Origin of the sequence: Streptomyces sp. NPDC006365 (assembly GCF_042870755.1) — a bacterium.
In the GTDB taxonomy this organism is placed as follows: Bacteria; Actinomycetota; Actinomycetes; order Streptomycetales; family Streptomycetaceae; genus Streptomyces; species Streptomyces xiangluensis.
In genome coordinates this window covers 444,114-672,846 of record NZ_JBIAHS010000002.1, presented here as the reverse complement: position 1 = coordinate 672,846, position 228,733 = coordinate 444,114, and the positions used below count along the sequence as shown (strand labels likewise).

At 69.4% G+C, this 228,733-nt stretch carries 196 protein-coding genes, 3 tRNA genes and 7 pseudogenes (2 of these 206 only partly in view); 97 read left to right on the top strand and 109 right to left on the bottom strand.

The window, feature by feature from the left end; translation table 11 throughout:
* Positions 1-2,054, top strand: partial view of a SpoIIE family protein phosphatase gene (locus tag ACFYO0_RS08125; protein ID WP_388672418.1) — the 3' portion only. Its footprint begins 379 nt before the window's first position; the window shows 2,054 of its 2,433 coding nt (coding positions 380-2,433); its start codon lies beyond the left edge, outside the window; its stop codon occupies positions 2,052-2,054.
* 48 nt (positions 2,055-2,102) lie between these two features.
* Here the strand turns inward: ACFYO0_RS08125 and yjfF are convergent, their stop codons facing one another.
* From yjfF to ACFYO0_RS08095, 6 genes are all read right to left on the bottom strand, one after another.
* Positions 2,103-3,131 (bottom strand): galactofuranose ABC transporter, permease protein YjfF, encoded by a 1,029-nt coding sequence (yjfF, locus tag ACFYO0_RS08120; protein WP_388672415.1) that lies wholly within the window; start codon positions 3,129-3,131, stop codon positions 2,103-2,105.
* On the bottom strand, positions 3,131-4,243 hold the full coding sequence (locus tag ACFYO0_RS08115; protein WP_388672412.1) for an ABC transporter permease: 1,113 nt from the start codon (positions 4,241-4,243) through the stop codon (positions 3,131-3,133). The genes yjfF and ACFYO0_RS08115 overlap by 1 nt, the downstream gene beginning before the upstream one ends.
* Positions 4,240-5,778, bottom strand: coding sequence for a sugar ABC transporter ATP-binding protein (locus ACFYO0_RS08110; protein ID WP_388672409.1), 1,539 nt, complete (start codon positions 5,776-5,778; stop codon positions 4,240-4,242). Before ACFYO0_RS08110 ends, ACFYO0_RS08115 begins: the two co-directional genes overlap by 4 nt.
* A 108-nt stretch (positions 5,779-5,886) precedes the next feature.
* Positions 5,887-6,897, bottom strand: coding sequence for an ABC transporter substrate-binding protein (locus tag ACFYO0_RS08105; RefSeq protein WP_388672406.1), 1,011 nt, complete (start codon positions 6,895-6,897; stop codon positions 5,887-5,889).
* 141 nt (positions 6,898-7,038) lie between these two features.
* Positions 7,039-8,103 (bottom strand): LacI family DNA-binding transcriptional regulator, encoded by a 1,065-nt coding sequence (locus ACFYO0_RS08100; protein WP_388672403.1) that lies wholly within the window; start codon positions 8,101-8,103, stop codon positions 7,039-7,041.
* A 422-nt stretch (positions 8,104-8,525) separates the two neighbouring features.
* On the bottom strand, positions 8,526-9,524 hold the full coding sequence (locus ACFYO0_RS08095; RefSeq protein WP_388672400.1) for an NADP-dependent oxidoreductase: 999 nt from the start codon (positions 9,522-9,524) through the stop codon (positions 8,526-8,528).
* 87 nt (positions 9,525-9,611) lie between these two features.
* Between ACFYO0_RS08095 and ACFYO0_RS08090 the strand changes: the two genes are divergently transcribed.
* The 3 genes from ACFYO0_RS08090 (at position 9,612) to katG (ending at position 12,971) form a co-directional block, all read left to right on the top strand.
* A complete protein-coding gene (locus tag ACFYO0_RS08090) occupies positions 9,612-10,052 on the top strand; it encodes a MarR family winged helix-turn-helix transcriptional regulator (RefSeq protein WP_388672397.1) in 441 nt (146 codons plus the stop codon).
* 225 nt (positions 10,053-10,277) lie between these two features.
* Positions 10,278-10,730 (top strand): Fur family transcriptional regulator, encoded by a 453-nt coding sequence (locus ACFYO0_RS08085; protein ID WP_386348242.1) that lies wholly within the window; start codon positions 10,278-10,280, stop codon positions 10,728-10,730.
* A gap of 21 nt (positions 10,731-10,751) precedes the next feature.
* On the top strand, positions 10,752-12,971 hold the full coding sequence (katG, locus tag ACFYO0_RS08080) for a catalase/peroxidase HPI (RefSeq protein ID WP_388672393.1): 2,220 nt from the start codon (positions 10,752-10,754) through the stop codon (positions 12,969-12,971).
* Positions 12,972-13,093: 122 nt separating this feature from the next.
* Here katG and ACFYO0_RS08075 read toward each other — a convergent pair whose 3' ends face one another.
* A complete protein-coding gene (locus ACFYO0_RS08075) occupies positions 13,094-13,813 on the bottom strand; it encodes a hypothetical protein (RefSeq protein ID WP_388672390.1) in 720 nt (239 codons plus the stop codon).
* A gap of 263 nt (positions 13,814-14,076) precedes the next feature.
* Here ACFYO0_RS08075 and ACFYO0_RS08070 point away from each other — a divergent pair, with 263 nt between their 5' ends.
* From ACFYO0_RS08070 to ACFYO0_RS08035, 8 genes are all read left to right on the top strand, one after another.
* Positions 14,077-15,234 carry a mandelate racemase/muconate lactonizing enzyme family protein gene (locus ACFYO0_RS08070; RefSeq protein WP_388672387.1) on the top strand — a complete coding sequence of 386 codons (1,158 nt, stop codon included), beginning with the start codon at positions 14,077-14,079 and terminating at the stop codon, positions 15,232-15,234.
* Positions 15,231-16,238, top strand: a complete 1,008-nt coding sequence (locus ACFYO0_RS08065) for a zinc-binding dehydrogenase (RefSeq protein WP_388672384.1) — start codon at positions 15,231-15,233, stop codon at positions 16,236-16,238. The genes ACFYO0_RS08070 and ACFYO0_RS08065 overlap by 4 nt, the downstream gene beginning before the upstream one ends.
* A gap of 122 nt (positions 16,239-16,360) precedes the next feature.
* Positions 16,361-17,329: a hypothetical protein gene (locus ACFYO0_RS08060; RefSeq protein ID WP_388672381.1), complete on the top strand. Its 969-nt coding sequence runs from the start codon at positions 16,361-16,363 to the stop codon at positions 17,327-17,329.
* A 99-nt stretch (positions 17,330-17,428) separates the two neighbouring features.
* Positions 17,429-18,541 carry a multiple monosaccharide ABC transporter substrate-binding protein gene (gene chvE / locus ACFYO0_RS08055; protein ID WP_388672378.1) on the top strand — a complete coding sequence of 371 codons (1,113 nt, stop codon included), beginning with the start codon at positions 17,429-17,431 and terminating at the stop codon, positions 18,539-18,541.
* A 32-nt stretch (positions 18,542-18,573) separates the two neighbouring features.
* Positions 18,574-20,124, top strand: a complete 1,551-nt coding sequence (mmsA, locus tag ACFYO0_RS08050) for a multiple monosaccharide ABC transporter ATP-binding protein (RefSeq protein WP_388672375.1) — start codon at positions 18,574-18,576, stop codon at positions 20,122-20,124.
* Positions 20,121-21,362, top strand: a complete 1,242-nt coding sequence (gene mmsB / locus ACFYO0_RS08045; RefSeq protein WP_388672372.1) for a multiple monosaccharide ABC transporter permease — start codon at positions 20,121-20,123, stop codon at positions 21,360-21,362. The genes mmsA and mmsB overlap by 4 nt, the downstream gene beginning before the upstream one ends.
* Before the next feature lie 4 nt (positions 21,363-21,366).
* Positions 21,367-22,482, top strand: a complete 1,116-nt coding sequence (locus ACFYO0_RS08040; RefSeq protein ID WP_388672766.1) for an aldose epimerase family protein — start codon at positions 21,367-21,369, stop codon at positions 22,480-22,482.
* Between the two features lie 123 nt (positions 22,483-22,605).
* Positions 22,606-24,249 (top strand): pyridoxal phosphate-dependent aminotransferase, encoded by a 1,644-nt coding sequence (locus ACFYO0_RS08035; protein ID WP_388672369.1) that lies wholly within the window; start codon positions 22,606-22,608, stop codon positions 24,247-24,249.
* A 144-nt stretch (positions 24,250-24,393) separates the two neighbouring features.
* Here the strand turns inward: ACFYO0_RS08035 and ACFYO0_RS08030 are convergent, their stop codons facing one another.
* The 5 genes from ACFYO0_RS08030 to ACFYO0_RS08010 all read right to left on the bottom strand — a co-directional run bounded on the left by ACFYO0_RS08030 (position 24,394) and on the right by ACFYO0_RS08010 (position 29,875).
* Positions 24,394-25,830 carry a family 43 glycosylhydrolase gene (locus tag ACFYO0_RS08030; protein WP_388672366.1) on the bottom strand — a complete coding sequence of 479 codons (1,437 nt, stop codon included), beginning with the start codon at positions 25,828-25,830 and terminating at the stop codon, positions 24,394-24,396.
* Positions 25,812-26,792, bottom strand: a complete 981-nt coding sequence (locus ACFYO0_RS08025; protein WP_388672764.1) for an arabinan endo-1,5-alpha-L-arabinosidase — start codon at positions 26,790-26,792, stop codon at positions 25,812-25,814. The genes ACFYO0_RS08030 and ACFYO0_RS08025 overlap by 19 nt, the downstream gene beginning before the upstream one ends.
* Positions 26,793-27,190: 398 nt before the next feature.
* A complete protein-coding gene (locus ACFYO0_RS08020) occupies positions 27,191-27,931 on the bottom strand; it encodes a class I SAM-dependent methyltransferase (RefSeq protein ID WP_388672363.1) in 741 nt (246 codons plus the stop codon).
* 44 nt (positions 27,932-27,975) lie between these two features.
* Positions 27,976-28,908 (bottom strand): aminoglycoside phosphotransferase family protein, encoded by a 933-nt coding sequence (locus ACFYO0_RS08015; protein WP_388672360.1) that lies wholly within the window; start codon positions 28,906-28,908, stop codon positions 27,976-27,978.
* Between the two features lie 61 nt (positions 28,909-28,969).
* On the bottom strand, positions 28,970-29,875 hold the full coding sequence (locus tag ACFYO0_RS08010) for a sulfite exporter TauE/SafE family protein (RefSeq protein ID WP_388672357.1): 906 nt from the start codon (positions 29,873-29,875) through the stop codon (positions 28,970-28,972).
* 310 nt (positions 29,876-30,185) lie between these two features.
* Between ACFYO0_RS08010 and ACFYO0_RS08005 the strand changes: the two genes are divergently transcribed.
* From ACFYO0_RS08005 to ACFYO0_RS07990, 4 genes are all read left to right on the top strand, one after another.
* A complete protein-coding gene (locus ACFYO0_RS08005; protein ID WP_388672355.1) occupies positions 30,186-30,572 on the top strand; it encodes a hypothetical protein in 387 nt (128 codons plus the stop codon).
* The gene (locus ACFYO0_RS08000) at positions 30,569-31,429 is read left to right on the top strand and encodes a phosphotransferase enzyme family protein (RefSeq protein ID WP_388672352.1); all 861 of its coding nucleotides are present in this window, start codon (positions 30,569-30,571) and stop codon (positions 31,427-31,429) included. The genes ACFYO0_RS08005 and ACFYO0_RS08000 overlap by 4 nt, the downstream gene beginning before the upstream one ends.
* 336 nt (positions 31,430-31,765) lie before the next feature.
* Positions 31,766-32,323, top strand: coding sequence for a GNAT family N-acetyltransferase (locus ACFYO0_RS07995; protein WP_388672349.1), 558 nt, complete (start codon positions 31,766-31,768; stop codon positions 32,321-32,323).
* Between the two features lie 295 nt (positions 32,324-32,618).
* Positions 32,619-33,206 (top strand): hypothetical protein, encoded by a 588-nt coding sequence (locus tag ACFYO0_RS07990; protein WP_388672346.1) that lies wholly within the window; start codon positions 32,619-32,621, stop codon positions 33,204-33,206.
* Between the two features lie 357 nt (positions 33,207-33,563).
* Here the strand turns inward: ACFYO0_RS07990 and ACFYO0_RS07985 are convergent, their stop codons facing one another.
* The 8 genes from ACFYO0_RS07985 to ACFYO0_RS07950 all read right to left on the bottom strand — a co-directional run bounded on the left by ACFYO0_RS07985 (position 33,564) and on the right by ACFYO0_RS07950 (position 41,918).
* Complete coding sequence (locus ACFYO0_RS07985; RefSeq protein WP_388672344.1) at positions 33,564-35,081, bottom strand: alpha-N-arabinofuranosidase; 1,518 nt, start codon at positions 35,079-35,081, stop codon at positions 33,564-33,566.
* Between the two features lie 134 nt (positions 35,082-35,215).
* Positions 35,216-36,079 carry a carbohydrate ABC transporter permease gene (locus ACFYO0_RS07980; RefSeq protein WP_388672341.1) on the bottom strand — a complete coding sequence of 288 codons (864 nt, stop codon included), beginning with the start codon at positions 36,077-36,079 and terminating at the stop codon, positions 35,216-35,218.
* On the bottom strand, positions 36,076-37,017 hold the full coding sequence (locus tag ACFYO0_RS07975; RefSeq protein WP_388672339.1) for a carbohydrate ABC transporter permease: 942 nt from the start codon (positions 37,015-37,017) through the stop codon (positions 36,076-36,078). The genes ACFYO0_RS07980 and ACFYO0_RS07975 overlap by 4 nt, the downstream gene beginning before the upstream one ends.
* Positions 37,014-38,369: an extracellular solute-binding protein gene (locus ACFYO0_RS07970; RefSeq protein WP_388672336.1), complete on the bottom strand. Its 1,356-nt coding sequence runs from the start codon at positions 38,367-38,369 to the stop codon at positions 37,014-37,016. The genes ACFYO0_RS07975 and ACFYO0_RS07970 overlap by 4 nt, the downstream gene beginning before the upstream one ends.
* 318 nt (positions 38,370-38,687) lie before the next feature.
* Entirely contained in the window at positions 38,688-39,557 is an 870-nt protein-coding gene (locus ACFYO0_RS07965) for an SMP-30/gluconolactonase/LRE family protein (protein WP_388672333.1), read from the bottom strand.
* Positions 39,554-40,327: an IclR family transcriptional regulator gene (locus ACFYO0_RS07960; RefSeq protein WP_388672330.1), complete on the bottom strand. Its 774-nt coding sequence runs from the start codon at positions 40,325-40,327 to the stop codon at positions 39,554-39,556. The genes ACFYO0_RS07965 and ACFYO0_RS07960 overlap by 4 nt, the downstream gene beginning before the upstream one ends.
* Before the next feature lie 185 nt (positions 40,328-40,512).
* Positions 40,513-41,763, bottom strand: coding sequence for a PucR family transcriptional regulator (locus ACFYO0_RS07955; RefSeq protein ID WP_388672327.1), 1,251 nt, complete (start codon positions 41,761-41,763; stop codon positions 40,513-40,515).
* A 2-nt stretch (positions 41,764-41,765) separates the two neighbouring features.
* Positions 41,766-41,918 (bottom strand): hypothetical protein, encoded by a 153-nt coding sequence (locus ACFYO0_RS07950; protein WP_388672324.1) that lies wholly within the window; start codon positions 41,916-41,918, stop codon positions 41,766-41,768.
* A 268-nt stretch (positions 41,919-42,186) separates the two neighbouring features.
* Here ACFYO0_RS07950 and ACFYO0_RS07945 point away from each other — a divergent pair, with 268 nt between their 5' ends.
* From ACFYO0_RS07945 to ACFYO0_RS07900, 10 genes and pseudogenes are all read left to right on the top strand, one after another.
* On the top strand, positions 42,187-43,164 hold the full coding sequence (locus tag ACFYO0_RS07945; protein WP_388672322.1) for a DUF3068 domain-containing protein: 978 nt from the start codon (positions 42,187-42,189) through the stop codon (positions 43,162-43,164).
* Between the two features lie 225 nt (positions 43,165-43,389).
* Positions 43,390-44,541 carry a glycosyltransferase family 4 protein gene (locus tag ACFYO0_RS07940; RefSeq protein ID WP_388672319.1) on the top strand — a complete coding sequence of 384 codons (1,152 nt, stop codon included), beginning with the start codon at positions 43,390-43,392 and terminating at the stop codon, positions 44,539-44,541.
* Positions 44,538-45,320: a class I SAM-dependent methyltransferase gene (locus ACFYO0_RS07935; RefSeq protein WP_388672316.1), complete on the top strand. Its 783-nt coding sequence runs from the start codon at positions 44,538-44,540 to the stop codon at positions 45,318-45,320. Before ACFYO0_RS07940 ends, ACFYO0_RS07935 begins: the two co-directional genes overlap by 4 nt.
* Entirely contained in the window at positions 45,317-49,960 is a 4,644-nt protein-coding gene (locus ACFYO0_RS07930) for an alpha-(1->3)-arabinofuranosyltransferase (protein ID WP_388672313.1), read from the top strand. The genes ACFYO0_RS07935 and ACFYO0_RS07930 overlap by 4 nt, the downstream gene beginning before the upstream one ends.
* Entirely contained in the window at positions 49,957-51,339 is a 1,383-nt protein-coding gene (locus ACFYO0_RS07925) for a condensation protein (protein ID WP_388672310.1), read from the top strand. Before ACFYO0_RS07930 ends, ACFYO0_RS07925 begins: the two co-directional genes overlap by 4 nt.
* Positions 51,336-52,079, top strand: coding sequence for a methyltransferase domain-containing protein (locus tag ACFYO0_RS07920; protein ID WP_388672307.1), 744 nt, complete (start codon positions 51,336-51,338; stop codon positions 52,077-52,079). Before ACFYO0_RS07925 ends, ACFYO0_RS07920 begins: the two co-directional genes overlap by 4 nt.
* A gap of 3 nt (positions 52,080-52,082) precedes the next feature.
* Positions 52,083-52,997 (top strand): annotated as a pseudogene (locus tag ACFYO0_RS07915) (hypothetical protein); the annotation flags it as partial.
* Positions 52,998-53,284: 287 nt separating this feature from the next.
* Positions 53,285-53,539, top strand: a complete 255-nt coding sequence (locus tag ACFYO0_RS07910) for a Trm112 family protein (RefSeq protein ID WP_388672304.1) — start codon at positions 53,285-53,287, stop codon at positions 53,537-53,539.
* Positions 53,536-54,465: an FkbM family methyltransferase gene (locus ACFYO0_RS07905; RefSeq protein WP_388672301.1), complete on the top strand. Its 930-nt coding sequence runs from the start codon at positions 53,536-53,538 to the stop codon at positions 54,463-54,465. Before ACFYO0_RS07910 ends, ACFYO0_RS07905 begins: the two co-directional genes overlap by 4 nt.
* Positions 54,353-54,973 (top strand): hypothetical protein, encoded by a 621-nt coding sequence (locus ACFYO0_RS07900; protein ID WP_388672298.1) that lies wholly within the window; start codon positions 54,353-54,355, stop codon positions 54,971-54,973. The genes ACFYO0_RS07905 and ACFYO0_RS07900 overlap by 113 nt, the downstream gene beginning before the upstream one ends.
* On the opposite strand, the gene ACFYO0_RS07895 is transcribed toward ACFYO0_RS07900, so the two are convergent.
* On the bottom strand, positions 54,957-55,865 hold the full coding sequence (locus ACFYO0_RS07895; protein ID WP_388672295.1) for a RimK family alpha-L-glutamate ligase: 909 nt from the start codon (positions 55,863-55,865) through the stop codon (positions 54,957-54,959). The genes ACFYO0_RS07900 and ACFYO0_RS07895 overlap by 17 nt on opposite strands.
* A gap of 163 nt (positions 55,866-56,028) precedes the next feature.
* Between ACFYO0_RS07895 and ACFYO0_RS07890 the strand changes: the two genes are divergently transcribed.
* A complete protein-coding gene (locus ACFYO0_RS07890) occupies positions 56,029-57,096 on the top strand; it encodes a MerR family transcriptional regulator (RefSeq protein ID WP_388672292.1) in 1,068 nt (355 codons plus the stop codon).
* A 19-nt stretch (positions 57,097-57,115) separates the two neighbouring features.
* Here ACFYO0_RS07890 and ACFYO0_RS07885 read toward each other — a convergent pair whose 3' ends face one another.
* Together ACFYO0_RS07885 and ACFYO0_RS07880 are read right to left on the bottom strand one after the other, a co-directional pair.
* Complete coding sequence (locus ACFYO0_RS07885) at positions 57,116-57,541, bottom strand: GyrI-like domain-containing protein (protein ID WP_388672289.1); 426 nt, start codon at positions 57,539-57,541, stop codon at positions 57,116-57,118.
* Between the two features lie 83 nt (positions 57,542-57,624).
* The gene (locus ACFYO0_RS07880; protein ID WP_388672286.1) at positions 57,625-58,293 is read right to left on the bottom strand and encodes a hypothetical protein; all 669 of its coding nucleotides are present in this window, start codon (positions 58,291-58,293) and stop codon (positions 57,625-57,627) included.
* Between the two features lie 359 nt (positions 58,294-58,652).
* Between ACFYO0_RS07880 and ACFYO0_RS07875 the strand changes: the two genes are divergently transcribed.
* The 4 genes from ACFYO0_RS07875 (at position 58,653) to ACFYO0_RS07860 (ending at position 62,416) form a co-directional block, all read left to right on the top strand.
* Positions 58,653-59,354 carry a 2-phosphosulfolactate phosphatase gene (locus ACFYO0_RS07875; RefSeq protein ID WP_388672283.1) on the top strand — a complete coding sequence of 234 codons (702 nt, stop codon included), beginning with the start codon at positions 58,653-58,655 and terminating at the stop codon, positions 59,352-59,354.
* 150 nt (positions 59,355-59,504) lie between these two features.
* Entirely contained in the window at positions 59,505-59,867 is a 363-nt protein-coding gene (locus tag ACFYO0_RS07870) for a DUF4180 domain-containing protein (RefSeq protein WP_388672280.1), read from the top strand.
* Positions 59,868-60,282: 415 nt separating this feature from the next.
* Positions 60,283-61,749, top strand: a complete 1,467-nt coding sequence (locus ACFYO0_RS07865) for an alpha/beta hydrolase (RefSeq protein ID WP_388672277.1) — start codon at positions 60,283-60,285, stop codon at positions 61,747-61,749.
* Between the two features lie 13 nt (positions 61,750-61,762).
* Complete coding sequence (locus tag ACFYO0_RS07860) at positions 61,763-62,416, top strand: hypothetical protein (protein WP_388672274.1); 654 nt, start codon at positions 61,763-61,765, stop codon at positions 62,414-62,416.
* Between the two features lie 60 nt (positions 62,417-62,476).
* Here ACFYO0_RS07860 and ACFYO0_RS07855 read toward each other — a convergent pair whose 3' ends face one another.
* Positions 62,477-62,872 (bottom strand): cupin domain-containing protein, encoded by a 396-nt coding sequence (locus tag ACFYO0_RS07855; RefSeq protein WP_388672271.1) that lies wholly within the window; start codon positions 62,870-62,872, stop codon positions 62,477-62,479.
* Positions 62,873-62,924: 52 nt separating this feature from the next.
* Here ACFYO0_RS07855 and ACFYO0_RS07850 point away from each other — a divergent pair, with 52 nt between their 5' ends.
* A complete protein-coding gene (locus ACFYO0_RS07850; protein ID WP_388672268.1) occupies positions 62,925-63,917 on the top strand; it encodes a GlxA family transcriptional regulator in 993 nt (330 codons plus the stop codon).
* A gap of 86 nt (positions 63,918-64,003) precedes the next feature.
* Here ACFYO0_RS07850 and ACFYO0_RS07845 read toward each other — a convergent pair whose 3' ends face one another.
* Positions 64,004-64,744 carry a Type 1 glutamine amidotransferase-like domain-containing protein gene (locus ACFYO0_RS07845; RefSeq protein WP_388672762.1) on the bottom strand — a complete coding sequence of 247 codons (741 nt, stop codon included), beginning with the start codon at positions 64,742-64,744 and terminating at the stop codon, positions 64,004-64,006.
* A gap of 96 nt (positions 64,745-64,840) precedes the next feature.
* Entirely contained in the window at positions 64,841-65,557 is a 717-nt protein-coding gene (locus ACFYO0_RS07840; protein ID WP_388672265.1) for a FadR/GntR family transcriptional regulator, read from the bottom strand.
* Between the two features lie 185 nt (positions 65,558-65,742).
* On the opposite strand from ACFYO0_RS07840, the gene ACFYO0_RS07835 reads away from it, so the two are divergent.
* The 6 genes from ACFYO0_RS07835 to ACFYO0_RS07810 all read left to right on the top strand — a co-directional run bounded on the left by ACFYO0_RS07835 (position 65,743) and on the right by ACFYO0_RS07810 (position 72,255).
* Entirely contained in the window at positions 65,743-67,122 is a 1,380-nt protein-coding gene (locus ACFYO0_RS07835; protein ID WP_388672262.1) for an SLC13 family permease, read from the top strand.
* A 110-nt stretch (positions 67,123-67,232) separates the two neighbouring features.
* Positions 67,233-68,717 carry an acyl-CoA synthetase gene (locus ACFYO0_RS07830; protein WP_388672259.1) on the top strand — a complete coding sequence of 495 codons (1,485 nt, stop codon included), beginning with the start codon at positions 67,233-67,235 and terminating at the stop codon, positions 68,715-68,717.
* Between the two features lie 7 nt (positions 68,718-68,724).
* Positions 68,725-70,101: a carboxyl transferase domain-containing protein gene (locus ACFYO0_RS07825; RefSeq protein WP_388672256.1), complete on the top strand. Its 1,377-nt coding sequence runs from the start codon at positions 68,725-68,727 to the stop codon at positions 70,099-70,101.
* A 101-nt stretch (positions 70,102-70,202) separates the two neighbouring features.
* On the top strand, positions 70,203-70,556 hold the full coding sequence (locus ACFYO0_RS07820; protein ID WP_388672253.1) for a CU044_2847 family protein: 354 nt from the start codon (positions 70,203-70,205) through the stop codon (positions 70,554-70,556).
* Positions 70,557-70,656: 100 nt separating this feature from the next.
* Positions 70,657-71,091: an HAD family hydrolase gene (locus tag ACFYO0_RS07815; RefSeq protein ID WP_388672250.1), complete on the top strand. Its 435-nt coding sequence runs from the start codon at positions 70,657-70,659 to the stop codon at positions 71,089-71,091.
* 126 nt (positions 71,092-71,217) lie between these two features.
* The gene (locus ACFYO0_RS07810) at positions 71,218-72,255 is read left to right on the top strand and encodes a rod shape-determining protein (RefSeq protein WP_388672247.1); all 1,038 of its coding nucleotides are present in this window, start codon (positions 71,218-71,220) and stop codon (positions 72,253-72,255) included.
* Positions 72,256-72,315: 60 nt separating this feature from the next.
* On the opposite strand, the gene ACFYO0_RS07805 is transcribed toward ACFYO0_RS07810, so the two are convergent.
* Both ACFYO0_RS07805 and ACFYO0_RS07800 read right to left on the bottom strand, forming a co-directional pair.
* The gene (locus tag ACFYO0_RS07805; protein WP_388672244.1) at positions 72,316-72,894 is read right to left on the bottom strand and encodes a hypothetical protein; all 579 of its coding nucleotides are present in this window, start codon (positions 72,892-72,894) and stop codon (positions 72,316-72,318) included.
* A gap of 474 nt (positions 72,895-73,368) precedes the next feature.
* On the bottom strand, positions 73,369-74,019 hold the full coding sequence (locus ACFYO0_RS07800) for a phosphoribosyltransferase (RefSeq protein ID WP_388672241.1): 651 nt from the start codon (positions 74,017-74,019) through the stop codon (positions 73,369-73,371).
* A 174-nt stretch (positions 74,020-74,193) separates the two neighbouring features.
* On the opposite strand from ACFYO0_RS07800, the gene ACFYO0_RS07795 reads away from it, so the two are divergent.
* Positions 74,194-74,613 carry a CBS domain-containing protein gene (locus ACFYO0_RS07795; RefSeq protein ID WP_388672238.1) on the top strand — a complete coding sequence of 140 codons (420 nt, stop codon included), beginning with the start codon at positions 74,194-74,196 and terminating at the stop codon, positions 74,611-74,613.
* A gap of 104 nt (positions 74,614-74,717) precedes the next feature.
* On the top strand, positions 74,718-75,179 hold the full coding sequence (locus ACFYO0_RS07790; protein ID WP_388672760.1) for an archease: 462 nt from the start codon (positions 74,718-74,720) through the stop codon (positions 75,177-75,179).
* A 25-nt stretch (positions 75,180-75,204) separates the two neighbouring features.
* Here ACFYO0_RS07790 and ACFYO0_RS07785 read toward each other — a convergent pair whose 3' ends face one another.
* From ACFYO0_RS07785 to ACFYO0_RS07775, 3 genes are all read right to left on the bottom strand, one after another.
* Positions 75,205-76,623 (bottom strand): RtcB family protein, encoded by a 1,419-nt coding sequence (locus tag ACFYO0_RS07785; protein WP_388672235.1) that lies wholly within the window; start codon positions 76,621-76,623, stop codon positions 75,205-75,207.
* Between the two features lie 267 nt (positions 76,624-76,890).
* Complete coding sequence (locus tag ACFYO0_RS07780) at positions 76,891-77,931, bottom strand: glycoside hydrolase family 5 protein (RefSeq protein WP_388672232.1); 1,041 nt, start codon at positions 77,929-77,931, stop codon at positions 76,891-76,893.
* A 303-nt stretch (positions 77,932-78,234) separates the two neighbouring features.
* Complete coding sequence (locus ACFYO0_RS07775) at positions 78,235-78,723, bottom strand: DUF5709 domain-containing protein (protein ID WP_388672229.1); 489 nt, start codon at positions 78,721-78,723, stop codon at positions 78,235-78,237.
* A gap of 212 nt (positions 78,724-78,935) precedes the next feature.
* On the opposite strand from ACFYO0_RS07775, the gene ACFYO0_RS07770 reads away from it, so the two are divergent.
* Complete coding sequence (locus ACFYO0_RS07770; RefSeq protein ID WP_388672226.1) at positions 78,936-80,210, top strand: cytochrome P450; 1,275 nt, start codon at positions 78,936-78,938, stop codon at positions 80,208-80,210.
* A gap of 31 nt (positions 80,211-80,241) precedes the next feature.
* The gene (locus ACFYO0_RS07765) at positions 80,242-80,487 is read left to right on the top strand and encodes a hypothetical protein (RefSeq protein WP_388672223.1); all 246 of its coding nucleotides are present in this window, start codon (positions 80,242-80,244) and stop codon (positions 80,485-80,487) included.
* Between the two features lie 247 nt (positions 80,488-80,734).
* Here the strand turns inward: ACFYO0_RS07765 and ACFYO0_RS07760 are convergent, their stop codons facing one another.
* The 4 genes and pseudogenes from ACFYO0_RS07760 to ACFYO0_RS07745 form a co-directional block, all read right to left on the bottom strand.
* Complete coding sequence (locus tag ACFYO0_RS07760; protein ID WP_388672220.1) at positions 80,735-81,631, bottom strand: glycosyltransferase family 2 protein; 897 nt, start codon at positions 81,629-81,631, stop codon at positions 80,735-80,737.
* On the bottom strand, positions 81,628-82,506 hold the full coding sequence (locus tag ACFYO0_RS07755; protein ID WP_388672758.1) for a glycosyltransferase family 2 protein: 879 nt from the start codon (positions 82,504-82,506) through the stop codon (positions 81,628-81,630). Before ACFYO0_RS07755 ends, ACFYO0_RS07760 begins: the two co-directional genes overlap by 4 nt.
* A 53-nt stretch (positions 82,507-82,559) precedes the next feature.
* Positions 82,560-82,754, bottom strand: a pseudogene (locus ACFYO0_RS07750) (glycosyltransferase family 9 protein); the annotation flags it as partial.
* Positions 82,755-83,057: 303 nt separating this feature from the next.
* The gene (locus tag ACFYO0_RS07745) at positions 83,058-83,342 is read right to left on the bottom strand and encodes a GlsB/YeaQ/YmgE family stress response membrane protein (protein WP_388672217.1); all 285 of its coding nucleotides are present in this window, start codon (positions 83,340-83,342) and stop codon (positions 83,058-83,060) included.
* Positions 83,343-83,884: 542 nt separating this feature from the next.
* On the opposite strand from ACFYO0_RS07745, the gene ACFYO0_RS07740 reads away from it, so the two are divergent.
* Together ACFYO0_RS07740 and ACFYO0_RS07735 are read left to right on the top strand one after the other, a co-directional pair.
* Positions 83,885-85,171, top strand: a complete 1,287-nt coding sequence (locus ACFYO0_RS07740; protein WP_388672214.1) for an alginate lyase family protein — start codon at positions 83,885-83,887, stop codon at positions 85,169-85,171.
* 284 nt (positions 85,172-85,455) lie between these two features.
* A complete protein-coding gene (locus tag ACFYO0_RS07735; protein WP_388672211.1) occupies positions 85,456-86,130 on the top strand; it encodes a glycoside hydrolase family 11 protein in 675 nt (224 codons plus the stop codon).
* 70 nt (positions 86,131-86,200) lie between these two features.
* Here the strand turns inward: ACFYO0_RS07735 and ACFYO0_RS07730 are convergent, their stop codons facing one another.
* Positions 86,201-86,413 carry a hypothetical protein gene (locus ACFYO0_RS07730; RefSeq protein WP_388672208.1) on the bottom strand — a complete coding sequence of 71 codons (213 nt, stop codon included), beginning with the start codon at positions 86,411-86,413 and terminating at the stop codon, positions 86,201-86,203.
* Between the two features lie 87 nt (positions 86,414-86,500).
* Complete coding sequence (locus ACFYO0_RS07725) at positions 86,501-87,184, bottom strand: hypothetical protein (RefSeq protein ID WP_388672206.1); 684 nt, start codon at positions 87,182-87,184, stop codon at positions 86,501-86,503.
* Positions 87,185-87,413: 229 nt separating this feature from the next.
* Between ACFYO0_RS07725 and ACFYO0_RS07720 the strand changes: the two genes are divergently transcribed.
* Both ACFYO0_RS07720 and ACFYO0_RS07715 read left to right on the top strand, forming a co-directional pair.
* Positions 87,414-88,556 carry a sensor histidine kinase gene (locus ACFYO0_RS07720; RefSeq protein WP_388672204.1) on the top strand — a complete coding sequence of 381 codons (1,143 nt, stop codon included), beginning with the start codon at positions 87,414-87,416 and terminating at the stop codon, positions 88,554-88,556.
* A gap of 1 nt (position 88,557) precedes the next feature.
* Entirely contained in the window at positions 88,558-89,217 is a 660-nt protein-coding gene (locus ACFYO0_RS07715; RefSeq protein WP_388672201.1) for a response regulator, read from the top strand.
* A 169-nt stretch (positions 89,218-89,386) separates the two neighbouring features.
* Here the strand turns inward: ACFYO0_RS07715 and ACFYO0_RS07710 are convergent, their stop codons facing one another.
* Positions 89,387-90,271: an AraC family transcriptional regulator gene (locus ACFYO0_RS07710; protein ID WP_388672198.1), complete on the bottom strand. Its 885-nt coding sequence runs from the start codon at positions 90,269-90,271 to the stop codon at positions 89,387-89,389.
* Between the two features lie 373 nt (positions 90,272-90,644).
* Between ACFYO0_RS07710 and ACFYO0_RS07705 the strand changes: the two genes are divergently transcribed.
* From ACFYO0_RS07705 to ACFYO0_RS07685, 5 genes and pseudogenes are all read left to right on the top strand, one after another.
* Entirely contained in the window at positions 90,645-92,795 is a 2,151-nt protein-coding gene (locus ACFYO0_RS07705; RefSeq protein ID WP_388672195.1) for a hydantoinase/oxoprolinase family protein, read from the top strand.
* 35 nt (positions 92,796-92,830) lie between these two features.
* On the top strand, positions 92,831-95,071 hold the full coding sequence (locus ACFYO0_RS07700) for a hydantoinase B/oxoprolinase family protein (RefSeq protein ID WP_388672192.1): 2,241 nt from the start codon (positions 92,831-92,833) through the stop codon (positions 95,069-95,071).
* 24 nt (positions 95,072-95,095) lie between these two features.
* On the top strand, positions 95,096-95,617 hold the full coding sequence (locus ACFYO0_RS07695; RefSeq protein WP_388672189.1) for an acetone carboxylase subunit gamma: 522 nt from the start codon (positions 95,096-95,098) through the stop codon (positions 95,615-95,617).
* Between the two features lie 98 nt (positions 95,618-95,715).
* The gene (locus ACFYO0_RS07690; protein ID WP_388672186.1) at positions 95,716-97,770 is read left to right on the top strand and encodes an acetoacetate--CoA ligase; all 2,055 of its coding nucleotides are present in this window, start codon (positions 95,716-95,718) and stop codon (positions 97,768-97,770) included.
* Positions 97,771-98,066: 296 nt separating this feature from the next.
* Positions 98,067-98,260: pseudogene (locus ACFYO0_RS07685) on the top strand (transposase); the annotation flags it as partial.
* Positions 98,261-98,323: 63 nt separating this feature from the next.
* Here ACFYO0_RS07685 and ACFYO0_RS07680 read toward each other — a convergent pair.
* The 10 genes and pseudogenes from ACFYO0_RS07680 to ACFYO0_RS07635 form a co-directional block, all read right to left on the bottom strand.
* Positions 98,324-99,148: an ABC transporter ATP-binding protein gene (locus ACFYO0_RS07680; protein WP_388672183.1), complete on the bottom strand. Its 825-nt coding sequence runs from the start codon at positions 99,146-99,148 to the stop codon at positions 98,324-98,326.
* On the bottom strand, positions 99,148-100,989 hold the full coding sequence (locus ACFYO0_RS07675; protein ID WP_388672180.1) for a dipeptide/oligopeptide/nickel ABC transporter permease/ATP-binding protein: 1,842 nt from the start codon (positions 100,987-100,989) through the stop codon (positions 99,148-99,150). Before ACFYO0_RS07675 ends, ACFYO0_RS07680 begins: the two co-directional genes overlap by 1 nt.
* The gene (locus ACFYO0_RS07670; RefSeq protein ID WP_388672177.1) at positions 100,979-102,028 is read right to left on the bottom strand and encodes an ABC transporter permease; all 1,050 of its coding nucleotides are present in this window, start codon (positions 102,026-102,028) and stop codon (positions 100,979-100,981) included. Before ACFYO0_RS07670 ends, ACFYO0_RS07675 begins: the two co-directional genes overlap by 11 nt.
* Complete coding sequence (locus ACFYO0_RS07665) at positions 102,025-103,452, bottom strand: amidase (RefSeq protein ID WP_388672174.1); 1,428 nt, start codon at positions 103,450-103,452, stop codon at positions 102,025-102,027. The genes ACFYO0_RS07670 and ACFYO0_RS07665 overlap by 4 nt, the downstream gene beginning before the upstream one ends.
* A 126-nt stretch (positions 103,453-103,578) precedes the next feature.
* A complete protein-coding gene (locus tag ACFYO0_RS07660; protein WP_388672171.1) occupies positions 103,579-105,159 on the bottom strand; it encodes an ABC transporter substrate-binding protein in 1,581 nt (526 codons plus the stop codon).
* A gap of 264 nt (positions 105,160-105,423) precedes the next feature.
* The gene (locus ACFYO0_RS07655) at positions 105,424-106,041 is read right to left on the bottom strand and encodes a TetR/AcrR family transcriptional regulator (RefSeq protein ID WP_388672168.1); all 618 of its coding nucleotides are present in this window, start codon (positions 106,039-106,041) and stop codon (positions 105,424-105,426) included.
* A 217-nt stretch (positions 106,042-106,258) separates the two neighbouring features.
* Entirely contained in the window at positions 106,259-106,480 is a 222-nt protein-coding gene (locus ACFYO0_RS07650; protein WP_388672165.1) for an AbfB domain-containing protein, read from the bottom strand.
* Between the two features lie 88 nt (positions 106,481-106,568).
* A pseudogene (locus tag ACFYO0_RS07645) lies at positions 106,569-106,718 on the bottom strand (AbfB domain-containing protein); the annotation flags it as partial.
* Positions 106,719-107,195: 477 nt separating this feature from the next.
* Positions 107,196-110,165: an aminotransferase gene (locus ACFYO0_RS07640; protein WP_388672162.1), complete on the bottom strand. Its 2,970-nt coding sequence runs from the start codon at positions 110,163-110,165 to the stop codon at positions 107,196-107,198.
* A 51-nt stretch (positions 110,166-110,216) separates the two neighbouring features.
* Entirely contained in the window at positions 110,217-110,657 is a 441-nt protein-coding gene (locus tag ACFYO0_RS07635; protein ID WP_119106775.1) for an Lrp/AsnC family transcriptional regulator, read from the bottom strand.
* A 1,148-nt stretch (positions 110,658-111,805) separates the two neighbouring features.
* Between ACFYO0_RS07635 and ACFYO0_RS07630 the strand changes: the two are divergent.
* From ACFYO0_RS07630 to ACFYO0_RS07610, 5 genes and pseudogenes are all read left to right on the top strand, one after another.
* Positions 111,806-112,414, top strand: a pseudogene (locus tag ACFYO0_RS07630) (oxidoreductase); the annotation flags it as partial.
* 151 nt (positions 112,415-112,565) lie between these two features.
* Positions 112,566-113,384, top strand: a complete 819-nt coding sequence (locus tag ACFYO0_RS07625) for an SDR family NAD(P)-dependent oxidoreductase (protein ID WP_388672158.1) — start codon at positions 112,566-112,568, stop codon at positions 113,382-113,384.
* A 105-nt stretch (positions 113,385-113,489) separates the two neighbouring features.
* Complete coding sequence (locus tag ACFYO0_RS07620) at positions 113,490-114,308, top strand: SDR family oxidoreductase (RefSeq protein WP_388672155.1); 819 nt, start codon at positions 113,490-113,492, stop codon at positions 114,306-114,308.
* A 301-nt stretch (positions 114,309-114,609) separates the two neighbouring features.
* Entirely contained in the window at positions 114,610-115,647 is a 1,038-nt protein-coding gene (locus ACFYO0_RS07615) for a hypothetical protein (RefSeq protein ID WP_388672152.1), read from the top strand.
* 155 nt (positions 115,648-115,802) lie between these two features.
* A complete protein-coding gene (locus tag ACFYO0_RS07610) occupies positions 115,803-116,105 on the top strand; it encodes a hypothetical protein (protein ID WP_388672149.1) in 303 nt (100 codons plus the stop codon).
* Between the two features lie 49 nt (positions 116,106-116,154).
* Here ACFYO0_RS07610 and ACFYO0_RS07605 read toward each other — a convergent pair whose 3' ends face one another.
* A complete protein-coding gene (locus ACFYO0_RS07605; protein ID WP_388672146.1) occupies positions 116,155-116,703 on the bottom strand; it encodes a TetR/AcrR family transcriptional regulator in 549 nt (182 codons plus the stop codon).
* Between the two features lie 158 nt (positions 116,704-116,861).
* Between ACFYO0_RS07605 and ACFYO0_RS07600 the strand changes: the two genes are divergently transcribed.
* Positions 116,862-117,029 carry a hypothetical protein gene (locus ACFYO0_RS07600; RefSeq protein ID WP_388672143.1) on the top strand — a complete coding sequence of 56 codons (168 nt, stop codon included), beginning with the start codon at positions 116,862-116,864 and terminating at the stop codon, positions 117,027-117,029.
* A gap of 890 nt (positions 117,030-117,919) precedes the next feature.
* Here ACFYO0_RS07600 and ACFYO0_RS07595 read toward each other — a convergent pair.
* From ACFYO0_RS07595 to ACFYO0_RS07565, 7 genes are all read right to left on the bottom strand, one after another.
* Positions 117,920-119,551, bottom strand: coding sequence for an MFS transporter (locus ACFYO0_RS07595; RefSeq protein WP_388672140.1), 1,632 nt, complete (start codon positions 119,549-119,551; stop codon positions 117,920-117,922).
* A 94-nt stretch (positions 119,552-119,645) separates the two neighbouring features.
* Positions 119,646-120,689, bottom strand: coding sequence for an NAD(P)/FAD-dependent oxidoreductase (locus tag ACFYO0_RS07590; RefSeq protein WP_388672137.1), 1,044 nt, complete (start codon positions 120,687-120,689; stop codon positions 119,646-119,648).
* 793 nt (positions 120,690-121,482) lie between these two features.
* Positions 121,483-121,998: a DUF302 domain-containing protein gene (locus ACFYO0_RS07585; protein WP_388672134.1), complete on the bottom strand. Its 516-nt coding sequence runs from the start codon at positions 121,996-121,998 to the stop codon at positions 121,483-121,485.
* A gap of 59 nt (positions 121,999-122,057) precedes the next feature.
* Positions 122,058-122,936: an alpha/beta fold hydrolase gene (locus ACFYO0_RS07580; RefSeq protein ID WP_388672131.1), complete on the bottom strand. Its 879-nt coding sequence runs from the start codon at positions 122,934-122,936 to the stop codon at positions 122,058-122,060.
* Between the two features lie 191 nt (positions 122,937-123,127).
* Positions 123,128-124,597 carry an ATP-binding protein gene (locus ACFYO0_RS07575; RefSeq protein WP_388672756.1) on the bottom strand — a complete coding sequence of 490 codons (1,470 nt, stop codon included), beginning with the start codon at positions 124,595-124,597 and terminating at the stop codon, positions 123,128-123,130.
* 11 nt (positions 124,598-124,608) lie between these two features.
* On the bottom strand, positions 124,609-126,258 hold the full coding sequence (locus ACFYO0_RS07570; protein ID WP_388672128.1) for an FAD-dependent oxidoreductase: 1,650 nt from the start codon (positions 126,256-126,258) through the stop codon (positions 124,609-124,611).
* A 113-nt stretch (positions 126,259-126,371) separates the two neighbouring features.
* A complete protein-coding gene (locus ACFYO0_RS07565) occupies positions 126,372-127,187 on the bottom strand; it encodes an oxidoreductase (RefSeq protein ID WP_388672125.1) in 816 nt (271 codons plus the stop codon).
* Positions 127,188-127,391: 204 nt separating this feature from the next.
* Here ACFYO0_RS07565 and ACFYO0_RS07560 point away from each other — a divergent pair, with 204 nt between their 5' ends.
* Positions 127,392-128,015, top strand: a complete 624-nt coding sequence (locus ACFYO0_RS07560) for a TetR/AcrR family transcriptional regulator (RefSeq protein WP_388672122.1) — start codon at positions 127,392-127,394, stop codon at positions 128,013-128,015.
* A 155-nt stretch (positions 128,016-128,170) separates the two neighbouring features.
* Here the strand turns inward: ACFYO0_RS07560 and ACFYO0_RS07555 are convergent, their stop codons facing one another.
* The 6 genes from ACFYO0_RS07555 to ACFYO0_RS07530 all read right to left on the bottom strand — a co-directional run bounded on the left by ACFYO0_RS07555 (position 128,171) and on the right by ACFYO0_RS07530 (position 130,471).
* On the bottom strand, positions 128,171-128,386 hold the full coding sequence (locus tag ACFYO0_RS07555; RefSeq protein ID WP_388672119.1) for a helix-turn-helix transcriptional regulator: 216 nt from the start codon (positions 128,384-128,386) through the stop codon (positions 128,171-128,173).
* Between the two features lie 662 nt (positions 128,387-129,048).
* A complete protein-coding gene (locus ACFYO0_RS07550) occupies positions 129,049-129,447 on the bottom strand; it encodes a PIN domain-containing protein (RefSeq protein ID WP_388672116.1) in 399 nt (132 codons plus the stop codon).
* On the bottom strand, positions 129,435-129,686 hold the full coding sequence (locus tag ACFYO0_RS07545; RefSeq protein WP_079662466.1) for a type II toxin-antitoxin system Phd/YefM family antitoxin: 252 nt from the start codon (positions 129,684-129,686) through the stop codon (positions 129,435-129,437). Before ACFYO0_RS07545 ends, ACFYO0_RS07550 begins: the two co-directional genes overlap by 13 nt.
* A gap of 394 nt (positions 129,687-130,080) precedes the next feature.
* A tRNA-Ile gene (locus tag ACFYO0_RS07540) sits at positions 130,081-130,154 on the bottom strand.
* A gap of 166 nt (positions 130,155-130,320) precedes the next feature.
* Positions 130,321-130,393: transfer RNA gene (locus tag ACFYO0_RS07535), tRNA-Asn, on the bottom strand.
* Positions 130,394-130,398: 5 nt separating this feature from the next.
* A tRNA-Asn gene (locus tag ACFYO0_RS07530) sits at positions 130,399-130,471 on the bottom strand.
* Positions 130,472-130,619: 148 nt separating this feature from the next.
* Here ACFYO0_RS07530 and ACFYO0_RS07525 point away from each other — a divergent pair.
* The 4 genes from ACFYO0_RS07525 (at position 130,620) to ACFYO0_RS07510 (ending at position 136,470) form a co-directional block, all read left to right on the top strand.
* Positions 130,620-130,928, top strand: coding sequence for a hypothetical protein (locus tag ACFYO0_RS07525; protein WP_033320955.1), 309 nt, complete (start codon positions 130,620-130,622; stop codon positions 130,926-130,928).
* Positions 130,929-131,165: 237 nt separating this feature from the next.
* Positions 131,166-132,617 (top strand): FGGY family carbohydrate kinase, encoded by a 1,452-nt coding sequence (locus tag ACFYO0_RS07520; protein ID WP_388672112.1) that lies wholly within the window; start codon positions 131,166-131,168, stop codon positions 132,615-132,617.
* 191 nt (positions 132,618-132,808) lie between these two features.
* Positions 132,809-134,542, top strand: a complete 1,734-nt coding sequence (locus ACFYO0_RS07515; protein ID WP_388672109.1) for an ABC transporter ATP-binding protein — start codon at positions 132,809-132,811, stop codon at positions 134,540-134,542.
* Positions 134,542-136,470, top strand: a complete 1,929-nt coding sequence (locus tag ACFYO0_RS07510) for an ABC transporter ATP-binding protein (RefSeq protein ID WP_388672106.1) — start codon at positions 134,542-134,544, stop codon at positions 136,468-136,470. The genes ACFYO0_RS07515 and ACFYO0_RS07510 overlap by 1 nt, the downstream gene beginning before the upstream one ends.
* A gap of 351 nt (positions 136,471-136,821) precedes the next feature.
* Here ACFYO0_RS07510 and ACFYO0_RS07505 read toward each other — a convergent pair whose 3' ends face one another.
* The 5 genes from ACFYO0_RS07505 to ACFYO0_RS07485 form a co-directional block, all read right to left on the bottom strand.
* On the bottom strand, positions 136,822-138,159 hold the full coding sequence (locus ACFYO0_RS07505) for an RNA polymerase sigma factor (RefSeq protein ID WP_388672103.1): 1,338 nt from the start codon (positions 138,157-138,159) through the stop codon (positions 136,822-136,824).
* A 126-nt stretch (positions 138,160-138,285) separates the two neighbouring features.
* Complete coding sequence (gene dnaG, locus ACFYO0_RS07500) at positions 138,286-140,187, bottom strand: DNA primase (RefSeq protein WP_388672100.1); 1,902 nt, start codon at positions 140,185-140,187, stop codon at positions 138,286-138,288.
* A 132-nt stretch (positions 140,188-140,319) separates the two neighbouring features.
* Positions 140,320-141,585 carry an NAD(P)/FAD-dependent oxidoreductase gene (locus ACFYO0_RS07495; RefSeq protein WP_388672097.1) on the bottom strand — a complete coding sequence of 422 codons (1,266 nt, stop codon included), beginning with the start codon at positions 141,583-141,585 and terminating at the stop codon, positions 140,320-140,322.
* 223 nt (positions 141,586-141,808) lie between these two features.
* Positions 141,809-143,161, bottom strand: a complete 1,353-nt coding sequence (locus ACFYO0_RS07490; RefSeq protein ID WP_388672094.1) for a deoxyguanosinetriphosphate triphosphohydrolase — start codon at positions 143,159-143,161, stop codon at positions 141,809-141,811.
* Positions 143,162-143,448: 287 nt separating this feature from the next.
* Entirely contained in the window at positions 143,449-144,351 is a 903-nt protein-coding gene (locus ACFYO0_RS07485; RefSeq protein WP_388672091.1) for a sirohydrochlorin chelatase, read from the bottom strand.
* 173 nt (positions 144,352-144,524) lie between these two features.
* Here ACFYO0_RS07485 and ACFYO0_RS07480 point away from each other — a divergent pair, with 173 nt between their 5' ends.
* Entirely contained in the window at positions 144,525-145,271 is a 747-nt protein-coding gene (locus tag ACFYO0_RS07480) for a vancomycin high temperature exclusion protein (protein WP_388672088.1), read from the top strand.
* A gap of 119 nt (positions 145,272-145,390) precedes the next feature.
* On the opposite strand, the gene ACFYO0_RS07475 is transcribed toward ACFYO0_RS07480, so the two are convergent.
* The 4 genes from ACFYO0_RS07475 to ACFYO0_RS07460 all read right to left on the bottom strand — a co-directional run bounded on the left by ACFYO0_RS07475 (position 145,391) and on the right by ACFYO0_RS07460 (position 150,986).
* Positions 145,391-147,040, bottom strand: coding sequence for a multicopper oxidase family protein (locus tag ACFYO0_RS07475; protein WP_388672085.1), 1,650 nt, complete (start codon positions 147,038-147,040; stop codon positions 145,391-145,393).
* A gap of 194 nt (positions 147,041-147,234) precedes the next feature.
* On the bottom strand, positions 147,235-148,002 hold the full coding sequence (locus ACFYO0_RS07470) for an enoyl-CoA hydratase-related protein (protein WP_388672082.1): 768 nt from the start codon (positions 148,000-148,002) through the stop codon (positions 147,235-147,237).
* 36 nt (positions 148,003-148,038) lie between these two features.
* On the bottom strand, positions 148,039-149,367 hold the full coding sequence (locus ACFYO0_RS07465) for a hypothetical protein (RefSeq protein WP_388672079.1): 1,329 nt from the start codon (positions 149,365-149,367) through the stop codon (positions 148,039-148,041).
* Complete coding sequence (locus tag ACFYO0_RS07460; protein ID WP_388672076.1) at positions 149,367-150,986, bottom strand: amino acid adenylation domain-containing protein; 1,620 nt, start codon at positions 150,984-150,986, stop codon at positions 149,367-149,369. Before ACFYO0_RS07460 ends, ACFYO0_RS07465 begins: the two co-directional genes overlap by 1 nt.
* A gap of 346 nt (positions 150,987-151,332) precedes the next feature.
* On the opposite strand from ACFYO0_RS07460, the gene ACFYO0_RS07455 reads away from it, so the two are divergent.
* Positions 151,333-153,567 (top strand): molybdopterin oxidoreductase family protein, encoded by a 2,235-nt coding sequence (locus tag ACFYO0_RS07455; protein ID WP_388672073.1) that lies wholly within the window; start codon positions 151,333-151,335, stop codon positions 153,565-153,567.
* 182 nt (positions 153,568-153,749) lie between these two features.
* Here ACFYO0_RS07455 and ACFYO0_RS07450 read toward each other — a convergent pair whose 3' ends face one another.
* The gene (locus tag ACFYO0_RS07450; protein ID WP_388672070.1) at positions 153,750-156,209 is read right to left on the bottom strand and encodes a CBM35 domain-containing protein; all 2,460 of its coding nucleotides are present in this window, start codon (positions 156,207-156,209) and stop codon (positions 153,750-153,752) included.
* A gap of 191 nt (positions 156,210-156,400) precedes the next feature.
* Between ACFYO0_RS07450 and ACFYO0_RS07445 the strand changes: the two genes are divergently transcribed.
* From ACFYO0_RS07445 to ACFYO0_RS07435, 3 genes are all read left to right on the top strand, one after another.
* Positions 156,401-157,426 (top strand): LacI family DNA-binding transcriptional regulator, encoded by a 1,026-nt coding sequence (locus tag ACFYO0_RS07445; protein WP_388672067.1) that lies wholly within the window; start codon positions 156,401-156,403, stop codon positions 157,424-157,426.
* Between the two features lie 63 nt (positions 157,427-157,489).
* Positions 157,490-159,664 (top strand): alpha-galactosidase, encoded by a 2,175-nt coding sequence (locus tag ACFYO0_RS07440; protein WP_388672065.1) that lies wholly within the window; start codon positions 157,490-157,492, stop codon positions 159,662-159,664.
* 180 nt (positions 159,665-159,844) lie between these two features.
* Positions 159,845-160,456: a Uma2 family endonuclease gene (locus ACFYO0_RS07435; protein WP_388672063.1), complete on the top strand. Its 612-nt coding sequence runs from the start codon at positions 159,845-159,847 to the stop codon at positions 160,454-160,456.
* Positions 160,457-160,643: 187 nt separating this feature from the next.
* Here ACFYO0_RS07435 and ACFYO0_RS07430 read toward each other — a convergent pair whose 3' ends face one another.
* The 6 genes from ACFYO0_RS07430 to ACFYO0_RS07405 all read right to left on the bottom strand — a co-directional run bounded on the left by ACFYO0_RS07430 (position 160,644) and on the right by ACFYO0_RS07405 (position 164,739).
* Complete coding sequence (locus tag ACFYO0_RS07430; protein WP_388672061.1) at positions 160,644-161,114, bottom strand: DUF6069 family protein; 471 nt, start codon at positions 161,112-161,114, stop codon at positions 160,644-160,646.
* A gap of 132 nt (positions 161,115-161,246) precedes the next feature.
* On the bottom strand, positions 161,247-161,666 hold the full coding sequence (locus tag ACFYO0_RS07425) for a gamma-glutamylcyclotransferase family protein (protein WP_388672058.1): 420 nt from the start codon (positions 161,664-161,666) through the stop codon (positions 161,247-161,249).
* On the bottom strand, positions 161,663-161,989 hold the full coding sequence (gene cutA, locus ACFYO0_RS07420; RefSeq protein ID WP_388672055.1) for a divalent-cation tolerance protein CutA: 327 nt from the start codon (positions 161,987-161,989) through the stop codon (positions 161,663-161,665). The genes ACFYO0_RS07425 and cutA overlap by 4 nt, the downstream gene beginning before the upstream one ends.
* A 237-nt stretch (positions 161,990-162,226) precedes the next feature.
* Positions 162,227-163,276, bottom strand: coding sequence for an LLM class flavin-dependent oxidoreductase (locus ACFYO0_RS07415; protein WP_388672052.1), 1,050 nt, complete (start codon positions 163,274-163,276; stop codon positions 162,227-162,229).
* A gap of 85 nt (positions 163,277-163,361) precedes the next feature.
* On the bottom strand, positions 163,362-164,054 hold the full coding sequence (locus tag ACFYO0_RS07410) for a Clp protease N-terminal domain-containing protein (protein ID WP_388672049.1): 693 nt from the start codon (positions 164,052-164,054) through the stop codon (positions 163,362-163,364).
* A 76-nt stretch (positions 164,055-164,130) separates the two neighbouring features.
* Complete coding sequence (locus tag ACFYO0_RS07405) at positions 164,131-164,739, bottom strand: NADPH-dependent FMN reductase (RefSeq protein WP_388672046.1); 609 nt, start codon at positions 164,737-164,739, stop codon at positions 164,131-164,133.
* Between the two features lie 292 nt (positions 164,740-165,031).
* On the opposite strand from ACFYO0_RS07405, the gene ACFYO0_RS07400 reads away from it, so the two are divergent.
* Positions 165,032-165,574 (top strand): hypothetical protein, encoded by a 543-nt coding sequence (locus ACFYO0_RS07400; protein WP_388672043.1) that lies wholly within the window; start codon positions 165,032-165,034, stop codon positions 165,572-165,574.
* A 263-nt stretch (positions 165,575-165,837) separates the two neighbouring features.
* Here ACFYO0_RS07400 and ACFYO0_RS07395 read toward each other — a convergent pair whose 3' ends face one another.
* Positions 165,838-166,215: a nuclear transport factor 2 family protein gene (locus tag ACFYO0_RS07395; protein ID WP_388672040.1), complete on the bottom strand. Its 378-nt coding sequence runs from the start codon at positions 166,213-166,215 to the stop codon at positions 165,838-165,840.
* Between the two features lie 80 nt (positions 166,216-166,295).
* A pseudogene (locus ACFYO0_RS07390) lies at positions 166,296-166,450 on the bottom strand (sulfite exporter TauE/SafE family protein); the annotation flags it as partial.
* A 414-nt stretch (positions 166,451-166,864) separates the two neighbouring features.
* Here ACFYO0_RS07390 and ACFYO0_RS07385 point away from each other — a divergent pair.
* The 3 genes from ACFYO0_RS07385 to nirD are packed head-to-tail and all read left to right on the top strand — an operon-like array spanning position 166,865 to position 171,044.
* Positions 166,865-168,079 (top strand): NAD(P)/FAD-dependent oxidoreductase, encoded by a 1,215-nt coding sequence (locus ACFYO0_RS07385; protein WP_388672037.1) that lies wholly within the window; start codon positions 166,865-166,867, stop codon positions 168,077-168,079.
* Positions 168,079-170,688, top strand: a complete 2,610-nt coding sequence (nirB, locus tag ACFYO0_RS07380; protein ID WP_388672034.1) for a nitrite reductase large subunit NirB — start codon at positions 168,079-168,081, stop codon at positions 170,686-170,688. Before ACFYO0_RS07385 ends, nirB begins: the two co-directional genes overlap by 1 nt.
* Entirely contained in the window at positions 170,685-171,044 is a 360-nt protein-coding gene (gene nirD / locus ACFYO0_RS07375; RefSeq protein WP_388672031.1) for a nitrite reductase small subunit NirD, read from the top strand. The genes nirB and nirD overlap by 4 nt, the downstream gene beginning before the upstream one ends.
* A gap of 23 nt (positions 171,045-171,067) precedes the next feature.
* Here the strand turns inward: nirD and ACFYO0_RS07370 are convergent, their stop codons facing one another.
* From ACFYO0_RS07370 to ACFYO0_RS07360, 3 genes are all read right to left on the bottom strand, one after another.
* Entirely contained in the window at positions 171,068-171,994 is a 927-nt protein-coding gene (locus ACFYO0_RS07370) for an oxidoreductase (protein WP_388672028.1), read from the bottom strand.
* 169 nt (positions 171,995-172,163) lie between these two features.
* Positions 172,164-173,018, bottom strand: a complete 855-nt coding sequence (locus ACFYO0_RS07365) for an NAD(P)H-binding protein (RefSeq protein ID WP_388672025.1) — start codon at positions 173,016-173,018, stop codon at positions 172,164-172,166.
* Entirely contained in the window at positions 173,015-173,440 is a 426-nt protein-coding gene (locus tag ACFYO0_RS07360) for a nuclear transport factor 2 family protein (protein WP_388672022.1), read from the bottom strand. Before ACFYO0_RS07360 ends, ACFYO0_RS07365 begins: the two co-directional genes overlap by 4 nt.
* A gap of 97 nt (positions 173,441-173,537) precedes the next feature.
* Between ACFYO0_RS07360 and ACFYO0_RS07355 the strand changes: the two genes are divergently transcribed.
* The gene (locus tag ACFYO0_RS07355) at positions 173,538-174,134 is read left to right on the top strand and encodes a TetR/AcrR family transcriptional regulator (protein ID WP_388672019.1); all 597 of its coding nucleotides are present in this window, start codon (positions 173,538-173,540) and stop codon (positions 174,132-174,134) included.
* A gap of 181 nt (positions 174,135-174,315) precedes the next feature.
* A complete protein-coding gene (locus tag ACFYO0_RS07350) occupies positions 174,316-175,056 on the top strand; it encodes an SDR family NAD(P)-dependent oxidoreductase (RefSeq protein ID WP_388672016.1) in 741 nt (246 codons plus the stop codon).
* A 302-nt stretch (positions 175,057-175,358) separates the two neighbouring features.
* Here the strand turns inward: ACFYO0_RS07350 and ACFYO0_RS07345 are convergent, their stop codons facing one another.
* From ACFYO0_RS07345 to ACFYO0_RS07330, 4 genes are all read right to left on the bottom strand, one after another.
* Entirely contained in the window at positions 175,359-175,796 is a 438-nt protein-coding gene (locus ACFYO0_RS07345) for an LAETG motif-containing sortase-dependent surface protein (protein ID WP_388672013.1), read from the bottom strand.
* 219 nt (positions 175,797-176,015) lie between these two features.
* Entirely contained in the window at positions 176,016-176,351 is a 336-nt protein-coding gene (locus tag ACFYO0_RS07340) for a hypothetical protein (RefSeq protein ID WP_388672010.1), read from the bottom strand.
* A 48-nt stretch (positions 176,352-176,399) separates the two neighbouring features.
* Positions 176,400-177,914, bottom strand: coding sequence for a sensor histidine kinase (locus tag ACFYO0_RS07335; protein WP_388672007.1), 1,515 nt, complete (start codon positions 177,912-177,914; stop codon positions 176,400-176,402).
* Positions 177,911-178,843, bottom strand: a complete 933-nt coding sequence (locus tag ACFYO0_RS07330) for a winged helix-turn-helix domain-containing protein (protein ID WP_388672004.1) — start codon at positions 178,841-178,843, stop codon at positions 177,911-177,913. The genes ACFYO0_RS07335 and ACFYO0_RS07330 overlap by 4 nt, the downstream gene beginning before the upstream one ends.
* A gap of 292 nt (positions 178,844-179,135) precedes the next feature.
* Here ACFYO0_RS07330 and ACFYO0_RS07325 point away from each other — a divergent pair, with 292 nt between their 5' ends.
* Together ACFYO0_RS07325 and ACFYO0_RS07320 are read left to right on the top strand one after the other, a co-directional pair.
* On the top strand, positions 179,136-179,750 hold the full coding sequence (locus ACFYO0_RS07325; RefSeq protein ID WP_388672001.1) for a carbonic anhydrase: 615 nt from the start codon (positions 179,136-179,138) through the stop codon (positions 179,748-179,750).
* A gap of 68 nt (positions 179,751-179,818) precedes the next feature.
* Positions 179,819-182,092 (top strand): SulP family inorganic anion transporter, encoded by a 2,274-nt coding sequence (locus tag ACFYO0_RS07320; RefSeq protein WP_388672754.1) that lies wholly within the window; start codon positions 179,819-179,821, stop codon positions 182,090-182,092.
* Positions 182,093-182,264: 172 nt separating this feature from the next.
* Here the strand turns inward: ACFYO0_RS07320 and ppdK are convergent, their stop codons facing one another.
* Both ppdK and ACFYO0_RS07310 read right to left on the bottom strand, forming a co-directional pair.
* A complete protein-coding gene (ppdK, locus tag ACFYO0_RS07315; RefSeq protein ID WP_388671997.1) occupies positions 182,265-185,015 on the bottom strand; it encodes a pyruvate, phosphate dikinase in 2,751 nt (916 codons plus the stop codon).
* Positions 185,016-185,474: 459 nt separating this feature from the next.
* Positions 185,475-186,692 carry an ROK family protein gene (locus ACFYO0_RS07310; RefSeq protein WP_388671994.1) on the bottom strand — a complete coding sequence of 406 codons (1,218 nt, stop codon included), beginning with the start codon at positions 186,690-186,692 and terminating at the stop codon, positions 185,475-185,477.
* Between the two features lie 147 nt (positions 186,693-186,839).
* Here ACFYO0_RS07310 and ACFYO0_RS07305 point away from each other — a divergent pair, with 147 nt between their 5' ends.
* Both ACFYO0_RS07305 and ACFYO0_RS07300 read left to right on the top strand, forming a co-directional pair.
* Positions 186,840-188,429, top strand: a complete 1,590-nt coding sequence (locus ACFYO0_RS07305; protein WP_388671991.1) for a trehalase family glycosidase — start codon at positions 186,840-186,842, stop codon at positions 188,427-188,429.
* Positions 188,426-190,360, top strand: coding sequence for a glycogen debranching N-terminal domain-containing protein (locus ACFYO0_RS07300; RefSeq protein WP_388671988.1), 1,935 nt, complete (start codon positions 188,426-188,428; stop codon positions 190,358-190,360). Before ACFYO0_RS07305 ends, ACFYO0_RS07300 begins: the two co-directional genes overlap by 4 nt.
* A gap of 93 nt (positions 190,361-190,453) precedes the next feature.
* Here the strand turns inward: ACFYO0_RS07300 and ACFYO0_RS07295 are convergent, their stop codons facing one another.
* Positions 190,454-191,110: a response regulator gene (locus tag ACFYO0_RS07295; RefSeq protein ID WP_388671985.1), complete on the bottom strand. Its 657-nt coding sequence runs from the start codon at positions 191,108-191,110 to the stop codon at positions 190,454-190,456.
* Complete coding sequence (locus tag ACFYO0_RS07290; protein WP_388671982.1) at positions 191,107-193,461, bottom strand: sensor histidine kinase; 2,355 nt, start codon at positions 193,459-193,461, stop codon at positions 191,107-191,109. The genes ACFYO0_RS07295 and ACFYO0_RS07290 overlap by 4 nt, the downstream gene beginning before the upstream one ends.
* Positions 193,462-194,029: 568 nt before the next feature.
* On the opposite strand from ACFYO0_RS07290, the gene ACFYO0_RS07285 reads away from it, so the two are divergent.
* Complete coding sequence (locus tag ACFYO0_RS07285) at positions 194,030-194,482, top strand: peptidoglycan-binding protein (protein ID WP_388671979.1); 453 nt, start codon at positions 194,030-194,032, stop codon at positions 194,480-194,482.
* Between the two features lie 248 nt (positions 194,483-194,730).
* Here the strand turns inward: ACFYO0_RS07285 and dusB are convergent, their stop codons facing one another.
* Positions 194,731-195,885: a tRNA dihydrouridine synthase DusB gene (gene dusB / locus ACFYO0_RS07280; RefSeq protein ID WP_388671976.1), complete on the bottom strand. Its 1,155-nt coding sequence runs from the start codon at positions 195,883-195,885 to the stop codon at positions 194,731-194,733.
* A 105-nt stretch (positions 195,886-195,990) separates the two neighbouring features.
* On the opposite strand from dusB, the gene ACFYO0_RS07275 reads away from it, so the two are divergent.
* The 3 genes from ACFYO0_RS07275 to ACFYO0_RS07265 all read left to right on the top strand — a co-directional run bounded on the left by ACFYO0_RS07275 (position 195,991) and on the right by ACFYO0_RS07265 (position 199,755).
* Complete coding sequence (locus tag ACFYO0_RS07275) at positions 195,991-197,436, top strand: MFS transporter (RefSeq protein WP_388671973.1); 1,446 nt, start codon at positions 195,991-195,993, stop codon at positions 197,434-197,436.
* 518 nt (positions 197,437-197,954) lie between these two features.
* Positions 197,955-199,340 carry a zinc ribbon domain-containing protein gene (locus ACFYO0_RS07270; protein WP_388671970.1) on the top strand — a complete coding sequence of 462 codons (1,386 nt, stop codon included), beginning with the start codon at positions 197,955-197,957 and terminating at the stop codon, positions 199,338-199,340.
* Positions 199,341-199,548: 208 nt separating this feature from the next.
* Positions 199,549-199,755 carry a hypothetical protein gene (locus ACFYO0_RS07265; RefSeq protein ID WP_344395465.1) on the top strand — a complete coding sequence of 69 codons (207 nt, stop codon included), beginning with the start codon at positions 199,549-199,551 and terminating at the stop codon, positions 199,753-199,755.
* 12 nt (positions 199,756-199,767) lie between these two features.
* On the opposite strand, the gene ACFYO0_RS07260 is transcribed toward ACFYO0_RS07265, so the two are convergent.
* Entirely contained in the window at positions 199,768-200,658 is an 891-nt protein-coding gene (locus ACFYO0_RS07260; protein ID WP_388671967.1) for an AraC family transcriptional regulator N-terminal domain-containing protein, read from the bottom strand.
* A gap of 136 nt (positions 200,659-200,794) precedes the next feature.
* Here ACFYO0_RS07260 and ACFYO0_RS07255 point away from each other — a divergent pair, with 136 nt between their 5' ends.
* Positions 200,795-201,817 (top strand): aldo/keto reductase, encoded by a 1,023-nt coding sequence (locus ACFYO0_RS07255; RefSeq protein ID WP_388671964.1) that lies wholly within the window; start codon positions 200,795-200,797, stop codon positions 201,815-201,817.
* 326 nt (positions 201,818-202,143) lie between these two features.
* On the opposite strand, the gene ACFYO0_RS07250 is transcribed toward ACFYO0_RS07255, so the two are convergent.
* On the bottom strand, positions 202,144-203,091 hold the full coding sequence (locus ACFYO0_RS07250; protein WP_388671961.1) for a DUF4394 domain-containing protein: 948 nt from the start codon (positions 203,089-203,091) through the stop codon (positions 202,144-202,146).
* Positions 203,092-203,386: 295 nt separating this feature from the next.
* Positions 203,387-204,769 carry a glycine--tRNA ligase gene (locus tag ACFYO0_RS07245; protein ID WP_388671958.1) on the bottom strand — a complete coding sequence of 461 codons (1,383 nt, stop codon included), beginning with the start codon at positions 204,767-204,769 and terminating at the stop codon, positions 203,387-203,389.
* 290 nt (positions 204,770-205,059) lie between these two features.
* On the opposite strand from ACFYO0_RS07245, the gene ACFYO0_RS07240 reads away from it, so the two are divergent.
* Genes ACFYO0_RS07240 through ACFYO0_RS07225 form a run of 4 tightly spaced genes read left to right on the top strand, consistent with a single transcriptional unit; the run spans position 205,060 to position 208,268 of the window.
* Complete coding sequence (locus ACFYO0_RS07240) at positions 205,060-206,046, top strand: metal ABC transporter solute-binding protein, Zn/Mn family (RefSeq protein ID WP_388671955.1); 987 nt, start codon at positions 205,060-205,062, stop codon at positions 206,044-206,046.
* A gap of 48 nt (positions 206,047-206,094) precedes the next feature.
* Complete coding sequence (locus ACFYO0_RS07235; RefSeq protein WP_388671952.1) at positions 206,095-206,877, top strand: metal ABC transporter ATP-binding protein; 783 nt, start codon at positions 206,095-206,097, stop codon at positions 206,875-206,877.
* 18 nt (positions 206,878-206,895) lie between these two features.
* Positions 206,896-207,792: a metal ABC transporter permease gene (locus ACFYO0_RS07230; protein ID WP_388671949.1), complete on the top strand. Its 897-nt coding sequence runs from the start codon at positions 206,896-206,898 to the stop codon at positions 207,790-207,792.
* Positions 207,793-207,851: 59 nt separating this feature from the next.
* Positions 207,852-208,268, top strand: coding sequence for a Fur family transcriptional regulator (locus ACFYO0_RS07225; RefSeq protein WP_388671945.1), 417 nt, complete (start codon positions 207,852-207,854; stop codon positions 208,266-208,268).
* A gap of 380 nt (positions 208,269-208,648) precedes the next feature.
* Here the strand turns inward: ACFYO0_RS07225 and ACFYO0_RS07220 are convergent, their stop codons facing one another.
* The 4 genes from ACFYO0_RS07220 to ACFYO0_RS07205 all read right to left on the bottom strand — a co-directional run bounded on the left by ACFYO0_RS07220 (position 208,649) and on the right by ACFYO0_RS07205 (position 211,549).
* Positions 208,649-209,500, bottom strand: coding sequence for an isoprenyl transferase (locus ACFYO0_RS07220; RefSeq protein WP_388671942.1), 852 nt, complete (start codon positions 209,498-209,500; stop codon positions 208,649-208,651).
* A gap of 48 nt (positions 209,501-209,548) precedes the next feature.
* A complete protein-coding gene (recO, locus tag ACFYO0_RS07215) occupies positions 209,549-210,295 on the bottom strand; it encodes a DNA repair protein RecO (protein WP_388671939.1) in 747 nt (248 codons plus the stop codon).
* Between the two features lie 92 nt (positions 210,296-210,387).
* Positions 210,388-211,014: a DUF1266 domain-containing protein gene (locus ACFYO0_RS07210; RefSeq protein WP_388671936.1), complete on the bottom strand. Its 627-nt coding sequence runs from the start codon at positions 211,012-211,014 to the stop codon at positions 210,388-210,390.
* A gap of 265 nt (positions 211,015-211,279) precedes the next feature.
* A complete protein-coding gene (locus ACFYO0_RS07205; protein ID WP_388671933.1) occupies positions 211,280-211,549 on the bottom strand; it encodes a hypothetical protein in 270 nt (89 codons plus the stop codon).
* 73 nt (positions 211,550-211,622) lie between these two features.
* Between ACFYO0_RS07205 and ACFYO0_RS07200 the strand changes: the two are divergent.
* Positions 211,623-212,458: pseudogene (locus ACFYO0_RS07200) on the top strand (helix-turn-helix transcriptional regulator).
* Positions 212,440-212,634: a DUF397 domain-containing protein gene (locus ACFYO0_RS07195; RefSeq protein ID WP_388671930.1), complete on the top strand. Its 195-nt coding sequence runs from the start codon at positions 212,440-212,442 to the stop codon at positions 212,632-212,634. Before ACFYO0_RS07200 ends, ACFYO0_RS07195 begins: the two are co-directional and overlap by 19 nt.
* A 144-nt stretch (positions 212,635-212,778) precedes the next feature.
* Here the strand turns inward: ACFYO0_RS07195 and ACFYO0_RS07190 are convergent, their stop codons facing one another.
* The 4 genes from ACFYO0_RS07190 to ACFYO0_RS07175 form a co-directional block, all read right to left on the bottom strand.
* Entirely contained in the window at positions 212,779-213,102 is a 324-nt protein-coding gene (locus ACFYO0_RS07190; protein WP_388671927.1) for a helix-turn-helix domain-containing protein, read from the bottom strand.
* Entirely contained in the window at positions 213,099-213,308 is a 210-nt protein-coding gene (locus tag ACFYO0_RS07185; RefSeq protein WP_388672752.1) for a type II toxin-antitoxin system RelE/ParE family toxin, read from the bottom strand. Before ACFYO0_RS07185 ends, ACFYO0_RS07190 begins: the two co-directional genes overlap by 4 nt.
* Positions 213,262-213,480 (bottom strand): hypothetical protein, encoded by a 219-nt coding sequence (locus ACFYO0_RS07180; RefSeq protein WP_388671924.1) that lies wholly within the window; start codon positions 213,478-213,480, stop codon positions 213,262-213,264. Before ACFYO0_RS07180 ends, ACFYO0_RS07185 begins: the two co-directional genes overlap by 47 nt.
* A 154-nt stretch (positions 213,481-213,634) precedes the next feature.
* Complete coding sequence (locus ACFYO0_RS07175; protein WP_388671921.1) at positions 213,635-214,402, bottom strand: AraC family transcriptional regulator; 768 nt, start codon at positions 214,400-214,402, stop codon at positions 213,635-213,637.
* Between the two features lie 55 nt (positions 214,403-214,457).
* On the opposite strand from ACFYO0_RS07175, the gene ACFYO0_RS07170 reads away from it, so the two are divergent.
* On the top strand, positions 214,458-215,030 hold the full coding sequence (locus tag ACFYO0_RS07170; RefSeq protein WP_388671918.1) for a class I SAM-dependent methyltransferase: 573 nt from the start codon (positions 214,458-214,460) through the stop codon (positions 215,028-215,030).
* A gap of 15 nt (positions 215,031-215,045) precedes the next feature.
* On the opposite strand, the gene ACFYO0_RS07165 is transcribed toward ACFYO0_RS07170, so the two are convergent.
* Positions 215,046-216,254 carry an abortive phage infection protein gene (locus tag ACFYO0_RS07165; protein ID WP_388671915.1) on the bottom strand — a complete coding sequence of 403 codons (1,209 nt, stop codon included), beginning with the start codon at positions 216,252-216,254 and terminating at the stop codon, positions 215,046-215,048.
* Positions 216,255-216,441: 187 nt separating this feature from the next.
* On the opposite strand from ACFYO0_RS07165, the gene ACFYO0_RS07160 reads away from it, so the two are divergent.
* From ACFYO0_RS07160 to ACFYO0_RS07150, 3 genes are all read left to right on the top strand, one after another.
* Positions 216,442-216,894: an SRPBCC domain-containing protein gene (locus ACFYO0_RS07160; protein WP_388671912.1), complete on the top strand. Its 453-nt coding sequence runs from the start codon at positions 216,442-216,444 to the stop codon at positions 216,892-216,894.
* A 209-nt stretch (positions 216,895-217,103) separates the two neighbouring features.
* Positions 217,104-217,556 (top strand): NUDIX hydrolase, encoded by a 453-nt coding sequence (locus ACFYO0_RS07155; RefSeq protein WP_388671909.1) that lies wholly within the window; start codon positions 217,104-217,106, stop codon positions 217,554-217,556.
* Positions 217,557-217,660: 104 nt separating this feature from the next.
* The gene (locus ACFYO0_RS07150; RefSeq protein WP_388671906.1) at positions 217,661-218,107 is read left to right on the top strand and encodes a GNAT family N-acetyltransferase; all 447 of its coding nucleotides are present in this window, start codon (positions 217,661-217,663) and stop codon (positions 218,105-218,107) included.
* On the opposite strand, the gene ACFYO0_RS07145 is transcribed toward ACFYO0_RS07150, so the two are convergent.
* Positions 218,088-218,576: a protein phosphatase gene (locus ACFYO0_RS07145; protein WP_388671903.1), complete on the bottom strand. Its 489-nt coding sequence runs from the start codon at positions 218,574-218,576 to the stop codon at positions 218,088-218,090. The two genes, ACFYO0_RS07150 and ACFYO0_RS07145, sit on opposite strands and share 20 nt — an antisense overlap.
* Positions 218,573-219,382, bottom strand: a complete 810-nt coding sequence (locus tag ACFYO0_RS07140) for a FadR/GntR family transcriptional regulator (RefSeq protein ID WP_388671900.1) — start codon at positions 219,380-219,382, stop codon at positions 218,573-218,575. Before ACFYO0_RS07140 ends, ACFYO0_RS07145 begins: the two co-directional genes overlap by 4 nt.
* 242 nt (positions 219,383-219,624) lie before the next feature.
* Between ACFYO0_RS07140 and ACFYO0_RS07135 the strand changes: the two genes are divergently transcribed.
* From ACFYO0_RS07135 to ACFYO0_RS07115, 5 genes are read left to right on the top strand one after another with little or no spacing between them, the layout of a single operon-like run.
* A complete protein-coding gene (locus tag ACFYO0_RS07135; protein ID WP_388671897.1) occupies positions 219,625-221,253 on the top strand; it encodes an ABC transporter substrate-binding protein in 1,629 nt (542 codons plus the stop codon).
* 24 nt (positions 221,254-221,277) lie between these two features.
* Complete coding sequence (locus tag ACFYO0_RS07130) at positions 221,278-222,240, top strand: ABC transporter permease (RefSeq protein ID WP_386353372.1); 963 nt, start codon at positions 221,278-221,280, stop codon at positions 222,238-222,240.
* 20 nt (positions 222,241-222,260) lie between these two features.
* Positions 222,261-224,261: a dipeptide/oligopeptide/nickel ABC transporter permease/ATP-binding protein gene (locus tag ACFYO0_RS07125; RefSeq protein WP_388671893.1), complete on the top strand. Its 2,001-nt coding sequence runs from the start codon at positions 222,261-222,263 to the stop codon at positions 224,259-224,261.
* A 56-nt stretch (positions 224,262-224,317) separates the two neighbouring features.
* Positions 224,318-225,361 (top strand): oligopeptide/dipeptide ABC transporter ATP-binding protein, encoded by a 1,044-nt coding sequence (locus ACFYO0_RS07120; RefSeq protein ID WP_388672750.1) that lies wholly within the window; start codon positions 224,318-224,320, stop codon positions 225,359-225,361.
* 24 nt (positions 225,362-225,385) lie between these two features.
* Positions 225,386-226,321 (top strand): dihydrodipicolinate synthase family protein, encoded by a 936-nt coding sequence (locus ACFYO0_RS07115; protein ID WP_388671890.1) that lies wholly within the window; start codon positions 225,386-225,388, stop codon positions 226,319-226,321.
* 197 nt (positions 226,322-226,518) lie between these two features.
* On the opposite strand, the gene ACFYO0_RS07110 is transcribed toward ACFYO0_RS07115, so the two are convergent.
* The 3 genes in view from ACFYO0_RS07110 to ACFYO0_RS07100 are tightly spaced (at most 58 nt apart) and all read right to left on the bottom strand, a layout consistent with a single transcriptional unit that may run on beyond the window.
* Positions 226,519-227,190: a response regulator gene (locus ACFYO0_RS07110; protein WP_388671887.1), complete on the bottom strand. Its 672-nt coding sequence runs from the start codon at positions 227,188-227,190 to the stop codon at positions 226,519-226,521.
* Positions 227,187-228,467 (bottom strand): sensor histidine kinase, encoded by a 1,281-nt coding sequence (locus ACFYO0_RS07105; RefSeq protein WP_388671883.1) that lies wholly within the window; start codon positions 228,465-228,467, stop codon positions 227,187-227,189. Before ACFYO0_RS07105 ends, ACFYO0_RS07110 begins: the two co-directional genes overlap by 4 nt.
* Before the next feature lie 58 nt (positions 228,468-228,525).
* Positions 228,526-228,733: the end of an MMPL family transporter gene (locus ACFYO0_RS07100; protein WP_388671880.1), read on the bottom strand. The gene runs 1,889 nt beyond the window's last position; the window shows 208 of its 2,097 coding nt (coding positions 1,890-2,097); its start codon lies beyond the right edge, outside the window; the stop codon is at positions 228,526-228,528.

The following is a 228,733-nucleotide window of genomic DNA, read 5'->3' as shown; positions in this document are numbered from 1 at the left end:
GTCCACTGCCACCGGACGACCCTTTGTCGACAGCGGTGTTGGCGCAGTCCCCCTGCGCCATGGCGGTCTACGACGCGCGGTTACGGCTGCACAGGATCAACGAGGCGATGGAACGCGTCATCGGCCTGCCCGAGGAGCGCATACGCGGCCTGCGGCTCACGGAGATCGGCGGCAAGCGGCAGAGCGTGGAGTTGGAGAAGCACCTGCGCCGGGTGTTCCTCACCGGGCAACGGCAGGACGTGGACATCCACTTACGCACGGGTGGCGAGGAGCACGCACACGCGTGGTCGGCGAGATTCACGCCGCTGACCGACGCCGATGGGCTGGTCATCGGTGTCTCTCTGGCCGCCCACGACATCACGGAGCAGGACCTGGCCCGCCGGCGGCTGCAGTTGGTCAACGAGGCGAGCATCCGCATCGGCACCACCCTCGACGTCACGCGCACCGCCCAGGAACTGGCCGATGTGTGCGTACCCTCTCTCGCCGACTTCGTGAGCGTCGACCTCATGCACCCGCTGGACGACGACGGGGAGCGGCGGACGGGGACACCGGCCGTGCCTGTCGTCCTGCGCCGCGCCGCCCATCGGTCGATCACGCCGGGATCCCCCGAAGCGGTGGTCCAGCCGGGCGAGGTCGACGCGTATCCGGCCTCGTCACCGCAGGCCGACTCCCTGCTGGCCGGCCGGACGATCGTGAGGTCGGACCCGGTCACCGCCCTCCAGGAATGGCTCGCAGGGGACGAGTTGCGCAGTGAGCGGGTCAAGGAGTACGGCGTGCACTCGGCGATGTCGGTCCCGATCCGGGCCCGCGGCGCCACACTCGGCGTGGCCGTGTTCGTGCGGTACCGCAGTCCGGAACCCTTCACCGCCGACGACGCCCTGCTGGCCGAGGAGATCACGGCCAGGGCGGCGGTCTGCGTCGACAACGCCCGCCGGTTCTCCCGCGAACGCGAGACCGCACTGGCCCTGCAGCGCAGCCTGCTGCCGCAGACGCTGCCCCGCACGGCGGCGCTGCGGGCGGCTTCGCGCTATCTGCCGGCGGCCCGCGCGGAGGTGGGCGGGGACTGGTTCGATGTCATTCCGCTGTCCGGTCTGCGCGTCGCCATGGTGGTCGGTGACGTCGTCGGCCACGGGATCCAGGCCTCCGCCACCATGGGGAGGCTCCGCACAGCCGTACGCACGCTCGCCGACGTCGACCTGGCGCCGGACGAGTTGCTGACACACCTGGACGACCTCGTCGTCCGGCTCTCCGCGGAGGCCGGCAACGGAGAGGCCGCCGGCGAGGTGGGCGCCACCTGCCTGTACGCGGTGTACGACCCGGTCTCGCGCCACTGCTCGTTCGCCAGGGCCGGCCATCCGCCACCTGTCATGGTCGTCCCGGGCGGTTCCCCGCAGCGGATCGACGTCCCCGCGGGTCCGCCGCTGGGCGTGGGCGGACTGCCCTTCGAGCGCGTGGAGTGCGAACTGCCCGAAGGCACCGTGCTCGCTCTGTGCACCGACGGCCTGATCGAAAACCGGGTCAGGGACATCGACGCGAGCTATGAGCTCCTGTATCAGGTGCTGTCGCGATCCGCCGGTTCGCTGGACGAGACGTGCCACGATCTCGTCCAGACCCTGCTTCCCCCTGAGGGTGCGGCGGACGACGTGGCCCTCCTGCTGGCCCGCACCCAGGGCCTGGCGGCCTCACGGGTGGCAACCTGGGACGTTCCCACTGACCCCGCCCTGGTGGCCAGGACCAGGAAGTACGCGGTCGAACAGCTGGATGTCTGGGGCCTGGACGAGGCGGCGTTCGCGGCCGAACTCGTGGTGAGCGAACTCGTCACGAACGCCATCCGGCACGGCAGTCCGCCCATCAGGCTGCGCCTGATCCACGACGACGCCACGCTGATCTGTGAGGTGTCGGACGGCAGCAGCACGGCACCGCACCTGCGCCGGGCCAAGACCTTCGACGAGGGCGGTCGCGGACTCCTTCTCGTCGCCCAGCTCACCGAGCGCTGGGGCAGCCGCCACACGGACGACGGCAAGACGATCTGGGCGGAACTGGCGCTGGGCTGATGATGGCGGGAGGTACGGTCCGGTCGCCGACCGGACCGTACCTCCGGGTCAGGTCTTCTTACGAGCCGTCATCGCCCGCTGGATCAGGATGAAGGCGCACAGCAGCACACCGGTGGCGATCTTCGTCCACCAGGAGCTGAGCGTGCCCTCGAACTGGATGATGCTCTTGATCAGGCCCAGTACCAGCACGCCGAACAGGGTGCCGATCACATAGCCGGAGCCACCCGTGAGCAGCGTGCCGCCGATGACGACCGCGGCGATCGCGTCAAGTTCCATGCCCGTGGCGTGCAGCGGGTCACCGGACTGGATGTAGAGGGTGAACAGCAGTCCGGCGAGCGCCGAGCAGAAGCCGCTGATCGTGTAGACGGCGATCTTCGTGCCGCCCTGCGGAAGGCCCATCAGCATGGCCGACTGTTCGTTGCCGCCGACGGCGTACACCCGGCGTCCGAAGCGCGTGTAGTGCAGGACGTAGAACGCCACGGCGAGGACGACCAGCGCGACGATCGCGCCGATCGACAGGAAGCCCATCCCCAGGTTCACCTGCGCCTGGGCCATGCTGCTGACCGAGGCGTCGCCGATGGAGATGGACTCCTTGCTGATGACCAGGCACAGGCCCCGGAAGAGGAAGAGGCCGGCCAGGGTCACGATGAAGGGCTGGATCTCGAAGTTGTGGATCACATAGCCCATCAGGAAGCCACCGAAGGCGCCCACGGCCAGCGCCATGGGGATGACGATCAGGATCGGCAGGCCCTGACGCTCCACCAGCCATGCCGTGAACATGGTCGTGAAGCCGATCACGGAGCCCACGGACAGGTCGATGCCGCCGGACAGGATGACGAAGGTGACCCCGACGGCGGCGACCAGCAGATAGCCGTTGTCGATGAACAGGTTCATGAAGACCTGTGGTTCGCCGAACCCGTAGTTCTGGTACCGGCTCAGGCCCGCCACGTACATCGCGAGGAAGAGACCGGCCGTCACCAGGACGGGCAGCCGCCGGTCGCCGAGCAGCTGCGCGGCCTTGGACGGAGTACGGCTGTCCGGGGCCGGGGGACGCTTGGTGGTCGTGGTCGTGCTCATCACGACACCTCCATCTTGGGAGCGGCCTCGGTCGCCTTGGCGGTCTGCACCGGTACCACGGCGGGCTGACCGGCGCCGCCCTTCGCACCGGGCTTGTTTCCGAACCTGCCGCCGAAGGCCTTGGCGCGGAACTTCGGGGACTGCAGCAGGCAGACGACGATGACGACGGCGGCCTTGAAGACCAGGTTGGTCTGGGTCGGCACGCCGATGGTGTAGATCGTGGTGGTCAGGGTCTGGATGACGAGGGCGCCGATCACCGTGCCGCCGATGGAGAACCGGCCGCCCAGCAGAGAGGTGCCGCCGATCACCACGGCGAGGATCGCGTCGAGTTCGATCCACAGGCCGGCGTTGTTGCCGTCCGCGGCCGAGGTGTTGGAGCTGATCATCAGGCCCGCGATGCCCGCGCACAGCGCGCAGAACACGTACACCATGATCTTGATGCGCCGGGAGCGGATGCCCACCAGGCGGCTGGCCTCCGCATTGCCGCCGACCGACTCCACGAGCAGGCCGAGCGCCGTCCTGCGGGTCAGCACCACGGTGATGGCGACGACCGCCGCGACCACGAAGATGGAGAAGGGCAGCGTCAGCCAGTAGCCGCCGCCGATGAGCTTGTACGGCTCGCTGTTGATGGTGATGATCTGGCCGTCGGTGACCAGCTGGGCGACCCCGCGTCCGGCGACCATGATGATCAGCGTGGCGATGATCGGCTGGATGCCCATCCTGGCGACCAGGAAGCCGTTCCACAGTCCGCAGACGACCGCGGCCAGCAGTCCGATGCCCAGGGCGAGGAACACCCCGGACAGGGCGCTCTGATCGGACTGGTCGCTGATGTACGAACAGGTCAGGGCCCCGGTGATGGCGACCACGGCGCCGACGGAGAGGTCGATGCCGCCGGTGGCGATGACCAGGGTCATGCCGACCGCCACCAGGATGAGGGGCGAGCCGAACAGCACGATCGAGACGAGGCTGCCGTGGAGGTGGCCGTTCGTCATGCGGATCGAGAAGAAGTCAGGCGTAAAGGGAACGTTGACGAGCAGCAGCACGACCAGGACCGCGATCGGCCAGAACAGGTGGTGGTGCGTCAGCGCTCGCCATCGGGGGGTGGTGGTCACTGGTGCTCTCCGCTCGCGATGGTCTCCAGGATCCGGCTGGGAGTGATCTCGGGCCCGTTGGCGATCTGCGCGACCAGCCGGCGATCGCGGAGGACTCCGATGGTGTGACTGAGCCGGAGTACCTCCTCCAGCTCGGCCGCGATGTACAGCACGGACATGCCCTCTTCGGAGAGTGAGACGACGAGCTTCTGGATCTCCGCCTTCGCTCCGACGTCGATGCCGCGCGTCGGTTCGTCGAGAATCAGCAGCTTCGGCTGGGTGATCAGCCAGCGGGCGAGCAGTACCTTCTGCTGGTTGCCGCCGCTGAGCAGGCCGACGCGGGCCTCCGGGTTGGCGGGGCGGATGTCCAGCGCCTTGATGTACTTGGCGACGAGTTCGTCACGCTGTGAGGCGGGGATGGGCCGGGTCCAGCCGCGGGCCGCCTGGAGGGCGAGGATGATGTTCTCGCGCACTGTCAGATCGGGTACGAGACCTTCGCTCTTGCGGTTCTCGGAGCAGAAGGCGACACCCGCGCCGATCGCGTCGTTCGGGGCGCTCATCGAGACCTGCTTGCCGCCGATGGACACCTTGCCGCTGTCGGGCTGGTCGGCGCCGAAGAGAAGCCGGGCGAGTTCGGTGCGGCCCGAGCCGAGCAGGCCGGCGAGTCCGAGGACCTCGCCTTCCTTGATCTCCAGGTCGAAGGGGGCGATGCCACCCGTCCTGCCGAGGCCGTCCGCCTGGACCAGCGTCTCACCGACTTCGGAGCGCAGCTGGTGCTCGTGGAGGCCCTCGAGCTGGCCCAGGGCCTTGCCGATCATGAGCTGGATCAGTCCGACCTGGTCGAGCTCGCTCACCATGTGTTCGCCGACGAGAGCGCCGTTGCGCAGAACGGTCATCCGGTCGCAGATCTCGTAGATCTGGTCGAGGAAGTGGGAGACGAAGAGGATCGCGACGCCTTCGTCCCTCAACTGCCGCATCAGGCGGAACAGTTCGAGGACTTCGTCGCGGTCGAGGCTGGAGGTCGGCTCGTCCAGGACCAGCACCTTGGTGCCGGAACCCTCGCCGTCGCTGTCGCCGGTGCCCACCGACCGTACGATCGCGACCAGTTGCTGCACGGCCAGCGGGTACGAGGACAGGGGCGCGGTGACGTCGATGTCGAGGCCGAGCCGGTCGACCAGCTCCGCCGCCTCCTTGCGCATGCGCTTCCACTGGATGCGGCCCGCGCGGGTGGGTTCACGTCCGATGAAGATGTTCTCCGCCACCGACAGGTTGGGGCAGAGGTTCACCTCCTGGTAGACCGTGCTGATGCCGGCCTGCTGCGCCTGCAGCGGGCTGTCGATCTGCACGGACTGCCCGTCGAGGGTGATCGTGCCGCCGTCCAGCGAGTAGACGCCGGTCAGCACCTTGATGAGGGTGGACTTCCCGGCCCCGTTCTCGCCCATCAGGGCGTGGATCTCGCCGGGGAAGAGCCGGAAGTCGACACCCGACAGAGCCCGTACCCCCGGAAACTCTTTGACTATGCCCGTCATCTCCAGGACGGGCTGCGGCTCTGCCATGGCAGCGCTCCTCATGAATTTCGTTCAGGCCCGCAGGGAGCCCCCTGGACAGCCCTCTGGACGGAGGGCTCGGTCGGGCGGAGGCTCCCTGCCGGTGGGTGCGGTCGGTCAGTACTTGCGGCTCGGGAGCACTTCCTTGGCCTGGTCCTGCATGAAGTCGCTCTCCTTGGTCTTGATCCAGCGCTCGACCGTCTCGCCGTCCTTGACCTTCTGCACGACCTCCATCAGCTGAGGGCCGAGCAGCGGGTTGCACTCGACGATGGCGTTGATCTTGCCCTCGGACATCGCGACGAAGCCGTCCTTCACGCCGTCGACCGTGACGATCAGGATGTCCTTGCCGGGCTTCTTGCCGGCCGCCTCGATGGCCTGGATGGCGCCGATGCCCATGTCGTCGTTGTGCGCGAACAGCACGTCGATGTCCGGGTTGGACTGCAGGAAGGCCGCCATGACCTGCTTGCCGCCGGCGCGGGTGAAGTCACCGGTCTGGCTGACGACGATCTTCCAGTCGTCCTTGTGGTCCGCGTCCATGACCTCCTTGAAGCCCTTGGCACGCTCGATCGCGGGGGCGGCACCGGTGGTGCCCTCCAGCTGAGCGATCTTCACGGGGCCCTTGTGACCGGCCTTCTCGAGGACCTTCTCCAGGATCTTGGCCGCGCGCCGGCCCTCGTCCGTGAAGTCCGAGCCGACCAGCGTGACGAACAGGGACTCGTCGGAGGTCTCGACGGAACGGTCGGTGAGGACGACCGGGATCTTCTTGGCCTTGGCCTCCTTGAGCACCGCGTCCCAGCCGGTGACGACCACCGGCGAGAAGGCTATGACGTCCACCTTCTGGGCGATGAAGCTGCGGATCGCGGAGATCTGGTTCTCCTGCTTCTGCTGCGCGTCGGAGAACTTGAGCGTGTAGCCCGCCTCCTTGGCCGCGCTCTTCACCGAGTCGGTGTTGGCGGAGCGCCAGCCGCTCTCCGAGCCGACCTGGGAGAAGCCGAGGGTGAGCTTCTTGCCGCCGCTGCCGCCGGCGGAGGAACTCGAGGAGCTCTCGTCCTCCTTGGCGCAGGCCGCCAGGCCGCCCGCGGCCGCCACGCCGACCGCCGCGGTGAGGAAGTTCCTTCTGTTGAGCATGTCTTCTCCTTTGAAGTGCCGGCCCGGCGAGGGACTCGCTGGTACTCGGTGGAACGGCCGGCCGCACTACGTCCAGCCTGTCGATCATTGTTCGAAATTCCGGTCACGCTGGCATGTACAGGGCGACCGGTTGCCGCCGCGTCAGTCTGGAGCGCCCTCCGCATGGAGGGCGTACGGAGGTTGAGGGCCGTACGGAAAGGTACTGGCGCGGACGACGAGTTGGGGTTCGATGGCGATCCGGGCTGTCCCGGAAGGGGCCCGGCCCTCCATGAGATCGAGGAGCAGGGCGATGCTCCGCTCGCCGACCGTCGAGAAGTCCTGCCGGACGGTGGTGAGTGGAGGGGCGAAGAACTCCGACTCCGGAATGTCGTCGAAGCCGACCACCGCCACGTCCTGGGGAGTTCTCACACCCGCCTCACGCAGGGCCCGCAACACCCCCAGTGCCATCTGGTCGTTGGCGACGAAGACTGCGGTCAGCCCGCGGCCCACCCAGCCGGCCAGTTCCTGGCCGGCACGGTAGCCCGACAGCGGACTCCAGTCACCCCTGAGAGGCAGTGGCGGTTCGACGCCCGCCTCGTCGAGGGTCGCCCGCCAGCCGGCGGTCCGGTCCGCCGCCTCCTGCCAGTCCTCGGGCCCGGCGAGATGCCAGACCCTGCGGTGGCCGGCGGCCAGCAGATGACCGGTGGCCAGCCGAGCGCCCAGCTGCTGGTCCACGTTGACGCTGGGGACCTCGGCGCCGGACCCGGTGCCCACCGCCACCACCGGGAAGGGGTAGCGGAGTTCGGCGAGGGCCTCGACCGCCGACCGCTGCGGGGCGATGGCGATGACGCCTTCCACCCCGCCCTCACTGAGGCGGTCCAGGGCCTCGGACAGCGTCTCCACCGTCAGCCTGCGCAGACTGACCGTCGAGACGAGGTACCCCTCGGCGCGAGCCGCTTCCTCCAGCGCGAACAACGTGCTGGCCGGCCCGTAGAGCGTGGTGTTGGAGGCGACCACACCCAGGGTCCGGGTGCGCCGGGTCGCCAGTGCCCGTGCGGAGAAGTTACGGCGGTAGCCCATCTCGTCGATCGCGCGCAGCACTTTGGCCCGGGTCTCGTCCCGCACGTTGGGGTGATCCCCCAGCACGCGGGACACGGTCTGGTGGGACACCCCTGCCAGTCGTGCGACATCCGCCATGGTGGGCGGCCGAAGCTGTGCTTGTGTCACGGCCACACCTCCTTGGATGCCGTTGAACACCGTTGGCCGACGACGAACGCCGACCGGTTGATGCGGACGTCATTGTGAGCGCTAACAATCCATGGCGGTCAAGAGGGCTGCAAGGAGAAGGCGTCACGGTTGAATAACACGGCAGGCGAGGGGGCTTGAGGCGGCGGCCGACTGCGACAGCGGAGCCCCTCCGAGGCGAAAGCCCCGGCCACGAGGTATTGACGTCGGCCCCTCATGGCCGTAAATCGATGTGGGTGGGCAAGTCCCTTGGCGTGCAGGGGACTTGGACAACGTTGTTAACGCCGTCCGCCGACGGCTCGACGACGCTCGCCGTACGCACGAGAAGCCGTACGCACAGAAGAGGCCGCACCCATGCCGGCGGGTGCGGCCTCTCCCTTGTCGGCCCAGGAGGCCGGCAGTCGTCAGAGCTTGACGATCATCTTCCCGGTGTTGTCGCCGCGCAGGACGCCGAGGAACGCCTCCAGGTTGTTCTCGATGCCCTCGACGACGGTCTCGCGGTACTTGAGGGCGCCGGAGGCGACCCAGGGGCCGACCTCCTGGACGAACTCGGCCTGAAGGTCGTAGTGGTCGCCGACGAGGACGCCCTCGACGCGGAGCCGGTTCTGAAGGATCTTGACCATGTTGCGCGGGCCGGGAGTCGGCTCGGTCGCGTTGTACTGGGAGATCATGCCGCAGATCACGGCCCGGCCCCGCAGGTTGAGCGCGCCGATCGCGGCCTCCAGGTGCTCTCCGCCGACGTTGTCGAAGTAGACGTCGATGCCGTCCGGGGCGGCCTCCTTGAGCTGCTCCCAGACCGGGCCGTTCTTGTAGTTGAAGGCGGCGTCGAAGCCGTACTCGTCGACGAGGAGCTTGACCTTCTCGTCGGAGCCGGCGGAGCCGATGACCCGCGAGGCGCCCTTGAGCTTGGCGATCTGGCCGACCTGGCTGCCGACCGCCCCGGCCGCGCCGGAGACGAAGACCGCGTCGCCCTCCTTGAAGGCGCCGACGCGCAGCAGACCCGCGTACGCGGTCAGGCCCGTCATGCCGAGCACACCGAGGTACGTGCTCAGCGGCGCCGCCTTCGGGTCCACCTTGACGGCCTGCTTGGCGTCCACGACGGCGTACTCCCGCCAGCCGAGGAAGTGCAGGACGTGGTCGCCGACCGCGATGCCCTCGGCGTTGGAGGCGACGACCTCGCCGACCGCGCCGCCCTGCATGGGCTTGCCGAGTTCATAGGGCGCGACGTACGACTTCGCGGCGTTCATACGGCCGCGCATGTACGGGTCCACGCTCAGGTACTGGTTGCGCACCAGCACCTGGCCCGGGCCCGGCTGCTCGACCTCGGTCTCGACGAGGGCGAAATCCTCGGGCCTGGGCCAGCCGACGGGGCGGCTGAGAAGGTGCCATTCGCGGTTGATCATGAGAGCCTTTCCATTTACTTCAGTACCTGAAACAAGCATGCTCCCAAATATTTCAGGTTGTCAAGTAATGGGAGTACGCTGGAGTCCATGGCAGCTCCCCAGAAGACCCGCCCCGACGCCCTGACCCTGGAGGTCGTCGATCTCATCGGCACGGTGGTGGCCCGCTACCACGAGGAGTACGACGACGCTGCCGCCGAGCATGCGCTGACGGGAGCACAGGCGCGGTTGCTGAGCCTGCTCTCGCTGGAGCCCCTGCCCATGCGGCGGCTGGCACAGAAGCTCAAGTGCGAGCCGTCGAATGTGACCGGGATAGTGGACCGGCTGGAGTCGCGCGGGCTGGTCGAGCGGCGACCCGATCCGGGTGACCGGCGCGTGAAGCTGGCGGCGGTGACGGATGAGGGGCGACGGGTCGCCCGGGGACTTCGCGACTCGCTGCACTTCGCGCGTGAGCCGCTGGCCGAGTTGTCGCGGGATGAGCGGCTGGCTTTGCGGGACCTGCTGCTGCGGATGCTCGGGACTGCGTCCTGAGGCAGGGCGCCTACGGGAGCGGGAAGTTGGGGGCCGCGGGCGGCTGCGGGTCCGTCGTGGCCCCTCGCACCCACGCGACGGAGCCGCAAAACCGATACAGCCCCGCGCCCCTTTTGTGCGCGCTGCCCGAACCGTGACGCACCCGAGAGCACCGTCCGACACTCCCCAAAATTAGAACCATTCTTTTTCTTGAACCATTCGTGTTTGTAGGGGTAGGTTGGGCGCATGACCACCTCCCAGCCTGCGACCACCGCCGATGAGCTGCGCGGTGTCGGCCTGCGGGTGACGGCCGGCCGTGTCGCGTTGCTGGAGACTGTCCGCCGCGGTGACCATCTCGGAGTCGAGGCGATCGCCTCCGGGGTGCGCGAGCGTGTGGGCCAGGTCTCCCTGCAGGCCGTGTACGAGGGCCTGCACGCACTGGTCGCAGCGGGCCTCGTACGCCGCATCGAACCGCCCGGCAGCCCGGCCCGGTTCGAGGGGCGAGTCGGGGACAACCATCACCACCTCGTGTGCCGGTCGTGCGGCGTCCTCGCCGACGTCGACTGCGCGGTCGGCCACGCTCCCTGCCTTGCCGCATCCGACGACCGCGGCTTCGCCATCGACGAGGCCGAGGTCATCTACTGGGGCCTGTGCCCCGACTGTTCCACCCCCGCGGTACCTGAGCACCGTGATCACTAGTAGTTCGGAAGGATTTCCCCCATGGCCGAGAACCCCGACGCAATCGTCACCGATCCCAAGGCGGAGGGCGCGGGCGGCTGCCCGGTCGCGCACGGGCGTGCCCTGCACCCGACGCAGGGTGGCGGCAACCGCCAGTGGTGGCCTGAGCGGCTCAACCTGAAGATCCTTGCCAAGAACCCCGCCGTGGCGAACCCGCTGGGCGAGGAGTTCGACTACGCCGAGGCGTTCAAGAACCTCGACCTGGCGGCGGTGAAACAGGACATCGCCGAGGTGCTCGCCACCTCGCAGGACTGGTGGCCCGCCGACTTCGGCAACTACGGCCCGCTGATGATCCGTATGGCCTGGCACAGCGCCGGCACCTACCGGATCAGCGACGGCCGTGGCGGCGCCGGCGCCGGGCAGCAGCGCTTCGCCCCGCTCAACAGCTGGCCGGACAACGGCAACCTGGACAAGGCGCGCCGTCTGCTGTGGCCGGTCAAGAAGAAGTACGGCCAGAACATCTCCTGGGCCGACCTCATGATCCTCACCGGCAACGTCGCCCTGGAGCAGATGGGCTTCGAGACCTTCGGCTTCGCCGGCGGCCGTGAGGACGTCTGGGAGCCCGAGGAGGACGTGTACTGGGGCCCCGAGACCACCTGGCTCGACGACCAGCGCTACAGCGGTGACCGCGAGCTGGAGAACCCCCTCGGCGCCGTCCAGATGGGCCTCATCTACGTCAACCCGGAGGGCCCGAACGGCAACCCGGACCCGATCGCCGCGGCGCGTGACATCCGTGAGACGTTCCGCCGGATGGCGATGAACGACGAGGAGACGGTCGCCCTGATCGCGGGCGGTCACACCTTCGGCAAGACCCACGGTGCGGGCCCGGCGGACGCCGTCGGCAACGACCCCGAGGCCGCCTCCATGGAGGAGCAGGGCCTGGGCTGGAAGAGCACCTACGGCACCGGCAAGGGCGGCGACGCCATCACCTCCGGCCTGGAGGTGACGTGGACCGAGACGCCCACGCAGTGGAGCAACAACTTCTTCAAGAACCTCTTCGAGTACGAGTACGAGCTCACCCAGAGCCCGGCCGGCGCGAACCAGTGGGTGGCGAAGAACGCCGAGGCGATCATCCCCGACGCGCACGACGCGTCGAAGACGAAGCTCCCGACGATGCTCACCACCGACCTGTCGCTGCGCTTCGACCCGATCTACGAGCCGATCGCGCGCCGCTTCTACGAGAACCCCGAGCAGTTCGCGGACGCCTTCGCCCGCGCCTGGTACAAGCTGACCCACCGCGACATGGGCCCGAAGTCGCTGTACCTCGGCCCGGAGGTCCCGGAGGAGACCCTGCTGTGGCAGGACCCGCTGCCGGAGGCGGAGGGTGAGGCCATCGACGCCGCGGACATCGCGTCCCTCAAGGCCAAGCTCCTCGACTCGGGCCTGACCGTCTCGCAGCTGGTCAGCACCGCGTGGGCGTCGGCCTCGACGTTCCGCGGCAGCGACAAGCGCGGCGGTGCCAACGGTGCGCGCATCCGCCTGGAGCCGCAGCGCAGCTGGGAGGCCAACGACCCCGACCAGCTCGCGACGGTCCTGCGCACGCTCGAGGGCATCCAGCAGGAGTTCAACGGCTCCGGCGCCAAGAAGGTCTCTCTGGCCGACCTGATCGTGCTCGGCGGCTCGGCGGCCGTGGAGAAGGCCGCCAAGGACGCGGGCCACGACATCGAGGTGCCCTTCACCCCGGGTCGTGTCGACGCGACGGAGGAGCACACCGACGCGGAGTCCTTCGCCGCGCTGGAGCCCTTCGCCGACGGCTTCCGCAACTACCAGGGCAAGGGCAACCGCCTGCCGGCCGAGTACCTGCTGCTCGACAGGGCGAACCTGCTCACCCTGAGCGCTCCCGAGATGACGGCCCTCGTCGGTGGCCTGCGTGTCCTGGGCGCGAACCACCAGCAGTCGCAGCTCGGCGTGCTCACCGAGACGCCCGGCAAGCTGACGAACGACTTCTTCGTCAACCTGCTCGACCTGGGTACGACCTGGAAGTCGACGTCCGCCGACCAGACCACGTTCGAGGGGCGCGATGCCGCCACCGGCGAGGTCAAGTGGACGGGCACCCGTGCCGACCTCGTCTTCGGCTCGAACTCCGAGCTGCGTGCGCTCGCCGAGGTCTACGCGAGCGATGACGCGAAGGCGAAGTTCGTGAAGGACTTCGTCGAGGCGTGGGACAAGGTCATGAACCTGGACCGGTTCGACGTGGTCTGATCTCGGCTCATCGCTCCGGTCATTCTGAGTCCGACCTGAGTACGAAGTCCGGGCCGGCCCGCTGGGGCCGGCCCGGACTTCTCAGTTCCGGCCGGCAGGACGGGCAGGACCGGCGCGCGAAGCTACGAGCACCAGAACAAGACCTGCCTGCACGTCTCCGAAGGCGTCGGCTCCGGGGACGGAGGCTTCGTCGTCGGGCGGGGATCCGGCGTGTCGGGGTCCGACGGGGCGGTGGTCGGGGCCGGGGCCTCGGGCGTGGGGTCCTCAGACGTCTGCGTAGGCGAGGGCTTCTTGGTCTTGTCTGCGTCCTTGCCCTTCGGCGTCTTCGATGGCGAGGGAGAAGGCGACGCTTCCGGCGACCGCGTGTCCGTCGCGGCGGAGCCCGCCGCCCCGCCCTCCGACGAGCCCGACGACCCGTCCTTCGACGTCCGCGAACCCGAGCCCTCGTCGTCCCTGGCGGTGTTCGGTTCCGCCGACGGCGACTCCCTGCCCACCTCCGCCAGACCCAGCCCGCCCGCGGCGAGCAGCAGCCCCGCCCCGATCAGCAGGGCCCGCTGCCGGCGACGCCGGTGCAGCGCGGCCCGCCTGTCCCGCCGGGTGCCCGGCACCCCACGACGGGACCGGCTCCGGGACCGGCGTCCAGCGGCAGCCGAGGACTCCTCGGACCCGTCGGGATCGGAGTCGTCGTATCCGTCGTCACCCGCCCCGGCATCCGCCCCCTCCCGCGCGTGTGGAGCGGCCAGCGACTCGGCATACGCCCGGCAGGCTTCGGCCGGTGTGCCGCACCCCGGGCAGGCGAGGGCGCCGTTGAGGTGCCGTTGGCACGGGTGGCAGTAGTCCATGACGCCGGAAGACTAGGTTCCGGACAGGTAACGTTCCTAGGGGCAGCTGTGAAAGTTGTGTAGGGGGTGGCCTGTTCAGGCATGCCGATGCAAGGACAGCCCACACCATTCCCCGCCATCTCATCTCCTTCGCGTCAAAACCGTTATGCGTTCGACCGCTCGACCCATTGACACTCCGACCGCCGGATCCTTACTGTCGCGACAGCATTTCGAACGTGTGACGAAATATCGAACAGAGCCGCCGAGCACAGGGAGCATCTGCAGTGCGCATCACGGGAATCAGCACGCACGTGGTAGGGACGCCGTGGCGGAACCTGACCTACGTCCAGGTGCACACCGACGAAGGGCTCACCGGAGTCGGTGAGACACGCATGCTGGGCCATACCGACGCGCTGCTCGGTTATCTGCACGAGGCAGAGGCCAACCACATTCTCGGCTCGGACCCGTTCGCTGTCGAGGACCTCGTCAAGCGCATGAAGTACGGCGACTACGGGCGGGCCGGCGAGATCGTGATGTCCGGTATCGCGGTGATCGAGATGGCCTGCTGGGACATCAAGGGCAAGGCCCTCGGTGTCCCCGTCTGGCAGCTGCTGGGCGGCAAGGTCACCGACAAGGTCAAGGCGTACGCCAACGGCTGGTACACCACGGAGCGGACCCCGGAGGCGTACCACAAGGCCGCGCAGGAGGTCGTGGCGCGCGGCTACAAGGCCCTCAAGATCGACCCCTTCGGCACCGGTCACTTCGAGCTGGACCACGAGGCGACCCTCTACTCCGTCTCGCTCATCGAGGCCGTACGCGACGCGATCGGGCCCGACTCCGAGCTGATGCTGGAGATGCACGGCCGCTTCTCCCCCGCCACCGCCGTGCGGCTCGCCAAGGAGCTCGCGCCCTTCAAGCCGGCATGGCTGGAGGAGCCGGTTCCGCCGGAGAACCTCAAGGCCCTGGAGAAGGTGGCGGCCAAGGTGGACATGCCGGTCGCGACCGGTGAGCGCATCCACGACCGCATCGAGTTCCGCGAGCTCTTCGAGAGCCAGGCCGTGGACATCATCCAGCCCGACGTCGGCCACATCGGCGGCATCTGGGAGACGCGGAAGCTGGCCGCGACCGCCGAGACCCACTACATGCTTGTCGCCCCGCACAACGTGGGTGGCCCGGTCCTGACCGCCGCCTCCCTCCAAGTCGGCTTCAGCTCCCCGAACTTCAAGATCCTCGAGCACTTCAACGACTTCGCGGACGCGGAGATCAAGAAGGTCGTCAAGGGCGCGCCCCAGGTCGTGGACGGGTACTTCCACCTCTCCGACGCCCCCGGCCTCGGCGTCGAGCTGGACACGGACGCCGCGGCCGAGTTCCCGCAGCAGCAGGCCCGCTTCGACCTGTGGGCGGACGGCTGGGAGCAGCGCAAGCCGAAGGGGTCTCAGTGAGCAGCACCGCGGTCGTCATCGAGGCGCCGGGCGAGCACCGGCTGGCGCCGCACGAGCCGGTCGCTCCGGGCGCCGGGGAGGCCCTCGTACGGGTCCACGCGAGCGGCATCTGCGGCAGTGACCGTGAGGTGTACCAGGGCAACCGGCCCGAGGGGTACGTCCGTTATCCGCTCACGCCCGGTCACGAGTGGTCCGGGACGGTCGAGGCGGTCGGCTCCGGGGTTCCGGCGTCGCTCGTCGGCCGCAAGGTCGTGGGCGAGGGCTTCCGCAACTGCCAGGTCTGCGACCGCTGCCACGCGGGCGAGACGACCCTGTGCTCCGCCGGGTACGAGGAGACGGGCTTCACACAGCCCGGCGCGATGGCGGCCACGCTGACGCTCCCGGCACGGCTGCTCCACGTCCTCTCCGACGACGCGGACCTGACCGCCGCCGCCCTGCTGGAGCCGGCCGCCTGCATTGCCGCCGCCGCGCTCAAGGCGAACGCCCTGCCGGGCGAGAAGGTGGCCGTCGTCGGCACCGGGACGCTCGGGATGTTCGCCGTGCAGTTCCTGAAGGCCGGCTCCCCGGCCGAGCTGCTCGTGGTCGGCACCCGCCCGGACCGCGCGACCCTCTCCAAGGACTTCGGCGCCACGGACTTCCGTACGAAGGACGAGCAGCTCCCCGACGACTTCGACGTCGTCATCGAGACAGCCGGGTCCGCGGACGCGGCGCGCACCGCCGCCGCTCTGCTCAGACGAGGCGGACGGCTCGTCCTGACCGGTATCCCGGCTCCGGGTGCCGACGGGCTCGACCCCACCGATCTTGTCGTACGGCAGCTGGAGGTGCACACCGTGTTCGGGGCGCCTCCGGAGGCCTGGTCGCACACGGTGCGGGTGTTCGGTGCCGGTCTGCTCAACCCGCTGCCCCTGGTCACCCACGAGCTGCCGCTGGAGGAGTTCGCGCACGCCATCGAGCTCGTCGGCTCCGGCGACCCGAAGGTCGGCAAGGTGCTGATCAAGCCATAGTCCACGTGGCGCCCGCACCGCCCCACGAGCCGCACGCCGGTACGGAGACCCTGACACTCCGTACCGGCGTGCTCCCAACCGACACGAACCATGTCCGAAACTTCGAACACGAAGGACAGCTTGTGACCGACCCTTCCGCCACGGCAGCCCGACGACCCGGTGAGCCGGCGCTCGCCGCGCTCGGCCTGGGTACGCCCGCTCCCGATCCCGCCGACGCCTCACCGCACACCTTCCCCGGAGGCGGCCGCTGGCGCACCGAGATCCCCTCGTGCGAGGGGCCCGAGGCGCTGGCCGTGGTCCTCAAGGAGTCCTCGCGCCTCGATGTCCCGATCCACCGGATCAGCCAGGGCAGCGGCATCTGGATGCTGACCGACGCCGAGATCACCGAGATGGTCGAGGCCACCGCCGAGCGCGACATCGAGCTCTGTCTGTTCACGGGCCCGCGCGGCACCTGGGACATCGGCGGCTCGACCCGTACCGACTCCCGTGGCGCCGGTCTGCGCGCCCGCGGACAGGATGCGGTGGCCGGATGCGTCGAGGACGCCGTCCGCGCAACGGAGTTGGGCGTAAAGTGCCTCCTCGTGGCTGACGAGGGCGTGCTGTGGACGTTGCACCGGGCGCGTGCCGCCGGGATCATCCCGGCCGACACGACGCTCAAGGTCTCCGCGCTGATCGGCCCGGTCAACCCGGCCGCGTACGCCGTGTACGAGCAGCTCGGCGGGGACTCGCTCAATGTGCCCAGCGATCTGACCCTGGACCATCTCACGGAGATCCGCCGGGTCAGCGCGGCCCCCATGGACATGTACATCGAGGCCCCGGACGATCTGGGCGGCTATGTGCGGATGTACGAGGTCGCCGAGCTGATCCGGCGCGGCGCACCGCTCTACCTGAAGTTCGGCCTGTCCAAGGCCCCCGGAATCTACCCGTACGGTGCTCACATGCGAGACCTGACATTGAGCACGGCCAAGGAGCGGGTGCGGCGCGGACGGCTGGCTCTCGACCTGCTCGCGCGGCACGGAGCGGACGGCGACATGGCGCCGCTGGGCTCGAGGCTGCCCGGCAAACTGAACCGATTCGAAATTCCCTCATAACGTTCCGGACAAACCCCCTTCACAAAAGCTCACGCAGCCGCACACAATCCGACAGCCTCGTCAGATCCGGCGCACCCTCACACATCAAGGATAATGATCATGCGCAACCGCAGAAGTGCCCTCGCTGCCATAGCCGCGGCCTCCTCCCTCGCCCTCACCCTCTCCGCATGCGGCCAGAGCAGTGAGGGTGGCAGCGAGGACACCAAGGGCGACGCCAAGGGCTCCACGGTCGGGATCGCCATGCCCACCAAGTCCTCCGAGCGTTGGATCGCCGACGGCGCCAACGTCGAGAAGGGCCTGAAGGCCAAGGGCTACAAGACGAAGCTGGTCTACGGTGAGGACGACCCGGACCAGCAGGTCTCACAGATCGAGAACCTGATCACCCAGGGCGTCAGCGCGCTGATCGTCGCGGCGATCGACAACAAGTCGCTCGACAACGTCCTCCAGCAGGCCGCCGACGCCGACATCCCGGTGATCTCCTACGACCGTCTGATCCTCGGCAGCGAGAACGTCGACTACTACGCCTCCTTCGACAACGAGAAGGTCGGCGAGCTCCAGGGCGGCTACATCGTAGAGAAGCTCGGTCTGAAGGACGGCAGCAAGAAGGGCCCGTTCAACATCGAGCTGTTCGCGGGCTCGAACGACGACAACAACACCAAGTACTTCTTCCAGGGCGCGATGAACGTCCTGCAGCCGTACATCGACAAGAAGCAGCTGGTGGTCAGGTCGGGCCAGACCAAGCTGAACCAGGTCACGACTCTGCGCTGGGACGGTGGCACCGCCCAGAAGCGCATGGACGACCTGCTGACCGCCGCGTACAAGAAGGAGCGCGTCGACGCGGTGCTCTCGCCCTACGACGGCATCTCCATCGGCATCCTCTCGGCGCTGAAGTCCGACGACTACGGCTCCAAGGCCAAGCCGCTGCCGATCGTCACCGGCCAGGACGCCGAGGTCGCCTCGGTGAAGTCGATCATCGCGGACGAGCAGCGGCAGACCGTCTACAAGGACACCCGCCAGCTCGCCGAGGTCGCCACCAACATGGTCGACTCCGTGCTGAACGACAAGAAGCCCGAGGTCAACGACACCAAGACCTATGACAACGGTTCGAAGGTCGTGCCCGCCTTCCTGCTCGAGCCCGTCAGCGTCGACAAGACCAACTACCAGACGGTCGTCGTCGACTCGGGTTACATCAAGGAAAGTGACCTGAAGTAACCGCCATTTCTCAAGGATTGGAAGGCACGACCATGGCGGGACCCGTCCTGGAAATGCGCTCGATCGTCAAGACCTTTCCCGGCGTCAAAGCGCTGTCGGACGTCACATTGACTGTCCAGCAGGGCGAGGTCCACGCCATCTGTGGGGAGAACGGCGCCGGCAAGTCGACCTTGATGAAGGTCCTCTCCGGCGTCCACCCGCACGGCAGTTACGAAGGGGAGATCCTCTTCGAGGGAGAGGTCTGCCACTTCAAGGACATCCGGGCGAGCGAGCAGCACGGCATTGTGATCATCCACCAGGAACTGGCCCTGGTGCCGTATCTCTCCATCGCAGAGAACATCTTCCTCGGCAACGAGCACGCCACGCGCGGGCTCATCAGCTGGAGCGAGACGCTGAAGCACGGCTCCGAGCTGATGCGGCGAGTCGGACTGGGCGAGCACCCCGACACCCGCGTCGCCGACATCGGCGTGGGCAAGCAGCAGCTCGTCGAGATCGCGAAGGCGCTGTCGAAGAAGGTGAAGCTGCTCATCCTCGACGAGCCGACCGCGGCTCTGAACGACGAGGACAGCGGCAAACTCCTGGATCTCATCCTGGAGTTGAAGAAGCAGGGCATCACCTCGATCATCATCTCGCACAAGCTGAACGAGATCCGCAAGGTCGCGGACTCGGTGACGATCCTGCGCGACGGGCGCTCCATCGAGACGCTCGACGTGAAGGCCAAGGAGACCACCGAGGACCGGATCATCAGCGGGATGGTCGGCCGCGACCTCGAACACCGCTTCCCGGAGCGGACGCCGCATCACCCGGAGGAGGGTGCGGCGCCCGCCCTGGAGATCCGCAACTGGACCGCGCACCACCCGATCGACCAGCAGCGCAAGGTGGTCGATGACGTGTCGATCTCCGTGCGGCGCGGGGAGATCGTCGGGATCGCGGGACTGATGGGCGCGGGCCGTACCGAGCTCGCGATGAGTGTCTTCGGGCGCACGTACGGCCGGTACGCGGGCGGCACGGTCCTCAAGGACGGCAAGGAGATCCGTACCAAGACCGTCCCGGAGGCGGTCAAGCACGGGATCGCGTACGTCACCGAGGACCGCAAGCACTACGGGCTCAACCTCATCGACACCATCAACCGCAACATCTCGCTGAGCGCCCTGACCAAGGTCTCGAAGCGCGGGGTCGTCGACGAGCACGAGGAGCGCCAGGTCGCCGAGGGCTTCCGCAAGTCCATGAACATCAAGGCGCCGACGGTCTTCGAGCCGGTGGGCAAGTTGTCCGGCGGCAATCAGCAGAAGGTCGTCCTCAGCAAGTGGATCTTCGCGGGTCCCGATGTGCTGATCCTGGACGAGCCGACGCGAGGCATCGACGTGGGTGCCAAGTTCGAGATCTATACGGTCATCGACAAATTGGCGGCCGAGGGCAAAGCGGTCGTCTTCATCTCCTCCGAGCTGCCCGAGCTGCTCGGTATGTGCGACCGCATCTACACCATGGCCGCGGGACGACTGACGGGTGAGTTCTCGCGGGCCGAGGCTTCGCAGGAAGTGCTGATGCGTCAGATGACGAAGGACAAAGAGGTAACACGATGAGCACGGATGTGACCGCCAAGACCCCGGCCGCGCCGCCGGGCAAGAGCGGATCGGCTGCGGACGACGGTCTGCTGAAGCTGATGCTGGACGGCATGCGCCGCAACATGCGGCAGTACGGCATGCTGATCGCCCTCGGTCTTATCGTGGCGCTGTTCGCCGTGTGGACCGACGGCGACCTGCTCCTGCCGCGCAACGTCTCCAACCTGGTGCTGCAGAACAGCTACATCCTGATCCTCGCGATCGGCATGATGTTGGTCATCATCGCGGGCCATATCGACCTGTCGGTCGGCTCGCTCACCGCGTTCGTCGGCTCGATCGCCGCGGTGCTGATGGTCAACAACGACGTCGCCTGGCCACTGGCCGTGGTCATGTGCCTGGCGCTGGGAGCGGCCGCGGGCGCGATGCAGGGCTTCTTCATCGCGTATCTGGGGATACCGTCCTTCATCGTCACCCTTGCCGGAATGCTGCTCTTCCGCGGTCTGACCGAGATCTTCCTGGAGGGCCAGACGATCGGCCCGTTCCCGAAGGGGCTGCAGAAGGTCGCGAACGGCTTCCTGCCCGAGGTCGGCCCGAACACGAACTACCACAACCTCACCCTGCTGCTCGGCTTCGCGCTGATCGCGTTCGTGGTGCTCCAGGAGGTACGCGACCGCAAGCGCCAGCAGGAGTTCGCCCTGGACGTGCCGCCGGCCAAGCTCTTCATCCTGAAGCTCGTCGCGCTGGTCGCCGCCATCCTCACCGTCACGATGCTGCTCGCCAGTTACAAGGGCACCCCGGTGGTGCTGCTGATCCTCGGTGTGCTGGTCGTCGGCTTCGGCTATGTGATGCGCAACGCCGTCATCGGCCGCCACGTGTACGCGATCGGCGGCAACCTGCCCGCGGCCAAGCTGTCGGGTGTGAAGGACAAGAAGGTCACCTTCCTGGTCTTCCTGAACATGGGCATGATGGCGGCCCTCGCGGGAATGGTCTTCGCGGCCCGCTTCAACGCGGCCTCGCCCAAGGCCGGTCTCAACTTCGAACTCGAGGCGATCGCCGCCTCGTTCATCGGCGGAGCCTCGATGAGCGGCGGCGTCGGCACGGTCCTCGGCGCCATCATCGGCGGCCTCGTCCTGGGCGTGCTGAACAACGGCATGAACCTCGTCGGCGTCGGCACCGACTGGCAGCAGGTCATCAAGGGCGTCGTGCTGCTGGCAGCGGTCGGCTTCGACGTGTGGAACAAGCGCAAGGTCGGTTCGTAAATCCATCTGTACGCGGTACGGGGGCCCCTGTGGGCCCCCGTACCCATGTGCGCACGCCACAGGAGGCAGGACGGTGAAGGAGCTCTTCGGCAGGCTCACCGACGGGACGGAGATCCACCGCTGGTCGCTGGAGAACGGCGGCACCCGACTGAAGGTCCTGTCGTACGGCGGGATCGTGCAGTCCCTGGAGATCCCCGACCGGCACGGCCATTACGCGAACGTGTCCCTCGGCTTCGCCGCCATCGAGGACTACGTCGCCTCCAGCCCGTACTTCGGCGCCCTGATCGGCCGGTACGGAAACCGCCTGGCCGAGGGCAGATTCACGCTGGACGGCCAGACGTACCAATTGGACGTCAACGACGACGAGAACAGCCTGCACGGCGGAGCGACCGGCTTCGACAAGCGTGTCTGGGACGTCGAGCCCTTCACCGCCGGCTCCGACCTGGGCCTCGTACTCCACCACACCAGCGTCGACGGCGAGATGGGCTACCCCGGCACGCTGAGGACGAAGGTCACGTACACCCTCACCCGGCAGGGCGACTGGCGCATCGACTACGAGGCCACCACCGACAGGACCACGGTCGTCAACCTCACCAGCCACGTGTACTGGAACCTGGCGGGCGAGGGCAACGGCTCGGTCCACGGCCACGAGCTGGACATCGCCGCGTCCCGCTACACGCCGGTCGACCCGGGCCTGATCCCCACCGGTGAGCCGGCCGAGGTCACGGGCACCCCCTTCGACTTCCGCCGTACGAAGACCGTCGGCGAGGACCTCCGCGAGGCTCACCAACAGCTCCTGTACGCCAAGGGCTTCGACCACAACTGGATCCTGGACAAGGGCGTCACGGCGACGCCCGAGCGCATCGCGAGGCTGCGCGACCCGGACTCCGGCCGCACCCTGGAGATATCGACGACCGAGCCGGGCCTGCAGTTCTACTCCGGGAACTTCCTCGACGGGACGCTCGTCGGCACCGGCGGCACCATCTACCGCCAGGGCGACGCGCTGTGCCTGGAGACCCAGCACTTCCCGGACTCGCCGAACAAGCCGGAGTTCCCGTCCACCACGCTCCGGCCAGGCCAGACGTACCGCTCGGCGACTGTCCACTCGTTCGGCCGCTGAAACATGCCGGGGAGAATCAATCGCCCCCATGTTTCCCAAGAGTTGAACACCGGAGCATCCTCGTCCGTACAAGGGGACGGCCCGCATATGTCCGCGCGGGCCGCCCCCACGGACGGAGGGTCCATGGCCGACAACGTCACCTCGCTTTTCCGCACCGGCGCGCACAGCCCGTCAATGGCCGCGCTGGCACGAGAGAGCGGGGAGTCGGGTCCGCTGGACTTCTGCATCCCGTGCAATCCGTACTTCCCGACGCCGGCGATGTTCGAAGAGCTGACGCACCGGCTGCGCGACATCATCACGTTCTACCCGAGCAGCGCCGACACCATCACCGGTGAGCTGTGCAATCTGCTCCAACTGCCCCCTCAGTGCGTCGCGATGGGCAACGGGTCGACCGAACTGATCACCTGGATCGACCACTTGCTGGTGCGCGAGTCCCTGGCCATCCCCGTCCCCACCTTCGGCCGCTGGACCGACCAGCCCATGGAGACCGGTAAGCGTGTCGACATGTTCCCGCTCCAGGAGAGCAACGGCTTCGCGCTCGACCCGGCGCAGTACATCCAGTTCATCCGCTCCCGGGGCAGCCGGGTCGCCGTCATCTGCAATCCGAACAACCCCGACGGCGGCTTTCTGCCCCGCCAGACGATCAACGCCTTCTGCGACGCCCTCGCCGATCTGGACCTGATCGTCATCGACGAGTCGTTCCTGGAATTCGCCGACGCGGAGGCCGAGCCGAGCGTCGTCGAGGACGCGGTGATGCGCCCCAACGTGATCGTGCTGCGCAGCCTCGGCAAGAACTTCGGCCTGCACGGCATCCGCTTCGGCTACATGGTCGCCAACCCCTCCCTGGCCGGCCAGATCCGCTCGATGCTGCCCAAGTGGAACCTCAACTCCTTCGCGGAGACCGTGGTGTTCATGCTCCGGGACCATGGCGCCGAGTACATGGAGAGCCTGCACCAGGTCCGCCGTGACCGCCTGGACATGGCTCGCCAGCTGTCCCAACTGCCCGGGCTGACGGTGTATCCGTCCCAGGGCAACTTCCTCTTCGTGCGCCTCCCCGTGGGCGCCGAGGGCACCGTGGTCCGGGATCGGCTGCTCACCGAGCACCGGATCCTGGTCCGCGAGTGCGGCAACAAGATCGGCTCGTCCAGTCGCTTCCTGCGGCTCGTGGTCCGGCCTCAGGTGGATGTGCGTCGCCTGGTGTCCGGCCTGGAGTCGGTGCTCTACGGGTCCAGGAGGGGAGCCGCCGTGCCCGAGCTGGGCGGAAACAACAACTACAGCTCGGGTACGGCGGCCGTGGACCGGCTCGTCAGCTCCACCAACGGCTCGGGCGTGCAGGGCCTCGCCGCCGCAGCCCAGGGGCAGGGCCAGCAGCAACAGCAACAGCAACCGCAGCTGGCGCCGGTGGCCCAGGGCCGGCAGCAGCAGGGACTACTGACCGCTGTGGGCGCCATGGGTCAGGGGCAGCAAGGTCAGCAGCCACAGCAGCAGCCCATGACCGCCATGGCTCAGGCCCAGCAGCAGGCCGGTCTGAGCCCGGTGGGCGCGGGCCAGCCGCAGCAGCCGGGACTGAGCCCGGTGGCCGCGGGTCAGCCCCAGCAGGAACCGTGGCTGACCCCCGTGGGCCAGCCCCAGCAGCAACAGCCCGGCCTGACGCCGGTCGCCCAGCCCGGTCCGCAGCCGATGCCGCAGCCCACGCGCTGGCCGGCCGCCGCCGCGTCCCGCGGCACGCCCTGGCCGGACGCCCCCGCAAACAACCGGGTCGGCTGACCGACGAGCCGGACCGGTTGCCCGGAGGCCTCGCTTTCCCGCACGAGGCCTTCGCCGGCCGGGAGGATCGGGCCGCGTCGCCCAGGACCTTCGCCAGCGGGTCCCATGTCCTCCCGGCCACGGCTCCCACCGTGGTGGGATCGCTCAGGTCGGCCTGAGCTGCCACTGCTGGCATTTGTTGTTCAGCCAGGCCCACTGCCGTACGTCCCCTCCGTCGGCGGTGGAGCAGTCGGCGACGTCGGCGACCTTGCCGGTGGCCTGGTTGACGATCCGTACGTAGCCGCCGCTCGTGGCGTGGAACCGGAATCGCTGGCAAGTGTTGTTCAGCCAGGACCACTGGCGCAGGTCGGCGCCGTCGGCCGAGGAGCAGTTCGCTGTGTCCAGTACCTTGCCACTGGCGACGTTCACCAGGCGGTGCGTGTCATCGCCCAGGTCCTCCAGACGCCAGCGCTGATTGTTCCCGCCGCTGCACGCCCACTGCTGCACATTGGCTCCGTCGGCGCTGGAACTTCCCGCCACATCAAGGCACTTGCCGCTGTTCCGGTTGACGACCGTGTACGTCGTCGAGGCGGCGGACGGCTCCCCCGAGGGCCCGGCGAGCGAGGCACCGAGCCTCACCGGCGTACCGAGGTTCGGCGAACCGTCCGAGTTCCAGGTGATCTTCTGCGCCCGCGCCGTACGCCCGTTGTCGCAGCCCTCGCTCGCTTGGTCGTTGGCGTGGTAGACGATCCAGTCCTCGCTGCCGTCGGGTGACTTGAAGTGGCCGTGGTGCCCGGGCCCATAGACGCCGTTCGCGTCGTTGCGCTGGAAGACGGGCGTGGACTTCTTCGTCCAGGAGGAGGCGGCCAGGGGGTTGGAGCCGGTGAGGGTGAGCTGGCCCAGCTTGTAGTCGGGGGTCCAGCAGCCGCTCGCCGAGTAGATCAGCCGTGTCGTCCCGTTCCGCTGGAGGATCTCGGGCCCTTCGTTGACCGTGCCGCCCTGCCGCTCCCAGTCGTGCGTCGGCGTGGAGATCGTCGTGAAGGAGCCGCTGACCGTGTACGGGTTGGACATCCGCGCGGCGACCAGGTTCTGCGTACCGCCGCCGCTCGCGCTGCCGAACAGGTACAGGCTTCCGTTGATGGTCGCCACGCTCGGGTCGAGCATCCAGGCGCTGTTCAGCTGGTTCTTGTACGTGTACGGCCCCATCGGGTCCGAGCCGGCACTCTCCAGGACATGGGTGCGCTGGGTGGGGATGTAGTCGGAGACGTTCTGGCCCGCGACGTAGTACAGGTACCAGCGGCCGTTCAGGAAGTGCAGCTCCGGCGCCCAGATGTTGCAGCAGCGCGAGGCCGCGTCACCCGTCCACACCTGCACGCTGGGCGCGCTCGACAGACCGGCCAGGGTCGGCGACTTGCGGATGGTGATGGCGTCCGTCCAACTCGTCGTCACCAGGTAGTAGTTGCCGTTGTGGTACGAGATCCAGGGGTCGGCGCCCTTCTGCGCCTTGACCGGGTTCGTGAAGGAGGCGGCGCTCGCGGAGGACTGGCCGAGGGACAGCGCGAGCAACAGGGCCGCCAGCAGGGTCAGTAGGCGACGGGCCATCCGCTGCTCCAGTTCAGAAGGTTGACGCCGAGCTTGGGAGTGCCGTTGTCCTGGCCGTCGTAGTAGTGGTAGACGATCAGGTCGCCGTCCGCGTCGTTCATGATCGACTGTCCGCCGGGGCCGATGTACCGGCCGTGCGACTCCAGTACGGGCGTACCGCCGTTGTTCATCATGGCGACGCCGTTCTTGTCGCGGTACGGCCCGGTGACGCTGGTGGCGCGGCCGACCTTGACCTTGTACGTGGAGCTGGTGCCTGCGCAGCAGGTGTCGTACGAGGCGAACAGGTAGTAGTAGCCGTTCCGTTTGACGATGTACGGAGCCTCGACGGCCTTCGTGCCGGTGGGGCGGGAGGCGAGCGAGTACCGGGTGGTGTCGGAGCTCAGCTGCTTCCCGGTCGACGGATTGATCTGGATCATCTTGATCCCGGACCACCAACTGCCGAACGACAGCCACCACTTGCCGTCGTCGTTCACGAAGAGGTTCGGGTCGATGGCGTTGTAGTCGGTCGACGAGCTCGAGGTGTGGACGATGCCCTGGTCCGTCCAGCTGCCCGGCCGGCCGGTCGCCGAAGTCGCCAGCCCGATCGCCGAGTTCTGGGAGCCGAAGGACGAGACGGAGTAGTACATCAGGTACTTGCCGCCGTGGTACGAGATGTCGGGCGCCCAGGCCTCCGGCACGGAGGAGTAGTTTCGCCACCAGCTCGGCCTGCTGGAGAAGGCGTCGCTGCCGTTCCTGAAGGCGATGCGGTCACCGGACGTCTTGCTGGAGATGCCGCCGCCGGTGGCGTAGAGCAGGTACTGGCCGGACGATGTGCGGATCATCGTCGGGTCATGGGTGACGATGTCGCCGGTGACGCGGCCCGGGTTCGGGTACGCGGACGCCGTGCTCGGGACGAGCGCGAGCAGGATCGCCGCGGGGACGGCGAGGAGGGCGGTCCGGCGGGGGGCTCGACGGGGGGTTATGCGAGCGGTTCTTCGGGAGGCGCTTCTGGAGGTGCGGCTCACGCGGATCCTCCTACGAGTGGGGTCGTTCTACGGAGGTCGTTCGAAATCCTGAACAGCGATCACATCTTCGAACGGGACCGTAGAATCGAACCCCTTGCGCGTCAACGGTTCGCGCAGCAACTCCCACCACGCCGGTCGTCGAATCGCATTCGAACCCCTACCTGCTCACCTGTCGCACAGGCGGCTTGACGTCACAGCGGCGGGAGCCCAGTTGACGGTGATCACCGGGGCGGGACACTTCCTCACGGAGGACACCCGAAGACGTCGCGGACGAGTGCCTACGGTTCCTCACCCAGATCTCGCACGACTCCAACACCCAGTGAACTCAGGGCATCTCGCCGGAACCACACTCGACCCTAGACCTGCTCACGCCCCGGGCGTAGCGCGACGAAGACGAACTCCCGCCCCGGCCGATCGGGCGCATCCCGCACGTCCTCCACGACGTACCCCTGCGCGGCCAACTCCGCCTCGACTTCCTCCCGTTCACGGAATCGAAGCGTCGAGTCCGACGTCAGTACCCGCCCGTCCGCGGCGAAGACATAAGTCCCGCGGAACGTCACCAGCGGCCCACTGACGTCGATCAGGTCCAGCCATGTCTCGACAGCGCCGACGCCCGGAATCTCCGTAACGCGGTACGTGGCCTCCCAGTTCCACGCCTCCCAGGCGCGCTTCGCGGGATCCCGGATCTCGAACACGAAACGCCCGCCCGGCCGCAGCGCGGCACAGGTCCCTCGCAGGGTCTCCTGCCAGACCTGCGGGTCGACGATGGCCTGCGCGGCGTTGCCCGTCATGGTCGCGAGGTCAGCTTGCAGCGGCGGAAGCCCTGTTGCATCGCCATGGATCCAGCGCACCCGGTCACCGCCTGGTTTGGCCCGGGCCACATCGAGAGACGCGGCGGCAGGATCGACACCGACCACCTCGATCCCGCGATCGGCCAGCAGAAGCGCGAACACGCCCGTCCCGCAACCGACATCCAGCACCCGACGCGCCCCGAACTCCTCCACCACACGCACGTACGCATCGAGATCCCCGCGATCGGGATCGACCGCGTCGTAGATCGCGGCCAGCCGCGGATGCCCGAACAACTCGTCAGCCATGCGGCCGAACGTATCCGGAGACGACACCGAGCGGCTGCTCATTTTCACCTGGGTTCCGTGAGCAACTCCGCGAAGCCGTCTGCGAATTCGGTGAGCCGGGCCAGTCGTGGTCCACTGCGGGCGACACGGAATCCGTGGCGGCGGCCGTGGAACGCGGCCTGGACGACGTGGAACTGGGCCCAGCGCCGGGCACGTTCGCGGTCGACCTCCGCGGCCTTGGCGAACACGTCGAGCGCACGGCGGACCGCCTTGCGCAGGTCGTCCGCTTCGAGGAGCCGCAGTGCGCGAGCCTTGAGCAGCGTGCCGCAGTCGTAAGCCGGGTCTCCCGCGTAACCCTTCGGGTCGACGGCCAGCCAGGGCTCGCGGTCGGCGCGCAGGATGTTGCGGGCGTGCAGGTCGCCGTGGATGACGGTTTCCGGTTGGGTGCGACCCAGTTCCCGGACGGTCGCCAGGGCGGCGTCCAGGACATGACGCGGCAGGGTGTGCGGCAATTCCTCGGCGTCCCTGTGCAGTTGCTCCTCCCAGGCGTCGGCCCGCTCGCGCAGCAGGGGCAGCCCGGGTGGTGCGGGGACGGCAAGGCGGCGGTTGAGCCGCCCGGCCACCGTCACCACTTCGTCGTCGTCCTCGACCTCGGCCAGCGTCGACGTCCCGGCCCGCTCCAGCAGCATCGCGAACCGGTCGTCGTCACGCTCGTACAGCCGGACGGCCCCGCGCCCGCCCCACACCGTGAACGCGTCCGGCTCATGGACATTGCCGGGATGCGGGAACGACACCTTCAGCACGGCGGCACCCTCGGCCCGCCGTCGCACGGGAACGATGACACCGACACCCCCGTGCATGACCTCGCCGTCCGGCACGCACTCCCAGCGCCCCAGCAACTCGTCCACGATCCTGGGAAGTTCGGCAAGCCACGCTGCTCCGGGCTCCCCCTCTCGATCGACGGTGCTCCGCGCGAACGCCTCCGGTATCCGGATCATCCAGGCACATTACGCCCCGGTGGCTGAGCCGCAGACCCCAACCGCCCCTCGTGCGAGGCGTCTACGCCGAAACGGGCTGCCGTTCCGCGTCCGCCTCCAGTACCCGCTCCCTCCGGTACGCACGGATCGAGTACGTCAGGGCGGCGACCCACAGCGCGTACAGGAGTACGTAGACGGGGGTGCTCAGCGAGCTGGACGCGCCGACCCAGTCGCTCTTCAGCAGCGTACGGACATTCGTCACGATGATGACGCCCCCGACGGCGGACCCCAGAACGCGCGGCGGAACCAACCGCACCAGCCACGCCGCGATCGGCGCCGCGATCAGCCCGCCGAGCAGAAACGCCGCGACCCAGCCCCAGTTGAGCCCCTGCGATCCGAGCGAGAAGAGGAAGCCCAGGCTCGCCGCCACCGCGACCAGGAACTCGCTCGTGTCGATGGAGCCGATCACCTTGCGCGGCTCCATACGCCCGCTGGCCAGCAGTGCCGGCGTACCCACCGGGCCCCAGCCGCCGCCACCCGTCGCGTCCAGGAACCCGGCGACCACCCCGAGCGGCGACAGGAACCTCTTGCGCAGCGGCTTGCCGAGATTGCCCTTGGGCATGCCGCGGAACGTGAACCGGGACATCACGTACAGCCCGAGCCCGAGCAGGATGAGCGACATCACCGGCTCGGCGACCGCGGTGGACAGCTTGGACAGCACGGTCGCGCCGAGGAAGGCACCGACCGCCCCCGGCAGCCCGATCTTGGCGACGACCTTCCAGTCCACGTTCCCGAACCGCCAGTGCGCGGCGCCGGACATCAGCGTCGTACCGATCTCCGCGAGGTGGACCGTGGCCGAGGCCGAGGCCGGGTTGGTGCCCATGGCGAGCAGCAGGGTGGTCGAGGTCACGCCGTAGGCCATGCCCAGGCTGCCGTCGACCAGTTGGGCACCGAGGCCCGCCAAAGCGAGCAGTACCAGGGTGCGCATACGAGTCCGTCCCGCCTTTCCTAGCTTTCCTACCGGTTGAGTAGGGATCGACGGCCGACTGTAGAGGCACAAGCTGAGAAGAGGTTAAAAACGATGTGAAGATGCCTTGGAGCCGGACGGCTTCCGGCACCGCGAGGGTGCTGCCCTCCACGATCGTCGTCAGACCGAGTGAGGCAAGCGTCACTGCCACGCTCGACCGCGACTGCTCGCTGTCGCGGACGCCGTCGTCGGGCCCCAGATCGGGCGCCTTGTCGACCGGTTCGGGCAGGCGCGGGTGCTTCCCTGCGCGCTGGGCGCACATGCCGGGGCCGTGGCGCTGCTGCTCGCCGGCGCCGTTCCGGACCTCATCGCCGGAGTGCTCGTCGGGGCAACGCTGCCCCAGCTCAGTGCCCTGTCCGCCGCTCGCTGGTCCGCTCTGCTGTCCGGCGAACGGGCTGCCGCGTTGCCCACCGCCTTCGCCCTGGAGGCCCTCGCCAACGGCGTGTCCTACCTGGCCGGCCCGGCCCTGGTGAGCGTCCTCGGTGCGGCGGGCCGCCCGGGCGCCGGGGTGCTGCTCGCCGCCGCGTTGACTGCTTCGCTCGGGGTGGGCGCTTCCCCTCATGGGAGACCACCGCAGTGTCCGAAGATCGTTGGCACCTGGCCACGCTGGTTGGCACCGCTCTCGCACATCTATGCCAAGATTCGAAGGTGGAGATGACCGACGTCACGCGTGCGATCGCGGCTGCGACTTCGGTCGCCGTATCGCTCGACCTGCCGACCGACGACGCGATCGTTCTCCACAACTCGAACAAGCTGGCGCTGCGGCTGACGCCATGCGGCGTCCTTGCCCGGGTCGCCCCTGTGGGACAAGAGGTTGCACAGTTCGAAGTCGAGCTCGCTCAGCGGCTCGCCGCGGTCGGCTGCCCGGTGTGCCCCTTGGAGCCTCGGGCGGATCCGCGTGTGTACACGCACGATGGCTTCGCCGTGACGCTGTGGACCTACTACGAGCCCGTGACACCTCACACCTCACCGGTCGACTACGCCAAAGCGCTGGAGCAGCTGCACGCCGGCATGCGCAAGGTCGATGTACCGAGCCCGAGGTTCACGGACCGGATCACGGAGGCGGAAGAAGTTGTCGCCGACCCGGATCGCTCGCCGGAGCTCGCTGACGCAGACCGCGTGTTCCTCAGCAGCAGACTGGAAAGCCTGCGACGAGCGATCGACGACCGCGGCGCCGTGGAGCAGCTGCTCCACGGCGAGCCGCACCCAGGCAATGTGCTCAGCACGAAGAACGGCCCATTGTTCATCGACCTTGAGACGTGCTGCCGCGGACCCGTCGAGTTCGACCTCGCCCATGTTCCCGAGGCGGTCTGCGAGCACTACCCGAACGTCGACCAAGGGCTGCTGGACGAGTGCCGACAGCTCGTCCTCGCGATGGTCGCCGCGTGGCGTTGGGAGCTTGGCGACCAGTTTCCGAACGGGAGGCGATTCGGAGAAGAATTCCTGCGCGCACTGCGCGACGGTCCTCCTTGGCCGACACTCGACACGATGAACCAGCGACTGGGCGGCCTGTAGAAATCGTCGAAGGTCACGTGAAAGCGGCGAGGAACCAAGCGGCGCCGACGCCAACAAACGTAGCAATTTATTTCAGATGCCGAGAATCTTGGCCAAACAGTGCCAACCAGCGTGGCCAGGCCCTTGGGAGCCCCAGGTCACACAGCCCGATCAGTGCCAACTATCGTGGCCCGGCACCGTGCTCCAGTTTGCCCCTCTGACACTCAGCGTTGGTGTGCCGCGGGCGCAGGTGGCCCCAGGAGTGCCGCAGCAGTCTGTGAGCCGCGCCAGCCCGGTGGCCTGTTCTTCGCTTACGCCCCTGAGAAACAGCTCTGCCCCGCGGGTAGGGTTCGAGGCATGTTCCCGGTCAGACGTTCCGGTCCACGTCTCGATCTGCGTGAACTCGCCGACGAGGACGTGGACACAATGCTCGCCGTCTACAACAGCCCCGAAGCCACGGAGCACCTGTCGTTCGACCCGCGTACCCGCGAACAGGTCGCCGAGATCATGTCCCGGTCGATCGACTCCGCCACCGCGACCCCTCGCGCCGAGTACCAACTCGCCGTCGTCGAACGGAAGACCGGCGAGCTGATCGGCTCCGGCCGCCTGGCCACCGACCCACACCAGCAGCGCGGAGCCACCATGGGCTTCGCGCTGCGCCCCAATGCCTGGGGAGTCGGCTACGGGCTCGAGACCGTACGCCTTCTCCTCGGCCTCGGGTTCGAGGATCTGGGCCTTCACCGCATCTGGGGAGCACGTTCCCCGCTCAACGAGGCATCGGCGAAAACCATGGCCGCCGCGGGCATGGTCGAGGAGGGGACCATCCGTGAGCACATCTTCAAGGCCGGCCGATGGCGTGACTCCGTCGTCCACGCCATGCTCGACCGCGAGTGGGCTGCCTCCCAAAGAGCCTGAAGAGGTGGGGTGTTGAGGTGGTGGGGCCCAGGGGGTGTCCGGCTGGGCGAAACGGAACCTCGCCGTGATTCGGGGGCCGCCGGCCCTGCGGCGGGGAGACCCAGGGCACCGGGACCGTCTGCGGCAACCTGCTGGGCGCCCTGCACAGCGAAACGGCCCTCCCGCCCGGCCGGCAGTAAGTCGCGGTTCGCCCTGTCACCCCGCAGGTCAACGACCCGCCTCTGCTGGATCTGATGAGACGGGACAGACAGCTGGGCTTTGGTGGGAGCCGCGGGGTGGCGGATAGCGTGCGGGCATGGCGATGACGAGGAAGCGGCGGGTCCTTTACCGGCAGGGCACTGGGTTTTGGCGGATGACGGCGAAGTGGGCTCTGGTCTTCGGGGTGCTGTACCTGTTGGACGGCGGGCTGCTCCGGTCGTGGGGCGACGCCCTGGTCTGGCCGATGATCGGGATCCTGCTGTGGGTGCCGTTCGGGATCGGCGTCATCTGGTACCCGAAGAAGGACCAGCGCGTCGAACTGACGACGCGTGAACTACGGGTGCGGCGCAAGCGACTGCCGATGGAGGAGGTGAATCTGCTGCACGTGGCGCGGCTGTGGCTGGAGGGGCGGTCGACCGCGGACGACCAGCCGGTGCTGGAATGGACACGGTTCGACCGGGTGGTGTGGGTGCCGCTACTGGACGGCCGGGCATTCGGCGTGGAGTTTCGCGACCCGGCGGCGTTCGCCAAGGTTTTCGGCGCCTTCGCGGTCGCGGCGTGCGGCGGGCCGGAAATCGTCCGCGCGAGGGCCGCGGCGGCAACCTACCCGGAGCCTCGCCCGATACGGGCCCGCCCTGCCGACGGCGGCGGCTCCTGGCCGGACTTCCTGGACATCTTCAGCTGACAGCCGGAAGCGCAGGCGGTCCCCGCCGCACCGCGCGCCGCAGACAGCCTGGCCCTGCGGCGGCGGGCCGATGATTCCGATGTGGTCATGGGACTGTTCTATACGCAGGTGCCCGGGACGGGTCCCGCGCGCCCGCTGGCAGGTCCTGATGAGCAGCCCCACGCGACCGCCGCCGCAGGGGGCAGAGTCGCATGGCGTGAGCGCTTCTCTGCATCGTGTTCGCGCAGCGCTCGTTTGAGCCCCTGAAAGACATGCTGCCGCTTTGTGTTCACGCTTTTTGCGGGGTAGGGGTCATGGGCCCGTGAGGCGTGGCCCTCCCCCACGCCTCCGTACGACGAGCCTCTGCCGGTGGACGTACTAACGAAGCCGGATCACGTTCCAGGACAAGGGCTCCAGGACGGCGTTCAGCGTGCCGTCCTGGAGGGTGGTGCCGTCTACGGGGTGCGGGGTGACGCGCTCCGGGTCGTCGAGCGTGTTGCGGGCATCGGGATCCGCGTCCGCGACGGCACTGTGCTCCACGATCGTCGTCAGCCCCAGTGAGGCCAGCGTCACTTCCAGCGGCAGCGGCTCCGTACGGCTGCGGTTGACCGCGAACACCGTCACCGAGCCGTCCTCCGCCCGTACGGCCGTGGCGTGCAGCAGGTTCGTCTCGCCGTACTTCTTCGTCTCGTACGTCGGTGAGTCGACCCGTACGTCGAGGACCTGGCCGCGCCCGTACCGCGAGGCCTGCGCGAAGGGGAAGAACGTCGTCTGGCGCCAGGCCGGGCCGCCCGGCTCGGTCATGATCGGCGCGATGACGTTGACGAGTTGGGCGAGGCAGGCCACGGTCACGCGGTCCGCGTGCCGGAGCAGCGCGATGAGGAGCGAGCCGAAGACGACGGCGTCGGTGACGCTGTAGTTGTCCTCCAGGAGGCGGGGCGCCTCGGGCCAGTCGTCCTGCTCGAACGTCTTCGCGTGCTCCTCCCACTTGGGCAGGTACCAGACGTTCCACTCGTCGAAGGAGAGGTTGATCCGCTTCTTCGACTTGAGCCTCGCGCCCACGTGGTCGGCGGTCGCGACGACGTTGTCGATGAAGGACTCCATGTCGACGGCGGAGGCGAGGAAGGAGTCGACGTCACCGTCCTCCGGCCAGTAGTAGGCATGGAGCGAGATGTAGTCGACGAGGTCGTACGTCTCCTTGAGTACCGTCGCCTCCCACTCGGCGAAGGTGGGCATGCCCTGGCTGGAGGAGCCGCAGGCGACCAGCTCGACGGTCGGGTCGAGCTGGCGCATCGCGCGGGCCGTTTCGGCGGCGATACGGCCGTACTCCTCGGCCGTCTTGTGGCCGGTCTGCCAGGGGCCGTCCATCTCGTTGCCGAGGCACCAGAGTTTGATGCCGAAGGCGTCCTTGTCGCCGTGGGCGATGCGCTTCTCCGCGAGTGCGGTGCCGGAGGTGTGGTTGGCGTACTCCTGGAGTTCCAGAGCCTCGGCGACGCCGCGGGTGCCGAGGTTGACCGCCATCATGGGCTCTGCCTGGGGGCCGACCTTGCGGAGGAAGGCGATGTATTCGGAGAGGCCGAAGCGGTTGGTCTCGGTCGAGTGCCAGGCGAGGTCGAGGCGGCGGGGGCGGTCCTCGGCGGGGCCCACCGAGTCCTCCCACTTGTAGCCGGATACGAAGTTGCCGCCGGGGTAGCGGATCGCGGTGACGCCCAGTTCGCGGACGAGGTCGAGTACGTCCGTCCGTACGCCGTTCTCGTCGGCCGAGGGGTGGTCGGGCTCGAAGATGCCGGTGTAGACGCAGCGGCCCAGGTGCTCGACGAAGGAGCCGAAGAGCCGGGGGTTGACCTCGCCGACGGTGAAGGCGGGGTCGAGGGTGAAGCGGGCGGTGGTGCGCATGCTGTCCTTTCGGGGGCGCGTTCGGTGGAGGGTGGTTCTGGTTTCCGGGCGGCCGCGGGTTGTTGGTGGCCGGTCGCGCTCACCCGGCGGAGCCGCACACTGATACGGCCCCGCGCCCCTACAGGGCGCTGAGTTCACTGGCCTGCCAAGCCCGTATGGGCCACACCCGCCACGATCTGCCGCTGGAAGAAGACGAACACGATGATCAGCGGAAGCCCGGCCATCAACCCTCCGGCCATCAGCTGAGCCCACTGAATGCCGTAGGAGTTCATGACCGTCGCGATGCCGTTCGGCATCGTCATCAGGTCGGGGTTGTTGGTGACCATGTACGGCCACAGGAAGTTGTTCCACGACGCGATGAAGGTGAAGATGCCGACCGCGGCGAGCGAGGGTCGCGCGAGCGGGACGACGATCGTGAAGAAGACCCGCCAGCGGCCCGCGCCGTCGATGAACGCGGCCTCCTCCAGTTCGCGCGGGATGCCCTGGAAGAACTTGTAGAGGATGTAGACCATGGCCGCGGGCGCGCACTGCGGCAGGATCATTCCCCAGTAGGTGTCGACCATCCCCATCTGCTGGACCGTGGTGAACAGAGGGACGCCGAGGACCGCCGGGGAGATCATCAGGCCCGCCATGACCACGCCCATCAGGACGCCCTTGCCGCGGAACTCGGTGCGCGCGAACCCGTACCCGGCGAGGGCGCTCACGATCAGCACCACCGTCGTCACGCACACCGAGACGACCACGGAGTTGACGAACCAGTTGGTGATGTTGCCCGTCTCGAACAGGGCCTTCCACGCCTGGCTCGTCCAGTCCTTCGGCAGCCAGTGCGGGGGCACCGCCACCGCCTCGGTCTCCGACTTGAGCGAGGTGAACAGGCCCCAGGCGAGAGGGGAGAGGAAGACGACGGAGACGGCCGTGCCGAGGAGGGTGAGGATGATCTGGCTGGGCGTCCAGGAGGATTTGCGGGGCTTGACGCGGACATCCGCGGCGGTGGTCATCGGGCGGTCTCCCCACGGTTGCGCAGCAGCCACATCCGCGCGAGGGCGACGGCCGCGATGATCACGAAGAAGATGATGGAGATGGCGGAGGCGTAGCCCACGCGGTAGCTGGTGAAGCCCTCTTCGAGGGTGAACTGGACGAAGGTGCGGGTCGATTCCTCCGGCCCGGGCGAGAAGTCCATCATCACGACTGCCTGGTCGAAGACCTGGAGCGAGGCGAGGATCTGCAGGGCGATCACGAGCCCGGTGATGTTGCGCAGCATCGGCAGGGTGATGTGCACCATGCGGTGCCAGGCGTTCGCGCCGTCCAGTGTGGCGGCCTCGTAGAGGTGGTCGGGGATGCCTTGGAGCGCGGCGAGGTAGAGCAGGAAGCTGAAGCCGACCGTCCACCACAGGGTCGTGATGACGATGGCGAGCATGGCGTACGACTTGTCGGTCAGCCAGGGTGTCTCGATGCCGAAGACGTGGTTGATCATGCCGGTGCCCGGGTTGAACAGCCACTGCCACAGGTTGCCCGCGACCGTGGAGGGCAGCAGGAACGGGGCGAAGAAGCACAGCCGCCACAGCCACTTGGCGTGCTCGATGTGGTGGGCGAGCATCGCGAGGAGGAAGGCGAGGACGGTGATGCAGGGCACGACCAGGAGCGTGAAGTACGCGCTGTGGCCGAGGGCGTCCCACATCAGCGGGTCCCGCAGGGCCTCGCGGTAATTGTCGAGGCCGATGAAACTCGCGCCGTCGCCCGAGATGTTGGCGTCCGTGAAGCTGAGGTAGATGCCGCGCAGCAGCGGCCAGATCACGAAGAGCACGAACAAGACCAGGAACGGGGCGACGAACCAGCCACCGTGCTGGAAGCCCTGCTTGCGGCGGACGGTGGCACTCAGGGCGGCGGTCTTCGCGCGAGGTGGTACGAGGACGGTCTCTGTGCCGGCGGTCGTCATGTGACGGCACCTCCCTGCGCGGCGGTCCTGCCGTCCATGGGGTTCTTCATGGCGAGCAACTGGGTGAGCGCGCCCTTCATCCGGCGGGCGACGGCCTCCGGCTTGGCGGAGCCCATCGTCGAGGAGACGATGACGGGACCGAGTCGCTGGGCGAGGATGCCGGTGGAGCCCGCGAACCACACCTTCGGCTCGGTGGCCTGGTGATCCATGGCAGACACGTACTCGCTCTGCGGGTTCAGCTCCTCGTACGCGGCCGTGGACAGTGTGGGCGTGTACGCGGGGATGTGGCCGCCGGCCGCCCACTGCTGGGCGTGCTGGACGACGTAGGCGGCGAGCTGGTGGGCGGCCTCGTTCGTGGCGCCGCCGCGGTCGGACTGGTGCGGCAGGACGAAGGCGTGCGACTCGGCGTGGGTGGCCTGCCTGCCGAAGACGGGCGGCAGCGGCGTCGCGCCGTAGTCGAGCTTCGCTCCGGAGAAGACCGGCACCGACCAGTTGCCCTCCCAGGCGAAGGGCGCGCCGTTCATGAACTGTTCGGCGCCGACCGAGCCCATGCCCGGGTTGGCGTACCCGTCGGTGATGTGTCGGCGCAGGAACTCCAGGACCTGGACGGCCTTGCCGGTGTCCAAGGTGACCTCGGTGTTCGCTTGGTTGAACCAGGTGCCGCCGAGCTGGGTGTAGAAGGCGACGAAGAACCACCACTGGAAGTTCTGGTCGTTGATCCAGAAGCCGATGGTCTGCAGGCCCTTCTTGGTGGCCTTCTTGGCCTCCTTGAGGACGTCGAACCACTCGTCGGTCGACGTCACGGGCACGATCCGGCCGTCGTCGCCGAGCAGCCCCGCCTTCTTCAAGACGTCCTTGCGGTAGAAGCAGAGCTGTACGTGGATGTCGAGCGGGAGGGCGTAGAGCTTGCCGTCGATGACAGCGCGCTTCCACAACTCGGGGTTGAAGTCCGCCTCCCGTACGCCGTACTTGGCGAGCAGGTCGACGTCCCAGGCGTCCAGCAGGCGGCCGGGCGAGAAGCCGGTGATCCTGCCCAGGTGCATGACGCCGAGGTCGGGTGCGCGGTTGCCGGCGGCGGCCATGGCGAGCTTGCTGTAGAAGGGGTTGCCCCACTGGAAGGTGGAGTCCTTCACGTCGATGCCGGGGGTTTCCTTACGGAAGGCGTCCAGCATCGCGATCATGTTGGCGCCGTCGCCGCCACTGAAGAGGTTCCAGTAGCGCACCCGGGTGTCCGCGCCGGAGGCGAGCGCGTCGGCACCAGTGCCCAGCGCCGCGAACCCGAAGCTGCCCGCGACCGCTAACCCACCGATCCCGCCCAGCAGTTGCCTGCGATTCAGGTCAGGTCGTCCCATTCCCCGCCTTACTGTCGAGGTGTCTACGGGCCATTCGGGATTTCGAATGACGCCCGTAACTTCGAACGGGACCGTAGAATCGAAGCGCTTGCGCGTCAAGGGTTTACGCAGAAAGCGCTTTCTCGGCCCGTGGCTGGACAGGGAAAGCGCCGGGCGCTCCGCGGAGCGGTTGGATTACGGCTGCGGGTCGGTCGTGGCTGGTCGCTCCCCCACTCTCGGCTTCTCCCCCACTCTCGAATCCGCTCGAGCGGGGGGACCCCCATCGCGGCGGAGCCGCATATTGCTACAGCCCCGCGCCCCTACACGGCGCAAGGCCGGCTACCCGGCAAACGCCGGCAGTGCCAGCCCCTTCCCCGCGTCCGGCACCACGAGCACCGAGCCGGACATCGGATGCGGTTCCTCCAAACCCGTACGGGCCGTGGTGATGTAAAGGTCCGTCAGGTCGGGGCCGCCGAAGGCGCAGGCCGTGGGGCGGCGGGTGGGGAGCGGGATCACCCGGTCCAGTTCGCCGGAGGGGGTGTAGCGGTGGACGGCGGCGCCGTCCCAGAGGGCCACCCAGACGCAGCCGTCGGCGTCGACGGTGAGGCCGTCGGGGAAGCCGGCACCGTCCTCGATGGCCGCCAACTGGCGCCTGTTGACCGGTCGTTGGTCGTCTCCGACGTCGAAGACGTCGATGCGGCGCGTCGGCGAGTCGATGTAGTACATCAGGCTGCCGTCGGGGCTCCAGCCCGTGCCGTTGCTGACGGCCACGTCGTCGAGGACGACCTCCACCGTGCCGTCGGCGGTGTAACGGGAGAGCGCGCCGCCGCCCGGCGCCTCGTCGTAGCGCATCGTGCCCGCCCACAGCGAACCGTCGGAGGCGACCGCCGCGTCGTTGGCGCGGCGGCCGGGGACGACCTCTCGGTGCAGCCACCGGAAGCCGTCAGGGCCGTCGGCGCCGTCGGCGCCGTCGGGGCCGAGGAGTGCCACGCCGTCCCGGAGGTTGAGCACAAGACCGCCGTCCGTACGGGGCTTCGCGGCGCCCACGTGCTGTTCGGTCGCCAGGACCGTGCGGCGGCCGGAGTCCGGCTCGTACGTATGGACCCTGGAGCCGAGGATGTCGACCCAGATCAGCCGCTGGGCGTCGGCGTCCCAGGTCGGGCCCTCGCCCAGGGTGGCGTATTCACGTATGGCCACTTCGACGGTCATGCCACGCTCCGGTGCCCGAGTCGCTCCGACAGTTCCGCGGCGCCCTTGGCGGCGAGCTGCTCCAGCTCACCGCGGCGGTCATCGCTCCAGCGGATCATCGGTACGGAGATGGAGAGTGCGGCGACGACCTGGCCCGTGCGGTCGCGTACAGGGGCGGCTACACAGCTGACGTCGGGGTTCGACTCGCGGTTCTCCACGGCGACGCCCCGGCGCCGGATGTCGGCGAGGGTCTCGCGCAGGGCGGCCGGGTCGGTGATGCTGTTCGGTGTCATCGCGGGGAGCTCGCCGCTCTCGGGGATCCGCGAGGTCAGCTCGGAGTCGGGGAGCGAGGCGAGCAGCATCTTGCCCACGGAGGTGCAGTGCGCGGGGAGGCGGCGGCCGGCGGCGGACACCATGCGCACGGCGTGCGTGGAGTCGACCTTGGCGATGTAGATGACGTCCGTACCCTCCAGGATCGCGACGTGCACCGTCTCGTCGCAGGTCTCCGCGACGGACCGGGCGACCTGCTGGCCCTCGGCGGCGAGGTCCAGCTGCTCCGCGTACCGGCTGCCGAGCTGATACGGGCGCACACCGAGGCGGTAGCGTCCCGGCTGGCCCGGTACCTGCACGATGTACGAGCGGGCGGCGAGCGTGGTCACCAGCTCGTGCACGGTGGTGCGGGGCAGCTGGAGCTTGCGCACGATGTCGGGGGCGGAGAGTGTTCCGTCCCCGTCGAGAAAGAGCTCGAGAATGTCGAGAGCCCGGGTCACGGCTGGCACGAGACGTCCCACGACCGGCCCCCTCCCTAGTGTTCGATATTTCAACAGACGATCGGCATGACGAACACAGGCTACTCATAGTGGGTTTCGCCAGGCAATATGCAGGTAATCACGACCGCCTGAGCAGGGCAAACACGGTGAGTGACGCCCCTTGAGGGGCGCGGGGCCGTGACATATGCGGTCCTCGGTCGCAGCGCTCAGCGTCGAGCCCGCGGATCCCCCAGCTCCCCTCGGAGCCGTTGCGCACGCAACACCAGCTCCAGCTCGAACCGCCGATCGGGGTCATCGATCTCGTCCCCCCACAGTTCGCGGATCTGTCGAAGGCGATACCGCACGGTCTGCGGGTGGACCCCGAGCCGAGCGGCCACCTCGGGAGCACCGCCCCGCGTCTCCAGCCACGCCAGCAGCGTCTCCGCCAGCCGCCGCCCATGGGTGGGCCCGCAATGGGCCAGCGGCGCCAGGCACCGCAGCGCCAGGTCGTCGATCAGCTCCTCCGGCTGAAGGAGAACCAGGGCCTCCGTGTGTTCGGTGCAGTAGAGGACGTCCCCTGAGGGCAGCAGCCCGCGCTCCATCAGCCGAACCGCCGCCTCGGCCCAGCGCAGGGACTTCGCCGCGTCGGCCAGTGGTACGGGCGGCCCGATCGCGCCCGCCCAGCCCGTCATCGCGCGCCGCAGCAGCTCGGGGCGCCCGGCGGCGTCCGGGTCGGGCACGACCATCCGGGGTTGTTCGCACTCCATGTCCAGCAGTACGCCCTGCCCGACGGCGGGGGCGACGGCCTCCCGGGCGGGCCGCAGCAGTACGCCCACCGCGACCTTGCCGGGCAGCGGCCAGCCGATACGCGCGGCCCGTTCGGCGAGCGCCTCGGTCGGGTCGCCCCGGTGGTGCTCGGTGAGCAGCAGCTCCATGAGCCCGCGCTGAAGGCGGAGCCGTTCGCCCGCCTGCCGGGCGGCGGCCTCGGCGTAGCCGCGTACGGACTGGTCGACCAGCCCGTCCAGGTACTCGTAACCCGCGTCGACCAGCTCGTACATCGCGGGCGGCGGGATCTCCACGCGCTGCCCGATCTCGGCGAAACGGCGCCAGGCGAGGCGCACTCCCATCCGATAGATCGCCTGGAGCGAGTCGAGACTGCGGCCGTTCAGGCCCTCACCGCGGCCGAACTCCTGGAAGACCTCGGGGTGGACGCGCGGGCGGCCCTCGGAACTCTCCAGATGCTGGACGAAGACCTCGATGGCCCGGCGGATACCGATCAGCGCCATGGGCTCGCCGGAGTCGTCGAGCACGACGGGCAGATGGGGATACTCGCGGCGGATCTCCCGCAGGATCTCCTCGGCGAGGTCCGGCGCCTCGGCCATGGCGATGGCCGCGAACTGCCGGACCTGGAGGCGCGGTACGTCACGCCAGGCCGAGCGCACGGTGATGGTTCCGGTGGTTGCGGGGCGGAGCGCCATGGTCAGCGCTCCTGGCCGGCCGTCTCATACGTGATCAGTGGGGTGTTGGGCTGTTCGGGAGTCGCGTTCAGCAGCGCGACGATGCCGACGGCGACACCAACGGCGAGTACGGCGGCGGCGGTTGCCGTCAGCAGGGCGGCGAGCAGTCTGGGCATCGAAAGGTTCAGCCCTCTCAGTCGAAAGGTGGTCCCACCGGGTTGAATGGTGGTCCCACCCCGGTCAACCGCATGCAGAAAACTGTGCGGCTGCCTGCCCATTCATACGCCCCAGCCGGCCCCTTCCGGCAGGGGACAGTCTCGACAATGCATTGACACTTCGTCAAGGGTGCGCCTACGGTTCCCGGCCCATACCGCTTGTGCACCCTCCCACCACTGTGTCCGCACATCCCTGTGCCGTGTCACCACAAGCCTCTGGAGTGCCCGGATGCGCCGCACCGCCTCACCGTTTTCCCTGATCATCCTGGGTCTGGGCGTGTTTCTGCTCGTCCTGGCCCCTCTGCTCGCCTGGTACGTCGAGCCACGTGCTAAGCAGAATCCGATCGACATCGACACCAAGACCGTGTTCACCGGCACGGGCAGCTATTTCGACACGGACGAGATCGAAACCGTTCACAACAAAAAGATCACGATCACCCGGCAGGTCCGCGGCGATGTCGCCGACAGCGAGAAGAGCGGCCGGGCGGTCTGGGACGTGTCGACGACCCTGGACACCGAGAAGTCGCTGCCGGCGGCCGACCCGCATGACGCGCTGCTCTGGACGACGGAGCGCTGGGTGACCGACCGCAAGACGAACCGGCCGGTCCACTGCTGCCAGGAGGAGCCGTACTTCGAGGGTGAGGCGTATCTGAAGTTCCCCTTCGACGTGCAGAAGCGCGATTACCGCTGGTGGGACGGCACCCTCGGCTCAACGATCACCATGGAGTACCAGGGCAAGAAGAAGATCCAGGGCTACGAGGGCATGCAGTTCACCGCGAAGGTGGCGCCCGCCAAGAACGGCACCCGGATGGTGCCGGGCACCCTCGTGGACCAGCCGGAGCGCAGCCAGGTGCTCGCCGAGGAGTGGTACGCCAACCACGGTCTCGAGCTGGTCGTGGACCAGGCCACGGGCCGGATCATCTTCGCCGCGACGGGGATCCGTCAGACGCTGCGGGCGCCGGGCTCCGACGAGGACGCCGCGGTTCTGCTGGACGCCAAGCGCATCGCCTTCACCACGGACACGCAGAAGAAGCAGGTGGAACTCGCCAAGGCCGACAGCCGCCAACTGCGCATGGTGGGGCAGACGTTGCCCATCGGGGCGGGCGTGGCGGGCGGCCTGCTCGCCATCGTGGGGGTCGTTTTGGTGGTACGCGGGCGTCCGAATCCCGAAACGTCCGAGTCATCCCAGCAGCCGCTCACAATGTGATGAGACGTCAGCTGGATAAAGGCCGGAATTTGTCACCTGGGTGAGTAGCAGCATCGAACCGGTGGGCGAAAACTATCCACCCCCACCCAAACACAGCCTGCCCACACCATCGCCACAGCCGGTTCCACAACCACCACACATCCGCACCGCGTGAGCTTGCCGAAAACGCCGCACTTGCCGTACCCCCCACGCTGGTTCCGCACCCCGAGACGAGTTGGAGCACCTATGCCCCAGCACGTGCCTTCGTCGTTGCGCGCTGCTTTCCCCCGCACCGCGCAGCGACCCCCGGCGCATCCCCCGCAGCCGCGCCGTATCGTCTTCCTCGCCCGCCGTGACTTCGGCAACGCGGCGGCGGGCGGCTCCGAACTCCTCGTCGACAAGCTCGCCGAGGGCCTGACCCATCTCGGCCATCAGGTCACCCTGCTGTGCGGGGGGCCGGCCGCGCACCGCGACTACCGAGTCGTGTCGGCCGGGGGCGACCTCGGCCACTATCTGAAGGTCCGCTCGGCGTTCCAGCGCCAGGTCGGCGACTGCGATCTGCTGGTCGAGGTCTGCAACGGGATGCCGTACCTGGCGCCGTTGTGGCATCGCGGACCGACCCTGTGCCTGGTCAACCATGTACACACCGATCTGTGGAAGATGCGGTTCGGCGGTCCGCTCGCGCCCGCCGCCCGGCTCGGCCGAAGACTTGAGCACTGGGCGCTCGCGGGCGCCCAGCGCAAGAATCTGCTGGTCGCTGTCTCCCCGTCGACGGCGCACGCGCTGCGCGACATCGGCGTCGAGCGTGAGCGCATACGGGTCGTCCACAACGGCGTCGAGGAGCCGGGCCCACGGTCCGAGCGCTCCCCGGAGCCGCTGTTCCTCGCGATGGGACGGCTCGTCGAGTACAAGCGCATCGATCTGCTGCTGCGGCTGTGGGAGCGGGTCCGCCCGATCACCGGCGGCCGTCTGGTGATCGTCGGCGACGGGCCCGAACGCCGGCGCCTGGAGCAACTCGCCGGCCCCGGCGTGGAGTTCAAGGGCCATGTCTCCGAAGCCGAGAAGCACCGGCTGCTCTGCGCCTCCTGGCTGCTGCTGCACCCCTCGGCCGTCGAGGGCTGGGGTCTGGTGGTCACCGAGGCGGCCGCCCGGGAGACTCCGGCCATCTCCTTCGAAGTACCCGGTCTGCGGGACTCCATCGTGGACGGCGAGACCGGGCTCCTTGCCCGCGGCGAGTCGTCGTTCGCGGCGGCCTGGTGCACCCTCGCGCTGTCCGCCGAGCGGCGCACCCTGATGGGCAAGGCGGCCCGTGAGCGTGCCGCCCAGTACCGCTGGCACCAGACCGTGCGGCAGTTCCGCGCGGTGGCGGCGGAGGCGGTGAGGAACTACCAGCCATGAGCACTTCCACGGGTTCCGGCAGAGGCACGGGCAAAGGCAGACGTACGGGGACGGGTCTGAAGGACCCCTCGCTGCGCCGTTCCGTCGCCCTCTTCCGCGCCTTCCTCCATGAACAAGAAGACCCGGAGGCCTGCTACTCGCTGCTCGCCCGCGACGCCGTCGACCAGGTCGAGACGTACGACGGTCCGGTCAACGGCCGGACCGTCGTGGACGTGGGCGGCGGGGGCGGCTATTTCACCGAGGAGTTCCAGCGGCGCGGTGCGCACGCCTACCTCTTCGAGCCGGACGTACAAGAACTCGGCGAGAAGCCGCCCCAGGGCGCGGTCGTCGCGGACGGCTATCTGCTGCCACTGGCGGACGGTGTCGCCGACGTCTGCTTCTCCTCCAACGTCCTCGAGCATGTGGCCGACCCGCAGACCTTCATCAGTGAGATGGTCCGCGTCACCAAGCCCGGCGGACTCATCTACGTGTCGTTCACCAACTGGCTGTCCCCCTGGGGCGGCCACGAGTGGGCGCCCTGGCACTACTTCGGTGCCGAGCGGGCCCGCGCCCGCTACCAGCGGCGTACCGGCAAGGACGCCAAGCACACTCTCGGCGAGAACCTCTTCGCCGTACATATCGGAACCACCCTCAGGCAGGTGCGCGAGCGGGACGACGTCACGGTCGTCTCGGCGCGCTCCCGCTACTGGCCGTTCCTCGCGGAAACCGTCGCGAAGGCGCCGGGGCTGCGCGAGTTCGCCACCTGGAATCTCCTCCTCATACTCCGGCGGTATCCATGACCAGTACGGTCCAGTCGGCTCCTCCCCCGGCGCCGACACGTCCCCTCCCTCCTGTGCCCGACCCCCCTGAGGGGCCGAGGTCACGACGGTGGCTTCTGGGGTTCTGGGCCGTGGTGTTCGTGCTGTTCCTGGCCGTGGACCCGGGCCGGCAGACCTTCGAGACCAAGCTCGGAGTGACGGTCGACCCCTGGCAGTTCATGGCCGATCTCGGTCAGCTCTGGCACGACCGCGGCGGCTTCGGCGGTATCGCCGACCAGTACATCGGTTACGCCTTCCCGATGCTGCCGTACTACGCGCTGACCGACCTGCTGGGCATCCCGGTCTGGCTGGCCGAGCGCCTTTGGCTGTCGCTCGTCGTGAGCATCGCCTTCTGGGGTGCGTTGCGGCTGGCCGAACGGCTCGGCATCGGCAACCGCCCCTCCCGGCTGCTTGGCGCGGTGGTGTACGCGCTGTGGCCGGTGTTCACCATCGTCGTCGGCTCTACCTCGGCGGCGGCGCTGCCGGGCGCGATGCTGCCGTGGGTGCTGCTGCCGCTGACGAACGAGCGCTACAGCGCGCGGATCGCCGCCCTGCGCTCGGCGCTGCTCATCCCCTTCATGGGTGGTGTCAACGCGGCGACAACTCTGGCCGCCCTCCTGCCCGTTGGCCTGTATCTCCTCTCCCGGCCCCGTGGCCCGAGGCAGCGCAAGCTGATCGCCTGGTGGGTGCCGGGAGTGATCCTGGCGACGGCCTGGTGGGTGATCCCGCTGCTGCTGCTCGGCATCTACGGCGAGAACTTCCTTCCGTACATCGAGAGTTCGCAGACCACCACGGCCACCATGTCGGCCACGGAGATGCTGCGCGGCGCCGGTAACTGGGTCGCCTATCTGAACTTCGGCGAGGCCTGGCTGCCCGCCGGCTGGACCGTCGCCTCCTCGGTCGTCGTGATCGTCTGCTCGGCCCTCGCGGCCGGCCTCGGTCTCGCCGGGCTCGCCCGCCGCGACCTGCCCGAACGGCGCTGGCTGGTCCTGGTGGTGCTGTCGGTCGCGCTCATCACCCTTGCCGGGTACGCCGGTTCGTTCGGCGCGCCCTTCCACGAGACCTTCCAGGGCTGGCTGGACGGCGGCCTCGCTCCCTTCCGCAACATCTACAAGTTCCAGGTCGGCCTCGCTCTCGCGCTGGTCTTCGGGCTGATGCACCTGGTCGGCATCGCCTCCGAGACACGGGGCGCCCGTCCCGTGCGCGGCCGGCGGTTCGCCCCGCTGATCGCGGCGGTCCTCGTGCTGCCCGGTCTCGCACTGCCCTACTTCAACGGGTCGATCCTGCAGCCGGGTTCGTTCCAGGAGCTCCCCAAGTACTGGCAGGCCACGGCCGACTGGCTGGAGAAGAACTCCCCCGACTCCCGCGCCCTCGTCGTCCCCGCCACCGCGCACGGCATCTACACCTGGGGCTCCTCCATCGACCAGCCCCTCGACGTGCTCGCCGAGTCCCGCTGGGCGCAGCGCGACTATGTGCCGTTCGGCACCGCGGGCAACCGGCGCGCCATGGACGCGGTCGAACAGGCGCTGCTGACCGGCGGCGAAGTCCCGGGCCTGGGCGACTACCTGAGCCGGGCCGGGCTCCACTACGTCGTGGTACGCAACGATCTCGACCCGGACCAGATGGGCTACGTACCGACCACGACCGTCAAGCGCACCCTGGAGGAGTCGGGCTACCGCCGGGTGACCGGCCTCGGCCCGGTGATGACGGGCGGGACGATTCCGGAGAACACCCCGCTGCAGATCGAGGGTCTGTATCCGCGCCAGCGCGCCGTCGAGATCTACGAGCCGGCCGAGGACGTGCAGCGGCCCGGTCAGGCCGGACTGAAGGCGGTCGCCGACACGGCCGTCGTCTCCGGCGGTCCCGAGGCACTGCTGCCGATGTCCGCCGATCCGGCGATGCGCGACCGGCCCACCGTGCTGACCGGTGACAACCACCCCGGGCTCGGCACTCCCCCGCTCCAGGTGACGGGTGACGGGCTGCGGCGCGCCGACACCCGGTTCGGTCTTGTCAACGCCAACACCTCGTACACATACACCCGCGACGAACGCAATCACTCCGGCAGCTTCCAGGACGCCGGCGAGAAGCCGCACCAGATCCTGCCGACGGAGGGCATCGAGCACCAGACGGTGGCCGAGCTGCGCGGCGCCCGCTCGGTGACCGCGTCGACGAGCGGCAACTGGATGTTCTATCTGCCGCAGTACGACCCCGTGAACGCCTTCGACGGCAATCCGAACACCGCGTGGGCCGAGGGCGCCTCGGATTCGGCGAACGGTGAGTGGCTGCGGATCGGCTTCACGGAGAAGACCGACATCCCCTCTTCGATCCGGGTCACGCCGCTGCCGCAGAACAGTGTGCGGTCGGCGCCCACCCGGGTCCGGGTGGAAACCGAAAACGGCTCCGCGACGAGCTACCTCCAGGCCAACGGCATGCGGCAGCGGATCAAGGCGCCTGAGGGCGAGACGGACTGGCTGCGGATCACCATCGTCGATTCGGTTGCCCGGCATGCCGGTCTCACCGGTGCCGGGTTCTCCGAGATCAGCATCCCCGACGTCCAGGTGACCCGCATGCTGCGGCTCCCCAGGGACGCCGAGCGCACCGAGGCCGCCGCCGAGGTCGTCTCGCTGCACCGGGCCTCCGACCCGGGCGGCTTCTCCCCCACCGGCACGGAGGCGGGCCTGCACCGCCGCTGGAACTCCGAGGCGGCAGGCTCGTACGAGGTGAAGGCGAGCGCGGTCCCGATCCCGAGCGCCGAACTCGACGAACTGCTCTACCGGGTGGCGCCCGAGCAGCAGAACCAGATCACCGCGACCGCCGACTCCACGGCCGGCCTCGGCGTCGGTCTGTCGCCGCGCAATCTCACCGACGGTGATCTGACCACCGCCTGGATCGCCGGGGACAACCCCACGATCCATCTGCGCTGGCCGGGCAAGCAGGCAGTCGACGAGATCGTCCTGCCGCCCGCGGGCGGTCTGTCCACCCGGCCCACCAAGGTGGACATCAGCTCGCCGGACGGCGCGGCGATCGCCAATGTCGACGAGAACGGCATCGTCCGCTTCCCGGCGATCACCACCGACCGGCTGGACATCACGATCACCGACACCGCGAAGCTGACCGTCCACAACCCGGTCGTCGACGACGATCTGCAGCTGCCGGTCGGCCTTACCGAGGCCTACATCCCGGCGCTCGACCAGTACCGCACCCCGCAGCCCGACGTCGACCGCACCTTCGACGTGCCGTGCGGCCAGGGCCCGACGCTCGCCATCGACGACGAGCTGTACGAGACCAGCGCGTCCGGCACCGTCGAGGACCTGGTGGAGCGGCGGCCCATCGAGGTGACGCTCTGCCAGCAGGGCCGCGCGGACACCTCGCTCTCCCTCGACTCGGGCGCACACCGCGTCGAGGCGGGCGACGCCGGGCCCCTGGCGGTCACGGACGTCACGCTGACCCGCGGCACGGTCTCGGCCCCCTCCACGACCGAGCGTGAGCTGGACATACGGGACTGGCTGGGCGACCTCCGCGAGGTGAGCGTCGGCTCGGGCGCGGCCTCGTATCTGACGACGTACGAGAACTTCAACGAGGGCTGGAAGGCCACGCTGAACGGCGACGAGCTGGACCCGGTCCGGCTCGACGGCTGGCAGCAGGGCTGGCGGATTCCGGCGGGTGAGGGCGGCACCATCAAGATGTCGTACGAGCCCTCGACGACGTACGAGGCCGGGCTGATCGGCGGCGGGGTCGGGGTGCTCGCGCTCGCGGGTCTCGTCCTGTACCGGCGCAACTCGCCCAACACCGACCAGCCGTCACCGCTGCCGCCCGCCCCCGGGCTGATCCTGGGCGTCGTGGCGCTCACGCTGGTGGCTGCCGTGATCGCCGGGTTCTTCGCACTGCTGGTGCCGGTGCTCGCGCTCATCGCGTGGAAGCGGCACGCGCTGCTGGTGCCGATCGCGTTCGTCTCGCTCGCGGGTGCCGGGATCGCCGCCGCCACGGGTGCGGGGACGCCGGCCTCGGCGGACGAGGGGACGTTCGGGGCCGCGGCCCAACTGCTGGCGCTGATCGGTCTGTTCGCGGGACTGGTGTCGACGCGGGGTGCTGCGCTGGAGCCTCAGGGGGCGCAGGCTCAGGGTGCTGTGCCTCCGGGGCCGACGCCCGGCGGACCCGGTGGCTTCGGTGTTCTACCGCCTGTGCCGCCGCCCGCGCCCGGCTCGGAGGCGCCGACGGCGCAGCTGCCGCATCGGCAGCGCGGGGAGACGTACGGTCCGCCCGGGACAGCGTCTCCGTCGGGGGCGCCCGAAGCCGGGTCTCCATCGGGACCGGCGCCGGGAGAAGGTGCGGGTCCGGGTGCGGCTCCGGCACCGGGCCCGGGTGAGCCGGGAGTGCTGCCGCCGGCCCGGACGCCTCAGGAGTCGCAGGAGGCAGCGCCCGAGGCGCCGCCGAAGCAGGAGGCCGGGCCCACCGTCTCCGCGCGGGGCCCCGAGTCCGACCGGCCGATAGCCGATCCACCGACCGTCCGCTTCCCGCTCAGTAAGCCGAAGTCCAAGGCGGCCCAGCCCGAGGAGACGGAACCGCGGGACAAGGAAGAGACGCGGGACAAGAAAGAGACGGGGGAAGGCGAACCCACATGACCACCCTGGACCACCCGGCGCGTGACGGCACGGACGGACCCGTCCGGCCGCCCGCCCGGATCCCGTTCCCGGTCGTGGACGAGGTCGCCCGGCACTGCCTCCAGGAGGAGGAGCCGGAGACCGTCCACATCGAGGTCCATCTGCCGGGCCACCTGGACGCGGCCCGGCTGAGGGCGGCGTTCACCGAGGCCCTGCACCGCCACCCGCGCATCCTGATGCGCGAGGCGGCGGGGCCCTGGTACCGCCGCCGCTACGAGTGGGAACTCACCCGCGACCCGGACGTGGCGGAGGTGGTGACGTTCCCGGCGCCGGACCGCGACGCCCTGAAGCACGCCCGGGACAGGGCGCTCGCCTCCGCCCCGCCGCTGTCGGCCTCCCCGCCGATCAGGCTGGAGGTCGTCCGCGATCCGGAGGACGACGGCACCGTTCTCTTCCTCACCATCAACCACACCGCCCTGGACGGCCCCGCCTGCCTCAGGGTCCTGGCCACCGCGGCCGAGCTCTACGGAGGCCGCGACAACGCCCCCGCCGCTCCTCCGACCCGTGCAACAGGCGCCGCTCCCACGGAAGTTGACGCCCCGTCGAGCTGGACCCCGCCCGCCCGGGTCGCGCACGGCACCCCGGAGCCCTCTCCCGGCAACGGCATGCTCGTGTCCGAGCTGAGAGTGCCGCACCGGCCCAAGGGCTCCCCCTACACCGTGAACGACCAGCTCATGGTGGCCACCGCGCTGATGCTCACCCACTGGAACCGGGAACACGGCGCCCGCCCCCGGCCCATGCGCATCACGATGCCGGTGGACGACCGGCCGCGCGGCACGGACATGCCCATCGGCAACGGCACCCGGCTCGTCGAAGTCCCGTTCGCGCCCGAGGAGCTGGACGCCTCCGACCTGCCCGGCCTGTTGCGTCGTACGGCGGACCGCACGCGTGCCCTCAAGGCCCAGCCGCGGCCCCAACTCGGCCATGGAGCCGCCCTGTTGACCGCCCCCTGGGCCCCCGTTCCCTGGCGGGCCGCGCTCACCAGAGGCCTGCGCAGAGCCGCCGCGCCCTGGACGTCGACGACCCTGCTGAGCAACATCGGCCGCGTCCCGTACCCCCTCGACTTCGGCGAGGGAGCGGGCCGTGCGCACGCGGTGTGGTTCTCCGCCCCCGCCCGTATGCCCCGCGGTCTGACCGTCACGACAGCCGCCACGGCGGGCCGGCTGCACCTCGCGCTGCGCTGGTCCCGCACCCTCCTCAGCCACGGCGACGGCTGCCACCTCCGCGACCTGTTCGAGCACTACCTGCACGCGACGGAACACGCGGAGGAGCCCCCGGGGGAGAAACCCACGCGGGAGAAACCCACAACGGGGAAGCCCACGAGGGGGAACGGCTCATGACCACCGCCCCGCCCCGCCGCGAACGACCGCGCGGACTACGGGACTTCTACGAGGACCCGGACGTCACCGTCGCCTCCGGCACCCCCCGCAGCCTCCGCCAGGCCCGGATGCTCGCCGAAGCCCTCGGCCCGGCCACATCCGGCGCACGGACCGTCATCGACATCGGCTGCGGCGACGGCAGCGCCGCCGCGACGGCCGCTCCGCTGCTCGCGGGCCACCGCATCATCGGCGTCGACTGGTCCCAGGACGCCCTGAAACGCGCGCACACCCACATCCCGTACGCGGTACGCGGCGAACTCACCGACGGCGGGCTGCCGTTCAGATCCGGCTGCGCCGACGCCGTCCTGTTCAGCGAGGTCGTCGAACACCTCGTGGACCCCGACGCGGCCCTCGACGAGATCCACCGGATCCTGCGCCCCGGAGGTCATCTCATGCTCTCCACCCCGAACCTGGCCGCCTGGTACAACCGGGCCCTGCTCCTCGCCGGAGTCCAGCCCGTCTTCTCCGAGGTGAGCCTGCGCGCCATCCACGGCCGCCCCGGCCAGGAGGTCGTGGGCCATCTGCGGCTCTACACCGCCCGCGCGCTACGGGAGTTCGTGGCCGCGTCGGGCTTCGAGGTCGTACGACTGCGGGGGGCGCCCTTCCACGGCGTACCGCGGCCGATGCGCCCACTGGACCGGCTGGCCTGCCGGGCGCCATCCATGGCCTCGATCCTGCTCCTGCACGCACGGAGGACGTAGCCCATGTGGTGGGGGGTAGCCGCGGCGCTGCTGGCGAACGTTCTGTACAGCACCGGTTTCGTCCTGGAGAAACGGGCGCTGGCGGCCATGCCCTCGGTGAACGTCCGCGAACCCGCGCGGCTGCTGCGCCTCGTCCTCGGCAGCCCACTGTGGATCGGCGGCTCCCTCGCTTTGGCCAGCGGCTTCGGTGCCCAGCTCGTCGTCTACCGCACCCTGCCGATCGCCGCCGCCCAGGGCATCTTCGTCTCCGGCCTCGTCATCCTCGTCCTGCTCTCCTCGGTACTCCTCGGCGAGGAGACCTCCGGCCGCGAGCGGTACGCACTCGGCGCCATCCTCGCCGCCCTGCTGATGGTCGTGCTGTCGCTGAACGAACGCTCCGACACGGTCAGCCGCAGCGCCCCCGTCTCGATGATCCTGCTGGTCTGCCTGCCGACCCTGGCGATGGGCGTCTGGCTGTACGGATCCGCCGAGCACCGTGCCCGCCGTCGGCACCGTATGCCGACCACGGGGGTCGAATACGGCGTGGCGGTGGGCCTGTTGTACGGGGTGAGCTCGCTGGCCATCAAGGGCGTGTCGAGCTACCTGACGACAAGCGGCCTCGGCGGTGCGGTACTTGACCTGCTGGTCTCCCCGTATCCCTACATCCTGCTGTTCACCGGCGCGTTCGGCCTGATCATGTCGCAGGCGGCGCTGCAACGCTGCCGGGCCTCGCTGATCGTGCCGGTCTGTACGACGGTGACCTGCCTGTTCACGGCGGTGCTCGGCACGCTCGCGTTCGGCGAGGCGCTTCCCGAGGACCCGGTGCGGCTCGCGCTGCGCCTCGGCGGTACGGCGCTGGCGGTCTCCGTACTCCTCGCGATGCCCAAGCACGACCCGCCGGCGAAGCCGGAGCCCCGGCCCTCGGAGCCGGAACCGCCGTCGGAACCGGAACGGCCGTCGGAACCGGAACGGCCGGAACACGAGCCCCTCTCGGACTCCGAACGACCCTCGGAGTCCGCGCAGTCACCGCCGGAACCCGACTCCCCATCGGAGCCGGCGCAGCCACCCTCGGAACCCGATTCCCCATCGGAGACCGAACCGGCACCCTCGGAACCCGACTCCCCATCGGAGACCGAACCGGCACCCTCGGAACCCGACTCCCCATCGGAGACCGAACCGGCGCCAGAGCCCGAACGCCCCACCTCCACCCGAGAGTTGACCCCACCATGAACCCTGACGACCCACTCCTGAAGATCCTGGCGTGCCCGCTGGACAAAGGGCCTTTGCACCTCCTCGTACAGGAACCCGAGGAGCCGGGCGACGCCCTCTACAACCCACGGCTGCAACGCCGTTACCCGATCGTCGACGGCATACCCCAGCTCCTCCCGTCCTCCGGCGAGCAGGTGACGGAGGACGAGCACGAGGAGCTACTGCTGCGTATAACTGGGAGCACCCCCCAGACCCCCGGGATCACCCCATGACCCTGGCCGCCCGCCTCGCCCCCTTCATCCCCCTGCGCCTCGTCGCCGCGGCGGCCCGGCTCGTCTACCCGCGCTTCGAGCCCGAGCTGGCCCGGCTCCCCGAGCTGTGCCCGCCGGACTGCGGCACGGCCGTGGACGTCGGCGGCTGGTACGGCCCCTGGACGCGCCGTCTGTCGGACCGGGCCCGCCGCGTCGTGACCGTAGAGCCGGTACCGCACCTGGCCCGCCTGCTGACCGACGCCACCCCCGGCAACGTGCGGGTGGTCCGCGCCGCCGCCAGCGACCGCCGGGGCACCGCCCGGCTCTGGCTGCCGCCCGGCGACCAGGGCGACCGAGGCGTCTCCTCACTCATCCGCCGGGACATCCACGCCCGCGCCCTGGACGTCCCCTGTCTCACCCTCGACAGCCTGGACCTCCACGACGTCGGCTTCGTCAAGATCGACGTCGACGGCAACGAACTCGCGGTCCTGCGCGGCGCCACCGCCCTGCTGACCCGCGACCGGCCGGCCCTGTTCATCGAACTGGAGGCCCGCATCCAGCCGATCGCCCCGGTCGTCTCCCACCTGGCCCAGCACGGCTACGAGGGCTGGGTCCTGCCCGGCGACACCTGGCTCCCCCTGTCCTCCTTCGACTTAGAGGCCCACCAGGCACGCGCCTCCCACGTCGTCTCCCAGGGCCTGCTCCGCCGGGTGCTGCCGTTCCGTGGCCACCGCTACGTCCGCTACGTCAACTCCGTCCTGTTCCTCCCCGACGGCCGCCACCCGGGCGAGCGACCCGTACGCGACGAGCGACCCGTACGCGAGGATGGGACGCATGCCCGCCGCGAAGCGACCCACCGGCCCGTTCACCCGGCTCGACTTCCAGCTCGTCCTGCTGCGCCGCATGGCCGACCACAATCCGGACCTGGTCGAGGAAGCCCGTCATGAGCTGGGCGTCTCGATCGCCGAGATGCGCGAGTCCAACCGCCGCTGGCAGGCGATGATCCGTGGCCCCCGCTCCCGCTCGGCCACCTCGCGGTACCACTCCGTCCTCGGCCAGCCGGAGGCGGTGGCGACCCGGAAGATCGGCGACCTGGAGTGCGAGGCCCGGCTCTGGCCCGTACCCCTGTGGCCGGATCTCCGCTTCGAGGTGCTCCTCGCCCCGAACGGAGTGGTCTGGAACGAGTGGCTGGTACGGGCGCCGGGCGCGGCGGGGCCTTCCTTGCGCACGCTCGACGACCTGACCCCCTGGTCCTGCACGGTGGACGAGGCGGCCCGCGCCTTCGCTCCCGCCCGGCCGCTGGAGGGAACCGCGCCGACGAGGTGGGGACTGAGATTCCAGGCACCGGACTCGTCGGGCGTACGACGGGACTGCGTGGCGGAGTTCACCTGGGGGCTGTTGCAGCGGGTGGCCGTGAGCGGCGGCGAGGGCGTCGCCGTCAGCGGGCGGCCTTGACGATCGCCTCCGCGGCCACCGGCACCGAGTCCGTGTGCAGCGAGAGGAAGAGGTTCGGCTCGATCAGCTCCAGCTCCATCACTCGGGGCTCGCCGTCGTCCCCGTCCACGAGGTCCACGCGCGCGTAGAGCAGCTCGGGTTCGCCGGGTACGGCCGCCAACGCCCGTTCGGCGACGGCAAGTTCGGCAGGGGTCGGCTGCCAGGGCCGGAGGTTGGGGTGCGGGACCTTGTCCTCGTCGTACGCAGTCCCGGGTTCGAGGACGGCGCCCTTGCGTATGGCATGGAGGAAACGCCCGCCGAAGAACTGGAGGGCCCGTTCACCCGCCGTATCGATGCTCCGTACGTACGGCTGCACGATCGCGGTCAGCTCCTCCGCGTGCATCCGCGCGAGATGGCGTACGGCTGTCTCGTGTTCCCCGGGCGCGTAACGGGCGGCGAACCGGGCCCCCGCCCCCGAGGTGGGCTTGATGACGTACTCCTGCTCCTCGGGCAGATCGACCGGATCGCCCGGAGCGAGAAAGTGCGTGTCGACGACAGGCACCCCGGCTGCGCTCAGGTCCCCCAGGTACCGCTTGTCGGCGTTCCAGCGCACGACGTCGGCCGGATTGGCGAGCGTCGTTGCCTGTCCGCACCGCTCGGCCCACGCCACGAACTCGGCGGACCGCCAGGTGTAGTCCCAGGTGGACCGGATGACGGCAAGATCGAAGTCACCCCACCCGACGTCCGGGTCGTCCCAGCACACGACGACCGCCTCGGCCCCGGCCTCCTCCACCGCGCCCGCGAGCACCGGCAGGTCGCGGTCGTAACCGGTCTCCCGCACCTCCCGGCAGGTGACGAGTGCGATGCGGGTGCTGCGTGTCACGGGGACTCCTTGTCCGTACGTCGATTCCATACGTCGATTCCAGCGATTCGGCCCGCAGGCTAACAATCTGACCGGAACCGAGGCACCTGCATTTGACCTTCCCCTTTGGGGAGGCCACAGCATCGGTGGCAAGACGAGGAACGACCGGCCCGGCTCGCGAGGTGGGCGCATGGAGATCGCGCATGGAGGTCGCATGGAAATGCTGACGATAGGGGCGTTCGCCAAGGCGTGCCGACTATCACCGAAGGCGCTTCGGCTGTACGACGAGCTGGAGTTGCTGCGGCCCGCGCGGGTGGACCCGGAGAGCGGGTACCGCTACTACGCGCCGGAGCAGTTGGAGCAGGCGCGTCTGGTGGCGTGGCTGCGGCGGCTCGGGATGCCGCTGGCCCGGATACGGGAGGTCTGCGCGCTCGAACCGGCGTCCGCCGCGACGGAGATCCGCGCGTACTGGGCGCGGGTCGAAGCCGAGACGGCGGCCCGCCGTGACCTGGCGGCCTTCCTCGTCGACCACCTTTCACAGGTTCCGAGGAAGGACACCACCATGCTGGAACTGCGTTACGCCGCCCTCTCCGACACGGGCCTCGTCCGCCCCGCCAACCAGGACACGGCATACGCGGGCACCCGCGTCCTGGCCGTCGCGGACGGCTTCGGCCCTGCGGGAGCCCCCGCCAGTACGGCCGCGGTCGAGGCCCTCAAGTTCCTCGACGCCGAGCCGCTTCCGGCGGGCAGTGTCCTCAACCTCCTGGAGGACGCTGTCCAGGGCGCGACACAGGCGGTCCAGGACGTGACCCAGGACCCGAAGGAGGACGGCACCACGCTCACCGCGATGCTCTGGACCGGCTCCCAGCTGGCTCTGGTCCACATCGGCGACAGCCGCGCCTACCTCCTGCGCGACGGCTCCCTCTTCCAGATCACCCACGACCACACGATGGTCCAGTCGATGATCGACGAGGGCCGCCTCACCCTGGAGGAGGCCATGGCGCACCCCCAACGCGCGCTTCTCCTCAAGGCGCTGACGGGCGCGGGCCCGGCTACCGCTCCGGACGTACGGCTGCACGACGCGCTTCCGGGCGACCGCTATCTCCTCTGCTCCGACGGCCTCTCCGGGGTCGTCCCGGACTCGGATATCCAGGAGACCCTGACCACGATTCCCTCGCCGGAACAGGCAGTTCGCGCCTTGGTCATCGCGGCGAACAACTCCGGCGGCCCGGACAACGTGAGTTGTGTGGTGGCCGACGTGGTGACGACCGAATCGCGCTGAGCGCGGGGCTGAGCTGTTGTCACGACCGGATCGGAAGCCACAGCTCGATCCGGTCGTGCCGACAGTAGAACTCGACCAGGGGCCGGGCGTCATCGGCCGGCAGCATCGCCTCCAGCTCGGCCATCCCGTCGGCGATTCGCCCATAGATCTGGGGAGGGTCGCCGACAAGGCGACCGCGCAGGTAGGAGCCTCCTGGCAAGGTGCCGAGCTGCAGACCCAAAAGGGCGGGGCGGTCGTCCTCCTTCACCGGCGTGCAGACCGTGTAGGTGTTCTGGCGTACGTCGATCTGCGCGTACATCTTGCGTCCGCGCAGCCCGACCAGCTTCTCGAACGACGGCCAGAGCTGCTGTATTTGGGGCAGCTCATCGACGGTGGTCTGCTGCATGACAGTGACGTCCGACCGCTGAATGCGATCGGGCGGAGCGGAGAATACGGATGGTGTCATGGCACCGAATACAAGCACTCGGCACTGACATCCGGCCCGGCCGAACCGGCGGGCGGGCGTATGCGGTCACCGCCCGTCAGGAATTAGGAATTCGGCGACGCGAGGCAGTAAGTGAGGTCGTGGAAGGTGCCGGCCTTGGCGTTGAAGTCGGGGGGCTTGCTGTAGAAGAGGGCGGCTGCGTTCGGATCGCCGTACGAGGTGGACTGGCGGCACGCGTCGGGGCCGCTACCCGTGACGATCCGCTCGAGGCGCACCACGGCTTTCAAGTCCGTGCACTCCACGCGCGGTCCGTTGGCCACGCGCACGTCGAACCCGCTGTAGCAGTTGCCCTCCTTGCCGTAGAGCATCAGGCACAGGCTCGGCTTCTCGTTGCGGAAGTCGAAGCCGGTGTAATCGTCCCTGATGCACAGATCCGACTTACCGTTCGGCACCAGCCTGGTCACCCGGGCCACCGCGTTCCGGTTGGCACAGTCGACCACCCAGACCTCCCCGCCCTGGCGGGGCTCGTCGGAGCCGACGCAGTCGCCCTCCCGCGGGGTGGTGGTCGGCCGGATGTCGGCCTGCGACGAGGGCTGGTCGGAGTCGGACGAGGAGCGATCCGACGGGCTGCGGTCGGACGGGGCAGAGGACGGCGTGCTCGTGGCGTCGGTTGGTGTGCTGCTCGCCGCGTCGGGCCGGGTCTCGGTCCCGCACGCGGTCGGCAGAGCGGCCGCTACAAGGCCGCCGACGAACAAGGGGACTTGCTTCCGCATCACGACTCCGGGGTGGCTCGGCGGACCATCGATGGTGTTCGCGATACGCGTCTACACGGCATTCCGGGGACCGGTCCCCGCGCCCACCTGCCCCTGGAGATGAGCCGTAGCTATGCCCGGCATAAGCACCCTACAGAGGGTCCATAACGTGCCCGTCCTGATGTGCGCCACACGAGGTGACTGTGTCTTGTGCCCTCAGAGGCCGTGTGCGAGTGACCCCGTGTGGCGATTGAGCAGGCGGGTCGTTGCCGACCACTTTCGCGACCCAGGCAGTCCGAAGTGTTGCATTCCGAGACCGTCGATGTGATGCGTATCACTCTCTGGATGCTTCAGGTCAGGCATGCGCGATCATGATCGGAATGGACGCTCGTTTCCTTGGCATCGCTGAGCTGGTCGAAGCCCCGTCCGTGGCGGTCGTGGTCGACGTCATGCGTGCTTTCACCGTGGCCCCCTGGGCCTTTGCCCAGGGGGCGGAAAAGATCGTTCTTGCTGAGTCGTTGGACGAAGCCCTGGCGCTCAAGGCTCGCCACCCGGATTGGGTGACGCTCAAAGACGGTCCACCCGCGCCCGGGTTCGACATGGTCAACTCGCCGGGCCTCCTGCAGTCTATCGACCTTGGCGGACGGACCGTTGTGCAGAAGACCACGGCAGGGACGGTCGGCGCCCTTGCGGTCAAGGAGGCGTCGCTGGTGCTGTGCGCCAGCTTCGTAGTGGCGGAGGCAACGGCTCGGCTCTTGCGGACGCACGCGAGTGACAGTGTCACGTTCGTCGTCACTGGCGACCACGGGCAGGCCGATGAAGATCTGGCATGTGCTCAATACATCGCTCGGAGGACCACAGAGACTGGGACGGATGCTGCTGAGTTCCTCCGCCGCGCTGCCGAGTCGCGCGCCGCCGCCGAACTGGCGGAGGGGGTGCGTCAAGGAGTCCATCCTGATGACGTTGCGCTCTGTCTTGAGGTCGACCGGTTTCCCTTTGCCATGGTGGCGACCTTGGAAGGCTCACTCATGGTCCTGCGTCCACGCGCGATGCCTTCGCTGACTGACGAGGACCCGGTCTGATCGCTGGTGAGGTCTGCTTTCAGACGGTCCGCGAGTTGGCCGACGACTTCGGCGTCACCGAGCATGTGCCGGGCAAGACAGTGTGGGCCTCCTTCAAAGTCGCGACCGTGTAGGTGAACCTTCTCTCGGCTGCTTCGTAGCCTGGGCGCCATGACCACCCTGCAGAAGATTCATGACGTGCCCGTCCTGATGTGCGCCCCCGAGGGCGAACCCATCCGCAGCGAACGCGACGCCCTGGATTTCATCGGCGATGCCGGGTATCAGGGCGCCCAGTGGGCCGTCATCCCCGCGGAACGGTTCGAGGACGCTTTCTTCCAGTTGAGCACGCGTGTCGCCGGAGGGATCATCCAGAAGTTCGTCCAGTACGGCGTGGGGATCGTCGTCCTCGGTGATATCTCCCGTCATACGGAAGCGAGTTCGGCGCTGCGGGACTTTGTCCGTGAGTGCAATCGCGGGCGGCAGACGTGGTTTCTGGCCGATGTGGAGGAGCTGAAGGAGCGGCTCAAGAGGTAGAGAGGCCCGGCCCGTTGGTGTGTCCTGCGCGTACGGGCTTCCGTGCGCGCAGGACACGTGCGGCAACGCGGCCGTCCAGAAGGCGACAGTGACACCACGTCATGCTCCCTCCTGACGAACGTCACTGCGAAGTGATGACACCACGCCCTGCCAGGCGAGGGTGAAGGCGGCTGAGATGGATGCATGACCTCGGCACCCGTCACGGACGCTGAGGGTCTGAACCTCACCCAGACGACGTCCACTCCGTGAAAGGGCTGCCCCACGCGCTCGGCCTGGCCGCCCTCGACCTCTGCAACCCCGCCCAGATCGACGTGCTGGTCCGCATGAACGGCTAGCGGCGGTGCCGTCCCATGCCCGTCCGTTCCGGCGCCCCGTGCGCCCCGTGCGCCCCGTGCGCCCCTCAGGAGGACATCAGATGCACCGAACCTTGTCCCTCGCCCTCGCCGCCACCGCGGTGGCGGTGACCGCGATTCCGGGAGTGTCGGTGGCGGCGACGCCGGACACCGTGCGGTGGGGTCCGTGCCCGGAGAAGGCTGCCTCGGAGAAGGCCGCCTTACCCCGTCTCGAGTGCTCGACGCTCAAAGTCCCGCTGGACTACCGCAATCCCGACGGCCGACAGATAGAGATCGCGATCTCCCGGCTGGCGAGCGAGGAACCCTCAAAGCGCCGCGGCGTGCTGCTGACCAGTCCAGGCGGCCCCGGCATCACGGGACTCGGCTACCCGGCCGTTCTCGCCGGCTCAGGGCTGCCGCAGAAGGTGCTGGACTCCTACGACCTGATCGGCTTCGACCCGCGCGGCGTCGGCCGCAGCACGCGGGTGACCTGCGATCTGACGCCGGAGCAGCAGGAACGCGGCAACCTCCCGCCGTACGCGCACACCGCGGCCGATGTCGCGCGGGAGGCGGGGAACGCGCGGACCATCGCGGAGCAGTGCGCCACCTCGCGGACGGCGTGGATGCTGCCGCACACCACCACCGCGAACACCGCGCGCGACATGGACCGGATCCGGGCGGCGCTGGGCGAGCCGAAGCTCTCGTACCTCGGTGCCTCCTACGGCTCCTACCTCGGTGCGGTGTACACGACGATGTTCCCGGGGCGCAGCGACCGGATCGTGCTCGACAGCAACCTGGGCCCCGGCGGTTACGACGTCACGGCCATGCGGATGCTCGCCCGTGGACTGGAGGACCGGTTCCCGGATTTCGCGGCGTTCGCGGCCGCGCGCCCCGAATACGGCCTGGGCACCACACCGGAGCAGGTGACCGCGAAGTTCTTCGATCTCGCGGAGCGGTTGGAGTCGAAACCGGTCCAGGGCATCGACGGGACGTTGTTCCGCGGGATCACGTTCGACCGCCTCTACCTCGATGCGAACATGCCCGTGCTGGCCGAGTTCTGGCAGGCGCTCGACACCGACCGGCCGGTGCCGCCCAGCCCGCCGTTGGCGGACATGGAGAACTTCATGTCCAGCCGTTTTTACGTGATATGCGGTGACAGTCGCTGGCCGGGGACGGTCCGGGAGTATCAGCGGAACGTCGCGGTCGACCGGCTGGAATACCCGATGCTGGGCGGGTCCTCGGCCGGCATCGGACCGTGCGCGTTCTGGCCGGGCGAGCGGGTCGAGCCGCCGGTGCGCATCGGTGACCGGGGCCCGTCGAACGTGCTCATGGTGCAGAACGAGCGCGACCCGGGGACCCCGCTGGCAGGCGCCCAGGAGCTGCGGCGGGCGTTCGGGAAGCGGGCCACGATGGTGACGGCCGACCAGGGCGGGCACGGTGTCTATCCGTTCGGCGCCAACACCTGCGCGAAGGACGCGGCGACGGCGTTCCTGACCACCGGGCAGCGCCCGGCGCGGGACCTCGCCTGCGCGGCGGAACCCGGCAAGTAACAGGAGTGGAGACATGCTCAGGCAGTGGCGGCATCGGCGGGCTGTGCAGCGGGTCAAGCCCGGGGACGGGCGACCGTTGAAGCGTTTCCGCTGGTGGCAGATGCTTACCCGCGCGCTGTTCCATCTTCGGCTGATGAGCGACGACGGCCGGCAGACGGTCTATTCCGTCGAGGTCAGGCATCAGAATCAGTCGGAGGGCTACGTCAAGGCCCATCTGTACCTCGATGGCAGGCATCACGCCGAGTCCAAAGTCCCTGCCGTCTTCCCCGTCCAGGGCGGCAACGTCGAAGTGAGGACGAGCGGCTTCGGGCTCAAGCGCTGCCACTACGTCACCGCCGAGGGGGCCGAGCACCAACTCGTCCCGGACCCCGCCTCCGCCGAGGGGCGCCGCGCGCGCCTCGACCGATCGCACCCGGCACTGAGCCGCTGTATCGGTTCCCTCTCGTCGATCGTGCTCGTCGTCGGCCTGGTTCTCCTGATCCTTCAGCTCATCGAACAGGTCACCCGGGCGCCGGAGGGCGTCGCCCAGTACGTCGGGACCTTCACCTCGCCCATTGATCTACCGGCATGGGGCAACGCCGTGGTCGGGCTCGTTACTGTGGCGGCCAGCACCGAGCGGGCGCTGCGGCTGCGATACAGCTGGCTGCTCGACGGCGGGGCGGGCTGAGCTTGACGTATACCTGGGCCCCGGCGGATGAGCGCTTTGAGGCGCCGCAAGCCTGTCAGCTCAGGTGCCGAGTGTGTGCCCGGTCGTTGCGTCCACGTGGTCCGGGACCTCATCGTGGCGATCGCCGACGGTCAGCGTCCCTGAGGGCTCGAACACGAGGATCGCGGCGCCGGACGGAGCGTACGGCTTGTGCTCCGTACCTCGGGGGACGGTGAAGACCGCCCCCTGCGGGAGCAGGACCGTGCGCTCCCCATCGGCCTCGCGCAAGGAGATGTGAAGCTCTCCGTCGAGTACCAGGAAGAACTCGTCGGTGTCGTCGTGGACGTGCCAGACATGTTCGCCCTCGACCTTGGCGATGCGGACGTCATAGTCGTTGACGCGCGTGACGATACGGGGGCTCCACAGGGCATCGAAGGAGGCCAGAGCCTTGCTGAGGGAGATGGGTTCGTTACTCATGGGCTCATCCTGAGCCGTCTTGTATGGCCGAGGTGAGTGCTAGAAATTGCGCATGGCGAAAGAATCCTCGCACGCACTGCGCTCGGCGGGCGTACACCGGGTCGTCGTGATCGTCGACGAGAACTCGAATCCCTTCGAACTCGGTTGCGCGACGGAGATCTTCGGTCTGCGCAGACCGGAGATCGGCCGTGATCTCTACGACTTCAGGCTCTGCTCCCCCGAGCCCCGCACCCTGATGAGGGACGGATTCTTCACTCTCACGGGAGTCGCCGGTCTGGAAGCGGCCGACACGGCGGACACCTTGATCGTCCCCAACCGTCCCGACGTCGAGGTGCCCCGCCGCCCCGCCGTGCTCGATGCCGTCCGACGGGCGCACGCGCGCGGCGCGCGCCTGGTCGGCTTCTGCAGCGGCGCGTTCACACTGGCCGAGGCCGGAGTTCTCGACGGGCGCCGGGCCACCGCGCACTGGCAGTGGGCGGATTCCTTCCGGATGCGCTTCCCTGCTGTCCGCCTCGAACCAGACGTGCTGTTCGTGGACGACGGTGACATCCTCACCGCTGCGGGGAGCGCGGCCGCGCTCGATCTCGGGCTGCATGTGGTCCGCCGCGACTACGGCGCGGAGGTTGCCAACTCGGTGAGTCGACGACTGGTTTTCGCGGCACACCGGGACGGCGGGCAGCAGCAGTTCGTGGAGCGGCCCATGCCCGACCTGCCTGACGAGTCCCTGGCGCCCCTCTTGGCCTGGGCGCAGGAACGGCTGGACTCACCGCTCACGGTCTCTGACCTTGCGTCGCGCGCGGCGGTCAGTGCGGCGACGCTGCATCGCCGCTTCCGGACACAACTGGGAACGACGCCGTTGACGTGGCTCACGGGGGAACGAATCGCCTTGGCATGCCGGTTGATCGAACGAGGTGAGTCCCGCTTCGAGATGGTCGCGCGGCGCAGCGGGCTTGGCACCGCTGCCAATTTGCGCACGCTGATGCGCCGCGAGACGGGCATCACTCCGTCGGCATACAGGCGTCGGTTCGGGCCGGAGGCGAATTGACGGCGGGGCATCCCGCATCCCCCTCCGGCACGGCACGGGACGTTCCTCGGACCCCTGCCCAACGCCCAACATCCGTGCACAGCAAGTCAGTTGACCATAGGCAAACGGCGCGGCTCAACGCGTTCCTCGACGGCCGAGTCGCCGTCGCGGGTTACGACATACGCTCCCTTGCCGGGCAACTCGGTTACGGCTTCGGTCAGTTCGGTGCCGCGGTAGACCAGGCCCACTCCGTCGTCGGTGCAGTGCGTGACGGGCAGGGTGCCGTTCGCGACGAGGCTGTGGACCAGGGGGCGGCGGCCGGGGTCGGTGTCGTAGTGGACGCCGTTGCCGTAGGGGAGGAAGCCCAACGCGTTGGTGAGCGGGCGGAGTTCGGGGCCGAAGGAGTCCGTGGTGCCGCCCTGGAACCAGCACATCGAGCCCGCGCTGACCCCGCTGAGGACGACGCCCGAGCGCCAGGCCCGGCGGAGGATGTCGTCCAGGCCGTGTACCCGCCACACCGCGAGGAGGTTCGCCACCGAGCCGCCCATGACCCAGATTACGTCCTGGTCCAGGACGGCGCCCTCCACATCCTCGTGGTTGGGCATCGGGAAGAGCTGGAGGGGCGTGAGGTCGAAGCCCGCCACGCGTGCGGCCTCGGACATGCGGGCGGTGAAGTGCTCGGCGTCGCCTATCGCCGTGCCGACGTACATGACGCGTGGGCGGCGGCCGTGGGCGCCCGAGAGTTCGACCGCGTGGTGCACCAGGGCGTCGAACATCACCATGGTCCGGCCGCCGCCGGCTCGGTGGCCGCCGGAGGTGGCGAGGATGGTGGGCTCCCGTCCGTTCACGGGAGAGGGAGAAAGAGACGGAGAAGGGGTGGTGGCGGGGGCGGGTCCGGGTGCGGGGACGGGTGCGGTCATGACGGGGGATCGTAACGAGCTCTGTCAGGCCGTTGGGTCGTCGTCCTCCGGGTCCCAGTCCAGCAGGCGTACCTTCGCCACCGTGCGGACGTGGCGGCGCATCGCCGTGGCCGCCTGCCTCGGGCGGCGGTCGGCGATCGCGTCGAGGATCGCGTGGTGCTGGGCCAGGGAGCGGGTGGGGCGGCCCGGCTGGCGGAGGGATTCGTTGCGGCTCTCGGTGATCTGGTCGGCGATGGAGCGCATGAACTCGGCGAGGATGCTGCTGTGGGCCGCCGCCGTGACCGCGGCGTGGAAGAGCCGGTCGCCCTCCACTCCGTGGGCGCCTTCCTCGATCTCGCGTGCCATGTGGTCGAGGGCCTGGCGCAGGGCGGCGAGATCGTCGTCCGTGCGGCGCTCGGCGGCGAGCTCGGCGAGCTTGGTCTCCAGGGCCTCGCGGGCTTCGAGTACGTCGGGGAGGCGCCGACGGCGTTCGACGAGCCGTTCGACGGGTTCCACGTCGAGGCTGTCGCGGACCAGATACGTACCGCCACCGTGCCGGGCCTCGACCAGGCCCTGGACCTCCAGGACCACGATCGCCTGCTTCACGGAGGCGCGGCTGACACCGAGACGGGCCGCCAGGTCGCGCTCGGGCGGCAGACGGTCACCGGCGCGCAGACCGCCCTCGGCGACGTACTGGCGCAGCCGCTCCAGCACCTGCTCGTAGAGGCGCTGTTTCGTCATGGGGCGCAGGGCTTCGGTCATGAGGTCCCCCTTCGTCGGGAGCCTAGCACCGTGGTCCACTGGTCCATTGGCTCAGCCAATTCTTGCGCGACCCCTTGACGTCCGTACGTGTCGCACTCACGCTGTCCAGCGACCTAAGTGGTTCAGCCACTTGGCCAATCAGCCAGCCCTTCATGCCACTCCGGGGCCCAAGGACGGGAGCCCGTATGTCCGCCGAACTGATATCGATCCTCGTACTCGTCGTGGTGTTCGTGATCGCCACCACCCGCTCCATCAACATGGGCGCGCTCGCCTTCGCCGCCGCGTTCGGGGTCGGCGAACTCGTCGCGGACCTCAACGCCGACGAGATCTTCGCGGGCTTTCCCGGTGACCTCTTCGTCGTGCTCGTCGGGGTGACGTACCTGTTCGCGATCGCCCGCGCCAACGGCACCACCGACTGGCTCGTGCACGCCTCGATCCGGCTCGTACGCGGCCGGGTCGCGCTGATCCCGTGGGTGATGTTCGTGATCACGGGGGCACTCACCGCCATCGGCGCGGTCAGTCCGGCCGCGGTCGCGATCGTGGCGCCGATCGCGCTGAGTTTCGCGGCGCGGTACGGGATCAGCCCGCTGCTGATGGGCGCGATGGTGGTGCACGGGGCGCAGGGCGGCGGCTTCTCGCCGATCAGCATCTACGGATCGATCGTCAACGGGATCGTGGAGCGCGAGAACCTGCCGGGCAACGAGATCGCCCTCTTCCTGGCCTCCCTGCTCGCCAACCTGGTCATCGCGGGTGTGGTGTTCGTGCTCTTCGGCGGGCTGAAGCTGTGGGCGCAGGGGGCGGTGACGCCGGACGAGCCCTCCAAGGACGCCTCTGACGAGGGCGGCCTTCCGGAGGGCGGTTCCGGACCGCAACCCGCTGGTACCGCTGCCGGCACGGGTACCGGCACCGGCAGCAACACCGCCGTAGCCACCCGCCCCGACGCACCCACCAAGCCCGACACCACCCGCCTCACCCCGGCCCGGATCGCCACGCTCACCTCGCTCGTCGCCCTCGTCGTAGCCGTCCTTGCCTTCGACCTGGACGCCGGTCTGACCGCGATCACCCTCGCCGTCGTGCTGAGCACCGCCTGGCCGGAGGACAGCCGCAACGCGGTCGGCCAGATCGCCTGGTCGACGGTCCTGCTGATCTGCGGTGTCCTCACGTACGTCGGTGTCCTGGACGAGATGGGCACCATCACCTGGGCCGGTGAGGGCGTCAGCGGCATCGGCGTCCCGCTGCTGGCCGCGGTCCTGCTCTGCTACATCGGCGCGATCGTCTCGGCGTTCGCCTCGTCCGTCGGGATCATGGGCGCCCTGATCCCCCTCGCCGTGCCCTTCCTCGCGCAGGGCGAGATCGGGGCGGTCGGCATGGTGGCCGCACTGGCCGTGTCGGCGACCGTCGTGGACGTGAGCCCCTTCTCGACGAACGGCGCGCTGGTACTGGCCGCGGCGCCGGACGTCGACCGCGAGCGTTTCTTCAGGCAGCTGATGGTGTACGGAGGGATCGTGGTGGCGGCGGTACCCGCGGTGGCGTGGCTGGTGATGGTGGTGCCCAACTGGGGATGACCTGTGGATGACCTGGGGATTCCCCGGGGAGACCTGAGGATGCCGACGACGCCATGAGTGACGTACCGCCATGAGCCACGTAGCGACGAACGACCAAGGAGTAACGACGCGTGTCCCCTCTCTTCCCGGCCCTGACCGAGGCCTCCGCGGACCCGGACGGACCTGGTGCGCACCGGCCCGCCCTGCGCTTCGGCAACCGTTCCCTGACGTACGGCGAGCTGGCCGGCGTGGCCGCGCCCCTGGCCGAGCGCATCGCGGGAGCGGGCCGGATCGCCGTCTGGGCCACGCCCACCCTGGAGACCGCGGTCGCCGTGGTCGCCGCACTGCTGGCCGGCGTTCCCGCCGTACCGCTCAACCCGAAGTCGGGCGAGAGCGAGCTGGGGCACATCGTGTCGGACAGCGCGCCGACGCTGGTGCTCGCCGGATCCGGTGACCAACTCCCCTCGGCACTGGGCGGGTTGGGGCGCGTCGACGTCGACGTACGTGCCACGCGGACGCCCCGCGCGCCTGGAGACCCCAGCCCCGAAACCCCCGCCCTGATCGTCTACACCTCCGGCACCACCGGCCCGCCCAAGGGCGCCGTCATCCCCCGCAGGGCCATCGCCGCCACCCTGGACGCCCTCGCGGACGCCTGGCAGTGGACGGGCGACGACGTACTTGTGCACGGACTCCCCCTCTTCCATGTGCACGGCCTGATCCTCGGCGTCCTCGGCCCGCTGCGCCGCGGCGGATCGGTCCGTCACCTGGGCAGGTTCGAAACTGCGGGCGTGGCAAGGGAGTTGAACGAGGGCGCCACGATGTTGTTCGGGGTGCCGACGATGTACCACCGGATCGCGGAGGCGTTGCCCGACGACCCGGCTCTCGCGAAGTCCCTGGGGAAGGCACGACTGCTCGTGTCGGGCTCCGCGGCTCTGCCCGTGCACGACCACGAGCGGATCGCGGCGGCGACCGGACGCCGGGTCATCGAGCGGTACGGGATGACGGAGACCCTGATGAACACCAGTGTCCGTGCCGACGGGGAGCCGCGCGCGGGCACGGTCGGCGTTCCACTGCCGGGTGTGGAGCTGCGGCTGACGGAAGACGACGGGGTGACGGCCGTCGAGGCGTACGACGGGGAGACGGTGGGCGAGATCCAGGTTCGCGGGCCGAACCTCTTCACCGAGTACCTGAACCGGCCCGACGCGACGGCGGCGGCGTTCACGCAGGACGGATGGTTCCGCACGGGTGACATGGCCGTGCTCGACCCCGACGGCTATGTACGCATCGTCGGCCGCAAGGCCACCGACCTCATCAAGAGCGGCGGTTACAAGATCGGGGCGGGTGAGATCGAGAACGCGCTTCTGGAGCACCCGGGCGTGCGCGAGGCCGCGGTCACCGGTGAGCCCGACGCGGACCTCGGCGAGCGGATCGTGGCGTGGATCGTGCCGGACACGGAGACGGGCTCGGCTCAATCACCGCCCTCCACCGAGGAGTTGGCGGACCATGTGGCCCGTCGCCTGGCGCCCCACAAGCGTCCGCGCGTCGTCCGTTACCTCGACGCCCTGCCCCGCAACGACATGGGCAAGATCATGAAGCGCGCGCTGCCCCATGACTGACGGTCCCATGAGCGACGTGACCGGCGTACGGCGCTTGACGGCTCGCGAGGCGATCGGCCTCGTGGCCGACGGTTTCACCGAACTCCCGGCCCCGACGAGCGAGTACGCACCCGACGGCCCGCTGTCCTGGCACGGCTACGACGCAGCGCGCTCCCGCGCCGCCGAACGCACCGGCGAGGAGGAGTCCGTCGTCTGCGGCAGGGCGCGGGTCGGCGGGACGGCCGCCGTGCTGATCTCGTTCGAGTTCGGCTTCCTGGGCGGGTCGCTCGGGGAGCGCACCGGGGACCGGCTGGAGGCGGCGTACACGTACGCGCGTGAGCACCGCCTCCCCGTCGTGTCCCTCGTGGCGACGGGCGGCAGCCGAATGCAGGAGGGCATGCGCGCGCTGGTCCAACTCCAGCGTGTGGCACGGCAGTCGGCGCTCACCCGCGCGGTGGGCCTGCCGCAGCTCGCGGTGCTGCGGGATCCGACGACGGGCGGCGGCTGGGCCACGCTGGGCGCGGGCGCCGACGTGATCCTCGCGCTGCCGGGCGCCCAGGTCGGTTTCGCGGGTTCCCGGGTCCGTCCGCCGGACGCGGACCCGGCGTCGTACACGGCGGAGGCGCAACTGGCGGCGGGTTCGATCGATGCGGTGGTTCCCCCGGAGGCGCTACCCGGGGTACTGGAGCTCTGGCTGCGCCTGCTGACCCGCCCGTCGACGACACCCGCCCCTCCCCCGCCCGCCCTGGGCCGGGCCGGCCTCCCCGCCACCGGCCGTGAGGCGGTCGACAACGCCCGCTCCCCTCGACGACCCCGTGCCCAGGCCTACTTGGACGCGTACTTCACCCACCGCGCGCCGATCAGCGGCGACCGCACCGGCGGCGGCACCTACCCCGGCACCAGTCCCGACCCCGGAATGCTCTGCGGCTTCGGCGAACACGACGGCCGCACGATCGCCTACGCGGCCCAGACGAGCACCGCCACCCGCCCCGCCGGCTATCGCACTGCCGCCCGTCTGATCCGTCTGGCGGACCAACTCGGCATCCCCGTACTGACGTTGGTGGACACCCCGGGCGCAGCCAACGACGCGGAGGCGGAACGTCAGGGCGCGGGCGCGGCGATAGCGGATCTGTTCGCCGCCGTGGCCGCCGCGCGCACGCCCCTCACCAGCCTCCTGATCGGCGAGGGCGGCTCGGGCGGCGCCCTCGCCCTCGCCGCTCCGGACAACACCTGGGCCACACCGGACAGTTACTTCTCGGTGATCGCACCTGAGCTGGCGGCTGCGATCCTCAAGCGGCCGACGGAACAGGTGACAGCGACCGCGGACGAACTCCGGATCCGGCCGCAGGACTTGGTGGAGCTGGGGGTCGTAAAGGGCGTCGTGAGTCCCGACGAGAACGAATGACCGCCCTGGGCCACGGAATCCGTGACAAGCCGCGACAACCACAAGTACCGTCCGTGACAATGAGGTTGATCGAGAGTCGCTGACGAAGGACCGGGGGCGTCATGGAAGGCTTGGTGGAGTTCAAGACCAACGACGGAGTCGTGATCACCGTCGAGGGCATCGAGGACGTCTCCGGTCACCAGATGGTCTCGCGCCGCGACGACGGTACGGTCCAGGCGACCCGCACCTTCGAGGGTGCCCTGGACGGAGTGCGCGCGGCGGCCGAGTCAGCGCTCCGGGTCTTCCGGGACGGCTCGCTGCGGCCCGATTCCGTGGAGCTCGAGTTCGGGGTGAAACTCACGGCGGAGGCGGGTGCGTTGATCGCCAAGAGTGGGGCCGAAGGGCATCTGCTGCTCCGGCTCTCCTGGTCACCCGGGCAGGCTGACGGCTCCTCGGAGACCGCCCGGTCGTCATGACGAGCGCCTCCTGGCACGCCAGAATCAGCTGCGGGCGCGACACCGGCGCCGGTTTTCTGGTCACCGAGCGGCACGTCCTGACCTGCGCCCATGTCGTCGCGTGCAGCAGCACAGCGCCCTCACGGCCCGGCCCACCCTTCATGCCGACGCGCTGGTCCGCACACTGGCCGCCACCGGACGCGGTCCCGCCATCGTCTCGGACAACTCGCACCGGGCCGTCACCACCTACCTGGAGTCACGCGGCCTGATCGGCTCAGCGACCGGCGGAGTCCACGGGCGCGCGCCGGACCTCACCCTGCTGATGCCGCACCCCGACTGTCTGCTCCGAGCCCTGGACCAGCTGGACGCCTCCGCCCCGGACGCCGTACTCATCGGCTCCTCCGTCGCCGAGCTGACCGCCGCGAACGCGATCGGCCTCCCCTTCATCGGCTACGCCCACACCTCCGACCGCGAGGGGCGCCTGACCCGGGCGGGCTGCCAACAGACCGCCGGCTCCCTCGCGCCGGTACTCGAAGCGATCCGCGCCGCCGGCTGAGGCCACCCGTCCAGCGGCACCCCACCCGGCCCATCACAACAGGCGGACCCCCGAGCGTCCGCGCACGATGCCAAGGAGGACCGTCACCCGGCGGTCCCACGGTCTGCGCTCTCGGGAGGACCTGCCATGACCGCCAGTCTGGAGCAGTTGCGCCGCTGTCATTTCGCCGTCGACCTGGGGGCGGCGAGGACCCGCGTGTATGTGAAGGGTGCCGGGCTGGTCGTGGACCAGCCGAGTGTGGCCGCCGTCAATACGAGGACCGGCGCGCTGATCGCGGTCGGCGAGCTGGCCGAGAAAATGACCGGGCGTACGCCCGATTACATCCGTGTCGTCAAGCCCGTGTCCGGCGGCACGGTCGTCGACATCGACATGGCGCAGCGGATGCTGCGGCAGCTGCTCGGCGAACGCCTCCGCCGCACACTGCGCCGTAAGCCGCGCCTGCGCGCTGCCGCCTGTACGCCGCACGACGCCGACCCGCTCGCCCGGCGCGCGGCGGTCGAGACGCTGGTCGGGCTCGGGGCGTGGCGGGTCGAGTTGGTGGACACCATGATCGCGGCGGCGGTCGGCTGCGGGCTGCCCGTGGAGCAGCCCGAGGCGACCATGATCATGGTGTGCGGGGCGGCGGCCACGCAGGTCGCCGTTCTCTCCCTCGGTTCGGTCGTGAACGCCGAGCGCATCCCCGTCGGCGGCGAGGTCGTCGACCACGCGATCGTCCAGTATCTGCGCCATGAGCACGAGTTGTTGCTGCCGAGTCAGTCCGTACGTCCCTTGCAGCTCGCCCTGTCGGGCAACGGTCTCACCCGGGAGGGACCCGCCCGCACCGAGATCCACGGCCGGGACGTGGCCACGGGGCTCGCCCGCTCCGTACACGTGGACACGGCCGCCGTACGCAATGCCATCCAGACCCCGCTCACGGCGGTGCTCGACGGGATCGGCAAGGTGCTGCGCGACTGTCCGCCGGATCTGGTGGCCGACCTCGCGGACCGCGGGATCATGATGGTCGGCGGCAGCGCCCTGCTGCCCGGGTTCGACCATATGCTGCGGGCCGCGACCGGCATGCCGGTGCACATCGCCGAACGTCCCGACGTGTGCGCCGCCCTCGGCCTGGGCGCGATGCTGGAGGGCAGGCTCCGGCCGCTGGCCCTCGATCCGGTGTCGACCTGAGCGGACACGCCGGTGCCGCCGGCCGGCATGGGGTGAGGTGGCGGTCAGCCCGTATTGCGGTCAGCCCGTCCTTCCGCCCCAGCGCAGGTCGGCGCGCTCCCACTCCGCGTCCCAGTCCCGCATACGGCGCCGGTCGAGGCGTACGCGCACGGTCCAGGCGGCCAGCCAGACGGCGCCGCCCGCGCCCGTCGCGGCCAGCAGGCCCGCCGATACCGTTTGCAGGACCGCTTCCGCCTCGTTGAGGGGCTTTGCCATCAGGGTGCCGTTCCGGTCGGTCCAGACCGTCGTCCCGGTGCCTTTCCGGGCTTCGGGTTTGACCTGGGCCTCGCCGGTGCGGGACGTACCGTCCGGTGTCTTCCAGCGGACGGTGGCCCAGACCAGGTCGTCGCCCACCGACTCGGTCGGTGACCTCTCCGGGGCGTTCTCGGTGAGCACCGCCGCCACGGGGCGGCGTTCCTCCCGCTGCCGGTCCACGCTCCGGTTGACCACCTCGGCCGTCGCCAGCCCCGCGATCAGGCCGCCCACCAGGGCGAACAGCCATGCGCCGAGTACCAACCAGGCCTCGACGACGTCCACGCGCCGCCGGAGCGGGTTGCTCCGCCAGCGCCACAGCCTCACCGTCGTACGCGTTCTCGCCATCGGCCAGCACCCCCTTGTGAGCACCGACGGCAGGCACCTCATCAGGTGTCCTACCAGTGTGCGCCCAAGAGCGGCACGGAGCACTCGGGCGGTCGCGGGGGCTCCTGATCCCGCGGACGGCGGGTCGAGAAGCGTCAATTGCCCTGATTCCGTACGCTGATCCACTTCTGGCGGCGTGACCAGTAAGCGAGCGTGAGTCATGGGTGAACGACAGCCGATGCCGGGGGTTGTACTGGCAGGGGACGTGCTGGCGGGGGATGTGCCGGAGCCACAGTTCCCTGCGGGCTCTCCTCTCTCTCCGTTGGGAGAACCGCAGGCGTTGATCGAGGAGTTCGCGCGGGAACTGAGCCGGGGGTTGCGGACGAGCCGCCTCCGATCGTGGGGGGCGGCTTCCTCCGAGGGTTGAGCAGGAGGTTCGTCGTCGGGTGCGGGTTGGTTGTGGTTGCTCGGCTTGGAGTGGCACTGCCCGCAGGGCTACGCCTTGGTGTGGACGCTGCGCAGGGTATCGATCACCTCACGGTCGGACAGCTGGCCGAAGTCCACGTACCACTCCCCTACGGCGTAGAAGTGCTCGGGCCGGTGGAGGCAGATCACGTCGTCGGCCTCGTGCTGGCGTACGACGCCGAGTCCGGAGCAGACCGGTATGGCGAGCTCCAGCCGTGCGGGCGAGCCGCGGCGCAGGTGGAGGAGGGCGGCGCGGGCCGTGACGCCGGTGGCCAGGCCGTCGTCGACCAGGATCACTGTCCGGTCCCGTATCCGGAGAGCGGGGCGTCCCTCGCGGTAGAGCTGCTCCAGGCGGTGGACCTCCGCGCGCTGCCAGGCGACGGCCTGCGTGAACTCGTACTCGGTCATGTCCAGCAGCGCCAGCGCCTCCTGGTCGAACACCGGCGGATCCTCGCCCACGACCGCGCCGACTCCGGCCTCCGGCTGCCCCGGTGCGCCGATCTTGCGCACCACGAGCACGTCCAGCGGCGCGCGCAGGGCGTGCGCGATCTCCGCCGCGACGGGGACACCGCCGCGGGGCAGGGCCAGCACGAGGGGGTCGACGAAACCGCCGCCTTCAGCCCGTAGCAGCAGCGCCGCCGCGAGTTCCTGTCCCGCCTGCCGACGGTTCTGGAAACGCATGATGCCCGCCTTCTTTCCGCCACGTCCGCCCGGCTGTGGGGCCCTGCGAGTACCCGGGCGGCCGGGTCTTCACGCGCGCATGGAGGAACATCCGCCGGGTACTCGTCGCTCGACCGAGCACCGATTTATCAGGACATTTACGGTGCTCATCCCGGGAGTCACACGGAGGTAGCCATGGCGAAGAACGTCCGGGAAGTCATGACAGCGGAACCGGTGACGGTGACCGAGCGGACCACACTCCCCGAGGTCGCCAAGCTCATGCGGGAGAAGAACATCGGCGACGTCTTCATCACCGAGGAGGACCACGTACGCGGCCTGGTGACCGATCGCGATCTGGTGATCCGGGCCATGGCCGAGGACCGGGACCCCGCAGCCACCCCCGTCCGCGAGGTGTGCAGCACCGATCTGGTCACGGTCTCCCCGCAGGACGACATCGACCAGGCGGTGCGGCTGATGCGGGAGCACGCCCTGCGGCGGCTGCCCGTCGTGGAGGAGGGCCACCTCGTCGGTGCCCTCAGCATCGGCGACCTGGCCGTCGAACGCGACCCGCGCTCCGCGCTCGCCGACATCAGCTCGGCGGAGCCGAACACGTAGGACAGGCAGGGCAGCCGTACGTCGTCGGCACGCAGTCGGCTCCTTCTGCTTCTTCTGCGTGCCGGCGACACATGCGTACGGGGCAAACGGGGCACCCGGTGCACATGGTCGGCGAGACGTACGACGACAGGCAGGCACGTGCGCAGGGCGAGAGCGGCCACCGGCTGGTGCCGCACACCGCGGACGTGCGGATCGAGGCGTGGGGCACGACCCGGGAGAACTGCCTGGTCGAGGCCGTGCATGGGATGGTCGATTGCTTCGCCGACGTCTCCGCCGCACGGCCGACGGCGGTACAGCGCGCCCAGCTGTCCGGGAACTGCGACGACGATCTCCTGGCCGCCCTCCTCGACGAGGTGGTCTACCGCCTCGAAGTACCGGGCCAGGTCCCCGTGGACGTCGAGCTGGAGGCGGAGACTCCCGGCAGCTCCGTCGACGTGCGACTGGCGGTCGCCGACCTGTCGGATGTGGAGATCACGGGCGCCGTACCCAAGGCCGTGTCGTGGCATGAACTGCACATCGAGCCGGGTCCGTACGGCTGGACCTGCGCGGTGACGATCGATGTGTGAGGGGTGAGTACGGGTGAGAGGGCCCTCAACCCTTCACCACACCCAGCGGAACCAATCGCGCGACCGTGCGGCACAGCCCCGCTCCCTCGCTCGCCGCCACTACCGCGCCGACGTCCTTGTACGCCTCCGGGGTCTCCTCCGCAAGCCCGCGCAGCGACCGCGGGCGTACCGCGATGCCGCCCCGTTCCAGCCGGGCCCGCAGCTCCTTCCCGGCGACCGTCCGCGCGGCCTGGTGACGGCTCATCACCCGGCCCGCGCCGTGGCAGGTGGAGTGGAAGGCGTCGCCGCCGGGGACTCCGGCAAGTACGTACGAGGCCGTGCCCATGGTGCCGGGGATCAGCACCGGCTGACCGAACTCCCTTATGTCTTCGGGTAGTTCGCTGTGCCCCGGCGGGAAGGCCCGGGTGGCGCCCTTTCGGTGCACGCACAGCCGGCGCCGGGTCCCGTCCACCGTGTGGGTCTCGATCTTGGCGAGGTTGTGGGAGACGTCGTACACGAGGGACAGCCGGGCGCGGGCGGCGCGGTGGAAGATCCGGCGGGCGGCGTCGGACAGCAACTGGCGGTTCGCACGGCCGTAGTTGGCGGCGGCGGCCATCGCGCCGAGGTACGCCCGTCCCTCGGGCGAGTCGACCGGCGTACAGGCCAGCTGCCGGTCGGGCACGGTGATGCCGTAGCGGTTCATGGCCCGGTCCATCGCGCGTACGTGATCGGTGCAGATCTGGTGCCCGAGCCCTCGTGAACCACAGTGGATCATCACGCAGACCTGGTCGCGGGCGAGCCCGAACGCGGCGGCGACCGGCTCGTCGTACACCTCGACGACCTGCTGGACCTCGAGGAAGTGGTTGGCGGACCCGAGGCTGCCGACCTGGCCGAGACCGCGTTCCCGGGCCCGCCCGCTGACCTGCGCCCCATCGGCGTCGGCGACCGCGCCGCCGTCCTCGCAGCGGGCGAGGTCGCGACCCTCGCCGTGACCGCGTTCCACGGCGTACCGGGAACCGCCGTCCAGGATCCGCTCCAGGTCCCCGGGCCCGCTCAGGTGCCACACCCCTCCGGGGCCCGCACCGCGCGGGATCGCCCGGTCGAGGCCGTCCATGACGTCGGGCAGCGCGGGCCCCAGCGACCGCCGGTCACCGTCGGCGGCCAGCAGCCGCACCCCGCACGAGATGTCGAAGCCGACCCCGCCGGGCGAGACGACGCCCCCGTCGTCCACGTCGGTCGCCGCCACGCCGCCGATGGGAAAGCCGTAGCCCCAGTGGATGTCCGGCATGGCGTACGAGGCCTCGACGATGCCCGGCAGCGTGGCCACGTTGACGACCTGCTCCAGCGACTTCTCGGCGTCCTGGAGCAGCTCATGGGACGCGAACACGATCCCGGGCACGCGCATGTCGCCTCGCGGTTCGATCCGAAAGCGGTACGGACGCTCCTCGACGAGGTTGAGTTCCATGGCGGCCTCCCGGGGGTGCGTCGGCGTCGCGGCGCACGCTGCGGGTACCCGGGGCCGGTTCGGGGAACCGGGGGTTCGGGGAATCCTGGTCTGCGTACGGATCCTGATCCGCGCACGGGAGGGTCATCGGTGATCGTGGCGAGGTGCCGAGCGGGCCGCACCGGTCGACGCCTGATTCGGGGAGACCGCCGGCGCCCTGGCCGGCCTGCGCCCGGTTGGCCCGGCATCCCGGCGCGGATCAGGAGGCCGGGATGCGCGGGCCGCTGGTCACTGCTTCCAGGCCCAGTGCAGGCGGTCGAGGCCGCTCTGGTTGTTCAGCTTCAGGGTGAGGCGGGTGCCCGTGCCCTGGAGGGTCGTGAGGGAGTAGGTGTCACCGCTGCGCAGGCCGGGCCAGTAGACCGAGCCCAGGCCCATCTCCCGGATGGTGTCGGTCGCGGCCTGGATGTAGGCCACCTCGTTGGAGCCGTTGACCGGGCCGTTGTAGTCCAGGCCGGTGGTCATGGAAGCGCCGAACTCGTCGAGAATGGTGCGTGAGGCGCAGTCGCCGATGCGCTCCTTGAAGTCCGCTTTCCACTGGTCGACGCTGGTCCAGTCGGTGTGCCAGAAGCCGTAGTTGTGCAGGGCGATCCGGGTGCCCTTGAGGCGCGGGTCGGCGCACACCGGCTTGACGTCCTCGCTGTACTTGTACCCTCCGATCACCATCCGGTCGCGGGGCACGTTGCGGTGGGTGGCCACCCACTTCGCGGCGATGTCGGTCCACTCCTGGGCGGTGTAGCCGAACGGCTCGTTCATCGGCTCGAGGTACACCTTGGAGTTGCGCCCGTAGGCGGAGGTGATCCGCGCCCACATCCGGTCCCAGGAGGCCTGGTCGTCGATCTTGCCGTCCTTGGCGTTGTCGGCCTCCCAGTAGCCCAGGATGACCTTGAAGCCCTTGGCGGTGGCGGCGTCGATCGCGCCCCGGTACGACTTCCAGAAGGGGCCGTTCACAGAGGTGGGGTTGACCGGGAGGCGGACCGTGTTGGCGCCGAGCTTGGAGAAACCGCCGATGATCGCTTTGGACTTGGCGTAGGTCCTGGCGTAGCTCTCGGAGGTGGACAGGCCCGAGGGTACGACCGCGTCGTCGGCGAAGTTGTCGCGCGGGTCGGCCCAGTTGACCCCGCGGAAGTCGCTGACGGGCGGCGGCGAGGCGTGGGTGGAGGCGGCGGCGGGAGCGGCGGACGCGGGGGAGGCGAGGGCCCCGCCGAATGCCGTGACGCCGGCCAGCAGCGCCCCCAGGCAAGCTGTCCCGCGATGGTTCTTTCGAGGCACGAAGTCCCTTTCGGCGCAAGTGAATCCGCGAACCTCACATGCAGGTCGGCGGCTCTGTGGCTCCCGCAAAGTAGAAGAGATCTCGAACAGAGGTCAACACATCTGCACACCAAATTTCATCAAGAACGCAGGGTCACGAGCTGCCCCAACCCGCCGCGGCGGGCCGCCGCGGTGCCGTGGCCGACTCGGAGTCTCTTCTGGGCGAGCTCCGGTGAGTTGGTGGCGGGCGGCTGTCAGCGCGGCGTCGATGTCGCGGGCCCTGGTGGCGATGGGGCCGGGGTGCGGCTGCGGAGTATCGCAGTGTCATTCCCCGCGCTCGTCCACCGGCGGCAACTGATCGTCCGACACGACGTGGACCGCTGCCTCCTCGGCACCCGCCGCTCCGCCGTCGATGCCCCGGTCACCGGCGACGAGTTCCTTGGTGGTGTCCGTGTGCGCGCCCTCGTCAGGCGCCACAAGGCGGCCGGCGCGGCCCGTGCCGGCCTCGGGGTCGCGTGGTTCGCCCTCGCCGTCGGGCACATCGCCGACATCGTCTCCGGCCGGCTCCTCCACGTCGGGAACCTCCTGCCGCAGCCTCTCGTCGAGGGACTCACCCTCATGCTGCTCGGCCGCCGTGATGCCCGCTTTGGTGACACCCAGCGGCTTCTCCGGCGGGGAGTAGCCCTCATCCAGCATGTCGTCGTACGTGCGCTCGTCCACCGCGTCCTCGAGATCCAGCGGAGCGGCGTCCTCCTGCTCCTCGTTGCTGCCCGTGGGCTGATAGACGTCGTCCGCCATGTTCTCGTCACTCATGTCCGCCTCCCGGCCGGTGATCGGTTGGTGCTGCCCTGGGGAGTACCGAGTACCCGGCGCGTGATGCCTGGCGCGGCCCCGGCACGGCGGCCCGTCCACGATCACGTGCAGATCACGAGCCACCGTTCGCAGCACCACGGCATCGAGAGCTGTTCGGGTGGGCGTGGGCCCGCCCGCGTTTCCGGTCGGGGGCGGGGGGCACTCGGGCCCGCATGAATCAGAGTCGTCGCACCCCGCTCATCGACAGCTCACTCGCCGTCCTTGCCAAGGGGTACGCCTGGCTGCCCGACTGTCGGCGCCGTACCACCGCCCCCGTGGTGCGCGCCCGGGTCACGGGACAGCACGCCGTCGCCCTGCACGGTCCGGAAGCGGTGCGGTTTTTCTACGACGAACAGCACGTGGAGCGCGGAACGGCGCTTCCCGGTCCGGTGCTGAGCACACTGTTCGGGCACGGAGCCGTGCACACCATGGACGGCCAGGAACACCGCGTACGCAAGGAGATGTTCCTCTCCCTGCTCACCGGACCGGAGGCGGTCGCCGGTCTGGTGGAATGCGCCATCGCGGCATGGGACGAAGCGGTGGAGTCGTGGCCTGGCCGTCCGTCGGTGGTGCTGTTCGACGAAGCGAGCCGCGTTCTCACCCGAGGCGTCTGCCGTTGGGCCGGAATCCCCCTCGACGACGCGGAGTCGGTGGCCCGGGACCTGGTCGCCATGGTCGACGGCTTCGCCACGCCGGGGCCGCGCCACTGGCGGGCTCGCCGTGCGCGGTCCCGCAGTGAGGCGTGGCTGGGACGTCTGGTCGAGGACGTACGGGACGGGGCCGCCACCGCGCCGGCCGGGTCGGCGCTGGATGTGGTGGTCCGGCACCGGGACGCCGACGGCCGGCTCCTCGACTCGCACACGGCCGCGGTCGAACTGCTCAATGTCATCCGTCCGACCGTCGCGGTGTGCTGGTTCGTCGCCTACGCCGGTCATGCACTGCGCCTCAGGCCGGACATCCGGGAACGGCTGGGCGAGGACGACCCCGCGTACGCCGTGGCCTTCGCCCATGAGCTGCGGCGCTTCTACCCCTTCGCCCCGTTCCTCGGCGGCCGGGCCGTCACCGATCTGGAGTGGCGGGGAGAACCGATCCCGTCCGGCACTCTGGTCCTGCTGGACCTGTACGGGCAGAACCACGACCCGGACCTCTGGGACGCTCCGTACACCTTCGACCCGCAGCGCTTCCTGGAGCGGCCGGCCCATCGCGACGAACTCGTTCCCCAAGGCGGCGGCGACCGCACCACCGGTCATCGCTGCCCCGGTGAGGACATCACGATCTCGCTGCTGCGCGCCCTCGGGCCACGGCTGGCGCGCTTGGAGTACGACGTGCCGGAACAGGACCTGAGGATCCCGCTGAGCCGCATGCCCGCGCGCATACGCAGCGGATTCGTCATCGAGGCCGTCCGTGTACCGGCGTCCGCTCTCAGCTCCGGGCGGGCAACGGGCTGACGGCTGCCCCGGAGAGAGGCACGTGATTCCGATGATCACTGAAGCTCATGTCCGCGCGCTGCTGAACCGTGAGGACGACGCGGTGCTGGTGCTGCTCCGCGGGCGGGCCGAAGTGGTCTCCGCTCCGGAGGTGGACTCGGAGCGCTGTCGCGGCGCGATGACGGTGATGTCCGGCCGGGAGCTCAGGGAACGCCTGGGCGCCGCCCGGTCGGCGCCGGGGGATCTCAGGACGGTCGCGGCCACCCTCGACGCGATGGTGACGGAGCAGGGCGGCTGAGCCGCGGCACGCTACTGAGTCGGCACCACGGCTAGGGACCGGACCGGGGACCGGACCGGGGACCGGACTGGGGACCGGACTGGGGACCGGACTGGGGACCGGGCTGGGCTGGGCTGGGCGGATCTGCTCACAGCGCGTTCGGCGTGCCGACTCAGTCGGCTGCTTTCCCCTTCGGCTACCCCTCATCTACCCCGGATCGCGGATTCCTGGGGTAGGCCGTGCCCGAAACCGAAGCCCGTGCGGCGGTTCAGCCCGTGTAGCGGCGGGCCCTCGAATGGCGCTGGGAATCCTCCAGCAACCGCAGCCGGGACTCGACCTCCGGGGGAAGCACGCGCCGTTCGCGCAGTACCCACGGCAGCGCTGCGGCGGCCTCGGCGAAGGCGCGCAGTGACACGGTGTCGTGCGGCACGGTGCGGGCCAGGTCCACGGTGCGGCGGAGCGCGGGCCCTGCCGGGCGGCGGAGCCAGGTGAACCACAGCGTGTTGCGGATGCCGTGGGCCCGCCGCAGCGTGGCGTTCCGGACGACCGAGGGCCGGTGATGGACGGTCAGGTGCTCCGCGTACGTCAGCCACCAGCCGTCCGCCGCGAGGTCCGCGGCGAGCAGTTCCTCCTCGCCGCCCAGCCACAGCCGGGGGTGGAAGCCGCCCGCGGCCCGGAAGGCGTCGGCGCGCAGCACGGTCGCGGCGGCCAGGAAGGAGCCGATGGCCGGCCCGGGCAGCCAAGAGGGCCCGGGAATCGGCGAGTTGCGCAGTTCGGTGACGATCGGGTCCTCGGTGCCGTCCGGTTCGACGACGATACGTGCCGTGACGGCGCCGAGTGCGGGATGCCGGTCGAGCAGGTCGGCGGCACCGGACAGGGAGTCCGGCGCCCACCAGGAGTCGTCGTCGCAGAAGGCCACGTACGGCGTGTGCACCTGGCGCATGGCCAGGTTGCGGCCGACGGCGCCGAGGTTGCGGCCGGGACGCAGCAGCCGTACTTCGGGGTGGAGGCGGGCGACGGCGGAGGCGGTGCCGTCGGTGGAGGCGTTGTCGGTGACGATGACAGGGGGCCGCTCCGGCAGTTGGGCCAGGTGGTCGAGGGTGCGCAGGAGTTCGGGGCGGCGGTTGTGGGTGATGACGACGACGGTCGTGCGGGGGTCGGTCATACCGGTGCTCCGGTGTCTGCGGCGTCCAGGCTGCCGGCGGCCCGCTCGACGTGCGGGGGCAGCGGCCTGCGGGCCCGCAGTGCGGCGGGCAGGCGCACAAGGGTCTGGCGCAGGGCGTGGCGGGCGTGGGGGTCGTGGCGGGCCTCGGCGGCGAGGTCGCGGGTGCGGGCCAGGGCGTACGGCAGGGGGCGGCGCAGCCATGCGGTGAGCAGGGCGTTGCGGCGGACGGTGGCCGGGCGGTCGGTGCGGGGCGACGGTGCCGGGTGGTGGTGGGCGAGCACGTCAGGGCAGTGGGTGACGCCCCAGCCGCGGGCGGCGAGGTCGTAGGCGAGCAGAGTTTCCTCGCCGCCGAAGAACAGCAGGGGGTGGAAGCCGCCCGCGTCCAGGTAGGCGCTGCGGCGGACGACGGAGGCGCAGGCGAGGAAGCCGAGGACCTGGGCGCCGGGCAGGTCGGCCGCAGGGCCCAGCGGGGACGTGGCGAGCGTGTCGTTGAGCGGGTCGGGATCGGCGGCGGGCCCGATCAGGGTGCGCGCGGAGAGCAGGCCGAGCCGCGGGTGGGCGTCGAACAGGCGGGCCGCGCGGCTCAGGGCGCCCGGCGCCCACCAGGAGTCGTCGTCGCTGAACGCCACGTATGGGGTGTCGAGGGCCCGGACGCCGTGTGTGCGGGCGAGGGCTCCGCGGTTGGAGGGGAGGCTCAGCATGCGGACCTGGGGGAAGTCGCGGGCGAGGAGGTCGCGGGTGCCGTCGGTGGAGGCGTTGTCGGCGACGAGGACGGGGGGCCGCTCGGGCAGGTCGAGAAGGTGACGGAGGGTGCGGGCCAGCGAGGGCGCACGGTTGCGGGTGGCGATGACGACACCGACGGGCGCGTGGTTCATGTCGACGGGCCCGTGGTTCATGCCGGGCCCGTGGTTCATGACGGGTGCGTGGTTCATGACGGGTTTGCGTCGGGGAGTCGGTCGAGGACGTCGAGGACGTCTTCGGAGCGGATACGCAGCAGGGCGGGGTCGGTGCGGCGCCCGTGCGGGTCGCCGTCCGGGCCGGGGTGCCACAGGACCTGATGGCGCGGGTGCGCGGGCGGGCCCCAGCGGCTGGGCGGGACGGGCCCGAAGAGGGTGACGGAGGGTCCATGACGCGGCGACCCCACGGAGGGCTGACGTACTCATGTCCCGCCGGGCCGCCGCTGCCGAACGATCCGCTGGACCCGGAGCCCCAGCGCGGGCGTTTCCGGTCCTGGCTCGGTGCGCTTCCCAAGGCGTGGAGGTCGACGCGGGGTGAGCCGCTCGCACAAGGTGATCGCGTGCCTCTCCGTGGTCGCGGCCTTCTGCTTCTTCCTGTTCGCCGGACTACCGGCCCACGCGATGCGGCCCGGACTCACCCGTCCCGGGCCGCAGTTCGAGAACGAGCCTGCTATGCATGGACGTGTCCGCTATGCATGGACGTGTCCGCGCCCGTGTCCACGGCTGGTGAACAGCCGGTACAGCGCGAGGAGGATGACGGACCCGACGATGGCCGCGATCCAGGTGGACAGGTCGAAGAAGCCGTCGATCGAGTCGACTCCGAAGGCCACCTTGCCGAGGAAGCCTCCAAGCAGGCCTCCGGCGATGCCGATGAGCATGGTGACAATGATTCCGCCCGGGTCCTTGCCCGGCATGAGCGCTTTGGCAATGGCCCCAGCGAGCAGACCGATGATTATCCACGCGATGATGCCCATGGCAGAGTTTCTCCTTTGTGTCCGGCTTTGTGTCCGGTTCGCCGGACGGGTTACCCATGAGCACGTCACCAAACAGCAGTTGGCGCCAAAGCCCTCGAACGCACGGCCCGACATGGGCCGGAGAACATTCCAGATGGCAGCACCGGTGGGGTTCGGCTGTTCTCCTCAGCAGGTGGGTGCCGGTTCGCTGACGGTCCGTCACACTGCACCCTGGGCGGCCCGCCGCGCCGATGACGAACAGCTCGGCGCAGGGGCCTCTGGTGGAGTCGTAGGCGTTCACCGCGATAACGATCCGGCCGCCACGAGCGCGGGCCGCGTTGCGTGCTCGCACCCGACGACCGCGGCGCACCATCTTCCCCATACATCCGATCTCACGGCGCGTAAGGAGCGGAACTCATCACGAGATGACGACGACCACCGACAGAGTTACGCCTATTCATCGGATGACGTCAGGTCACGGGTATTGCCGTCCGCGAGTGACGCTTCTACCGTCCATCAGGTACGCATGTGAACGTCGTTCATCCATGTGATGAGGAGTCGTCATGCACAAACGTACCGTTGGCCTGTTGTCCCTCGGCGCGGCCATCCTGTTGCTGCTCGTCGCCGCGATCCCGACCGGAGCCGCGGTCCCGGCCGGCACGGTGGTAGCCGAGCAGCGCGTCCCCCGAACCGTCGTGCTCGACGGCAAACGCCTGGTGCACGCGAAACAACGCCTCAACCAGGGGGACCCGGTGCGGCGACGCGCTCTCGCCGACCTGGTCCAGCAGGCCGACAAGTGGCTCGGCCAGGGCCCCTGGAGCGTCACCGACAAGACACAGACCCCGCCCAGCGGTGACAAGCACGACTACCTGAGTCAGGCCCCGTACTGGTGGCCCAGCCAGCCGAAGACGCCCGACAACCCGTTGGGCTGCCCGTACGTGAGCAGGGACGGCCAGCGAAACCCTGAAGCCGACGCGATCCCCGACCACGCCAACCGTGCCTACGTCTTCGCGTCCGCCTACACCCTCAGCCTCGCCTGGTACTACACCGGCCAGGCCGCGTACGCCCGGCACGCGGCCGACATTCTGCGCACCTGGTTCGTCACGCCGGAGACGAGGATGAACCCACGCCTGATCAACGCCCAGTTCGTGCCCTGCGGTGACGACGGCCGGGCGGCCGGCCTCATCGAGTTCTCCCTGGGCTTCACGAGCCTGCTCGATGCGGCCGCGATCTTGGACACCGGCGCCCCCGGCTGGGCCCGTGGCGACCATGACGGATTCCGCTCCTGGTCCGTCCAGTACCTCGACTGGCTGACCACAAGCGACTTCGGCAAGGCGGAATCCGCGGCCGTCAACAACCACGGCACCTTCGCCGACATGCAGGTGTCCGCCATCGCGCTGGCCGTCGGGCGCCCACAACTGGCCCGCCAGACCGTCACCCAGGCACGGACCACCCGCATCGACCAGGGCATCTCCCCAGACGGCAGCCAGCCGCAGGAGATCCGCCGCACCCGCAGCTACCACTACTCCGCCTTCAACCTGCTCGCCCTCGCCCGGCTCGCCGACGTCGGACGGCACGTAGGCATCAACCTCTGGAAGTACCAAGGCCCCGACGGCCAGAGCGTGTTCAAGGCCGTCGGCTTCCTCCTCCCGGCCGCTACGGGCACGGCGCCCTGGCCCTACCCCGAGTCGAACTTCGAGATATGGAAGGCGGACGACGTCATCCACGCAGCCGCCGACGCAGGCGACCGCGACGCGCGGGCGGCGCTGCCCCTGCTCATCCCACCGCCCGGCGGCGATCTCTGGACTCTGCGGCCCGCCGCCGAACTGCTGTCCTCGGAGTTGTTCTGACCAACCAGAGGCCAGAGGGCCCGTCACATGCCTCGACGCGCGCGCTGCCCCGCGACTGGAAGTCCGGAGCGCCCGACGCAGGCCGCTCCTCCCCTTCGAAACATTCGAAGCCCAGGCCCTAGGAATTTCCCGGAAGCGCCCCTCTGCTTCGAAGGCCTCAAGCCCTTGATCAAGGGCTTGAGGCCTTCGAAATATTCGTAACCGAAACCGCAACTATTGACACTTGTCGAGAGCATGCCCACACTTCGACCACATCCCGGCCTCAGATGAGGAGGAGCCCTCACATGAACCTGGTACCCGCACACCCGACGACCCGCAGGGCCGCCTGCGGCTTGCTGTTAGGGGCCGCGTCGGCACTGGCCCTGCCCGGTACCGCCCGCGCCGCCACCGTCATCACCACGAACCAGACCGGCACCAACAACGGCTTCTACTACTCGTTCTGGACCGACGCGCAGGGCACGGTCTCCATGACCCTGGGCTCCGGCGGCAACTACAGCACGAGCTGGAGAAACACCGGGAACTTCGTCGCCGGCAAGGGCTGGAGCAACGGCTCGCGCAGGACCGTGAGGTACTCGGGCACCTTCAATCCCTCCGGCAACGGCTACCTGTGCCTGTACGGGTGGACGTCGAACCCGCTCGTCGAGTACTACGTCGTCGACAACTGGGGCACCTACCGGCCAACGGGCACGTACAAGGGCGCTGTCAGCAGTGACGGCGGCACGTACGACATCTACCAGACAACGCGGTACAACGCGCCGTCCGTCGAAGGCGTCAGGACCTTCAACCAGTACTGGAGCGTGCGGCAGTCGAGGCGGACGGGCGGCACCATCACCACAGGCAACCACTTCGACGCCTGGGCCCGCGCGGGGATGCCCCTCGGCAGCTTCAGGTACTACATGATCCTCGCGACCGAGGGCTACCGGAGCAGCGGGAACTCCAACATCACGGTCGCGGCATAGTTCGTTCCGTCGGTGTCGGTCGGGGCTGAGCACAGGTCGGTCGGGGTGGGCACAGGTCGGCCGGGGCGCCTCAGGACTGTGAGGCCGCGTGCTCCTCGACGATCAGTCCCGCAGGTGCCGAAACCGATTCGATCCGGCCGTCGGAGCCGATGGCGACGTCGAGCCGTTCTCCCGCGACGTTGAGCCCTGTGACTGTGAGCGCGCCGACGGGGAGTGGGCCTGTCGGCCGGAGGTGGAGGCGTCCGGCGGGTACGTCGGGCTCCAGTCCGGTCAGTGCGGTCATGAGGGCGATGGTGTTGTTTTCTCCGCACCGGCGGGGGCGGTTCGACGGTCACGCAATTCCAACAGCGTGACCGCCTCCCCGCCCGGATCACCGAACCGGTCCCACCGGACCATCCACGACGCGGTCCGCGGACTCGCCGGCGACTCCCCGCTGCCCAAGGCTTTCGTCCCTGTCCTGCTCGTCCCTGTGCGGCGTCTCCTCGGTCCGCGAGGTGTGCAACAGCGCGGCGGAGAGCCAGATCAGGATGACGCCGACCAGGATGTGCAGCGAGCTCGTGAGCAGGGACTCCGGCAGCGGGGTCAGGAACGCGAACAGTGGCAGGACGACGGCGTACCCCCACGACGGGATCCTTGGGAACACCCGGGCGCGGAGCAGGGCCGCCCCGAACAGGGCGCAGCCTACGGCGAAGACGGTCGCGGAGCCGATGAGCACGGGGATCGTGGGGCCGGTCAGGGTCTCGTCCAGGACGTCGTCGTCGAAGTAGAACAGCACCAGGTTCGCGGCGAACGCGGCACCGCCGAACAGGCCGAGACCGATGAGGTTCACAGTGTGGGCGACGTCCCCGAAGCGGCCGGTGGCCGGACTCTGCCGCCGGTGCAGCGCGGTGAGCAGCGGCAGGGCGAACGCCGGGGACAGGGCGAGCGGGACGCTGGTCGCGGAGGTCTCCCCGGTGAATACCTCGATCAGCGCGGGCAGGGCGAGCAGCAGGCCGGACAGCACCCCGCACAGGGCGCCGGCACGGACTGTCGATGAGATGGTCGGCGAGGTCATGAAACCGCTCCGGTTGCTCGGAAGTGGGTCAGGGCGGCAACCGTAGGGAGCGGGCGACTGGCGACGGGAGGTGAAGGGCGGCGACATCGGTGGCCGGAGGTCACCATCTCCCGGGCTGTATGCGGCCGTTCGGCATGTGCCGGTCGGCCCGACCTGGCCGGAGTGCCCCGCCGGGGTCACTCAGAGGCCGTCTTCGGCTTAGCCTGGCGACAGCGGGTGAGGGGGTCCGATGACGGCGTTTGTGCCCGTGCGGTGGGTGGCGCCCCTGCTGTACGGTGCGGTGCTCGTCGGCGGTCTGTACTACGCGGCGGCAGGCCTGGGCGCCGGCTCCGGACCGACGGCGTGGCGGACGGTCGGCTTCGTCGCCGCGATCGGGGCGCTTTTCGCCCTGGAGGCGGCGGGACACCGCCGGCCCGCTGCCCGGGTGCCGGTGCTGCTGGCGCGGTGCGCCCTGATCGGCGCGGTGGTGCTCCTCGACGCCTCGGGACTGTCCCAAGTGCTGTTCGTGCTGCCGCCGTTCACCGCCTACTTCGCCTTCGGCCGCACGACCGCGCTCGCGCTGGGCGCCCTGTGCCCGGCCGGGCTGCTCACCGCGTACCTGCTGACCGCACCCGGCTGGTACCGCGACCCGGAGCACGTGTCCGATCTGCTGATGCTCACCGTCGGCCTGGTGCTGGCGCTCTCCATGGCAGCCGTGGCCGTCGGCGAGCAGCGCGCACGGCTCGAACTCCAGGAGTACGCCGCCCGGGTCGCCGCGCTGTCCGCCGCCACCGAGCGCAACCGGCTGGCCCGGGACATCCATGACAGCCTCGGTCACCATCTCACCGCGATGTCCGTGCAGTTGGAGATGGCCTCGGACTTCCGGACCCTGGACCCCGACGCGGCCCAGCGGGCGCTGAACGAGGCGAGGCGGTCGGTGCGGCTCGCGCTGGGCGACGTACGGCAGTCGGTGCGCGCGCTGCGCGGCGAGGCAGCGCGCCCCGCGTTGTCGGCCGTGCTGGCCGGCCTGGCGCGAGACGGCGGGGCGCCACCTCGGGTCACCGTCGAGGTGAGCGGCGACGAGGACGGTTACGGCACGGCCGAGCTGACCGCCCTGTACCGGGCCGCGCAGGAGGGCGTGACCAACGCGCGCCGCCATGCCCTGGCCTCGCAGGTGACGGTGGTCGTTCGGCTGGCCGGGGACGCCGCGCGGCTGGTGGTGACGGACGACGGCCGCGGCTTCGCACCGGACGCGGCCGCCACCGGGTTCGGGCTGGTCGGGATGAGGGAGCGGGTGCAGCTGGTGGCGGGGAGCGTGGACATCGAGAGCGGCCCGGGCGCCGGCACACGGCTGATGGTGACCGTTCCGCGCGGGAAGACGGGGGAGATGTGACATGGATCAGGAGCCGACGCAGACGCCTGTACGGGTGCTGGTGGTGGACGACCAGCGGCTCATCCGGGACGGCATCGCCTCCCTGCTTTCCATCCGGCCGGGCATCGAGATCGTCGGCACGGCCGTGGACGGCCGGGATGCCGTGGCGAAGACACTGGAGCTGGCCCCGGACGTCATACTCCTGGACGTCCGGATGCCGGGGATGGACGGGGTCGAGGCGGTTGCCGTCCTGCGCGGCCGGGCGCCGGATTGCCGAGTGGTGATGCTGACGACGTTCGACGACGAGGAGTACGTCGTACAGGCACTGCGCGCCGGAGCCCACGGCTACCTGCTCAAGGACCTGCCCGCCGAGGAACTCGCACACGCGGTACGCCTGGCACACGCCGGCGTCACACAGCTCGACTCCTCCGTCGCCCGCCACCTCACCGCCGCCCTGCCGTCCCCCGCCCCCGCCGACGCGCCTCCCGCCGTCTCGCTGAGCCCACGTGAGACGGACATACTGCGGCTCCTGGCACACGGCCACACCAACCGGGAGATCGCCGCACGCCTATACCTCAGCGAGGGCACGGTCAAGAACCACGTCTCCCGCATCCTCACCCGCCTCGCCCTACGCGACCGCACCCAGGCGGCGCTCCGCGCCCGGGACCTCGGCCTGTTGTGAGGTCCTTGAGTGACTGACAGGTATGCGACGGCACGCGGACACCATGCTCCTGTTCCAGATGGACGCACGGCACGAAGCGTTCCCCTCTCCTGCGCAAGCGGTACGGCGTCCGCACGGGGCCGCTCGGGGACGACTCCCGCCGCACCCTGGCTTGCGGTTCCCCGCCGACTCAGCTTCCGGCCCTGAACTTGCCCGGCGTGGTGCCCAGCCTCTGCTGGAAGACGCGTGTCATGTGGCTCTGGTCGGAGAAGCCGCAAAGAGTTGCGACTTCCCGCAGTGGGTTGCTGGTCCGCTGGAGCATGAGCTGGGCCCGTGAGACACGCTGTTGGATGAGGAATTCGTGTGGAGTGGTCCCCGTGGTCCGCCGGAACCGCCGCGCGAAGTGGTAGCGGCTCAGGCCGACGCAGTCGGCCAGGTCGTCGAGAGAGATGTTCTCGCGCATGTGCGAGCGAATGTATTCCTGAACGGCACTGATCTGTCGTGTGGTGAGCGTGTCGTTGGGGCTGTGCTCCTTGAACTGCACCTGGGCGTGGCGCCGCAGGATGTGCACGGACAGTTGACAGGACAGGGACTCGATCAACAGGGGACTGCCCACGTCGCTGTGCGCGGCCTCGGCGGCGATGTGCATGGCCGTGCGGTGGATCGCCGGGTCGCTGGCCTTGAGTACGTCGTGGAGTTCTATGTCGGCTATATCGCGTTCGTACATCTGACGGCAGGTCGCGGCGAGTTCGTCCTGGGTGAGGTAGACGTGCACGACCTCGATGCCCTCCGGCCAGACCCAGTGGGATTCGGCGGCGCGGGTGAGCAGTGAGACGTCCCCGGGGCCGAGGTGTTCGGTCGACCAATGGCCGTCGAGGCGGCGTCGCATGGCGGTGGTTCCGCGGCGATAGGCGACGATCATGTAGTCCCGGATCGGGGGGACTTCGACATCGGAGCCGGCGTAGCGGTATCCGCGTACCGACATACCGTCCCAGCCCTGTTCGGGACTGTGCACGGTGAGGCGCCCCGGCACCCAGGTCGGAAGCTCGTCCGGCCTGATCAGTTGTTGCGCCATCGGACTGCCCTCCACGTCGACGTTGACGCTCGGCAACGGGCTGCGGCGCCGCGAGTGCGCGGCAACTCGTCGCGTTGGGACGCTAGCGCCTGCGGGCGGAATGCGACAGGTCAGGCTGATTGTCGGCTCCGCATGTTCAATCCGCTCAGCGGATTGTTCAACGCGTCGAGACGCCCCGTGTCTCCATGACGTGCGCGTTCTTCCGTGTCTTCGCCGGCCGTACGCATTCCTTCAACGCCCGGGCATTCCTGTTCAAGCCTTTCGACGGGTTCCGGTGCACCGTTGTCGGCCATCAGGTGGGCGCTCGTACGGCGCTGGGCCATCAGGTGGGCTCGTACGGCGCCGCAGCTTCCGTTGGATCGGAGATGCACCCGTGACAGCTCAAGATCAATCACCCGGCGCAGGCGAGAGCAACTGGGTCGCCCTGGATGCGGGCGGCACGATGACGGACGCGGTCATCGTCAGCGAGGACGGCCGGTTCCTGGTCGGCAAGTATCTGACCAACAAGCAGGACGAGTCGGTCAGTTTCATCGGTTCGATCGCCGACGCGGCGAAGACCGACGGCAGAGAGCTGTCCGAGGTGATGCCGCACAGTGAGGTCATCGTCTACGCCGGCACGATCATGCTGAACACGCTGCTCAGCAAGACCGGGTCGACGGTGGGGCTGCTGCTGACGCAGGGCTTCGAGGACTACCTGCTGATGGAGAAGGCCGAGGGCGGCTGGCTGGGCTATCCCTACGCCGACCGGCTGCACACCGTGACCCATCACCACGACGATCCGGTGATCCCGCGGCAGCGGGTGCGTGGCGCCCAGGAACGCATCGATCTGTTCGGCCAGGTGACCGTCCCCCTGCGGGAGGAAGACGTACGGATCGCCGCGCGGGAGCTGGCGGCCGCCGGGGTCGAGTCGATCGGTGTGATGTTCCTGTTCTCGCACATGAACCCCGCGCACGAGCAGCGTGCGGCCGAGATCATCGCCGAGGAGGCACCCGGCGTCTCGGTGGTGCTGTCCTCGGCGATCGCGCCGACCCACAAGGAGTACACGCGGCTGGCCAGTGTCGTCGCGCAGTCCTACGCCGGGGAGCGAGCGCGGGGGCACTTCAAGTCCGTGGAGAGCAAGGCGCGTTCGGACGGTTTCCAGCGGGAGGTCTCCACGCTGCTGGCACACGGCGGCACCGTGCCGGTGGACACCCCCCGGCTGTACGAGTCGTATGTGTCCGGTCCGGTCGGCGGTGTGCTGGGCGGGCACTACGTCGGGGAGATCCTCGGTTCGGACAACGTGGTCTGCTGCGACATCGGCGGCACCAGCTTCGACGTCGGCATCGTCCGCGACGGCACCATCCCGATCACCCGGGAACCCACGCTGTTGAGCTTCCGCACCAACATCCCGATGATCCACACCGAGTCGATCGGCGCCGGGATGGGCTCGGAACTGGGGATCCACCCGCTGACCGGGAAGCTCACCATCGGACCGCGGAGCGCGGGGTCCGATGTCGGGGCCTGCCTGAACTGGCCGAACCCGACGATCACCGACTGCCACCTGCTGCTGGGCTATCTGGATCCGAACAACTTCCTCGGCGGTGACGTGCCGCTGGACAAGGACGCGGCGCAGGCGGCGCTGGAGCCCATGGCCAAGCATTTCAAGGTCGGTGTCATGGAGTTCTGCGAGCGGGCGCATCAGCTGGTCACCGAGTCGATGCGGGAGTTCCTGTCGAACATGCTCCGTGGCCGCGGGTACACCACCGAGGAGTACTCGATGCTGATGTACGGCGGTGGTGGCCCGCTGGGACTGTCGGGGGTGGTCGACGGGCTGGACTTCAAGGAGATCATCACCTTCCCGTTCGCCGCCGTCTTCTCGGCGTTCGGCGTGCTCTGCGCGCCGCGGCGCTACCGCTACCACCAGGCGACCATCGCGGCCTGCCCGCCCGGGGACGACGCTCCCGCCCGCGCCGTCAAGGGCGCGGCGATCGAGGCGATCAACGCGGCCTGGGCGTCGCTGGAGCAGCGCGCGCGTCAGGACTTCGCCGTCCACGGCTGGGACTTCGGCGCGGCCGAGCTGAACCGCTCGGCCTATGTGCGCTTCACCAACCAGCTGTCGGACTTCGAGGTCCCCTGGGCCGGTGAGCGGCTGGAGTCGGTCGACGACCTGCACGAGCTGATGCGCGGCTACGAGCGGGTCTACACCAGCATCTACCCGAAGCAGGCGCTGTACTCCGAGGTCGGTTACCAGATCCTGGAGCTCGCGCTCTCCGCGGACCTCGAGACACCCAAGCCCGCCGTCCCGGTGCTCGACCTGCACGGCAGGACCCCGCCCTCTTCGGCCCTCAAGGGAACCCGACCGGGCCACTGGAGAGGCCAGGACATCACCTTCCAGATCTACGAGATGGACGAGCTGCAGGCCGGCAACGTCGTGGGCGGCCCGGCGGTGATCGAGCACCCGGCGACCACGCTGCTCATCCCGCCCACCCATCACGTCGAGTTCGACAGCCGCCGCCTCATCCACTACCGCGCCGGTCAGGCCTGACCGCCGTCCCGCTTCCTGCCGAGGAGACACACACCATGGCCAACGAGAAGCCGACGCTGCTCCAGCAACTGCAACGCAGCGAACAACTCTTCGAGGAAACCGGTCACTACCAGGGACTGACCGAGCTGACCAACCTCGAAGCCGACCCGCTGCAGTTCGAGTCGTTCCACTCACGGCTACTGTCGACCATCATCTCGACGCGCGAGACGATGAAGTACATCGCCTCCTCCCCCGCGGTCCGGGACTTCGAGGAGTTCGTGATCGGGCTCTACACCCCGGAAGGCGACGCCATCGCCCTGTCCAGCGGGATCATGGTGCACGTCCACACCCTGTCCGAGTTCATCAAGTTCATGATCAAGAACGGGTACGAGGACAATCCGAGGATCCGGCCCGGGGACATCTTCGAGAACAACGAGGTGTGGGCCGGCGGTGTGCACACGCCGGACGTCATGACGGTCATCCCGGTCTTCCACGGCGACGAGCTCATCGCCTGGGTCGGCGCGGTCACCCACGAACTGGAGGCGGGCACCTACGAGGGACCGGGCATGTCGGTGCTCACCCCGGACCGCTACGGCGAGGGCCTGCACATCAGCGCGGAGAAGGTCGGCGAGGACGACCACTTCCGCCATGACTACATGCTGCGGCTGCGCATGGGCCTCAGGAACGCCAACTGGTGGATCCTCGACGACAAGGCCAAGCTGTCGGGCTGCCTGATGGTCCGTGACGCGCTCACCGCGATCATCGAGGACTTCGGCCTGGGCTACTACCAGCAGGCCACGAAGGAACTGATCGAGGAAGGCCGCCGGGAGTTCCTCAAGCGGGTCCGTACGACCATGGTGCCGGGCACCTACCGCGGGCTGACCATGCCGGTACACAAGCGCAGCCACGTGCCGTTCGTGCACCCGCTCGCGAAGAACGACTTCATCGACCTCGTACGTCAGGAGATGACGGTCACCGGTGAGGGCCGTATAGAACTCGACTACGAGGGCTCGACCGGCTGGAGCTTCCACCCGTTCAACTGCGCCCCCGGGCCGATGAACGGCGGCTTCTGGATCACCCTGACCCAACTCCTCAACTACGACGGCCGGGTCAACGACGGCGCGTATCTGGCGGTCAAGCAGTACCTGCCCGAGGGATCGATCGTCAACGCCAACTACCAGGGCGTGGCGACCTCACTGGCCTGGTGGACCCTCATCCCGATCTTCGCCAACGTCTGGCGGCTGATGGGAATCAGCTGGTACGCCAGGGGATTCACCGAAGAGATCCTGATGTCGACCCCGACCTGCATGGTGGGGGTCACCGGTTTCGACCAGTTCGGCGGGCCGACCGGTTACAACAACTTCGAGATGGCCGGGGAGAGCTTCGGCGCCCGCGGGGTCGCCGACGGCATGGACTGCGGCAGTCCGATCTGGAACTCGGAAGGCATCCAGGGCGACGCCGAGGTCTGGGAGCTGACCGGCCCCAACGTCTACCTCGGCCGCAGTTTCATCCCCGACCACCAGGGCTACGGCCGTTTCCGCGGCGGGTCCGGCTGGCAGTCGCTGTGGATGGTCAAGGGCTCCGACGTGGTCAACGTGACCCTCTCGGGGTCCGGGTGCATGAACGGCGGTGTGTTCCACAAGGGGCTCTTCGGCGGCTACCCGCCGGCGGGCTGGAAGTGCCTGTGGGCCACCGGAACCAACATCGGCGACCTCATCGCCCGGGGCGAGAAGCTGCCGTCCAGCCTCGAAGAGGCCGAGCAGATGCTGCTGGACGGCACGATCACCGCCGAGGACTGGTACTGCGGTCCGGACAACCAGTGGTCACCGAACCTGCGGGAAGGCGACCTGTTCGGCGTGCTGTACTACGGCGGCGCGGGCTACGGCGACCCGCTGGATCGCGAGACTCCCTCCATCGAGAAGGACCTCGCCAACGGACTGATGACCACTCAGGGTGCGAGTGCGGCCTACGGTTACGCCGGCTCCGACACGGATACCGAAGCCGAACGCGAACGACGGCGGCAGGCTCGGCTGGCCGCGTCCGTACCCGCCTCCCAGTGGTGGGAGGGCGAACGCGACCGCGCCGCCGCGGGCGAGGTCTCCGACATGGTGCACCACGCCTTCGCCCGCTCGGCGAAACTGTCCGACGCCCTCGTCACCCAGTACCAGGCGTTCTGGCAGCTCGACGCATTCCCCTACACCGAGACCGGCGAGCCGAACTTCTCCGCCCCGGCACCCGTCGGTTTCTACTACCCGAGCTCGTCCAGCCGCCCGCGGCCCGACGCGACCGCCTCCTGACACCTCCGGAAAGAGGGCAGCACCATGACCACCGCCGACGACCGCCCCCCTGTCTCCAGCCAGGAGACGACGACCGCCCTGGTGCAGCGCAAGCTGTCGTGGGAGGAACTGCTCGGGCTCATGCGGGCCCCGAAGGAGGAGTCCCGCTTCGCCGAAACCCTCGTCGCGCTGCAGGAACTCGTCGACTGGGAGGAGCAGATCCTGCTCCCCCTCGGGGAGAACCTGTTCATCGTCGCCAAGGACGGCAAGGCCGTCGTCAAGACGAAGGCCGGCGCAGAACTCGGCCCCTGGAACGGGAACTGGAAGATGAACTGCCGGGTGATCGTCCGACGCACCCGCGAGGACTTCCTGGAGATCTACCCCGAGGAACACCTGACCATCGATCCCGAACTCGTCGAGATCCGCGAGTTCCTCTGCCCGGTCAGCGGCACACTCCTCGATGTCGACTGCGTCCCGCCGACCTTTCCGGTGGAGGTCGACTTCACACCCGACCTGGCGACGTTCTACACCGAGTGGCTGGGCCGCGACCTGCCCGTGACGTTGTAGGACCCGGGCCGGCGGGGGCGCCTTCCCCTCCCCCGCCGGCCGTCCCCCTCCCCGCCCCGACGCAGCGCGTCCGGGCGCCCGGAGCCGGAAAGGCGACGATGAAGACACCCGACACCGACACCGACCTGCTGTGGAGCCCGGACACCGAAACCGCCGCCCGCTCCAACATCTCCGGCTTCATCCGATGGCTCGGGCACACACGTGGCCTGTCGTTCACCGACTACGCCGACCTGTGGCAATGGAGTATCACGGACCTGCCCGCGTTCTGGTCCGCCGTCTGGCAGTACTACGGCCTCGACGAGGTCACCACCTACGACGAGGTACTGGCAGACCCGGCCATGCCCGGAGCACGGTGGTTCACCGGAGCCCGGATCAATTTCGCCGAGCGATGCCTGGCACATCCCTCGACACGTCACTCGACACATCCTTCGGCGACCCACCCCGCACTGATCAGCCTCACCGAGGGCGGCACACCGGTCGAGACCTCGTGGGCCGACCTCCGCCACCAGGTCGCCGTGCTCAGTACCACCCTGCGCGATCTCGGCATCGGGCCGGGCGACTGCGTCGCGGGATACCTGCCCAACATCCCCGAGGCCGTGGTCGCCCTGCTCGCCACCGCGGCAGTGGGAGCCGTCTGGACCGTGTGTTCCCCGGAGTTCGGCACCCCCAGCGTGCTGGCCCGGCTCCGGCAGGCACAGCCGACCGTGCTGGTCGCCGCGGACGGTTATCGGCACGACGGCAAGGAGCACGACCGCCGTGGGCAGATCGCCGATATCGTGGACGGTCTGCCCACGGTCCGGCACCTCGTCACCGTCAACCGACTGTCTCCGGCAGGTTCGGACACATGGTCGCGACGCAGGGACGTGGCCCAGCACGAGTGGACCGCACTGGCCGCCGTGACCGCCGCGGACGCCCGCCTGGAGTTCACCGACGTGCCGTTCGACCATCCCCTGTGGATCCTGTGGTCGTCGGGAACGACCGGCATCCCGAAAGGCATCGTGCACAGCCACGGCGGGATCGCCGTGGAACTCCTCAAGGCCCTCGGTCTCGGTGCGGACGTGCGTCCCGACGACCGGTTCCTCTTCCTCACCTCCACCAGTTGGATGGTCTGGAACTTCCTCGTCGCAGGGCTCCTCCACGGGGCCACGATCGTGCTCTACGACGGCAGCCCCGCCTTCCCCGACGTCAACGGAGCGTGGCGGGTCGCCGAGCGCACCGGCGCGACGTTGGTCGGCGTCGGCGCGGGCTATCTGGTCGCTGGCGAGAAGGCCGGCGCCCGCCCCGGCGCCGACCTCGACCTCGGCGCGATCCGGTCGATCCTGCAGACCGGCTCCTCCCTGCCACCGTCCACCTGGCGCTGGGTCTATGACCACCTCGCGCCCGACGTCTGGCTGCAGTCGGTGTGCGGCGGCACGGATGTCTGCTCCGCGCTGGCCGGCGGATCCCTCCTCCTCCCCGTACGGACCGGCCGCATCCAGTGCCCGGCCCTCGGCGTGGCACTGGCCGCATGGAACCCCGACGGAGACCCCGTGATCGACAAGCAGGGTGAACTGGTCGTCACCGCGCCGATGCCGTCGATGCCACTGCACTTCGTCGCCGACGCCGACGGCTCCCGCTATCGAGCGAGCTACTTCGACACCTACCCCGGAGTCTGGCGGCACGGGGACTGGGTGACCGTCTCCGCGGACCACACCGTCGTCGTGTCCGGCCGATCGGACGCCACCCTCAACCGCATGGGCGTTCGCATGGGCTCCGCCGACATCTACGCCGTCGTGGATCAACTCCCCGAGATCACCGACAGTCTCGTCATCGGGGTCGAACTCGATGACGGCGGCTACGTCATGCCCCTCTTCGTCGTCCCGGCTCCCGGCGTCGCACTGGACGACGTCGTCCGCGGCCGGATCAGGGCCGCGATCCGGCACGAGTTGTCCCCGCGCCACGTACCGGACACCATCGTCGCCGTCCCGGCCGTTCCGCGGACTCTCACCGGAAAGAAGCTCGAGGTGCCCGTCAAACGGATCCTCCAGGGAGCGGACCCGGCCGACGTCACCGCGGCAGGCGCTGTCACCCACCGGGAGATGCTGATCTGGTTCGCGGAATACGCCGCCGAGTTCACCACCGGATCATCCAGGGCTGGTGGCCGCTCTGTCTGAACGCCGGCGTTGCCGTAGAAGGTCTCGCCGATAAATGCTCCCGCCGGGCGGCCGGCCGCGGCCAGTTCGTCGATCACCGCGACGGCCTCGGGTGCGTAGCGCACGGCATCCGGTCCGCGGTGGCGGCCGCGGTAGGAGTTGGGCGAGTCCACGGTGTGCACCCAGCTCGGACGGGTGGCCAGGGCGTTCGGGTTGTCCTGGAGCGAGGTGGAGACCGCGTCGGAGGCGTACGTCCAGCCGTGGTACGCCTCGCGCAGCGCGACGACGTCGGGCCGGCCGGAGGCCCCGATGACTTCCGCATCGGCACCTGCGCCAAGACCGTACTCACCGATGTCGGCCCAGTGGAGACAGCCGTGCCCCGCGATCGGGGCGGCTCGTTCGAGCCGAAGATCGCCAAGAAGCGCAGAGACGACTGTCCGGCGTGGACGAGATGGTCATCTCCCTTGTGGCAAGGGGGCTGACGACCGGCGAGGTCCAGGCCCACAGCGCCACACGACCCGCCGACCGGCATGGGCCGGTCGGCGGGCCGGAAGCCGCACCGCGTCCGGTCGATTCACACCGTGGCCGGCTCGTCGTCGAGGCGGAACCTCGGGTCACCCGGTACGGACGCGAGGAGTTGAGCGGTGTACGGGTGGTTCGGCGCGGCGAAGGTGGCTCCGGTCGGGCCGAGCTCGACGAGGTCCCCGTGCAGCAGGACCGCGACCGTGTCGCTCACGTGCCGGACGACGGCGAGGTCGTGCGAGATGAACAGCATCGTCACCGAGAGCCGGCGGCGCAGATCGGCGAGCAGGTTGAGGATCTCGGCCTGGGTCGTCAGGTCGAGGGCCGAGGTGATCTCGTCGGCGATGACGAACCGGGGACGCGGTGCGAGGGCCCGTGCGATCGCCAGCCTCTGCCGTTGGCCACCGGAGAACTCGTGCGGGTAGCGGTCCATGGCGTCCGGGTCGAGGCTCACCTGGCTGAGCAGCTCGGCGATCCGGGTCCGGACCGGTTTTACCCTGGCCCGGGTCGGATCGAGTGCCTCGGCGAGCGACTGCGCGACGGTGCGCCGCGGGTCGAACGAGGAGTACGGGTCCTGCGGAATCATCTGGACCGTCGCGGCTCCCGCCCGTCCGCGCGAGGTGCGCAGCGGGGCGCCGTCCACGAGGATCCGGCCGCTCGACGGCCTGTGGACGCCGACGAGTGTCCGCGCGAGCGTCGTCTTGCCCGACCCGGACTCTCCGACGAGTGCGAGGGTGCTGCCCCGGGGGATGTCGAACGAGACTCCCTTCAGTACCCTGCGGGCCGCGACGCCGTGGCCGAGCTCGACGGTGAGATCCTCGACGCGCAGCAGCGGGGTGGCCGCCCGCGGGTCCGGTGTGGTGGCGGTGACGGACATCAGCGGCTCCCTTCCGCGGCCGGGGGGCGGTCCGCGGCTTTGTCGGAAAGGTCGTCCGACGACGCCCCGCTCGGCTGCGCCGCATGCGCGTCGGCCGTCCACCGGACCGCGCTGAGGGTTCCACCGGCCTCGACCGCGGCGGGCGTCGCCGCGAGCAACGCGCGGGTGTACGGGTGGGTGACCGTCCCCCGGCGCAGGTCGCCGCCCGTCGTCCGGTCGACGACCCGGCCGCCGTGGAGCACCAGGACGGTGTCACAGAGCACGCCGACCACGCCGATGTCGTGCGAGATGAACAGCATCGCCGTACCGTGCTCGCGGTTGATGCGCCGGAACTGCCGCAGCACCTCCGCCTGGACGGTGACATCGAGGGCCGTCGTCGGCTCGTCCGCGATGAGCAGCCGCGGGTTCGTCGTCATCGCGGAGGCGATCGAGGCGCGCTGGAGCATGCCGCCGCTCAGCTCGTGCGGGTGCTGGCGCAGCCGCCGGGCCGGCTCGGTGACGTGGATGTCGGCCAGGGCGCGGACCATGTCCTGCGCGGCCCGGCGCCGGGGCGTCCCCAGATGCACCCTGACCACCTCGGTGAGCTGGGTGCCGAGCCTCAGCGCGGGGTTGAACGTGCCGATCGGGTCCTGGTAGACGATGCCGATCTCGGTCGCGAGGCGTCGCTCCGGCGGTGTTCCGAGCAGGTCGAGGTCGTCGACGGCAAGGCGCGACGCGTTCGCCCGCACGCCCTCGGGGAGCAGGCCCGCGACCGCCATGGCGATGGTGGACTTGCCCGAGCCCGACTCCCCGACGAGGCCGACGATCTGGCCGGCCCCGATGGTGAACGACACGTCGTCGACGAGTGTCCGGTCACCGGCCCGCACGGTCAGCCCGGCGACGGTCAGCAGGCCGTCCTGCTCCGTGCCGGCCACTGCCCCCGCACCGCCCGACGCCTGAAGCGCCTGAGGCGCCTGTGCCGGGGCGGCCGGTCCCGCCGCGTCCGCCGTCTTGGCCGGTGCGGGTGCTGTGCCGCGGGTTCGCGGGTCGACGAGTGAGGCCACGCCGTCTCCGAGGAGCATGGCGCCCACACCGGTGAAGATGAGCATGATCGACGGAGCGAGGACCACCGACGGCTGGGCGAAGATCGACGGCAGCGCCTCGTTGAGCAGCCGGCCCCAGTCGTACTGCGGGTTCTGCACACCGAGGCCGACGAACGACAGACTGCTGATGTCGAGCAGGGACAGGGTGAAGCTGGAACCGAGGAGCACCAGCAGCGGCCCGCTGATGTTCGGCAGGACATGCCGGCCCAGGATGCGCAGGCCGGGGACGCCGAGCAGGCGCGCGGTGAGCACGTAGTCCTTGTCCGCGACGGTCGCGGCGAGATTCGCCGTCAGCCGTGCGAACCCGGGGACGCCGGCGACGGCGATCGCGACGATGGCGGATCCCATGCCCGGCCCGAGCACCGCCGCGATGACGAGGGCGAGCACGAGCGAGGGGAAGGCCACCGCCGAGTCGATGAGCCGCAGGCAGGTCTCGCGCAGCCACCCGGGTGCCAGGTGGACCAGCGCGCCGATCGCGACGCCGGCGACGAACGAGGCGGCGGTGGCGGCGGCGGCCATGAGCAGGGTGAGCCGGGTCGCGACGAGCGCCCGGGCGAGGACGTCGCGGCCGAAGGCGTCGGTGCCGAGGAGATGCTCGGCACCGGGCCCCAGCCGGGCGTCGTCGGTAAGGGTCTCGGCGGAACCGCTCAGCAGCAGCGGGGCCACGAGAGCGACGACGAGGAGCAGTCCGAGGATCACCGCGCCGGACAGCAGCGACGGGTTGCGGCGCCATCGGCGCACGGTCGCGTCAGTGGCCACGCCGACCTCCCTCAAGAGTGCGAGGGTCGACGATCCCGAGGACGACGTCGACGAGGAGGTTGACGAGCAGGGCGAGCATGCCGACGACGAGGATGATGCCCTGGATCACCGGATAGTCCTTGTAGATGATCGCCTGGACGACCTCGGTGCCGAGCCCGGGGTAGGTGAAGACGTTCTCCAGGATGATCGTCCCGCCGAGCAGGGACGTGAGGACGAGACCGCTCAGGGTGAGGACACTCGTCACGAGGTTGGGCAGCGCGTGGCGGAGGTGGAGACGCACGGATCCCAGACGGTGGCCGCGGGCGGTCCTCATGTAGTCCTGGGCGAGAACCGAGGCCGTCTCCTGCCGGACGACCCGGGCGATGGCGAAGGCCGGGCCGATACAGAGCGCGGCGATCGGCAGGACGAGCGCGCTCGGTGTCGTGGCGCCGCCGGACGGCAGCAGCCCGAGGCTGATCGAGAACAGGACGATGAGGAGGGTCGCGACGACGTAGACCGGCGCCGACGCGAGGAGCCCGGCGACCGTGCCGAATCCGACGCCGAGCCGGCGGCGGCGTCCGTCACGGGTGAGGACACCGACGGTCATGCCCAGCGGGACGGCGATGACCAGGGAGAGCAGGACGGCCGGGATGACGAGCTGGACGGTGTACGGCAACCGGGTCGCGACGATGTCCGCGACCGGGGTGTCGAACCGGAACGAGGTGCCGAGCCGTCCGGACGCGATGTCGCCGAGGTAGTGGACGAATCGCGTCGCCATCGGCTCGTCGAGGCCCAGTCGTTCGCGTATCGCCGCGAGCGTGGCCGGGGACGAGTTGGTGCCGGCGATCGCCCGCGCCGGGTCCCCGGGCAGCAGGGGCACGATGAGGAACGTCACGAGGACGAGCAGCAGCATGGACATCAGCAGGCCGCCCGCCCGGCGGACGGCGAACCCGGCCCAGCCACCGCGCAGCCGCAGCCGCAGCCGCAGCCGCAGCCGGGGAACGCGCCGGACGGGTGCGGTCGGCAGCGGCCCGGTCGGGACCGCGGACCCGGCGCTCACAGCGCCCCCGCGAGTGCCGCGTCGTCCGGGTGCCGCTCGTACCAGCGGAACCGCGGTTCGAGCTGGGCCGAGAGTCGCAGCAGCGTCGCCTCGTCGTAGGGCGCGCCGACGAGTTGCGCGCCGACCGGCAGTCCGTCCGCGGTCGTATGGACGGGCAGCGAGATGGCGGGCAGCCCGGCGATGTTGACGAACGCGGTGAACGAGACCATCCGGGTCTCGGTGGCCCGCGGGCCGTCCGGGTCGGAGTTCGCCTCGTCGTACACGGGGCCGACCGGCGGCGCCACGACCGCCGTGGTCGGGGTGAGGAGAACGTCGAAGTCCTTGCCCCACTGGGCGACCACCTCGCGTGACTCGGCCTGCAGGCGGGCCGCCGTCCGGGCGTAGTCGCCCGCGGTGACCTCCAGGGCGGTTTCCCGGCGGCGCCGGATGTAGGGGTCCACCGCGTCGGGATCGTCGACCTCGATGGCGTAGGTGGAGGCACTGATGATCGTCCAGGTGAAGCCCATGATCGCCTCGTACGAGAACATCTTCGGGCGGGCCTCGACGACGTCGTGTCCCAGGTCGCGCAGTGCCTGCGCGGCCGTCAGCGCCGCCGTGCGGCACTCCTCGTCTACCGGCAGCCCGGTCGGCGCGTCGAGGAGCAGGCCGATCCGCAACCGCCCGGGATCGGCACCGACCTCCTCGATGTACGGGCGACCCGGTTCGGGCGCGCTGTACCAGGCGAGCCGGTCGGCACGGCCCATGACGTCGAGCATGAGGGCCGCGTCGCGCACGGTGCGGGTGATCGCGCCTTCGGTCGTCGAGTGTTCCCAGCCCCGGACGAACGCGGGCACGCGTCCCCGGCTCGGCTTGAGGCCCACGAGGCCGGTGACGGACGCCGGTACCCGGATCGATCCGCCGCCGTCGCCGGCGTGCGCCACCGGGGCGAGCCCGGCCGCGACGGCCGCCGACGCGCCGCCGCTCGACCCGCCGGAGGTGTGCGCCGGGTTCCACGGGTTGCGCGTCTTGCCGTGCCGGGCGTTCTCGGAGACGGTCAGAGCGCCGAACTCCGGCGAGTTCGTCCGGCCGAGGGGGATCGCGCCGGCATCGAGGAGGAGCTGGATGTCGGGGTCCGTGACCGTCTGAGGGGTGTCTCGGATCGCCAGTGAGGACATCGTGTTGGGCTGTCCCGCGACGGAGCTGAGGTCCTTGATGGGGACGGGGACGCCGTGCAGCTGGCCGAGCGGATCGCCGCGCAGCACCGCCTGCTCGGCCCGGACGGCCGCCGCGCGCACGGCGTCGGCGTCGAGCCAGACGACGGCGTTGACGGCGGGATTGATCCGCTCGATGCGGTCGAGGTAGGTCTCGGCCACCTCCACCGGGCTGACCTCTTTCGTGCGCACGAGGTCGGCGATCTGCTGAGCGGTACTGAATGGATCGATCACCAGGGGACTCCTGTCGGAAAGGTGCAAGGGTCTCGGTGCGGGGCACCGGAACAGCGCGGGGATTCTCCGTGCCGGACGGTCGGGTCCGGCCGCATGGGTCTCCGCCGCGTGCGGGCGGCCTGTCCGTCAGCCGGTGATGCGCAGGATGGGGTCGTCGAGTGAGCCGCCGAGCATCTGTGCGCTGAATCCCTTGCGCAGCGCGTAGATGAACGGGTCGTTGACCAGCGGCACCGCGTCCACCTGCGAGATCAGGGCCCTGGCGGCCTTCTGGTAGGCGGCGCAGCGGGCCTCTTCGGTCGTCGCCTCGGCGCCTTGGGCGAAGGCCTTGTTCACCACGGGGTTGCTCACCGCGCCGAGGTTGCCGCCGCCTTCGGGGACGGTCGGGCCCACGAAGTGACCGAGCGGGTTGGCGAGGCTGCCGAGGAAGTTGAGGTCGGCGAAGACCGTGAGGTCCCAGGCGTCAGGCTTGCCGAACACGGTCCCGACCCAGGCCCCGACGTCGACGTTGGCGAGGGTGACGTCCGCGCCGGCGGCCCGCAGCGCCTCCTGGATGTACTGGTTACCGGCGCCGGCGGGCCCGACGACCTGCGGGCCGACGAGACGGATCTTCTTCCCCTTGAGCACGGCGGCCGCCGCGGATTTGTCCGTCGGTACGAGGAAGGAGGAGCCAGGGTCGTTGCAGGGGACGCCCTTCTGCACGAACATCGTCGACGGCTCACCCGTGTCCTTCGAGACGACCTTGGTGAAGGCGGCGCGGTCGACGGCCTGGGCGACCGCCCTGCGGGTGGCGACGTCCGCGAAGACCGTGCCGGGTCGTTCGTTGAAGAGCAGGTAGAAGTCGGAGAACCGGCTGATGCTCACGCTGTGGCCGCCCACGCCGTCGAAGCGCGGGATGCCGGAGGCGTCGATCTTCCCGATGTCGAGCTGGCCGCTCGTCACGAGGTTGCCGGTCGCCGTGGGGTCGGGTGAGACCAGGTACTCCGTCGTCGCGGCGACCTTGCCGGGGATCTTCGTGCGCCAGGCCGGCCATGCCTTGTACTCCGGGCGAAGCGTGTATGAGTACGAGACGCCGGACTGGGACTTCTGAAGAAGGTACGGGCCGGACTGGGAGCCCTTGGCCTTACCGGCGGCGAGTGCCTTGAGGTCCTTGAGTCCCGCCGGGCAGACGATGCCCGTGCTCGCGACCGACAGCCCGGTGACCATGTCGCCCCACGGCCTGGCGAGCGTGATCTTCACCGTCCGCGCCGCGTCGTCGGCGGTCACTTTCACCGTGTTGCCGGGGCCGAAGACCGTGGGGAGATCGGGCGCCGCCGTCTTCGGGTCGATGTAGCGGTCGAGGGAGCCCTTGACGACCGTCGGCGTGATCGGCGTCCCGTCGGCGCAGGTCGCGTCGGCGCGCAGGGTGAACGTGGCCGAGGTCGGCGTGTTCTTCCACTTGGTGGCGAGCCCGCCGACGAGCCCGCCGTCGTCCTTGCGCACGAGGGTGTCGTAACTGGTCCGGGCGAGCTGGTAGTCCGGCAGGGACAGAGCCTTGGCCGGGTCGAAGCCGGCCGGCACGTCGATCGTCGTCCGGATCTTCGTCGCCGTGGCGGCATCACCGCCGCTCGGGTCTCCGGACGTCGATCCCGTGGTGGTACAGCCGGCGAGTACGGCCGTCATGGCGACGGCTGCGGTCACAGGGACCGCGCGGGTACGGGTCTGGCGCATGGGTGCTCCTGGAGAGGGATGTCGCGCTCTGTGCAGGTCGCACGGGATCGGGCGGGACGAGCGCAAGCAGTTCGGGGTGGAGGCGGTGCGCGCGGCGCTCGGTGGACACCGCTTGGGAGCGAGCCGTGGAGCACTCGGTGTGGAGAGGATGCAGCCAAGTGAACGACGTAGTCAATAGCGTTAACTATCTTTTGCGTGCGCCACGCTTGCCGCCGTTTTCGGCCGCGAAAACGCTGCTGGGCGGTGGCCGCGAAAACTGACGTGTCAGTCGCGCGGGAGCGTCGCCGCCTCCGCCTCAAGGGCCGCGAGGAGGATGTCCGTCTGCCGGTGGAAGACGTCGGTCATGTCGATGCTGCGCAGGTGCTCCTTGGCCGCCTCGGCGTAGGGGTACGCGTCAGGGTCCGCCGGGTGATACTCCTGCACCCAGTTCACCTCGGTGCCGAAACGCTGGTTGACGAGTCGCCAGGCGTTGTTGCTCGCAACAGCGAGGAGGAAGTTCGAGAACGCCTGGTAGTGCAGGACGGCCGCCCGGCCGCGCCAGCCGCCGCGGTGGAACGCTTCCAGGACGGCGTCGACGGCGCGCAACTCGTGAACGCCTCGGGTCACTCTCCCCATGCAGAGCGCGGCGGCCGCCGGGTGGTCCAGCGCGGTGTTCCAGGCACGGGTCGCCAGGTCCCGCAGCGACTCGGTCCACGACTCGTGCGGCTCGTACCCCTCGAGGGAGATCCTGTCGAGCTCCTCCGCGACGGCGACCATGATGTGGTCGCGACTCGCGAAGTGCCGGTAGACCGCGGTTGCGGAGGAGGACAGTTCCTTGCCGAGTCGCTGGAAGGTCAGCGCGTCCGGCCCGTCTTCGTCGAGGATCCGCAGCGCAGTCCCCACGATGAGCCCCTGGGAAAGAGTTCCCCTTTGGAGCCGCTTCGTCGACCGGCCCCCAGCAACTGCCACGCGAACGCCTCCCTCGGACGGACGGCGAGCGCACGCTGCCGCAGCCTGCGCCTCCTTACCGGCGACAAGGAACCAGCCTAAGCGACTGGTGTTGAGCGGATCGTCCTGGGCCGGTCACCGGGGTAGCCATGACCCCCGCATACCCCGCCGGTCACGTTCTCCACAGGAGAAGGGGAAGCTCAGCGCCGTCTTCCCCGAGTGAGTAGCAGCGGGGGTCGGCCAGGCCGGGAACGAAGGTGAAGGTGGCCGCCTGCCGGGTGGCCGCGGAGCTGGTGGCGCCGACCGGGACCAGGATGCCGAGTCGGCCGGACTGGCTCACGTAGGCGCCGGGGTTGTCGCCCCTGGTGGCTGGTACCGGCCACCGGACCGCCATCAGCCGACACCGTCGACCGCCACCGCCTTGGGAAGCAGAAAAAAAGGGGTGTCGGCGCTCTCCTGGAGGCGCCGGCACCCCGGTCGGGTCAGCTCGTCAAGCGGAAGGTGGCGTCGCTGCGCCCCGCCGCACTGGTGATCGGGTCGAGCCGCAGCTCGTACACGTAGTGCCGGATATAGCGGTGCGGGTGGTTGTACGACTGGATGGACGACCAAGTCGAGTCGGCGAGTCCGGCCGGCCCCATCGCAGACCGCCTCGCTTCAAGCGGTGAACACCCGCCGCGGCGAGCCTGCCCGGCCCGCCAGCCCTCGATGACCGCGACCGGTGGGCCGCACCAGGAGCACCCGGCTGTGCTCTCCGTGCGGCGCGGCCCAGAGGTTGGATTCCCTCTTGCGGGGGTTCGAGGCTGGCTTCGACCACCACCGACGGCACCCCACCCGCCTACCTCCCCCTGAGAGTTCCGACTTCGGCATGGACACGCCCGAAGGACCGGACGCTACTCGCGAGGGCCTGACGCTACTGGAGGTGAGGGCGGGCCGGGCACTACGCCCGCAGCCGGAAGGAGCCGTCGCTGTACATCCGTGGAGCCGATGGAGGCGTGGCAGCGTCCCGAGGCGGCGTGTCCGCCACGACTACGCCGCCTCCTGGCCTTCGCCGTCCTGCTCGGATGGATGCCGTACACGCCGCCGGGCCACGGGCCTCCGGATGTGCGGCGTCAGCGGGAGTGACCGAGTTGGGTGAGGGCCAGGTCGAGCATGTCGGCGAAGAAGTCGGCTGCGGTGGTGTCGATGCACAGCGGTGGCTTGATCTTGAGGATGTTGAGGTGGTCTCCGGTGGGCTGGAGGATCACGCCGAGGTCGAGCATGCGGTCGCAGAGTTCGGCGGTCTCTTCTGTGGCGGGTTCCAGGCCGACGCGGTCCCGGACGAGTTCGAGGCCGAGGTAGAGGCCCGAGCCGTGGACGGCGCCGATGATGCCGTAGCGGTCGGCCAGTGCCTCCAGCCGGCTCTTCAGATGGCCGCCGACGCGCGCCGCGTTGCCCTGAAGGTCTTCGTCTCGCAGGGCGTCCAGGACGGTGAGGCCCACGACGCTGGAGACGGGGCTGCCGCCGGTCGAGGAGAAGAAATAGCCCTGGTCGCGGTACCGGTCCGCGACCGCCTTGGACGTGATGACGGCGCCGAGGGGGTGTCCGTTGCCCATGGCCTTGGCGACACAGACGATGTCGGGGACGACCCGCTGCTGCTCGAAGCCCCAGAACCAGCGTCCCAGGCGGCCGTATCCGACCTGGACCTCGTCGGCGACGGCCAGGCCGCCGTGACGCCGTACCGACGCGTACACCTGGGCGAGATAGCCGTCGGGAAGGGCGACTCCTCCGGCGTTGCCGTAGAAGGTCTCGGCGATGAATGCTCCCGCCGGGCGGCCGGCGGCGGCCAGTCCGTCGATCACCGCGACGGCCTCGGGTGCGTAGCGCACGGCATCCGACCCGCGGTGGCGGCCGCGGTAGGAGTTGGGCGAGTCCACGGTGTGCACCCAGCTCGGGCGGGTGGCCAGGGCGTTCGGGTTGTCCTGGAGCGAGGTGGAGACCGCGTCGGAGGCGTACGTCCAGCCGTGGTACGCCTCGCGCAGCGCGACGACGTCGGGCCGGCCGGAGGCCCCGATGGCCAGGCGAAGACCCAGATCCACCGCTTCCGAACCGGAGTTGACGAGGAACACCGTGTCCAGAGGGTCGGGGAGGAGGGTGGCGAGGCGCTCGGTGAACTCCACCACGGAGGCGTAGTGGAAGCGCGAGTTGGTGTTGAGCCGCCGCAACTGCCGGGAGACCGCCTGCTCGACGCGGGGGTGGGCGTGGCCCAATGGGGTGACGTTGTTGACGATGTCGAGGTACGACCGGCCGTCGGTGGACAGCAGATGGTGACGCCAGCCACGTTCGATACGCGGAGGGTTGGCGTAGTAGTGCTCCTGCACGGTGGCGAACGCGGCGTCCCGCCGGTCGAGCAGGTCCCTCTCGCGCGTACGGTCGGAGTCGGCCGGGAGGCCGAGGAGCGGGGCGGGGTCGGCGGTGAGCGCGAGCCAGCCGACGGCGTACTCGGGACGGACCAGGCGCGGGGCAGCGGGGCCGTCGGCGTCGCGCAGCGCAACGTGGACCGAGGCACCGGAGCGGAGGTGGATGATGTCCTCGCCCGCCTGCACCGTCGCACCGGTGGTGACCACGGGCTGGGCCACGCGGGGGAAGGACAGCGACAGCGCCTGCGCGCCGCAGGTGAGCTCCACGTGGCCCGGCGCCGCAGCGAGGACCTTCCCCGCGGCGGGCACCTGCACCACGGCATCCCGGCCGAGCCAGAGGTCGATTCCGGTGGGCACCGTGGCGGTGGACACCGCCGACAGCGCCGGTGTCCGAGTGAGTCGCGCATGGGCGTACCGGGTGGCGACGGCGGCCGCTCCGTCCGCGAGCGCGGTAGTCACCAGCCGGGCCTCGGTGCCCGCGTCCATCCAGGCTCCGTGGTCCATGGAATCGGCTTCGGTGGACAGGTCGAGGAGGGTGATGTCGTCGGCGGCGAGGTCCCGCAGGAGAGGGCGCACCGGTGCGTCGGCGCGCGCGGTCCGGGCGGGCATGTCGGCCATGCCGGTCGCGTCCCTGATGAGGCGGATCATCACCGGCAGGGGCAGCCCGGTGGCCTGTTCGAATATGCGCCATTCGCGGTCGAGCGCGGCCTTGGCGTAGACGTTGTCCTCGTCGACGGCGGCCTGGTGCCACCCGCTGGCCACCAGGGCGGCGGCGCGCAGGACCACGAGCGGCCACACCGCCTCGGCCTCCTCGGCGGAGAGCGGCCGAACGGCGTGGAAGGCGCGGACGGCCGGCAGCACGTGGTGAGGCTCGATACCGTCGTGATGGAGCATCGAGGACAGGGACACGGCGAGTTCGCCGACCGCCCAACTGGTGGTCACGTCACTGAAGTCGATGACCCCGTCCGGCATGGGCGGACGGCTGTCGGGACAGCGGATCAGATTGTCGTCGGTGAGGTCCAGGTGCACGGCCTGCAGCGGCAGCGTGGCGGCGAGCTTGTGGACATGTGCCCAGGCCTCGGCGGTCGCGGTCTGGACGGCGGTGCGCCGGTCGGGTTCGCCGATGTGCCCGGCGAGCTTGGCGACGACGCGATCGGCGTGCTGCGGGTCCCACTGGAGCACGCGGTCGAGGCCCGGGTGCCGGAAGTCGCGCAGGGCGGTGCTGACCTTCCCGACGATCGTGCCCATGCCCGCCACGGTGCCGGGGGACAGGTGCCGTGGCCCCGAGAGCGTGCCGCCGGGCAGGTAGCACAGCAGGCGCGCGACGGCCGGACCGTTCTCGGTGTCCACCGTCGTGCGCCACGGGGAGCCGTCAGGGCGGCGCAGGACCGTGGCGATGCGCAGTTCCGGGCGGGCCGAGGCGATCAGGTCGGCTGCCGCGTCCTGGGCTTCGATCTCCACCGTGCCGAAGGCTGGATTGGCGATCTTCAGAATCGCCGCGGGCGTCCCGTCCTCGGCGTGCAGCAGGAAGTTGGCGTCCTGCTGGCTGCCCAGCGCCTGCGCGCGAGCAGTGATGCCGAGGTGTTCGGCAGCGATGAGCTCAGCCTCGGCCGGCGCCATGCGGGGTGCGGGAAGGGCGTCCTCGGTGAAGAAGTCGATCGTGCGGTACTCGTCGGGCAGCATGCGGGGTTCCTCGGCTGGTGCGGGCAAACAGGGCTCGGACGCTCGGATGCCTCAGTCGACGTGCCACAAGAAGCGGTGGGTGTGAATCGCGAAGTAGGGGAAGTTCTCCACGGATGCGACACCCTCGACGGGCCGCACGACGTCGTTGATGAAGTCCAGAAGATCCCGGGGCTGAGGGCACACCACCTCCGCGAACAGGTCGAAGCCGCCGGCCGTCAGGACCGTGTACACGACTTCGTCGTGCCGGGACAGTTCATCGGCGACCGCCCGGGGATCGCCGTCGATGCGCAAGCCCAGGAGTGCCATCGTCTGCCGGCCCATGGTCATCGGGTCGGTCACTCCGACGACCTGGACCGCCTTGGTGTCGATCAGCCGCTGCAGCCGGAGCCTCGCGGCCGACGGTGACAACCCCACCTTCGGACCCAGATCGGCGTAAGGGATCCGGCCGTCGACCTGCAGCTCCCGCAGGATGGCCCGGTCGATGTCGTCCATGCAGCACCTCTCTCCTGCGTGAACGGCAGGCGTTGCGCTTGTTTCAAGCACCATGCCGGATCCATGCGCTCGATTCAAGTGTGATGACGATGGAATCGAGCGAATCGGGCCGATAGAGGGCCGGGTCGCTTCGGGGGTTGCCAGCAGGGCGACGATGGTGATGGCTGGTCGCAGTGCGGGCAGTTCCGGACGGCTATGGGGGTCAGGACTTCCGCCGGTCGTGCAGGAACACTCGTGGCTGCCGGAGCCGTTCGTGCCTGTTGTTCGCCGAGGCGGACGGCCCGTTGTTCATCGCGTTCCTGATTGCGCTGCTTCTCGGCGTCGCGTCGGCAGTTGGGCGAGCAATAGACCTGCCGCAGACGGGGGTTGGTGGTGAAGATGCCCTGACAGACCGGGCAGGTGTGGGCGGCCGGGGGTGCCGGTGGGAGTCGGTGGGCTGCGGATTTGCAGCGCAGCGGTGCGGCGCGGCGGCGGCCGTTCCGGTGGGCGCGAGCAGCAGCGCCGCCCCTGACGAGACGCCTGACACACGTGCGACTCTCAGTGTGTTCCACCTGGGCCCCGGCCCCCGTGGACGCCCCTCCCCCGGCTCCCCCGGCTCCCCCCCCGCTGCGCCGAGGGCAACCACGAGGCAAACGCACGCGCTACAGGGGTCAATCCGCAGCATTGCGCACAACCTGGACGTGGACTCAGGAGTCCGCGAGGAGGCTGTCGGACTGAGCTGCTTTCCCGGCATTCAGCTCGGGGCACGACGCGCTCGGGTGGACGGCCGTACTCACCCGCCGGCCCCGGCAAAAGGGGCGTACTCGAAGACCGCCAGACAGCACTTCCGAATCCTCGTGTCCTGCCAACGTCCCGAATCCGGCGTCCAAGGCCTCGTACACGCCACCCGCGGAGACCTACCCCGACACCGGACAACCACATCTACGCAGTTCAGAGCGGTTCGAACCAACGCTGACGACAACGGAGTCGAACTCGCGAGCAGCGGATTCAGTCCGTACCCCCAAGGTCCTGAATCCGCACGCCCGCTGATACGTTTCCGTAGGTCAGAGCCCTGTAAAGGTGGGGCGGGTGGGACTCGAACCCACGGCCGACGGATTATGAGTCCATTGAGGATCTTGGCGGTCCTTGCCGATCAACGCTCATTTTTGACGCGGGACGGCTTCGAGATGCAGTTCGGCACCAACCACCTGGGCCATTTCGCCCTGACGAACCTGCTGCTGCCGTACGTCACGGACCGGGTGGTCACGCTCGCGTCCTCGGCCCGCCGCTGGGGCGACGCCACGATCGACTTCGACGACCTGAACCGACGAGGTCTTATACCCCGCAGCGCGCCTACGCCCAGTCGAAGCTGGCGAACCTGCTGTTCACGCTCGAACTCCAGCGCCGCCTGACCGAGGCGGCCCCCGGTCCGTGCCACGGCCGCGCACTTCGGCTACGCGGCGACCGACCTCGCGACCCACATAGCGAATCCGTTCGCCCGCGCCATTGTGCAGATCACGAACAAGTTCCTCGCCCGGGACGACAAGGACGGCGCACTGCCGGCCCTGTACGCGGCGACGCAGGACCTTCCGGGCGCGAGCTACGTCGGCCCCGACGGTCGCGGTGAGTCGAAGGGCGCCCCGACCCTCGTGGGCCGCACGGCCGCGGCCGGCAACCCGGTGGCCGCCCGCCGCCTGTGGACGGCGTCGGAGGAGCCCGCCGGGGCGAGCTTCCCGCAGGAGATCCAGGCCCTGAGTCGAGAGTCCGACTCCGGGTGACAGCAGTGCAAGGCCGCTGAGCGTGGGGCTGTGGATCGCTGCCGTCGCCTGACTCCACAGCCGTCGAAAGCGGGACGTTCATCCCGTATAGTCAATCGGGATAGCCATCCCGCTTTCGGGTGGCCGTCCATCCCCACAGGAGGTTCACGTCATGAGCAAGGTCTGGTTCATCACCGGTTCGTCGCGCGGTTTCGGCCGCGAGTTCGCCCTCGCCGCCCTGGAGCGCGGCGACCGGGTCGCGGCCACCGCCCGCAACACCGAAGCGCTGACCGACCTGGTCGAACGGTTCGGTGACGCGGTGCTGCCGCTGCGTCTGGACGTCACCGACCGTGCGCAGGTGTTCGAGGCCGTCACGGCGGCCAAGGAGCGGTTCGGGCGGCTGGACGTGGTGGTCAACAACGCCGGTTACTCCCTGATCGGCGCCGTGGAGGAACTCGGCGAGCAGGAACTGCGCGACCAGCTGGAGACCAACGTGTTCGGCGTCTTCCACGTCACGCAGGCGATACTGCCCGTCCTGCGTGCGCAGGGCAGCGGCCACATCGTCCAGATCTCCTCGGCCATGGGGGTGGCCACCTTCGCCGGCACGGGCGGCTACAGCGCCTCCAAGTGGGCGCTGGAAGGCCTGAGCGAGGCGCTCTCCCAGGAAGTCGCGGCCTTCGGTATCAAGGTCACGGTGATCGAGCCCGGGGGCTTCGCCACCGACTTCGCGAGCTCGGCGGTCTTCACCGCGCACCGCCGGGACGCCTACGGCCCCCTGCACGCGTCGCTGAACGAGATGGGCGCCGCCGCCCAGATGCCCGGCCCCGAGGGTGTTGGCGGTGCGATCCTCCAGCTTGTCGACGCCGAGGAGCCGCCGCTGCGCGTGTTCTTCGGCGAGGAGCCCTCCCAGTGGGTGCCCGCGGTGTACCAGCAGCGTCTGGAGACCTGGGCCGAGTGGGCGCACGTGTCCAAGGCCGCGGAAGGCAAGTAGAAAACGTCCGGCCCGCGGGCCACGGCACGTCGGGCTATGCGGCCCACCAGTGACCGTGGAGCTGCGGGCAGCTACCGCCGCCCATACCAACAGGAGGTTTACATCATGAGCAAAGTTTGGTTCATCACCGGCGCGTCGAAAGGCTTTGGCCGCGAGTTCGCCCTCGGCGCCCTCGAGCGTGGCGACAAGGTCGCAGCGACCGCCCGCAACACGGACACTCTGAGTGGCCTGGTCGAGCAGTACGGCGACGCCGTCTTCCCGGTCGAGCTCGACGTCACCAACCGCGACCAGGTGTTCGCTGCGGTGAAGTCCGCGCACGAGACGTTCGGGCGGATCGACGTCGTCATCAACAACGCGGGCTACGGGCTCTTCGGAACGGTCGAGGAGATCACCGAGCAGCAGCTGCGCGACCAGATCGAGACGAACCTGTTCGGCGTTTTCCATGTCACGCAGGCGGTCCTCCCGATCCTGCGCGAGCAGCGCGCTGGCCACATCATCCAGATCTCGACCATGGGCGGCATCGTCGCGTTTCCGACCCTCGGTGCCTACCATGCGTCGAAGTGGGCGCTGGAAGGGATGACGGACGCACTCGCTCAGGAAGTCGCCGGCTTCGGCATCAAGGTCACCCTGGTCGAACCCGGCGGCTTCGCCACCGACTGGTCCGGTGCATCCGCCATCGTCGCCGACGCGCATCCCGCGTACGCGGCTCTGCACGAGAACATGGCCGCGCGGCGGGCGCAGGTCGTACTCCCGGAGCCGGTCGGCTTCAAGTCCGCGATCCTCACGATCGTCGACTCCGAGCAGCCGCCGCTGCGCGTGTTCTTCGGGGAGGCGCCGACTCAGATGGCACCGCAGGTCTACCAGCAGCGCCTGGAGACCTGGGCCGAGTGGGCGCACGTGTCCAAGGCCGCGGAAGGCAAGTAGAAAACGCCCGGCCCACCCGTGACACGCCCACACCACGGCGTGCACCCGCACCGCCGGCACCTGAGAGAGCCCGGGCGGCACACCCGCCCAGGCTCCTGCACCGGCAGGCAGCAGGTCCTTCCCCGCCCAAGCACCTTCGGCGTCACCTGCTTCCGCAAGCGCCATGCCGCCCCGTTGCGGATGCCTCTCGGCCGGCAGCCCGGGCAACTCGCCCCGCACAACCAACAGCAGCACAATCAGGAGTGGGCCAGACGGGCCCACCCGTCCCACGCCATCGAGGCCCACTGAAGGGAGCCCCGTCATGCCCACCACCAAGCGTCGCGCACTGATCATCATCTCGTCCGGCCGCCAGCTGCCGCTGGCCAAGCCGACCGAGGTCAAGTCCATCTCGACCGGATTCTTCCTGGTCGAGATGGCTCAGATGCTCAAGGAGTTCGAGAACGACTACGAGTTCACCTTCGCCACCCCCGACGGCAACGCCCCGCAACTCGACATCAACGGCATGGCCCTGGCCATGCACTACATCGAGAAGATCGGCGCCAAGACCATCCCCCTGCGCAGGCAGCAGCGCGGCCGCTCGTTCGACGTCAACGGCTTCCGGCAGCGCCACCCCGAGCTGGTCGCCCGCCGCGAGCAGGAAGTGCGGCTGCTGGAGCGGCACATCGGCCGGATCCCGGTCTCCGAGCTACTGCCCAACAGCGAACCGGAGCTCGCCGAGTACCGCCCCGAACTGATCCGCCGCCTCGACAAGCTGCCCGAGGGCACCTTCCACTCCCTGCAGGACCTCGTCCTGCGCCACCGCGATGCGGCCGATGCGTTCACCCTCGCCGACTTCGAGTTCATCCACACCCCCGGCGGTCACGCCCCCATGGTCGACTTCCGTGACAACCCGTGGCTCGGCGAAACCCTCCACGTGGCCCGAGAGAACGGCGTCACCATCTCGCTGATCTGCCACGCGCCCATCGCGGTGACCTCCACCCGGCAGCGCATCGACGCGCAGGGCGCCGCCTACCCGGTGAAGGACAATCCGTTCCTCGCCGCCCCCATCGCGACCGTCCCCAAGCTGGGCGAGCTGTTCGCGCTGAGTTTTCTCTACCCGCACGTCCCCGGCAGCAAGACCCGGCTCCCCTACTTCGTCGACGTGGCCATCAAGGAAGCCGGCTTCACCGTCGCGTCCTCCCTCAACATGTCCGCCCCGCAAACGGCCTACGAGCCGTCCGTGCGACTACTCACCGGCAACGGCCCCCAGGCCATCGACAAGCAGACCGCCGAACTCCGCAGCATCCTCACCCACAGCCCCGCTGCCCGCCGGACCAGCGGCAAGCACGCGACCGCCTAGCGGCGACCACACGCTGTGCCGACCGCACAGTGGACGACACGGGCGAACAGACGGGACAGGTACGGAGGCGGGCCGATACGGCCCGCCTCCGTACCTGTTCTGGTTCCGCCGGCAGATACGCCTTCGACGATCCGGACGTCCTGCGGCACCGTGCGATGTCGGTCTGTAGCTCCGGCAAGGAAGCCACCGTCCCGGACCCGGAAGCACACGACCACTGGCGCGCCCTGCTGGAGGCCCGGCCCGACGACGAGCCACTGTGGACCTCACCGACCGCCGTTCTGCTCGACTACGTCGAGAGTCGGCGCGACACCATGCCGCTGAACCACCGCCTCAAGGCGCAGTCGCCGACTCTCGCGCAGTCGGCCCACGTCTTGGGTGACCACCTCCGCACCGACCTGCGCACCTGGGTCCTGGGCTGCGTCCCGGACGACGACACACTGAGGGCACCCTGCAACTGAAGCAAGCGGGCGCCACTTCCCCGATCCTCGGCGCGGTCGGCAGACGCCGCTACCGCTGGGCGCGCAGTCCCGCGCACGCCAGGTCGATCATGCGCTTGCGCGCCTCCGGGTCGGGGCCCTGCTGCTCCCGGGCCAGACAGCCGACGATGAGCGCCTTGACGTCGGCACGCACGACGTCCGGCCGCACGGCGCCGGCTTTCTGCGCACCGACGAGCAGTTCCTCTTCCACGGCCACCAGATTGTGCTCGGGGGCCAAGGCCACCGAGTGGACGTCGAAGCCTGTCCCGCTCATCGCCTGCGACAGACCGAGATTGGCCGCGAAGTGATCGACCATCAGGGCGAAGAACTCGAAGAACGCTGCGCCCGGATCACGGGTCGCGGCCAGTTGCCGGGCCCGGTCGACGATGTCGGTCACCAGACGCAGCACGATCGCCTCGTACAGCGAGTCCTTCGTCGGGAAATGCCGGCTGACCGTCCCTGTGCCCACACCGGCCCGCCGGGCGATCTCCGCCACCGGCACCGACAGCCCCTCGGTGGCGAACGTCTCCAACGCCACCTCCAGGACACGCTGGCGGTTGCGCTCGGCATCAGCACGCATCAAAGACCTCAGACTTCCGACCAAGCGGGACAACTGTCCCGATTGTAGTGGACCGGCCTTCCGAGAACGCCACAGAAGCGGGATCACGATCCCGTATAGCGAATCGGGGCACGCATCCCGGTTGCGGGAGGCGTCCGTGCCCACAGGAGGCTTACGGCATGAGCAAGGTCTGGTCCGTCGCCGGTTCCTCGCGCGACATCGGTCGCGAGTTCGCCGTCGCCGCCCTGGAGTGCCGCGAACCGCTCGCCGCCAGGTCCTCCTGGACGTGCTCGCCGACACCGGCCCGCCGATCGTGCCGCCTGCGGGTGACTGTCGCGCCGGCCTGACCAGTCGAGCCCGGTGAACAGCCGACGTCGCCCTACTCGCGCTCGCGCACCCGCCGTGCCGGTATCTGCACAACCTCTGTTGCCGGCCCGGTCCTCGGCCGGCAGCCCCGTGGACCGCAGCCCATGCCGCGCAACCAGCGGATGAATTGCCTCGGAAACACCGTCGGCCTGGACACGGCCGCGCCGCCCCGGCCCCTGTACGGCCCCTGTACGGCCCCTGGGTCCTGGCATCGGCCCTCAGGGCAGCCGCCCGGACCCCGAGCGACAACCTCGATCACCTGCTCCACCGCAGGTCAGATGGGTTACAGCTCCCCCGACCACCGTCGGACTCCAAACCCACGAGCAGCGGATTCAGTCCGTCCAGGCAAAGTTGACGCTCCGACACCCCAAAAATGAACGTTTCCGCAGGTCAAAGACCTGCACAGGTGGGGCGGGTGGGACTCGAACCCACGGCCGACGGATTATGAGTCCTTTGAGGATCTTGGCGACCCTTGTCGGGCAATGCTCATCTTGGTCGTTTTCCCAGGTCAGACACGGTTTGGCACCTCAGTCCTTCTCGGCCCTTGTCAGTCTTTTCCGATCCTTGTGTCCAACCTGCGTCCAGAACGCGTTCTGGACGGACACGTGAAGCCGGCTTCCGAGGCGATCGCTCCAGCTCGGCAATGGGCCTTGGACGCGCGAGCAGCGGATTCGCCTTCCACCGCGCATACCCCGCGCCGGCCCCGAGGGGTATCCGTGGCCGTGGACCGTGGACCACGCCCGCGCCCTGCGCGTCTCGCGCCGCCGGGCTCCTGGCCGACGCGCCTGGCGGGTGATCCGGCGGAGGCGGTGCCACTCGCTCCGGCGGGCGGGCGCGTCCCCGTCGATCCGGTGGACGCCCAGTCGGCGATCTAGCGGGGGGACCCGGTGTGCTCCCGCACAGTCGCCGCCTCGCTCGCCGTCGTCCCGGCCCCCGGCTCGGCGCTCTTCTTCACGAACCCGCGCCGGCCCGGCAGGACCGCGAGGACGATCAGTGTTCCGGCGGCCATGATGATCCCGCCGATGAGGCTGGTCTGGGCGACTCCGTGGGCGAATGCCTGGTGGACGGCGTCCACGGCGGCCTGGGCCTGCTGGGGCCCGACGGAGGGATCCTGCGCGACCCGCTGCGCGACGGCCAGGCCGGCGCCGACCGAGTCCTTGGCGGTCTCCATCGCCTCCGCCGGGAGCCGGTTGCCCACCAGGTCCGTCAGTTCGTCGCGGTAGACCGTGCCCAGCAGCGAGCCCAGCACCGCGATGCCCAGCGCCCCGCCCAGCTCCAGCGCGGTGTCGTTGACACCGCCGCCGACGCCCAGCTCGGACTCGGGGAAGGAGCCCATGATCGTGTCGGTCGCCGGGGAGATGGCCAGACCGAGCGCGAGGCCCAGCATCATCAGCGGCACCAGGAAGTCCCCGTACGTCGACCCTTTGTCGACCTGGGTGAGCAGGAACATGCCCGCCGTGCCGACGGTCAAGCCGGTCACGGCCATCACCCTCACCCCCAGCTTCGGGGCGAGCACCCCGGTCACCGCGGACCCGAGGAACACCGCACCGCCCAGCGGCAGCAGCCGCAGGCCCGTGTCCAGGGCGCCGTAGCCGAGGACGAACTGCAGGAACTGCGTCGAGTAGTAGATCACGGCGAACATACCGAAGAAGAAGAACATCACCGCGAGCATCGAACCGGTGAAGGGCCGCAGCGCGAACTTTCGGACGTCCAGCATCGGGTGCGGGTGCCGCAGCTCCCAGGAGACGAAGGCGAGCAGACCGACACCGGCGACCACGGCGGCAACGACGGGGCCGACGCCCCAGCCGGAGTGCGGGCCCTCGATGGCGGCGTAGATCAGAGAGCCGACCGTGACGATCGACAGCAGACCACCGACGTAGTCGATCCGGCCCATGCCCTCCGCCTTGGACGGCGGTACCAGGGCGAGCGCGCCGAACACGGCGAGGACGGCGATCGGCACGTTGATCAGGAAGGTCGAGCCCCAGGCGTGGTCCTCAAGCAGCCAGCCGGAGACCAGCGGACCGACGGCTACCGCCACCCCGGAGGTCGCGGCCCAGGCGGTGATGGCCTTGGCCCGCTCGCTGCGAGGGAAGGTCGCGACCACCAGGGACAGCGTGGCCGGCATCACGACCGCGGCACCGACACCCATGATCGCGCGGGCCACGATGACAAGCGAGGTCTCGTCGACCAGGCTCCCCATCACCGAACCGCCGGCGAAGATCAGCAGACCCAGCACCAGCGCGCCACGCCGGCTGTACTTGTCGCCGATCGCGCCCAGCACCAGCATCAGCGCCGCGTACGGAACGGTGTAGCTGTCGACGACCCACTGCAGATCACTGCTGCTCAGACCCAGGTCGGTGGTCATGTCGGGGGCGGCGACGATCAGTGACGTGTTCGCCATCACCGTGATCAGCAGGCTCAGGCACAGCACGAGCAGCGCCCACCAGCGCCGCGCGTAAGGCCCGGTCATTTTCTCCACGGGGGTGTTCACAAGGAAGGACATCAGTAGCTCCTGAGGGGGACGGGGCGGACGCGCGGAATCACTTGACTGCCCGTGAGGCGAGCGGATGACGGGCTGAGATCTCCGGGCTTCAAGATCACGCTGTGGCCCCTTGTCGGCTTCCCTCGGCGATCCCCTGGATGGCCGCATCGGTGTCCGCGATGGCCAGCACCTTGTTGATGTCGATGCCGGCCAGCGCGCCGGCCGCTGCGGAGGCCCCGACCTGGGCAACCGGATCGGTGACGTTGCCGGCCACCCACACACCCGGCACCTCGGTGGTGCCGTCGATACCGGAGGCGAAAGTGCGGCCCGTCGGCAGGTCCTGCACCGGCAGGCCCAGACCTTCCAGGCCATGGGTGCGGGCCTGCATCTGCGGGGCGACCGCGAGGACGCGGCGGGCCACGACCTGGCCGTCGGCCAGGCGCACTCCGGCGAGGGCACCGTCGGCGTCGTCGACGACCTCGGTGACCGGGGTGTCGATGACGCGGATGCCGCGGGCGGCGAAGCGGGCGCGGCTGTCCTCGTCCAGGTCGGTGCCGTGGGTGAAGTAGGTCAGGTCCTCGGTCAGCTGGCGGAACAGATACGCGTGGCCGATGGAGGCCGGGCCGGTGGCGAGGATGCCGATGGGCTCGTCGCGCACCTCCCAGCCGTGGCAGTACGGGCAGTGCACCACGCTGTGTCCCCAGTGCTCGGCGAGGCCGGGCACCTCGGGCAGCACATCCGTGAGGCCAGTGGCCACCAGGATGCGGCGGGCGGTGACGCTGCGGCCGTCGGCCAGGGTGACGGTGAACCTCAGGTCCCCGTCCGCCGACGGGGCGGCGGACTCGGCCGAGACCACCTCACCGAACACGACGCGTCCGCCGTACTGGCGCACCTGCTCCCGGCCCCGTCGAAGGATCTCGGACGGCGGGGTGCCGTCCAGGGCGATGAGGCCGTGCACGGCCTCCGCGGGCGCGTTGCGCGGGGAGCCGCTGTCGATCACGACGACCGAGCGGCGGGAGCGGGCGAGGATCAGTGCACCGTTCAGCCCCGCGGCGCCCCCGCCGATCACCACCGCGTCGACGGCCCCCTCGGGCAGAGCGTCGCTCGCGTACGGAGGAGTCGCCGCAGCCACGGCCTCCTGCCTTTCCTGATCAGTCATGGTTCGGTCAATCCTTCGAGTTCTGGGTGGTTGGAGGGGGCAGCCGTTCAGGAAGCGCAGGATGCGGGCGGCGACCGTCTTGGGCTGTTGTGAAGAGTCCGGCCCCGGTTTGCTGGGGTCGTTCGTGATGTACAGATCCAGTACGTCGATGAACGCCGTCGCCAGGATCGCGAGGATCAGACCGTGCCTTGTCGGCCTGGAGGGCATCGCAACGCCAGGCGTGCACGCAGCCTGTCCGGTGAGCTCAGGACCGTTGTGTACTGAACAGTCAGAAACCTAAGCTGTTCTGTACTAAGTTGTCAAGTACGGCAGGTCGACCCTCGCTCACCACAACGGCAGCAGCAATGCACCGATCAGGGCGGGGCCGCGAGGGCGGCGTTCACGTACATCACCCACCGCCACGACGCCATGCGGTGAGCATGCCGCCGGGCAGCAGCCCGAACCGCTCGACGGCTTCGGGCCGTGGCCGCCTCCGAGGACCTTGTCAGTCACGCAGCGCAGCCAGCCCCTGCACCGCGTGTCATTCAGCCCGGCGTCGGCGAAGGCGACATGGCCGGACTCGGCGCCCCGCCCCAGGTCAGTTCGCCTGAGCTGTGTGCTCGGACAACGGGCTCGCACGGTTGTGGGGGGACCCCCGCAGCAATGGGGCACCCGAGCAGGCTGTGCCGGCGGCGATGCCTCTCATCGGAGGGGCGGTCCGGCAAGACCGTCCCTGACGGGCCACCAGCCCACTACACTCCCGACGATGCCTCTGACCAGGTCAGACAGCGAAACGGTGCTGGAGTGCCAAGGGTCAGGCCGTGGTCAGCTCCGGTGGTACCGGCAGTGTCATGAGGCGGAGCAGTTCAGCGACTTTGGCGTCGAGTTGTGCTCCGACCTCGGCAATGCGGGGATCGCCGAAGCTGGCGAATTTGCTCGACGGTTGGTCGATGCTGAACTGCACGCGGCCGGAGGCGGTCTCGTAGATCGCGGTGCGCAGCGGGGCGTACAGAATGATGCCGGGGTCGTGCCGGAACATGGTTTCCGCGATGACGTTGTTTCCCATCATGTAGGTGACGGCGCGGTGTTGATGTCCCGAAAGCCGCATCACCGGCATCGGGTCCAGGGTCCAGAAGACGGCGAAGGAATGGGGTGTGCTGTCGGCGGTGTATGCCTGCACCCGTGCGAGGTCACCTGTTGCGATCACTTCGACGAGTTCGGCGAAATCGATGGCGGGTACCAGCGATTCGTAGCGCCGACGGACGTCATCGAAGGAGTCGTCGGTGTCGATGACAAGGCGGTTGACGAGGTGGGGGACGGCCTGAGTCATGGCACTTCCTCATGTCCTGACGGGGATGGGCGGCCGGTGCCGATCGCTGCCGGGTCAGGTCAGGCCGCGTCGAGCAGGATCCGCGCCATCTCGTCGGGACGCTCCAAGGCGGAGAAGTGTCCGGTACGGGGCACGGTGATGCGGTGGACGTCCGCCAGCGCGTTGGCCACGCGGTCTCGTTCGGCGGGCCGGGACCAGTCGTTCTCGCTGTAAACAAGGGTGACGGGTGCCGACACGCGCGGGTAGCGTTCGCGGGCCCGGTCGAATCCCTTGAGGCTGCGGAAGATCCCTCGGGACACCTTGTCGTAGCCCTTGCGGCGGCCGCTCCTCAGTAGCTCGGTGATGAAGTCCTCGGGCAGCTTGGTCTTGTCGACGTAGCCGCCCTGCAGAATTGCCCGAAAGACGGGCCGCGGCTCTTGGGTGGCGAAGAAGGGGCCCAGCACGGGCATCCGCACGCTGGAAATGATGACGCGGGCGATCCAGTTCCCCCGCTCCCCGCCCTGGGGGTAGTCGTAGCTGTTGAACGCCACGACCCGGCTGACCCGGTCCTTCAGGTCGATCGATGCCGACAGGGACAGGGCGCCCCCGAGCGATTCGCCCGACAGGGTGACGTCGTGAAGGTCCAGTCCGCGGACGAATTCGACTACCGCGGCCCGCAGCTGCGGCTCCTCGTACTGTGCGCCGGGGACGATGTCGGACCATCCCATCCCGGGCAGATCCAGCGCGTAGACCGTGTAGTGGTCCCACAACAGCGGGATCACCCGCTGGAAGTAGTCGAGCTGGCCGCGCACGGTGTGCATCAGAACGAGGGCGGGGCCGGTGCCCACGGTGTAGTAGCGCAGCCGCGAGCCGTCGGCCCGGGTGAGGAACCGCACCTCGCCGCGGCCGTTGCTCCAGGTTCTCGCGTACGTCGCGTCGGGAGACTCGTTGCGTTCCATGGTTCTGTCCTCTCCGGTGAGGAGAATGCCGCGATACTGGCATTCAACTTATTTCGCTGGTCTGTGAAGTTGATCAGGTGCAAAGAGGTGCGGTCGCCCGAAGTGTCCTGTCTCAGAGAGCGCCGCCTGCGCTCTGGAGTCGACGTCCTGGCCGACGTCTCCCCCGCTGCGGTCGATTCCGGTGTCCTTGGTCATGAGGGCTCCTGAGCCGGGTCGGAGACGGTGTCGGGCTCGATGTCAGGGTCGGTGGCGGTGAGGGGAAGCAGCACCTGGAAGCGGGTGTCGCCGGGTACGGACTCGACTTTCAGGTCACCGTGGTGCTTGTTGACGACGATCCGCCAGCAGATGTCGAGCCCCAGCCCCGTGCCCTCGCCCACCGGCTTGGTGGTGAAAAACGGGTCGAAGATCCGGCCACGGATGTCCGGCGGCACTCCGGGTCCGGTGTCCTGGAACTCCACGAGCAGCCGGTCGTGCACCACAGCGGTGCGTACGGTCAACGTCCCTTCGTCGCCCGCGCTGTTGATGGCGAAGACGGCGTTGTCGATCAGGTTGGTCCACACCTGGTTCAGTTCGGCCGGGTAGGCCGGAATCCTCGGCACCGAACGGTCGTACTCCTTCACGACCTTGACCTGGGGACCGATCTTGCCTGACAGCATCAGCAGCGTGCTGTCGAGGAGTTCGTGCACATCGGCGACCTGGTAGGGCGCGCGGTCCAGCTGCGAGTACTGCTTGGCGGCGTCGACGAGGTGCGAGATACGGGTGGTGGAGTCCTCGATCTCGGACATCAACAGCTCGGCCTCGACCGTGTAGGTGAGCCACCCGATGGCACTCGGCAGGATTTCCTGCTCGTCGACGGCCGCCGCGATCTGCTCCAGCCAGTCGACGTCGAGACCGCCCTGCACGAAGGCCGGCGCGATCTGCCAGCCGTTCTGGACACCGTGGTCGTCCAGCCAGTCGGCGAGTTCGTCCTCCCGGTCGGACGCTTCGAGCGGGCTCAGTGCCGGCGCCTTGGAGACCCGCTCGGCCGTACGCTCCTGGAGGTCGACCAGGGCCTTCAGGGCGTCGCCGTGGTAGGGGCCCGAGGCGATGACGCCGAGCTTGTTGCGCATGTGCGCGACCCGGTCCCTGAGCGACGAGGTGGCCCGTACGGCCGCCGCAGCCGGGTTGTTGAGCTCATGGGTCAGACCCGCGGACAACGAGCCCAGCGCCAGCAGCCGTTCGCGCTGCCCGACGGCCCGCTGAAAGGTCTGCGAACCGAGGAAGAGCCCCTCCAGGAGATGGATCGCCATCGGAAACCACTCGTGCATGAAGTTCGCAAACGATTCGGCGGGCAGCACGAAGAACCGCGTCGGCTCCGACACCCGCAGCGAGTTCATGTACCGCTGCGGTTTCCCGTCCCCGACGTACGCCATCACGGCCCCCGCGTACACCCCTGGCTGGGACGTGCGGCTCACCTCGATGTCGTCGCTGCCCACCCGGCGCGACATGACGACCGTGCCCTCGATCATCACGTAGAAGCAACTCGCCGGGTCACCTTCGGCGAACACCGGCCCGGGGTCGAACAGTTCGATCCGACCCTCGCTGCACAGCCTGCCGATCTGCTCGGAGCTCAGCTTCTCGAACAGGAACAGCGAACTGATCTCCGCCGCTCTGCACGGCATCACCCGCCCGCTCACGACTGCTCCCGATACCGGTGTACGAGCATCACGGCCATGGCTCCTTCTCCGACGGCGGACGCGACCCGCTTCGCGGACTCCGCGCGCGCGTCCCCGGCGACGAACACGCCGGGGATGTTGGTCTCCAGGTGGTAGGGCGGCCGGTCCAGCTCCCAGTCCGCCGGTGGCCGCCCGTCGGCGGTCAGATCGGGCCCGGCGAGGATGAACCCGCGCTCGTCCCGCAGCACCGTGCCCTCCAGCCAGTCGGTCAGCGGGGCCGCGCCGATGAACACGAACAGCCACTGCGCGTCGACCCGTTCGGTCTGACCGCTCGTCGTGTCGCGCAATGTCAGCTGTTCCAGATGGTTGTCGCCGTGCGCGGCCTCGACGACCGTGTGGGCCCGTACGAAAATGTTCGGCGACTCGGCGATCTGCTGGACCAGGTAGTGCGACATCGACGCGGTGAGGTCCGCTCCGCGCACCAGCAGGGTGACCGACTTGGCGCCCCTGGACAGGTACATCGCCGCCTGCCCTGCCGAGTTGGCGCCGCCGACGATGTACACGTCGTGGCCCTGGCAGGCGGCGGCCTCGGTGAGCGCGGACCCGTAGAACACCCCGCGGCCCGACAACTCGTCGGCACCCGGCGCCTCCAGCTGCCGGTACGACACACCGGTCGCCAGGATCACGCTGTGCGCCGCGATCTGCGACCCGTCCGCGAACCGTACGAGCCGCGCCGCCCCGCTGCTCTCCAGTCCGGTCACCTCCCGCGCGGTGAGGATCTCGGCGCCGAACTTGGTGGCCTGGCGTCGCGCCCGGTCGGTGAGCTGGCCGCCGGACACCCCGTCCGGGAAGCCCAGATAGTTCTCGATCCGAGAACTCTGCCCGGCCTGCCCGCCGGTCGCCGACCGCTCCACCAGCACGGTCCGCAGGCCCTCCGAGGCCCCGTACACGGCCGCGCCCAGCCCGGCCGGGCCGCCGCCGATGACGACCAGGTCGTAGAAGTCGGCCGTGGGTGTCGTCGCCAGCCCCACGTGCGCGGCCAGTTCGGGCACCTCCGGCTCGACGAGCGCCGTACCGTCCGCCGTGATCACCACCGGCAGCCGCCGCCCGTCCGCCCCGGCCGCCCCGGCCGCCGCGAGGAGGCGCTTCCCCTCGGGTTCCTCGGTGGAGTACCAGCGGTAGGGCACCTGGTTGCGGGCCAGGAACTCCCGTACGTCCGACGAGCGCGCCGACCACCGGTGACCGACGACCTTGGTGCTCGGCACCGGCCGGAAGTCACTGCACCGCCACGCCTCCAGCAGGTCGTCGAGCACCGGGTACAGCTTCTCCTCCGGCGGGTCCCACGGCTTGAGGAGGTAGTGGTCGAGGTCGACGACGTTGATCGCGTCGATCGCCGCGTTCGAGTCCGCGTACGCGGTCAGCAGCACGCGCCGGGCGCCCGGATAGGCGTCCAGGGCCTGTTCGAGGAACTCGATGCCGTTCATCTGGGGCATCCGGTAGTCGGCCAGGATCACCGCGACCAGATCACCGCGCAGCTTCAGCTCCCGCAGCGCCTGCAGCGCGGACTCGCCGGACTCCGCGCGCACGATCCGGTACGAACCGCCGTAGCGCCGCCGCAGGTCACGGGCGACGGCCCGGGACACCCCGGGATCGTCGTCCACGGTCATGATGACGGTCCGCGCAGCGTCCAAGGGCGGTCGGACGAGAGATGCTGATGCTGGCTTCGGTGTCTCTGGTTCGGACATGTGCGTCTCCTCGGGCGCCGCCCCGTACTGCGGGGTCAGCCAGCCAGTCGGTTGAGCTTGCGGATCTGTCTGTCGAAGGCGCTCGAGGGCACGATCCGGCGCAGGACGCTGACGCGTTTGGCCATTGAGCCGGCGGTGTACCGGAGCTTGGGCTTGGAATCGGTGGAGGCCGCGACGATCACCTTCGCGACAACGTCCGGGGCGTCGGCGTTACGCACGGCCGTGGCCAGCACGTCTCGGGAGACCTCCCGCTGTGCGGCGTAGATCGGCAGGGGCGAGTCGGGTGCCATGCTGCTCGCCTCGAAACTCGTGCTTGTGTAGGCCGGCTCGACCAGCAGTATCCGGACGCCGTGTTCGCGAAGCTCGTGGTCGACGGACTCGGAGTAGCCCTCGACCGCATGCTTGGTGGCGGCGTAGGCGGCCATGAAGGGGGCTGGGATCAGGCCCAGTACCGAGGAGACGTTGACCACGCGGCCACTGCCCTGAGCGCGCATGTGGGGCAGCACTGCGTTGGTCATCCGGATCAGGCCGAAGACGTTGATGTCGAAGACCTCCTTGGCCTGGTGGATCGAGCTCTCCTCGCCGGCTCCGACCGCGCCCACGCCTGCGTTGTTGACCAGGACGTCGATCCGGCCGAACCGATCGATCACCTCCCCGACCAGGGAGCGGACCGACTCGTCGCTGGCCACGTCGAGATCGAGGAACGTCACCCCGGCGAGCGGCTCGGCGTTCACCGCGTTGCGGCTCGTGCCGACCACCGCGAAGCCGGCGCCCACCAGGGCGAGCGCCGCCGCCCGCCCGATCCCGGAGGAGGCGCCCGTCACGAGGGCCACGGAGGGACCTGTCTGCATGGTGGTTCCTTCGGTTGTGGGCATGGCTTCGTCGGGCGCTGCGCGGGGTCGCCCGCGCTGAGGCCGACACGGTCCGCACCGGTCCTGCAAGCCCGAACCAAGCCTGTCCGGCAAGCTCAGGACGGTTGTTTACTGAACAGTCCGAAACCTAGGCAGTTCTGTACTGAGTTGTCAAGAAGGGCGGGTCGGCTTTACCTTCTTTGTATGGCCAGACCACGGAGCTTCGACCGCGACCACGTCCTCCATGCCGCCGAGCGGCAGTTCCGCACCTCGGGCTACAACGGCACGAGCGTCGACGACATCAGCGCCGCCACCGGCCTGGGCCGCGGCAGCCTCTACGGCGCGTTCGACGGCAAGCACGGCGTGCTGCTGCAGGCGATGGCCGGCTACTTCGCCCGGCTGGCGCAGGGTCCGCGGAAGATGCTTGCCGGACCGGACGAGGGCGCCCTGGAACGACTGCACGCATACTTGCTCCGCGCCGTCCACGGGGTGCCACTCGCCGCCGACGTACCCCCCGCCCCTGACCGGGCGGGGGCGGCCTGCTTCGCCGCCAAGATGGCCCTGGAGATCGGCGCCTCCGACCCCGAGGTGAAACGCCTGGCCAACGACTGCTTCTCCGTGGTCCGGGCGGCGGTGGCCGACTGCGTGCGAGCGGCGCAGCGCAACGGCGACATCGACCCCGACGCGGATCCCGACGACCTCGCGTACCTTCTGCTGACGATCATCCGCGGGACCGATGTCGTAGGCGCGTACGGCCACAGCCCCGACCGCCTGACCTCGATCGCGGAGAGCGCGTTCGCCTTGCTGCCTCGCCCGCGCCACACCTGAGAAGGGCACGGCCGGCCTCGTTGCCCAGGCATCTGACCGTGAGCGTGGCTGCAGGCTCCTGACAAACGCACGGGTTGGTTGCGGGACGACCAGTGCGGGTGGCGGTGAGGCGGGCCCTCGGGCGATGGCTGGGTGCCCATCGGCCCGGGGGGCCACTACGCCCACCCTGAGGAGGCATCGTCTATCGACGTGCGGGCGACCACCGCCTCGAAGCGGGCGCTCGCTCCCAGCTTGCACATCGCGCTGCGCAGATACGACTTGACCGTTTCGGGCAGCAGCGAGAGCTTGCGACCGGCTTCGGCGTTGCTGCAGCCCAGTGCCACCTGCGCCAGGACGTCGCGTTCCCGGGGTGCCAGGGGCGGGCCCGGCACCGAGGCCGTGGCGGAGGTTGAGCCCGTCGGCTGGCCATGCCGAGCAGCCGACCACGCAGATCACCGTCGGGGACCTGCTGGACCATGCGCCGCAACTCGGCATGAACCTGGCGGAGTTCTTCGAGCGGCACTGCTCGCCGACGGCGCGGCGTAAGCAGGCGCAGGCTGCGGTCGACCTCGTCACGGATGACCGGCTCGGCGGCCAGTCGCCGGTAAGCGTCGGCGACCGCTTCGGCCGCCCGGTCCGCGAGCAGGGCCGGGTCGGCGCGACAGGTTCCGTAGAGCACCGCGCCGGAGACCGGTGGCCTTGTCCCATCGGTCTCCGACAAAGCCGTTTTCCCCACGAAGTCAGAGACGGTCAACGAGGACATCGGCGGAGGAGGAGACACCGGCCCGGCCCGAGGGTCGGGAACGCGGAGAGTGGACGGGCTACCGGCGATCCACCGGCGCGGGACTCCTCGCCGTAGGACATGACCGTACGCTCCTGAACCGCTGGTGTGAGCGCACGCTCCATTGGGAGACACTCGGCGCGGCGAGCAGCCCCTGACCGAAGAGTCGCGCGTACGGGGGTTTGCGGACCGACATTCCTGCCCGACGTCCCTTGGCCCTCGCGAGGCTGCCCGGAACGGCCTCGAAACCCTCGGCCGTCTGCCAACGGCCTGTCACACCTGACGTACCCGAACTCCGGGAAGGTCGTCGAAGCGGGCTCGCTTGTCGTAGGTGACCACGGTACGCGCGGTGGTCAGCGCGGTGGCCGCGATGATCAGGTCGTGGGCACCTCGGGGCTGGCCAGCCCTGCGGACATGCGCGAGCAGCCGCGCGTGCGCGCGGGCCACGTCCACGGTGTACTCCTCGACCGGGATGGTGGCGAGGACGGTGTCGACGAAGGACTGGCGGGCAACCCGATTAATGTCGTCCGCCAGTTCCACCCCCTGGAGCAGTTCCGCCGCTGTGATGGCGGCGATCGCAGGATCGTCGTCGTCGGCCAGCGCCTGATCGAGGGAGACCTTCCGGCGCTCGATCGCGATCAGCACGCCGGTGTCCAGGATCAGTCGCTCCACGGATCGTCCAGCGTCAGCAGATCACGGGTGGCCGTCACGTCGTCCTCGAAGGCGTCATCAAGGGTGCCGACATGACGCAGGAGAGCGTCCTTCACCGCCCGTCCCGTGGCCTTGGGCGCGGGAGCCAGCACGGCCAGACGCTTGCCTCCACGGGTGATCACAATGGTTTCCCCGCGTTCCGCACTGTCCAGCACGGAGGCGAAGTTCCGTGATGCTTCGGTAGCGGTCATCGTCTTCATGACCTGATTTTCTCAGAGAATCTGATACCCGACAAGACGCGTTTTCGCCCCGCTCACCGCATCCCCCGCTACGGCATCACCGCAGGGCACAGCACTTGCAGCAGCCCAGTTCAGGGGCCAGCACAAGGGAGGCGAAGGGGTTTCTCCTCCCGACCCACGCTGCGACACCCCTGCGCGGTCACCGCCTTCCGGGCCGCCCATGTCCTCACCCGTCGCCTCGAGACCTCCCTCGCTGACCGGGTGCCCCACTGCACTGAACGGCCATGATCATGGGACTCGTCGGCTGCCTCGCCGTCTCACAGCGGCGCACGCACCCCGGCATGAGTCCCCGGGACCCAAAGTCCCGAATCCGCAACCCTGATGAGACGTTTCCGCAGGTCAGCGACCTGCACAGTGGGGCGGGTGGGACTCGAACCCACGGCCGACGGATTATGAGTCCGCTGCTCTAACCGGCTGAGCTACCGCCCCGTCTACGGCGCGTCGCGCACATTTGTGCGCGCCGTCTGCCGCAGCATAGCCGCTCATACGATCTCCTGCTTCGGATGGTCGGCTACGCACGACCATGAGGACAACGCCGCAGGCTGCGCGGTTCCGCCGGACATGAAAAAGGACCCCTGAGGGTCCTCTTCCGCTGCTCTCCCGACTGGACTCGAACCAGTAACCTGCCGGTTAACAGCCGGCTGCTCTGCCAATTGAGCTACGGAAGATCGAGCTCCCCCGACTGGACTCGAACCAGTAACCTGCCGGTTAACAGCCGGCTGCTCTGCCAATTGAGCTACGGAGGATTGTCTCGGTGCATCGAACGTACCTCCCTGGGTATTCGCCAGTGGGCGGGCGCTCGCTGCGACACATACATTAGCGCAAGCAGGGGGGTGCTTCGCCAATCGGTTCCTCCCCCGTGACCGATGCCGACTCAAGGGAAGGGTGGCCGTCATGCGCTATCGACTGACGTTCGTTGCCGGACTGGCCCTGGGTTACGTCCTGGGCACACGAGCCGGGCGCGAGCGTTACGAGCAGTTGAAGAAGTCCGCGCGGGAGATCGCCCAGAACCCGGCGGTGCGCAACACCGCGGAGTCGGCCGCACAGCAGAGCCGGCAGTTCGCGGGCAAGGCCTACCACGTGGTGAGCGAGCGGGTCGGTGACCGCGTACCGGACTCGGTGGCCGAGCGCGTACGGCATCTGCGCGAGCGCAACACGAACGGCGCGGCGGCTCACGACGACTGGGGCACCAGCAATACCTAGCCGCACGGCGTGTCGCGCAACACGGCAGCCACACAGGACGTCACGCAACACGTTGCCGGTCAGAGCGCCCCGCACCACACGGCCGGACCCAGTGCCCGCGCCAAGGACCGAACGGAGTGCCCTGCGCCACGTGCACGACTCAGTACCGGCAACACATAGCAGGTCAGGGCACAAGCGGTACGAGCGCCTCCGGCAGAGCGGCGCGGTGAGCTCCGGCGGTACGGCAGAATTTCCGCCATGGGGATAGTCGCCGGGCTGGACAGTTCGCCCGATTTCACTCGCATCGTCGTCTGCGACGCGGACAGCGGAGTCGTGCTCAGGCAGGGGTACGCTCCGCATCCGCTCGACGGCGCCGAGGGCGGTCGGCCTTCGGACGTCGACCCGCAGGCCTGGCTGCTGTCCCTGGGCGAGGCGGCGGGCGGCGGGCTGCTCGAAGGTGTGCAGGCCATCGGCGTCTCCGCGCAGCAGAACGCGCTCATTCCGCTGGACACGCAGGGCAACACGGTGCGCCCGGCGCTGGTCGGCGGGGACAAGCGGGCGCAGGTCTGCGCCGCCGAACTGGTCGACGCGCTCGGTGGCCGGGAGGCCTGGGCGCAGGCCGTGGGCACGGTGCCGGGGGCGGCGCAGCCGGTGACGAAGCTGCGTTGGATGGTCAAGAACGAGCCGGACGCCGCGCTGCGGACGGCCATGCTCATGCAGGCGCACGACTGGCTGGTGTGGCAGCTGCTCGGCAGACCGGCCCGCCGGACCACGGACCGGGGCGAGGCCTCCAGTACGGGGTACTGGAGTGCGGTGAACGGTGCGTACCGCCCCGATCTGGTCGAGCTGGCACTCGGGCATCAGGCCCTGCTGCCCGATGTGCTCGGTCCGGCGGAGGCCGCGGGGACGACGCCCGAGGGGCTGCTGATCTCGGCGGGGACGGGCGAGACGATGGCCGCGGCATTCGGCCTGGGCATCGGGCTCGGCGACGCGGTGGTGTCGCTCGGCGCCTCCGGGTCCGTGATGGCCGTACACCACGAGGCGCTGGTCGATCCGTCCGGAATGATCACCTCGCTCGCGGACGCGACGGGCATGCATCTGCCGGTCGTCACCACGCTGAATGCCGTACGGGTGCTGCGCGGGAGTGCCGAACTCCTCGGGTTGCCCGACCTGGAGAGCCTGTCGGACCTGGCGATGAAGTCGACGCCGGGCGCCCATGGACTCGTACTGCTGCCATATCTGGAAGGTGAGCGGACGCCCTCTCTGCCGCATGTGGCGGGGACGCTGGCAGGGCTGCGGCGGGAGTCGATGCGGCCCGAGCATCTGGCGCGGGCCGCGTTCGAGGGCATGCTGTGCGGGCTCGCGGACGCGCTGGACGTACTGCGCCGTCGGGGCGTTGAGGTGCGGCGGATCTTTCTGCTGGGTCCGGCCGCCGAGCTACCGGCCGTGCAGGCCTGCGCGCCCTCGCTGCTCGGTGTGCAGGTCGTGGTGCCGCAGTCCGCCGACTACGCGGCGATCGGCGCGGCGCGGCAGGCCGCCTGGGCGCTCGGCGCCTCGCAGGGCACCTTGGATCCGCGGCAGCCGCCCGTCTGGCAGGGTGCGACCGCGCAGATCCTGGACCCTGGCGACGAGGTGGCGGTGGGGGCGGCGGTGCGGCAGCAGTACACGTCGGTACGGGACCAGACCCACCCGGGCGCCGTCGTGCTCTGAGCGGGCACCCCGACCGACGGCCGCGCACCAGGAGCGATCACCGCAGAACGCCGGAGTCGGGTTTTCCGGGCGCTTTGGGAGGTTCTTGAAACGCTGTCGGCTTAATTGGTTGGGGTAACGCCGGTGGAATGCTCGACGATGAGGCGTGGTGCGTCACCACTCGCCCCTGTCGCCGACTCCGAGAGACCAGCGTGCTCATACGACTCCTGCGTGCCCATCTCAGGCCGTACAAGAAGGCCATCGCCTTACTGGTGCTGCTGCAGTTCCTCCAGACCTGCGCCACCCTCTATCTGCCCACCCTGAACGCGGACATCATCGACGACGGTGTCGTGAAGGGCGACACGGGCTACATCCTGTCCTTCGGCGCGTTGATGATCGGTGTCTCGCTGGCGCAGGTCGTCTGCAACATCGGCGCCGTCTACTACGGCGCCCGTACGGCCTCGGCGGTCGGCCGGGACATCCGGGCCGGCGTCTTCGACCGGGTGCAGTCGTTCTCCGCGCGTGAGGTCGGCCACTTCGGGGCGCCGTCGCTGATCACCCGCACCACGAACGATGTGCAGCAGGTGCAGATGCTGGCCCTGATGACGTTCACGCTGATGGTGTCGGCTCCCATCATGTGCGTGGGCGGCATCGTCATGGCGCTCGGTCTGGACGTTCAGCTGTCCGGAGTGCTCGTCGCCGTGGTGCCCGTCCTCGGCATCAGTGTGACGTTGATCGTGCGGCGGCTGCGTCCGTTGTTCCGCACCATGCAGGAGCGGCTCGACAACGTGAACCGGGTGCTGCGCGAGCAGATCACCGGCAACCGTGTCATCCGCGCCTTCGTCCGGGATCCGTACGAGGAGGAGCGCTTCCGTAAGGCCAACGTCGATCTCACCGAGATGTCGCTGGGCACCGGGCGGATTCTGGCGCTGATGTTCCCGATCGTCATGACGGTGGTGAACGTCTCGTCGATCGCTGTGGTGTGGTTCGGCGCGCACCGTATCGACAGCGGCGGGATGCAGATCGGCGCGCTGACCGCGTTCCTCGCCTATCTGATGCAGATCGTGATGGCCGTGATGATGGCCACCTTCATGTTCATGATGGTGCCGCGTGCCGAGGTCTGCGCCGAGCGCATCCAGGAGGTCCTGGACACTCAGAGCAGTGTCGTGCCTCCGACGGCTCCCGTACGTGAACTGCGGCGGCACGGTCATCTGGAAGTCCGCGGGGCCGGTTTCCGTTACCCCGGGGCCGAAGAGGCGGTGCTGAGGTCCATCGACCTGGTAGCGCGGCCCGGTGAGACGACCGCCGTGATCGGGTCGACCGGCAGCGGCAAGTCGACGCTTCTCGGGCTGGTCCCGCGCCTGTTCGACGCCACGGACGGTGAGGTCCTGGTCGATGGCGTGGACGTACGGACACTCGATGCGCGACTGCTCGCGCGGACCGTGGGCCTCGTACCGCAGAAGCCGTATCTCTTCGCGGGCACGGTGGCCACGAACCTGCGGTACGGGAATCCGGAAGCGACCGACGAGGAGCTGTGGCACGCGCTGGAGGTGGCGCAGGCCAAGGACTTCGTTCAGCGGCTGGAGAACGGGCTCGACTCACCCATCGCACAGGGCGGCACCAATGTGTCGGGTGGTCAACGGCAGCGGCTCGCCATCGCCCGGACCCTCGTACAGCGCCCGGAGATCTACCTCTTCGACGACTCGTTCTCCGCGCTCGACTACGCGACGGACGCGGCCCTGCGTACGGCGCTGGCGCGGGAGACCGCCGAGGAGACCGTCGTGATCGTCGCGCAACGCGTGTCGACCATCCGTGACGCCGACCGGATCGTCGTACTCGACGAGGGGCGGGTCGTGGGGACGGGCCGCCACCACGAGCTGATGGCGGACAACGAGTGCTACCGGGAGATCGTGCTCTCCCAGCTGACGGAAGCGGAGGCAGCCTGATGGCCGGGCCCATGGGGCGGATGATGGCCGGGGGCGGCCCCGACCAGCAGTCGATGGACTTCAAGGGATCCGGGAAACGGTTGCTCGCGCAGTTCAGGCCCGAACGGGCCACGATGTACGGGATGTTGCTCGCCGTCGTCCTGAGTGTGGGCCTGTCTGTGCTGGGCCCGTGGATCCTCGGGCGGGCGACCGACCTGGTCTTCGCGGGGGTCGTCGGACGGGGGATGCCCGAAGGCGCCACGAAGGCCGAGGTGCTGGAGTCCATGCGGGAGCGTGGTGACGGCGGTATGGCCGACATGCTCTCCGGTACGGATTTCACGCCGGGCAAGGGCATCGACTTCACCGCGGTCGGTGAGGTGCTGGGGTTCGCGCTGCTGGCGTTCGCCGCGGCCGGGCTGCTGATGGCCGTGGCGACGCGGCTGGTCAACCGGGCCGTCAACATGACCGTGTACCGGATGCGGGAGGACGTGCAGACGAAACTGTCGCGGCTGCCGCTGTCGTACTTCGACCAGCGGCAGCGCGGTGAGGTGCTCAGCCGGGCGACCAACGACATCGACAACATCGGTCAGACGCTTCAGCAGTCGCTGGGGCAGCTCGTCAACTCGCTGCTCACCATCGTCGGCGTACTGGCGATGATGTTCTGGGTGTCGCCGCTGCTGGCGCTGGTCGCGCTGGTGACGGTGCCCCTGTCGTACGTCGTCGCCAGATGGGTCGGCAAGCGCTCGCAGCCGCACTTCGTGCAGCAGTGGCGGTCCACCGGGAAGCTCAACGCGCACATCGAGGAGATGTACACCGGGCACACGCTCGTCAAGGTCTTCGGGCGACAGGACAAGTCGGCGGCGCAGTTCGCGGAGCAGAACGAGAAGTTGTACGAGGCCGGGTTCAAGGCGCAGTTCAACAGCGGGGTCATGCAGCCGCTGATGATGTTCGTGTCGAACCTCAACTATGTGCTGGTGGCGGTGGTCGGAGGGCTGCGAGTCGCGTCCGGCGCGCTGTCGATCGGTGATGTGCAGGCCTTCATCCAGTACTCGCGGCAGTTCTCGATGCCGCTCACCCAGGTCGCGTCGATGGCGAACCTCGTGCAGTCGGGGATCGCGTCGGCGGAACGCATCTTCGAACTGCTCGACGCGGAGGAGCAGGAGGCGGATCCCGTGCCCGGGGTTCGGCCGGAGGAGGTGCGGGGGCGGGTCGCGCTGGAGAACGTCTCCTTCCGCTACGACCCCGAGAAGCCGCTCATCGAGGACCTGTCCCTGACGGTCGAGCCCGGCAACACGGTCGCCATCGTGGGCCCGACGGGGGCGGGCAAGACGACACTGGTGAATCTGCTGATGCGGTTCTACGAGGTAACCGGTGGGCGGATCACGCTCGACGGGGTCGACATCGCGAAGATGTCCCGCGACGAACTCCGGGCCGGGATCGGGATGGTGCTCCAGGACACGTGGCTGTTCGGGGGGACGATCGCGGAGAACATCGCGTACGGGGCCTCTCGCGAGGTGACGCGCGGGGAGATCGAGGAGGCGGCGCGCGCCGCTCATGCGGACCGGTTCATCCGTACGTTGCCGGATGGCTACGACACCGTGATCGATGACGAGGGGTCGGGGGTGAGCGCGGGTGAGAAGCAGTTGATCACGATCGCGCGGGCGTTCCTGTCCGATCCGGTGATCCTGGTGCTGGACGAGGCGACGAGCTCGGTCGACACCCGTACCGAGGTGCTGATCCAGAAGGCGATGGCGAAGCTGGCGCATGGGCGGACGTCGTTCGTGATCGCGCATCGGTTGTCGACGATTCGGGACGCGGACACGATTTTGGTGATGGAGAACGGGGCGATCGTGGAGCAGGGGGCTCACGAGGAGTTGTTGGGGGCGGGCGGGGCGTATGCCCGGCTGTACAAGGCGCAGTTCGCGGAGGCGGTGGTGGAGGTGGAGTGACGGTTCTCGCCGGGGGTGCGCAGGGGTTTGTTCCGCCCCCCGCCGCCCCTACCCGCCGTCCCATCTCCAGGGGCTCCGCCCCTTCGACCTCGCCAGGGCTCCGCCCCTGGACCCCTCGGGTTTCCGCCCCGGACCCCGTTTCGGGGCCAGCCCCGGCCCCCCGCTCCTCAAACGCCGGAGGGGCTGATTTTCCGTGGTCGAACCTTGTCGGCGCAGGCCCGCATCAATCAGCCCGTACGGCACTTGAGGACGAGGTCGTTCAGGCCGATCGGGGCCTGGGGGCTCGCCCCGGGGATGGGACGGGTAGGGGCGGCGGGGCGACCGCATCCATCCGCGGCTCCGCCGCAGGCCTCAGTCCAGGTAACCCCGCAGCTGGTCCGCGAACGCGTGGTCCCGGAGCTTGTTGAGGGTCTTCGACTCGATCTGGCGGATGCGCTCCCGCGTGACGCCGAAGATGCGGCCGATCTCCTCCAGCGTGCGCGGACGCCCGTCCGCGAGGCCGTAGCGGAGTTGGACGACCTTGCGCTCCCGCTCGCCCAGCGTCGACAGCACCGCCTCCAGGTGCTCCCGGAGGAGCAGGAACGCCGCCGACTCCACCGGAGACGTCGCGTCGCCGTCCTCGATCAGGTCGCCCAGCGCGACGTCGTCCTCCTCGCCCACGGGGGCGTGCAGGGACACGGGTTCCTGGGCCAGGCGCAGGACTTCGCTGACCCGCTCGCTGGGCAGATCGAGCTGACCCGCGACCTCCTCGGGGGTCGGCTCGTAGCCGCGCTCCTGGAGCATGCGGCGCTGCACGCGGACGACACGGTTGATCAACTCGACTACGTGGACGGGGACTCGTATGGTCCGGGCCTGGTCGGCGAGGGCCCGGGACATGGCCTGCCGGATCCACCAGGTCGCGTATGTCGAGAACTTGTACCCGCGGGCGTAGTCGAATTTCTCGACGGCCCTGATCAGGCCCAGGTTTCCCTCCTGGACGAGGTCGAGCATGGTGAGCCCGCGCCCCACGTAGCGCTTCGCCACCGAGACCACGAGTCGCAGGTTTGCCTCGATGAGGCGGCGCTTGGCCATCCGCCCCATGACCACCAACTTGTCGAGGTCAAGGGCGAGTTGGCTGTTCAGTTCGGGAGCCGGGGTGCGCGCCAGCTTCTCCTCGGCGAAGAGGCCCGCCTCGACGCGGCGCGCGAGCTCGACCTCCTCGGCGGCGGTGAGCAGGGGGATACGGCCTATCTCCCGCAGGTACTGGCGGAACAGGTCCGAGGAAGGGCCACTGGTGTCGGCGGTACGGCCACGGGGCGGCAGCGTCTCCATGGGCGGCTCGGGGGCCTCCGTCTCGACCGCCAAACCGGCAGCTGTGGGAACGGCTGTCCCTACGGCACCGGCGGGCGGTTCGTCGAGATCGGGCGGCGGGCCCTCCGGCTCGGTTTCGGGATGGTGCGCGACACGGCTCTGTTGCGGAACCGCCGTGATGACGTCCGCCTTCGCGTCCGTCGGGTTGTCGGTCTGGGTCAGGGTCTGGGTCTGCACGGGGGCGACCTCCAGGGTGATCGCTGCTGAGGCGAACGGCAGCGGTACTTCGCGAACGGACTCGGCGGCCGCGCCGCCATCCGTCCCGTACACGTTGAGCGGAACCGCGGGGATGGAGGACCCGTCGCGTTCGGGTCGGCCGCGCTCCGAGGACTCAGGCACCGGAACCCAGTGTGGAGTACGACACATCCTCGCCACGAGGGGCGTGCGGTGACTTTTTGAAGCCGGTCTGTGACCGGGCGGTTACCCACACGTACGACGGAGTCACAACGAGGGCGCAAGGCCCGGTCAGAGTGCTTCCGTGCCCCGTTCGCGCAACGCCTGTCCGTACTGCTGGAGCACCCACAACTCGTTCTGTACAGCGGCCAGCTGGGCCGGGTCGCCCTGGGCGCTGGCGCGGGCGAGGGTGCCCTGGACCTCTTGGATGCGGCGGTCGACGGCGCGGCGGCGCACCATGACCAGTTGATCGCCGGCGTACAGCTCGTCGACGGACTTGCGCATGATCGCCTCTACGGTCAGCTCCGTGACCATGGCGCGGACCGCGTTGTCGGGGGCGGCCTCGCGGACCCGGACCAGATACCCCTGGGGGTCCTGGACGCCGTACTCCGCGCCGCCCGCATCCATGATCGCCTGGCGCACTGCCGCGTACGGCGGGGCGGTGAACTCGTCGACCCCGTACGCGTCGAAGGCCGGGGAGACCAGCTCGGGACGCTGGAGGGCGAGCTTGAGCAGCTCGCGCTCGGTGGCGTATACGGGGTTGCGGAGGTTGAGGGCGGGGCCCGAGAGGGCCTGGCGGGGTGCCATGTCGTACTGGGCCGCGCGGTCGGGCGTCGGCGCCGGGCCCCTGCCGCCTCGGTCGCGGGCCCAGCGCGCGAGCTGGGCCACCCGCTTGACCACGAACTGTGTGTCCAGGATGCCGAGCATGCCCGCGAGCTGTACGGCGACCTCGTGCTGGGCGCCGCTGTTCTTGATGCGGGCCACGATGGGCGCCGCCTCGTCCAGGGCGGCGGCACGGCCCGCGGGGGTTTCGAGGTCGTAGCGCGCGACGATCTGGCGGAGCGCGAACTCGAAGAGCGGGGTGCGGGGTTCGGCAAGGTCGGCGACCGCCTCGTCGCCCTTCGCCAGGCGCAGCTCGCAGGGGTCCATGCCGTCCGGTGCGATGGCGATGTACGTCTCGGCGGCGAACTTCTGGTCGTCCTCGAAGGCGCGCAGGGCCGCCTTCTGGCCGGCCGCGTCGCCGTCGAAGGTGAAGATGACGCGCGCGCTGCCGTTGTCCATCAGCAGCCGGCGGAGGATCTTGATGTGCTCGCTGCCGAAGGCCGTGCCGCAGGTCGCGATGGCGGTGGTGACACCGGCGAGGTGACAGGCCATCACATCGGTGTAGCCCTCGACCACGACGGCTCTGCTGGTCTTGGCGATGTCCCTCTTCGCGAGGTCGATCCCGTACAGGACCTGGGACTTCCGGTAGATCGCCGTGTCGGGTGTGTTCAGGTACTTGGGGCCGTTGTCCGCCTCGTACAGCTTCCGCGCGCCGAAGCCGACGACCTCGCCGCCGATGTCGCGGATCGGCCACATCAGCCGACCGCGGAAGCGGTCGATGGGGCCGCGGCGGCCCTCCTGGGAGAGGCCGGAGAGGAGGAGTTCCTTGTCGGTGAAGCCCTTGCCGCGCAGATGGCGGGTGAGGTGGTCCCAGCCCTGGGGGCTGTAGCCGACGCCGAAGTGGGCGGCGGCTGCCTGGTCGAAGCCGCGCTCGGCGAGGAACTTACGGCCCGTGTCGGCCTCGGAGCTCGTGTCAAGCTGCTCGACGTAGAACTGGGCGGCGAGCTTGTGGGCCTCGACCAGGCGGATGCGTTCCCCGCGCTGGTGGGAGGGGTTGTAGCCGCCCTCCTCGTACCGCAGCGTGATGCCCGCCTGGGCGGCCAGGCGCTCGACCGCCTCCGAGAAGGAGAGGTGGTCGATCTTCATCACGAACGTGATGGTGTCGCCGCCCTCCAGGCAGCCGAAGCAGTGGAAGAACCCCTTGCTCGGGCTGACCTGGAAGGAGGGCGACTTCTCGTCGTGGAACGGACACAGGCCCTTGAGGTTGCCACCGCCCGCGCTCCGTAGCTGAAGGTACTCGGACACCACGGCGTCGATCGGAACCGCGTCCCGAACCGCCTTCACGTCCTCGTCGTTGATCCTTCCGGCCACGAGGTGATTCTACGGGGCAGCACTGACACTCCTGGGGCGCGGGAACGGCCTTTCGGCCGGGGGTCGGGGTCCGGGGGTTGTCTCCCGGGAATCGCAGCCGGGGGCGGTGTGACAGTGGAGCACCGTCAACCGTCACGAGACCAGGCTGTCCAGCGGAACATGCGGGTCCGCCAGTGCCTCCATGCCCACCTGGGCCCTTGACCGGATCAGCTGTTGGATCGGCTCCGTGACGTCCCACACATTGACGTTCATCCCTGCGAGCACCCGGCCCTCCTTCATCCAGAAGGCGATGAACTGCCGCTTGCCCGCGTCTCCCCGGATCACCACTTGGTCGTACGAGCCGGGGGGCGCCCAGCCCGAGTACTCGAGCCCCACGTCGTACTGGTCGGAGAAGAAATAGGGCACCCTGTCGTACGTCAGCTCGCGGCCGAGCATCGATCGGGCCGCCGCCGGTCCGCCGTTGAGGGCGTTGGCCCAGTGCTCGACGCGCAGCCGGACGTCGAAGAGGGCGTGGTGGAAGGCGGCCACGTCGCCGGCGGCGTAGATGTCGGGGTCCGAGGTGCGCAGCTGCTCGTCGACCGCGATGCCGCCGCCCTGCGAGCGGTCGACGAGGGTGAGGCCCGCGGCCTCAGCGAGGCTGGTGCGCGGGGCGGCGCCGATCGCGGCGAGCACGTCGTGGGCAGGGTGTTCCTCGCCGTCCTCCGTGCGGGCGGCCAGGACCATGCCGTCCTGGCCGATGATCTCGGTGAGCCGGGTGCCGAAGTGGAAACGGACGCCCCGTTCGGCGTGCAGATCGGTGAAGATCTGACCGATCTCGGGGCCGAAGACCCCGTACAGCGGAGTGGGCTGAGGCGCGACGACGGTGACCTCGGCGCCGTACTCGCGGGCCGCGGCCGCGACCTCCAGGCCGATCCAGCCGGCGCCCGCGATGACAAGGTGGCCGTTGTCGCGGCCGAGAGCGGCGAGGACGCCCTTGAGGCGCTCGGCGTGGGCCAGGCGGCGCAGATGGTGGACGCCGGCCAGGCCGGTCCCCGGGATGTCGAGGCGGCGGGGCTCGGCGCCGGTCGCGAGCAGCAGCTTGTCGTAGCGCACGAGCGTGCCGTCGTCGCCGAAACGGACCGTCTTCGCAGCCGGGTCGATCGCGTCGACGGTCTGGCCGAGATGCAGCTCGATGTCGTTGCGCGCGTACCAGGCGGGCTCGTGCACGAAGACGCTGTCGCGCTCCTCCTTGCCGAGCAGATAGCCCTTGGACAGCGGGGGGCGCTCGTACGGGTGGTCACGCTCGTCACAGATCAGTATGACGCGGCCGGTGAAGCCCTCCGTCCGGAGCGTCTCGGCCGCCTTCGCACCGGCCAGCCCTCCTCCGACGATGACGAATGTCTGATCCGCGTCGACCACTTGGTGCCTCCTGCCGGGGGTCTGGGGGGTGTCCCCCAGAAAACGCTGATGGTGCCGCCACATGTGAGCCTCCCGCACGCAGCGTGGTGCGGGAAGAGGTAGTGGCCCGATCAGGCCACAGAGGGTCACGTTCGGGTGTCGCCTGCGGCGGGGACTTTCTTCCCAAGCCCGCCCCTTCCCGGCTGTATCAATTTGCGGCTCCGCCGCGGGGGCTGAAAACGGTTCAGCCCCGCGTCAGCCGCGCGTGCAGCGACCGCGCCGACGCGTCCGTCAGCGAGGCGATCTGGTCGACGAGCACGCGCATGCGGGCTCTGTCGTCCGGGGCCTCGTCGAACAGGGCGCGGAACTGCGGGTCCAGACCTTCGGGCGCGCGGGCCGTGAGCGCCTCGGCGAGTTCGGCGACCACGATCCGCTGGTCGGCGCGCAGTCGCTCCTGCTCGGCTCGCTGCATGACGTACCGGTCGGCGACCGCCTTGAGGACCGCGCACTCCAGGCGGGCACTTCTCGGTACGACCAGCTCGGCGGCGTACCGCGTGAGCCGCCCCGTGCCGTACGCCGCCCGGGTTGATGCCTCCGCGGCGAGGCAGAAACGGCCGATGAGCTGGCTCGTGGCGTCCTTCAGGCGGGCCTGCGCGACGGCCGATCCGTCGTAGCCGTGCGGCCACCACTCCTGGTCAAGCAGCCGGTCGAGGGCCTCGGCCAGCTCGGCGGGGTCGGTGTCAGCGGGTACGTACCGGCCGATCGCCACCGCGAAGACCGACTGCCGCTCGGGCTCCGCGTACAGGCAGCCGGGGTCGATATGGCCGGCGTGCAGTCCGTCCTCGACGTCGTGCACGGAGTACGCCACGTCGTCGGACCAGTCCATGACCTGGGCCTCGAAGCAGGTGCGGTGGTCGGGGGCGCCCTTGCGGACCCAGTCGAAGACCGGCCGGTCGTCGTCGTAGACCCCGAACTTCCGTGACGCGGGATCAGTGGGGTGGGCGCCACGCGGCCAGGGGTACTTGGTGGCGGCGTCGAGGGCCGCGCGGGTGAGATTGAGGCCGACGCTGACGAGGTCGCCCGTTTCTTCGCTTCTTTGGAAGCGCTTGGGCTCGATGCGCGTCAGCAGCCGCAGTGACTGCGCGTTGCCCTCGAAGCCGCCGCAGTCCTTTGCGAACTCGTTCAGGGCCTGTTCGCCGTTGTGCCCGAAGGGCGGGTGGCCCAGGTCGTGCGAGAGGCAGGCCGCCTCGACGAGGTCCGGGTCGCAGCCGAGGGCGGCGCCCAGCTCGCGGCCGACCTGGGCGCATTCCAGGGAGTGCGTCAGCCGCGTACGGGGGCTGGCGTCCCAGGCCTCGATGGGGGTCCCCCCGCTCGAGCGAAGCCGAGAGTGGGGGAGGGTGCCGGGCGTGACGACCTGGGTTTTGCCCGCGAGGCGGCGCAGTGCGGCGGAGTGCAGCACGCGGGCGCGATCGCGCTGGAAGGCGGTGCGGCCGGGACGCTTGTCGGGCTCGCCGGCCCAACGGTCGACTGACGTCGGGTCGTAGCCAGAGGGCGGGAGGTGGTTCTCGTACGGCTGGGTGGGTGCGGTGCCTTCCATGTCTCGACATTAAGCGTCAGCAGTGACAAATGGGCGCTGCCGGATGCGGGGCGCCTACTCATCTGCCGGGTTCTGATCGCTTGCGAGTGCGGGTTGTCGGTGGCTTGTCGCTCCCCCATCTCTCGGCGGCCGATCGTGTCGAGTTCCGCGATCGCGTCGTCCGGCAGCTCCGGTTCCGCCACGGCGATGTTCTCTCGCAGATGGGACCGGGAGGAGGTGCCGGGATGAGGACCCTGGTGTGCCGGCGCTGCAACAGCCAGGCCAGGGCCGACCGTTGGGCTGAAAACTCAGGCCGAGGCCAGTCGGCGCTCCGAGGTGGCTGCCGGAGCGGCGACGGCCTGGTCGTAGCGGTGCAGGACGAGGCGTGCCATCGCCGGGTGCGCGCCTAGCGGAGCCGCGGCTATCCAGGGGGCCGCCTCGGCACACTCGGTGGAGAAGCGGCCGGGGGCGGTGAAGTACGAGGCGATCGCGACCCGGTGGCGGCCACGGGAGGCGAGTGCGCGGACGGCATGCGGGACGGTGGGTGCGGCGGCGGAGGCGTACGCCGGGACGACGGGCACCCCGAGGCGCTCGGCCAGCAGCTGGGCGGTGCGGCGGGTGTCGACGGCCCCGTCGGGGTCCCGGGAGCCGGCGGCGGCCAGCACGATCCCGCTGCTGCGGCGGGCGGTCTCGCTCATCCTCGTCCGCCAGCCGGCTTCGACGAGCCGCGCGTACAGCGTCTCCACGAGCAGCGGGTGCGGGCCGAGTGGCGCGGCGACCCGGGTGTTCGCCGACGAGGCGGCCGCCGCTTCGGGGATGTCCTGCTTGACGTGGTAGCCGCGGCTGAGCAGCAGCGGTACGAGGACCGCGTCACCGGTGCCGAGGGAGGCGAGCGTGTCGGGCAGCAGGGGCTCGTTCAGCTCGATGTGGCCGAGGTGCACGGGCAGTGAGGGGCGTAGCTCGCGGACGTTCTCGATGAGGGCACGGATGGTGCTCAGCGCCCGCGGGTCACGGCTGCCGTGGCCCACGAGGACGAGCGCGGGCGCCGCGGAACGCCGCGTGCCGTCGCGCGAGACGAGGCTGAGCTGGCTGCCGAGCTGGCTGCTGATCCGGTTCATGAGTTGCGCCGTACTGTCGAGGTGAGCGCTCCGGAGGTGCTGGCCACCGGGGCGCGTGGTGGACTCGTCGCGAGGAGGGTTCGACGCCGTCATGAACCGATGGTGGCGGTACGACGTTGCCGCCCCGTTGCGCGGGAATGACGGGTGTTTTCCGGGGGTTCACGGTGGGGTGCGAGGGAGCGTGAGGTGGCCCCGGAGCCGGCGGAGAACCGGATCACCGATCCCTGCGTCCCCTCCATGAGGCCACTGACCTGGGAGGAAACCGCATGCGCGACACGAGGCCGGGCCGGCTGCGGCTGAGTCGACCACGGCTGCTGCGCCCCCTTCGGCTGCGGCGGCTGGGCCGGCCGCGGCTGCCGCGCACCCGTGCCGGGCAGCGGCGGGCCGTGCAGCTGGTGATGCTCGGGTGCGTACTGGCGCTGCTCCCTTCCACGTGGCTGTTCCTGGCGTCGGACGACCGGCTGCGGACCGCCCGGGACGTGCCGCGGACCGAGGTGGCGATGGTGTTCGGCGCCGGGCTGCGGGACGCGGAGCCCTCCCCGTACCTCGCCCACCGCCTGGACGCGGCGGCCGAGCTGTACCGGTCGGGCCGTATCGAGGTTGTCCTGGTCACCGGCGACAACAGCCGCGAAGACTATGACGAACCCGACAGCATGCGCGCCTACCTCACCGAGCGCGGCGTCCCCGACCGGCGCATCGTCAGCGACTACGCCGGTTTCGACACCTGGGACTCCTGCGTCCGCGCCAAGAAGATCTTCGGCGTCGACGAGGCCGTGCTCATCAGCCAGGGCTTCCACATCCGCCGTGCGGTCGCCCTGTGCCAGCAGGCGGGCGTCACGGCGTACGGCGTCCCGGCACCGGGCGACCGGCGTGACAGAACCTGGTACTACGGCGCCGTCCGGGAAGTCTTCGCGGCGAGCAAGGCGGCAACGGAGGCGGTGTTCGAGCCCGATCCCCGGTTCCTGGGGCCGAAGGAGCCGGGGGTGTCGCGCGCCCTGGCCACGGCGAAGTAGCAGAGGCGCCGCTCCCCGCAGTCGTCCCAGTCGTCCCAGTCGTCCCGTCGTCCCCGTCGCCCAGCCCATCGCCCCAGTGGTCCCCGTTTCCGGGTAGCACCCGTCGTCACGGCCGCACGTCAATGTCCCGCGTGCGCGTCAGGTCCACCATCGGCTCCACCGGCGTCCGGCCGGCCGGCCCGCTGGCCCTTCTCGACCACCGCGAACTGGCCCATCATGCCCTCGTCCTCGTGGTAGAGGAGATGACAGTGGTACATGTACGGGGTGTCCGGGTCGGCCGGTCCCTCGAAGCGCAGCGCCAGCTTCATCGTCGTACCGTTCGGCAGGAAGACGGTGTCCTTGGCGCCCCGCAGATGCGGCGGCGGGATCTTTCCGTTGACCTCCAGAACGCGGAACTGCACATCGTGGACATGGAAGTTGTGCGGCATGCCGTTGGTGTTGCGCACGGTCCAGGTCTCGGTGGTGCCTGTGGTGACCGTCTCGTCTATTCGGTCCATGGCCATCTTGCGTCCGTTGATCCCGGACTTCTTCAGGTCGAAGTGCCGGGCGCGCACGGCGTCCGAACCGTCCGGCACCTCCAGTTCACCCAGCTCCTGCGGCAGTGCGGGCGAGGGGCGGAGCGTCTCCGCGGCCCGTAGTTGCAGGATGTCGAAAGAGTCGTCGGCCCCGCCGAAGCGGGTGTTCCAGGCGTCCCCGTAGTTGTCCTGCGGGAAGCTGCGCAGGGTGGTGCGTTCGCCGGCCCGCATGCGTACGACGATCTCGGCGCGCTCCCCCGGTGAGAGCTGAAGCCGCTCGGTCTGCACGGGGCGTTCCAGGAGGCCGCCGTCGGTCGCTATCTGTGTGTAGCGGCGGCTGTCGTCGAAGCCGAAGGAGTATGTCCGGGCCGTTGAGGCGTTGAGCAGCCGCAGCCGCACCAGTTCGTCACGTACCTCTCGGTGCGGGTCGAGGGTGCCGTTGACCATGGTGCGGTCGCCGAGGAAGCCGACGTTCTGCATCAGACCGCGCCCGTGATCGAACTCGGCGCCGTCGAACCTGACGTCCTGCACGATGACGGGTAGATCGTCCACGCCGTACTTCTTCGGCAGCGGCAGGGCGGCGGACTTGTCGTCGTCGAGGAGGAACATCCCGGCGAGGCCGCGCTGGACGTGCTGCTCGGTCCGGCCGTGGGGATGCGGGTGGTACCAGAGGGTGGCGGCGGGCTGGTCGATCTTCCAGTACGGCGTCCACGTGGCCCCCGGCCGCACCATCTGATGCGGACCGCCGTCCATCCGCGCGGGCAGGTGCATTCCGTGCCAGTGCACGGTCGACGACTCGTCAAGCGTGTTACGCACCCTGACCTCGACCTTGTCCCCGCGTTCGGCACGCAGGGTGGGGCCGAGGTAGTCGCCGTTGAATCCCCAGGTTGTGGTCCGCTTCCCGGGCCTGAACTCCTTCTCGCCCGTGCGCATCTCGAGGTCGAAGACCTTGGTGCCGTCCGCCTTGACCCGGCTGGGTTCGGCGAGCGGCGGGATGGCGAGCTCATTGCCGAAGGAGCCCTTGCCGACCGTGCTGGTATCGGCGCTGGTCCACAGCCACGCCAACCATCCACCGAACGCGGCGAGCAGAACGGCCACGACCGTGCCAAGGGTGACCAGAACCCGCGTGAGAGTACGGCGTCGCCCCTTCTTCCTCCCGGCCTTCCTCCTGTCCTCCTTCCCGGCCGCACTCCCCTCGCCGCTCCGGCCCACCGTCCCTGCCGCCCCTGTCGTCCTCGTCCCCGATTTCGTCATGCCTCGACGATCTCGGTCCGAGCGCACCCCGGACATCCGGGCACCGCCCTGATCCGACCCCGGTCCTCCCCCTACGGGACACGAACTCACACCCCCCACACGACGAGGGGCGGCGGACGAGAACCCCCGTCCGCCGCCCCCGCTCACCGGATCAGCTCACCCCCCTCACCGGGTCAACTCACCCCGTGCTCCCGTCAACGCCCCTTGAAGACAGGCGCCCTCTTCTCCATGAACGCGCTCATCCCCTCGCGCTGGTCCTCTGTCGCAAAGAGCGCATGGAACACGCGCCGTTCGAAGAGAAGACCGTCGCGCAGGCCGGTCTCCAGGGCCCGGTCGACCGACTCACGGGCCGCCGTGACGGCGGGGCGGCCGTAGGAGGCGACGGTCGCGGCGGCTTCCGCGGCCTCGGTGAGGACGCGGTCGTCCGGGACCACCCGCGACACCAGGCCCGAAGCCTCCGCCTCGCCGGCGTCCATCGTGCGGCCCGTGAGGATCAGGTCCATGGCCTTGGCACGGCCGACCAGGCGGGTCAGCCGCTGGGTGCCGCCGATGCCGGGGATCACGCCGAGCTTGATCTCCGGCTGGCCGAAGACCGCCGACTCGCCCGCGATGATCAGGTCGCACATCATCGCGAGTTCGCAACCGCCGCCCAGCGCATAGCCGTTGACGGCCGCGATCTTCGGCGTACGGAATCCGGCGAACTCCTCCCAGCCCGCGAAGTAGTCCTCCGCGGCCATGTCCACGGCCGACTTCCCGGCCATCTCCTTGATGTCGGCACCGGCCGCGAAGACCTTCTCCGAACCGGTGAGGACGAAGCAGCCGACGTCCGGGTCACGGTCCAACGGGCGGAGTACGTCGAGGAGTTCGGCCAGCAGCTCGCTGCTGAGAGCGTTCAGGACGTGCGGCCGGTGGAGTCGTACGGTGACCACGTGGTCATGGCGTTCGATCTTGAGGGTGTTCATCGACTCTCCCTCTCTCCTTGTCTCCTGATTGGTCTGTTACGAGTCCCAGATCGCGCCGTACGCGGGAATGCCGCGCCGCTCGAGACCGTGAACGACCTGCCAGGTCAGCTTCTTGTTGGAGATGCAGATGACAGCTTCGGCACCGAAGTCGCGGTACGCGGTGTACGCGAGCCGCACCATGTCCGGTTTGCCGTGCCGTGCGGTGTCCCAGACCAGCGCGTTCGGCTGGACGGCGAGGATCTCGTCGACCAGGTCGTCGCCATAGGTCCTGCGGGGATCGCGCGTCGCCCATACGAGCCGTGAGGGCACCTCGGCGGCCAGCAGATGCGGCAGGCAGGGACCGATACCGCTGCCGGTGGCGACGTAGATCACCTTGCTGAACAGGGTCTCGATATTGGCGACCCCGGCCGTGGTGATGCCCTTGACCCAGACCTTCGGGGGCGCGTCGTCGATGAACGAGCCCGTCCAGTCGCCCGCGCGGGAGATGGTCAGCCGGAAGCCGGGTTCGCCGGGTGAGGGCACGTTGGCGAAGGAGTGCCACTCGGTGAGCGGGCTGCGGCTGATGGCGGTGGACGACCCCGCGAAAGGGGTCACGCCGTGGTCGAAACGGGCCAACGCGACGTGCGTGGAGGGCCGTTCGATCCGTACGTTCACCTTGCGGAGCCGCAGCCAGGGCAGGGCGACGCTGAAGGTGACCACGGCCAGCACCCCGAGCGCGGCCGGCCCCCGCGCGCCGAGCAGCGTATGCGTCCAGAACAGTGCGAGGGCGCTCCAGCCGCCGAAGCGGTGGATCTTCTCGAAGTGGTCGTGGAAGCGGGAGCGGAAGGGCGGCAGGGCGGTGGCGACGATGACGACGAGCAGGGCGACGAGTGCCCAACTCACCGTGACAAGCGGCACTTTGGCGCCGTCGACGGTCACCACGACCGCCCCCGCGAGGAACCACAACGCTCCGGCAAGTGCCCCGCCCACGTGCAGTCCGCCGAAGTGGTACACCTTCCCGAGCGTCCACCGCACCTTCAGCGGCCAGCTCGTCGGAGCCCGGGTCGCCAGCCGGAAGAAGAGGTTGATGACGTACTGCTGGCGTACGACCACGGCGAGCGCGAGGTTCGCGAGGGACGCGTAGCCGATGGTTTGGGCGCTCGGGACCCAACTCGCTGCCAAGAAACCGAGGTTGGCGAGCAGCACCAGGGCCGCCAGGCGGTTGTAGTGCATCAGGCGGGGGTGCTTGAGGAGGCGACGGGGCGCGGACGTGAGCGGAGGGAGTTCGGCGAGAGCCGCGGGAGGGGCGGGAGGCGCTGCGTGCGTGACACCTCTCACCTCGACGGCTGAGGCCTCAGCGGACGAGGTCTCCACGGACGACGTCATCAGGCCGCCCCCTCTCGCACCGCCGACACCCGCAGCAGGGGGGCCTCCTCGCCACGAACGGTCGCCACCCGCACGGCATCCCGCGCGGCCTCCTCCCGTTCCGTCGCCAGCCGCAGCAGCGCCGCCCGGTCGACCTTGCCCCGGTCCGTCTCCGGCAACGCGGCCACCGGGAGGACCGTGGCCGGCACGCAGTAGTACGGGAGTGCGTCGGCCACCGCGCGCCGGGCCGTGTCCGGGTCGACGTCGGCCGGGCAGACGAAGGAGACCAGGCTGCGGGCGTCCCGCTTGAGCGTGACGGCGCGGGAGCAGCCCGCCACCGACTCCAGCACCGAGGAGACGGAGTCGAGTTCCACGCGGAAGCCGCGGACCTTGACCTGGTCGTCGGTACGGCCGAGATGCTCGAGTTCGCCGTCGGGCGTCCAGCGGCCGAGGTCGCGGGTACGGAACATCCGGTGTCCGCCGCCGAGGAAGGGGTCGGGGGCGTACCGCTCGGCGTTCAGCGCCTCGTTGTTCAGGTAGCCCGCCGATACGCAGTCACCGCCGGCCCACATCTCCCCGGTCTCCCCGATGGGCAGCGCACGCCGGTGCTCGTCGAGGACGTACACCGTGTTGTTGGGGGTGGGGCGGCCGATCGTGATCAGTGGGTCGTCCACGCGGTGGTGGCGCATCGTGTTGACGATCGTCGCCTCCGTGGGCCCGCAGGAGTTGTGGAAAGCGGACCGCCGGGCCCAGGCGTCCGCGAGCGGGCGCGGGCACGGCTCGCCCGCGACCGCCACCGTCCGCACCCGGGGGCAGCCCGCCGGGTCGATCCCGGACAGCACTGTCGGCGTCGCGATCAGCACGTCCGCCGTCCGGGCCGCCGCCGCGACGTCCTTGCCGCGGACGACGAGCGTGCCGCCGTGGGCAAGGCAGCCGAGGATCTCCCAGGCGGCCATGTCGAAGGCGATGTTGAGGAGCTGGGCGACCCGGTCGCCGGGGCGGATGCCCAGGTCACCGGGCTCGGTGAGGAGGATGTTCGCGACGTTGCGGTGGGTGACCTTCACGCCGTTGGGCTTACCGGTCGTGCCGGAGGTAAACAGGACGTAGCACCCGTCGTCGGGGCGTAAGGGCCGCTCGAGACGGACCGGCCCTTGTGTGGAGAGACTGGCGAGATCGTCGTCGTCGAGCGTGATCAGCCGGTGTCCGGTGTCAGGCAGAGGCACCCGCAGCGTGTGCTCCGACTGAGTGAGGACGACCCGGGTTCCGGCGGTGCGGATGACGTGCCGGAGCTGGGCGGCGGGGGTGAGGCCGATGTCCTGCGGGACGTACGCGGCACCGGCCTTCAGCGTGCCGAGCAGTCCCACGAGCATCGGGATGGAGCGGCGTACGAAGAGGCCGACGTGATCGCCGGGCCGTACGCCCTCCCGTACGAGTCTGGCCGCGAGCCGGTCGGCACGATGGTTCAGCTCGCCGTACGTGATCGTCGTGCCCTGGTGCTCGGCGGCGACGGCGTCCGGCGCGGCAGCGGCCTGCCGTTCGACGGCGTGGTGGACGAGGGGGTCGGGGACGGGGACTTCAGGACCTTGGCCGAACTGCCAGAACAGGGCCCTGTCTTGGGGGGACAGATGGCTCAGGGGCATGCTTCACAGACCTCCTGGCTGTGTGGGGAGAAGGTGCCTCGGGCGACTGAACGCTTACTTTGCGTCGAAATGTCGAACACCGTGCGGAGGTGCTTGGCCGCACCGCCTGTGCGCGGTAGCGGCCTCAATAGCTTTAACGTTCAATGTGGGCCGCGTCACCGGCAAAACAAGTCACATGACTGAACTGTCAGCACATCGACAGCTTCCGAACAGGCAGACGACAGGAACCTCACGGACAACGCTCCCCGCCCCTCACGCCGCCTGAGCCCCCACGGGGAGGTCCCCGTGCCTGCCGTGTAACGAGAGGCGTTGCGGTGCGTAACACGTGCGACGCACGCTGGACGGTATGCAGAACACCGTGACGCCCACCCACTGCCCGTACTGCGCCCTGCAGTGCGGAATGAATCTCACGCCCGAGCAGGACGGGGGCGTCGCGGTGGTCGAGCGGCCGGACTTCCCGGTGAACCGCGGCGCGCTGTGCGGCAAGGGCCGTACCGCGCCCGCGGTGCTGTCATCGAGCGTCCGCCTGACCTCACCCCTCGTCCGGAACGCCGGTGTCCTGGAGCCCGCCACCTGGGACGAGGCGCTCGGCCGGATCACCGAGGCGCTGTCCCGCACGCGTACGGAGCATGGCCCGGACGCGTGCGGGGTGTTCGGCGGCGGCGGGCTGACCAACGAGAAGGCGTACACGCTCGGGAAGTTCGCCCGCATCGTGCTCGGCACCTCGCAGATCGACTACAACGGACGCTTCTGCATGTCGTCCGCGGCGGCCGGCGGGATCAAGGCGTTCGGCCTGGACCGGGGGCTGCCGTTCCCGATGGAGGACATCCCGAAGACGGGCTGCGTCATCCTCGTCGGCTCGAACCTCGTCGAGACGATGCCGCCCGCGCTGCGCTATCTCACCGAGCTCAAGGCGAACGGCGGCAAGCTGATCGTCATCGACCCGCGCCGCACCCGCACCGCCGAGCAGGCGGACCTGCACCTCGCCCCCCGCCCGGGTACGGATCTTGCCCTGGCGCTGGGCCTGCTTCACCTGGTCGTGGCGGAGGGGCGTACGGACGAGGCGTACATCCAGGAGCGTACGAGCGGCTGGGAGGAGGCGCGGGCCGCGGCGATGGCGCACTGGCCGGAGCTGGTGGAGCGGATCACGGGAGTGTCCGTGCCTCAACTCCGGGAGACGGTACGGCTGTTCTGTGAGCCGGAGTCCGCGATGGTGCTCACCGCGCGCGGGCCCGAGCAGCAGTCGAAGGGTACGGACACGGTGGGCGCGTGGATCAACCTGTGCCTGGCGACGGGCCGCGCGGGGCGGCCGCTGTCCGGCTACGGCTGTCTGACCGGGCAGGGCAACGGGCAGGGCGGCCGCGAACACGGCCAGAAGGCCGACCAGTTGCCCGGCTACCGCAAGCTCGACGACCCGGCGGCCCGTCGCCATGTGGCCGAGGTCTGGGGCGTGGACCCGGACTCGCTGCCCGGTCCGGGACGCAGCGCGTACGAGCTGCTCGACGCCCTCGGTACGGACATCCGCGCCCTGCTGCTGATGGCCTCGAACCCGGTGGTGTCGGCGCCACGCGCTGCGCACATCGAGGAACGCATCAAGTCGCTTGATTTCCTGGCCGTGTGTGACGTGGTCCTGTCGGAGACGGCGGCCCTGGCGGATGTCGTACTGCCGGTGACGCAGTGGGCCGAGGAGACGGGGACGATGACCAACCTGGAGGGCCGGGTGCTGCTGCGGCGGCGCGCGATCACTCCGCCGGAGGGCGTACGCAGCGACCTGGAGATCATGCACGAACTGGCTGCCCGCCTGGGCGTGGAGAAGGGTTTCCCGACGGACGCGGAGGAGATCTTCGAGGAGCTGCGCCGGGCGAGCGCGGGCGGGCCCGCGGACTACTCGGGGATTACATACCGTCGGCTCATCGAGGAGAACGGGGTGTTCTGGCCTTGCCCGGCGGAGGCTCCTGAGGCTCAGCAGGCGGGCGCTGACACCCCCGCGCCCCCGGCAGGGAAGCCGCTGCCCGGCGCCGCGGACGACACGGCGCAGGACGGCGAGGACGCAGCGCTGGACGTCGGGCCGGACGACCCCGCGAGCGAGGCGGCCGAGCCGACGGCCACGGCCGACGTCCACCCCGGCACGCCCCGCCTCTTCCTCGACCGTTTCGCCACCCCCGACGGCCGCGCCCGGTTCGCCCCCGTGACGCATCGGCCACTCGCCGAAGAACCCGATGACGAGTACCCCGTGCTGCTGACGACCGGGCGGGTCGTCTCGCAGTACCAGTCCGGGGCCCAGACGCGGCGGGTCGACGAACTGAACGCCGCCGCCCCCGGCCCCTTCGTGGAACTGCACCCGAGGCTCGCCGAGCGGCTCGGCGCCAATGAGGGCGACCCGCTGGCCGTCGTCTCCCGGCGCGGACGCGCGACCGCGCCCGCGCGGATCACCACCTCCATCCGCCCGGACACGGTCTTCATGCCCTTCCACTGGCCGGGCGAAGGCCGGGCCAACACACTGACCAACCCGGCCCTCGACCCGACCTCCCGCATGCCGGAGTTCAAGGCGTGCGCGGTACGCGTGGAGCGAGCCGACTAGCCGGGCGTGCGGCACCGCGTCCCTGAAGAGGCCGCAGGCCCCTCAGGGACGCGGGACGGTGACATATGCGGCTCCGCCGCGATGGGGGTCCCCCTGCTCGAGCGAAGCCGAGAGTGGGGGAGCGACCAGCCACGACGGACCCGGAGCTCCGAACCGCCTCGCGCGGCGTGCTTCGCCGCCAACTAGCCCAGCACTGGTGCCAGTTCAACCCTGTCGATGTTCGGCGCCCAGGCGGTGGCGTTGCCGAACGTCACCGTGTTCGTGCCCTTCGTTAGGTCGACCGGGACGCCGAGCGTCCAGTAGTCGTCCCAGCTCCAGGTGTTCTTGAAGGTCACCTTCCGGGTCGCGCCGCCGACCGTGACGTCCGCCGTGCGGGACACGATGTCCGTGTTGTAGGCGTGGCCGTTGTCGCGGCGGTCGTTGTTGGCGTACGAGATGAGCAGGATGTAGCGGCCCGCCTTGGGGGCGTCGACCGCGAACTGGGCCGTACTGGCCGCGGAGTTGCCCAGCCAGCCGATGTACGAGCCCGCCGAGGCGTACGAGGAGAACTCCAGGCGCGCTCCCCCGGCCAGGGTCGCGTCGGCGCCCTCGTATGCGAGCGTGCCCGAGGACGAACCCGTCCCCGACACGTCCAGCGAGCGCAGTCCGACGCCCGAACCGGTAGCCGTCACACGGTTGTTGCCCGCGACCAGATACAGCCGGAGCGCCCGGTCGGGCGGTGCCGTCGCCGACTGGCCGTGCAGGGACAGCTTCACGGCCGCCGAGGCCCGCGAGGTCAGCGTGTAGTAGCCGTCACGCGGCGCGTACACGTCGAAGACCGCCTTGTCGCCGGAGCCGAGCCGCAGAGTTCCCGTCCCGGTGGCGGCCGAACTCCCGTAGTCGTACGCCGGCTTGCCCGAGATGTCCGCGAGCGTCGCCTCGTACTGCGCCGAAGGCGTGCTGCTCGCCGTCAGGTCGACGCGGTCCAGCGTCACCTCCTTGCTGTCCTTGGCCAGCGTCAGGGTGTGGCTGCCCGCCGTGAGGGATACGGGGACGGTCTTCAGGGCGCGGTACGTCCAGTTCTCCGTCGAGGGATACGTCACTGTCGTCGCCGTGCCGCCGTCCACGGAGAGCTTCTGTGTCGACGGCGTCCCGCTCTGGTTGCCGTACAGGATCCCGAGGTCGTACGTCCCCGTGCGCGGCACCGAGACCGTGAAGTCCACCTTGCTCGAGGCGGCGTTGAGCGAGCCGACGTCCTTGGTGCCGGAGGCGGCGTACCCGTTGGCGTTGGAGACCGTGCCCTGGGTGTAGACCTGGCCGCCGGTGATCGCCGCGTCCTCCGCCTCGTACGACGCCGACCAGGGGACGGACGGCGCGGCCGGCGTCCCGGACCCGGCCGGGGTGAGGACGACGCGGTACGCCGACATCTTCCGCATGCCGGTGAGCGGAACGGTGACCGTGCCGTCGGAGGCCACCTTCACCTTCACGCGCTTGAGCACCTGCGGCGCCGGGTGCCCGCCCTCGTAGCCCGACCAGGCCGCCTCCGCCACGGTCGCGGTGACCGAGCGACCGAAGACGCGCCGGTCGACGCTCTTGACCACGACGTCCGCGTCGCCCGCCGCGCCGCCGAGCACCACCTGCGCCTGGCGGCGATTCGTGTCGTACGAGGCGAGACCCTGGAGCGTGTCGATGGTGTTGGCCTGCGGCGGGGTCACCTTGACGGTGTCGCCGGTCAGACCCGCGTACCAACGGAACAGCCACCAGCCGCCGTTGGGGATGTTGGAGCGCACCACATGGCCGCTGAGATTGCCGGCGGCGTCCCAGTAGGCCATGTTGCCGTACACCTTGTTGCGTTCGAGCATCGAGACCCACTGCACGAGTTGCCCCGGCACGGACAGATCACGGCGGTTGGCGTACTCATCGATGTTGATCTTCAGCGGTGCGATGCCCAACTCTCGCTCGATCGACCGGTAGTTGTCGTAGTGCCCCTGGAAGTCCCGCAGCGAGCCGGAGCCGAGCTCGTGCCAGGTCATGATCTGGGGCAGTACGTTCTCCCGCTTGGCGAAGGCGAGGAAGTCCGTCAACAGGCGTGTGTGGTAGGCGGCTTCGTTCGGGCCCGCGATCCTGGCATCCGGGTCGATCGCGCGGATCCGCTGGTACACCGTCTTCCAGTCCTGGAAGAACCGGTCGCGGTTCTTCTCGTACGTCGCCTGGTCGGAGACGCCGAGGTTGTACCAGATCTGGTCGGGCTCGTTGAACGGGATGTAGACGAAGCGATCGCTGTCGGGGGCGGCCGACACCTCCTTGACGATCTTGTCGACCTTGGGGAGGTAGTCGGCGATGCCGAGGTCCTCGTACGGCCACTTGGCGTAGATGTCCTGCATCATCACGTTGATCTCGCCGCCGCCGTTGCGGAAGAACGACTTGGAGACGGTGATCGCGTCGCCGTTGGGGTGCTGGGCACCGCCCTCCGGCTTCTGCGAGATGCTGGTGACCTTCAGGGGCTCCAGCGCCGCGTCGCTGGGCACCCCGTCGTCGCTGAGCCCGTACAGCGCGCCGTTCGCGCCGCGCATCACCGGCCCCTCGGAGTCGGCGAGGTCGACGGAAAGGCGGGGCGCCGCCCGTTGCGCCCCCTGGGCCGCGGACATCTGTGCCGCCGACATGGCCCCTCCCATCAGTGCGAGCGTGAGGACCGTCGTGGTCCATCGTCTGGCCTCTCGTGTCGTGCGCGTTCTCCGAGTCATCCATCGGCTCCCGGACTCTTGTGTGAACGGTCACATCAGCGCATGATTCTCCCGCCGCAGTACCATCTGTCAACACCTGTTGCAGCATTAACAGTGGGGTGACCGTTCACATGAGGAGCCTCCAGGAGCCGACCATCCGGGACGTCGCCCGCGCGGCCGGCGTCTCGTACCAGACCGTCTCGCGCGTCATCAACGGCAACGAACGCGTCGCCGAAGCCACCCGTCGGCGGGTGCAGACCGCCATCGGCGAACTCGGCTACCGGCCCAACCGGGCCGCGCGCGAACTCGCCGGCAAAGCGGTCCGCTCGCTGACCGTGCTCACCTCCGACACCTCCCTGTACGGCAACGCGACGGCCCTGCGTGGCATCGAGGAGGCCGCGCGCACGGCGGGGTTCGCGGTCTCGATCAGCGTGCTCGACCGGCACGCGGCACCGGATGCCGAGGAGTTGCGCGCCCGGCTGGTACGCCCGGGCGAGCCCGTGATCGTCATCGCCTTCGACGCGGCCGGCGCCCGCGCGCTGGAGCTGCTGCCTGCCGACGTACCGGTGACGGCGCTGGTCGAGCGGCCACCGGGCGACGACCCGGACCCCCGGCACGTATGGCTCGACGACCGCCTCGCCGCCACCCGCGCCACCCGCCATCTGCTCGGCCTGGGCCATCGCACCGTGCACTGCCTTGCACTCCCGTCGTCCACGGCACGCACGGCCCAGCGGACGGAAGGCTGGCTGGACGCCCTGCGGGAAGCGGGAGTTGACGCGCCCGCGCCGGTCGAGGGCGGCTGGACGCCGCGCTCCGGTCACCTGGCGGCGCGCACGCTGCTGGAACGCCACCCCGACACCACCGCCGTACTGTGCGGCAACGACGATTTGGCGCTCGGGATGCTGCGGGCGGCACGGGAGGCGGGGCGCCGGGTGCCGGACGAGCTGAGCGTCGTGGGCTTCGACGACACCCCCGCGTCCGCGTATCTCGCTCCGGCGCTGACCACGGTGCGGCTGGACTTCGAGGGGCTCGGGCGTACGTGTTTCGGCCTGCTGCATCGCCTGCTGGATCCGTCGGCTCCGGGGCAGGAGCCCTGTGCGGAGCCGGAGCTGATCGTGCGGGAGAGTTCGGGCCCGGGCGGCACGGGTATCGGTTGACTTGTCGACTTTGGGATCACGGCATCAGGGCATGAGTCACCAGGGCTATCGCGGGGGGATTGAGTGACGCAAAAGCACGGCAACGGCGCACGGCACTATCGCTGGGGGCATTCGGGCCTCGCTGTCGACTTCGATTTCGGCGGGGTCGGCAAGGTGGGTGGGACTGGTGGGCCCAGCGGGGCCGCTTGGGCCGCCGGTGCCGGCGGGGACTCGCCTCGGCTGCTGCGGGTGGCGCGGCCGGGCGATCCGGAGCCGAAGGATGAGGATGCCGAGGTCCGCGCCGCATTGCCTCTGGTCGACGTCGTGCCGGCCGGTGAGGGTACGGGCTTCTCGGGACCGCGGTTCACGGGTACGGCGCTCGGGCCGCGGCTGAGGTACCGGGCACACGACGCCACGTACAACGACGGCTGGCATCGTCTGACCGTCGAACTCCGCGATCCGGCAAGCGAGTTGTCCGTCTTCGCGGAGTATGCCTCGCCCGACGGGGTACCTGTGCTGCGCTCCCGGGTACGGCTCCGCAACGACGGCTCCGCGCCGGTCACCCTGCGCTCGGTCAGCAGTCTGCTGCTGGGCGCGCTGCCCTCCCCCGACGACCTGCTCGTGTTCCGGGCGCGCAACGACTGGCTCGCCGAGTGCCGTTGGTACGCCGAGCCGCTGCGGGCGTCCGTGCCCGACATCGGCCGGGATGTCCACGAGCACGACAGCCGGGCCGCGGTGCGCCTCGCCGGGCGGGGCAGCTGGCCCACCGACGGACACTTGGCGATGGGCGCCCTCAACCACCGTACGGATGCGCGCAGTTGGCTGTGGCAGATCGAGTCTGCGGCGAGCTGGTCCTGGGAGACGGGGGAAGCCGGCGGGCACACGTACCTGACGCTCGGCGGGCCGACCTCGGACGAGCACGGCTGGCGTGAAGTCCTGGAGCCCGGCGGGGAGTTCAGCAGCGAGTGGGTGGCGCTGGCCCTCGGTACCTGCTTCGACGGAGCGCTGGCCGCGCTGACGACGTACCGCCGTCTCGTCCGCCGCCCACACTCCGACCACGAACGGCTCCCCGTCATCTTCAACGACTACATGAACACGTTGATGGGCGACCCGACCACCGAGAAGCTGCTGCCGCTGATCGACGCGGCGGCCTCGGCCGGGGCGGAGTACTTCTGCGTCGACGCCGGCTGGTACGACGACTCCGCGGGCTGGTGGGACAGCGTCGGCGCCTGGCTGCCGTCCTCCGGGCGCTTTCCCGGCGGGGGGCTCGGAGCGGTGCTCGACCGTATCCGCTCACGCGGGATGGTGCCGGGGCTGTGGCTCGAGCCGGAGGTCGTGGGCGTCCGCAGCGCCGTCGCGAGCTCGCTGCCCGACGAGGCCTTTCTGCGCCACGACGGCGGTGCCCGGGTCACCGAACAGGGCCGCCACCAGCTGGACCTGACGCATCCTGCGGCCCGCGCCCACCTCGACCGGACGGTGGACCGGATCGTGGGTGAGTGGGGTGTGGGCTATCTGAAGCTGGACTACAACATCACCACCTCCGTGCCGGGGCTGCTCTCGCATACGCGGGCGTGGCTGTCCTGGCTGTCGTCGGTGCTGGACCGCCACCCGTCGCTGGTGATCGAGAACTGCGCGTCCGGCGGTATGCGCATGGATGGCGCTTCCCTGGCCGTCGCGCAGGTGCAGTCCACGTCGGACCAGCAGGATCTCCTCCGCTATCCCCCGATCGCGGCTGCGGCGCCGACGGCTGTGCCGCCGGAGCAAGGGGCGGTGTGGGCGTATCCGCAGGCCGAGTTCTCGGATGACGAGATCAACTTCACGTTGGGTACGGCGTTGCTCGGGCGGGTGCATCTGTCGGGGCATCTTGATCGGATGTCGGCGGGACAGCTGTCGCTGGTACGGGACGCTGTGGCGACCTACAAGTCGATCAGGGGTGACCTGCGGTCGGCGGTGCCGTTCTGGCCGGTCGGGTTGCCGGGATGGACGGATGAGTGGGTGGCGTTGGGGATGCGCGTGCCGGTGGCGGGGCCGGTTGCAGGGCCGGTGTATCTGTCGGTGTGGCGCCGGGGTGGGGAGGCCGAACGGACGTTGGCTCTGCCGCACTTGGCGGGCCAGGACGACGTACGGGTGGAGGTCCTGCATCCGTCGGCGCCCGCGTCGGCCGGTATGGCGGAGTGGGACCGGGAGGCGGGGGCGCTGCGGGTGGAGTTGCCGAGGTCTCCGGGGGTGCTGTTGGTGCGGGTTGCCTCCGGCGGTTGAGCGAGGGGGTCGTTGTCGGGTGCGGGTCTGTCCATCGCCCAGCAGCACGCATCCGCGAAAGCACCGCGGGCGTGGGAGCCGGACCGGTGATCACTTTCGGGTGAACGGGCCGGACCGGGACACAGCGCCTGGGGCCTGCCTACGATGATGCTCTCGACACCAGCCCACAGGAGGCACGTGATGTCCGCAGCATCCGTCGAGCGGCCCCATGAGCACCGCCCTCTGACCGCGGAGGCCAACCGGCTCATGGACCGCAATCCGGGCTACCGCGTCGAGATCATCGGAGGCCAGATCCTCGTGAGCCCGCCACCGGACGGCCCGCACGCTGTAGCCCTGACCGATCTCATGGTGCCCTTCCTGACCGCCGGTCTCCACGGGACGGAGTCGAGGGTGGTACAGGGAATCGGCCTGTGGCTGCCGACCGGCACCGAGGACTACGCGATCCCCGACCTCTCTCTGGTGGACGCCGACTTCCAGGACCACCACGCCGAGAACAACTGTTACGACCCCGTCTGCTTCCGTCTTGTCCTGGAGGTCACCTCCAGCAACTACCGAACCGACCTGCGCGACAAGGTGAAGGCCTACGCAAGCGCGAAGGTTCCGGTCTACGTGATCGTCGACCGGAAGCACCAGCGCCTTCACGTGCTGACCGAGCCCGCCGGGGACGAGTACGAGAACCATCGCCCGCACTCCCCCGGCGAGGTCGTCACCCTGCCCGAGGAAGTCGGCGCCGAAGTCATCCTCAACGTCGAGCAGATCCTGAAGGCCGGTCGCCGGTCAGCCGAAAGCTGATTGACCGCGTCCGTCCTCCCCCCTCGGCCACCTCCGCCAACTCCGCGTCGTAGACCACCGGCCCCTTCGTTGTCGGGTGCATGGTGGCTGGCGGCTCCAGGTGCATCCCTACGCCACCCACCCCGTAGTCGCACCCTCGGCTGATACCGAAAGTGCGACCACGGGGTGGGTGGAGCTGTCCACTTCGTCACCGGCGCTGCTGGGCAAGCCGCCGGGCCAGTACGGGAATGATCACGGCGGCGGCGACCACGTGGGACACGGCCAGGACGATCTGGGTGGACGTGGCGGTGTGCGGGGCGACGGCCGGACCGGCGAGGGACAGCGCGGTCAGTGCGACGGTGATCACCACGAAGGTACGGGCGGGCCGCTTGGCCCAGCGGGCGAGAGCCACCGCGAGAACGATCCCGGCGACCGACCAGAACACCACGCCTCCGGCAAAGCCGCCCACCGGAATCTCCGCGGCTTCCTTGGCCCCTGGACCGGCCGCGTCCATCCGTACGCCGGCGCCGCGAGCGATCAGCCCGAACACCTCGGTCACGACGGCCCCGGCGAGCGTGGCCAGAACACCGACCAGCCATACGGGCCGTGTGGCGAGGGAACGGGTCGAGGAGGGGGAGGACTGGGCGATGGTCTGCGTCTGGGGCGTGGTCCCGGTCATGGCTCTGACTCCTGTGTGTCGTACGGAGGTTGATGTGCCTTTCGCAGATGTAGACCGAGGAGCCCCACAGAACTGAGCGGTGACGGGGGGACTTTTTTCAGAAGGGGTGGGTTCGGGGTGAGAAAGCCGACCTCAACAGCCCCGCCCCCGCCAGTCCCCGCCCTCGATGAGCTTGCCGCGCGCCCGAAGTCGAACCGCCACCGAAGGCGCGGCCACGTACACCCAGGCGGTCTGGACACGCGTACCGTCCCCGAGCGCGACGTCCCGGGCCACGCGCTCGTACAGGTTGGCTGGATCTCCCGGCGCGTAGTCCTCCAACCGGTCGAGGGCGAGCAGGAGTCGGCCGTACTGCTGTGGCGAGGGAGTGATCAGCTCGCCGCACACCGCGCCCCCGGGCTCCTCCACGGCGTACGGATAACCGGGCCCCTCGTACAGCACCGCCCCCGCCAACCGCCCGGGCACCTCGGAAACGGTGCGCCCGAGGAGGAAGAGATCGTGGTTGGGCTCGCCGGGCCGCAGCGTCCCGTACACGAAGAAGGGCAGACGGCTCACCCCGCCGTCTCCTGCTCCAGCCACTCCAGATACGCCGCACTCCCCCGCACCACCGGCGTGGCGATGATCTCCGGCGTGTCATAGTCGTGCGCCTCGCGCAGATACGTTTCCAGCTCCGCGTACCGCGTCTCCGTGGTCTTGAAGAGCACCTGCCACTCGGACGCGGTCTCGATCTCTCCCTTCCACCGGTAGACGGACGTGACCGGCCCGGAGATCTGCGCGCAGGCGGCGACACGCGCCGCGACCGCGCCCCGCGCGAGCGCGTCAGCCTTCTCCGGGGCGTCCGTCGTGGTCAGGACGGTGAGCCAGTCGGGCGTGGCCATGATCGATCTCCTTCTTCCGGCCTTCGCAGAAACGCGGCGCTCCTCGCCAGAGGCGGGTCGGACGCGGCGGACGACCGCATCGACGGGCTCCTCGATGACCGAGAAGTCGAGCTCGCCACGTATACACAGTCCCAGATGAGGTGGCTCGCCCAAACCGCCCTCAGCCGGTAAGGCCAGGCCTCGGATGCGGAACCGCATCACGCATCGGCAGGTTCCGCGAACAGCCCCGACCCTCGATCACGCCAACGCCGGCATGATCCCCTCATGGATCAGGCGGAGCTGGGTGTTCACGTCGGCCACCTCCGTGAGGTCGCGGCCGGTGAAGGCCTTGACCAGGGTGCGATCGGTGATGGCGCAGATCATGTGGTTCACGCCGGTGGGGGCGATCTCCCGTTGGATTTTGTCGCGGCATTCCTCGGGGGTGCCCGCTATGGAGAGGCGCTCGGCTATCTCCGGCGTCGTCAGCTCGATGCCGCGGGCCAGGTCGCCGGAGGCGATGGCGTCGATGATCGGTTTGAGTTCGGCCGGGTCGACGCCGTTGCGGCGTAGCTGCTCCTCGGGCATCGAGGAGGCGTAGACACCGACCATGCTGCGCGCCGCGTCCTTGGCGGCGGCTGAGTCGGGGCCGGTCGCGAAGACGACCCAGGCGCCGATGTCCAGGGACCGCCAGTCCTTGCCGGCGCGCTCCGCTCCGGCCCGGAGGTGCCGCACCGCGTACTCGTACGCCTCTCGCGTGTAGCTCAGCGCATGATGGCAGCCGTCGGACAACTCCCCCGCCGCTTCGAAGGACTTGGGCCCGCGCATCGCACCGAGCTTCAGCGGCACCCGGCTCTGGACCGGTCGCGCGAACGTGAACAGGCCTTCATACGAGAAGAATTCGCCGTCGTACGAGATCGTCCCCTCGTCCAACAGTGTGCGCACCACATGCAGCGCTTCCTTGACCCGGGACAGCGGACGGGTGCGGGCCCAGTCGATCTTGTACTGGGCCAGGAGCCCGAAGTTGCCGCTGGAGAGCACGGCCTCCGCGCGTCCGTCGGACAGTTCGTCGAGTGTGGCCACGGCCTGGGCGATCAGGGTCGGTTCGCGGAGCGTTACCGGGGAGACGCTCGGGCCCAGGCGGATTCGGCTGGTCCGGCCGGCGGCCGCGGCGAAGAGCAGCCACAGATCCTTGTGCCAGGTCTCGTCGGCGGCGTAGCAGGCGTGGAAGCCGAGTTCGTCGGCGAAGGTGATGGACTCCAGGGACTCTGTGAGCGGGTAGTCGGGGAGCATCGCATAGCTGAACTTCACGAATGTCACCTTCAGAAGAGGGGACGGCGGTCAGTACGGGTGTCCCCACGAGGATGGGAAAACGGCGCCCAACTGTCCTGCTTTTTCAAGCCCGTTGACTATCCTCGTCCGGTGCCGCCACCGCGAAGCCCGCCTCCGTCAGTACCGTCGCCGCCACCCCGCGGCCGACCCGGCTGAGGCCCGTCAGAAGGTGGTCGCAGTCGATGAGGGCGGAGCCCGCTTGCTCTTCCGCCAGGGCGATGGCCTTGCGGGAGTAGGGCGTCCAGGCGATCCGTTCGGCGGCTTGTGAGGCACCCATGCTCAAGTGGGCCTCGACCGAACGGTGTACGACATCGGGGGCGACACCGGATGCCTCGAGGAGCCGGGTGGCGTTGTTGGGCTTCGCGGTGAGGCCCCACAACAGGTGCTCGGTGCCTATGTAGTTGTTGCGGTGCTGCACCGCGGCCCGCTTGACGTGGGTCATCGCCTCGCGGAGGTCGTCGGTCATCGTCTCGGGGGCGTATCGCTTGTGGGGGGCGTGAAAGCGCTGCTGCACCGCCTGCCGGGTCACGCCCAGGGCGGCGCCGATGTCGGTCCACGAGCAGCCGTGCATCCGGCAGTGCTCGACATAGTCCTCGACCAAGTCGTCTGCCAGGGCCTGTAGTTGGCCGGAAAGCTGTGCGGCCACGGTCAGCAGGGCGAGCCAGTCGGGCTGCTCCGCTGCGCCGCCGGGCCGGTGCGCGGTGTCGCAGGTGCGGTCCACTTCCGCGATGAGTTCGTCCAGGTCTGGAAGAGCCATGAGGCAAGTGCGCCTTGACAGTTGGGAATTGTCAAGGCGCACTTGCCTATTTGACGGAGAGAGGGGCGAAAACTCGTCACCCCGCGTACGGTCGCGTCTCCTTCGCCTCCTTCAACGTCCGCCCCCACCAGGTCAGTTGGTCCAACATCCCCTTCGCGGCGGCATCCGGGGCCGCCGGATCCCTGTGGCGGCCCTCGTCGTCGAAGTGGGCACCCGCGTTGTGGAAGGAGACCGTGTCGCGAACGGTGACGGCATGAAGTTCGGCGAAGACCTGGCGGAGCTGCTCGACGGCGCGGAGGCCGCCGGAGAGTCCGCCGTACGAGACGAAGGCGACGGGCTTGGCGCGCCACTCGGTGTAGTGCCAGTCGATGAGGTTCTTCAGGGGTGCCGGGAACGAGTGGTTGTACTCGGGCGTGAGGACCACGAAGGCATCGGCGTCGGCGAGCTTCGGGCTGACCTTGTCGAGCTCGCCGGTCACCTCGGCGGACGGCGAGTAGGACAGGGCCGTCGGCAGCCGCACGTCGGCGGCGTCGACGACATCGACCTCCATGTCGTCGCGCTCGCGGATCCGGCTCAGCAGCCATTCGGCGACCACAGGCCCGAAGCGGCCCTCCCGGTTGCTGCCGATGATCAGGGCGACATGGAGGGGTGCGTCGGTGATGGGTCGGTCAGTTGCGGAGTTCATGGGGACAGGCTCATACCTCAATCAAAGTTGAGGTCAAGTCCTGGCCGCGCCGCTCGACTGGACCACCGGTAGGTCCGTCGCCCACGAGGGCCGGTCACCCGTTCACACCCGCGCCCCCCGCCCCGCGGATTCTTTTTGCTCGTACGCCCGTGACCTGCCGAAACGTCACCCGTCACGTCAGCCGACGCAGCCACGCGACACCCGTTCTGACGCCTCATCAGGAGGCGAGTCGGGCGGACTGCCACTTACCTCGATAGGGCAGGGATGCGACCGACGTGGAGGAGCGAGCACGATGCGCACAGGCCGTCTGCTGACCGGTACCGCGCTGACCTTCGCCGCCGCGGCCCTCTCTGCCGCGCCCGCGTATGCGTTCGGCGAGGACACCGGCCCGCTGGAGGTGTATCCGTCGACCGTCGCACCCGGCGCCGAGGTCATGGTGAACACGGCTCAGTGCGGTGCGGACGGCTCGATGACGGGGGACGCGGGCGCGGTGGGCGCGGGCGCCTTCACGCTGACGCCCAGCACGCACGAGCGGAACGCGGTCGGGCGGTTCCGGGTGCCGCCGTCCGCGCAGCCGGGAACGTACGAGATCGTCGCGCGCTGTTCCAGCGGTATGCGGCTGTCCGGGGACCTGAGGGTCGCGCTGGCCCACTCCGAGGGGGCCGAGAAGGGCGCCGGCGAACCGGTGCACCCGAAAGGAAGCGTGAAGACGGGGGTCGGTGGCGCGGTCGGCCCCGGCCCCGTGCAGACCGCGGCGGGAGTGGCGGCGCTCGCCGTCGCCGTCGCGGGCGGTACCTGGCTCCTGCTTCGCCGGGCGAGAGGCGACGGGATCTGACGGACACCTCCGCTGTCCACCGGTACCGCTGTCCCCTCCCCCTCCGGGTCCGACGCCCCTCGCGGCCCGGAGGGGGAAGCGGGACCCATCTCCCGCTCAGCCATCTCCTGTTCAGCCGGCGTCGCAGACGACGAGAATGTCCGCGTCGCCCCGGCGCCACTGCCTGCCCGCGATCAGGTCCGACGCGGCGGACCTGGACGACCAAGTGCACTTCCGAGTGATCACGTTCGGGGCACCGTTCGAGCCGAAACCCCAGACCGAATTCAGCGTGCCCCCGCCGGGTTGGCGTCCTCGTCGAGGTAGGTGCCGTATCCCTCGGCGACCAGCGGGCCTTCGAAGGTCAGCACCTCGTTGACCAGTCCGCCCTTCTGGTTGCGGTAGTTGATGACCAGGCAGTCCACGCCGACGTAGCATCCGACCACTTCGAACCGCAGGTCCGGGATGCGTCGCAGGCCCTCCGCCCAGTAGGCGCGCAGCGCGTCCTTGCCGCGAATGACCCCGTCACTGCCGAGCAGCTGCGCGGCCACCGGCGACCGGAACGTCACGTCGTCGGCGAAGTGCGTCAACAGAGCGTCCAAGTCGTGCGCGTTCCACGCCGTCACCCAGGAGTCGACGAACACCCGCGCTGCTCCATGATCCATGGGCGCATTATGCCGTTCCACACCAGGATCGGGACGGCCACTCGGTTCGAAGAACGAGTGGCCCGCCACCCGATACGACCGAGGAACGTACCCGTGCCGGGACCGATGAGCCCGTCGTAGAAGCCGATGCCGAGGCCCGCGAGCCCGATCGCGGCAAGGACGCGGCGCGGGGAGACAGGGGGGTCGAGGGCGCCGTACCGCAAGCGGGGCGCATGATCACGAAGGTGCCTACGGCCGGCACGCTGCCCGGCCCCGCCGGCACGGCCACTACCGCTTACGCGGCCCGCCGCCATGTCCCGGCGGTGAACGGCTCGCGTACGATCCGCCATACCCATGCGGCGGCGGGATCTTTGACGTACGGCTTCTGGACGGTTGTCCATGGTGTGGCCCCCTGGGGTGAAGTGACCGATACCTCAAGGTTTCCGCGACCCGGCCGCGTGAGCGATGGTGTCCGCACGAAACCTGGCGGTTCGGCTGACCCCACCCGGGCCCACCAGGCCGGACACCGGTCCCACCAGGCCCGACACCGCCCCCGCCGTCCCTCGCCGAAAACCCTCACACACCCACCCCCACACCGCTGAGGGCAGCGTTCCCGGGGGGAAACAGTTGTGATGCCGTCGGGTAACACCCGCACCGCACGCTCGTCACCATGACCTCGAATACGCGTGTGGTGGTGATCGGCGCCGGCCTCGCGGGCGTACGGCTCGCCCGGCGGCTCGGCGAGCTCGGGCTGCCCGCCGTGCTCATCGGTGAGGAGGAGCACACCCCGTACAACCGGGTTCTGCTCGCCGAAGTGCTGGCCGGACGGTACGCCCCCGACGTGATCGCTCTGCCCGCGCCCGCGGAGCTGGTCCGCGCCCGGGTCACCGGCATCGACCGCGGTCAGCGGGAGGTGCACTGCTCGGACGGCTCGGTGATCGCATACGACACGCTGGTCCTGGCGACCGGGTCGAACGCGAAACTGCCCCCGTTGCGGGGGCTTTTCACCGCTGATCACGTGCTGCCGGAGGGCGTCCACGCCTTCCGCACGATGGACGACTGCCTCGGCCTGTCCAAGGCCGTGCGCCCGGACGCCCGCGCCGTCGTCATCGGCGGCGGTCTCCTCGGCGTCTCGGCCGCCCGCGCGCTCGCCGCGCGCGGCGCGCAGGTCGTGCTCGCACAGCAGGCCGAGCGGCTGATGGAACGGCAACTCGACCCGTCCGCCTCGAAGTTGGTGCTCCGGCACATGAAGGACCTCGGCGTCGAGGTGCACACCGAGTGCCGGGTACGCGATGTGCGCTGCGTCGGCGGAGCCGTCCGCTCGGTCGAGCTGGCCGACGGGTACGCGCTCGACGCCGACCTGGTGGTGCTGACCTGTGGCGTGCACCCGCGCGTGGGTCTGGCCCAGGACGCGGGGCTCGCCGTACACAAGGGCGTCATCGTCGACGACGAGCTGCGTACGTCCGACCCGCACATCCGGGCGATCGGCGACTGCGCGCAGCACGCGGGCACCGTCTACGGTCTCGCGGCGCCCGCCATCGAACAGGCCGAAGCGCTGGCCGAGCTGCTGGCGACGGGCGACAGCGCCGCGCGCTACACCGGCACCCGCGCCCTCACCCGGCTGACCCTCGCCTCAGGCACCCCGCTCGACCTCGCCGCCTTCGGCGAGCCCACCCCGCAGCCCGGTGACGACGTCATCCAGCTCGCCGACGCGACCCGCGGCACCTACCGCAAGGTCGTCGTCCGCAACGACCGCGTGGTCGGCGGCGTACTCGTCGGCGAACTCGGCACCGTAGGCGCGCTCGCCCGCGCCTGGGAGGGAGCAGAGCCGCTCCCCGAGACCGGCCCCCTGCTCCACCTGCTCACCAACGATGGAGGCTCCTGATGTCCACGACCGCACCTGTGGGGACCGGCCCCCGCCCCACGATCGTGCTCGTCGGCCATGGCATGGTCGGCCAGCGCTTCCTCGAAGCGCTCGCCGAGCGCGGCCTGACCGCCACGCACCGCGTGGTCGTGCTGTGCGAGGAGCCGCGGCCCGCGTACGACCGCGTTCAGCTGACCTCGTACTTCTCGGGCAAGACGCCCGAGGATCTCTCGATGACCGACATGGCGTTCATCGAGAAGGAGGGCATCGAGCTGTACGTCGGCGACCCGGCCGAGACCATCGACCGTGAGTCCCGCAAGGTGACCTCCCGCTCCGGTCTTGTCGTCGACTACGACGTCCTGGTCCTCGCCACCGGTTCGTACCCGTTCGTGCCGCCGGTCCCGAACAAGGACGCCGAGGGCTGCTTCGTCTACCGCACGATCGAGGACCTGCTCGCGATCGAGGAGTACGCGAAGTCGAAGGCGACGACCGGTGCCGTGGTCGGTGGCGGTCTGCTCGGCCTCGAGGCCGCGGGCGCGCTGAAGGGTCTCGGACTCAACGCCCACATCGTGGAGTTCGCGCCCCGACTGATGCCGGTGCAGGTCGACGAGGGCGGTGGCGCCGCCCTGCTGCGCACCATCGCGGACATGGGCCTGTCCGTCCACACGGGCGTGGGCACGCAGGAGATCGTGACCGACGACTCGGGCGCCGTCACGGGTATGAAGCTGTCCGACGGTTCCGAACTCGCCACCGACATGGTGGTGTTCAGCGCCGGTGTCCGCCCCCGCGACCAGCTGGCCCGCGACTGCGGCCTCACGGTCGGCGAGCGCGGCGGCATCACGGTCGACGAGCAGTGCCGTACGGTCTCCGACCCGCATGTCTTCGCGATCGGCGAGTGCGCGCTGGCCTCCGACGGCCGGGTGTACGGCCTGGTGGCGCCCGGTTACGAGCAGGCCGAGACGGTGGCGGCGACGATCGCGGCGGATGAGGCCTCCTTCACCGGCGCCGACCTGTCCACCAAACTGAAGCTGCTCGGCGTGGACGTGGCGTCCTTCGGTGACGCGCACGGAACGGCCGAGGACTGCCTGGACGTCGTCTACTCCGACTCCCGCTCGGGCCTGTACAAGAAGCTGGTCATCGGCCGCGACGGCGAGCTGCTCGGCGGCATCCTGGTCGGCGACGCGGATGCGTACGGCACGCTGCGCGCCCTGACCGGTTCCGTACCGCCCGTCTCCCCCGAGCAGCTGGTGCTCCCGGCCGGCTCGGGCGGCGGCGCCCAGCTCGGCCCGTCCGCGCTGCCGGACGAGGCGGTCATCTGCTCCTGCCACAACGTCACCAAGGGCACGATCCGCGGCGCGGTCACCGACCACCAGTGCACGACGGTGCCCGAGGTCAAGAAGTGCACCAAGGCCGGTACGGGCTGCGGCAGTTGCGTCAAGGTCCTCGGCCAGCTCGTCAACGCCGAGCTGGAGGCCAGCGGCGTCGAGGTCGACAAGGGCCTGTGCGGCTGCTTCTCGCAGACCCGCGAGGAGCTGTACGAGATCGTCCTCGCCCTGCGCATCAACAAGTACCAGGACCTGCTCGACCGTTACGGCCGTGAGGGCGCCCGAGGCGGCGACGGCTGCGAGATCTGCAAGCCGGCCGTGGGCTCGATCATCGCCTCCCTCGCCCCCACGATCGGCGCGAGCGGCTATGTCCTGGACGGCGACCAGGCGGCCCTGCAGGACAGCAACGACCACTTCCTCGCCAACCTCCAGAAGAACGGCTCGTACTCGATCGTGCCGCGCATCCCGGGAGGGGAGATCACCCCCGAGAAGCTCATCGTCATCGGGGAAGTGGCGCGCGACTTCGGCCTCTACACGAAGATCACCGGCGGCCAGCGCATCGACATGTTCGGCGCACGCGTCGAGCAACTCCCCCTCATCTGGGCGCGGTTGGTGGACGCGGGCTTCGAGTCGGGGCACGCGTACGGAAAGGCGCTGCGTACGGTGAAGTCGTGCGTCGGCCAGACCTGGTGCCGCTACGGCGTCCAGGACTCCGTACGCATGGCGATCGACCTGGAGCTGCGCTACCGGGGGCTGCGTTCCCCGCACAAGCTGAAGTCGGCGGTCTCCGGCTGCCAGCGCGAGTGCGCCGAGGCCCAGTCGAAGGACTTCGGCGTGATCGCCACGGCCAACGGCTGGAACCTGTACGTGGCCGGCAACGGCGGCGCCACCCCGCGCCACGCGGACCTGCTCGCGAAGGACCTCTCCGACGCCGAACTGATCCGTCTGATCGACCGTTTCCTGATGTTCTACATCCGCACGGCCGACCGCCTCGAGCGCACGTCGACCTGGCTGGAGCGGATCCCCGGCGGCCTGGACCACGTACGCGATGTCGTCGTGGATGACTCCCTGGGCATCTGCGAGGAGCTGGAGTCCCTGATGGCCGCGCATGTCGCGAACTACCGCGACGAGTGGGCCGAGACCATCAACGACCCGGAGAAGCTGTCCCGCTTCGTCTCCTTCGTGAACGCGCCGGACACCCCCGACCCCGTCGTCGGCTTCGTCCCCGAGCGCGACCAGATCAAGCCCGACCTGCCGCTGCTGACCATCGGCACCCGTCCCCTGGAAGGAAGCGCCCAGCGATGACCCTCGCACCCGAGACGACGACCCTGAAGGTCCAGCTTCGCGTCGACGACACGGCGGACAACTGGTTCACGGTCTGTGACATGAGCGCGCTGATGCCGGGCCGCGGGGTGGCGGCCCTGCTCCCGGACGGCCGCCAGGTCGCCCTCTTCCAGGACCGCGCGGGCCGCCTGTACGCCATCGACAACCGCGACCCGTTCACCGGCGCCGCCGTCCTCTCCCGCGGCCTCATCGGCTCCCATCAGGGCCGCTCATTCGTGGCCTCACCCCTGCTCAAGCAGCGCTTCGAGCTGGAGTCGGGGCGGTGCCTGGATGACGACACGGTGACGGTGGCGACATACGGGGTGCGTACGTCCTGAACCTGGCCGGCCCCTGGCTGTTGTCAGACCTTGAGGGCGTCGTACGTCACTCCTGTGAGGCGTTCCGATTCCGCCCAGAGCCGTTCCCCCGCCGCGTCGTTGAGCGTCCACTTGGCGCGGCGGGACTTGGCGGGTGAGCCGCGCCAGTTGGCGAACGAGGGGCCAGTGAAGGAGTCGGGTTCGACGCCGGGTGCGGTGGCCGCGTACAGGATGGGCAGGGCGCCGGATTCGGCGGACTGGGCGAAGAAACGGTTGCCGGTCCGCATGAACAGTTCGGCGGCCTTGCGTCGCTCCATCCTGGGGCCCTTGGTCTGCAGGTTCGTGGCCGCGTAGCCGGGGTGGGCCGCGGCCGCGACGACGTCCGCGCCGGTGGCAGTGAGGCGGCGGGCGAGTTCGTGCGTGAAGAGCAGGTTGGCCGTCTTGGAGCGGGAGTAGGCGAGCCAACGGTTGTAGCGGCGCTCGCTGTTGAGATCGTTGATGTCGATGTTGGCCATCGAGTGCATGGTGCTGGACACGGTGACGATCCGCGCACCCGGGGCCTTCAGGAGCAGCGGCAGCAGGAGCCCGGTGAGCGCGAAGTGCCCGAGGTGGTTGACCCCGAACTGCGTCTCGAAGCCGTCCGCTGTGCGCCCGTGGGGCAGGGCCATCACACCCGCGTTGTTGATGAGCAGATCGAGCCGCTCGTGACCGAAGGATGCCGCGAACTCCCGTACGGATTCGAGGCGTCCGAGGTCGAGAGCCCTCAACTCGACCTGCGCATCAGGGATTTCGCTCTGGATCCGGTCACGAGCGCGGGCACCCCGCTCCTCGCTACGGCAGGCGAGCACCACGTGGGCCCCACGCCGGGCCAGCTCCCGCGAGGTGGCCAGCCCGAGCCCGCTGTTGGCACCGGTCACGACGGCAACACGCCCACCCTGGTCAGGGATGTCCTGCACACTCCAGCCGGCCATGACGGCTCCTTTTCACGGCGCCTTGAGGACCCTCTCAACTCCCTACGGGACGTACGGTTTCAGGTTAGCCGGGGTTCCGCTTTTCTTCAGGGGCTGGTTGGTGGCGAAGGGCTCACGCTGGGGCGAGTACTTCCTCCCAGATGCAGAGCCCGAGCCAGAAGTGGGGATGTCAGCTCCGGAGTCGATGCATCTCCCGTTCCGCGAACGCGCGGAAGCTGCGCGGCGGGCGGCCGGTGAGGCGCTGGACAGTGTCAGTGGTGCGGTCCTCGGCGCCTTCGGCGATGGCGTGGTCCATGCCGGCGAGCATCGCGGCGAATTCGGCCGGCATGTCGGCGGCCAGGCGGTCGCGCATCTGCTCGTAGGTCAGCCGGCGGTGGGTGGTGGTCCGGCCGGTGACCTGGGTGAGGATGGCGGCGATGTCGCCGTAGCTCAGCGCTTGTGGCCCGGTGATGATCAGGTCGGTGTTGGGGGCCTGCGTCCCGGTCAGTGCGCGCACGGCGACGGCGGCGATGTCGTCGGCGTCGACGAATCCGACGCGGCCGTCACCGGCTGCCGTTTGGATGGCCCCGCCCGCTTTGATGGTCCGGGCGTGCGTGTGGTTGCCGGTGAAGTTCTGCATGAACCACGAGGGCCGCAGGACCGCCCACTGATCGAACAGGCCGGGCAGGGCCTGGTGAACCTGTCCCACGGCAGGGCCTCCGGCGGGGATCGCCGACGAGCTGAGCAGGACAGCACGGTGGACGCCTGCGGTGCGGGCCTGCTGGAGGAAGGGCAGCATGACAGCTGCCGGGTCCGGAGAGCCGGGCGGTGGGACGAGGTAGACCCGGTCCACACCTTCGAGGGCGTATTCGAAGGACGCTGGGTCGTCCCAGTCGAACCGCACGGCACAGGCCCCGTCCACGGGGATGGCACGTCGGCTGGCAGCCTTGACAGGCCGGCCTCCGGCGGCCAGTCGGGCGGCGACGCGGCTGCCGGTGGTGCCGGTGGCCCCGACGACCAGGGTGAACTCCTGGGAGGCGTTCATGAGTTGCTCCCGATGAAGTTGGTGGCCAGGTCCTGGACGGCGAGCGGGTTCCAGTAGTCGCGGTAGCGGGTGATGAGGCCGTTCTTGACGGTGACAACGGCGATGTAGGACATGTCGAAGGGGCTGTCGGTGTGCACCAGACGGCCCACACCGCGCATCTCGACCACGATGGTCTCCGGGGTGAGGGTCTGGTGGATCTCGACGTAGGGGAAGCCATGCAGGTCTATGTGGTCGGGGTAGTCGCGCATGTACTCGGCGACGGCCGCCTTGCCCTCCAACCGCTTCGGCCGGCCTTCCGGCGCGAAGGGGAACTCGAAGATCCCGTTCTCGTCCCACAGGTCGACCCACGCGGGGATGTCCTTGTCCAGCAGTAGTTGCATGCCGTGGCGGTACAGGTCCACCGGTGCGGTGCTCGTGCTCATGGGTTCGCTCCATCCCGTACGATACGGACCGCGGGTCCGCTTCATGTTGGGCCCGACGATACGGACCCGCGGTCCGCTTTGCAAACGGAGGAACCGCATGCCCGAACGCAAACCACGCGCGGACGCAACTCGCAACCGGGAGGCCGTACTTGCGGCTGCCGACACACTCTTCGCCCGTTGCGGGAGCCCTGAGGCCGTCACCATGGCCGACATCGCGGCAGCAGCCGGCGTCGGCAAGGCAACGCTCTTCCGCGGCTTCGGTGACCGCACCGGACTGATCCACGCGCTGTACGAGATGCGGCTCGCCCCGATCAGGCTCGCCGTCGAAGAGGGGGCACCACCTCTGGGGCCGGCCACCCCGCCGGCCCAGCGCGTGCCCGCCCTCCTCGACGCCGTCCTGTGCTTCAAGATCGACAACCGCCACCTCGCCCTGGCCCTGGAGGGAACCGGCGGCGACAGCCCTTATACGGCAGAACACTACGAGCGGTGGCACAGCACGCTCCAGGCCGCACTGGAGCAGGTGCCCGGACTCACTGACAGCAATTTCACCGCGCATGCTCTGCTTGCTGCCACCCGCGCCGACCTCGTCGAACACCTCGTCGGCCAACAGCGGATGACTCGTGAGCAGATGCGTTCTCACCTGGCGGCCTTCACCGCCAGAGTCCTGGGCTCCCGTACGCCGTGGGCGGGCTGAACGCGATCTCGGCGCGCCCGTCCCCGCCCGGCGGTGGTTGGCCTCCGGGCGTCTCATGGACGGCGGTCCGCGGGTACTGCAGTGTGGTTTCGTGATCAGGATGGTGTTGCCTTCCCGGAGGTTGAACGCCAGGTCGGATTCCCGCCAGCCCCGGGCGCTGGTGCGAGCAATGCTCGGTGTCATGAACCGACTTGAAGGAAACGTGGCCTTGATCACGGGCGGAAGCAGGGGTATCGGTGCCGCTGTTGCGTTACGACTGGCCGAAGAAGGCGCCGACGTCGTCCTGACCTATGCGAACAGCGCGGAACTCGCCACCGAGGTGGTGGAGCAGATCAAGACCAGAGGGCGCCGGGCCCTTGCCATCCAAGCCGACAGCGCAGTCCCTGAGGCACTCACCGCCGCGGTGGACGAGGCCGCCGCGATGTTCGGCAGGCTCGACATCCTCGTCAACAACGCCGGCATCTTCCTCGTCGGCCCACTTGAAGACCTGGGGTCGGCAGAGATCGATCGCACTCTGGCGGTGAACGTCCGGGCGCCGTTCGCAGCCTCTCAGGCGGCAGTGCGCCATATGGACCAGGGCGGTCGCATCATCAGCATCGGCAGCAATGTCGCCGAGCGTGCGGTCTTCCCCGGCCTGGCGTTGTACTCGATGAGCAAGACGGCTCTGACCGGGATGACGAAGGGCCTGGCCCGAGAGCTCGGCCCGCGTGGAGTCACCGTCAATCTGGTGCATCCCGGCCCCACCGACACGGACACCAACCCCGCCGACGGGCCGAACGCCGAGATGATCGCCGGCTTCACCGCTGTTGGGCGCTACGCGCAAGCGGCCGAGATCGCGGCCACCGTCGCCCATCTGGCCAGTGCGGACGGTGCGTACATCACCGGAGCCTCGATCCATGTCGACGGCGGCTTCACCGCCTGACACGCGAGCTCGATTTCGCAGTCAAGCTGAGAGCCCGGCCCGCGAGAGGGACGGCCTCAGCCTGATCATCGGGGGTTGTGTGCACTCCTGAAGATCATGTGGTGGCCGCGGGCCAGGCGTGTCCTCCGGCGGGCGACCACCTTCAGCGGGAAGAGGACGGACTCCGGCGAGGCACCGAGTCGTACGAGTACGTCTTCCGGTGCGAGGTCCTCGCAGAAGATGAGGCTCTACACCTCGCGATACGCCTCGAACACCCAGCGGAGTCCGTCGGTCATTCCGTCATCCTGTCAGGCGACCACAGGTCAGCGCGTGGTACGGCGCTTGCGGGCCGCCAGCAGGACGCCGCCCCCGGCGAGCAGGACGGCCGCGCCGCCGCCCGCGAGGTAGGGGGTCGCGCTGCTGCCGCCCGTCTCGGCCAGGTCGGTGCCCTGGTCGCCCGCGGTGTCGTCCGTGCCGTTGGACTCGTCGGCTCCGGCACTCTCGTCCTCGTCGCCGGTGTTTGTGTCCTCGGCCGGGACGAAGTCCGCGGGCGGCTGGTCGCAGCCGACGCCGTCCTTGTCGCGGTCGAGGTGGTCGCCGTAGTGCTCGTTGCCCTCGAGGATGTTGGAGTACCCGTTCTCGTACGCCTCGGTGCAGTTCTTGAACGGGTGATTGCCGTCATGGGCCTCGGCGGTGGCCGGCAGGGCGGCCAGCGCCAGGGCTGCGACGGCAACGGCGGCAGGTCTGCGGAACAGGTTCATGGAGAGCCCCCAGATATGTGCGGATATCCGTACGCGTGATCACGAAGTGGCGATCGAGCGGATTTGAGGTGATCAACGTATTGAGGGGCTGCCGGTGTGGAGGCGATATGAAGGACCCGTGATGCGAACGTGACGTGACTGGAAGGTAACTCTCCGCTCATGGGGCAGGGATTTGTAAACCTGGAGGTGTGCCGAACACGGCCGCGCTCAGCCCGGGAATCAGCCGGAGAACCTTCTCGCCAGGTCCCGGTGCCACTGCGCGGCCCCAGTCGCCTGGTCGCCGGTGATGATCGCGCCGGGCATACGGCTCAGGCGTTCGACCTGGTCGGCGAAGCGCAGATGCTCCCGGTGGGCGTGTTCCCGGCAGGCCAGGCAGGTGACGCGTTCCGGGTGGGGAGAGGTCATCGCGTACGGCACCCGGCGTGCGCAACCGGTGGTGACGGCGCTCGGCGCGTCGGGCACGCGGCCAAGCGTCGACGCGATCGTGTTGCGGTAGGCGGCGCCGGCCTGCACCACCTTCTCCTCGACGTGGATGTGCGGATCGGTCTCGCTCATGTACGTCTCCACCTCCGCTTCCGAGTCGTCGGGCGCCACGCTACGACGTCAGGCGGGCAGAGCCGGTGCCTCGCGGCGACGGGGGCCGGGCTTCGCTGCCGGCGGCTCATGCGACTGCGCGGACGGAAGGCGGATCACCGCGTCCAGGCCGCCGGTGGCCGCGGCGTGCAGGGTTGCCTCGCCGCCGCTCGCGTGGGCGAGGCGTTGGACCAGGGAGAGGCCGAGGCCGGTGCCGCCCTTGGGGGCGCCGGGGGCGCGCCAGAACCGGTCGAAGGCTCGGCTTCGCTGTTCGGGGCTCATGCCGGGGCCCTCGTCCGTGACGTGCAGGTCGACCCACGACGCGCGGCTGTCGCGGAGGTGGTGGAGATGGTGCAGGGGATGCCGGCGGGTGGGTGCCGAGAGGCGGAGCTCCATCGACACGGTGCTGCCGGGCGGTGAGGCCCGCAGGGCGTTGGAGAGCAGGTTGTCCAGGATCTGCTCCACCGCTCCCGGGATCGCGAGCACCTTGCCCACGCTGCCGGCGAACAGGACGAGCGAGACACCGTGCCGCTCGAACAACGGCGCCCACGTCCGGTGCCGTTCCGCGCAGATCTCGCCCACGTCGACCGGGCCCGGAGCCGCCGCGCTGTCCTCGAGGCGGGCCATCGCCAGCAGCCCCTCGACCATCCGCGACAGCCGGTCCGTCTCGGTGACCGCGGCGGCGAGACTGCCTCGCGCGCGCTGGGAGGTGTCCGGCTCCAGGTTCTCCAGCCGCAGCCGCAGGGCCGCGAGCGGGGTCTTCAGCTGGTGCGAGGCCTCGCCGGCGAAGGCGCGTTGCGAGGCCAGGAGGTGTTCGAGGCGGGCGGCGGTCCGGTTGAAGGCCGCCGCCAGGCTGCGTATTTCCGGCGGGCCGGAGGTGACCGCCACCGCAGTCGCCTGGCCGCCGTCTGCCAGCTGGTGCGTGGCCTCCTCGAGTTCGCGGATGGGACGCCCGGCCCACCGAGCGAACGCGAAGGCCAGCGCGGCGACGGCGGTCAGGGCCGAGCATCCGGTGAACGCCAGCAACAGCCACACCCGGCCGACCCGCTCGGCGACCATGTCCGTGGGCAGCGTGATCCGCACCGCGCCCTGCGCCCGCTCGTCGCCCGCTGCCCCCTGCACGCCGGACGCGAGGACCGGGGCGGCGACGGACAGGTAGTGCACGCCGCCGATCGTGGACGTACGGACATCGCTGGTGGCGGTGCCGTCGAGTGCGGCGGCCACTTCTGTACGCGACGACAGTTCGCGTTCCTCCGCGTCGGACAACGGATGCGAGGTGGCCAGCAGTTCGCCGTCCGCGCCGACGATGGCCACCTGTCCGCCGATACGTTCGGCACACTGGACGACCCGCTCGGCGAGCTCACCCTCCCGCCCCGCCGAGAGGGAAAGGCCGGCGAACGCGGCCACCGACTCGGCCTCGTCGACCGCGGAGTTGACGATCCGCTCCCGTTCGGCCCGCGAGTAGACGATCCCCAGCGGGATCTCCAGGCACAGCAGGACGAAGGCGGCGAGGCTCAGGTAGGTCAGCAGCAGACGGCGGGTCATGACACCGTTGCCTCCTCGGGGGTGTCCGGTGCGTCGCCCTGGCCGTCGCGCTCCCGGCCGGTCCGCTGCCCCGGGGTGCGTACGGCGAGCCGGAACCCCACCCCGCGCAGTGTCTGGATCCATGCCGGGTCGCCGAGCTTGCGGCGCAGCGTGGCGACATGCACATCAAGGGTCTTGGTGGGGCCCTGATAGTGCGTGTCCCAGACCCGGTTGAGGATCTGCTGCCGCGAGTACACCGCGCCGGGATCCTCGGCGAGCAGCGCCAGCAGCTCGAACTCCTTGGGCGTGAGCGGCACCGGGCCGTCGCCCACCCAGACCTGCCGCGTCCGCCGGTCCACCACGAGCGGTCCGGGCGGCGGGGCGTCGCCCGCCGGCTCGCCGGGTTCGGGCGGGGACTGCTCGTACCTGGGCGGTTCGTAGGCCCCCGGATCGTACGCGGCGGGGACGGCAGGTTCGTACGCGTTCGGATCGTACGTCGCCGGCTGGGGGGCGTACGGATCAGAAATGTACGTACCCGCTGCCGGGCCAACGTACGTACCAGAAGCGGGAGTTGCGTCGCCCGGCGCCCCCGTGCGGTGCAGCCGTCGCGTCACGGCGCGGATGCGGGCGACGAGTTCGCGGATGCTGAACGGTTTCGCCAGGTAGTCGTCCGCGCCGAGCTCCAGGCCCAGCACGCGGTCGGCCTCCTCGCCGCGCGCGCTGAGGATGATGATGGGTACGTCGGAGGTCTGGCGGATGCCGCGGCAGACGTCGATGCCGTCCAGGTCGGGCAGGCCCAGGTCAAGCAGGACGACATCGCCGTGCGGCCCTCTCAGCCCGTCTGCGCCGGTGGCGACATGGCTGACCGTCAGCCCGAAGTGGCGCAGCCCCTCGGTCAGCGGTTCGGCGATCGTCTCGTCGTCCTCGATGAGCAGCACTCGTACGCCCATGCGTCCTGTTCTCTCCATGAAACATGAAACCCGGACAACACGAATCCCGTGCTGTGAGGTCGCCACGCTACAAGAGGTCTCATGCACGTGTCCCATGAATGCGGGGTTTGTGAAAAGGCGCTCAGTAAGCGCTTGTATCTGTCCGATTCGACTGGTTCCGGCGGCTTCGATGGGGCGCCTGGATGAAATATGTGGCAAACCTGGTGTCGCCTTAGTGTCCCCTTAACCTTTCTCTGGCCAGGCCTGTCCTACGGTTCATAAGGCCAGGTCAGAACAGGTTTCAGGAGGCAATATGAAGGCATTGCTGGATCGCGCCCGGTCGTTCAAACGTCGGGTCGACTTCGAGAGCGGTGAATACCGGAAGCTGGCCGAGGGGCAATTCCCGGAAGCACTGTTCATCACCTGCTCGGACTCGCGGGTGATACCCGCTCTGATCACGGGCGCAAGGCCCGGCGAGATATTCGAGCTGCGCAATGCGGGCAATATCGTGCCGCCGCACGATGAGCACGGAGCGGCCTCCGGCGAGGCCGCCACCATCGAGTACGCACTGGAGGTGCTCGGCGTTCAGGACGTCGTGGTGTGTGGCCATTCCCACTGCGGCGCCATGGGGGCGCTGAAGCACGGCGCGGATCTGTCCGGGCTGCCGCGGGTGGACGCCTGGCTCGACCTCGCCCGGCCGGGGCTCACCTCGCTGCTCGGGGACGCCGTCGAGCCCGAGGACCCGGCTCTGCGGGAGGTCGTCCAGATGAACGTGCGCAACCAGCTGGCCGCGCTGCGTGAGTACCCGACGGCCCGTCAACTCCTGGACTCCGGGCGGCTTCGGCTGCACGGCTGGTACTACGAGATCGACACCGGCCAGGTCCATGAACTGGAAGAGGACGGCCTGTTCCGGGTGCACGCGTCATGAGCGGGCAGCATGCGCGGCGGGCGCGCGGACGCGGTACGGGATCGTCGGCGGCTTCGTCGACGCTCACCATGGAGACCACGAGCAGTCAGAGCCCTCAGAACCCTCCGGGGGCCCGAAGTACCGAGGAGGGGTCTGCCGGTCCTCCGACGTCCCCGAGCTTGCGCAAGGGACGCGACTCAGGCGGTGGCGGTGGCGGTGGCGGTGGCGTGGACTTCGCCACCGAGATCACCGCCTCGCTCGTCGTGTTCCTCGTCGCGTTGCCGCTGTGCATCGGGGTGGCCGTGGCGTCCGGTGTGCCCCCCGAGCTGGGGATCATCTCCGGCGTCATCGGCGGACTGGTGGTCGGGGCGGCCCGGGGCAGCACGCTCCAGGTCAGCGGACCGGCCGCGGGGCTCGCGGCGCTGGTCGCGGAGACGGTGATGGAGTTCGGCGTCGCCATGCTCGGCGTGATCGTTCTCTTCTCCGGCATCCTGCAGATCGTGCTGGGGATGGTCCGGCTGGGCCGTATGTTCCAGGCGATCTCGCTGGCGGTCGTGCAGGGGATGCTGGCCGGGATCGGACTGCCTCTGATGTTCAGCCAGGCCTACCCGATGGCCGACGCCAAGGCCCCCGGCATGCCGATCGAGAACATCGTCGGTGTTCCCGGGCTGGTCGTGGACACCCTGGCGAACCCGCAGGCGGTGATCGCGGCGCTGCTCGGCATCGTGACGATCGTGCTCAGCTTCGTGTGGAAGAAGATGCCGGGACCGGTGAAGAAGGTCCCGGCGGCGCTCGTGGCCGTGGGCATCGGTATCGGGGTGGCCTCACTGCCGGGCGTGAACGTGAAGACGCTCCAGGTGGGCAACCTGCTGGCTTCCGTCCAGGTGCCGGGGCCGGAGCAGTTCGCGGGCCTGGCCAACGCCGGGATCATCACCGCGATCCTCACGTTCACGGTCATCGCCTCGGCGGAGAGCCTGTTCACCGCGGCGGCCGTGGACCGGATGCACAACGGCCCGCGCACCCGCTACAACACCGAACTCATCGCCCAGGGCGCCGGGAACACGGTGGCCGGTGTCCTCGGAGCGCTGCCCATCACGGCGGTCGTGGCCCGTAGCTCGGCCAATGTGCAGGCCGGGGCCAAAACCCGGCTCTCCCGTACGCTGCACGGCTTGTGGCTGCTCGCCTTCGCGCTGCTGCTGCCGCAGGTGCTCGCGCTGATCCCGATCTCGGTGCTCGCGGGTGTCCTCGTCCACAGCGGGTGGAAGCTGTTCGCGCCCGAGGAGTTTCCGAAGATGTGGCGGCAGGACCGGGGCGAGTTCGCGGTGATGACCACCACGACGCTGGTCATCGTCGCCACGGCGCTGCTGGAGGGCGTACTGATCGGCCTCGCGGCCGGTGTGATCCTGGCGGCGCTGCGGATGTCCCAGACGGTCGTCCGGCAGCACATCGACAACGACACGGCGAAGGTCGTCATGGCGGGCAACGCCACGTTCCTGCGCCTGCCGCGCCTGATCGACGCCCTCGAGTCCGCCGCGGCCTCCGGAAAGCCCCGCATCCGCCTCGACCTCACGGGCGTGACCCACCTGGACCACGCCTGCCGCAGCCAGATCGACGAGTTCGTCGCTCAGCAGCGGGGTGCGGGATTGCGTGTGGAGCTGCTCATGCCGGGGCCTGCGGTGACGGGGGCGGCGGCGAAGGTGCCGCCGTCGCCGGAGCCGGACGTGGCGTCGGCCGCTGGGGCATCGCCCTCGGCATCCGCGCCGGGGCCGGAGTCGGAAAGGGAGCGGGTTCTGGCTTCGGTCCCTGCTGCCGCGCCTGCCTTCGGCGGGACGGCGGACCGGCGGTGGGAAGAGACCTCGGCCCCGACCGGGGCGCCAAGCCCGACCTGGGAGAAGGATATGAACCAGGCGTGGGAGGCGACTGCGCCCGTAGGCCGGGCAGGCCAGGATGCCGCGCTCGACGGGGGAGCGAACCGGGCGTGGGATCCGGACTCTTCCATCGGCTCCGCTTGGGAAACGGGCGCGTCCACGGGCTCGGCTTGGGACGCCACCGCCACCCCCGACCGGGGAATGAGTCCGGCTCCGGACAGCGGGACCGCGACTTGGGACCCCGACCAGGCCTGGGACACCGACGCGTCATGGAACACCGATCGCTCCTGGACCACGGCCCACGTCCCGGAGTCCGACCCGCACAGGGATCCGCCCCATGACCGGGCCACCGCCGACCGTTCTGCCGATCCGGCTCCCGTCCCCGGCCCGACGGCCGAGTGGTTCTACCTGGACACGGAGCCCATGCCGGGCACATCCCCGCCGCCCGTCATGCCCCTGTTCCGGCGCGGCCGGTCGACGAGCGACCGGGCCTGAGGCAGGAGACGGTCGATTCCTGCTCCCGGCCGGTCCTTTGGCCCTGGTCCTCGCAAGCGAAAGGGGCGGCGCCTCCGCACAGGCGCCGCCCCTTCCCTTTCGCGCACCGGAGCCGCCATCGCGTCGGTGAGGGTCGGGGTGACCGACGACGGCTCCGGAGTCCGGGACAGGATCAGCGGTGGTCGCTGCCCTTCGACGAGGATGCCGCGCGGCCGGCCTCCAGGCGGGCCACGGGGATCCGGAACGGCGAGCAGGATACGTAGTCGAGACCCACCTCGTGGAAGAAGTGGACCGACTCCGGGTCGCCGCCGTGCTCACCGCACACGCCGAGTTTCAGATCGGGGCGGGTGGCGCGGCCGGCCTCGGCGGCGAGCTTCACCAGGGAGCCCACGCCGTCCTTGTCGATCGTCTCGAACGGGGAGACGCCGAAGATGCCCTTCTCCAGGTACGCCGTGAAGAACGAGGCCTCCACGTCGTCGCGGCTGAAGCCCCACACCGTCTGGGTCAGGTCGTTCGTGCCGAAGCTGAAGAACTCCGCCGCCTCCGCGATCTGGCCAGCCGTCAGCGCGGCCCGCGGCAGTTCGATCATCGTGCCGATCGCCAGCTTCAGTTCCGTGCCCGTCGCCGCCTCGACCTCCGCGACGACCTGGTCGGCCTCCTCACGGACGATCTCCAGCTCCTGGACCGTGCCGACCAGCGGGATCATGATCTCGGCCCGCGGGTCGCCCTTCGCCGACTTCCGCTCCGCCGCGGCCTCGGCGATCGCCCGTACCTGCATGGTGAACAGGCCGGGGATGACCAGGCCGAGGCGCACGCCGCGCAGACCCAGCATCGGGTTCTGCTCGTGCAGGCGGTGCACCGCCTGGAGGAGGCGGAGTTCGTTCTCGTGGGGCTCCTGGCGGGACTCGGCCAGGGCGACCCGGACCGAGAGCTCTGTGATGTCGGGCAGGAACTCGTGCAGCGGCGGGTCGAGGAGACGGATCGTCACCGGCAGGCCGTCCATCGCCGAGAACAGCTCCATGAAGTCCTGCTTCTGGAGCGGGAGCAGCTCCTTCAGCGACTCCTCGCGCTCGGCCTCCGTGTCGGCCAGGATGAGGCGCTCGACCAGCTCACGACGGTCACCGAGGAACATGTGCTCCGTGCGGCACAGGCCGATGCCCTGCGCTCCGAAACGACGGGCGCGCAGCGCGTCCTCGGCGTTGTCCGCGTTGGCGCGCACCCGCAGGCGACGCTTGCGGTCGGCGAACGCCATGATCCGGTGTACGGCCTCGACCAGTTCGTCGGCGTCCTGGGCGCCGGCGTGCATCCGGCCCTCGAAGTACTCCACGACCGGGGACGGGACCACGGGCACCTCACCGAGGTACACCTTGCCGCTCGACCCGTCGATGGAGATGAGGTCGCCCTCCTCCACCACACTCCCGCCCGGCACCGTCATCCGGCGCCGCTTGGTGTCGACCTCCAGCTCCTCGGCACCGCACACACAGGTCTTGCCCATGCCGCGCGCCACGACTGCCGCATGCGAGGTCTTGCCGCCGCGCGAGGTCAGGATGCCCTCCGCCGCGATCATGCCGTCCAGGTCGTCCGGGTTCGTCTCGCGGCGGACCAGGATCACCTTCTCGCCCGAACGCGACCACTTCACCGCCGTGTACGAGTCGAAGACCGCCTTGCCGACCGCCGCACCCGGCGACGCCGCGATGCCCCGACCGACCGTCTCGACCTTCGTGTCCTCGTCGAAGCGCGGGAACATCAGCTGCGCCAACTGGGCACCCGTCACACGCTGCAGCGCCTCGGCCTCGTCGATCAGTCCCTGGTCCACCAGCTGGGTCGCGATGCGGAAGGCCGCGCCCGCCGTCCGCTTGCCGACACGCGTCTGGAGCATCCACAACTGGCCGCGCTCGATGGTGAATTCGATGTCGCAGAGATCCTTGTAGTGGTTCTCCAGGGTCTCCATGATCTGCATCAGCTGGTCGTACGACTTCTTGTCGATCTTCTCCAGATCGGCGAGCGGGACCGTGTTGCGGATGCCGGCCACCACGTCCTCGCCCTGCGCGTTCTGCAGGTAGTCGCCGTACACGCCCTGGTGGCCGCTGGCGGGGTCGCGGGTGAAGGCCACGCCCGTACCCGAGTCCGGGCCGAGGTTGCCGAAGACCATCGAGCAGACGTTGACGGCCGTACCGAGGTCGTGCGGGATGCGTTCCTGGCGGCGGTAGAGCTTCGCGCGGTCGGTGTTCCACGAGTCGAAGACCGCGTGGATGGCGAGGTCCATCTGCTCGCGCGGGTCCTGCGGAAAGTCGCGCCCGGCCTCCGTCTTGACGATCTTCTTGAACTTGGTGACGAGCTTCTTCAGGTCGGCCGCTTCCAGCTCGGTGTCGACCGTGACCTTCTTGGCCGCCTTCGCCGAGTCCAGCGCGTCCTCGAAGAGTTCGCCGTCGACGCCGAGGACGGTCTTGCCGAACATCTGGATGAGCCGGCGGTACGAGTCCCAGGCGAAGCGCTCGTCACCGGCCTGCTTGGCCAGGCCCTGGACCGACTTGTCGGAGAGCCCGATGTTCAGGACGGTGTCCATCATGCCCGGCATGGAGAACTTCGCCCCTGAACGGACCGATACCAGCAGGGGGTTATCGGCCTGCCCGAGCTTCTTGCCCATCTGCTCTTCGAGGGCGTCGAGGTGCGCACTGACCTCGTCACGCAGTGCCGCGGGCTCCGCACCACTTTCGAGGTACGTCTTGCACGCCTCGGTTGTGATCGTGAAGCCCGGCGGGACGGGGAGCCCCAGGTTGGTCATCTCGGCGAGGTTCGCACCTTTGCCACCGAGGAGGTCCTTGAGGTCCTTGTTGCCCTCGGTGAAGTCGTAAACAAACTTCGCTCCGCCGACAACACTGTCGCCGCTACCAGTTACGTGGGGATCTTTGTTTTCCGACACGGATCTCGACTCCTCGAGGACGCGCTGGCTGCCCTGACGGCGAGGAACATACCCAGATCGAAGGTACCTCGGTACGTCCACTTGCGCGTCATGCGGCCGTAACCGCTCGTCCGCCAACAGATCGCAAGTCAAGACCTGGCAATGAGTCGGAAGTTGTTGTTTTCACTTCCCGAACGAGTCAACGCCCGTAGACCCGTCAATGCGCTCACATGAGCGGCACTCCAAACGTATGAGTTCGAGTCGTGAACGATCAAAGGGTGGCACTGAGTGCCACCCCTTGGAGAAGTGCAATTGCTCAAGATCCGCTCATCTGAGCGCAACCCTTATCAAGGGTGGCAAGAATCACGCCGATGAGAGCGGCCAGATTTCACCATGCGGACGCGTACGCGGACCGTAACCCCGATGTCACACACCGATCCGACCCATACGGCCACCCGCGCCGACCCGCACCCCGGCAACTCACACGCCCATCGCCAGCAGTCGCTCCTCGGCCCGCTCCGGCGCGTACAGGTGCTCCACCACCAGCAGCCCTGCCCCCACCAGGCCCGCCCGTTCCCCGAGCCGTGAGGTGACCACGTCCAGGTGGGCAGTGGAGCGGGGCAGGGCGCGCTGGTAGAGCAGCTCGCGTATGCCCGTGAGGAACGGAGTTCCGGCCAGATCCCCGGCGATCATCAGCACCCCGGGGTTGAGCAGCGTCACCACGGTCGCCAGTACGTCACCGACCAGCCGCCCGGCGTCCCGCGCGAGCGCCGCCGCCCCCGGGTGCCCGGCCGTCAGCAGATCCCGCACATCTGAGCCGGAGGAAGCCGGCACCCCGGTCTCCCCGAGCCGCCGCGCCACGGCGCCGCCACTGGCGACGGCGGCGAGACAGCCGTACGAACCGCACTTGCACAAGGCGTCGGCGCCCTCCGGGACCCGTATGTGCCCGATGTCCCCGGCGCCTCCGTCGATGCCCCGGTAGATCGCGCCGCCGACGACGACGCCCGCGCCGATGCCGGTGGAGACCTTGATCAGGACGAAGGCCGAGCAGTCCGGGTAGGCGGTGCGCTGTTCGCCGTACGCCATGAGGTTGGCGTCGTTGTCCACCAGCACGGGGACGGATTCGGCGCCCGTGTGCTCGGCGAAGGAGCGGGCCAGTCGGGTCCTTATGTCGTAGCCGTCCCAGCCGGGCATGATCGGCGGCTGGACGACGCGGCCGGTGTCGCTGTCGACCGGCCCCGGCACGGAGAGCCCGATCCCGCACACCTCCCGCGCCCGGTGCCCCGCCTTCTCCAGCAGCTCGCCGAACCAGCGGCCGAGTTCGCCGAGCACCACGTCCGGGCCGTCCTCGATGAGCAGCGACCCCGTGTGCTCGGCCAGCAGCTCGCCGGTGAGCGAGAGGACCGCGGCACGCGCATGCCGGGTGTCGAGGTCGGCAGCGAGGACGACGGCATGTGAGTCGTCGAACTCAAGTCGGACCGAAGGACGGCCACCGAGCGGCGAGTCCACCGGGCCCGCGGCACCCTCGCGCAGCCAGCCCGCCCTGAAGAGCCGGTCGAGGCGCTGGCCCACCGTGGCCCGGGACAGGCCCGTGACCTGCTGCAAGGCACCGCGCGTGGTGGCCCGCCCGCTGCGCACCAGCGCCAGCAGCTCGCCGGCGCTCGCTTGGCTGCCCGCCCTGCCGGCCCGTCCTGCCATACCGGTCCTCCCGGTGTTCCCGGTCATGCACACCCTCTTGCGTTCCTCAACTCTGCATTACATATTGAGTTTTGCGTGTTAAATAGACGTAACCCTACGGCAGCACCAACCCAACCGGCCCGGACATACGTCTTCGTGGAGACCCGAGTGGACCGCTCGACCCAGCTCACAGCCCGCCGCACCGGACCCCCGGATCCCGTACGCACCTCGGCCTCACCCTCATTTTCCGGCCACGGTGAGATCGGCCATTCCGGGACGGCCGTATACGATCCGGGCCTCGCCGCGCGCTCGCTGCACCTGAGGGCCGCCCGGGTGCTGCACGGCAACTGGACGGGCACGTCAACGGTGCCCTCGCGCGGCCTGTATCCCCACCAGTGGTCCTGGGACTCGGCGTTCATCGCGATCGGGCTGCGCCATCTGTCGCCGCTCAGGGCACAGGTCGAGCTGGAGACGCTACTGGACGCGCAGTGGGGCGACGGCCGGATTCCGCACATCGTCTTCAACCCCTCCGTCCCGCTGGATGCGTACTTCCCGAGCCCCGACTTCTGGCGCTCCTCCACCGCGGGACGCGCCGCGGGCGCCCCGCGCACCGTACAGACGTCGGGCATCGTGCAGCCACCGGTGCACGCGCTCGCCGCCTGGCTGGTGCATGTTGCCGACCCGGGCCTGTCACGGGCCCGCGGCTTCCTTTCCCGCCTCTATCCGCAGCTCGCGGCCTGGCACCGCTATCTGCTGCACCGCCGGGACCTGGGCGGCGGGGGCCTGGCCTCCGTGGTCCACCCGTGGGAACAGGGCATGGACAACGCCCCGGCCTGGGACGCCCCGCTCAGCCGCGTCACGCCTGCCCCGCCCCGCACCTTCCGCCGCGCCGACCTGGACCACGGGGCCGCCTCGGACCGGCCTACGGACCTGGACTACGGGCGGTATGTGGCGCTGGCGAGCGACTACCGGGACCGTGGATATGCCGATGGGGCAGAACAAGGGGCGGCCCGCAGGGCCTCGTTTGAGGGTGGTGGTGGGAGACGGGCGGGCCACTTCGCGGTCGAGGACCCGGCGTTCAACGCGCTCCTGATCGCCTCCGAGTACGCGCTGGCCCGGATCGCCCGCGAGCTGGGCGCCACGGCCACGGCCCGCCGCGCGCGAGCGGAGCGGCTGACGGCGGCGCTGGTGGATCGGCTGTGGGACCCGGCGCAGGGGATGTTCTTCTGCCGGGACGTACTGACCGGGGAGCTCATCCCCGAGCGCGGCGTGGCCGGACTCGTCCCACTGCTCCTGCCCGCCCTGCCCCATGACATCGCCGACAGCCTCGTACAGACGATGCGCGGTCCGCACTTCGGGCTCGGCGGCGCAACCCGGCTCGTACCGAGTTACGACCTGACGGGCGAGGCCTTCGATCCGCACCGGTACTGGCGGGGCCCGGCCTGGTTCAACACCAACTGGATGCTGGAGCGGGGCCTCAGGCTGCACGGGGAGCAGGCCCTCGCGGACGGCCTGCGGAGCGCGCTGCTCGGCACGGCGGGCGCGTCCGGATTCGCGGAGTACGTGACCCCGTACACCGGCGAGGCCTGCGGAGCGCCCGGCTTCAGCTGGACCGCCGCGCTGACGCTCGACCTGCTGCACGACCACGACCACGACCACCAGCACGAGCCGCCCGGCCCGGCATACAACACGGCACAGGGCGCGGTGCGCGCAAGCGAAGAGATCGGCAAGGGTGCCAAGGGAGGGAACCAGGTATGACGGACCGGCAGCATCTGCTTGTGCACGGTGGGACTTTCGCGGCCGTGGGCGACGGTGGGGACATCAGCGGAGTGCGCGGCAGCGGCTCCCCGGACGGGCTGTTCGTACGAGACGCCCGGCATCTGAGCCGCTGGCAGCTCACCGTCGACGGCGCGGTGCCCGAGTTGCTGTCTCCGGTCGCGGACGGCGACGCGGCGCGCTGCGTTCTCGTACCGCGCGGTGGCCGCCAGGAGCCGCCCGCGTACACGCTCTTCCGTGAACAGGCCGTCGCCGACGGCGCGTTCGTCGAGGCGCTGCGCGTCACCAGCAACCGCCCGGTGCCGACGACGGTCCGGATCGCGGTCACCGCGGACGCCGACTTCTCGGACCAGTTCGAGCTGCGCTCCGACCACCGTACGTACGCCAAGATCGGCGCCGTCCGCTCCCGCGAAATCCTGGACGACGGCGTGGAGTTCAGCTACCGGCGCGGTGAGTGGCGTTCTTCGACGACGGTCACCGCCGAGCCCGCGCCGGAAGGCGTCGAGGAGACGGGGACGGGCGCCCGTCGCCTGGTCTGGGCCCTCGACCTGGAACCGCACGGTTCCGCAGAGCTGGCCCTCCGGGTCGCGGCCCGCCCGCACGGCACACCGCACCCGGAGGTGCCGGCCTCCCCGTCCGTCGCGAACGAGCAACTTCGCGCGCTGGAGGCCGAGTTCACCGAGGGTGTGCCCTTCCCGACGGGCTGGCCGGAGCTGGCCGCGGCCTGCGCGCGGGGCCTCGCCGACCTGGCCGTCCTCCAGGTTCCGGCAACGGGACCCGACGGAGAGGAACTTCGCGTCCCGGCGGCCGGAGTCCCCTGGTTCCTGACGCTGCTCGGCCGGGACGCGCTCCTCACCTCCCTCTTCGCGCTCCCTTACCGCCCCCAGCTCGCCGCCGCCACCCTGCCCGCGCTCGCCGCCGCGCAGGCGACCGCGACCGGCACCGGGGCGGTGGCCCAGCCGGGCAAGATCGTGCACGAGGTACGGCACGGGGAGCTGGCGCACTTCGGACAGGTGCCGTACGGGCGTTACTACGGCTCGGTCGACGCCACGCCGCTGTTCCTGGTGCTGCTCGGCGCGTACGTCGAGCAGACCGGCGATGTCGCCACGGCCCGTCGCCTCGAGCCGCACGCCCGCGCGGCGATCGGCTGGATGCTGGACCACGGCGGACTCACCTCGCGCGGCTACCTCGTCTACCGCGCCGACGAGGGCGGTCTCGCCAACCAGAACTGGAAGGACTCCCCCGGCGCCATCTGCTCCGCCGACGGCAGCCGCGCCACCGGGCCGGTGATGGCTGCGGGTGCGCAGGGGTACGCGTACGACGCCCTGCGCCGTACCGCGCATCTGTCGCGCACGGTGTGGCAGGACGAGGTGTACGCGGCGTTGCTGGAGCAGGCGGCGGGCGACCTCCGTGATCGCTTCCAGCGGGACTTCTGGATGCCTGAACGCGCCTTTCCCGCACTGGCGTTGGACGGTGACGGCAACCAGGTGGACGCACTCGCCTCCGACGCCGGGCATCTGCTGTGGTCGGGGCTGTTGGACAAGGAGTACGGGGAGTTGGTGGGGCGGCGGTTGCTGGAGCCGGACTTCTTCTCCGGGTGGGGCGTACGGACGGTGGCCTCCGGCCAGGCTGCGTACCATCCGCTGTCGTATCACCGGGGGTCTGTGTGGCCGCATGACAACGCGTTGATCGCGTTGGGGTTGGCGCGGTACGGGCTCCATGACGAGGCCCGGACGGTCGCGCATGCGCTGGTGGACGCGGCGACGGCCGCGGGTCATCGTCTGCCGGAGGTCCTTGCGGGCTACAGCCGCGACAGTCACGGGGAGCCGGTGCCCTATCCGCATGCGTGCGTGCGGGAATCCCGGTCGGCGGCGGCTCCATTGGCGTTGCTGACGGCTGTTGGGGGCGCTTGAGAGCTCGGGGCCATATGTCGGTTCGCGAGTGCGGGTCCACGATGAGTGTCAGTGGGCGGCGAGAGGTGAGGTCGTCCGTCCTCTTGCCCGTACTCAGAGGTCGTCCACGTCGACCAGCCCGTCCTGGATGGCGCGGGCCACCAGGCTTGCCTTGGTCCGCGCGGGGCGCCCGACGTTCGCGTACTTGATCCGCACCCGGTCCAGATACGAGTTGACCGTCCGTACGGAGATGCCGAGACGCTGCGCGACCAACTCCTTCGACTCCGACTGGAACCACTCGATGAGCACGTTCTCCTCGCGCGCGGAGAGCAGGGGGCGGTCGGCGCGGGTGTTGGTTCCCAGCGCGCCGGCCAGCGCCGGCGGCATGTAGGGCCGCTCATCGGCCGCTGCCAGCGTCGCCTCGACCAGGTGCTCTCGGCCCTCGCTCTTGGTCAGAAAGGTCGCGGCTCCCAGGTCCAGGCAGCCGAGTGCTGTCTTCTCGTCATCCCGCATCGAATAGACGACCACCTGCCGCCCGGCGTCGACGAGTCTTCGAAGGCTGCCGAAGGCGAGGCCGCCCTCGCCCAGTTGCAGATCCAGGACGACCACATCGGCGGTGCTGCCCGGCGCAGTCCAGGCTTCCCGTACGGAGCCGCCGGCCGCGACCACGGTGATGGGCCGCCGCGATGCGGCGTACCACGCCTCTATGCCCGCGAGGATGGCGGGATGGTCGTCCACGACGACCACGCTCACTGGTGCGTTGTCACTCATGTCAGCTCAACTCCGGAGGCCGCCGGTCTTCTCCAGCCGGCCTCCACCCACACACTTCCACCGCGCGTTGTTCGGGCCACGGTCACCTCCGCGTCCGTGGCACGGCCGTGCGTTTGAGTGGCCTCTGCCGTGCCACGGCCGCCGGCGCAGTCCTCGCTGACCACGCTCACCCGGACCGCGCGGGGGGTCCACACGACCGTCACCCGCGCGGTCGAGCGGGTGCGGCCCAAAATCACCGCCACCGGGTCGACCAACTCCCTGCGCACCTCCACAGGCACCTCGCCAGAATGGCCTCGTACGGCCAGGCTCACCGTCACCCCTTGGTGTTCGGCCACCTCGACGCACGCCCGCAACTCGTTCAGCAGCGGGTCCAGGACGGCATCGCTCTCCGCGAACAGGCGGCGCATACGGGCGGCTTCCACGCCGCACCGCAGCCTGACTTCCTCGTCGTGCGGGCTCAGCACACCGTGGCCAAGGCCCACGAGCAGCGGCACTGTCGTCGCCGTCAGGGCGCGGTAGCGCTCCTTGTGATCACGCTGCATGTCCTCATGGATGCGTTCCCGGGTACGCAGTTCCTCCTCCTGTGCGGCCGCGGTCCCCGCTGCCGGCGCCATACCGTGGAGCAGGCGCGTCAGCAGTACAGCGACTGAGAGTTGGAAGCCGCAGATGGATACCGTGGAGATCCCCATGGCGGCCGACTCCGCGGCGGTTGGCGCCCCCGACAAGAACACAGCGGCCGCGTTGAGACCGATATGCGCCCCGAGGAACGCCGCGAACGCCCTGACCCGCAGGTCCGCCAGCAGGAACAGCGCATGCCAGCCGACCAGTCCGAACGCCCAGTCCTCGGCACCTGTCAACCGCTCCGGCGGGAGCGTGAACGCGCCTGTCGCCGAAACGGTCAGTACAGCGCCCAGGCTCCACCAGCGCACCCTCGGCGGTACCTGCCTGCCGCGCAGCAGATAGGCGGCCCCGGTCGCCGCGACGGCGGCGAGGCAGACGAAGGCCGCTGTCTGTGCCCACGCAGGGTGGTACACGCCCTGGTAGGCAGTGAGCTGGCGCAGCGAGATGGCGAACTGCGCCACCAGGCTGATCAGCAGCGCGGCCAGTTGGGCCCCGTAAAGCAGCTGCCCGCGGATGAGGCGGACGACAGCGGTGTGCTGTGCCTGGGCGCGGGGCGGGCGCGGTACGCCGTCGGTCACCTGCGCTCCGTCTGCTGCCTGTGACGCCCGAGCTTCTGCCCATGACGCCCGAGCCCGGCCGTGCCAGCGCCACTGCACGAGGGTCCCGGTGCCCGGACATGAGGTAACGGAAGCGGAGCCGCCGACCGCGTGCATCCTGCCGATGATGGAACCGGAGATGCCCCGGCGCCGTGCGGGGACGGACTGCGGATCGAAGCCCCGTCCCGCGTCGGACAGTTCGACGACGGCGCCGTCCTCCTCTGCCCATGCCCTGAGCTCTGCCTCCCGCACTCCGGCATGGCGTGCCACATTGGTGACGGCCTCCCGGACCCCGTTGAATATCGCGAGCCCGGGCCCGGACGGAATCGCGAGCGGGCCGTCGATGTGCGTCTTGAGCTGCACCCTGGCCTGTCCCTCACCCTCGGGCACACAGCCGAGAAGCTCCGCGAGGTCGACGCTCTCCGTCTCGAATCCGGGCATGGCGGACAATGCCTCCAGATCCTGTCTGGCACGTAGAGGCAGCCACGACCAGTCCCGGCCGTCGCCCTGGGAGACCATCAGCAGTGTCGCGCTCGCCGTGTCGTGCAGGGTCGCCAGGTACTCGCGCTCGGTTGCCCTCCGTGCGGCGGCTGCCTCGGCCTCCCGGCGCGACGCCGCCCTGGCCGCGGCCGACCGGTCAGCCGCCCTGGCCCGCGCCCGAACGATGAGGTAGGCGGCCCTCGACAGGCCCGCCTCGATCAGCATGCGCACCAGGGGTACCAACTCCGGGCTGTGTCCGGGCGAGGAGAGGACGTCGCCCAGCACGCAGACGACAGCCCCCAACGCGGCCAGGCCAACCCCGGCCACTGGGCGCGTCGCCCACTCGTGCTGGAAAGTGATGACGCTGATGCCGACAATCGCCTCCACCATCAGATCCGCGCCGTCGCCGCCGAGCACCGGCTGAGACAGTCCTGTCAGCACCAACACGGCCGCGTCCAACGCCCCCAGCAGGGCGAACGGGAGCGGGTGACGCAGCGCGTAGAGGCGCACACCGCAGGCCAGGACGGCGGGCACCAGCAGAGACATCGCCAGGGGAATCTCCGCCTCGTCCGCCGAGACGACACCCAGCGCACTGCCCAGGCAGACCACGGTGGACCGGAGCCACACCCCGTACCGCTCGAGGGTCAGGTTCAACAGGCGCTCACTGGACCTGGGCCCGTCTCCGGGCCCGTCTATCGGCTCAGCGGCCCCATCCCCGTTCCCCCCGTATCCCCCATGCCGCACAGCAACAAGGGTAGTTGATCCACGATCAAGGAAGAGCGCCCGTTCACCCCGGGCCTCGGTGCGATGAAGGCGTCGGGGTCGGCCTTCTGAATTCCAGCCGCCGAACGACAACTGACCTGCCCGCGTTTTGCAGCGGCAGTCGAGCTCAACGAGGTCACGGCTGTGAACGAGAGGCGGTCTCGGCCGCTGCCTTGCGCGTATTCCGGTGTGCGCGGCGGCCGTTCCTTGTGGGGCAAACGACCGGCACACTCAGCGACCGGGCCGGGCTACTGTGCCCGTCGTACGGGGCTGACACCGGCCGTGGCGGGCACGCATGACCTCACTTTCACTTTTCCGCTCATGACCCGGGCAGCCGACACCGGCAGGAGCATCCCGCATCGAACCAGTGATCCTCAGTTCACGCTGCTTCAGTCGCATCCGCAGTCCCGTCCTGCAGGAACTCGGGCAATCCGCCCGACAATCGGAAGGTGGAGCAGAGTTGATCAAAATCCGAAGCGGGCGCGCCAAGTCGGCTACGGCCACGGGGGCCCTTCTGGCCGGCCTCCTCGGCGGCGTCCTCGCCGGCGCGCCGTCCGCGACCGCGGCCACGGCTGCCTCCCCTTGCAGCTACGGGGCTACCATTTACAACAGAGTCACAAACCCCACCTCTTACAAGTACATCCCCTACGTCACCGGCGATGGGAGCAATTGCTGGCTGGACCGGGGGATGAGCAACACGGCAGTCCGCGCCCTTCAGAAGAACCTGAATTCCTGCTACGGATACGGCCTGGCAACGGATGGAGTCTTCGGAGGCCTCACCGAGTCGGCGCTCATCTCCGTTCAGAGGAGGGTGGGTGTCAGGGCGGACGGCGATTACGGCCCCAATACGCGGGATGCGATGGTGTGGGCGAACTACAGCATGGAAACCGGGGCGCGGATCAGCTGTAACTGACGAACAGCTGATCCGCCGCCCGGTTCCCGGCGTGGACATTCGGGACCGTTCGGTCCGTGCCCTGGCGAGGGGAAGGCGCGGCCCGGAATTGGGCGCCGCCGTTGTTCACAGCGGCGGCGTTCACTCGACCGCTTGCGCCGCCACCCGCGCGGCCCGAGCACCTGGGCCCGGCACCACCGCCTGCAACCCCATCCGGCAATGGGAGCGGGGAACTGCGCGACCAGCCCTCACGCGCCCGCAGCGAACACTCAACCCCCGGACGTGTCCAACTCCGCGTCCTCGCCGACTCCCGTGCAGTCGTACGGGTCCTTCAGCCAACCGTCCGGCAGAACAACCCTGTTGTTGCCGGACGTACGGCCGCGGGGCCCGTCCGCGCCCGTCGGCCACGCCTGGTCCAGGTCCAGCTCGTCGAGCCCGGAACGGAGTTCGGACAGCGACGACGTGATCGCGAGGCGCTTGCGCATCTCCGACCCCACCGCGAACCCCTTCAGGTACCAGGCCACATGCTTGCGGAAGTCGATGACTCCGCGCGCCTCGTCCCCGATCCACTCGCCGAGCAGGGCCGCGTGCCGGACCATGACGGACGCGACCTCCCGGAGGGTCGGACGGGCGTATTCGGCCGTACCCCCCTCGAACGCTGCCACCAGGTCAGAGAACAGCCACGGCCGACCGAGGCAACCCCGGCCGACCACCACCCCGTCGCAACCAGTCACCCGCACCATCCGCAGCGCGTCGTCCGCCGACCAGATGTCGCCGTTGCCGAGGACGGGAATCTCCGGCACGTGCTCCTTGAGGCGGGCGATCGCGTCCCAGTCCGCCGTACCGCCGTAGTGCTGCGCGGCCGTCCGGCCGTGGAGGGCGATCGCCGTCACGCCCTCCTCGACGGCGATCCGGCCCGCGTCCAGGTGCGTGATGTGGTCGTCGTCGATGCCCTTGCGCATCTTCATCGTGACCGGCAGGTCCCCCGCGCCGCTCACCGCCTCGCGCAGGATCGCGCGCAGCAGGTTGCGCTTGTACGGGAGGGCCGAGCCGCCGCCCTTGCGCGTCACCTTCGGTACCGGGCAACCGAAGTTGAGGTCGATGTGGTCGGCGAGGTCCTCCTCCGCGATCATGCGCACGGCCTTGCCGACGGTCGCCGGGTCGACCCCGTACAGCTGGATCGAGCGCGGAGTCTCCGAGGCGTCGAAGTGGATCAGCTGCATGGTCTTCTCGTTGCGTTCGACCAGCGCCCGCGTCGTGATCATCTCGCTGACGAACAGCCCCTTGCCGCCGGAGAACTCCCTGCACAGCGTGCGGAACGGCGCGTTCGTGATCCCGGCCATGGGGGCGAGGACGACAGGCGGCTGCACCGGGTGCGGGCCGATCGACAGCGTGGAGTTCAGGAGAGGTGTGGGCGTGGGCATGGCCCCATTGTCCCGTACGCCGACGAGCACGAGCCACAGCCTTCGGCCGCGACCGTCGCGCGATCGTTAGTTAGACGCACTACCGACATCGCGTACTCTGGAGCAATGCCCGAGCTCAGCCCTCGCCGCCGCATGCTGGTCCTCGCGATCTGCTGTTTGAGCCTGCTGATCGTGAGCCTCGACAACACCGTGCTGAACGTCGCGCTGCCCTCGATGCAGCGCGAACTGCAAGCGAGTACGTCCGGCCTCCAGTGGACGATCGACGCGTACACGCTGGTGCTGGCCTCGCTGCTGATGCTCGCGGGGTCGACGGCCGACCGTATCGGCCGCAAGCGGGTCTTCATGGCCGGGCTGGTCGTCTTCACGATCGGCTCGGTGCTGTGTTCCCTCGCGCCGAACCTCGAATCGCTCATCGTCTTCCGGATGGTGCAGGCGGTGGGCGGTTCGATGCTCAACCCGGTCGCGATGTCGATCATCACCAACACGTTCACGGATCCGCGCGAGCGCGCCCGCGCGATCGGGGTGTGGGGCGGTGTCGTCGGCATATCGATGGCGGCCGGCCCTCTGATCGGCGGCCTTCTCGTGGACTCGGTCGGCTGGCGCTCGATCTTCTGGATCAACCTCCCGGTGGGCCTGGCCGCCCTTCTGCTCACCTTCCGCTACGTCCCCGAGTCCCGCGCCCCGAAGGCCCGCCGCCCCGACCCGGTCGGCCAGCTCCTGGTGATCGCGCTGCTCGGCTCCCTGACGTACGCGATCATCGAGGCCCCCCACTCGGGCGCTCCCAAGGTCATCGCCTTCGGCGCCCTCGCCCTGACCGCCCTGCTGAGCCTCCTGTGGTACGAGCCGCGCCGCGCCGAACCCCTCATCGACCTGCGCTTCTTCCGTTCGGCGCCGTTCAGCGGGGCCACGGTTGTGGCAATCAGCGCGTTCGCGGCGCTCGGCGGGTTCCTCTTCCTCTCGACGCTCTATCTGCAGAACGTGCGCGGGCTCACCGCCCTGAGCGCGGGACTGTGGATGCTCCCGATGGCGGCCCTGACCTTCGTGTCCGCCCCGTTGTCCGGCCGCCTTGTCGGCAGCCGCGGCCCGCGCCTCTCCCTCCTGGTCGCCGGAGTGGCGATGACCGCGAGCGGGGTGCTCTTCGCCGCCTTCGAGGCCGAGACGTCGAACGTGACGCTTGTCATCGGCTACGTCCTCTTCGGCCTCGGCTTCGGCTTCGTCAACGCGCCCATCACCAACACCGCCGTCTCCGGCATGCCCCGCGCCCAGGCCGGTGTCGCCGCCGCGGTCGCCTCCACCAGCCGCCAGATCGGCCAGACCCTGGGTGTCGCCGTGATCGGCGCCGTACTCGCCGCGGGTGTGGGCTCGTCCCCGTACCGCGAGGTCTTCGTCCCGGCCGCCCGCCCCGGCTGGTGGATCATCGCGGCCTGCGGCCTCTCGGTCCTGCTCGTCGGCGCCCTGACGAGCGGCCGCTGGGCCCGCAGCACGGCCGAACGCACGGCGGAACGGCTGGAGTCGGCGGAGGTCAAGGCGCAGACGGACGTACTGGCCTGAGGCTCTCACCGACCTCCCTGAGCAGCGGAATGAAACTGCTGCTGACGTGTGCTCAAACGGGTTCTCGTGAAGGAGCCGCTCTGGGCAGTCTTTGGTGCCGCCGCATGTGTCCGCCAGCGTTTTCGCCGCCTCGGAATGAGAACGAATTTTCCGACATCGAATACGTGACCTTTACGAGCGAACCTCGTTGGATGCAGTGACCGAGTTGTCGGGGCAGATTTCGAGCAGGGGTGGGGGATGGACGGGCTACGGAAGACTCACTCTCGACATCGCACGAGCAGGGACACCACTGTCAGCGTCCAGCGCCAGCACTGGTACATCACGGCCTCCAGACGGGGCATCGGCCACGCGGCGAACCGGCATCGCTGCGATATCGTCATCGCCAACGCGGAATTGCCGTCCCCGTGGCTGGAACCGGTGGAGGATCTATTCGCGGTCACGCACGCCCCCTCATGCCGTCTGGGCAGACCGCGCCGCTGCAAGAAAGCACTGAAGGACGAGCTGACCGGCGGTAGCTGGTGAAGGTCACCCGCATCGCTTACAGCAACAACCTCAGCAGAGGGAAATACGGCCAACTCACCGAGCAAGCGCACCGGCTGGGTGTGGTGCGGGCGCTGGTGTGGCGCAGGTACGGGTCGGTCAACGGAGTTGGCATCTCAGACCGGCAGATCCGCGACCAGTGGCTGGCTGACGGCACAGCTACCGCATTCGGCGTACTGGCGAACGCGCGGAAGGAGACTGTGCGGGACGCAGTGGCCGACATCAAGGCATCCCGTGAAGCGGCAAAGGTACTCGTACGCAAAGCAATCCACCGCCGTTACCACACGGAGAAGGAGCTCAGGGACGCGTACACCGCGCTCAGGCACGACACTTGGACGAACGATCCATTCCTGTGCCGTCTCATGCGCAAACACTGGCGCCGTGGCGTCTCCCGCACCGTGAACCAGATCGTGGTGCGCTCCGACCAATACCGCACCTTCACCCTGGCCAAAGGGGGAAACGTCTGGCTCGCGGTTCCGTCCCTGGTGCGCCGGAAGATGATCAGCATTCCACTTACCACCACCGTCGCTCCCACCGGCACCCTGCGGCTCATCCTTCGCAACGGGCGCGTTGAAGTCCATTACGCCATCGACGCGCCCGACCTGCGCGAGATGCGTCCCTGTGGGGCGGCGAAGGTCGGTGTGGACAAGGGATACAGCGAGGTTCTCACCGACTCCGAGGGTAATCATCATGGTCAAGAACTCGGCAATCTGCTGCGGGCCGAGTCCGACTACCTCAAGACCAAGAACGCTCGCCGGGCCAAAATCCGAGCCGTCGTCGAAAGGGCCCGGAACGCCGGTGACCACGCGAAGGCCGACCGGATCGCGGCCAACAACCTCGGCACCATCAAGCGGGACAGGCGCCGCCGTCGGTTCGCATCCCGCGTGCGCACGGTGACCTTCACCGCCGTCCACGCCGTCGTGGACAAGGCGAGGCACATCGTCGCCGAGGACCTCAGCCGGCCCTTCGTGTCCCGGAAGAAACTGGGCAAGAACACCAACCGCCGCCTCGCCGCGTGGACGAAAGGCATCACGGCCGAGGCACTCACACACGTGTCAGAGCGCAGAGGTTCTGCGCTGACGCTGGTCAACGCGGCCTATACGTCACAAGTCGTCCCCTGTTGCCGGATCCTCGGCAAGCGTCAGGGGAACTGGCTTCACTGCACCCAGTGCGGGGACGTGTGGCAGGCAGACCACGCGGGAGCGATCAACGTCCTGGAACGAGACGGAGACCCTGACATCTCCCTGCACACACCGCACATGCGAGTAAGGCAGATCCTCCAGGAACGGGCCGATCGCCACCGGACCAGACTGCCGGTCCAGGACTCCAGCCCGCCAGGGCGGAGAGCGAAATATCCAATTTAGGCAAAGATGCCAACGAAATAAGGAAGCAGTGTGCAGCAAGACCAACATCAACTGCCCAACCATGAGCCGACTCCTCGAGGGAGGCGACCGGCCCGACTGTGCCGTAACTGATGCCCGCGAACCAGTGCGAGCCCCTCGGTCTGTCCGGCATTCTCAATCCTGCGCAACCAGAGAGGTGTTCCAGGAATGCCCATCGCCGGGAGGCGTCATGCTGGAGATCAACACGAGCAAGGTCAGCCGCTGGGATCAGCACGGCCGCGAGCACGTCGTACGGGTTCAACGCGCGGGGATGCAGCGCACCGTCAGATGCGATACGTGCGGCTGGAAGAAGGGCGCGCAGTTCCTGCCGTGGCTGAAGGCGGAGGAACACCTCGCGGAGGCTCATCAGGCGACGGTGGATCCGTCGGAGGGATAGCGGAACCGATCCCTACCGTGCCTGCCCGGCGCTCACCAGCCGACCGCGCAGGCGGGCCGCGTCCTGGGCGGGCGGCAGTCCGTACGCCCGTCGGTACTCGCGGTTGAACTGCGTCGCGCTCACATACCCGACCGCCTCCGCGACCAGCGCCGCCGTGGTGTCGCCGGCGAGCAGTCGGCGGCGGGCCTCCTGAAGTCGCAGATGCTTCTGGAAGCGCAACGGGCTCATGCCGGTGGCGGACTTGAAGTGGCGGTGCAGGGTGGCGGGGCTCATGTGGGCCACCGCCGCGATCTTCTCGATGCTGAGCGGCTCGGTGTAGTGCTCGCAGATCCACCTGGCCGCCGTGCGGACCCGGGCCGCTGGCGTGTCGGCAAGCGTGAAGTGGCGCAGGAGCGGGCCTAGGGGGCTGCCGAGCAGGCGGTAGAGGATCTCGCCCTCGATACGCGCCGCCAAGGGACGGATGTCGTCCGGGGTGTCGAGCAGCCGTACCCAACGGGTGACCGCGTCGAGGATCTCCGGGGTCATCGGTGCGGTGATCCGGCCGCCGGGTTCGGGCTCGGTGAGCGGGACGGGGTCCATGCCGTCCAGCTCCAGCAGGAGATCGGCGAGCGTCGGGCCGTCGAGCCGCAGCACGGCCGAACGGTACGGCAACCGCTCGAACGTGGCGGTCACCGGCAGCACGAGGGAGTTGAAGTAGATCTCCCCGCTCCCGGCCCTCCAGCTCCGGTCGCCCGCTACAGAGCTCTTGGAACCGTCGACGATGAAACAGATCATCGGCTCGTACAGCACGTCGACGGGGATGACGGGCTCGTCCAGCGTCACCAGCCGGAGGCGTGGCACCGCGGTGTCGGACCACATGTCGCTGCCGTGCCGGGCAATGGCCGACGCGAGCTCGTCGAGCATGGAGCGCTCCCTGGGTAGCGAGGTGCTGAGTGGGTTCCTGTGCCGGTTCCTGAGCGGGATCGGTGAGAGGATCAGGCAATCCTATGCGGTCTGCGCCCCATGACCTCGCGGTGCCCGCGCTCATAGCGTCGACGGCATGACACAGCAGGACAAGAACCAGAGCAGGAACCTGCCGAAGCGCAAGCTCGGCACGCAGGGCCTTGAGGCCGGGGCGATCGGTCTCGGCACGATGGGCATGACCATGGCGTACGGCGCCGGCGACGAACCCGGCGGCATCGCCACCATCCGCAGGGCGTACGACCTCGGCGTCACCCTCTTCGACACCGCCGAGCTGTACGGCATGGGCACCGGCAGCAACGAGCAACTGCTCGGCCGGGCCGTGAAGGACTTCCGCGACGACATCGTCCTCGCCACCAAGTTCGGCTTCGACATGAGCGTCCCGCAGAACGGCGCGGGCTTCGCGCTGAACAGCCGCCCGGACCACATCCGTGAGGTCACCGAGAACAGCCTGCGCCACCTCGGCACCGACCACATCGACGTCCTGTACCAACACCGGGTCGACCCTGACGTACCGATCGAGGACGTGGCGGGCGCCGTCGGCGAGCTGATCGCCGAAGGCAAGGTGCGGTACCTCGGGCTCAGCGAGGCCGGTCCGGACATCCTGCGGCGCGCCCATGCCGTCCACCCTGTGTCCGTGCTGCAGACCGAGTACTCGGTGTTCGAGCGGGCAGTCGAGGCCGAAGTACTGCCTGTGGTCCGCGAGTTGGGCATCGGTTTCGTACCGTACTCACCGCTGGGCCGCGGTTTCCTCACCGGCGCGGTGAAGCCCGCCGCCGATTACCCCGCGGACGACATGCGCAGCTGGGACGACCGCTGGCAGCCCGGCAACTACGAGAAGAACCTGGCCGCCATCCGCGAGCTGACCGCGCTGGCCGACGCCAAGGGCAGCACGGTCACGCAACTGGCGCTGGCCTGGCTGCTGGCCCAGGGCGACGACATCGTGCCCATCCCGGGCACCCGCAGCCCGCAGCGCCTCGCCGAGAACGTCGCGGCGGCGCATGTCACGCTCACGCCGCAGGACCTGGCCCGTGTCCAGGAGATCCTGCCGCAGGGCGCGGCCGGGTCCCGCTACCCCGAGGCGATCATGCCGTCCTGGTGAGGCCTCCAGGCCCTGGGCCCTCGCGGTGACGCTGCCGCTGGGCTCGGCAGTACGCCTGAGGGCGCCGGAACCCGTGGGTTCCGGCGCCCTTGGGCGTTCGTCGGGGTGGCTCCGCGGTTCGGCGACTGCGGGTCCGTCGTGGTTGCTCGCGCCCCGCGGCGGAGCCGCATATGTCACAGCCCCGCGCCCCTGAAAGACTGCGCCTCCCCGCGCCCCTGAGTGGGCCACACCCGAAGCCGCGCCCCTGAGTGGGCGCTCCCGAAGGGGCCCACCCGCTCACCGGCGCGGTCTCAGATCCGTACCTCGACCGTGCGGGCCATCGCGACTCAGCCCTGCCGCAGCGGCAGCGCCACGTCCACCACCGCCCGACCACTGTCGAACGTCCCGGTACGAGCCACCGAGCCGTTCAGCAGATCCGCCCGGTACAGCCGCTGCTTGCCGTCGACGCGCAGGACGGCGTACGCGGTGTTCGAGCCGGAACGGGTCGAGGTGTAGATGTCGAAGCCCGCGCTCGGGCCGGCGTCCACGCCCAGCTTGCCGGTGGACGCGAGGTTGCCGGCGTTGGCCGGGGACTGGACGGAGACCTGGTCGAGAGCCGTGTCCACGTCGAAGAGGGTGGTGGCGGTCGCCGCGGCGAGATCGTTGTTCGTGTACGCGGCGCCGGTCACCCCCTGCGCCGTGGCCCCGGTCGTGGCGGGCGGAACCGGCGGGTTGGTGAGCGTGCCGTCGACCGCGGTGGCGCCCGCGGCCGGAGCGCCGGCCGGGTCGTCGATGTTGTGACGGAGGTTCTGGCCGGTGTCGCTGATGACCCGCAGCCGGTTCGCGGCCGGGTTGAAGTCGACGCCGAAGGAATTGCCCTGCAGGGCCACACTCAGCTGCGAGACCTTGGTGGCCTTGGCGCCGATCTCGCGGATCCTGTAGACGCCGCCGCGGTCCCCGACGCCGTACAGCTTGCCGTTCTGTACGCGGTAGTCGATGCCGACCAACTTGCTGTCACCCTTGAGCCCGTTCACCTTGCCGAGCGGGAGGGTGCGGTTCGGCCGGTCGACACGGAACTTGACGAGCCGCTGGTTGTCGGTGAGCCCGATGGCACTGAGCCGCCCACCCGAGCCCGCCGGCAGCGCCCCGGCACCACCCTTGGCCTCGATCGCCGAAGAGGACGAGGCCGCCGCTGACGACGCGGCCCCCTGCTCCCCGTCACTCCCCGCGACACAGCCGACGGTTCCGATGGCCAGCGCCATGGTCGCGACGCCGATGATTGCCTGCTTACGCATTGATGCCCCCGTGAGAGGTTCACTGCGACCCACCCCCTGCGGGCCGCGTATGCCCACCTCTTCGGAACGGTTTGGGCCTTGGATTGCGAATCCGTCGGTTCTGTTACATCCGTTACGGACGAGACAGAACCGGGGCATTTGAAATCGCGCGGTTCGCCGCCCGGCAAGGGGCGGCGAACCGCGCGTTTCAGGGGCGCGGGGCTGTATCGATTTGCGGCTCCGCCGCGATGGGGGTTTCCCCCGCTCATGGGGGTCCCCCGCTCGAGCGGAGCCGAGCAGGGGCGGCGGGGGCGGCCTAACAGCCGATCAGCCGACTCGCCAGGTAACCCTCGATCTGGCCCAGCGAAACACGTTCCTGCTTCATCGAGTCTCGCTCACGCACAGTGACCGCGTCATCGTCGAGCGTGTCGAAGTCGACGGTCACACAGAACGGCGTACCGATCTCGTCCTGCCGCCGGTAACGGCGACCAATGGCCCCCGCGTCGTCGAACTCGATGTTCCAGTGCTGCCGGAGCGCAGAAGCCAGCCCCTTGGCCTTGGGGGAGAGCTCCGGGTTCCGCGAAAGCGGCAGCACCGCAACCTTGACCGGCGCAAGCCGCGGATCAAGCCGCAGCACGGTCCGCTTCTCCATCTTCCCCTTGGCGTTGGGCGCCTCGTCCTCGACGTACGCGTCCAGCAGGAACGCGAGCATCGCCCGCCCGACACCGGCCGCGGGCTCGATGACGTACGGAGTCCAGCGCTCGCCCGCCTCCTGGTCGAAGTAGGAGAGGTCCTGGCCGGAGGCCTTCGAGTGGGCACCGAGGTCGTAGTCGGTCCGGTTCGCGACGCCCTCCAGCTCACCCCACTCGTTGCCACCGAACTGGAAGCGGTACTCGATGTCCGCGGTGCGCTTCGAGTAGTGGGAGAGCTTCTCGGCCGGGTGCTCGTACCACCGCATGTTCTCCTCACGGAGGCCCAGGCCGGTGTACCAGTTCCAGCGCTGCTCCATCCAGTACTCGTGCCACTTCTCGTCCTCGCCCGGCTTGACGAAGAACTCCATCTCCATCTGCTCGAACTCGCGCGTACGGAAGATGAAGTTGCCCGGAGTGATCTCGTTCCGGAAGGACTTGCCCATCTGCGCGATGCCGAACGGCGGCTTGCGGCGCGAGGTCTGCTGGACCTGGGCGAAGTTGGTGAAGATGCCCTGCGCGGTCTCGGGCCGCAGGTAGGCGACGGAGCCGCTGTCCTGGGTGGGGCCGAGGTGCGTGGAGAGCAGCCCGGAGAACTGCTTGGGCTCGGTGAACTGGCCCTTGTTGCCGCAGTGCGGGCAGTTGACGTCGGCGAGGCCGTTCTCGGGCGGACGGCCGTGCTTGGCCTCGTACGCCTCCTCCAGGTGGTCCGCGCGGAACCGCTTGTGACAGGAGGTGCACTCGGTGAGTGGGTCGGTGAAGGTGGCGACGTGACCGGAGGCCACCCAGACCTCGGTCGCCAGGATCACCGAGGAGTCGATACCGACGACGTCCTCGCGCGACGTCACCATGTAGCGCCACCACTGGCGCTTGAGGTTCTCCTTGAGCTCGACACCCAGCGGCCCGTAGTCCCAGGCGGCGCGCTGGCCGCCGTAGATCTCACTGCACGGGTAGACGAAGCCACGGCGCTTGCTCAGGCTGACGATGGTGTCGATCTTGTCGGCGGCCACGGTGCTCTCTTCATTACGACGACGGCGAAAATTTGACTGGTGGGGCGCGAAGCGCCTCGATGAGGGGTGGTGGTCGGGTGACAGGCGGGCGGTTGCTTCAGGAGCGACTGCTTCAGGAGCAATTGCTTCAGGTGCGAATGCTTCAGATTACCGGCGGGCCCGCCCCCCGGATCAAATCGGTTCGGGGTCGCGGACCGACGGAGGGCCCAAGCGGGACTTACCCGGGCTTACCCGCCTCTTACCGGGACGCTTGTTGACAATCGTTTCCAGTTTTGTTGAAAATGGGTGTCATGAACGTACGACGACGCCTTGCCGCCTCTCGAATAAACACCGCCGGGACCGCGGCACTGGCGGCCACCGCCCTCGCGATCGGCACTCTCTCCGCCTGCTCCTCCGACTCCAACGCCGCCGAGGGCGAGGGTGGCGGGAAGCTCGACGTCGTGGCGTCGTTCTATCCGATGCAGTTCCTCGCGGAGCAGATCGGTGGGGACCACGTCAGTGTGACCTCCCTGACGGAGCCCGGCCAGGAGCCGCACGACCTGGAGATCAGCGCCCAGCAGACCGCGAAGCTCCAGGAAGCGGACGCGATTCTCTATCTGAAGGGCCTGCAGCCCTCCGTCGACGAGGCGGTCGGGCAGTCCGAGGTCAAGGCGAAGGTCGACGCGGCCACACTGACGAAGCTCGAGGACCTCGGCACCGAGGACGGTCACGAGCACGGCGAGGGGGAAGAGGAGCCCTCTGGCGAGGAGGAGTCGGCCCTCGATCCGCACGTCTGGCTGGACCCGGTGAAGTACGCCGAGATCGCCGAGGGCGTGGGCAAGGCCCTCGAGAAGCAGGACCCCGACAACGCGGCGGACTACAAGAAGAACACCGCGGACCTCGTGAAGAAGCTGGACGACCTCGACACGGCGTACGAGGACGGCCTCAAGAACACCAAGACGAAGGTCTTCTTCACCAACCACGCGGCCTTCGGCTACCTCGCCCAGCGCTACGGCCTGACCATGGAGGCCATCGCCGGCCTGGAGCCGGACAGCGAGCCGAGCGCGGCGCGGGTCAAGGAGCTCCAGGAGGAGGCGAAGGCGGACGGCGTCACCACCGTCTTCTACGAGACACTGGTCTCCGACAAGACCGCCAAGACCCTCGCCGCGGACGCCGGTCTCAAGACTGATGTACTCGACCCACTTGAGGGCATCACCGACAAGTCCAAGGGCGACGACTACCTCCAGGTCATGCAGGCGAACCTGACGGCTCTGGAGAAGGCTCTCGGCACGAAGTGATCGCGTTCAGTACACGCGAGACGAAGCAGCGAACGGAAGGCGCGAGCCATGAAGGCTGACCAGCCCGGGGAACCCGTCATCGCCCTGCGCGGTGTGACGGCCGAACTCGGCTCACGCCCCGTCCTGCGCGGCATCGACCTCACCGTGCACCACGGTGAGGTCGTCGCGCTGCTCGGTGCGAACGGCTCAGGCAAGTCCACGGCCGTCCGCACGGTCATCGGTCAAGTCCCGGTCACACGCGGCGAGATCGAGCTGTTCGGCACACCGCGGCGCCGTTTCCGCGACTGGGCGCGCGTGGGGTACGTACCGCAGCGCACGACGGCCGCCGGCGGGGTGCCCGCGACGGTGACCGAGGTGGTGTCGTCGGGGCGGCTGTCCCGGGCCCGCTTCGGAATCCTGCGCAAGGCGGACCGCGAGGCCGTCCACCAGGCCCTCGAACTGGTCGGCATGGCGGACCACGCCAAGCACTCCGTCAACGCGCTGTCGGGCGGCCAGCATCAGCGCGTGCTCATCGCCCGTGCCCTCGCAGCCCAGCCGGACCTGCTGATCATGGACGAGCCGATGGCGGGCGTCGATCTGGCCAGCCAGGAGGTGCTCGCCGAGACCCTGCGTGAGCAGGTCGGCCAGGGGACGTCCGTGCTCCTGGTGCTGCACGAGATGGGCCCGCTGGAGCCGTTGATCAACCGCGCGGTCGTCCTGCGCGACGGCTGCGTGGCCCACGACGGCCCGCCTCCGCCCGCGGTCGGCCAGCATGCGCTGCCCGGCCACGACCACGTACACCCGCACGCGTCGCACCACGACGAACCGGTCCGCACGGGCCTGCTGAGCTGAGGAACTGAAGGACCGGCCATGGACATCCTCGATTACGCCTTCATGCAGCGGGCCCTGCTCGCCGCCGTGCTCGTCGGCATCACCGCGCCCGCCGTCGGCATCTACCTCGTGCAGCGCCGCCAGGCCCTGATGGGCGACGGAATCGGCCATGTCGCGATGACAGGCGTGGGCCTCGGCTTCCTGCTGTCCTGGTCCCCGGTCTGGATGGCGACGCTCGTGTCGGTGGTGGGCGCGGTGCTGATGGAGCTGATCCGCTGGTACGGCAGGACGCGCGGCGACATCGCCCTCGCCATGCTCTTCTACGGCGGTATGGCGGGCGGCGTGATGCTCATCAACCTCGCGCCGGGCGGCTCCAACGCCAACCTGACCTCGTATCTCTTCGGTTCGCTGTCGACGGTGAGCCAGAGCGACGTGACGGCGATCTGCCTGCTGGCGGCTTTCGTGGTACTCGTCACTCTGGGCCTGCGCCGACAATTGTTCGCGGTGAGCCAGGACGAGGAGTTCGCGCGGGTGACCGGGCTGCCGGTCCGCGCCCTGAACCTCCTGACGGCGGTCACGGCGGCCGTCACGGTGACGGTCGCGATGCGGGTCGTCGGCCTGCTCCTGGTCTCCGCCCTGATGGTGGTGCCGGTCGCCGCCGCGCAGCAGCTGAGCCGCAGTTTCGCGGCCACCTTCGCGATCGCTGTGGCCATCGGTGTGAGCGTGACGATCGGCGGCACGGCCACCTCGTACTACCAGGACGTGCCGCCCGGCGCGACCATCGTCCTGCTGACCATCGGGGCGTTCATCGCGCTGACCGCACTGGCCACGCCGCTGAACCGGCGCCGGGCGCGGGCCATGGCGCAGACCGCCGGGGACCCGGCGGAGTGCGCGATTCCGGCCACCCGTGACGCCTCGGGGAAGGTCGGCGTCTGACTGCCCTCAGATCGGGCTGGCACAATGGCCCGGCGAGCCGCAGACAGAAGGAGGCAACGGTGACGACCGCTGGACCGCCCGTACGGGGCCGTTCGACCCGGCAGCGGGCTGCCGTGGCCGCGGCACTGGACGAGGTCGACGAGTTCCGCAGCGCGCAGGAACTCCACGACATGCTCAAGCACAAGGGCGACTCCGTAGGCCTCACCACGGTGTACCGCACGCTCCAGTCCCTGGCCGACGCGGGCGAGGTCGACGTCCTGCGCACGTCCGACGGCGAGTCGGTGTACCGCCGCTGCTCAACGGGCGAACACCATCACCACCTGGTCTGCCGCGTATGCGGCAAGGCGGTGGAGGTCGAGGGCCCCGCAGTCGAGAAGTGGGCGGAAGCGATCGCCACGGAGCACGGCTATGTGAACGTGGCCCACACGGTAGAGATCTTCGGTACTTGCGCGGAGTGCGGCGCCGCCGGCCGCTGAGGGGCAACGGTCTGGCGGGCGCTCGGTTTCGCCTGCGGGTTGTGGGATGGCTGGTCGCGCAGTTCCCCGCGCCCCTTAGGTCCATGCGGGTCGGGGCCGGGTCGGAAGTCTCCGTCCGCGGTGCGGCCGTTGCCATGGGCCCCGTCCCCTTCCGCGCCTGAACGACGGCAGGAGCGCCCCTTCAGGGGCCTTTAGGGGCGCGGGGCTGTATCAACTTGCGGCTCCGCCGCGATGGGGGTCCCCCCGCTCGAGCGGAGCCGAGAGTGGGGTAGCGACAAACCACAACCGACCCGCAGCCGTCGTACGGCCCGTCAAGGGGGTCTGGGGCGCAGCCCCAGAAAACCCCGCCCCCACCCCGGCAAGGGGCATCGCGGGGACGATCAACCGCTCTCAGGGCGCCCCTTCATCGCGGCCTCCATCGCCAGCAGCTCCTCGTTGGGAACCGCCCCGCCAAACCGCCGGTCGCGCTGCGCATACTCCACACACGCCCGCCACAGATCACGACGGTCAAAGTCCGGCCACAGCACGTCCTGAAAGACCATCTCGGCGTAACTCGACTGCCAGATCAGGTAGTTGGACGTACGCTGCTCACCACTGGGCCGAAGGAAGAGATCAACGTCCGGCATGTCCGGGTAGTACAGATACTTCTGCACGGTCTTCTCGGTGACCTTCTCCGGATCAAGCTTCCCGGAGGCAACGTCCGCGGCCAACGCCTTGGCCGCGTCAGCGAGTTCCGCCCGCCCGCCGTAGTTGACGCAGAAATAAAGCGTCATCGCATCGTTCCGCTTCGTCTGCTCCTGCGCGACCTGAAGCTCCTGGACGACGGACTTCCACAGCTTGGGCATCCGGCCGACCCAGCGGATCCGGATCCCCAGCTCGTCCATCTCGTCCCGCCGACGCCGGATGACATCCCGGTTGAAGTTCATGAGGAAACGGACCTCGTCGGGCGACCGCTTCCAGTTCTCGGTCGAGAAGGCGTACAGGGAGAGGTTCTTGACCCCCATCTCGATGCAGCCCTTGAGTACGTCCAGAACGACGCCCTCACCGACCCGGTGCCCCTCGGTCCGCGGCAGCCCCCGCTCCTTGGCCCACCGCCCGTTCCCGTCCATGACAACCGCCACATGGTTCGGGATCAGCTCACCGGGAAGCTTCGGCGCGCGGGCGCCGGACGGATGCGGCTCCGGCGTCTTGTACTCGCGGCGCTGGCGCCCCAGTATCCCGCGTACCACCATGTGCTTCTCGTCTCCTAGATCTTGTACTTCTGTAGTGCTTCTACGCCGCTACTTCTCGACGTAACGCAGCGACCGCAACCCGCGCTCCAGGTGCCAGTGCAGATAGGCCGACACCAGCCCACTGCCCTCTCGGACGTACCGCGACTCGCACGCGTCGGCCGTGGCCCAGTCCCCCGTCAGCAGCGCACCGAGCAGTTCGAGGGCCTGCGCCGAGGGTACGACGCTGCCGGGCACCCGGCAGTCCACGCAGACGGAACCTCCCGCGGAGACCGAGAAGAACCGGTTCGGTCCCGCCATCCCGCACTTCGCGCAGTCGCTGAAACTGGGCGCGTACCCGTTCACGGCAAGGGAGCGCAGCAGAAAGGCGTCGAGAACGAGATGCGGTTCGTGCTCCCCGCGGGCCAGCGTCCGCAGCCCGCCGACGAGCAGCAGATACTGCTGCACGGCCGGTTCGCCCTCGTGGTCCGTGAACCGCTCGGCCGTCTCCAGCATGGCCGTCCCGGCGGTGTAGCGGGCGTAGTCGGAGACGATCCCGCCACCGTACGGAGCGATCGTCTCGCTCTGCGTGCACAGCGGCAGCCCGCGCCCCACCAGCTCGCTCCCGCGCGCGAAGAACTGCACGTCCACATGCGAGAACGGTTCGAGCCGCGCCCCGAACTTCGACTTCGTACGCCGCACTCCACGGGCCACGGCCCGCACGCGCCCATGCCCACGAGTGAGCAACGTGATGATGCGGTCGGCTTCGCCGAGCTTTTGCGTCCGCAGGACGACGCCGTCATCCCGAAAAAGACTCATCGCGCACCCCCGTGGGTACACAGTCGTCCCGGAAGAGACTCATCGCGTGCCTCCGCAGCCCATACCCATGGGGTCCATTCTCGCGTACGGAGTCAGCGTGTGTGGTCGGGGTGGCTGATCGCTTCCCAGGGCGCCATGTTCCAGGGGCTGGCCCTGTTCATCGGGTCCAGCAGGGCTTGCAGGTGGGCGTCGGACACTTCCTGCGGGGCCGGGAAGTCCGTGTCCGAGGTTCCCTGGAGGCCCTCGAGCCACACCATCCGCCCCAGCTGGTAGTGCTCGGCGTACTCCTTCCAGGAGCCGTACGAGCGCACCACCGCCGGCACGATGTTCTTGAGCGCGGTCCACGCCTCGGCCTCGCTCAGCATCCCGCAGGCGAAGCCCCGCCGGGAGATGTCCACGTACAGCCCGGCGTCCCACGCCAGCGGTTCGACACCGAGCCGCAGCCGCGCCCGCGCGCGGTAGCCGCTCCGCGCGAGACCGTCGAGCCGGCCGGCCAGCGCCTCACGCGAGGTGATCTCCCACTGGTCGGCCAGCCACCGCCGGGCCTTCTCGTCGTCGATGCGGGTGAAGGGGTACAGCGTCGTACGCGAGGCGTCCCGGTCGCGGTGCACGGGAGCGCTCAGCGACACCATCCACAGCTGGTGCATGGTGAGCGGCACGGGGTACTTGCGAGCCGTTCTCGGCTTGCGAAGGTTCCGTATCGGGTTCCATATCGCCATGCGCCCGCACCCTATGTCACACGGATCTCCCCACGGCTACCACCTGTCACGCTTCAAGGGACCTCCCCGCGGCTGCGTGCGTTCGCATACGCCGTAGCCGCGCGGAGGCGTTCCGCTTGGGTGGCCGTGCGGACCGAGCCCGGTTCGCAGTCCCACTCGCGTCCGCCGCCGATCGGTCTGAGCTGTACGTACGGTCCCTCGTGTCCCATCACCACGCCCACCTTCCCCGTCTTCGTATCGAAGGCATACGCCCCGATCGGCAGCGTCACCGGATCACCGCCGCGAGCCGTGCCGCCGTCTCGACGGAACACCGCCACAATTCGATGAGCGGGCAAGGCGTCTCCCGCGCCAGACTTGCCGGGTCGATCCGGAGTGTCGGCAACTTAATTCCTGCGTTCGCGAGTGCTTCGCGCAACTCTTTCACCGTTTCCTCCGCCTCCTCGACGCATCGCGTCGAGTGCCGTACGCCGCGACCTTCATAGTCAGCCATCGTGGTGGTCCCCCAGCTTTTGGATTTCACGCTTTCCATCTCCACGGTGACGCTGGCCGCTTAGACTTTGGAAGACCTCTACGCTCAGCAACGACGGTGCAGTACAAGGGGGTTGGCCATGGCCAATGGTTCGCGTCAGGCAGCCTGGGAGTTCTTCGGCACGGAGCTGAAGCGGCGGCGAGAGGAAGCCGGATTCACTCAGTCCGACTTGGGTTCTCGCGTTTTTGTGTCGGGCGGCTACATTGGGCAATTCGAACAGGCTATTCGGAAGCCGCAGTTGGATGTGGCGCAGAGGATCGATGAGGTTCTACAAACCGAGGGTTTTTTCGAGCGGACGTGGCGAAAGCTCATCGATGAGAGGCGGTACGCGGATTACTTCGCGGAGGTCGTCGAACTGGAGCGGCTCGCCACGAAGATCTGCGAGTTCGCGCCGACACTGGTGCCAGGGGCCTGCTGCAGACCGCCGAGTACGCACGTGCGGTCACGCTCGCGGCCAACCCTTTCGTGACGGACGAGTACGTGGACGAGACGGTGGCCGCCCGACTCGAGCGGGCGTGCATCCTCAGCGACGCTACAAGGCCCGAGTATTGGGCGGTGTTGCACGAGAACACTCTGCGTATCCCGGTGGGCGGCCCGGCAGCGATGGCCAGGCAACTCGACCGCATCGCGACGCTGATGCGGGAGCGCAAGGTGGTGGTGCAGGTGCTGCCGTATGCGCACGGAGCCCACGCCTCCATGACCGGCGATCTGCGGCTCATGGAGTTCGAGGACGCCCCGCCAACCGCCTATACAGAGACGTCGTTTTCGGGAACGCTCGTCGACGATCCGGCAGTGGTGAAGCGGGCACAGCGCGCATACGATCTGCTCAGGGGCGCCGCGCTGTCGCCGGAGGCGTCCCTGGCTCTGATCGAATCGGCGGCTGAGGACTACAGACGATGCGCAAGTACGACCTGAGCAACGCCCGCTGGCGCAAGAGCAGTTACAGCAACGGCGAAGGCGGCAACTGCGTCGAGGTGGCCGACGGACTCCCCGGCATCGTCCCCGTCCGGGACAGCAAGGTCATGGACGGGCCCGTGCTGGTGATCGGTGCGGCAGCCTGGACGGAGTTCATCGGCGCCGTAGCGGAGTAAGCGTGCCGCAAGCTCTCAAGTGAACGCTTGGGCCGCCCGCTTCTTGACCAGTGTCGTGCTTCCACGGCCCGAGTAAAGGGCTCCCCAGGAACGGCTACGGACGGGTGGGCCCCACCGAGCCGGGAGCGCCTCCCCCGCTCCCGGTCAACCAACCTTGCGCAACTCCCCGTCACCGAAGACCGCGACCATAACCAGACTGCCGCCGAGTGCCTCGACGTACCGGGCCACGACGTCCGTACCGGAGACCTGCCCGCTCTCGATCTGCGAGATCCGCCCTTTGCTCACGCCCATGCGCTCGGCCACCTGCGCCTGGGTGAACCCGCGTTCCTGACGCATGTCGACCAGCCGCCACGCCCGAGCCTCGGTGAGCATGCGCTGGGCGCCCTCGAGAAACGCGTCCCGGTTACCCGCCAACTCCTCGGCCCGCTCTCGATGCCCACTGGCCGACCACTTGATGTATCCGCTCACTTCCCCGACTCCTTCATCCGCTCAGCCAAGTACTCCGCATACCGAAGCTCGGCCAGCGGGATCGCCTCGTCGTACCAGGCCGTCCAGTTCCCCGCCTTGTCTCCAGCCACCAGAAGGATCGCGGAGCGCCACGGGTCGAACATGAACAGGACGCGCACCTCACTCCGCCCCGCCGATCCTGGACGAAGCTCCTTGAGGTTGTGCAGCGTCGATCCCTTGATCCGATCGACCAGAGGGCGCCCCCTCGGCGGGCCCGTGGCAGGCGAGGATCCAGATCGCTTGGTTCACCAGCACGTACGAGAGCGGGTCGGCCTTCTCCAGGTCGTGTAGCCATTGATCCACCTCGTCGGTCAGGTAGACGTCCCACTGCTCTTCCACCTTCAATCCCTTCGCGAGTTTAGCATTTACTAAACCCACTGGCAGATGGGGCCGCCACCCCGAACCCGGAGCTTTCACTCGTACGAGGCGATCCCTCCAAATGACGGCGCAGTGGCTCAGAGTCCGGCTCCAGCCCCGGCGCGCAAGAGATCCCTCAGTCGCGCACCGGAAAGTACTGCCGAGGCGTGACGCCGACCACCCGCCGAAACGCCGCGACGAACGAGCTGGCGGAGCCGTAACCGACCCTCCGGGCCACCGCCTCCACCGTCATGCCTTCGGCGAGCAACGGCATCGCGGACTGCATACGCAGCTGCTCGCGCCACTGGCCGAAGGCCAGCCCGGTTTCGGCGACGAACAGCCGGGCCAACGTCCGTGCGCTGGCGCCGACTTCCCTACCCCAAGCCTCCAAGGGCCGTCCGTCCGCAGGGTCTTGGACGAGCGCCCGCGCCACCGTCCACGCCCGCGGATCGCGTGGCTCGGTCACCGACACGCTCGTCACCGGCACGGGGTGCAGCACATCGAGGAGTACGGCCTCCGCACGCGACCGTGCCTCCGGGGCGAGGCCGGTCCGTCCCAGGTGGTCGATGAGCGCCTGGAGCAACGGGCCCGCGGCGACCACTGTGGGCTCGGGCCACCGGATCTCCGGGGACGCGGCGGGGTCGGCGTACGCGCTGCGCATGACCGTGTCGCCCGCGGACTCGGTCGTATGGGGTACCCAGGCCGGGATCCACAGGGCCAGCGAGGGCGGCAGCAGCCAGGCGCCGCGTTCGCTGCTGACGCGCAGCAACCCCTTTGCGGCCCAGGCGAGTTGGTGGAAGGTGTGCCAGTGCCGGGCGTATGTCGTGCCCCTCGGCATGGTGAAGTGGCCGATGAAGATCGCGGTGGTGGTCGCGGTGGCGGCCGGTTGTCCGTCTGGCGACATGGGACGGCAGCGTAGCCCGTGTCGGACACGGCGGCTCCGCTCATACCGTCGCCGTATGCCGATGAATCTCATGCACCGCAGACTGTGCAGCTCCGAGAAGTGGGCTCAGACCACCAAGGACCACATCCTCCCGTGGACTCTCGACGGCGTGGACCTGGGATACGACGTACTGGAGATCGGTCCTGGTTACGGCGCCAATCTCCGCGTACTGATCGAGCAGGCGCCCCGTGTCACCGCCGCGGAGATCGACGAGTCCACCGCGGCCCTGCTGGAGCAGAAGTGGGGAGACAGGGCACGCATCCTGCACGCGGACGGAGCGGCGGTCCCCGTACCCGACGAGAGCTTCTCCTCGGTCGTGTGCTTCGTCATGCTGCACCACGTGCCGACGGCCGCCCACCAGGACCGGATCTTCGCGGAGGCGTACCGCGTGCTGCGCCCCGGCGGCGTCTTCGCCGGCTGCGACAGCCAGCCGAGTTTCGGCTTCCGGCTGCTCCACTTCCGCGACACGATGAACACCCTGGAGCCGGCCGGCCTCCCGGACCGCCTGACGAAGGCCGGCTTCACCGACGTATCGGTGCAGCGGCACCCGGAGTCGGGCGCCCTCCGCTTCCGGGCCAGGCGTCCCTGAACCGGGCGTTCGCTTTCAGCGGTGTGCCCGGCCGTAGTGGCGGGCGACGGCGTGGAAGGCCTGCTTGGGCTCCCAGTGCCAGTCGGAGGCTGGGTCGTCTGGGCGGTCCTTGATGGGCTTGACGAGGCCGTAGGACGCCATGTCGAGGTCGTACCGCGGATTGTCGGGGCGGTGCGGGGCGTCCGCGGTCACGAACTCGAAGGCCATCGCCGCGTGCAGGTTCATCGACTCGAAGACGTCGAGGAGATCGGTGAGATACGCGGCCTGGGTGCGCTCGCTGCGGACCGGGTTGCCCTTGATCTCCGGCGGTTCCTTGGTGTGGTCGACGATGTTCCAGCCCATGCCGCCCGCCTGAGGGGCACCCTTGAAGGTGCAGGTGCCGAACTCGGTGATGGCCAGGGGCTTGCCCCAGCGCAGGAACGTACGCAACTCCCGTACATAGTCGGCTCGTTGGCGGAAGTACGAGTAGTAGTCGATGCCTACGATGTCGAACAGCCCCCAGTCGACGTTCTCGAACGTCTCGTCCTGCATGGCGGCGTAGCTGAGTTTGCCGCGGAAGACGGACCGGCCCACCGCCGCCGCCTTCGCGGTGAACCTGGCCAGCCGCTTCTGCACCTTCGCGAGATCGAAGTTCCCCTTCTCCAGGTTGTCGATCCGCTCGAAGACGTCGTCCCCCGGCACGATGCCCGGCACGAACAGCCAGAACTCACACCCGACGGCGAGCGTGACCTGCGCGCCCTGCCGCCGCAGCCTCTCCCCGTGCCGCCCGCTCTCGGCGAGGTGATCGAGGATCTCCTTCTCCGGAACGTCCCCCAGCGTCGGCTGCAACCACACGTGCAGTCCGCGCTCGGCCACCTCACTCGCCGTGGCGTTGAGCCGCTCGACGCCGTCCCCGGTGACCTCGACGGAGTCGGCGTGCAGTTCGTCCGCGATCACGCGGACGTCCTCGCGCATCCTCCGCTCATTCCAGGCGGTGCCGGGCGTCTCCCCTTTCCCCACGGTGTAGACGACACCCCTGTGCGTCAGCCCGCGCCGACCTGCCACTGCCGTTGCCCCTGACGCGGCCGCTCGGGTCGACGCCGACGCGGGGGCCGCGAGGCCCCCGGCCGCCACCGCACCCCCGACAACAGCCGCCCCCGCCATGAAGTGCGCGCGACTGATCCCCGCGTTCTCCGTGTTCCCTTTGCTGCCCGTGTTCCGCTGATTCCCCTTGGTCTTCTCCATGCAGCAAGTCTCTTGAGCCGAGGGGAACTTGGCTGTCCGCCGATGGTCGATGAGAGGGCAACCAAGGTATGAACTCCGAACTCGGAGACGCAGATCGAGGAAGCCCCCGACGGGCCGATGAGTTTCCGCGCCCTCGGGCGTCTACTTCTGCGACAGCCCGACCAAGGGCGAGACAAGGAGACGAGACATGAGCACCGAGCAGACGTCTGCGGCCAACAGCTTCTCCTACACGCTGACCCGAACGCTGGACGCCCCGACGGCGGCGGTGTGGCGGGCATGGACCACCACCGATCAGTACGCCCAGTGGGCCCACGCCGCTGCCGGCTCCGTCGAGATGGACGTACGGCCCGGCGGAGCGTGGAAGGCCACGATGCTCACCCCCGACGGCGGGGAGTTCCCGCTGACCGGCAGCTATCTCGAGGTCGCCGAAAACCGCCGTCTGGTGATCGGCATGGACGTCCCCGGCAAGCCCGAGCCCGCAGTCATGACCCTGGAACTCGACGGGCAGGACGGCCACCACACCCGGATCGTGCTCAGCCAGACTTGTGACACCGCCGAGGAACGCGACATGTCCGAGCAGGGCAGCACCATGCTTCTCGACAGTCTGAGCGCTTTCCTGGCCGAAAAGGCGAAGGGCTGAGCCCTCTCAGAACGCACCAGCGGGCCGTGGACCACAAGGCGGCCGGGCAGCACGCACCAGCCTGCCGCCCCGGCCGCCGTCGGTGCCGAGCATCACCGAGTGCGGCGCGAACACGCGTCGCCGACGGGGTACCGTCCGTAGGGGCGAACGCCTCGCCCGACCGCCACCCGTTCGCGGGGAGCGACAACCCCGTACCCCTCGGAGGCCCCGTGAGGCGACTCCTTGCCCGCCTTTGGCGCGCTCTGCGCCCGGTGCAAAGCCGTGTGATGTGGTGCCTGAACGCGAAGTTCGTCGTCGGCGTGACCGGTGTCGTGCGCGACGACGAAGGCCGGGTGCTGCTGTTACGGCACCGGATGTGGCCGCCGGGACGCCAGTGGGGCCTTCCGAGTGGCTTCGCCCACAAGGGCGAGGACTTCCGGCGGACCGTGGTCCGCGAGATCAAGGAGGAGACCAACCTCGATGTGGAGGCGGGCCGCCTCGTCCTGCTGAACAGCGGCTTCCGCACCCGTCTCGAAGTGGCCTATGAAGCGCGCCTGCTGGGCGGCGAACTGCGCATCGACCCCTTCGAGATCCTGGAGGCCCGCTGGTGCCGCCCGGACGAACTCCCCGGCGACCTCCAGCCGGTGTGCCATCCGCTCGTCCGGGGCGAGACCGTCCCCTGAGCGGAGAACGGTGATCCAGGCGTCGCCTGGGCCTGCCTCCCCTGTTCAGCCGGGGAGCCGGAAACCGATTTGACGGTCCCCCACCCGCACGATTGGCTCCTCCGGTGACCAAGCTGCGTGTTGATCAAGTGGATGTGGACAGTGGTGCCGCGCTTCAGGACTGGCAGCACGTTCACAACGTGATCGTTCCTCCGGCCGCGATGTCGATCGAGGAGGCGCGGGAGCGGGCCGAGCGGTATCACCTGGAGGTCGCGTATCTGGGGGACGTACTCGTGGGGTGCTCGACCGTGCGTCCGCCCACCGACGACGCGCCGGAGGTCACCGTCATCGCCCGGGTGCTGCCCGCCCACCGGAGGCAGGGCTTCGGCGAGGAGCTTTACGCGCGCGGGCTGGAGCGGGCGCGGGAGTTCGGCGCCGGCGTGATCGAGACCGTCGTTCTCGCGTCGAACGAGGACGGGTTGCGGTTCGCGCACAAGCACGGGTTCGTCGAGGTCGAGCGGTATGTGCTGCCGGGCGACACCGTGCCCTGGATCACCCTGCGCCTCGCCTGACCCGGGACGGCTCCGCGAAACGCCGTACATACCTCCGCTGCCACGGCGTCTCCACCGCATGCCGGTCGTAGTTCCGGCGTACGAAGTCCACCGCCTCGTCGGCCGGTACGCCGTCCAGGACCGCCAGGCAGGCAAGCGCCGTGCCCGTACGTCCGCGACCACCCCCGCAGGCGATCTCGACCCGCTCGGCCGGGACCGCCGCCCGGTTCCACGCCTCCGTCAGCACCTCGCGGGCGTACGCGCGGTCACGGGGCAGCCAGAAGTCCGGCCAGCGGATCCAGCGGGTTTCCCAGGGGACTCGGGGTGGTTCCTTGCCCAGCAGACAGACGGTGTACGTGGGTGTCGGCGCCGACGGCTCAAGCGGGCGCCGCAGCCCCCGGCCCCGTACCAGCCGACCTGACGGCAGCCGCAGCACACCGGCCGCCTCGGCCTCCCAGTCCCCGTCCTCAACGTCCCCGAACCCGCTCACCCAACGCCCCTCGACTCCTGAGCCGCCCGTGCCTCGATCCCCCGGAAATGTACCGCCATCGCCCGCTGCGCACCCTCGGCATCCCGTGCCCTGAGGGCGACGACTATGTCCCGGTGCCGCCGCACCGTGACGTCGGGTGTCGGATCGTCCGTCCAGCCCTGTACTCCGGCGACCCGCCGGTACACGGTCCAGAAGGCGCCGAGCAGTTGGGGAACCAGCGCGTTGCCGAGGGATGCGTACATCAACTCGTGGAATTCGCGGTCGAGTTCGGGAAACGACAGTCCCGCCCGCCCCGCTTCCTCCATCCGCGTCACCACACCCTCCAGCCGGTCCAGCTCCGCGTCCGACAGCACGCCCACGACCCGCCGTATCAGCGCCTCCTCCAGGACCTCGCGGACCTGGAGTATGTCCCCGAGCGCCAAGGCGCCGCCGTCGTCGCCCTGCTGGGCCAGTGTGCGGAAGGTCAGGCCGTCGACGAGTGGAGTCAGCGACGCCTGGCCGACATACGTCCCGTATCCGTGTCTGATCTCCACGATGTCGAGGGCCTGGAGCGCCTTGAGGGCCTCGCGGACGGAGTTGCGGCTGACACCGAGGGCGCCCATGAGTTCGGCCTCGGTGGGCAGGGGCGCGCCGGCGCGGAGCCTGCGGTCGAGGATCAGTTGCATGACCTCTCTCTGGATCTGGCTGCTGACCCGCCGCGTACCGGTGGACTGCCCCCGGGAGAGGGAGTGCAAGGAGGAGTCTGTGGATTCGTGAGGGGCGGGCTCCTGAGGCACGGACTCCTGCGACATCGGCTCCTGAGACATGCGCCGCATCGTACGCGTGGCGGACATCCCACGTCCCACCTCCTGGCTAAACTTCTTTCGACGACCCGTCGACCCGTCAGAAACAGGGCTCAACTCCCCTGCCTTCGTACCGACATTGGTCGCACCTCTGGAAGAAACGGCATTCGTGCGCGATCCCTTGACCGCCCCCACGCCCCCTCTTATGGTCACGCTGCACCTATGACGTAGGACGTCGTATCTCCCCACTGCTTGCTGGAGGAACCGTGCGCGACGCGACCCACGCACCGGCGCTGCACCGCCGGTCGTTCCTGAAGTACTCCGGCGCGCTGGGCGCGGCGGCGGCGATCGGCTCGACGCTGTCCGCCTGCTCGTCGGGGCCTCAGTCCACGAACGAGACGGGCGGCGGGGGCGAGGGCGCAGACCGGACGCTCACGGCGGTGATCGGCTACGGCAACGACCAGAGCTGGGACCCGTTGATCACGGCGTCGGCGTTCTCGATGGCCGCCAACCACCACATCTACGAGGGGCTGCTGGACACCGATCCGATCAGCCGTGAGCCGTACGCGGCCCTCGCGACCGAGATCCCGGCCGATCTCCAGGCGACCACCTGGAGGTTCACGCTGCGGGAGGGCGCGATGTGGCACGACGGGCAGCCCGTCACCGCCGACGACGTGATCTTCACCTTCGACCGTGTCCTGGACCCCAAGACGACGACGCTCGCCAAGAATTTCTTCGGCTCCTGGCTCAAGGAGGTACGGAAGGTCGACGAGAAGTCGGTGGAGCTGGTGCTCAAGTTCCCGTTCCCGGACGGGGTCCAGCGGATGACGCTCGCGAAGATCATGCCGAAGCACGTCTTCTCCAAGGCGGGCGCGCTGGACGAGGCGACGGCGGGGAAGGCGGTCGGTTCGGGGCCGTACCGGCAGACCGCACACAATCCGAAGTCCAACACGTCGTTCGAGGCCTTCGCCGACTACAACGGGCCCCGAAAAGCCACGTTCAAGAAGATGAACTGGCTGTCGATCGTGGACGCGGCGCCGCGCGTCGCCAAGATCTCCGGTTCGAGCGCGGGCGCACAGATCTCCGACAACATTCCGTACGCCAATATCTCCCAGCTGGAGAAGGGCGGCATGAAGGTCGAGGGCGGAGCGGGAATGAATCACCTGTTCCTGCTCTTCAACACCGCTCACAAGCCGTTCGACGACGTGCGGGTGCGGCAGGCGCTGCATTACGCGATCGACACGGAGAAGATGATCCAGGCCGCGCTGCGCGGTCACGGGAAGCCGGCGAGCTCGTTCCTCAACGAGAGGAATCCGAGCTACCGGAAGGCCAAGACGGTCTACACGTACGACCAGGACAAGGCACGGGATCTCCTGCGGGAGGCCGGAGTCAGCGGGCTGACGGTCAACCTCATGGCGGTGAACGTGAGTTGGATCGTGGACTGTCTGCCCACCATCAAGGCCTCGTGGGACGCCATCGGCGTCAAGACGACCCTCCAGCCGCAGGAAACCGCCGCGCTGTTCACCAAACTCGACCAGAAGCAGGATTTCCAGGTGGTCGCCGCCGCGTCGAATCCGAACCAGTTCGGTCTCGACGCGGATCTGATCATGCATTACAACTACGGGCCCGAGAACACCTGGATGCGGTACGCCCGTTGGGCGGACAACCCCGTGGCCAAGGACCTCTTCAAGCGCATGGACGAGGCCACGCGGGAACCCGACGCCGAGACGAAGAAGCAGATGACGCAGGAGTACATCGACATCGTCGCGGAGAATGCCGTGATCTATCCGGTCGTCCACAACGAGTTGATGACTGCCTGGAACGCGGAGGAATTGACGGGTATCCGGCCACAGCCGTACCCGGGGATAAACCTGCTCCAGGCCAAGTGGGCGTAGCCGCGACAGCAAGGAGAGCCGTACGTGGTCGCGATCGTCAGGATTCTGGCCCGCCGTATTGCCCTGCTCGTCCCGCTCGTACTCGGCATCGTCCTGTTCGTGTTTCTCGTGATGCGGTTCTCGGACAGCGATCCGGCGTCCGCGTATTTCCAGGGCGCCAACCCCACCGAGGAGCAGCTGCACGACTTCCGGGAGCGCAACGGGCTGCTCGACCCGCTCCCAGTGCGTTACGTGGGCTTTGTCGCGGACCTGGCGCGGGGTGACATGGGCGTCAGCGCGCTGACCAGGGCGCCGGTCGTCGACCAGGTCACCACCGCGCTGCCGCTCACCATGCAGCTGACGTTCCTGGGACTCGGCATCGCGGTGGTGCTGGCGCTGCTCGGCGGGGTCACAGCCGCGATCTACCGGGACCGGCTGCCCGACCAGCTGATCCGGGTCGTCTCGCTGACCGGTGTGGCGGCGCCCGGCTTCTGGCTGGCGCTGCTGATGATCCAGTACCTGGCGGTGGATCTGGGCTGGTTCCCGACCAGCGGATACGTCAACCCGGCCGACTCGTTCAGCGGCTGGCTGAAGACCATGACACTGCCGGCGTTCGCGCTGTCGCTGCCGGTCGCCGCGAAACTCACCCGGATCGTACGGACCGCCGTGGTCGAGGAGCTGGACAAGGACTACGTACGAACGGCCGTCGGCAGCGGTCTGCCACCGGTGGTCGTGGTCGGCCGGAACGTACTGCGCAACGCGCTGATCAACCCGATGACCGTGCTCGGACTCCAGGTCGGCTATCTGCTCGGCGGCGCGGTCGTCATCGAGACGATCTTCTCGCTGCCGGGGATGGGGAAGTTGATGATCGACGCCGTGAAGAACGGAGACCCGGCCGTCGTGCAGGGTGTCGTCCTGACGACCGCCTTCGGGTTCGTGATCGTGAACCTCGTCATCGACATCCTTTATCTGCTGGTCAACCCGCGTCTGAGGGGTGCCGAAGCATGATGCCGCCGTCTCGAAAGCGGATGACCGAGGCCCTCTCCCGGCCCGGCATCCGGCTGAGGGGATTCAGCCGCCTCCCTTTGATGTCGCGGGTCGCGGTCGTCGTCATCGGGATCGTCGTCCTGACGGCCCTGCTCGCACCGCTGATCGCCCCGCACGACCCGCTCGACCAGGCGACCGTGATCGACAACGGTCACGGCGAGGGCGCGCCCTCCGGTGAGCACTGGATGGGCCAGGACAGCCTGGGCCGCGACATCCTCAGCAGGCTGATGTACGGGGCCCGTTGGTCGCTGGCGATCGGTCTCGGCGCGACCGGGCTCGCGCTCGTCGTGGGCGCGCTCCTGGGCGCGATCGCGGCGACCTCGCGCAAGGCGGTCGACGAGACGGTGATGCGCTGCCTGGACGTCGTCATGGCGTTCCCGGGCATCGCGCTCGCGGCCGTGCTCATCGCGGTGTTCGGCGGCAGCATCCCGGTCCTCATCGGCGCGATCGCGTTCCTCTACACACCGCCCATCGCACGGGTCGTACGGGCCAATGTGATGGACCAGTACGGCGAGGACTACGTGACCGCGGAACGCGTCATAGGAGCACGTACCTCGCACATCGTGCTGAAGCATGTCGCCATCAACTGCGCCGCCCCGGTGCTGGTGTTCTGCACCGTGCAGGTCGCCGAGGCCATCGTCTTCGAGGCCTCGCTGTCGTTCATCGGCGCGGGCGTACGGCCCCCGGACCCGTCCTGGGGCAGTGTCATCGCGGACGGCAAGAACATGGTGCTGACCGGCGGCTGGTGGGCGACCGTGTTCCCCGGGCTGCTGATGCTGATCACGGTGCTGTCGCTGAACATCCTCTCCGAGGGCGTGTCGGACGCCTGGGCGGCGCCTACGGCACGCGACGTCGAGGCGGCGCGTACGTCCGTGGAGAAGGACCGTCTGGAGACCGCCGAGCCGGGCAGCGGCAAGGTCCTCGAACTGCCGGGGCTTACGGAAGCGGCCCAGCGGCTGCGTTCCCGGGCCCGGCCACTGCGCGAGGAGCAGCCGGTGCTCGCCGTCGAGAACCTGGCCATCGGCTTCGATGCCCGCCACGGGGGTGTGGACATCGTCGACGGCATCAGTTTCGACGTACAGCCCGGTGAAGTGCTCGGCCTGGTCGGTGAGTCGGGCTGCGGCAAGTCGCTGACCGCGCTCGCGGTGATGGGCCTTGAGCCGAAGGGGGCCCGGGTACGCGGCCATGTGCGGTTCAACCAGCGTCAGTTGGTGGGCGAGCCGATGCGCGTACGGCGCAAGCTCCTCGGCCACGACATGGCGATGATCTACCAGGACGCCCTGTCGTCCCTGAACCCGGCGATGACGATCCGCGCCCAGCTGGGGCAGGTGATACGGCGCGGCGGCAAGCGTACGGGCGCCGAACTCCTGGAACTGGTCGGCCTCGACCCGGAGCGCACCCTGCGCAGCTACCCGCACGAACTGTCCGGCGGCCAGCGCCAGCGCGTACTGATCGCCATGGCCCTCTCCCGACAGCCGAAGCTGATCGTCGCCGACGAGCCGACCACAGCCCTGGACGTCACGGTCCAGGCGCAGATCATCGAACTGCTGCTGCGGCTGCGCGAAGAGCTGGACTTCGCGCTGATCCTCGTCTCCCACGACCTCGCGCTCATCGCGGACGTCACCGACCGGGTCGTGGTGATGTACGGCGGCCAGATCGTGGAGTCCGGCGTCACGGCGGAACTCGTGGAGTCCCCGTCACACCACTACACGCGCGGGCTGCTGGGCAGCGTCCTCTCCCTGGAGGGCGCGGCGGAACGGATGACGCAGATCAAGGGAGTCGTCCCCTCCCCCGCCGACTTCCCGGCGGGCTGCCGGTTCGCCGACCGCTGCCCGATGGCCACCGACGTCTGCCGTACGACGGCACCCCGGCTGACCGGCCCGCACCGACACCACGAGGTCGCCTGCCACCACCCGGCGCTCGCCCTGCCCACGACCGCTGGGGCGACGACCGAGCCGACGGAAAGCGAGGCCGTGAATTGAGCGAGGCCGTGAAGCGGGACGGTGAGGCTACGCAGGACCCTGAAGCGGGCCCGGTCATCACACTCTCCGACACCCACGTCGTCCACAAGGCGCGCACCGGCGGCCTCTTCTCGCGCGATCGCGTGTACGCCCTCACCGGCGCCGACCTCGCCATCGCGCCCGGCGAGACGGTGGGCGTCGTCGGCGAGTCCGGCTGCGGCAAGTCGACGCTCGCCAAGGTCCTGGTGGGCGTACAGAAGCCGACGTCAGGGACGGTGTCCTTCCGTGGCCGTGACCTGTGGACGATGAAGCCGGCCGAGCGGCGGGCCACGGTCGGCGCCCACACCGGCATGATCTTCCAGGACCCGTCGACCGCCCTGAACCGCCGCCTGACGGTACGGCAGATCCTGCGCGACCCGCTCGATGTGCACAGGCGGGGCACGGGCGGGCAACGGGAGGAACGCGTACGGGAGCTGATGTCCCTGGTCGGACTCCCGCGCGTCCTGGCCGAGGGACTCCCCGGACAGCTCTCCGGCGGCCAGCGTCAACGCGTGGCGATCGCACGGGCGTTGGCACTCGAACCGGACCTCGTCGTGGCGGACGAACCGACCAGCGCGCTGGACGTGTCGGTCCGTGCCCAGATCCTCAACCTGCTCCTGGACCTGAAGGAACGCCTCGGACTCGCCCTGGTCTTCGTCTCGCACGACATCCAGACCGTGCGGCGGATGAGCGACCGCGTCATCACGATGTATCTGGGGCGGATCGTCGAGGAGTCCCCCGCCGACGAGGTGACGGACCGGGCCCGGCACCCGTACACCCGCGCGCTGTTCTCCGCCACCCCCGGTCTGCTGGACCCGATCGACCCGATACCGCTGGTGGGCCCCGTCCCGTCGGCGACCCGTCCCCCCAGCGGCTGCCCCTTCCGTACACGCTGCTGGAAGGCCGACTCCCGGTGCGCCGAGGTCATGCCCGGCTTCGCGGACGCGTCGCGTTCCGGGCATCGCTTCCGCTGCCATCATCCTGTGGAGGAGGAGCAGTCGACACGTGAGCTGGTGGCGCAGGCCGTCACCGCGCTTCCGGAGGCCACCGCCATGGCCGATGTCCCCGTCGAGAAGTCATAGAGCAGCAGTACCAGGGAGCCCTTGATGACCCTTTCCGCCCCGCTGACCGGTGTCGTTCCACCCGTCTGCACGCCCCTGACACCGGACCGCGAGGTGGACGTACCCTCGCTCCTCAGGCTTGTCGATCATCTGGTGGAGGGCGGGGTCCACGGGCTCTTCGTCCTCGGCTCTTCGTCCGAAGCCGCGTACCTGACCGACCGTCATCGTCGTCTTGTCGTCCAGACGGTCGTCGCCCACGTGGGTGGTCAACTGCCCATTCTCGCGGGTGCCATCGACATGACGACTCCTCGGGTTCTCGATCACGTCCGGTACGTCACGGACGCGGGTGCTGATGCGGTGGTCGTCACGGCGCCGTTCTACACGCGGACCCATCCGGCGGAGATCTCCCGCCATTACCGCCTCATCGCTTCGCGGTCTTCGGTGCCGGTCTTCGCGTACGACATTCCGGTGTCCGTCCATACCAAGCTGAGTGCGGAGTTGGTGCTGGAGCTGGCCGCTGACGGGGTGTTGGCCGGACTGAAGGACTCCAGCGGGGACGAGGGCGGGTTTCGGGCCGTTGTGATGGGGGCGCGTATGGATCCCGCTGTGGCCGGGTTCAGTGTGCTGACCGGGTCGGAGCTGGTGGTCGACACCGCGCTGGCGATGGGGGCGGACGGGGCCGTGCCCGGGCTCGGGAACGTGGATCCGCACGGGTACGTCCGTCTCCACCGCCTCTGCCGCGCGGGCGACTGGGAGCGCGCCCGGGCCGAACAGGAGCGGTTGTGCGCGTTGTTCGGGATGGTCCACGTCGGTGACCGGGCCCGGATGGGAGGGAGCTCGTCGGGACTCGGCGCGTTCAAGGCCGCGCTGTGTCTGCGGGGGGTCATCGACTCCCCGGTGACCGCGGAGCCGCAGGTTCCGTTGTCGGCGGGGGAGGTTGAGCGGGTGGGGAAGTTTTTGGCGGCGGCGGGGTTGCTGTAGGGGTCTTTCTTTCCCCAAGCCCGCCCCTTCCCGAAACTGGGGGCTACGCCCCCGGGCCCCCTTGAGGGGTTGTGCGTCGGCTGCGGGTCCGTCGTGGCTGGTCGCGCCCCCGCGGCGGAGCCGCATATGTCACAGCCCCGCGCCCCTGAGGGGCGTGTCTGCCCAGCTCAGCTATTCAGCGCAGGGGCACGGCGTCCTCACACCTCGCCCGGTACCACCAGCCCCGACTCATACGCCACCATCACCAACTGCGCCCGATCCCGCGCCCCCAACTTCCCCATGATCCGGCTGACATGGGTCTTCGCCGTGAGCGGGCAGAGCCCCAACGCCTCAGCGATCTCGGTGTTGTTGAGCCCGCGCGCGACAAGGGCCAGCACCTGCCGCTCCCGCTCGGAGAGCTCCTCGGGCCCGCCCGCCGCGGGAGTCATGGCATGCGGCGCGCGCAGAAAGCGGGCGATCAGACGCGAGGTCGGACCGGGCGACAGGAGCGATTCGCCCGCGGCCACCGTACGGATCGCGTCGAGGAGTTCGGCAGGCTTGGTGTCCTTCACCAGGAACCCGGACGCTCCGGCCCGCAGCGCCTCGACGATGTGCTCGTCGGTGTCGTACGTCGTCAGGACGAGGACCTTGACCCCGGCAAGATCCTCGTCGGCGGCGATGAGCCGGGTCGCCTCGATCCCGTCGAGGTCCGGCATACGGATGTCCATCACCACCAGATCCGCCCGCTCCGACCGAGCCAGCTCCACGGCCTCCCGCCCGGTACCCGCCTGCCCCACGACCTCCATGTCCCCGGCCGACTTGACGAGCATCGCGAAGGCGGACCGTACAAGGGTCTGATCGTCGGCGAGCAGAACACGAATCAGGGTCATCGGGCCTCTTCTCGGTGCACGGACGACGCAGACGCCGCGGACGACGCGGGTGACGGGGGCGGCGCGGGTGACGGGGGCGGCGCGGACAGTACAGGCAGCTCAGGCAGTACGGCGCTCACCTCGAACCCCCCGGCGGCCCCCGGCCCGGCGTCCAGTGTGCCGCCCACACTCCGCGCCCGCTCCCGCATCCCGACGAGACCGAACCCGGGGGTGTCCGTGGAACACGGCCCCGTGCCGTCGTCGGCGACCGAGACGTGCAGGGCGCTGTCCTTCTCGTACACGTGCACCCGGATCGAAAGCCCCGGTCCCCCGTGCCGTACCGAGTTGGTCAGCGCCTCCTGCACGATGCGGTACGCGGCGGCGCCCACGGCGGGCGGCGCGTGGTCGGCCCGTACGGTCAGCTCGACCCGTGCCCCGGCGGTGCGGGCGGTCTCCGCCAGGTGGGCGATGCCGTCGAGGCCGGGCAGCGGTCCGCGGCCGTCGCCGCGCTCGGCGGCGCGCAGCACCTCGAGGGTGGTGCGGAGTTCGCCGCGGGCGGTGCGGCAGGTGTCGGCGATGTCGTCGAACGCCTTCGCGACGGCCTCGCGGTCGAGGCGGTCCGGGTCGGCGGCCAGTACGTGGGCGGCGACGGAGGTCTGCACGCCGATGAGCGTGATGCTGTGCGCGAGCAGGTCGTGCAGGTCACGGGCGACGCGCAGCCGCTCCTCGGCGACCCGGCGGCGGGCCTCCTCCTCGCGGGTGCGTTCGGCGCGTTCGGCACGTTCCAGGGCGGAGGCGAGGTACTGGCGGTGGACGCGGATGTAGCCGCCGAGGAGCAGTACGGAGATGAGCCAGCCGGTGATGCGGATGATCTCGGCGAGTCCGTCCGGATTGGTGACCGCGTTGACGGTGAGGGTCATGCCGATGAGGACGGTCCCGATGAGCAGGGTGCGGCGGGCGCTGCCGGTGACGGCGACGGTGTAGAGCGCGAGCAGGGTCGCCGGAACGGGGGCGCTGTGCGTGTAGTCGAGCGCGTGGTACGGGGCGATGCAGGCCACCACGGCCAGCATCACGGCCATGGGGTGGCGCCGGCGCCAGATCAGCGGGACGTGCGCGCCCAGCAGCAGCAGCCACGCGAGGAGATCGGGCTGGCGCCCGTCCTTGATGAAGAGGGCCATGACCGTGGTGAGGGCGGCCACCGCGGCGGCGAGGTGCGCGTCGTTGCGCAGGGAGGGGACCGCCGGAGGGTGGTTGACGGCGGTCAGGGCCCGCTCGATGAGGGATTGGGGGCGCGGCACTGCTCCATCTTCCGTCAGGCGGGCGTCCCTCCGGCAGTGGGAGGGACGCCCGCGGTGTCTACGGAACTGCGACAGGCTCCTGCTGTCGCGGCGGCTCCTGTGCACTGGGATCCGGCTCCGGTTCGCGCGACAGGCGGCCCGGCCACCACATCTTCCGCCGCAGGGCGACGCTTGCGCTGGTCACCAGGTACGTCCGTACGAGGAAGGTGTCCAGCAGCACTCCGACCGAGATCACGAAGCCCAGCTCGACCAGCTGCACCAGGCCC

Excerpts from the sequence above, each read along its gene's own strand:
- ACFYO0_RS07360 (WP_388672022.1), bottom strand. The coding sequence starts at position 173,440 with ATGAGCACGAGCACCGCACCGGTGGACCTGTACCGCCACGGCATGCAA.
- ACFYO0_RS07240 (WP_388671955.1), top strand. The coding sequence starts at position 205,060 with ATGAACGTACGACGACGCCTTGCCGCCTCTCGAATAAACACCGCCGGG.
- ACFYO0_RS07470 (WP_388672082.1), bottom strand. The coding sequence starts at position 148,002 with ATGAACACCCTCAAGATCGAACGCCATGACCACGTGGTCACCGTACGA.
- ACFYO0_RS07260 (WP_388671967.1), bottom strand. The coding sequence starts at position 200,658 with ATGCTCGACGAGCTCGCGTCGGCCATTGCCCGGCACGGCAGCGACATG.
- ACFYO0_RS07735 (WP_388672211.1), top strand. The coding sequence starts at position 85,456 with ATGAACCTGGTACCCGCACACCCGACGACCCGCAGGGCCGCCTGCGGC.
- ACFYO0_RS07175 (WP_388671921.1), bottom strand. The coding sequence starts at position 214,402 with ATGTCGCCAGACGGACAACCGGCCGCCACCGCGACCACCACCGCGATC.
- ACFYO0_RS07600 (WP_388672143.1), top strand. The coding sequence starts at position 116,862 with ATGAGCAAGGTCTGGTCCGTCGCCGGTTCCTCGCGCGACATCGGTCGC.
- ACFYO0_RS07935 (WP_388672316.1), top strand. The coding sequence starts at position 44,538 with ATGAGCACTTCCACGGGTTCCGGCAGAGGCACGGGCAAAGGCAGACGT.
- ACFYO0_RS07525 (WP_033320955.1), top strand. The coding sequence starts at position 130,620 with ATGCGCTATCGACTGACGTTCGTTGCCGGACTGGCCCTGGGTTACGTC.
- ACFYO0_RS07455 (WP_388672073.1), top strand. The coding sequence starts at position 151,333 with ATGCAGAACACCGTGACGCCCACCCACTGCCCGTACTGCGCCCTGCAG.
- ACFYO0_RS08015 (WP_388672360.1), bottom strand. The coding sequence starts at position 28,908 with ATGATCCGGATACCGGAGGCGTTCGCGCGGAGCACCGTCGATCGAGAG.
- ACFYO0_RS07775 (WP_388672229.1), bottom strand. The coding sequence starts at position 78,723 with ATGAGTGACGAGAACATGGCGGACGACGTCTATCAGCCCACGGGCAGC.
- ACFYO0_RS07395 (WP_388672040.1), bottom strand. The coding sequence starts at position 166,215 with ATGGATCATGGAGCAGCGCGGGTGTTCGTCGACTCCTGGGTGACGGCG.
- ACFYO0_RS07430 (WP_388672061.1), bottom strand. The coding sequence starts at position 161,114 with ATGACCGGGACCACGCCCCAGACGCAGACCATCGCCCAGTCCTCCCCC.
- ACFYO0_RS08105 (WP_388672406.1), bottom strand. The coding sequence starts at position 6,897 with ATGCTCAACAGAAGGAACTTCCTCACCGCGGCGGTCGGCGTGGCGGCC.
- ACFYO0_RS07520 (WP_388672112.1), top strand. The coding sequence starts at position 131,166 with ATGGGGATAGTCGCCGGGCTGGACAGTTCGCCCGATTTCACTCGCATC.
- mmsB (WP_388672372.1), top strand. The coding sequence starts at position 20,121 with ATGAGCACGGATGTGACCGCCAAGACCCCGGCCGCGCCGCCGGGCAAG.
- ACFYO0_RS07295 (WP_388671985.1), bottom strand. The coding sequence starts at position 191,110 with ATGAGTGACAACGCACCAGTGAGCGTGGTCGTCGTGGACGACCATCCC.
- ACFYO0_RS07900 (WP_388672298.1), top strand. The coding sequence starts at position 54,353 with ATGCCCGCCGCGAAGCGACCCACCGGCCCGTTCACCCGGCTCGACTTC.
- ACFYO0_RS07605 (WP_388672146.1), bottom strand. The coding sequence starts at position 116,703 with ATGCGTGCTGATGCCGAGCGCAACCGCCAGCGTGTCCTGGAGGTGGCG.
- ACFYO0_RS07950 (WP_388672324.1), bottom strand. The coding sequence starts at position 41,918 with ATGCCCAGACTGCTCGCCGCCCTGCTGACGGCAACCGCCGCCGCCGTA.
- ACFYO0_RS07860 (WP_388672274.1), top strand. The coding sequence starts at position 61,763 with ATGCTCAGGCAGTGGCGGCATCGGCGGGCTGTGCAGCGGGTCAAGCCC.
- ACFYO0_RS07635 (WP_119106775.1), bottom strand. The coding sequence starts at position 110,657 with ATGGACGACATCGACCGGGCCATCCTGCGGGAGCTGCAGGTCGACGGC.
- ACFYO0_RS07660 (WP_388672171.1), bottom strand. The coding sequence starts at position 105,159 with ATGCGCCAGACCCGTACCCGCGCGGTCCCTGTGACCGCAGCCGTCGCC.
- ACFYO0_RS07725 (WP_388672206.1), bottom strand. The coding sequence starts at position 87,184 with ATGACCTCGCCGACCATCTCATCGACAGTCCGTGCCGGCGCCCTGTGC.
- ACFYO0_RS07615 (WP_388672152.1), top strand. The coding sequence starts at position 114,610 with ATGCCCACCACCAAGCGTCGCGCACTGATCATCATCTCGTCCGGCCGC.
- ACFYO0_RS07870 (WP_388672280.1), top strand. The coding sequence starts at position 59,505 with ATGACCACCCTGCAGAAGATTCATGACGTGCCCGTCCTGATGTGCGCC.
- ACFYO0_RS07345 (WP_388672013.1), bottom strand. The coding sequence starts at position 175,796 with ATGAACCTGTTCCGCAGACCTGCCGCCGTTGCCGTCGCAGCCCTGGCG.
- ACFYO0_RS07740 (WP_388672214.1), top strand. The coding sequence starts at position 83,885 with ATGCACAAACGTACCGTTGGCCTGTTGTCCCTCGGCGCGGCCATCCTG.
- ACFYO0_RS07560 (WP_388672122.1), top strand. The coding sequence starts at position 127,392 with ATGGCCAGACCACGGAGCTTCGACCGCGACCACGTCCTCCATGCCGCC.
- ACFYO0_RS07695 (WP_388672189.1), top strand. The coding sequence starts at position 95,096 with ATGACCACCGCCGACGACCGCCCCCCTGTCTCCAGCCAGGAGACGACG.
- ACFYO0_RS07980 (WP_388672341.1), bottom strand. The coding sequence starts at position 36,079 with ATGACCACCGCCGCGGATGTCCGCGTCAAGCCCCGCAAATCCTCCTGG.
- ACFYO0_RS07220 (WP_388671942.1), bottom strand. The coding sequence starts at position 209,500 with ATGGTGGTACGCGGGATACTGGGGCGCCAGCGCCGCGAGTACAAGACG.
- ACFYO0_RS08085 (WP_386348242.1), top strand. The coding sequence starts at position 10,278 with ATGACCACCTCCCAGCCTGCGACCACCGCCGATGAGCTGCGCGGTGTC.
- ACFYO0_RS07355 (WP_388672019.1), top strand. The coding sequence starts at position 173,538 with ATGCCCGAACGCAAACCACGCGCGGACGCAACTCGCAACCGGGAGGCC.
- ACFYO0_RS08110 (WP_388672409.1), bottom strand. The coding sequence starts at position 5,778 with ATGGCAGAGCCGCAGCCCGTCCTGGAGATGACGGGCATAGTCAAAGAG.
- ACFYO0_RS07210 (WP_388671936.1), bottom strand. The coding sequence starts at position 211,014 with ATGGCGATATGGAACCCGATACGGAACCTTCGCAAGCCGAGAACGGCT.
- ACFYO0_RS07865 (WP_388672277.1), top strand. The coding sequence starts at position 60,283 with ATGCACCGAACCTTGTCCCTCGCCCTCGCCGCCACCGCGGTGGCGGTG.
- ACFYO0_RS07715 (WP_388672201.1), top strand. The coding sequence starts at position 88,558 with ATGGATCAGGAGCCGACGCAGACGCCTGTACGGGTGCTGGTGGTGGAC.
- ACFYO0_RS07475 (WP_388672085.1), bottom strand. The coding sequence starts at position 147,040 with ATGACGAAATCGGGGACGAGGACGACAGGGGCGGCAGGGACGGTGGGC.
- ACFYO0_RS07230 (WP_388671949.1), top strand. The coding sequence starts at position 206,896 with ATGGACATCCTCGATTACGCCTTCATGCAGCGGGCCCTGCTCGCCGCC.
- ACFYO0_RS07800 (WP_388672241.1), bottom strand. The coding sequence starts at position 74,019 with ATGCGTTTCCAGAACCGTCGGCAGGCGGGACAGGAACTCGCGGCGGCG.
- ACFYO0_RS07770 (WP_388672226.1), top strand. The coding sequence starts at position 78,936 with ATGAATCAGAGTCGTCGCACCCCGCTCATCGACAGCTCACTCGCCGTC.
- ACFYO0_RS07300 (WP_388671988.1), top strand. The coding sequence starts at position 188,426 with ATGACGGACCGGCAGCATCTGCTTGTGCACGGTGGGACTTTCGCGGCC.
- ACFYO0_RS07765 (WP_388672223.1), top strand. The coding sequence starts at position 80,242 with ATGATCACTGAAGCTCATGTCCGCGCGCTGCTGAACCGTGAGGACGAC.
- ACFYO0_RS07410 (WP_388672049.1), bottom strand. The coding sequence starts at position 164,054 with ATGGCTCTTCCAGACCTGGACGAACTCATCGCGGAAGTGGACCGCACC.
- ACFYO0_RS07650 (WP_388672165.1), bottom strand. The coding sequence starts at position 106,480 with ATGGCGGTCCGGTGGCCGGTACCAGCCACCAGGGGCGACAACCCCGGC.
- ACFYO0_RS07880 (WP_388672286.1), bottom strand. The coding sequence starts at position 58,293 with ATGCGGAAGCAAGTCCCCTTGTTCGTCGGCGGCCTTGTAGCGGCCGCT.
- ACFYO0_RS07590 (WP_388672137.1), bottom strand. The coding sequence starts at position 120,689 with ATGACTGATCAGGAAAGGCAGGAGGCCGTGGCTGCGGCGACTCCTCCG.
- ACFYO0_RS07405 (WP_388672046.1), bottom strand. The coding sequence starts at position 164,739 with ATGAACTCCGCAACTGACCGACCCATCACCGACGCACCCCTCCATGTC.
- ACFYO0_RS07400 (WP_388672043.1), top strand. The coding sequence starts at position 165,032 with ATGCGCACAGGCCGTCTGCTGACCGGTACCGCGCTGACCTTCGCCGCC.
- ACFYO0_RS07575 (WP_388672756.1), bottom strand. The coding sequence starts at position 124,597 with ATGCCGTGCAGAGCGGCGGAGATCAGTTCGCTGTTCCTGTTCGAGAAG.
- ACFYO0_RS07485 (WP_388672091.1), bottom strand. The coding sequence starts at position 144,351 with ATGACGGCGTCGAACCCTCCTCGCGACGAGTCCACCACGCGCCCCGGT.
- ACFYO0_RS07370 (WP_388672028.1), bottom strand. The coding sequence starts at position 171,994 with ATGGCCGGCTGGAGTGTGCAGGACATCCCTGACCAGGGTGGGCGTGTT.
- ACFYO0_RS07810 (WP_388672247.1), top strand. The coding sequence starts at position 71,218 with ATGACCGCCAGTCTGGAGCAGTTGCGCCGCTGTCATTTCGCCGTCGAC.
- cutA (WP_388672055.1), bottom strand. The coding sequence starts at position 161,989 with ATGGCCACGCCCGACTGGCTCACCGTCCTGACCACGACGGACGCCCCG.
- ACFYO0_RS07565 (WP_388672125.1), bottom strand. The coding sequence starts at position 127,187 with ATGCAGACAGGTCCCTCCGTGGCCCTCGTGACGGGCGCCTCCTCCGGG.
- ACFYO0_RS07760 (WP_388672220.1), bottom strand. The coding sequence starts at position 81,631 with ATGACCGACCCCCGCACGACCGTCGTCGTCATCACCCACAACCGCCGC.
- recO (WP_388671939.1), bottom strand. The coding sequence starts at position 210,295 with ATGAGTCTTTTTCGGGATGACGGCGTCGTCCTGCGGACGCAAAAGCTC.
- ACFYO0_RS07365 (WP_388672025.1), bottom strand. The coding sequence starts at position 173,018 with ATGAACGCCTCCCAGGAGTTCACCCTGGTCGTCGGGGCCACCGGCACC.
- ACFYO0_RS07595 (WP_388672140.1), bottom strand. The coding sequence starts at position 119,551 with ATGTCCTTCCTTGTGAACACCCCCGTGGAGAAAATGACCGGGCCTTAC.
- ACFYO0_RS07265 (WP_344395465.1), top strand. The coding sequence starts at position 199,549 with ATGCTGGAGATCAACACGAGCAAGGTCAGCCGCTGGGATCAGCACGGC.
- ACFYO0_RS07640 (WP_388672162.1), bottom strand. The coding sequence starts at position 110,165 with ATGCTGCCCGACGAGTACCGCACGATCGACTTCTTCACCGAGGACGCC.
- ACFYO0_RS07965 (WP_388672333.1), bottom strand. The coding sequence starts at position 39,557 with ATGACCGTCGAAGTGGCCATACGTGAATACGCCACCCTGGGCGAGGGC.
- ACFYO0_RS07895 (WP_388672295.1), bottom strand. The coding sequence starts at position 55,865 with ATGGAATCGACGTACGGACAAGGAGTCCCCGTGACACGCAGCACCCGC.
- ACFYO0_RS07585 (WP_388672134.1), bottom strand. The coding sequence starts at position 121,998 with ATGACTCAGGCCGTCCCCCACCTCGTCAACCGCCTTGTCATCGACACC.
- ACFYO0_RS07510 (WP_388672106.1), top strand. The coding sequence starts at position 134,542 with ATGGCCGGGCCCATGGGGCGGATGATGGCCGGGGGCGGCCCCGACCAG.
- ACFYO0_RS07905 (WP_388672301.1), top strand. The coding sequence starts at position 53,536 with ATGACCCTGGCCGCCCGCCTCGCCCCCTTCATCCCCCTGCGCCTCGTC.
- ACFYO0_RS08075 (WP_388672390.1), bottom strand. The coding sequence starts at position 13,813 with ATGGACTACTGCCACCCGTGCCAACGGCACCTCAACGGCGCCCTCGCC.
- katG (WP_388672393.1), top strand. The coding sequence starts at position 10,752 with ATGGCCGAGAACCCCGACGCAATCGTCACCGATCCCAAGGCGGAGGGC.
- ACFYO0_RS07115 (WP_388671890.1), top strand. The coding sequence starts at position 225,386 with ATGACCCTTTCCGCCCCGCTGACCGGTGTCGTTCCACCCGTCTGCACG.
- ACFYO0_RS07930 (WP_388672313.1), top strand. The coding sequence starts at position 45,317 with ATGACCAGTACGGTCCAGTCGGCTCCTCCCCCGGCGCCGACACGTCCC.
- ACFYO0_RS07450 (WP_388672070.1), bottom strand. The coding sequence starts at position 156,209 with ATGTCGGCGGCACAGATGTCCGCGGCCCAGGGGGCGCAACGGGCGGCG.
- ACFYO0_RS07620 (WP_388672155.1), top strand. The coding sequence starts at position 113,490 with ATGAGCAAAGTTTGGTTCATCACCGGCGCGTCGAAAGGCTTTGGCCGC.
- ACFYO0_RS07755 (WP_388672758.1), bottom strand. The coding sequence starts at position 82,506 with ATGAACCACGCGCCCGTCGGTGTCGTCATCGCCACCCGCAACCGTGCG.
- ACFYO0_RS08090 (WP_388672397.1), top strand. The coding sequence starts at position 9,612 with ATGGCAGCTCCCCAGAAGACCCGCCCCGACGCCCTGACCCTGGAGGTC.
- ACFYO0_RS08030 (WP_388672366.1), bottom strand. The coding sequence starts at position 25,830 with ATGGCCCGTCGCCTACTGACCCTGCTGGCGGCCCTGTTGCTCGCGCTG.
- ACFYO0_RS07625 (WP_388672158.1), top strand. The coding sequence starts at position 112,566 with ATGAGCAAGGTCTGGTTCATCACCGGTTCGTCGCGCGGTTTCGGCCGC.
- ACFYO0_RS07570 (WP_388672128.1), bottom strand. The coding sequence starts at position 126,258 with ATGACCGTGGACGACGATCCCGGGGTGTCCCGGGCCGTCGCCCGTGAC.
- ACFYO0_RS07945 (WP_388672322.1), top strand. The coding sequence starts at position 42,187 with ATGCGCCGCACCGCCTCACCGTTTTCCCTGATCATCCTGGGTCTGGGC.
- dusB (WP_388671976.1), bottom strand. The coding sequence starts at position 195,885 with ATGCCCACGCCCACACCTCTCCTGAACTCCACGCTGTCGATCGGCCCG.
- ACFYO0_RS07745 (WP_388672217.1), bottom strand. The coding sequence starts at position 83,342 with ATGGGCATCATCGCGTGGATAATCATCGGTCTGCTCGCTGGGGCCATT.
- ACFYO0_RS07325 (WP_388672001.1), top strand. The coding sequence starts at position 179,136 with ATGAAGGCATTGCTGGATCGCGCCCGGTCGTTCAAACGTCGGGTCGAC.
- ACFYO0_RS07250 (WP_388671961.1), bottom strand. The coding sequence starts at position 203,091 with ATGCGTAAGCAGGCAATCATCGGCGTCGCGACCATGGCGCTGGCCATC.
- ACFYO0_RS07680 (WP_388672183.1), bottom strand. The coding sequence starts at position 99,148 with ATGTCCGTCACCGCCACCACACCGGACCCGCGGGCGGCCACCCCGCTG.
- ACFYO0_RS08010 (WP_388672357.1), bottom strand. The coding sequence starts at position 29,875 with ATGCGCACCCTGGTACTGCTCGCTTTGGCGGGCCTCGGTGCCCAACTG.
- ACFYO0_RS07955 (WP_388672327.1), bottom strand. The coding sequence starts at position 41,763 with ATGGCGCTCCGCCCCGCAACCACCGGAACCATCACCGTGCGCTCGGCC.
- ACFYO0_RS08020 (WP_388672363.1), bottom strand. The coding sequence starts at position 27,931 with ATGGCTGACGAGTTGTTCGGGCATCCGCGGCTGGCCGCGATCTACGAC.
- ACFYO0_RS07340 (WP_388672010.1), bottom strand. The coding sequence starts at position 176,351 with ATGAGCGAGACCGATCCGCACATCCACGTCGAGGAGAAGGTGGTGCAG.
- ACFYO0_RS07885 (WP_388672289.1), bottom strand. The coding sequence starts at position 57,541 with ATGACACCATCCGTATTCTCCGCTCCGCCCGATCGCATTCAGCGGTCG.
- ACFYO0_RS07890 (WP_388672292.1), top strand. The coding sequence starts at position 56,029 with ATGGAAATGCTGACGATAGGGGCGTTCGCCAAGGCGTGCCGACTATCA.
- ACFYO0_RS08000 (WP_388672352.1), top strand. The coding sequence starts at position 30,569 with ATGACCGACGTCACGCGTGCGATCGCGGCTGCGACTTCGGTCGCCGTA.
- ACFYO0_RS07690 (WP_388672186.1), top strand. The coding sequence starts at position 95,716 with ATGAAGACACCCGACACCGACACCGACCTGCTGTGGAGCCCGGACACC.
- ACFYO0_RS07940 (WP_388672319.1), top strand. The coding sequence starts at position 43,390 with ATGCCCCAGCACGTGCCTTCGTCGTTGCGCGCTGCTTTCCCCCGCACC.
- ACFYO0_RS07920 (WP_388672307.1), top strand. The coding sequence starts at position 51,336 with ATGACCACCGCCCCGCCCCGCCGCGAACGACCGCGCGGACTACGGGAC.
- ACFYO0_RS07435 (WP_388672063.1), top strand. The coding sequence starts at position 159,845 with ATGTCCGCAGCATCCGTCGAGCGGCCCCATGAGCACCGCCCTCTGACC.
- ACFYO0_RS07445 (WP_388672067.1), top strand. The coding sequence starts at position 156,401 with ATGAGGAGCCTCCAGGAGCCGACCATCCGGGACGTCGCCCGCGCGGCC.
- ACFYO0_RS07170 (WP_388671918.1), top strand. The coding sequence starts at position 214,458 with ATGCCGATGAATCTCATGCACCGCAGACTGTGCAGCTCCGAGAAGTGG.
- ACFYO0_RS07165 (WP_388671915.1), bottom strand. The coding sequence starts at position 216,254 with ATGGAGAAGACCAAGGGGAATCAGCGGAACACGGGCAGCAAAGGGAAC.
- ACFYO0_RS07465 (WP_388672079.1), bottom strand. The coding sequence starts at position 149,367 with ATGACGTCGTCCGTGGAGACCTCGTCCGCTGAGGCCTCAGCCGTCGAG.
- ACFYO0_RS07255 (WP_388671964.1), top strand. The coding sequence starts at position 200,795 with ATGACACAGCAGGACAAGAACCAGAGCAGGAACCTGCCGAAGCGCAAG.
- ACFYO0_RS07310 (WP_388671994.1), bottom strand. The coding sequence starts at position 186,692 with ATGGCAGGACGGGCCGGCAGGGCGGGCAGCCAAGCGAGCGCCGGCGAG.
- ACFYO0_RS07160 (WP_388671912.1), top strand. The coding sequence starts at position 216,442 with ATGAGCACCGAGCAGACGTCTGCGGCCAACAGCTTCTCCTACACGCTG.
- ACFYO0_RS07335 (WP_388672007.1), bottom strand. The coding sequence starts at position 177,914 with ATGACCCGCCGTCTGCTGCTGACCTACCTGAGCCTCGCCGCCTTCGTC.
- ACFYO0_RS08035 (WP_388672369.1), top strand. The coding sequence starts at position 22,606 with ATGGCCGACAACGTCACCTCGCTTTTCCGCACCGGCGCGCACAGCCCG.
- ACFYO0_RS07700 (WP_388672192.1), top strand. The coding sequence starts at position 92,831 with ATGGCCAACGAGAAGCCGACGCTGCTCCAGCAACTGCAACGCAGCGAA.
- ACFYO0_RS07785 (WP_388672235.1), bottom strand. The coding sequence starts at position 76,623 with ATGGAACTCAACCTCGTCGAGGAGCGTCCGTACCGCTTTCGGATCGAA.
- ACFYO0_RS07480 (WP_388672088.1), top strand. The coding sequence starts at position 144,525 with ATGCGCGACACGAGGCCGGGCCGGCTGCGGCTGAGTCGACCACGGCTG.
- ACFYO0_RS07995 (WP_388672349.1), top strand. The coding sequence starts at position 31,766 with ATGTTCCCGGTCAGACGTTCCGGTCCACGTCTCGATCTGCGTGAACTC.
- ACFYO0_RS07795 (WP_388672238.1), top strand. The coding sequence starts at position 74,194 with ATGGCGAAGAACGTCCGGGAAGTCATGACAGCGGAACCGGTGACGGTG.
- ACFYO0_RS07710 (WP_388672198.1), bottom strand. The coding sequence starts at position 90,271 with ATGGCGCAACAACTGATCAGGCCGGACGAGCTTCCGACCTGGGTGCCG.
- ACFYO0_RS07235 (WP_388671952.1), top strand. The coding sequence starts at position 206,095 with ATGAAGGCTGACCAGCCCGGGGAACCCGTCATCGCCCTGCGCGGTGTG.
- ACFYO0_RS07790 (WP_388672760.1), top strand. The coding sequence starts at position 74,718 with ATGGTCGGCGAGACGTACGACGACAGGCAGGCACGTGCGCAGGGCGAG.
- ACFYO0_RS07320 (WP_388672754.1), top strand. The coding sequence starts at position 179,819 with ATGGAGACCACGAGCAGTCAGAGCCCTCAGAACCCTCCGGGGGCCCGA.
- ACFYO0_RS07385 (WP_388672037.1), top strand. The coding sequence starts at position 166,865 with ATGACCTCGAATACGCGTGTGGTGGTGATCGGCGCCGGCCTCGCGGGC.
- ACFYO0_RS07835 (WP_388672262.1), top strand. The coding sequence starts at position 65,743 with ATGTCCGCCGAACTGATATCGATCCTCGTACTCGTCGTGGTGTTCGTG.
- ACFYO0_RS07970 (WP_388672336.1), bottom strand. The coding sequence starts at position 38,369 with ATGGGACGACCTGACCTGAATCGCAGGCAACTGCTGGGCGGGATCGGT.
- ACFYO0_RS07875 (WP_388672283.1), top strand. The coding sequence starts at position 58,653 with ATGGACGCTCGTTTCCTTGGCATCGCTGAGCTGGTCGAAGCCCCGTCC.
- nirD (WP_388672031.1), top strand. The coding sequence starts at position 170,685 with ATGACCCTCGCACCCGAGACGACGACCCTGAAGGTCCAGCTTCGCGTC.
- ACFYO0_RS07140 (WP_388671900.1), bottom strand. The coding sequence starts at position 219,382 with ATGTCTCAGGAGCCGATGTCGCAGGAGTCCGTGCCTCAGGAGCCCGCC.
- ACFYO0_RS07195 (WP_388671930.1), top strand. The coding sequence starts at position 212,440 with ATGCGCAAGTACGACCTGAGCAACGCCCGCTGGCGCAAGAGCAGTTAC.
- ACFYO0_RS07820 (WP_388672253.1), top strand. The coding sequence starts at position 70,203 with ATGGAAGGCTTGGTGGAGTTCAAGACCAACGACGGAGTCGTGATCACC.
- ACFYO0_RS07580 (WP_388672131.1), bottom strand. The coding sequence starts at position 122,936 with ATGGAACGCAACGAGTCTCCCGACGCGACGTACGCGAGAACCTGGAGC.
- ACFYO0_RS07975 (WP_388672339.1), bottom strand. The coding sequence starts at position 37,017 with ATGACGACCGCCGGCACAGAGACCGTCCTCGTACCACCTCGCGCGAAG.
- ACFYO0_RS07330 (WP_388672004.1), bottom strand. The coding sequence starts at position 178,843 with ATGGGCGTACGAGTGCTGCTCATCGAGGACGACGAGACGATCGCCGAA.
- ACFYO0_RS07720 (WP_388672204.1), top strand. The coding sequence starts at position 87,414 with ATGACGGCGTTTGTGCCCGTGCGGTGGGTGGCGCCCCTGCTGTACGGT.
- ACFYO0_RS07855 (WP_388672271.1), bottom strand. The coding sequence starts at position 62,872 with ATGAGTAACGAACCCATCTCCCTCAGCAAGGCTCTGGCCTCCTTCGAT.
- yjfF (WP_388672415.1), bottom strand. The coding sequence starts at position 3,131 with ATGAGCACGACCACGACCACCAAGCGTCCCCCGGCCCCGGACAGCCGT.
- ACFYO0_RS07460 (WP_388672076.1), bottom strand. The coding sequence starts at position 150,986 with ATGCCCCTGAGCCATCTGTCCCCCCAAGACAGGGCCCTGTTCTGGCAG.
- mmsA (WP_388672375.1), top strand. The coding sequence starts at position 18,574 with ATGGCGGGACCCGTCCTGGAAATGCGCTCGATCGTCAAGACCTTTCCC.
- ACFYO0_RS07925 (WP_388672310.1), top strand. The coding sequence starts at position 49,957 with ATGACCACCCTGGACCACCCGGCGCGTGACGGCACGGACGGACCCGTC.
- ACFYO0_RS07110 (WP_388671887.1), bottom strand. The coding sequence starts at position 227,190 with ATGACCCTGATTCGTGTTCTGCTCGCCGACGATCAGACCCTTGTACGG.
- ACFYO0_RS07805 (WP_388672244.1), bottom strand. The coding sequence starts at position 72,894 with ATGGCGAGAACGCGTACGACGGTGAGGCTGTGGCGCTGGCGGAGCAAC.
- ACFYO0_RS07125 (WP_388671893.1), top strand. The coding sequence starts at position 222,261 with ATGACCGAGGCCCTCTCCCGGCCCGGCATCCGGCTGAGGGGATTCAGC.
- ACFYO0_RS07990 (WP_388672346.1), top strand. The coding sequence starts at position 32,619 with ATGGCGATGACGAGGAAGCGGCGGGTCCTTTACCGGCAGGGCACTGGG.
- ACFYO0_RS07610 (WP_388672149.1), top strand. The coding sequence starts at position 115,803 with ATGTCGGTCTGTAGCTCCGGCAAGGAAGCCACCGTCCCGGACCCGGAA.
- ACFYO0_RS07985 (WP_388672344.1), bottom strand. The coding sequence starts at position 35,081 with ATGCGCACCACCGCCCGCTTCACCCTCGACCCCGCCTTCACCGTCGGC.
- ACFYO0_RS08095 (WP_388672400.1), bottom strand. The coding sequence starts at position 9,524 with ATGATCAACCGCGAATGGCACCTTCTCAGCCGCCCCGTCGGCTGGCCC.
- ACFYO0_RS07275 (WP_388671973.1), top strand. The coding sequence starts at position 195,991 with ATGCCCGAGCTCAGCCCTCGCCGCCGCATGCTGGTCCTCGCGATCTGC.
- nirB (WP_388672034.1), top strand. The coding sequence starts at position 168,079 with ATGTCCACGACCGCACCTGTGGGGACCGGCCCCCGCCCCACGATCGTG.
- ACFYO0_RS07825 (WP_388672256.1), top strand. The coding sequence starts at position 68,725 with ATGAGCGACGTGACCGGCGTACGGCGCTTGACGGCTCGCGAGGCGATC.
- ACFYO0_RS07850 (WP_388672268.1), top strand. The coding sequence starts at position 62,925 with ATGGCGAAAGAATCCTCGCACGCACTGCGCTCGGCGGGCGTACACCGG.
- ACFYO0_RS07545 (WP_079662466.1), bottom strand. The coding sequence starts at position 129,686 with ATGAAGACGATGACCGCTACCGAAGCATCACGGAACTTCGCCTCCGTG.
- ACFYO0_RS07350 (WP_388672016.1), top strand. The coding sequence starts at position 174,316 with ATGAACCGACTTGAAGGAAACGTGGCCTTGATCACGGGCGGAAGCAGG.
- ACFYO0_RS07730 (WP_388672208.1), bottom strand. The coding sequence starts at position 86,413 with ATGACCGCACTGACCGGACTGGAGCCCGACGTACCCGCCGGACGCCTC.
- chvE (WP_388672378.1), top strand. The coding sequence starts at position 17,429 with ATGCGCAACCGCAGAAGTGCCCTCGCTGCCATAGCCGCGGCCTCCTCC.
- ACFYO0_RS07840 (WP_388672265.1), bottom strand. The coding sequence starts at position 65,557 with ATGACCGAAGCCCTGCGCCCCATGACGAAACAGCGCCTCTACGAGCAG.
- ACFYO0_RS07490 (WP_388672094.1), bottom strand. The coding sequence starts at position 143,161 with ATGGAAGGCACCGCACCCACCCAGCCGTACGAGAACCACCTCCCGCCC.
- ACFYO0_RS07910 (WP_388672304.1), top strand. The coding sequence starts at position 53,285 with ATGAACCCTGACGACCCACTCCTGAAGATCCTGGCGTGCCCGCTGGAC.